Below are 230,686 nucleotides of genomic sequence, written 5' to 3'. Positions count from 1 at the left end.
CCACACCGACTTCCCGCAACTGTGCGCACCCACCGCACCCATCACCGCCCACCCGCCACCACCACGGCACGCCCACGGACTCAAGATGCCCACCCGACGCGCCACCCGCACCCAAGACCGACGCCACCGCGCCCTCACCGAACGCCAAGCCAACCGACGCGCCCTCGAGGAGGAGACCGCCCTCACCGGCCAATCACCCACCTGGACAACCGAACTCGAGCGACCGCGACTGGAATCGCACCCACCACCGTTCTAGCGGCAGCGTCAGATGTACATCGCGGGGTCGATGTAGGTGGTCGGGTCGACCCCCCGCTCCCGCTGCTTCTCCGTACGGTTGCGGACCACCGCGGGGATTCCCGTCGCAATGGATTGGGCGGGCACGTCGTGGGTCACGACGGCGTTGGCACCGATGGCACTGTCGTCGCCCACCGTCAGTGGCCCAAGGACTTTTGCGCCCGCGCCGACCGTCACGCGATTGCCGAGCGTGGGATGGCGCTTGCCGTGATTGAGCGACCGGCCGCCGAGCGTCACCCCGTGGTAGATCATCACGTCGTCGCCGATCTCGGCCGTCTCGCCGATGACGACACCCATCCCGTGGTCGATGAAGAACCGACGGCCGATGGTGGCACCCGGGTGAATTTCGATCCCGGTCAGGAAGCGGGTGAACTGCGTCAGCACCCTGGCGGGCCCGCGCCATGCCGGCATCGCCCACAGGCGGTGGGCCAGGCGATAGGACCAGATGGCGTGCAGGCCGGAGTAGACGAGCGCGTTCTCCAGGTCACCGCGCGACGCCGGATCGTGCGCCCGGGCATTCTGCAGATCTTCGCGCAGTGTCGACAGCAGCGTCACGACGAGGTCAGTCCCGGATGTCGTCGAAGAGGGCCGTCGAGATGTAGCGCTCGCCGTAGTCGCAGACGACCGCGACGATCAGCTTGCCCGCATTCTCGGGACGCTTCGCCAATTCCAGTGCCGCCCACACGATCGCACCGGATGAGATGCCACCGAGGATGCCCTCGTCGGTGCCCAGCTGGCGCGCGACCCGGATGGAGTCGGGAACGCCGACGTCGATGATCTCGTCGTAGACGTCGCGATCGAGCACCTCGGGAATGAAGTTGGCGCCGATGCCCTGGATCTTGTGCGGCCCGGCGGTGCCCTCGGTCAGCAGCGGGGAGTCCTTCGGCTCGACGCCGACGATCTGCACACTTGGCTTGCGTGCCTTGAGGACTCGTCCGACGCCGGTGATGGTGCCGCCGGTGCCGATGCCCGCCACGAAGACGTCGACCTTGCCGTCGGTGTCGGCCCACACCTCCTCGGCGGTCGTCTTCTCGTGGATCGCCGGGTTGGCGGGGTTCGCGAACTGATTGGCCGACACCGCATTCTCGGTCTCGGCGATGAGCTGCTTGGCCTTGGCCACCGCGCCTGCCATGCCCTCCGAGCCGGGGGTCAGGACGATCTCGGCGCCGTAGGCCCGCAGCATGACCCGACGCTCGGTCGACATCGTCTCCGGCATCGTGAGGATCACCTTGTAGCCGCGAGCCGCGCCGATCATCGCCAGCGCGATGCCCGTGTTGCCACTGGTGGCCTCGACGATGGTGCCGCCGGGCTTGAGCTCACCGGATTGCTCGGCCGCGTCGATGATGGCCGCCCCGATGCGATCCTTCACGCTGTTGGCGGGGTTGTAGAACTCCAGCTTGACGGCGACCTGCGCCTCGAGGCCCTCGGTCAACCGGTTGAGCCGCACGAGCGGGGTGCCGCCGACCAGCTCGCTGACGTTCTCGTAGATCCTGCCCATGACTGACCTTCCTGGTGGACCGGTGGCACCGGAGTTCCGTGGTGAGCGCACTTTCGTTCACTCCATTGCAACACGTCGGCGACTCGACCGTGCCAACTGGTAGGGGTCCAGCGCCGACCCAGAATCAGGGTGGCCCAAACCCTCGGCCGCCCCGACACCCCTGCCTAACGTGGCACGACGTGGTCTCCCCGACGCTATCCCGCCCGCTGGCCCCCGGTTCGTCCGCATTGACCGACCTCCTGGCGTCCATCGGCGAGGGCGCACGGCAGCGCGAGCAAGAACGCACGCTGCCCCACGACCAGATTCGGCGGCTACGCGAGGCTGGCCTCGGACGCCTGCGGCTGCCCATCGAGGAGGGCGGGGCCGGCGCCACCCTGCCCGACCTGTTCGGGTTCGTCATCGACCTGGCGGCGGCCGACTCCAACGTCGCGCACGCCCTGCGGGCGCACTTCGGCTTCGTCGAGGAACAACTGCACAACCCCGACCGGGATGCGGGCCGCCGATGGCTCGACCTGGTGGCGCAGGATCGGCTCTTCGGCAACGCCGTCGGCGAGCAGAACGCCCTGCCCGTCGGACGGCCGGCAGGCGCGGCACCCCAGTTGGAGACCGTCCTTCGCGCGGACGGCGACGGCGGCTTCCGCCTCACCGGCGTGAAGTTCTACTCCACCGGCACCCTCTTCGCCGACCTCGTGAACGTGCAGGCGATCGGTCCCGACGGCGTCACCTTCCGCGTCACCATTCCCGTCGACCGGGACGGCGTCGGGGTCGAGGACGACTGGGACGGTTTCGGCCAGCGGCTCACCGGAACCGGGACGACCCGCTTCTCCGACGTCGCGGTACGCCCCGACGAAATACAACGGACCGCCGTCGGGAACCCCGATGCCGGCCCCACCTACTACGGCGGCTTCTATCAGCTCTACCTCCAGGCGCTCACCGCGGGCATCCTCGCGGCGATCGCGGCCGACGCGGTCGCGCTGACCCGCCGCCGCGAGCGCAACTTCAGCCACGCCAGCCAGTCCGTGCCCGCCGACGATCCGCAGGTGCTGCAGGTGGTCGGCGAGATCGCCTCGGACGCCTTCGCCGCCAGGGCGATCGTGCTCGCGGCCGCGCAGACCTTGCAGGACGCCTCCGACACCGAGACGGACGGGGTGTTCGACCCCGACGTCGCCCGGGTCGCCCAGATCGCCGCGGCGCAGGCCAAGGTCGCGATCGACCGGTTCTCCTACGCCACCGCGGCCCGTCTGCTCGACGTCGGCGGCGCCTCGGCCACCCAGCTGCGCTACGGCCACGACCGGCACTGGCGCAACATCCGGACGATCTCGACGCACAACCCGACATTCCTCAAGGCCACGGCCATCGGCGACCATCTGGTCAACGGCGCGCCACCCCCGCAGAACGGATTCTTCTGATGAGCGCGAGCGCCGCAGCTGGTTCACTGATCCCATGAGCGTCGTCGTCGTCGGAAACCCCAAGCCCCTCTCACGTACCCGCGCGGCTGCCGAGCTGGTCGCCACGAAGCTGACCGGCAGCGCGCCCGAGCACGTCATCGACGTCGTCGACCTCGGTGCCGCCCTGCTCGGCTGGGGTGACCCAAAGGTGGCCGAGGCCAAGGAGATCGTGAAGGCCGCCGACCTCCTGGTCGTGGCCTCCCCCACCTACAAGGCCACCTACACCGGGCTGCTCAAGCTGTTCCTCGACCAGTTCGGCGCCGGTGAGCTCGGCCAGATTCCCACCGTGCCACTGATGCTCGGCGGATCACCCGCGCACTCGTTGGCGCCCGAGTTGACGTTGCGCCCGGTGCTCGTCGAGATCGGGGCGAGCTGCCCGGTGCCGAGCCTGTATCTCATCGACTCCGAATACGAGACCGCACCGGAGCTCGACCGGTGGCTGGAGATCGCCCGCCGGGTGCTGGCTCGGTAGTTCCCGTCCCCTCAGGCACCGGCGCGAAACTGGTTGGCGGGCAACGCAAGACGGTAGCGCTCGAGTCACGTCGAGCGCCCATCAGGACAGTGCCGAACTGTCGAACCCACCGGGCAGGATGTTGTCGCTGATGGTCGTGAGATCGACCTTCTTCTTGATCTCGCCGGCGTCGAAGAAGGCGTCGCTCAACTCCTGTTCGGCGGCGACGTCCTCGGGCAGGAACTGGGTGATCTTGAAGGGGAAGGAGTCCACCGTCGCCCTCGCGTCCTTCTGCGACACCCCCGTCTCCTTCACGATCGCCTTGGCGTACTCGTCGGGATTCTGTTGGGCCCAGTTGAAGATTCGGCCCACCCGGGTCAGCACGTCCGCCAGTGCGGCGCGGCGGACGGGGTCGTTGAGCGACGCGTCGGAGGCGACGTAGTAGTCGTTGGACTGGTCGATCGGCGGAACGCCCTTGGCGATGATGCGAGCACCCTGGCCCACCGCGACCGCGGACTGCGGATCCCAGATGGACCACGCGTCGACCTTGCCGGTGGTGAACGCCGACGCGCCCGCCGCCGGACTGAGGTAGACGAGTTGCGCGTCCCTGGGCGTCAATCCGACGCTCTTGAGGGCCAGGAGCGCCAGGCCGTGTGCCGAACTGCCCTGAGGAACGGCGATCCTCTTGCCCTTCAGATCGGCCACCGTCCGAATCGGCGAATCCTTGGGCACGACGATGTTCTCGGAGGCCTTCGTCGGGTCGGCCCCGCGCCGCGTCGCGACGATCTTGAAGCCGTAGGCCTGTGCCGCGCCGGTGATCGGTGGGACGGTGCCGACGCTCCCCAGGTCGATGTCACCGGAGGCCGCCGCCTGCACCAGCGGTGGACCGTAGTCGAATCGGGCGAACTTCACCTTGTACGGCGCGCCGTCGAACGCGCCAGTGACCTTTGCGAGCTCCTCGCTGCCGTCACCGCCATTGTCACCGATGGTGAACGTGTACTGACTCCACTCCGGATGGGCCGGCGTGGACCCACCCGAGGTGCTCAGTGCGCCATGCGTGGCGCTCGGCGTCGAACTGCAGGCTGCCACGACGGTCGCCACCGCCAGCGTCGCCGCGGTGACGATCAGACGAATACTACTGCGGGACATGGGTTCTCCTGTTTTTTAGTGCGCGCTGGCCAGACCGAGGTCGGCGAGCAGGGCCAAGCGCAGTTCGTCGCGGGCCAGGCTGGCCTCGCGGTCGGCGGCCGACAGCCGGACGCGGTGCGCGTCTTCGATTCGTCCGTTGCCCAGCACCACGATGCGGTCGGCCAACGCGATGGCCTCGTCGACGTCGTGCGTGACGAGCAGCATCGAGGCGTGGTGCTCGCGACGCAGTTCGCGAACCAGGTCGTGCATCTTGACCCTGGTGATGGCGTCGAGTGCCGCGAACGGCTCGTCGAGCAGGATGAGGTCCGGCTCGGCGACGAGCGCACGGGCCAGTGCGACCCGTTGGGCTTCCCCGCCCGAGAGTTGTTTGGGCCACGCCCTTTCCCGCCCGGCGAGGTGTACGTCGGCCAAGGCCTTCCTGGCGCGCTGCTCGGCATCGGAGCCGTGCAGGCCCAGCGTCACGTTGCGCAGGACGCGCTGCCACGGCAGGAGCCGGTCGCCCTGAAACACGATGGCGCGCTTGGTCGGAACCTCGACGCGTCCACCGTCGGGTCGGTCGAGCCCGGCGAGTAGGCGCAACAGCGTGCTCTTGCCACATCCCGACGGCCCGAGCAGTACGACGAGTTCCTCGTCGTCGATGGTGAGATCGAGGTGGTCGAGCACGGTGCGGTCGCCGAACGTCCTCACCACCTGGTCGACCAGAACGGCCTGAGCGCTCACGTCGCCTCGTAACTGGGCCGCCACCGCAGCAGCACCCGCTCGAGGATGCGGACGATCTGATCGGCCAGCAGGCCAAGCACCGAGTAGATCACCAGCCCGACGAACACCTGGTTGGTCTGCAGATACGTCTGGGCCTGGGTGACGAGGAAGCCCAGTCCCGAATCCGCGTTGACGGTCTCGGCGGCCACCAGTCCGAGGACGCTGTAGGCGAGCGAAAACCGCACTCCCACCAGGAATCCCGGCAGTGCACCGGGCAGCAGCACCCACCCGACGATGCGCCGGCGGCCAGCACCGGTCGTGCGGGCCATCTCGATCAGGCGTTGATCGACCCCCCGAATCGCGGCGAAGAGGTTGAGGTACATCGGCACGCCCGCACCGAACGCGATCAGCAGCACCTTGGTCAGTTCGTCGATGCCGAACCACACGATCATCAGGGGCAGCACCGCCAGCAGCGGGATGGTGTTGAGGATTTGCGCGACGCCGTTGAACAGGTACTCTCCGCGCCGCAGAAAGCCGCCGAGCACCCCCGTCACGATGCCGATGCTCAGCCCGAGGGCGAGCCCGAGACCCGCGCGCTGCAGCGAGATCGCCAGATCGGGTCCGAGCGTCCCGTCGCGCCAGAGTTCAACGGCCGTGGCCGCGATGTCGGTGGGCGCCGGGGCGTACAGCGGGGGGATGACCCCGGCCAACCCGAGGATCTCCCACACGACGAGGATCGCCACGGGCGTGGTGTAGACACCGAGTGGCCAGTGCAGCCGCCGCCGCAGGGCGGCGATGGCGCCCGGTCGTCGAATGTCGGCCGGTACGAACACGTCTCGGCCACGCGACGGCACTCCGGCGGGCGCGGGCCCGGCATCGGCGTCCGGCCGCGTCGCCAGACTGAGGTCTGTCATGGGTCTCCTCGGGTCAGCCGCCCAACGAGCGCGACGGCGTGCGCACCCACCATGGCGCACCGCGCGCCGGGTGCCGATCCATGAAATCGCTGGGATTCTTACGCGCCGGGCGCGACCCCTCGGCCGCTGTCGCTAAGGTGGTGGACGACAGCGCCTAGGGTTCCGGCGCACCTCGCCGGTGCGTGCCTGGTCCGAGCGGCGCCACCGCGGCTCCCGATGGGTCGCGGTCATCTGAACGGACAAAAGCCTGGAGGATCTCCGTCGGCGTGCCCCACGCCGGCGAGAAGGTCCTGCCGTGCTGGCCATTGCCCTCATCCTCGTGCTCGCGCTCGGCGCCGGTGCCCTCGGCGGCATCGTCGGCACCGGGTCGTCGCTGGTGCTGCTGCCGGTGCTCGTCGTGCTGTACGGGCCGCGCATGGCAGTGCCCATGATGGGCATCGCGGCGGTGCTCGCCAACGTCGCGCGAGTGATGGCGTGGTGGCGGGACATTCGGTGGCGACCCGTCGTCGTCTACGCCGCGACGGGCGCCCCTGCCGCCGTCCTCGGGGCGCACACGCTGTTGACGATCTCCCCGAGGATCGTCGACGGATTCCTCGGCGTGTTCTTCCTCGCGATGATCCCCATCCGCAGGATCGCGGCCACGCGGGAGTGGCGAATACGGCTGTGGCACCTCGCCATCGCCGGGGCGGTGGTCGGGTTCCTCACCGGTCTGGTGCTGTCGACCGGCCCGCTCAGCGTGCCCATCTTCACGGGGTTCGGGCTCAGCGGTGGCGCCTTTCTCGGCACCGAGGCCGCGAGCGCGCTGCTGCTCTATGCCGCCACGATCACCACGTTCGGGCAGTTCGGCGTTCTCACGACAGGTCTCGTCGTGCGGGGCTTGGTGATTGGCGTGGCCCTCATGGTCGGGCCGTTCCTCACCCGCCGGCTCGTCCGCACTCTCCGTCCACGCACGTACTCGGCCCTGATCGACGCGGTGTTGGTCGCAGCGGCCGCCGGCATGTTGCTCGCGCTGGTGAGCGGCTAGCGCGGGTTCTTCTCGCCGGCCTCGACGGCGACGGTCAGCCTGTTCTCGGCGGGCGCGACCGGGCAGGTCGCGAAGTCGGTGAACGAGCACGGAAGGTTCGCGGCACGGTTGAAGTCGAGCGTGACCGTGCCGTCGGCGGCCGGTGCGGCGACCGGTAGCGACCGGCACGCCGGGTAGGTCGTCACGCCGCTCGTCGCATCGGTGAACAGCACGTGCAGTGTGCCGTCCGCCCGACCGAAGGCGACGAGTTGCGATGCCACGCCCGAGATCTCGAAGTCGATGACGCCCACGGCGGTGTGATGGTGTTCGAGCCCCTCCTTGACCGCCCCGGTCGTCACGGTGGCAGGCCGCTCGTAGGGTGTGAACGTACCCGCGACGCGCCACGTCTCGTGTGGCGGATAGGTGGGAATGCCCTTGTAGGACAACAGGTATGGCGCCTTGGGATCGTGCACGCGCAACGCGACCGACCCGGTGCGGCGGATGACCTCGATGGCGGCGGTCCCCCGCCTCGACGAACAGGCCCGGCGCGCCTTCCGCCGGTTCGAGGCGCTCGGTGCCATCGATGCCCTCGACGTAGAGAGCGTGGGCATCGGCGCGCCACCGCCCGGGCAGATCGGCGACGGCCTCGAAGGTCTCACTCAGCCAATGCAATCCGGTGATGCTGACCCAGCCGAGCGGGTCGCCATAGTAGCGCTCGCGGTCCTCGTGCCAGTCGTTCCAGTCCGCCTCGAACGTGCCGGGGTCGGTCTGCGCTGCGGTGGTGGTCATCGTGCACCCTCCTCGTTCGGTCGACGGCTCATGCCACGACGTGTCTCGAATTCGACTGCGCCATCAGCGGCCTGCTGCGAATCCGGTCCCGCAGCGCCGGAGCCACCTCGGACTGGAACAGTTCCAGGCTACGGCGCTGGTGGCCGGGCGGCAGACCATCTGCGTCTGCACTGAGGTGCATCACCTCGTGGCCGAGCTGTTCGTGATAGCGGCCCACCTTGTCGATGACCTGCTGGGGGCTGCCGACCAGCTGTTCGGGCGCGGATCTCGGCTGCCCGAGACGCACCGGGGCGCCCGCTACCGTCGGGCGGCGGTGCCGTCTCCGCGGTAGCGCGCCCGCTGGCAAACACGTCACGGTTGGGCATCCTGGCGCGGCGGCTGGTATATCTACGGGCTCGACTGCGGCAAGGGGCACAGCGTGGCTGGTGGACATCGGGCGAGGACCGCTGCGCGCGGAAGGTCCCGGCGCGCCGCGGGCAGACACCGCGCGCCCCAGCCGCCCCGCGTCGTCGCACCGTGGCTCGGCGCGGGCGCGGTCACGCTGGGCATCGGTGCCGCGCTGGCCGGCGGGTCGGGCGTCGCCCATGCCGACGCGACACCGTCCGCCGGGGGCACCGCCGCAGCGCACGAATCGGCCACGTCGCCACACGCGACGCCGTCGACGACGAAGCACTCGGCGAAGCCCACCCCTCACCCGACGACGACGGACGCCTCCCCCGCCGACCACGCCGACGATCCGGCCGACCCCGCGCCGAAGGCCGCGCAGCCCGCATCGACAGCCGACGCGCTGGCGAAGACGCACCGCTCCTTCGCCAGTGCGCACACCCAGCCGGCGGCGGCGACGGCCTCGGCGAAGACCACGGCGAAGACCTCGGCGAAGACCTCGGCGAAGACCTCGGCGAATGCGAAGACCCCGACGGCCCACGCCACCACGGCAGAGACCCCGGCCGCCGCCACCGCACCCAAGGTCGCGCTCGCCGCCGCGACGACGAAGGCCACCCCCGGCGTGCTGCCCGTCGGCGCTCCACCGGTCGCGCCTCCCCTGCCGCGCAACCCCGTCGTGGGCGTGCTGACGGAGGTGGCCGCGGTGGTCAACACGATCATCTCCCCCAACCCGGCCGTGCCACCATCGAATCCGTTGCAGCTCTTGGCCTTTCAGGTGGTTCGCCGCATCGAGCTGACCCTCGGCCTCCCGGTGGTCGGCACCCCGATCTCGATCACCCGCGATCCGGTGATCGGGCAGAACCCGGTGTCGACGTCGGCGGGGGTCCCCAGCCCGACCGACGTCGCCGAGACCCCGTACGGCGAGATCGGCAAGTGGCTGCTGCAGCCCACCGGGAAGATCTCGACCTACGGCGGGCAGACGTACGCGGGCAAGACGATCATCGAGCCCGTCAACGTCATCATCCTCGACCCGACGTCGGCCTCACCCGCCGCGGCGACGCAGAAGCTCAACGCCGATCTGGGCGAGGCGGGCTTCCCCGCGCGGGCGATCCACAGCACCGGCTTCCTGGGCGTCATCGGCGACGTCACCTATCCGCAGCAGCCGACCGGTCTCCTGCAGGCCTACTCCGACGCCGACTTCCTGCTCCCCGACGACCACGCCCGCGTGTTCGGGCCCGCCCCCGCCGAGAGCGTGGCGGGGTACGTCTGGACCGTCGCGGCCAGCCGCGAGCTGTTCGGCTTCAACTGGTTGATCCCGGCCCACACCTACGTCTCCTACGACCAGGCCCGCGACGAACTGGCCAGCCGGCTGGTCGCCAATGGCGCCACCCTGGTCGGCATCGTGGCGCTGGACAACGCCTACGACGGCCCGTCCGCCACCACGGGCGACCACGACGGCTACGCCATCGTCGTGCAGCTGAACGAATGAGCCGGCTTCGGTAGCTCAGGATTCGGGGGTCTGGGCGATCACAGCCGCAGCCCCGTCGAAGAACGCGCAGACGCCACTGCGCTGAGCCGGGGTGAGACCGCGGGCAATGTCGTCGAGCGCCCGCACGACGGGCGCCCAGGTGTCGAACAGCAGGTCGAGGGCCTGCGGCAGGGCGCGCACCGTCACCCGGCGCCGGTCGCGCTCGTCCCTGATGCGTTCGACGTGTCCGGCGGCTTCGAGGCGGTCCAGCACCACGGTCACCGACGCCGTCTTGAGGTCCAGACGCCGCGCCAACTCGGTGGGCCCGAGCGGACCGTGCAGGTCGAGCAACCGCAGCGTCTGCATGTCGGTGGCGTTGAGCCCCATTCGCCGCGCCTGCCGCCGGATCAACTCGTCGTGGGCCTGAAGGAAGTCCCGCATCGACACCATGGGGTCGCTGAGCCCGGCGAGCCAGTGTCCCGAGGCGTCACGCTCGTGTTTCACACGGCCCTCCTCCGGGCAGGTATCGTTCGGACTACAGGTAATACGTAGATCTAGCTACCTTAGCTCGACGTCCCACCCGCCACACCACGGATCGGATCCCCCGCATGCCACGTCACGCCGTCATCTCCGGGGCCGGCATCGCCGGACCCGCACTGGCTCACCAGCTCGCCGCCCGCGGGTGGCAGACCACCGTCGTCGAACGCTTTCCGCAGCGGCGCGACGAGGGCCAGAACGTCGACGTGCGCGGGTCGGCCCGCGAGGTCGTCCGGCGGATGGGCATCGAGGACGACGTGCGCGCCGCCAACACCGGCGAGATCGGCATGCGCTTCCTCGACGCCGACGGCAGGCCCGCCGCGACGTTCCCCATGAACGCGCCGGGGCAGACCGACGGCCCGACGGCGGAGCTGGAGATCCTGCGCGGCGAGCTGTCCCGCATCCTGATCGAGCACTCCCGCGAGCGGACGGAGTACCGATTCGACTGCAGGATCGTCGATCTCGTCGACGACGGCGAGCGCGTGGCGGTGACCCTCGACGACGGCACGGCGCTCGACGCCGATCTCGTCGTCATCGCCGAGGGGCTGCGGTCGCGGTCGCGCCGATTCGTGACGTCCGCCGACGTCACCGATCTGGGCATGTACTTCGCCTACGTCACCATCGCGCGCGAGGACTCCGACGAACCGTGGTGGGACTGGCAGCACGTCAGCGAGTCCCGTGCGGTGCACACCCGGCCGGACAACCTGGGCACCACGCGCACCATCCTGACGTTCATCTCCGAAGTCCGCGGCCTGGAGGACCTGCACCGCGACGACCAGGTCGCCATCCTGCGGCGGACCTTCGCCGACGTGGGCGGCGCCGCACCGCGCATCCTCGCCGCGCTCGAAGATGGTGCGCCGCTGTACTTCTCGGCCGTCGGCCAGGTCAATGCGCCCGTCTGGAGCAAGGGCCGCATCGCCCTGCTCGGCGACGCGGCGTTCTGTCCCGCCACGTTCGGCGGGGGCGGGACCAGCCTCGCCCTCATCGGCGCCTACGTGCTGGCCGGTGAACTCGGCAGCACCGATGACCTGCGCACCGCGCTCGCCAACTACGAGCGCTTCATGGGCGCGCACGTCGCCGCCTCCCGGACCGTGCACATCGGCATGCTGCGACGGATGAACCCCCGTACGCGCCTTGGCATTCGGACGCTACACGGCCTCGCCCGCATCGTGGCGAGCCCGGTGGTGCGCACCGCCATGTCGGTCGTCGGCAAGACCCTGGTCCACGTGTCGGCCGACGATCTACGGCTGCCCGACTATCCGCAGGTCGCGGTCGCCGAGGGCGGGGCGCGCTAGCCGGTAGGGCTCAGGCGCTCCAGCGCACCTCGTAGGACACCGCGTAACGCCGCGGGCCCGCCTTGGGCTCGAAGAGGCCGCCCGCATTGGGAGACCACGCGACGACGCGCAGCAGTTCCTTCGTGCCGTCGAGGCGCTTCTCGATGGCGCGCGTCAACACGTCGCGCAGCCGCTCGTGATTCCGGTCCGAGACGTCCCGGCCCACGTACACGTCCCACAGTGTCTCTTCCATCCGCATCGCCTCAGTGTGAAGCCGTCGTCACCGACCGGCGGGCATTGGAATCAGCATGGCCGGACTCGCCTCGGCGTCGATCCGATCACGGGCCGGTCACGGGGTGCTGGACACCCCTCCGCTTACGCGCGTAACCTCAGCGGCAGTCTACGAAGGGGTGACGGTCACGTGAGCAATGCCATCGACGTCGAGGACACGGTCGACGCACCACACTCGGGAATGATCCCGGTCTTCAACCCGTCCACCGAGGAGCAGATCGCCGAGGTCCCCGACTCCGACCAGGCCGCGGTCGACGCGGCGGTCGCCAGGGCCCGCGACACCTTCGAATCGGGTGCCTGGCGCAAGCTGCCCGCCGCCCGGCGTGCGGAGGTGCTCTTCCGGGCGGCCGACATCATCCGCGCCCGCAGTGACGAACTCGCCGAACTCGAGTCGCGCAACAACGGCATGACCGCCATGGGTGCACAGCAGATCATCAAGGTCGCCAACGAGATGCTGATCTACTACGCCGGCTGGGTGGGCAAGATCCACGGCGAGTCGGCGCCGCTGGTCTCCGACGGCCTCCTCGGCCACTACGAGACGTTCCACACCTACACCCAGCTCGAGCCGGTGGGCGTCGTCGGTCTGATCATTCCGTGGAACGGACCCTTCTTCGTCGCGATGCTCAAGGTGGCGCCCGCCCTGGCCGCGGGCTGCAGCGTCGTCCTCAAGCCTGCCGAGGAAACCCCTTTGACCGCACTGAAACTCGAGGAGATCTTCCGCGAGGCCGGGGTGCCCGACGGCGTCGTCAACGTCCTCACCGGCTACGGCGAGACCACCGGCGCCGCCCTCACCGCACACCCGGACGTCGACAAGATCGCGTTCACCGGTTCGACGGAGGTCGGCAGGCTGATCGTCAAGGCGGCCGCGGGCAACCTCAAGCGCCTGACCCTCGAACTAGGCGGCAAGTCCCCGCTGATCATGTTCGACGACGCCAACCTGGACAAGGCGATCATGGGCGCGGGCATGGGCCTGCTGGCCGGCTCGGGTCAGAACTGCTCGTGCACGTCGCGGATCTACGTCCAGCGCGGCATCTACGACCAGGTGGTCGACGGGCTGGTGGCCTTCGCACAGATGCTGCCGATGGGCGGCAACGACGACCCGAATTCCGTTCTGGGACCGCTGATCAGCGAGAAGCAACGCACGCGCGTCGCGGGCATCGTCGCCGACGGCGTCGCGGGCGGCGCGCAGGTGGTGACCGGCGGTCAGCCGATGGACCGCCGCGGGTACTTCTACGAGGCGACCATCATCACCGACACCACACCCGACATGCGGCTGATCCGCGAGGAGATCTTCGGACCCGTCGGATGCATCATCCCGTTCGATGACGAGGACGAGGCCATCGCCGCCGCCAACGACACGGAATACGGTCTCGCCGGGGCGATTTGGACCGAGAACCTGAGCCGCGCCCACCGCGTCGTCAACGAGCTGCGCGGCGGCCAGATCTGGGTCAACTCCGCGCTGGCGGCCGATCCCTCGATGCCCATCTGCGGGCACAAGCAGTCCGGCTGGGGCGGCGAGCGCGGCAAGAAGGGGCTGGAGGCCTACTTCAACGTGAAGTCGGTCTACATCGGGCTCTGAGCCTCGTCGGCCGGCGCCTCCCGCAGGACGTCGGGGTGGAACCGCAGCAGGTATCCGAAGTAGACCCCGCCGGCCAGGATCAGGGCGACCACGATGAGCGCGGGGACGGTGGCGTCTCCCGGCGTCACCAGGAACACCAGTGCCGCCACCACCCAGACCAACGCGGCGATGGCGACCGGCATCTCGAAGCGGCCGAGGGTGAAGCCACCCTCCTTGACGTCCAAGCGCTTTCGCACGAAGAGGTACAGGATCACGATGGCGCCGTAGATCAACGCGGGCAGGATGGTGCCCCCGAGGATCAACTGCAGCAGCGCCTGGCCGGGTAGCGCGACCATCAGCACGATGCCGATGCCCACGATCAGGATCGTCGCCGGGACCGGCGTCTGCGTCCGCGGATGGACCCGTCGCATGAGACCGTGGGCCGGGAATCTGCCGTCGCGGGCCATCGCGAACACCTGCCTGGCGCAGGCCGCCATCACGACCATGCCCGCGCCGAACATCGCAAAGACCAAGCCCGCAAGGGTGATTCGTTCGACGACCGACCCCAGCTGACCGCGGATGATGGCGGCGACGGGAGACTCGCTGGCGCTGACGGCGGGAATGTCCTTGATCGCCAGCGTCAGCGCGACGAGGAACACCAGCCCGAGCACCGACGCGGCGAGCACCGACGCGACGATCGCCCGCGGGACGCTGCGGTACGGATCCCTGGCCTCCTCGGCGAGATTGGCCGCCGAGTCGAACCCGACGAGGGTCAGCAGGCCCATCAGCATCCCGGCCATCAGGCCACCGCCGAGACCGAAGTAGTCGGGCGCGTTCGCGGTGATCCCGCGCGAGGTCAGGTTGTCGAAGGTGCCGCTCCCGGTGAACAGCATGACCGCGCCGAGGGCGAGGACCAGCACCACGACGATCGCGAGCTCCAGACCCACCGCGGCGGAGGTGATCAGCCCAAGCAACCGCGTCGAGGCGATCACCAGCACGGCCTGCACGACGAGCACCCCCACCGTGATGATCCGCGCGGTGTCCTCACTCGCGGGCAGTCCCAACATCGGCATCAGGGCCTGACTGGACAGTGCGTCGTCCATGGCGACCACGCCGGTCGCCAGGTACCAGAACGTCAACCAGCCGAACAACCAGCCGACCTTCGGACTGGCCAGACGCGACGCCCACTGATAGGACGACCCGCTCAGCGCGATGCGCGCGGCGAACTGCGCGACGACCAGTGCCACCAGGGTCTGGCCGATCGAGGCGATCACCCACAGCCAGATCCCCACCGGTCCCGCCGTCCCCAGCAGGTTCTCGTACGACGCGAAGATCCCCACCGCCACCGAGATGAAGGCGAACGAGATCGCGAATACCTGAAACGAGCCGAGCGTCCGCTTGAGCTCCGGCTCCTGCGCCGTGTCCCGCACCGCCATGTCCGCCCCCTCCCCACGGGTGATGCACGAACCGTAGGGGACGCAGCCGCCCGAAATTGGCATTTGCGTCAAACCCGCATTGGCGGCGCAAGGCCGCGGTGCCGCAGGGGTTTACCGTGGACGCCATGTCGACCGGTGAATTGCTGTGCGGCCGGTACGCGGTGCGGGGGGTGCTGGGCCGGGGCGGCATGGCGGTGGTCCGCGACGGATGGGACGGCCGGTTGGGGCGGGCCGTCGCCGTCAAGTCGCTGCACCCGCAGTTGGTCGGCGATGCCGAGAGCCGGCGCCGCTTCGCCCACGAGGCGCGCGCGGCCGCCGCGCTGAGCCACCCCAACATCGTCGCCGTCCACGACAGCGGCGAGCACGCCGGCGTCCCGTTCATCGTCATGGAACGCCTGCCCGGCACCACCCTGGCCGACCTCATCGCCCGCGGCCCGCTCCCCCAGGACCGGGTGCGCGCCATCCTGGCCGAGGTGCTGGCCGCGCTCGCCACCGCGCACGCGGCCGGCATCGTGCACCGCGACGTCAAACCCGGCAACATCCTGTTCACCGCGTCGGGCCGGGTGAAGGTGGCCGACTTCGGCATCGCCAAGACCGTGGGCACCGATCACACCGTCGCGGGCCAGGTGCTCGGCACCGTCGCCTACCTCAGCCCCGACCGGTTGCTGGGGACGCCGGCGACGCCGTCGGACGACGTGTACGCCGTCGGGGTCGTCGGCTACGAGGCGCTCACCGGCCGCCGGCCCTTCCCCCAGGACACCCTGGGATCGCTGTCGCGCGCGATCATGACCGAGCGCCCGCCCGCACTGCGCGGTGACGTCGACCCCGCGACGGCGGCGGTCATCGAGCGGGCGATGGCGCCGCGGGCCGACTGGCGCTTCGCCGACGCCGAGGAGATGCGGGCCGCGCTGACCGAACCCAGCCCGGCGCCACCGCGGTCGCCGACCCTGGTCATGACCTCCGTGCCCCCACGCCGCAACCGTAGGTTCGCGCTGCTGGGTGCGGGTCTGCTGGCCGTGATCGTCGCGGCCGCGGCGCTCATCTCCGACGTGTCGGACACCCCGACGCCCTCGACCCCGACGCCCTCGACCCCGACGCCCGATCCGTTCGCGACCACCGTGGCGCCGTCGGTCACCCCGAGCCCGCTCACGCCGACGATCACCGCCATCACCCCCGCCACGCCGTCGGTCGCCAACCCGCCCCGCAAGCACGGCCACGGCCACGCGCGCGGCGGCGAGGGATGAGCGAGCACGTCACGTTCGGGTAAGAAGATCGTGGCCCCGCAGTCGGTACCGTTGGCGGCATGGCCCAAACGGCGCTGTCCCCCCACGTCAACGACACCCCGACGCGTCCCGGCGCCCTGCCCGGCATCGCTGCGGCGGCGATCGCCGTCGGGGTGGGCGCACTCGTCGCCGTCCCGTTCGGCCCGGCCGCCGACGCCCGCAGCGCGGTCGGCTCCGCCGTCATCGACCTGACCCCCGGCCCGGTCAAGGAATGGGCCATCCAGACCTTCGGCACCAACGACAAACTGTTCCTGACGGTCATGGTGCTGGTCGTCATCGCCGTCGTCGCCGCCGTCGCCGGGCAGTGGGAACGCACGCGCGTGCCGGTGGGCAGCGTGGTGATCGCCCTGGCCGCGGTCGCGGGCTGCGCCGCCGTGCTGTCCCGGCCGGACGCGTCGCTCGTCGACGTGGTTCCGACGCTAGTGGGGGCCGTGTGCGGCATCGCGGTGCTGCGCTTCCTCACCTCCCGGCGCGTGCTGCGGCCGCGCGCCGCGGCCGACGCCGCCACCGAAACCACCGTCGATCAGCCCGCCGACGCGGGCCGACGGTCCTCGCTGGCCGCCCTGGGGTTCGTCGGCATCGGCGTCGTCGGTGGGGTCGTCGGTGCGGCACTGACGCGGCGCCTGCACTCGGTGTCCGGGGACCGCGCCGCGTTCGCGCCGCCGACCGTCGCCCGGCCGCTCCCGCCGCCGCCCCCCGACGTGCAGCCGGCCGGCGTCGCCCTGCCCAGCTACGTCACGTCCGCGAAGGACTTCTACCGGATCGACACGGCGCTGAGCGTGCCGCAGCTCAGCCGGGCCGACTGGGCGCTCAAGGTGCACGGCATGGTCGACCGCGAGATCACCTACCGCTTCGGCGATCTGGCGAAGTTCGCACCCGTCGAGAAGATGGTGACGCTCACCTGCGTGTCGAACCCGGTGGGCGGCAACCTCATCTCGAACGGGGTGTGGTCGGGCTACCGGGTGCGCGACCTGCTGGCCGCGGCGGGCGTGCACCCCGACGCCGACATGGTGCTGTCGACCTCCGTCGACGGCTTCACGGCGGGCACACCCGTGGAGGCCCTCACCGACGGCCGCGACGCGCTCCTCGCGATCACCCTCGACGGGCAACCCCTGCCCGTCGAGCACGGCTACCCGGCGCGCCTGGTGGTACCCGGCCTGTACGGCTACGTCTCGGCGACCAAGTGGGTCACCGATCTCGAGCTCACCCGCTTCGACCGCGCCCAGGCCTACTGGACGGGGCTCGGCTGGTCGGCCAAGGGCCCCATCAAGACCGAGTCGCGCATCGACGTCCCCCGCAGCGGTCAGGTCGTGCCGAAGGGTGCGGTGCGGTTCGGCGGCGTGGCGTGGGCGCAACCCCGCGGCATCCGCGCCGTCGAGGTGCGCATCGACGACGGCCCCTGGTTGCCTGCGCAGCTGGGCGGCAGCTTCAGCAACGACGCTTGGCGACTGTGGAGTTTCGACTGGCAGGCCGTGCAGCCCGGCCAGCACCGCATCACCGTGCGGGCCACCGACAACACCGGGGCGGTGCAGACCGCCGACGAGGCCGACGTGATGCCCGACGGCGCCACCGGCTACCACACGGTGTCGTTCTCGGTGGCGTGACGATTCAGGTTGGCTTGACGGTTCAGAGCACCCCGGCGCCCTGCGCGACGAACGCCAACCCCACCAGGGTCAGGATGGCGACGACGATCAGCTGCCGGTAGCCGGCGACCCAGTCGTGCAGGCGGCGCAGGGCCGCCTGCGTCCCCGCGGGTGCGAGCAGATTGCTGATCAACACGATCTCGACCAGCGCGAGGCTCGTCAGGATGAAGACGACGGCGGCCCCGAGCTGGGCGCCGAACATGGCTCCGGACGCCAGGATCGTCGCCAGGGAGACCATGACCAGCGACGGGTTGGGGCCCGCCCAGAACCCGATCGCCAACGCCACCCACAGCGCTCCGCCCTCCCAGGCGTGATGGGCGCGGGCCAGCAGCCGCTGAACCAGCGAGGCGCCCTCCGCTGGCGCCTCCCGACCGCGCTGCAGCAACCGCGACACCGGAGAGGCGTCGGGCTGCGCCCCGGCCGACACGCTGGCGCGCCGACGGGCCACGGCGCGCACCGCGACGAGCGCCGCGAGGGCGAGGATCACGACGCCCAGCCCGATCTCGACGTACCGGACGGCGGCGCTGGCGGTGGTCGCGGGATTGGACAGGTCGCGGACGAACGGCGCGAACGCCGGGGTGTAGTGCAGCACCAGCAGCGGCGCGAGCAGCAGCAGACAACTCGCGCTGACGCAGCCAATCCAGTAGACGAGCAGGTTCTGCGCCGGGCGGGGTCGCGACACCAGGAGCAGGGCGACGCCGAGACGCACCGGGTCCAGGGCGATGGGCAGGGCCAACGCCGCCACCGAACTCCACATCGCGATCTACCGTACCCCGCCCGGCGATCCGACAAGTACCGAAAGTCGTTGCGCCACAGCCACAGTCACGCGTCCAGCCGGTCGAACCGGCCGTGCCGGTAGTACTCCACGCACGACGACCGCCTGACCTTGCCGCTCGTCGTGATCGGTATCGCGCCCGGCGGCACCAGCACCAGATCGGCGATGCTGAGCCCGTGCGCGGCGAACACCGCGGTCGCGACGTCGCGGCGCAGGTTCGCGAGCGCCTCGGCGCTCTCCTGCTCCGACGCGCCCCGCTTCTTCTGCTCGACGATGGCCACCAGCTTCTCGGTGTGCCCGTCGGCGATCGAGATGGCCGCGACGCGACCGTGGGTGATCTCCTGGATCGTCGCCTCGATGTCGTCGGGAGAGTGGTTGCGCCCGTGGACGATCAACAGGTCCTTGATGCGCCCGACGATGAAGAGCTCGCCCTCGGCGACGAAGCCGAGGTCTCCAGTGCGCAGCCAGGGCCCGGCCGGGGTGCCGTCGGTGGCCTCGGCGAGCACGCCCCCGAACGTGCTCTCGGACTTCTCGGCCTGCCCCCAATAGCCCAGGGCGACGTTGCCGCCGTGCACCCAGATCTCCCCGGTCGTGCCGGCGGGACGCTCGATCCGGGTCTGCGGGTCCACGATGCGGACGAGCGGCGCCTCGGGCACGCCGTAGCTGACCAGCGGCGTGCCGCGCCCACCGGCCAGGGGTTCGGCGTGGCCCTCGGACAGCTTCTCGGCGTCGAAGTGCACCACCTTCGGTGGCTCGCCGGGGGCGCGGGTCGCCACGTACACCGTCGCCTCCGCCAGGCCGTAGGACGGCCGGATCGCCGACTCGCGCAGGTTGAAGCGGGCAAACCGCTGGGTGAAGCGCCGCAGGGTGGCCGGGTGGACCCGTTCGCTGCCGGTGACGATCGTGAGCACGTCGCCGAGGTCGAGGCCCGCCATGTCCTCGTCGGTGGTCTTGCGGGCCGCCACTTCGAACGCGAAGTTCGGCCCCGCGGTGTAGACGTGCCCGTGGCTGGCCATCAGCTGCATCCAGCGCGCGGGCCGCTGCAGGAACGCCACCGGGCTGGTCAGCACCGTGCGCAGTCCGAGGATGACCGGCGCGCACACCCCGAGCAGCAGCCCCATGTCGTGGTAGAAGGGCAGCCACGACAGGATCGTGGTGTCCGGTGGCGGCATGCGGCCGCGGTCGGAGAAGTAGCCCGACATCAACTGTTCGAAGTTCGCCTGCACGTTGGCGTGCGACATCATCACCCCGGCGGGCTCGCGGGTCGAGCCCGACGTGTACTGCAGGTAGGCCGTGGCGTCGGCGGCCGTCTCGCCGTCCGCGCGGTAGCGGGCGGTGCGGCTCGAGCGATCGACCTCGATCAGCGTGGTGCCGCGGTCGGTACCGAGACGCCCGGCGACGGCGTCCGCGGCGGCGGACGTCGTCAGGACGGCCGTGGGCGAGGCGTCGCGCAGCACCAGGTCGACCCGTTCGTCGGCCACCCCGCCCAGTGGCACCGACAGCGGCACCGCGATGCGATCGGCCAGCAGGGCGCCCAGGAAGGCGACCAGGTAGTCCAGCCCCTGCGGCGCCAGGATCACGGCGCGGTCGCCCGGTGCCCCCGCGCCGGAGAGGTCGACGGCGACACCGCAGGCCCGCTGGTAGAGCTGCGCCCAGGTGAGCGACTCGGCGTCGCCGTCCCACGCGTGGTCGTAGTCGAGGTAGGTGACCGCGATGTCGTCGGGTTGCAAACTGGCCCGCTCACGCAGGACCGACGGGATGGAAGCCTCAATCACGTTCGCCACCCTACTGTCACGGCACCGGTGCGAGCGCGCTGGAAGCGCCGTCCGCCCCATCGGCGGCGCAGCCCGCTCCGGCTTAGCTACCGTGGTCTACGGTGGTCGCCGGACGTGGTGTCGCACGCACACTCTCGACACGCGGCACCGGCACGAATCGTTAACTTGCTACGAGTTTCCTGGGGGTTCAGTGGTTGCCTTCGATGCCGTCGACGGTCCGGCTCAACCGGCGGGCAGAAGTTTGCCAGGAGTGAGTGGGCAAGAGGTGACGCCCGTCGCCGTCATCGGCATGGCGTGTCGGCTTCCCGGCGGCATCGACTCCCCCGAGGCGCTGTGGGAGGCCCTCGCGGGCGGTGCCGATCTGGTCACCGAGGTGCCCGCGGACCGCTGGGACGCCGACGACCTCTACGACCCCGAACCCGGCCTGCCGGGCCGCTCGATCGGCAAGTGGGGCGCGTTCCTCGACGACGTCGCCGGCTTCGACCACGAGTTCTTCGGCATCAACGAGCGCGAGGCGCAATCGCTGGACCCCCAGCACCGGCTACTGCTGGAGACGTCGTGGGAAGCACTCGACCACGCCGGGGTCACGTCGTCCGCGGTCGCCGGGACGCCGACCGGCGTGTACGTCGGCCTGACCCACGTCGACTACCAGCTGCTCGGCTCCCAGTCACCGGACATGTCGGGCCCCTACGGATTTCAGGGCAATGCCATGGGCATGGCCTCGGGCCGGATCGCGCACGCCCTCGGGGCGCACGGTCCCGCCATCACCGTCGACACCGCGTGCTCGTCGAGCCTGCTCGCCGTCCACATGGCGTGCCGCAGTCTGCACGACGGCGAGAGCGACCTGGCCCTGGCCGGCGGCGCGTACGTGATGCTCGAACCCCGCAAGTTCGCGGCGGCCTCGGCCCAGAACATGCTGTCCCCCACCGGCCGCTGCCGCGCCTTCGACGCCGCGGCCGACGGGTTCGTCTCCGGGGAGGCCGCCGCCATGGTGCTGCTCAAGCGGCTGCCCGACGCGCTGCGCGACGGCGACCGGGTGCTGGCCGTCGTGCGCGGCACCGCCGCGAACCAGGACGGCAGGACCGTGCACATCGGGACCCCGTCCGCGCCCGCGCAGCACGCGGTGTACCGCAGAGCGCTGGCGGTCGCCGGCGTCGAGCCGGGCACGGTCGGCATGGTGGAGGCGCACGGCCCCGGCACGCCGATCGGTGACCCCGTCGAGTACGCGAGCCTCGCCGAGGTCTACGGCGTCGAGGTCCCCTGCGCGCTGGCCTCGGCCAAGACCAACTTCGGCCACACCCAGTCCGCCGCCGGGGTGCTCGGGCTGATGAAGACCGTCCTGTCGCTGGAGCACGGCGTCGTGCCGCCGAACCTGCACTTCACCCGGCTGCCCGACGAACTGGCCGCGATCGACACGAAACTCTTCGTGCCGCAAGCACTTTCGCCCTGGACCACCAATGGCGGTCAGCCGAGGCGCGCCGCGGTGTCGGCCTACGGGCTGTCGGGCACCAACGTGCACGGCGTGCTCGAGCAGGCCCCCGGCGACGCCGCCACGGCGCCGTCGGACCGGGCGGGCGACGGCGCACCGCTGCTGTTCGCCCTGTCGGCGACGTCGCCGCAGGAGCTGCGCCGCACGGCCGCCCGGCTGGCCGACTGGGTCGGCGCCCACGACGACGTCGCTCTGCCCGACCTGGCGTACACGCTGGCGCGGCGGCGGACGCACCGATCGGTGCGCACCACGGTCGTCGCGCGCGACCGAACCCAGCTGACGGCCGCACTGGACGAGGCCGCGGCGGGTGACACCGCGACCTACGAGGCCGTGCCGGGGCACGACGACCGGGGCCCGGTCTGGGTCTTCTCGGGCCAGGGGTCGCAGTGGGCCGGTATGGGCGCGGAGTTGCTGGCGAACGACGCCGTGTTCGCCAGCACCGTCGCGGAGGCCGAACCGGTGATCCTGCGCGAGTGCGGTTTCTCGGTGCGCGAGGCGCTGTCGGCGCCCGACGCGGTGACCGGTCAGGACCGCATCCAACCCACGCTGTTCACCATGCAGGTCGCACTGGCGGCCACGCTTCGGGCGCACGGCGTGCGACCCGCTGCGGTCATCGGACACTCCGTGGGCGAGGCCGCCGCGGCCGTGGTCGCCGGGGCGCTGTCGCTGCAGGACGGCCTCCGCGTGGTCTGCCGCCGCGCGATGCTGATGTCGCGCATCGCCGGCGCCGGCGCGACGGCCTCGGTGCACCTGCCGGCTCAGCAGGTGCTCTCGGAGCTGGCGGTCCGCGGTAGGAACGACGTCGTCGTCGCCGTGGTGCCCGCACCGGAGCAGACGGTGATCGCCGGGGCCGCGGAGACCGTGCGCGAACTGGTCGCGGCATGGGAGGAGCGCGGTGTCGCGGCCCGCGAGGTCCCCACCGACGTCGCCTTCCACTCGCCACAGGTCGACCCGATCGTCGCCGAGCTCACCGCGGCACTCGCCGACCTCGCGCCGCGCACGCCGACCATTCCGTTCTACTCGGCGACGTCCTACGACCCGCGCGACGAGCCGGTGTGCGATGCCCGCTACTGGGCGTCGAACATGCGCCGGATGGTCCGGTTCGCGGCCGCCGTGCGCGCGGCGCTGGAGGACGGCCACCGGGTGTTCGCCGAACTCGCGCCACACCCCGTGCTCACCCACGCCATCACGCAGACCGCGAACAGCCTCGACACCCCGGTGGCCGCGTTGGCGACGCTGCGCCGAGGCCAGCGGCTCGGGGGCGGGGTGCTCGACGTGGTCGGCGACATGCACTGTGCCGGAGCGGCAGTCGACTTCTCCGTGCTCTACCCACGGGGCCGGCTCGTCGACGCGCCGCTGCCGACCTGGACCCACCGGCGCCTGTGGCTCGGCGACGACGCGTCGACGGACCGCCGCGCCGGGCACACCGTGGCCGTACACCCCCTGCTCGGGGCACACGTACGCGTGCCCGCCGAGCCCGAGCAGCACCTATGGGAGGCCGAACTGGGCCTCGCCACCCACCCGTGGCTGGACGACCACCACGTCCACGACGTGCCCGTCTTCCCGGGCGCCGGGTACTGCGAGATGGCGCTCGCGGCGGCAGGCACCCTGTTCGGGGCGGCCGCCGAGGTGGCCGAGCTCCACTTCGAGCAGGCCCTGCTGCTCGACGACCGCGGCACGGTCGGCGCCGCCGCCACGCACGACGCGCCCGGCGTGTTCGCCTTCGCCGTCACGAGCCCCCAGCAGGGTGAGCAGGTGCGCCACGCCGCGGCCGTCCTGCGAGCGGCCGAGGACACCCCGCCGCAGGCCCGCGACGTCACCGCCCTGCTGGCCGCGCACCCCGTCCGCCGCGACGGGTCGGAAGTGCGAGAGCGCTTGGGCGACAACGGCCTTCGCTACGGTCCGGCCTTCAGCGCGCTGGTCGCCGTGCACGCGGGCCGCGACGGGACGGACACCGTGGTGGCCGAACTGGCCCCCAACGGAACCGTCCGCGCCGAGCTGTCCGGGTACGGCGTGCACCCGGCGGTCCTCGACGCGTGCTTCCAGGCGATCGCCGCCCACCCCGCCGTCGTGGTCGCCGCCGGGGACGCCATGGCCCTGCCCACCGGGATCCGCCGGCTGCGCGCCTACGACTCGGCCCGCAATGCGCGCTACTGCCGCGCCCGCGTCACCGGCATCGACGCCACCGGGATCGACGCCGACCTCGAGGTGCTCGACCAGCGCGGCGCGGTGCTGATCGACGTCCGGGGGCTGCGCCTGACGACCGGCGACCAGCGCGACCGGGTGCTCGACGAGCGGCTGCTGGGCGTCGAATGGCGGGAGTGCCCGCTGCCCGACCGACCCGAGATCGACCCGGGCACATGGCTTCTCGTCGGCTCCCCCGACGACGACACCGTGGCCGCCGAGCTCAGTCGGGCACTGACCGACCAGGGCGGGCGCTGCGTGACGGCCGCGCGGGCGCGCGACCACCTGCTGGGCGACCTGACCGGCGTCGTGGTGGTGCTCCCCGCGCCGGACGGCGACACCCCCGGCGAGGAGACCGCGCGAGTGGGTCGCCAGGTGGTCACCGATCTGGTGCACGTGGCCCGCGAGGTGGCCGCGTCGGCGGGCGACGCGCCGCGGCTCTACGTCGTCACTCGCGGCGCGCAGGCGGTGCTCGACGGCGAGCGGCCCAACCTGGCGCAGGCCGGGGTGCGCGGACTGCTCAGGGTCGTCGGCAACGAGCATCCGGAGCTCGGCGTGACCCACGTCGACGTCGACGACGCCGCCGGGGTCGGCGCCCTGGTGGCGGCGCAGCTGCTCGTCGGGTCGGAGGAGGACGAGTGCGCCTGGCGGGACGGCCGGTGGTACACCGCGCGGCTGGCCCGCCTGCCGCTGGGCCCGGAGGACCGACACACCGCGGCCGTCGACGGGGACCAGCACGGCGTACGCCTGCGCGTCCGCACTCCCGGTGACCTCGGCACGCTGGAAGTGGTTTCCCACCAACGGGTTTCACCGGGTCCGGGGCAGATCGAAGTGGCGGTGCACGCGTCGAGTGTGAACTTCGCCGACGTCCTCGTCGCCTTCGGTCGCTACCCCGCCTTCGAGGGGCAACTGCCGCAGCTCGGTGCCGACTTCGCCGGCGTGGTCACCGCCATCGGTCCCGGCGTCACCGATCACGCGGTCGGCGACCGCGTCGGAGGGCTGTGCGCCGACGGCTGCTGGGGCACCTACCTCACGTGCGCGGCCGGGCTGGCGGTGCCGATCCCCGCCGGACTGTCCGACGCCGACGCGGCCGCCATGACCACCGCACACGCCACCGCCTACTACGGTCTGCACGACCTCGCCCACCTCACGTCCGACGACAGGGTGCTGATCCACTCCGCGACGGGCGGGGTCGGGCAGGCGGCGATCGCCATCGCGCGGGCCGCGGGCGCAGAGATCTTCGCCACCGCGGGCAGCGAGTCCCGTCGACAGTCGTTGCGCGACATGGGCATCGACCACGTCTACGATTCCAGGACCCTGGACTTCGCCACCCAGATCCGTGACGACACGCAGGGGTACGGCGTCGACGTCGTGCTCAACTCGGTCACCGGTCCCGCGCAGCGGGCCAGCCTCGAACTGCTGACCTTCGGCGGCCGGTTCGTCGAGATCGGCAAACGCGACATCTACGGCGACACCCGCCTCGGGCTCTTCCCGTTCCGCCGGAATCTGACGTTCCACGCCGTCGACCTCGGGCTGCTGGCGCACAGCCACCCCGATCGCTTCCGGCGGCTGCTCGCGACGGTGTACCAACTCGTCGCCGACGGCGCACTGCCCGCTCCGCCCACCACGCACTACCCGCTCGCCGACGCCGTCACCGCGATCAGGGCGATGAGCAACGCCGAGCACACCGGCAAGCTGGTGCTGGACGTCACGGCCACCGGCGCCACCCGCGCGGTCGTGCCACCCGCGCAGGTGCGCCCGTTCCGCGGCGACGGGGCGTACGTCGTGACGGGCGGACTCGGCGGCCTCGGGCTGTACCTGGCCGGGCGGATGGCCGACGCGGGAGCGGGGCGGCTGGTGCTGTCGTCGCGCACGCCGCCGAGCGACGAGGCGCTCGCTACGATCGAGGCCATCCGTGCGACCGGCGCCGACGTCGTCGTCGAGTGTGGCGACGTCACCCACCCCGACACCGCACGGCGGCTGGTCGGCGCGGCGACCGCCACCGGGCTGCCCGTGCGCGGCGTGCTGCACGCCGCCGCCGTCATCGAGGACGCCGTCCTGGCCAACCTGACCGACGACGTCGTCGAAAGGGATTGGGCGCCCAAGGCATACGGCGCCTGGCACCTGCACGCCGCGACCGCCGCCGAACCACTGGACTGGTTCTGCGCGTTCTCCTCGGCCGCCGCCCTCGTCGGCGCCCCGGGCCAGGGCGCCTACGCGGCGGCCAACGGCTGGCTCGACGCGTTCACGCGGTGGCGTCGGACCGAGGGGTTGCCCGCCACCGCGATCGCATGGGGCGCGTGGGCAGACGTCGGGCGGGGCACCGCCCTCGCGGCGGGCGCCGAGGCGGCCATCGCGCCGGACGAGGGTTTCCGCGCGTTCGAGACGCTCCTGCGCCACGACCGCGCCTACTGGGCGTACACCCCGGTCACGGGCAGCCCGTGGCTGACGGCCTTCGCCCAGCGCACGCCGTTCGCCGAGGCGCTGCGCGAGCGTCGAAGGTCAACGGGCGCAAGCCAATTGAGGTCAGAACTCGACGCCCTGCCGCGCGACGAGTGGCCGCTGCGGCTGCGGCGGATGCTCTCGGAGCACGTCAACGTCATCGTGCGTCGCAGCATCGATCCGGACCGCCCGCTGCCGGAATGCGGCATCGACTCACTCGGCGCGCTCGAGCTGTGCACGCGCGTCGAGGCCGAGACCGGGGTGCGGGTGCGGGCGACCCAGATCACCACCATCCGCGAGCTGGCCGATCTGCTGTGCGAGAAGCTGGCGCCCGCGGAGGCGAGCCCGACCCCCTCGGCGTAGGCCCGGGCTGTCTGGAGGTGACATCGAGGTCGTACCCGTCATCATTCGTTGACGATCGTCATCCGATGGTGACGCCCGCCGGCGCGATGTCGCCCCCAGACACCCGGCGCCGGCCCGACGGCCACCAGTTCGCCTTGCCCATCAGCACGGCCAGCGCGGGCACGGTGATGGTGCGGACGATGAACGTGTCGAGCAACAGGCCGACGCCGATGATGAAGCCGCCCTGCACCATCGACCCGATGCTGCTGAACACCATGGCGAACATCGGGGCGGCGAAGATGAGACCCGCCGAGGTGATGACGCTGCCGGTCGTGCGCACCGTGCGGATGACGCCGGAGCGGATCCCGTGCGGCGACTCGTCCCGGATCCGCGAGATCAGCAGCATGTTGTAGTCGGCGCCGACGGCGACCAGGACGATGAACGCCATCCCCGGCGTGCTCGCGGTCATCGACTGACCGCCGATGACCTGCAGCACCAGCACCCCGATGCCGAGGGAGGACAGGCACGACAGGATGACCGTGCCCACCAGGTAGAGCGGCGCCACCACCGCCCGCAGCAGGAGCACCAGGATGGCGAACACCACGACGACCGTCATCACGACGATGAAGAGCAGATCGTGGTCGTAGTAGTCGCGCAGTTCGCTGTAGTAGGGCGTCATCCCCGACATCGAGACCGAGGCGTCGGCCAGCGACGTGTTGGCCTGCGCTCCCCGAGCCGTGGCGAGAATGGTCTTGACCTGATCCATGGCCTTGGTGTCGTACGGGTCGAGCGTCGACTGCACCAGGTAGCGCGCCGAGTGCCCGTCCTTCGACATGAAGACCCGCGCGAGATCCTTGAATTGGTCGTTGCCTAGGATCTCCGGGGAGATGTAGAAGCCCGACGCGCCGGGGTCGGACGCGTTGAGCTTCATCGCCAGCAGGAATGCCGACGCGTGCGACAGCCCCTCGCCGAGGGTCTTGGTCTGATCGTCGAGCGTCCGCACGCCATCGGCGATCTTGCGGCTGCCCTCGGCCAGCGCGGCGGCGCCCTGGTCCAGGGTGGCCAAGCTCTTCTGCAGGCCGCCTCCCGAGCCGCCCATGCCGAGCCCGCGCATCGACTTGACCGCGGCGTCCAGCGACGGCTGGACGCGATGCAGGGTGTCGACGAGCTTGCTCAGCCGGTCCTTCAGCGGGGCGCACGACGGGTCGGGGTCGCAGTTGGGATCGGCGTTCAGCCGGTCGAGCACGTCGTTGGCCAGACCGGCGGTGTCGGACAGGTTGCCGAGGCTCGACTGAGCGGGGTCGCCGTCGGCGCGCTGCGTGGCGAGCGCGGCCTCGATCTGTTGGAACGCCTCGGAGTCGGACAGCTGGTTGCGCACGTTGGCGATGGTCGCCCGCAGCCCGTCGAGCGTCGCGGTGGTCTTCGTCAGTTGGCCGCGCACCATGGCGAGGCTGTCGGCCAGCTTGTCGGCGCCGCCGGTCAGTGCCTTGCGCGCGTCGGTACTCGCCGCGATCTTGGACGACGCGTCGGCGAGCTTGTTGCCGATCTCGCCGGCCTGGTAGCTCAGCGTGGCCTGCTCCAGCGGGGTGCCGGTGGGCCGGGTGACGCCGCGCACCGATCCGATGTCCGGCAGCTGCGCGACCCGCTGTGCCATCTGCTCCAGATCCGACAGCGCCTTGGTGGTGCGCAGGTCGTGCGGGGACTGGATGAAGAGGTACTGCGGCGCGGTGAGACTGGCCGGGAAGTGCCGCTCGATCGCGGCCATGCCGACGTTGCTCTCGGCGGTCGGCGGCAGCGTGGTGCGCGCGTCGTAACTGGTGTGCAGCGCGAGCACGCACGCCGCCAACGGGACCAGCACGACGAGGCTGGCCACCAGGTGCAGGACCGGCCGCCGCACGATGTGGATGCCCGACCGACGCCAGAACCGGTTGGTGAGTTCACGTCTCGGCTTGGCCCAGCCGCGGCGTCCCCCGAGGACCAGGATCGCGGGCAGCAGCGTGATCGCGGCCAGGAACGCGACGGCGATCGACACCGCGAGCGCGGGACCGGTGGTGGAGAACACCTTCAGCGTCGTGAAGCCCATGCCGAGGAAGGTGACCGCCACGGTGGCCGCGGACGCGGCGATCACCTTGCCGATGGCCGTCATCGACCGGGCGACCGCCTCGTCGGAATCCAGGCCCTGGCGCAGGTATTCGTGATAGCGACTGATCAGGAACACGGCATAGTCGACACCGGCGCCGATCATCATCGCGCTCATGAAGACGAGGGTCTGCTGGGAGATGGCCAGCCCCAGCTGCGCCAGCGCGGCCACCACCTGCGTCGCCGCGGCCTGTGACACGCCGATGGTCACGAGCGGCAGCAGGATGGTGAAGACGTTGCGGTACACCACGAGCAGGATCAGCAGGACCATGACGATCGTCGCGGTCTCGATGACCCGCAGATCGCGCAGCCCGAGTTGCTCGCGTTCGGCGACCGTCGCGGTGAGGCCCGTCATGTGCATGTCGAGCGACGAGCCCGCGACGGTCTCGCGGACGATCCCCACGACCCGTTGATAGGCCTCGTTGGACTCCGTCGACCCCAGCTCGCCCGCGATGCCGACGGGCATGAACCAGGCGCGGTGATCCTTGCTCTGCATGACGTCGCGCAGCGGCGGCTGAGAGATGAAGTCCTGCACCATGACCACGTCGCGCCGGTCGCGTTCCAACCTGTCCGCCAGGGTGCGGTAGACGTCCTCGTCGGCCTTCGTCAACCCGCGCTCGTCGGTCAGCACGACCAGGGCGATGTTCTGGATGCCCGGCTCGTCGAAGGCCTTGGTCATCTGCCGGGTCGCGGCCATCACCGCCGAGTCGGCGGGCAGCAGTTCCTGATTGCGGTCGCTCGCCAACGTCATCAGCGGCGGCACGGCCACCGACAACACCGCCACCACTAGCAGCCAGGTCGCGATCACCCACCACGGCCGGCGGACGACGACGCGCGCCAACCGGTCGAACCCGCCGCCGACCCCGCTCACCCGGGCTCGCCATCGAGCAGTGCGTGCAGCCGCGACCCGTAGGACCGCAGGGCGGACTCGCTCAGCATCTCGTCGTGCGCGCAGTCGACGGGAATGACGGTGACCTCTCCCGTCGCATGGGGCCGCCAGCGGCCTTCGAGGTACCCGGCGCGGTCGGTGCCGTCGCGCTCGGCGGAGAACACGACGAGGTCACCACCGAAGACGCCCGCTTCGTGGTCGCGATACAGCCGAACGTTCGTGTCGTAGTTCTGCACGATGTGATCCAGGAGCCGATCGTATCGACTCCATTCCTCGAGTTGCCGGCGATCGACGGCGTGCCCGGCCAACGCGCTGAGGCTCGGCTCGGCGTCGAGCAGGATCACCCGTGGGACCGCGGCGCCGCGGCGCTCGAGTTCGACGGCCACCGCGTGCGCGACGACGCCGCCGAAGGACCAGCCGACGAGGTGGTAGGGCCCGTCGGGATGGTGCGCCTGGATGCGGTCGGCGTAGGTGGCCGCCATGTCCCGCAGCGAGCCGGGTTCGACCTCGCCGTCGCCGAGGCTCTGCTGGACGCCGACGATCGGGCCCGTCACGTGCGCGCCGAGCGCGAGGTACGGCCAGCTGAGCCCGCTCACCGCGGGCAGTCCGAACAGTGGTACGCCCGTACCGGTCCGCAGCACCTGCACCGGCGGGATGGCAGCGGCCGCGTCGTCGGCCCCCGACAGGCGCTCGCTCAACGCCTCGACGGTCGGGGCCTCGAAGACGGCGGCGACCGACACCTCGGCCGCGAGCTCGGCGTTGATCGCCGCGACGAGTCGCATCGCCGAGATGCTGTCGCCGCCGAGGTCGAAGAAGGACTCGTCGACGCCCACCCGCTCGACGCCGAGGACGCGACCGAAGACCCCGGCCAAGGCCTCCTCGACGGGGGTGCCGGGCGCGCGGTAGACACCCGTGCGGTACTCCGGGGCGGGCAGGGCCCGGGCGTCGAGCTTGCCGTTGACGGTCATGGGCAGCTCGGGCACGACCACCACCGCCGCGGGCACCAGGGCCGCGGGGAGCCGGTCGGCCAGCTCGGCACGCAGCGCCACCGGATCGACCGACCCCGTGACGTATCCGACCAGGCGGGCGTCACCCGGCCGATCCTCGCGCACCAGCACCGCGGACTGCCGCACCCCGTCGAGGCCGGCCAGTGCCGCCCTGACCTCGCCGAGCTCCACGCGGAAGCCACGGATCTTCACCTGCTCGTCGGCGCGGCCCAGGTACTGCAGCTGCCCGTCGGGCCGCCACCGCACCAGGTCGCCGGTCCGGTACATCCGCGTCCCGACGCCACCGAACGGGCACGCCACGAACCGTGCCGCCGTCAACGCCGACCGCCGCACGTACCCGAGGCTGGTGGCGGGGCCCGCGACGTACAGCTCGCCGACCGCACCCGGCGGCACCCGGCGCAGCCACGGGTCCAGGACGTACAGGGTGGCGCCGGGCACCGGGGCACCGATCGGGACGGGGCCGCCCGCACCGGCGCTCAGCGCCGCGGTGGTGGAGGCGTACACCGTCGTCTCGGTCGGGCCGTAGGCGTTGATCATCACCCGGTGCGGAGCCCACCGGTCCACCAGCTCGGGCGGGCAGGCCTCGCCACCCACCAGCAGCGTCACCGCCTCCAGGCCCTCCGGTGCGAGCAGTGCCGCCGCCGACGGCGTCTGGGTGAGGACGTCGACGCGTTCGGCGATCAGCAGGCGGTGGAGGTCCGCGGGCGAGGCCGTCACGGACTCCGGGACGACGACGAGGCGGCCGCCGTGCAGCAGCGCGCCCCAGAGCTCCCACACCGAGAAGTCGAAGGCGTAGGAGTGACACTGCGTCCATGCTCCGCCGACGGGGAGGCCGGGATGGGCCGAGCCGAACTGCGCGGCGACGTTGGCGTGCGTGACCGCCACGCCCTTCGGCACCCCCGTGGTGCCCGAGGTGTAGACGACGTAGGCGACGTCGCCGGGAGCGGGTGGGGGCAGCGGATCGGCGGGCCGGGCGGCGATGCCCGCGTCGTCCACGCCCAGCACCGGCACGCCGGACCCGGCGACGCGCGCGGCCAGGTCACCGGTCGAGAGTGCCGCGACCGGGGCGGTGTCGGCGAGCAGGAAGGCCACCCGATCGTCGGTCGACGCCGGATCGATGGGCAGATAGGCGGCCCCCGACTTGAGCACCGCCAGGATCGCGACGACGGCGTCCCGCGTCCGCGGGAACAGCACGGCCACGGTCTCCCCCGGGCCGGCGCCCAGCGAAACCAGCTGGCGCGCAAGCCGATTGGCGGCCTGGTCGAGCTCACGGTAGGTCGTCGACCGGCCCTCGAAGCGCACCGCGACCGCCGCGGGCGTCCGTTCCACCTGCGCGGCGAACAGCTCGGGGATCGAGGCGGGGGTCACGGTCGACGCCGCGCGCACTCCCACCTCGTCGAGACGACGGGCCTCGTCGACGGCGAGGAGATTCAGTGTTGACAACGGCCGGGTGGGCTCCTCGGTCATCGCGTCCAGCACCCGCTCGAACCGCGCCAGGAACGCGTCCACGTCGGCGGCGGGCAGAACCGCGGTGTCGTACTCGACGCGCAGGCGCAGGGTCCGACCGGGCGTCGCCTGCATCGTCAACGGATAGTGGTTCTGCTCGTGGGTGATGACGTCGGTGATCGCCAGCTCGCTGCCGCCGCCGGACGCTGCGGCGTCCACGGGGTAGTTCTCGAAGGCGAACAGCGTGTCGAAGAGCTTGTCCCGACCGGTGATTCGATGCATCTCCGACAGCGCGAGATGCTGGTGTTCGACCGTCGCCGCCCAAGCCCGCTGCAACCCGTCGAGGAGATCCGAGGCATTCGTCGTCGGAGCCAGGTTGGCCCGCACCGGCACCGTGTTGATCATCAGGCCGACCATGGCGTCGGCGCCGGCGACGTCGGTGGGCCGACCCGACACCACCGTGCCGAACACCACGTCGTGGTGTCCGGTCCACTGGGCCAGCAGCTGCGCGAAGGCACCCTGCAGGACGACGTTGACGGTGGTGTGGCGCACGCGGGCCAGGTCGCCGACCGCCCGGGTGATGGCCTCGGGGATCTCGCGGGACGTCACGCCGCGGGCGCCCGCCGCGAACCCCGCCGTCGAACCGACCAGCGTCGGGGTGTCGAACCCGGCGAGCACCTCGCCCCAGGCCGCCCGGGCAGCGTCCAGATCCCGCCCGGCCAGCCACTCGACGAACCTGCGGTAGGGCAGCGCCGCGGGCAGGCGCTGGCCGTGGTAGCCCGCGAAGATCTCGTGCAGCAGCACCGGAAGCGACCAACCGTCCATCACCACGTGGTGGTTGGTGAGCAGCATGTGGTGGCGGTCGGCGGCGGTGCGCACCACGGCGATGCGCAATGGCGGTGCGTCACCGAGCTCGCAGACCGCGGCCCGTTCGGCGGCCCGCAGATCGGCGAGGCGCTCCTCGACGTCGGCGTCGGCGCCGAGATCCCGGTACTGCCAACCGATGTCGGGGTCGGCCGGGATGATCTGGACCGGCTCGTCGAACTCCTCGCAGAAGCGCGCGGCCAGGTGGGGATGGCGGTGGGCGACGGCGCGCACCGCCTCCCGCAGGCGGTGCGGATCCAGCGGCCCGGTGAGCGTCAGGTCCAGCTGCACGGCGTAGGCGTCGGAGCCCGCCGCCGCGGTGCGGGCGTGAAACAGCAACCCCTGCTGCAGGGGCGTGGCCGGCAGGACGTCGGCGACGCGGTGCCGCCGGGCCAGGTCGTCGATCTGGTCCTGGGTCAGCCGCGCGGGCACCACGTCCGACGGCGTCAGCCCACCGCCGCCGGCGCGGACGTGGGCGGCGATGCCCGACAGCGCCTCGAACCACAGCGTGGCAAACCGGGTGACCGCCTCGCGGTCCAGCGCCGAGGGCGCCCACGTCCACGTGGCGTGCAGTGCTGGGCCGGCCTCGGTGTCCAGGGTGCCCGCGTTGAGTTCGACGGTGTGCACGAGCGGCATCGCGATCGCCGTGGCCGCGGCCGCGAACGACGCACCATCGCTGGCGATCTGCCACAGGTCGTCGGACACCTCGGCGCCACCGCCGAGCCTGCCGAGGTAGTTGAAGCCGATCGACGGGTCCGGCGTCTCGAGGTCGACGTCGGGGTGCGCATACCGCAGCAGACCGTGGGTGAGGCCGTCGGGCAGTGCCCGCAGCTGTTCCTTGGCGCGCTTGATCACCGCTCCCAGGGCGGCGTCCCCGGCGACGACGTGCGCCCAGCTCAGGCCGCCCAGCTCCAGGGAGACCGGGTACGCGGCGGTGAACCACCCGACGGTGCGGGACAGGTCGACGTCGCGGCGCAACTCCTCGTGCCGACCGTGGCCTTCGACGTCGATGGCGATTGGCGCGGCCGCGTTCCCCACGAATTCGGCTGCCGCCAAGGCGAATCCGATCAGCAGGACGTCGTTGATGCCGGCGTGGAACGCCGCGGGCGCCTCGCGCAGCAGCGCCTGCACCACCTCGGCGTCCTCGAGGGCGATCGACAGTCGCCCGGCGGTGGCGAAGGTGTCGACCGCCGGCTGCACCGGGGGAAGGTTCACCAGGGCCGCCGGGGTCGCCGCGACGCGTCGCCACGCGTCGGCCGCGGCCAGGACGTCGGCCGAGTCCGCGTGCGCCGCCAGGAGTTCGGCCCACCTGGCGAACGACGTTCCGCCCGCGGGCAGCGCGATGGGCTGCCCAGCCCGGTGCTGGGCCCAGGCGACGTTGAGGTCCTCCAACAGGATTCGCCACGACACCCCATCGACGGCGAGGTGGTGGATCATCAGCGCCAGCTGCCGCGTCCGGTTCGCCCACACCGCGCTGAGGACGACCCCGGCCGTCGGATCCAACCGCGACCGCGCCGCCATCACACTCTGTTCGGACAGGTCGTCGGCGACGAGCAGGCAGTCGCGCGCGGCGACCGAGCCGACCTCGGTCGTCCGCATCGACCAGTCGTCCTCGACCCGCAACCGCAGCATGGGGTGGCGGTCCAGCACGGCCTGCAGGACGACCGCAACGTCGTCGTGCACCACCCCGGCCGGGGCCTGCACCACGACGGTTTGGTTGAACTGAGCTACGTCGCCACCGGCGTCGCGAATCTCCCCGAGCCACTTCATGATCGGGGTGGGGATCACGGGTCCGACCCCGTCGTCGGCGTCGTCGGACGGGCCGCCGACCTCACCGGCCACCAGGGCGAGCCGGGCCACGGTCTGTTCGACGAACAGGTCGCGCGGTCGGCACGTCAGCCCGGCTGCCCGGGCCCTGGCCACCACCTGCATCGACATGATGCTGTCGCCGCCCAGTTCGAAGAACGAGTCGTCGACGCCCACGCGCGGCAGACCGAGCACCTCGGCGTAGATGCCCGCCAGGATCTCCTCGGCGGGCGTGCCGGGCGCGCGGTAGGCGTCGACGTCGCCGTACACCGGTGCGGGCAGCGCCCGCCTGTCGAGCTTGCCGTTGGGGGTCAGCGGGAGCGCGGGCATGACCACCACGGCGGCGGGCACCATGTAGCCGGGCAACCGGGTGCCGAGCGCGGTGCGCGCGGCGGCCGGGTCGACGTCGCCGGTCACGTAACCGACGAGGCGCGTGTCGCCGGGGCGGTCCTCCCGCGCGAGCACCGCCGCCTGCGTGACCCCGTCCACACCGGCCAGCGCCGCCTGCACGTCGCCGAGTTCGATGCGGTAGCCGCGGATCTTGACCTGCTCGTCGGCGCGGCCCAGGTACTGCAGCTGCCCGTCGGCGCGCAGTCGCACCAGATCGCCCGTCCGGTACATCCGCGTGCCCGGCGCGCCGAAGGGGCACGCCACGAACCGCGAGGCCGTGAGCCCACCGCGGCGGACGTATCCGGCCGCGACGCCACCGCCCGCGACGTACAGCTCGCCGACGACGCCGATGGGGACGGGGCGCAGCGCGTCGTCGAGCACGAAGGTCGCCGCGCCGGGCACCGGGGTTCCGATGGGCACCGCGGCCGCCCCCGACGACAGCGGCGCGCTGACCGTCGCGTAGATGGTGGCCTCGGTCGGACCGTAGGCGTTGACCATGACGTGGGTGGGCGCCCACCTGTCCACCAGCTCCGACGGGCAGGCCTCGCCCGCCACGACCAGCGTCGTCACCGCCAGACCGTGCGGCTCCAACATCATTGCGGCCGAGGGAGTTTGGGTGAGTACAGTGACGTCCTCGTCACGCAGCAGCGCGTGCAGGTCCTGCGGCGACCGCGCCGTCGACTCGGGCACCACGACGAGGCGACCGCCATGCAGCAGCGCCCCGAAGATCTCCCACACCGAGACGTCGAACGCCAGTGAGTGCCACTGACTCCACACGCCGCCGCGCGGCAACCCGACGTCCGACGTCAGCAGCTGGGCGGCGTTGCGGTGCGTCACCGCCACACCCTTGGGCTGGCCCGTGGTGCCCGAGGTGTAGATGAGGTAGGCGACGTCGCCGGGGTCTGGCTCCGAAAGTGTTGTGCCGTACTCGCTTTCGTGCTCGACGTGCACGTCGAGGACCTCGACCCCGAGACCGTTCAGCCGACCGACCCAGTCGCCCGCCGAAACCACCACGGCCGGCTCGGCGTCGGCGAGCATGAACTCCACCCGCGCCACCGGCAGCGACGGATCGATCGGCACGTACGCCGCGCCGGTCTTGAGCACCGCCAGAATCGTCGTGATGGCCTCCGCCGACCGCGACAGCACCAGCGCCACCGTGCGACCCCGGCCCGCACCGCGCGCGGCCAACACCCGCGCCCACCGCTCCGAGGCCTCGTCGAGCTCGGCGTAGGACCACGACCGCGCCTCCCACCGCAGCGCCACCGCATCGGGCGTGCGCGCCACATGTGCTGCGAACAGCGCTGTCAACGAACGGCTTTCGACGCTTTCGCCCAGGAGTGCCGCCCGGTTGCCCGCCACGTCCAACCGAGCCCGCTCGGCATCGTCGAGCAGATCCACCGCCGACACCCGCAGCGCCGGGTCCGCCGTCACCGCACTCAGCATCCGGTGCAGCCTGGTGACGAACGCCTCGACGGTCGCCGCGTCGAACACGTCGGTGCGGAACTCCACCTCGCCGCCGATGCCGGCGGGCGCGCCGGTCCCGGTCCATCGCTGCGCCAGCGACAGTGTCAGGTCCATGCGGGCGGACTGGGAGCCGAGCGGAACCGACGTGGCCTCCAGACCCTTGAGTCCGGAGCCGGCGGCGGGGTCGCTGAGCCCGGCGAAGTTCTGCCACGCCAGCATGACCTGCACCAGCGGGTGGTGGGCCAGACTGCGCGTGGGGTTGAGCCGTTCGACGAGCACCTCGAACGGCACGTCCTGGTTCTCGAAGGCCGCCAGGCTGCGCGCCCGCACCTGCTCCAGCAGGTCGGCGAAGGTGGGATCGTCGGACACGTCGGCCCGCAGCACCAGGGTGTTGACGAAGAAGCCCACCAGATCGTCGAGCGCGGGATCGCGGCGTCCGGCGATCGGAAAGCCCACGGCGACATCGGAACTCGCCGTCATCCTGCCGAGCAGGGCCACCAGCGCGGCCTGCACGACCATGAAGTCGGTGGCGTGGTGCGCGCTCGCGAGCCGGGCGACCCGCTGCTGCAGCTCGGCCGGCCAGTCGACGGTCACGGTGGCGCCCGCCATGTCGGCGATCAGCGGGTAGGGCCGGTCGGTGGGGAGGTCGAGACGCTCCGGCAGATCCGCCAATTCCCGTTCCCAGTAGGCGAGCTGGGTGGCGACCCGACTGTGCTCGTCGTCCAGACGGCCGAATTCAGCGTGCTGCCACAGGGTGTAGTCGACGTACTGCACCGGCAGCGGCGCCCAGTCGGGGGCCTGACCCGCGCACCGGCTGGCGTACGCCGCGCCGAGATCGGCCACCAGCGGCCGCAGCGACCAGCCGTCGGCGGCGACGTGGTGCACGACGGCCAGCAGCACGTGCTCGTCCTCGGCGACGCGGAACACGCACGCGCGCAACGGAATGTCGGTGGCGAGATCGAACGTGTCGCCCGCCGCGGCCGTCAGGGCGGCCTGCAGGCGGTCCTGCGACCACCCGGCCGCCTCGACGACGGCCCATTCGAAGGTCGCGTCCTCAGCCGCCACGACCACCTGCTCGGGGGTGCCGTCCGGGGCGGCGAACACGGTGCGCAGCGCCTCGTGCCGGGCCACGACGTCGGTGAACGATGCGTGCAGCGCCGCGACGTTCAGCTCGCCCGTCAACCGCAGCGCGGCCGCCATGTTGTAGACCGCCGACGGGCCCTGCAGCTGCTCGACGAACCACAGCCGATGCTGGGCGAAGGACAGCGGGATCCGCTCGGGCCGCGGCATCGGGGCCAGCGGCGCCACCGCACCCTCGGCCCGCGCGATGCGGGGCGCCAACTGCGCCACGGTCGGCGCCTCGAAGATCGTCCGCACCGAGACGTCCACGCCCAGTTCGGCATTGATCGCCGCGACCACCCGCATCGTCGACAGCGAATCCCCACCCAGATCGAAGAACGAATCGTCCACCCCGACCCGGTCCACGCCGAGCACCCGGGCGTACACGCCGACCAGGATCTCCTCGGTGGGGCTGGCCGGGGCGCGATAGACCCCCGCCGCGTAGTCGGGGGCGGGCAGGGCGCGGGTGTCGAGCTTGCCGTTCACCGTCACCGGCAGGGCGTCGACGACGAGTACGGCTGCGGGCACCAGATAGGCGGGCAGCCGCTCGGCCAGCGTTGCGCGGGCCGCCGCGGGGTCGACCGATCCGGTGACGTAGCCGACCAGCCGCTTCGCCCCCGGGGTGTCCTCGCGGGCCAGCACCGCCGCCTGCTCGACGCCGTCGAGGGCCGCCAACGCCGACCGCACCTCCCCCAACTCGATGCGGAAACCCCGGATCTTCACCTGCTCGTCAGCGCGGCCCAGGTAGTCCAGCTGACCGTCCGAGCGCCACCGCACCAGATCTCCGGTGCGATACATCCGCTCACCCGGCGCCCCGAACGGGCATGCCAGGAACCGCGACGCCGTCAGCGCCGAGCGGTTGAGGTAGCCGACTCCGACACCGCGACCCGCGAGGTACAGCTCGCCGACGACTCCGGGGCCGACGGGCCGCAGCCACTCGTCGAGGACGAAGAACGCCGCCCCCGCCGTCGGCGACCCAATCGGCGGTGACCCCGACCCCGCCACCAACGGCGCACTGCGGCACAGCCACATCGTCGTCTCCGTCGGGCCATACACGTTGACCATCACCCGACCCGGCGCCCAACGATCCACCAACTCCGGCGGACACGGCTCAGCCCCGATCACCAACGCCGCCGACCCCAACCCCTCGATCGGCAATACAGCTGCCGCCGAGGGCGTTTGGGTCAACACCGTCACACCCTCGGCCGTCAACAGCGCGTGGAAGTCCGCCGCCGACCGCGCCACCTCGTCGGGCACCACCACCAACCGCCCACCGTGCAGCAACGCCCCCCAGATCTCCCACACCGAGAAGTCGAACGAATAGGAATGAAACTGCGTCCACACCTGATCCGGACCCAACGCGAACCCCAGATCCAACCCGGCGAACAACTGCGCCACGTTGGATTGCGACACCGCCACACCCTTCGGCACACCCGTCGTCCCCGAGGTATAGATCACGTGCGCCACATCATCGGGATCCGGCAACGGCAACGCCGCCACCGACGCCGCGGCCACCACCGGATCGGCCACGTCCACCACAGGCATGTCGAAACTCGAGAACCGGTCCACCAGATCGGCCGTCGTCACCGCCACCACCGGCGCGGTGTCACCCACCATGAACTCCACCCGCGCCCCGGGCAACGCCGGATCGATCGGCAAATACGCCGCCCCCGACTTCAACACCGCCACAATCGCCACGACCGCCTCCGCCGAGCGCGCGAACATCAACGCCACCGCCCGACCCGGACCCGCCCCACGCTCCACCAACACCCGGGCCAGCCGGTTCGACGCCTCGTCGAGCTCCCGATACGTCAACGACCGACCCGCACACGTCAACGCCACCGCATCACCACGCGCCGCCACCTGCCCGGCGAACAACCCCACCACCGACGTCTTCGCCACCGGCCGGTCCAGCACCGCCCGGTTGCCCCACCGATCGAGTTCGGCACGCTCGTCGTCGTCGAGCAAGTCCAGGGTCGACAACCGACGGTGCGGATCGGACGTCATCGCCACCAGCAGTCGCTGGAAGCGGTCGACCAGCCGGGCCGCCTCGGCGGGCCTGAACACGTCGGTGTCGCATTCGACGCGCAGCGTCGTCTCGCGCCCGGGCAGCGCCTGCATGGCCAGCGGATAGTGGGTGGATTCCCGGGCCGCGACGTCGGTGATGGCCAGCTCGCCGTCGGTGGTCAGCGCACCGGGGTCGACCGGGTAGTTCTCGTAGGCGAAGAGGGTGTCGAACAGCTGGCCGTGCCCGGTGACGCGGTGGATCTCGGTGAGCGAGGTGTGCTGGTGGTCGAGCGTGTCGGTGTAGGCGGCCTGCAGTTGGGCGAGCAGGTCGGTGGTCGTGGTGGTCGCGGTGAGGGTCGCTCGCACCGGGACGGTGTTGATGAACAGGCCGACCATCGACTCCACGCCGGCGACCTCGGCGGGCCGGCCCGACACCGTGGTGCCGAAGGCGACGTCGTGCTGGCCGGTCAGCCAGCACAGCAGACGGGCGAACGCCGCCTGCAGCACGGTGTTCACCGTGGTGTGCCGTGCACGCGCCAGTTCACTTGCGGCCAGGGCGATCTCGTTCGGCAGCGTGAACGTCTCGACGTGTCGCCCACCGCGTGCCAGCCGATCGACGGGGCCGACGAGCGTGGGCGTCTCGAAGCCGTCGAACAGCGCGCCCCAGGCCGCCCTGGCGGCGTCGCGGTCGCGACCTGCGAGCCACGTGACGAACGTGCGGTAGGGCGTCGTCGCCGGGAGCCGGTGGCCCTGGTAGCCGGCAAAGGTCTCGCCGAGCAGGATCGGCATGGACCAGCCGTCGAGCACGATGTGGTGATTGGTCAGCACGAACCGGTGGCGCTCGTGGCCGACGCGAATCAGCGCGGCCCGGAACGCCTGCCCGCGGGTCAGGTCGGACACGGCCGCCCGCTCGTCGGCGAGCAGGCGGTCGATCTCGGCCTCGTCGGCCACGTCGACGTACTGCCAGCACGAGTGGGGATCGGCCGGGATGAGCGCAACGGGTTCCCCGAAGCGCTGATGGAAGCGGGCCGCCACGTTGGGATGCCGTGCGAGCACGGCGTGCAGCGCGTCGCGGAGACGGTCGGCCTCGAGCGGGCCGGTCACGTCGACGACGAGCTGGGCGGCGTACGGATCCTCCTCGCCCGCAACGGCATTGGCGTGGAACAGCAGACCCTGCTGCACGGGGGTCAGCGGGAGCACGTCGGCGATCGGGTGCAGCGCCTCCAGTTCGTCGAGCTGCTGCTGGCTCAGCCGCGCGGGCGCGACGTCCGATGGCGTCAGCCCTCCCCCGCCGTCGCGCACGTGGGCACAGAGCCCGGCGAGCGCGTCGAACCACGCCCGACCGAGCCGGCCGACCCGATCCTCGTCGAGCACCGATCGCGCCCACGTCCAATGGGCGTGCAGCCGTGGACCGTCCGCGGTGTCGACGACCGAGGCCGTCAGCTCCAGGGTGTGCATCAGCGGCATGGGAATGGCCGTGACCGCACGCGTCGCCGACCAGTCGTCGCCGAGTCGCCACAGCTCGTCGGACAGCGTTGCCGTGCCGCCCTGGCGGCCCAGGTAGTTGACGCCGATCGGCGGGTCCGGCGCGTCGAGGTCGACGTCGGCGTTCAGGTAGCGCAGCAGCCCGTAGGTCAGCGGATCGGGTAGCGCCCGCAGCCGTTCCTTGGCAACCTTGAACGCCGCGCCCAGCGCCGCGTCGCCGGCGATGACCTGCGCCCAGGACACCCCACCCAGGGTCAGCGGCACCGGGTGCTTGCTGGTGAACCAGCCGACCGTGCGGGACAGGTCGAGTCCGTCGTCGCCGAGCTCTTCGTACCTGCCGTGACCCTCGACGTCGACGACGATTGCGTCGGTGATGTCGTCGGTGTCATGACCCACCAATTCCCGTGCGGCCAGACCGAATCCGAACAGCAGGACGTCCTGCACCCCGGCGTGGAAGGCCGCGGGTACCGCGCCGAGGAGCAGGTCGGTGGTCTCGACGTCCAGTTCCATCGTGAGGTGACCGGCGGTGGCGAAGGTGTCGGCGTCGGGCTCGATCGCCGGCAGCGCGGCGGGCGTCTGCGCGATCCGAGCCCAAGCCTGCGCCGTGGCCACCACGTCCGGGTGTTGCGCCCGGTGGGTGAGCGCGTGCGCCCAGCGCTGGAACGACGTCCCGCCCTCGGGCAGCGCAATGGGTTGGCCGGCGCGGTGTTGAGCCCACGCAATGTTCAGGTCCTCCAGCAAGATCCGCCACGACACCGCGTCGACCGCGAGGTGGTGCACGATCACGACCAGCTGTCGCGCGCCGCGCACCCACAGCGCGCTGAGCATCGCACCGGCGGCGGGGTCCAACCTCGACCGCGCCGCCACCACGGCCTCGTCGGACAGGACGTCGACGACGTGCAGGCGGTCGCGAGCGTCGACGGTCCCCGCCTCGGGCACGACCAGAGTCCAACCCGCCGCATCGTCGGGCGTGGCACGCATCCGCAGCGTCGCGTGCCGGTCGAGCAGCACCTGCAGCATCGCCGCCGCGTCGGCGTCGTCGACGCCGGCCGGGGCCTGAACGAGCACGGTCTGGTTGAACTCGGCCACGGGTCCGTCGACCTCGGCCAGCCAGCGCGCGATCGGGGTGACCGGCACCGGTCCGATGCCGGGATCGGCCGTGGCCGTGGCGCCGTCGGCGAACTGCGCCACCCGGGCCAGCCGCGCGACGGTCTGCTCGACGAACAGGTCACGCGTGCGGCACGTCAGTCCGGCTGCCCTGGCGCGCGTCACCACCTGCATCGACGAGATGCTGTCGCCGCCGAGGTCGAAGAACGAGTCGTCCACCCCGACGCGCTCCACGCCGAGGACGTCGGCGAAGATGCCGGCCAGGATCTCCTCGGCGGGCGTGCCGGGGGCGCGGTAGTCGTCGGCGGCGTACTCGGGGGCGGGCAGCGCGCGCACGTCGAGCTTGCCGTTGGCCGTCAGCGGCAGCTCCGGCACCGACACCACGGCGGCCGGAATCATGTACGCGGGCAACAGCTCTGCCAGCTCCGCCCGGACCGCGCGTGGATCGGCAGTGCCGGTCAGGTACGCGACGAGGCGCGTGTCGCCGGGGCGGTCCTCGCGCGCGAGGACCGCGGCCTGAGCGACACCGCCCAACCCGGCCAGCGCCGCCCGCACGTCGCCGAGCTCGATGCGGTAGCCGCGGATCTTGACCTGCTCGTCGGCGCGGCCCAGATAGTCCAGCTGCCCGTCGGCGCGCCAGCGCACCAGATCCCCCGTGCGGTACATGCGGGCGCCCGGCCCGCCGAACGGGCACGCCACGAAGCGCGACGCCGTCAGCCCACCGCGGCGGACGTACCCCGACGCCACCCCCGCACCCGCCACGTACAGTTCGCCGATCACGCCGACGGGCACCGGGCGCAGCCGGTCGTCGAGCACGAACGCCGCCGCTCCCGGCACGGGCGACCCGATCGGCACCACCCCGGGCGCCGGGGTCAGCGGTGCGCTGATGGCCGCGTACACCGTGGCCTCGGTCGGACCGTAGGCGTTGATCATCACGCGCCCGGGCGCCCAGCGCCGCACCAGCTCACCCGTGCAGGCCTCCCCGGCGACGATCAGCGTGACGCCGTCCAGCCCGTCGGGTGAGAGCGCCCCGGCCGCCGACGGCGTCTGGCTCAACACCGTGACGCCCTCGGCGACGAGCAGCGCATGGAGGTCCTGCGGTGACCGCGCCACCGACTCGGGCACCACGACCAGGCGACCGCCATGCAGCAGCGCCCCGAAGATCTCCCACACCGAGACGTCGAACGCCAGCGAATGCCACTGACTCCACACGCCCGCGTGCGGCAGTCCCGAGTCCGACGTCAACAGCTGGGTGGCGTTGCGATGGGTCACCGCCACGCCCTTGGGCTGGCCCGTGGTGCCCGAGGTGTAGATGAGGTAGGCGACGTCGTCGGGATCCGGCTCCGAAAGCGTTGTCTCGTCATGGCTTTCGTGGTCGTCGTGCACGTCGAGGACCTCGACTCCGAGACCCTCCAGCCGACCGACCCAGTCGCCGGCCGTCACCACCGCCACCGGCTCGGCGTCGGCGAGCATGAACTCCACCCGCGCCGCCGGCAGCGACGGATCGATCGGCACGTACGCCGCGCCGGTCTTGAGCACCGCCAGAATCGTCGTGATCGCCTCCGCCGACCGCGACAGCAACAGCGCCACCGTGCGACCCTGGCCCGCACCGCGCGCGGCGAGCACCCGCGCCCACCGCTCCGAGGCGTCGTCGAGTTCGGCGTAGGTCCACGACCGCGCCTCCCACCGCAGCGCCACCGCATCGGGCGTGCGCGCCACCTTTGCGGCGAACAGCGCTGTCAGCGAACGACTTTCGACGCTTTCGCCCAGGAGTGCCGCCCGGTTCCCCACCACGTCCAACCGCGCCCGCTCGGCATCGTCGAGCAGATCCACCGCCGACACCCGCAGCGCCGGGTCCGCCGTCACCGCATTCAACACCCGGTACAGCCGGGCGACGAACGTCTCGACGGTCGCCGCGTCGTAGAGGTCGGTGCGGTATTCGACGGTGCCGCCGATGCCCGCCGGGTGGCCGTCGGCGGACCACCGCTCCCCCAGGGAGATGACGAGGTCCATGCGGGCGGTCTTGGTGTCCACCGGAATCGGGGTGACGTGCAGGTCGCCGAGGGCCAGCCCGGCGACGGGGGCGTTGCCCTGACCCGGCAGGTTCTGCCAGGCCAGCATGACCTGCACCAGCGGATGGTGGGCCAGACTGCGGGCGGGGTTGAGCCGCTCCACCAGCACCTCGAAGGACACGTCCTGGTTCTCGAAGGCCTCCAGCGCGCGGCCCTGCACCTGCGCCAGCAGGTCGGCGAAGGTGGGATCGCCGGACACGTCGGCACGCAGCACCAGGGTGTTGACGAAGAAGCCCACCAGATCGTCGAGCGCAGCGTCGCGGCGCCCGGCGATCGGAAAGCCCACGGCGACATCGGATGTCGCGGCCAGCGTCGACAGCAGTGCGGCCAGCGCGGCCTGCACGACCATGAAGCTGGTGGCGCCGTGCTCGCGGGCGGTCTGCGCGATGCGCCGCTGCACCTCGGCGGGCCACTCGACGGTGACCGTGGCCCCGTGCTGGTCGGCGATCAGCGGATGGGGCCGGTCGGTCGGCAGGTGCAGGCGTTCGGGCAGCCCGGTCAGCGTCCGTTCCCAGTACGCCACCTGCGCTGCCAGCGGGCTGTCGCCGTCGGCGGCGTCACCGAACTGGGCGCGCTGCCACAGCGCGTAGTCGACGTACTGCACCGGCAGCGGGGCCCAGTCCGGGGCCCGGCCCGCGAAACGCGCCGCGTACGCCACGCTCAGATCGCGGGCCAGCGGGGTGATCGACCAGCCGTCGGCGGCGATGTGGTGCACCGCGGCCACCAGTACGTGTTCGTCGGTCCCGACCACGAAGAGGACTGCGCGCAAGGGTATTTGGGTCGAGACGTCGAAGGCGTGGGCCGCCGCGGCGGCGATGGCCTCGTCGCGGCGGGCAGCGGGCCAGGAGGTGGCGTCGACGACCTGCCAGCCGAGGTCGGCCCGCTCGGCGGGGAGCACGACCTGCTGCGGTACGCCGGCCGTCGCGACGAACAGCGTGCGCAGGCTCTCGTGCCGGGTGATCACGTCGGTGAGCGCGTCCCGCAGCGCGTCCACGTCGAGGCGGCCGGACAGGCGCAGCGCCGTGGCCAGGTTGTAGACCGCCGACGGGCCCTGCAGCTGTTCGAGGAACCACAGCCGCTGCTGGGCGAAGGACAGTGGGACGACCTCGGGCCGCACGCCCGCCACGAGCGGCGCCAACCGGTCGGTGCCCTCGCCGATCCGCGGGGCGAGTTCGGCGATCGTCGGCGCCTCGAACAGCGCGCGCACCCCGAGGTCGGCCCGCAGGCCGGTGTTGACGGCGGCGATCAGGCGCATGGCCGTGATGCTGTCGCCGCCGAGGTCGAAGAACGAGTCGTCGATGCCGACGCGATCGTGACCGAGCAGCTCCGCGTAGATGCCTGCCAGGACGTCCTCGACGGGCGTGCGGGGCGCCCGGTAGGCGCCGACGACGTACTCCGGGGCGGGCAGCGCGCGGGTGTCGAGCTTGCCATTGACGGTCAGCGGCAAGGCGTCGATGCCGACGACCGCGGCGGGCACCATGTAGGCGGGCAGCCGGGTGGCCACCGCGGCGCGCACGTCGCGGGGGTCGGCGGTGCCGGTGACGTAGCCGACGAGGCGCGTGTCGCCGGGACGGTCCTCGCGGGCGATCACCACGGCCTGCTCGACGCCGGCCACCGCACCGAGAGCGGCCTGCACGTCGCCGAGTTCGATGCGGTAGCCACGGATCTTGACCTGCTCGTCGGCGCGGCCGAGATAGCGCAGCTGACCGTCGGCGCCCCAGCACACCAGATCGCCCGTGCGGTACATCCGCTGACCGGGCGCGCCGAAGGGGCAGGCAACGAATCGCGTGGCGCTCAACTCTTTTCGGCCCAGGTAGCCGACTCCCAGCCCGGCGCCGGCGACGTAGAGCTCTCCGATCACGCCCGGCGCCACCGGACGCAGCCACGCGTCGAGGACGAACAGCGCCGCGCCGTCGACCGGCGATCCGATCGGGACCGCGCCCGAACCCGCCGCCAGCGGTGCGCTGACCGCCACGCACATGGTGGTCTCGGTGGGGCCGTAGGCGTTGATCATCACCCGGGAGGCGGCCGCCCACCGGTCGACGACCTCCGGCGGGCACGCCTCACCCACGACGACGAGCGCCGTGTCCGACATTCCCTCCGGCGCCAGCGCGGCGACCGCGGAAGGCGTTTGGGTCAGCACGGTGACGCCCTCGGCCACCAGCGTCGCGTGCAGCTCGGCCGCCGACCTGGTCACCGCGTCGGCGATCACGACGACGCGGCCGCCGCGCAGCAGCGCCCCGAAGATCTCCCACACCGACACGTCGAAGGCCAGCGAGTGCGCGTGGCTCCACACCCCGGCGGGCGGCAGGTCCGACCGCAGCGATCCGAGCAGCTGCGTCACGTTGGCGTGGGTCAGCCCGACGCCCTTGGGCACGCCCGTGGTGCCCGAGGTGTAGATGACGTAGGCCAGGTCGTCGGGCTGCGCCTCGGACACCGCGGTGCCGGGATGGGTGGCGATGCCGGGGTCGTCGACGTCGAGCACCACCCCGCCGAAACCGGCGAAGCGGCCAGCGAATTCGTCGGTGGTGACGACCGCCACCGGGTCGGCATCGGCGAGGACGAACGCGACGCGCTCCGGCGGCAGCGCCGGGTCGATCGGCAGGTAGGCGGCCCCGGTCTTGAGCACCGCCAGCATTGCGGCGATCGCTTCGGCGGACCGCGGCAGCATCAGCGCCACGCACCGGCCCGGGCCGACACCGTCGTCGATCAGCATGTGCGCCAAGCGATTCGACGCGTCGTCGAGTTCGGCGTACGTCACGGTCGGTCCGTCGCCGCTGACCGCCACGGCCTGCGGCGCCGCGGCGACGTGGACGGCGAAGGCCTCGGGGATCGAGACGTGGCTCCGCGGCGCGCCGAGCACCGCCCGGTTGCCGACGCCGTCGAGACGGGTCCGTTCGGCATCGGACAGCAGATCGATCGACGCCAGCGTCCGCGTCGGATCGGCCGTCATCGCGACGAGCACGCGCTCGAACCGTCGCACCAGTCCCTCGATGGTCGACCGGTCGAACACGTCGGTGCGGTACTCCACGATGCCGGTGATGCCCGCCGCGGTCCCGTCCTCGCCCCAGCGCTCCGACAGTGAGAACGCGACATCCATTCTGGCGACGTCGGTGTCGACCGGCAGCGGGGTGACCTCGAGGTCGTCGAGGGCCAGTGAGCCCGCCCCGGCAGCGTGCTGCCACGGCAGGTTCTGCCAGCCCAGCATCACCTGCACCAGCGGGTGGTGGGTCAGGCTGCGGCTGGGGTTGAGCCGCTCGACCAGCGCCTCGAACGGCACGTCCTGGTTCTCGAAGGCCGCCAGGCTGCGGGCCCGCACCTGGCCCAGCAGGTCCGCGACCGAGGGGTTGCCGTCGAGGTCGACGCGCAGGACCAGGGTGTTGACGAAGAAGCCCACCAGATCGTCCAGTGCGCTATCACGGCGTCCGGCGATCGGAAATCCCACGGCGACATCGGAACTCGCGGTGAGGCCGGACAGCAGCACCGCGAGGGCGGTCTGGAGCACCATGAAGCTGGTGGCGTCGTGGTCGCGCGCCACCCGGGCCACCCGCTGCTGCAGCTCCGCGGGCCAGGTCACCTCGACCGTGGCGCCGCGCTGATCGGCCACCGAGGGGTAGGGCCGGTCGGTCGGCAGCTCGAGACGTTCGGGCAGGTCCGCCAGCGCGCGTTCCCAGTACGCGAGCTGGGTGGCGATGGGACTGTCACCGTCGTCGAGGTCACCGAGCTGCGCGCGCTGCCACAGCGTGTAGTCGACGTACTGCACCGGCAGTGGCGCCCAGTCGGGGGCCCGACCGGCGCACCGGCTGGCATATGCCGCGCCGAGATCGGCCACCAGCGGCCGCAGCGACCAGCCGTCGGCGGCGACGTGGTGCACGACGGCGACCAGCAGGTGCTCGTCGTCAGCCACGCGAAACACGCTCGCCCGCAACGGAATGTCGGTGGCGATGTCGAAGGCGTGCTGCGCCGTCGCCCGGGCGGCCTCGGCGAGTCGGGCCTCGCTCCACCCGTCGGCAGCCACCACGTCCCAGGCGATCTCGGCGTCCTCGGCTGCCACGACCACCTGCTCGGGCGTGCCGTCCGGGGCGGCGAACACGGTGCGCAGCGCCTCGTGCCGGGCCACGACGTCGGTCAGCGCGGCGCGCAGCGCGGCCACGTCCAACGGCCCGGTGAGCCGCAGCGCCACCGGCATGTTGTAGACCGCCGACGGGCCCTGCAGCTGCTCGACGAACCACAGCCGATGCTGGGCGAAGGACAGCGGGATCCGCTCGGGCCGCGGCATCGGGGCCAGCGGCGCCACCGCACCCTCGGCCCGACCGATGCGCGGCGCCAACTGCGCCACGGTCGGCGCCTCGAAGATCGTCCGCACCGAGACGTCCACGCCCAGTTCGGCATTGATCGCCGCGACCACCCGCATCGTCGACAGCGAATCCCCACCCAGATCGAAGAACGAATCGTCGACCCCGACCCGGTCCACGCCCAGCACGTTGGTGTAGATCGAGGCGACCGTCTGCTCGATCTCGCCCGTCGGCGCCCGGTACCGCGACGCGTCGGCGTAGTCGGGGGCGGGCAGGGCGCGGGTGTCGAGCTTGCCGTTGACCGTCACCGGCAACGCATCGAGCACCACCACCGCCGCGGGCACCATGTACGCCGGTAACCGCTGCCCCACCACCGCCCGCGCCGCCACCGGGTCGACCGATCCGGTGACGTAGCCGACCAGCCGCGTCACCCCCGGGGTGTCCTCGCGGGCCAGCACCGCCGCCTGTTCGACCCCGTCCAGGGCCGCCAACGCCGACCGCACCTCGCCCAACTCGATGCGGAAACCCCGAATCTTCACCTGCTCGTCAGCCCGACCCAGATAGTCCAGCTGACCGTCCGAGCGCCACCGCACCAGATCCCCGGTGCGATACATCCGCTCACCCGGCGCCCCGAACGGACACGCCAGGAACCGCGACGCCGTCAACCCCCCACGACGCCAATACCCCACGCCCACACCGCGACCCGCCAGGTACAACTCCCCGACCACCCCGGTCGGCACCGGCCGCAGCCACTCGTCGAGGACGAAGAACGCCGCCCCCGCCGTCGGCGACCCAATCGGCGGTGACCCCGACCCCGCCACCAACGGCAGACTGCGGCACAGCCACATCGTCGTCTCCGTCGGGCCATACACGTTGACCATCACCCGACCCGGCGCCCAACGATCCACCAACTCCGGCGGACACGGCTCAGCCCCGATCACCAACGCCGCCGACCCCAACCCCTCGATCGGCAATACAGCTGCCGCCGAGGGCGTTTGGGTCAACACCGTCACACCCTCGGCCGTCAACAGCGCGTGGAAGTCCGCCGCCGACCGCGCCACCTCGTCGGGCACCACCACCAACCGCCCACCGTGCAGCAACGCCCCCCCAGATCTCCCACACCGAGAAGTCGAACGAATAGGAATGAAACTGCGTCCACACCTGATCCGGACCCAACGCGAACCCCAGATCCAACCCGGCGAACAACTGCGCCACGTTGGATTGCGACACCGCCACACCCTTCGGCACACCCGTCGTCCCCGAGGTATAGATCACGTGCGCCACATCATCGGGATCCGGCAACGGCAACGCCGCCACCGACGCCGCGGCCACCACCGGATCGGCCACGTCCACCACAGGCATGTCGAAACTCGAGAACCGGTCCACCAGATCGGCCGTCGTCACCGCCACCACCGGCGCGGTGTCACCCACCATGAACTCCACCCGCGCCCCGGGCAACGCCGGATCGATCGGCAAATACGCCGCCCCCGACTTCAACACCGCCACAATCGCCACGACCGCCTCCGCCGAGCGCGCGAACATCAACGCCACCGCCCGACCCGGACCCGCCCCACGCTCCACCAACACCCGGGCCAGCCGGTTCGACGCCTCGTCGAGCTCCCGATACGTCAACGACCGACCCGCACACGTCAACGCCACCGCATCACCACGCGCCGCCACCTGCCCGGCGAACAACCCCACCACCGACGCCTTGGCTACCGGCCGGTCCAGCACCGCCCGATTGCCCCACCGATCCAGCCGCGCCCGCTCCACCTCGTCCAGCAGATCCACCGACGACAACCGACGCTGCGGATCCGCCGTCATCGCCACCAGCATGCGTTCGAGTCGCCCGACGAGCTCGCGGACCGTGTCGGCGTCGAAGACGTCGGTGCGGAATTCCACCGTCACGTCGAGTCCGTCGGGCTCGCCACCGTCGTCCCACCGCTCACCGAGGGAGAACGCCAGATCCATCCGCGCGGTCTCGGTGTCCACCGGCAACGGGGTCACCCGGAGATCGCCCAGTGCCAGGCCGGCCGCGTCACCGGCCTGCCAGGCGAAGTTCTGCCAGCCGAGCAACACCTGGACCACCGGGTGACGGGTCATGCTCCTGGTCGGGTTGAGCCGCTCGACGAGCATCTCGAACGGCACGTCCTGGTGCTCGTAGGCGGCCAGGCTCTGGCGGCGCACCTGAGCCAGCAGCTCGGCGAAAGTCGGGTCGCCGCTGGGATGTTCGTCGAGATCGACGCGCAGCACCAGGGTGTTGACGAAGAAGCCGACGAGGTCGTCGAGGGCGGCGTCGCGGCGGCCCGCGATGGGGAAGCCGATCGCGACGTCCGGCGTGGCGCCGAGTTCGGCCAGCAGCGCGGCGAACGCCGTCTGGATCACCATGAAGCTCGTCGCGTTGTGGTCGCGGGCGAGCCGGCGGACGCGTTGCTGCAACTCCACCGGCCACTGCACGCTCACCCGCGCCCCGCGGTGGTCGGCGACGGGCGGGTAGCGCCGATCGGTGGGCAGCTCGATCTGCTCGGGCATTCCGGCCAGCGCCCGTTCCCAGTAGTCGAGCTGGGCGGCGATGGGACCGTCCGCCGCGTCGAGGTCGCCGAATAGCCGTCGCTGCCACAGCGTGTAGTCGACGTACTGCACCGGCAGCGGCGCCCATCCGGGAGCGTGGCCGGCACTGCGGCTGGCATAGGCCGTCCCGAGATCGCGCACCAGTGGCGTGATGGACGAGCCGTCGGCCGCGATGTGGTGCACCACGACCACGAGCACGTGATGGTCGTCGGCGACCCTCAGCAGCGTGGCGTGCAACGGCACGTGCTCGGACAGGTCGAAGGTGTGCTGGGCCGCCGCGCGGACCGCGTCGTCGAGCCGCGTCACCGGCCAGCCGCCGGCGTCGATCGAGGCCCAACCGATGTCGGCCTCGTCGGCGGGCAAGACGACCTGGCGCGGGGTGCCCTCCGGCGCGGTGAACAGCGTCCGCAGCGACTCGTGCCGCCCGACCACGTCCGTCATCGCCGCCCGCAGCGCGTCGGCGTTCAGCCGCCCCCGCAGCCGCAGCGCGACCGCCAGGTTGTAGGTCGCCGATGGCCCCTGCAGCTGGTCGAAGAACCACAGCCGGTGCTGGGCGAAGGACAGCGGGACGACGTCGGGTCGCTCGGCGGCGACGAGCGGTTCCAGGCGCACCGCGTCACCGCCGACGCGTGGTGCCAGCAGCGCGACGGTCGGCGCGTCGAAGAGGGTGCGCACCGACAGTTCGACGCCGAGGCTGGCGTTCACCGCGCCGATGAGCCGCATCGCCGACAGCGAGTCACCGCCGAGGTCGAAGAACGAGTCGTCCACGCCCACGCGCTGCACGCCGAGCACCTGGGCGTAGATGTCGGCGAGGATCTCCTCGACGACGCCGACCGGGCGGCGGTAGGTGTCGCCGTCGGTGTACTCGGGGGCGGGCAGGGCCCGGCGGTCGAGCTTGCCCGACGACGTCAGCGGCATCTCGTCGAGCACGACGATGTGCGGCGGGACCATGTAGTCGGGCAGTCGCGCCCGCAACCGCTGACGCACGGCGCTGATCTTCGTGCTGCCGTGGGGCTCGTTGGCGGGTACGCGCTGGTGCGCCCCCGCCGGCGGGAGGTAGAGGTCGGTGAGCGCCGCGTCCCCCGGCGCGACGAAGACGGCCTCGATCGTGCCCGGCTGCGCACCCCAGGTGACGGTGACGTGATAGCCCGCGGATTCGCCGATCTCGTACAGCACGTCCGGGGTGGTCGCGGGCGGCCCGTCGGCGTGCTGTGCCGCCTCGGTCACGGGGCGTCCCGCGGCCAACGCCTCCTCCAGCCGAACGTCGTCGATGACCCCGGCACGCGGAATACCGTTGATGCGCAACGCATCCGGTCGTTCGAGGGCCACACGGTCGCGCACCCCGGCCGCACCGCCGCACTGTGCCCACGACCAGGTGGGGGCGGCGGCCAGTGAGCGCACCGAGTCGGCCGTGCGGATGGTGACGTCGTAGCGGTACCGGCTCAGCTCGTTGTCCGAGGACCCCCGCTTGAGGTCGATGCTCAACCCCACCGGCGCCGGCCGGCCGGCCGCCCACGCCGTGAAGAACTCCGGCGACAGCAGCAGTTCGGGCTCACCGAGCACGGCGTGCTGCACGCGCTGGCGGAGCACGGCGGCGTCGGTCTGCGCGCTGCCCGATCGCGCGATGGCGATCGCGGTCTGAAAGGCGTTCTGCAGGTCGTGGTTTCGCACGTCGCCGATGAACAGCGCGCCGCCGGGGGCCAGGAGTCGAACGGCGTTGTCCATCACCTCGGTCAGGTACGCCGCATTCGGGAAGTACTGCACCACCGAGTTGACGACGATGACGTCGAAGTTCCCTGCGGGTAGGCCGTCGGTGACGTGGGCGGGCCTGGCCAGCAGCTCGACGCGGTCACGCCAGGGCACGTCCCCGTCTCCCAACGCGACGCGGAGCTTCTCGATGGCCTCCGGCGACACGTCGGTGGCGACGTAGCGCTCGCAGTGCGGCGCCACCTGCGACAGCACCAGGCCCGAGCCCGCGCCGATCTCCAGCACCCGGCGCGGGCGCAGCGCCATGATGCGGGCCACCGTCGCCGAGCGCCACTCCCGCATCTCCTCGAGCGGGATGGGATCACCGGTGTAACTGCTGGTCCAGCCGCGGAAGTCCATTCCGAAGCCGGGCTCGTCGCCATCGGCGGCGTAGAGCTCGTCGTAGACGTGGCGCCACTCCCCGACGATCTCGTCGTCGTGGTCGGTGTCGCGGTGCGCGCTGGTGGCGTGCTCGAAGGTGATGTATCCGACGAGCTGGGGTCCCGCGGTGCCGTGGTGCACCGTGGCGGCGGCCTGGCCCACCTGCGGGCAGGCCAGCAGCGCGCTTTCGATCTCGCCGAGTTCGATCCGCTGCCCGCGCAGCTTGATCTGGGTGTCGACGCGACCCAGGTAGTCCAGGGTGCCGTCGGGGTTCCACTGCGCGAGGTCACCGGTGCGGTACATCCGCGTGCCCGAATCCGACTGGTCGCCATGGGGATCGGCGACGAAGCGCTCGGCGGTCAGCGTCGGTCGGCCCACGTAGCCGTGCGCCAGGGCGGGCCCGGCCAGGTAGAGCTCGCCGGGCACCCCGACCGGCGCGGGATGGAGTCGAGCGTCGAGCACCAGTGTCCGGACCCCGGCGATCGGCGTGCCAATGCTGACCCGGCCCGCCGGCGTCAGCCTGGCCCCCGTCGCCCAGATCGTGGCCTCGCTGGGACCGTAGGCGTTGAACAGTTCCCGGCCGGGGGCCCACGCCTGCACCAGCTCGTCGGGGCAGGCCTCTCCGCCGGTGACGAGGGTCGCCAGAGCGGTGAGCCGGGTGCGGTCCAGCGAGGCCACCACGGTCGGGGTCAGCAGGCTGGCGCTCACGCGATGTTGCTGCATCAACGCGGTGAGGGCGTCACCGGCGTAGACGTCGTGGGGTGCGACGACCAGGGCCGCGCCCACCCCCGTCGCCATGAGGATCTCGTACAGGGAGGCATCGAAGGTCGGCGCGGCCACCATCAGCACCCGGTCCTGCGCGGTCAGACCGAACAGATCGCGTTGTGCCGCAGCGGCTCCGAGCAGTCCGGCATGGCTGACCGCGACGCCCTTGGGCTCGCCGGTGGACCCGGAGGTGAAGATGACGTAGGCCGTGTCGTCCACCGCGAGCGGCGCCAGCCGATCGCCGTCGGTGACGGGCCCCGCGTCCAAGCCGCTGGCATCGATGCCGTCGAGGCGCAGCACCGGGCGCGACCCCGCTCCCGGCACCGAGTCGGTCTCACCGGTCAGCACGCACACCGCATCCACCGCGTCGAGCACCGTGGCGATCCGCTCCACGGGGTGGTGCGCGTCCAGCGGCACGTAGATGCCGCCGGCCTTCAGCACCGCCCACCAGGCCGTCACCAGTTCGGCGCTGCGGTCGAGGGCTACCCCGACGGCCCGCTCGGGTCCGACCCCGGCCTGAATCAGCCTGCGTGCCAACCGGTTCGAGGCCGCGTCGAGATCGCGGTAGGTGAGGCTGCGGTCGCCGTCCACGACGGCCGGCGCAGCGGGGTCGACCGCGGCCAGGAGTTCGGGTCCGGGTCCCAGGCCCACCGGCGCCGACCCCCCGGCCCCCGACCACCGTGCGAGGCGATCGCGCTCGGACGCATCGAGGAGGTCGACCGACGAGAACGCGCGCGTCGGCTCGGCGGTCATCACGGCCAGGATGCGATCGAAACGCGCCAGCAGCGAGTCGATCTCGGCGGCGCCGAAGACGTCGGCGTCGTATTCGACGTGCAGGCCGAGCTGCGGACCCGGCAGAGCCTCCACGGTGAGCGGGTAGTGGTTGAACTCGCGGTTGGCGAACTCGGCGATGGCGAGGTCGTCGACGCCGAGCGGGGTGCCCGCGTCGACCGGATAGTTCTCGTAGACGAACAGTGTGTCGAAGAGCTGCTCGTGACCGGTCACGCGGTGAATCTCGTTGAGCGCCAGGTGTTGATGCTCGAGGGTGGCGTTGTGGGCGGCCTGCAGCCCGTCGAGCAGTTCGACGGCGGTGGTGGCCGGGGTGAGGCGGGCGCGGACCGGCACGGTGTTGATCAGCAGTCCGACCATCGCCTCGGCGTCCTGCACCTCCAGCTGACCCAGCCGCGACCTGGCCGTGCCGAACACGACGTCCGACGATCCGGTCAGCGCACCGAGCAGCACCCCCCACGCGCCCTGCAGCACCGTGCTGACCGTGGTGTGGCACGACCGGGCGAGGTCGCCCAGCGCGCCGGTCGTCTCGGCCGACAGCTGCACCGAGGCGAAACCGCGTCGGCCCGAACCGAATCGGTCGTCGCGGCCGCGGAGGGCGGCGACCAGGGTCGGCGCGTCGAGTCCTGCGAGCACCTCGCCCCACGCGGCCCGTGCGGCGTCGAGGTCGCGCTCGGCGAGCCAGGTGATGAACGTGCGGTAGGACGCGGCCGCAGGCAGCCGGTGCCCGGCGTAACTGGTGAAGATCTCCCGCAGCAGGATCGGCATCGACCACCCGTCGAGCACGATGTGGTGGTTGGTCAGCACGAAGCGGTGCCGGTTCTCGGCGATGCGGATCAGCACGGCCCGGAACGCGGGCTGGTTGGCCAGATCGCAGACGGCCGTGCGCTCGTCGGCGCACAGCTTCTCGAGCTCGCCGGGACCGGAGACGTCGTCGGCGTCGACTAACTGCCAGGCGATGTCGGGTTCGGCGAGGATGAGCTGCACGGGTTCGGCGAACTGCTGGTGGAACTGCGCCGCCAGATGGGGGTGTCGGGCGACCACGGCGCGCACCGCGTCGCGCAGCCGATCGGGGTCGAGGGTGCCGGTGAGGGTGAAGTCCAGCTGCACCGAATAGGTCTCGGCGAGCTCGGCGCGGTCCTGCGCGGTGGTGGTGTGGAACAGCAACCCCTGCTGCAGCGGGGTGAGCGGCAGGATGTCGGCGACCCGGTAGCGCCGCTGCACGTCGTCGATCTGCTGCTGGGTCAGCCGGGCGGGGGCGATGTCGGACGGGGTCAGCCCTCCCCCACCGGCACGGACGTGGGCGCAGATGTCGGTGAGCGCGTCGAACCACAGCCGGCCCAGCCGTTCGACGTCGGCATGGTCGAGGACGTGGGTCGCCCAGGTCCAGTCGGCGCGCAGCTGCGGGCCCGCCTCGGTGTCGACCGCTCCCGCGTTGAGCTCCAGGGTGTGGAACAGCGGCAGCGCCGCCGCGGTGGCCGCGCCGCCCAACGACAGCCCCTCCGCGCCGAGCCGCCACAGTTCGTCCACCTCGGGCACGGCCGGAAGACCAAGGCGGCCAAGGTAGTTGAAGCCGATGGTCGGATCGGGACCCGCCGGGCCGCCCTCGGCGTAGGCGAGCAGACCGTAGGTCAGGGGGTGCGGCAGGGCGCGGAGCTGTTCCTTGGCGTCCTTGACGACGTCCCCCAGCGTCGCGTCGCCCGCGAGGAGCCGCAGGGCGACCGGGTACTTGGCGGTGAGCCACCCGACGGTGCGCGAGAGGTCGACGTCCGGGGCGAACTCCTCGTGCCGTCCGTGGCCTTCGACGTCGATGACGATCTCGGTGGGGGTGTCGCGAAAAGCGCTGAACGCCATTGCGAAACCGATCAGCAGGAGGTCCTGGACCCCGGCGTGGAAGGCGGCGGGTACCTCGCCGAGCAGCATCCGGGTGTGCTCGGCGTCCAGCGACAGCGACAGCCGTCCCGCCGTGGCATGGGTGTCGGCGTCCCCCGGTGGCGGCAGTGCGGCGGGGGCCGCATCGATCGCCGCCCACTCGGCGGCCCGGGCGACGACGTCGGGGCGGCCTGCGATCTCGGGGAGCAGGTCGGCCCAGCGCTGGAACGAGGTGCCCGTCGGCGCCAGCTCGATCGGCTGTCCCGCGCGGCGCTGCGCCCAGCCGACGTTGATGTCCTCCACCAGGATTCGCCAGGACACGCCGTCGACCGCCAGGTGGTGGACGATCAGCGCGAGCCGGCCGTCGGCGGGTGCCCACAGCGCGCTGACCAGCCGGCCGGCAGCCGGGTCGAGACGCGAGCGCGCCGACGCCACGGCGTCGTCGGACAGGTCGGCCACCACGCGCAGGCAGTCCCGCGCATCGACGGAGCCGACGGCGGGCACCTGCAACGACCACCCACCCGGGTCGCCGTTCACGCGCAGCCGCAGCATGGCGTGCCGGTCGAGGAGAGCCTGCAGCAGCGCGGCCACGTCGTCCTCGGTGACGCCGCTCGGAGCCCGAAGGACGACGGTTTGATTGAACTCGTCGATCGGCCCGCCACGATCGGCCAGCCACGCCATGATCGGCGTGAGCCGAACCGCGCCGACGCCCTCGTCGACCTCGTCGGACTGATCGCCCGACGCCGCGGCCACCCGCGCGAGCCGGGCCACCGTCTGCTCGACGAAGACGTCGCGCGGACGGCACGTCAGCCCCGCTGCCCTCGCCCGCGCCGCCACCTGCATCGAGAGGATGCTGTCGCCGCCCAGCTCGAAGAAGGAGTCGTCGACGCCGACGACCTGCGGCGGCTCGACACCCAGCACCTCGGCGAAGATGCCGGCCAGGATCTCCTCGGCCGTCGTCACCGGGGCCCGGTACTCGCCGACGACGTACTCCGGTGCGGGCAGGGCCCGGGTGTCGAGCTTTCCGCTCGAGGTCAGCGGCAATTCGGGCAGCACCACCACGGCCGCGGGCACCAGGTAGGCGGGCAACCGGGCAGCCAGCGCCGTCCGCGCCTGCCCGGGGTCCACGGCGCCGGTGACGTAGCCGACGAGCCGCTTGTCACCGGGGCGGTCCTCACGGGCGACGACGGCCGCGTGGGTGACCCCGTCGAGCGCGGCCAACGCCGTGCGCACCTCGCCGAGTTCGATGCGGTACCCGCGGATCTTGACCTGCTCGTCGGCCCGCCCGACGTAGCGCAACTGTCCGTCGGCGCCCCAGTACACCAGGTCGCCCGTGCGGTACATCCGCTCTCCGGCGCGGCCGAACGGGCAGGCCACGAAGCGCGACGCCGTCAGCCCGGTGCGGCGCACGTACCCGACGCCGAGCCCGGCGCCCGCCACGTACAGCTCACCGATCACCCCCGGCGACACCGGCTGCATCCACCCGTCGAGCACGAACAGCGCCGACCCCGGCACCGGCGATCCGATCGGCGCCGCCCCGCCACCGGCGCGCAGGGGTGCGCTGACCGCGACGTAGATCGTGGTCTCGGTCGGGCCGTAGGCGTTGATCATGACCCGCCCCGGCGCCCACCGGTCCACGACGTCGGCGGGGCAGGCCTCCCCGCCCATCACCAACGCCGTCGACTCCAGCCCCTCGGACGCCAACATGCCCATGGCGGAAGGGGTTTGGGTGAGCACGGTGACCTGCTGGGTCACCAGGAAGTCGTGGAAGTCCTCGGGCTCGCCGACCACCGACTCCGGTACGACCGCGAGGCGACCGCCGCGCAGCAGCGCCGAGAAGATCTCCCACACCGAGAAGTCGAAGGCGTAGGAGTGCCAGTGCGACCACGCCTGCTCGGCTGCCGGCGGCAGGCCGCCGTCTTGCGACGCGATGAGCTGCGTCAGGTTGCGGTGGGTGATGGCCACGCCCTTGGGGGTGCCCGTCGTGCCGGACGTGTAGATCACGTAGGCGACGTCGTCGGGGGCGGCACCCGCGGGCGGCGGGCCGGGCTCGAGGTCACCCGCGGGATCGTCGAGGTCGAGGACCACACCGTCGAATCCTTGGACCAGACCTGTCAATTCGGCATTCGTGACGACGGCGAAGGGCATGGCGTCGGCGAGCATGAAGGCGATGCGCTCGGCCGGCAGCGCGGGGTCGATCGGCAGGTAGGCGGCGCCGGAGTGCAGCACCCCCATGATGGCGACGACCGACTCCGTGGATCGGGGCAGCAGCAGCGCCACGGTCCGACCCGGTCCCACCCCGCGGTCGGCGAGGCGCTGCGCGACGTGGCGCGCGGCATCGTCGAGTTCGCGGTAGGTCAGCGAGCCGTCGGGACCGCTGAGGGCCACCGCGCCCGGGCTGCGGTCGACCTGCACGGCGAACGCCTCCGGCACCGAGGCCGGTGCCGCGGTCGAGCCGCCCTCGAGCGCGACCCAGTTCCCCAAGGCCGCAAGGTGTTCCAGCTCCCGTCCGGGTCGTCGATCCAGCGCCGACAGCCGTCGGCCCGGGTCGGCGGCCATCGCCGCGAGCACCCGTTCCAGCCGGCCGGCGAGTTCGGGGACGTCGACGGCGGTGGTGAACGGCCTGCCGTCCCCCAGCGTGCTGAACACCAGTTCGTCGCCGGTGCCGGAGAAGATCAGCCCGAAGCTGCGCCCGAGTCCGGAGATCAGCGACGCCGACGCCTGGGCGGCCCCGAACGGGATGGTGAATCCCGAAGGCAGGAAGTCGATGACGACGCGGTCGGTGACCCGGCCCGGGCCCTGCAGGGCGGTCTGTTCGAGCGCCTGGACCGGGTAGCGCTGGTGGCGCAGGGCCTCCCCGATGCGCGCGTCGACGTGCGCGCAGAAGTCGGCGACGGTGGCATCGGGCGACACCCGCAACACCAGGGGTACGACCCCGGCGACCATCCCGGGAATGGTCTTCGAGTCCGGATGCACCCGCCGGCTGACGGGAAGGTCGAGGACGACCTCGTCGTCCTCGGCACCCCAGCTGCGCACGATGACGGCGCAGGCCGCCGCGAGCACCGTCGAGCGCGAGATGCCCGCCGTCTCGCACATCCGGTGCACGTCGGCCAGGACGCCGGCGTCGAGGGCGACCGGAGCCGACGACCCCGCCGTCTCGTCGCCGTGGTCGGCGTCGGGCAGGCGGTGCAGGGAGGCGCCGGTCGTCGGCACGTTGGCCGCCCAGTACTCCTCGTCCTGGGCGTACTCGTCGGAGGCCGCGTAGTCGGACTCGACGTCGACGAGGTCCTGCAGGGAACCGAAGATCGGTGGCGGGATCGCCGCCCCGGACACCAGCGCGGAGTAGATCGCGGCGATGCGCCGACACAGCAGCGACAGCCCGTAACCGTCGATGACGATGTGGTGGCAGCAGACGAAGAGGGCAGCGTTGAATTCAGCACCGAACCCCGCATCGAACAGCGTGAACGAGAACAGCCGTCCGTCCAGTGGCATCGGCGTGGCCTGGATCGACGTCGCCAGCGCGCGGGCCTGCGACATCGGGTCGGCCGCGCCGCCGGTGTCGACGACGTCGAGGTCGACTGCGGGATAGTCGACCGTCCGCTGCAGGAGCTGGCCGTCCTCTTCGAAGAAGGTGGCCCTGACCGGCTCGGCCTCGGCCACCGCCCGCGTGATCGCCCATTCCAGGGCCTCGCGCTCGACGGCACCCCCGAGCTCCACGAACAGACCGAGTTGCCAGTCCGTACCGGGGTGGCCCGCCTCCTGTGCCAGCCACACGTCGAGCTGACCCCGGGTGACCGGCACCGCCGGGTTGCCCTGCGGCATTCACTACCCCCGATTGGACAGATGGACGATTAATTGCGCTGGTGTTCGGCCAATCTGTCGCGCAGACTCTTGGGCCGAATGTCGGTCCATTCCCGGTCGATGTAGTTCAGACACGAGGAGCGATCGGCCTCGCCGAAGACGACCCGCCATCCGTCGGGGATATCGGCAAAGGTGGGCCACAGGCTGTGCTGCTCTTCGTCATTGATGAGGACGACGAAGCTGCCATTCTCGTCATCGAACGGGTTGTTAGACACGATGCCCTCCAGGACAATTGACGTCACTTCATGTCGATCCGTCTGCCGGCCGAATGCTACCCGTCGGGGCGGATGCTCGCGAACCGCCGATGCGAGCTAATATTGCCGCCGATCGACGGCGCGGCATTTCTCCGCATTCTGGCCCATTATTGATTCAATTCGTGAAGTTCAGGTCCATTCCTGGGAGTCGTGAATCAAATTTCTGAGTCGTCGGAACCGGCGCTATTTCCGCCATTGCCGACGGGCCGGATCGATTGTTGCAGCCGTCCCTGAGCGCAGACTGTGCGCCTGCGATTTCGCTCTGCCGGACTCGATCGCCGCAGCGTGGCGTTCACGCGGTCGCCGCGGATCGGCCGGAGTTTGCTGAATCCTCCGGCGGACGGCCGGGCCACCCGTACCGCGGCGGCCTCCGCCGAGCCGCGGGTCGCTACGAGCCTTGACGGTCTGATGAGACCCATGTCACACTCGGTTAGTTAATCGATTGAACTCGCAAAGGAGCGGGGGTGGCGGTCCGGATGAAGGACGTGGCGGAGCGGGCGGGCGTCTCGTCGGCCACCGTCTCGCTGGCCCTCGCGGGAGACCCGCGCATCTCGCAGGCCACGCGCCTCAACGTCGAACGGGCCGCGCGCGAGATGGGATACCGGCCGCACGTGGGGGCCAGGGCCCTGCGCACCGCGTCGACCCGCACGATCGGCCTCGTCGTCAGCGACGTCGCCAACCCGTTCTTCGCCGACCTCGCCGGCGCCATTCAGCGGGCCGCGGCGACGTCGTCGCACTCGCTGGTGCTCTGCAACAGCGACGAGGACCCCGAACGCCAGGACGAATACCTGCTGAACCTCCTCGACGGCCGTCAGGTCGACGGCGTGATCGTCGTGCCGACCTCGGCCATGACCCCCGGCCTGCACCGGGCGGGTGCGGCCGGGGCCCGCCTGGTCCTGCTGGACCGGCCGATCGAGGTGACCGGCCGCGACGCCGCCGCCCGTCACCTTCGCGACTGTCCCGTCGTGCGCAGTGACCCCGGCGCCGCGCTCGCCGAGGTCGCCGAGTGGCTGACCGCTCTCGGGCATCGGCGCATCGGCATCATCGCTCCCCCGCTGCAGACCCAGGTGGGTCGCGAACGCCGCGATCTGCTCGTCGAGGCACTGGTGGGCCGCGGCGTCGCCCATGGCGAGATCTCCGTCGTCGAAGGAGATTTCCGGCAGGACAGCGGGGCGACGGCCGCCATCGGGCTGATGCGGCGGACCCGTCCCCCGACGGCCATCTTCGCCGCCGACGGCCTGATGGCGGTCGGTGCGCTCAAGGGTCTGCGGCAGGCGGGCCTGCGGGTGCCGCGGGACGTCTCCCTCGTCGGGTTCGACGACGCGCCGTGGTTCGACCTGTTCGACCCGCCGCTCGCCGCGGTGGCGCAGCCCGTCGACGCGATGGCCACCGCCGCCGTGGACGCCATGCTGGCGCTGCTGGCCGGCCGCCCGGCCCACGGCGCCTTCCCGGCCTGCCGGGTCGTCCGACGCCAATCCTGCGGTCCAGCACCAGAATTCGACCCCCGGCCGTCGCCACCACGGCGACGCCGATGAGAAAGGAAGCATCATGACGAACCCCCTCAGCCGACGACGGTGCCGCGTCGCGGCCGTCGCCGCCCTGGCCACGACACTGGCGTTGACGTCGGCGGGATGCAACCGGGGGTCCGGTGGCGAGAGCACGGCCAGCGCCGGTCCCCGCATCGCCATCGTCACGCGCGACTTCACCAATCCCTACTGGGCGGCGCTGCGCGACGGGGCGATGGCCGAGGCCAAGAAGCAGGGTCTGGACGTCACCGTCCAAGCGGGTAGCTCCGAGACCGACTCGACCGGGGAGAACACCAAGATTTCCGCACTCGCGGCGCAGGACTACGACTGCTTCGGCGTCGTCCCGGTCAACGACACCAACGTCATCACCCCGCTGGTTCCGGTGGCCAGGAAGAACATTCCGATCCTGAACCTCGACACGCAGATCAGTGCGGACGCGTCCAAGGCCGCCGGGGTGTCCTACGCATCGTTCATCGGCGCGGACAATCTGTCGGCCGGCCAGCAGGCGGGTCAGGCCCTGATGAAGGCCATGGGCGGTGGCGGCGACGTGGCCGTGCTGCAGGGCATCGCCGGCGAGCAGAACGGGATCAACCGTCTCGCCGGGTTCACTCAGGCGACGCAGGGCAAGGTGCAGATCGTCGCCACCCAGCCCGCCAACTACGACCAGAACACCGCGCTCACCGTCACCGCGGACCTGCTCCGCGCGCACCCGACCATCAAGGGCATCTTCGCGGCCAACGACACGATGGGTCTTGGCGCGGCCCAGGCGGTGAAGAACGCGGGCAAGTCGGGTGCGATCTCCATCATCTCCGTCGACGGCATCACCGCGGCGCTGCAGGCGGTCAAGGACGGCACCCTGTCGGGGACCATCAGCCAATACCCTTATGCCGAAGGCCAAATGGCCGTGCAGGCGTGCGCGAACCTGGCCGCCAAGAAGCCGGTTCCCGCCCGCGTCGTCGCGCCCATCGTGCTGATCGACGCGTCCAACGTCGACAAGGCGCTCGCGGCCTTCCCGCAGCCGTTCGAGCCGTATGACAACCCGATCACCGGCGGGAAGTGATGGCCACGGCGACCGCCGCGCCGACCGCCGGGCGCACCGCGCGCACGCGACCGTCGGTCGGGGCGGCGGCCAGATACGCCGCCCCGATCGGGCTCGTCATCGTCTTCGTCGTCTTCTTCATCGCGACGCCGCACTTCCTCACCGTGGCGAACCTGACCGACCTGCTCGTCTCCGCCTCGATCCTGATGGTGCTCGCGATGGGCCAGCAGGTGGTCGTCGCCGTCGCGGGCATCGACCTGTCGGTGGGCTCCAACTTGCCTTGGGCCGCAGCCACGTTGGGCTTCGCCTACACCCACGGGGTCAACCTCGCGGTGTCGATGCTGCTGGCGCTCGTCGCGGGCGGAATCGTCGGCCTGATCAACGGGCTGCTGATCGCTCGCCTGGGCATGACCGACTTCATCGTCACCCTCGGCAGTCTGTCGGTGGTCAGTGGGGCCACCCTGCTGCTGACGGGAGGCAACACCGTCGCGGTGTCGTCGCCGTTCCTGCAGGGGCTGGCGCTGGACGGCGTCGGGCCGGTGCGGTGGTTCTGGCTGGTCGCGATCATCGCCGCCCTCTTCGTGGCGTTCCTGCTGTTCGCCACCAAGACCGGGACGCATCTGCTGGCCACGGGCGGAAACCTGGAGGCGGCCAGGGGAACTGGCATCGACGTCGGGCGGATCAGGATGCTGGCCTACGTCCTGTCCGGCCTGGCGTGCGGGGTGGCGGGCATCCTGCTGGTCGCCCGCACCGGGGGCGCTGACCCCAGCCTGCAGACCGACCTGCTGCTGTCCTCGATCGCCGCGGTGGTCCTCGGTGGCTCCAGCCTGTTCGGCGGCCGCGCGTCCGTCCTGGGATCGGCGGTGGGAGCGGTACTGCTCACCAGCCTGATCAACGGCTTCACGCTGATCGGCATCTCGCAGAACTACCAGCCCGTGGCCGTCGGCGCCGTCGTGCTCGGCGCCGCCTTCATCTCCCGGTTCCAGAAATGAGCTCATCGTGACCGATCCGACGGACGGGGCGCCGCTGGTCGACGTCCGTGGCGTCACCAAGTCCTTCGACGCCGTACGCGCGCTGCGGGGCGTGAACCTGACCCTCTCGCAGGGCCGGGTCACCGCGCTGCTCGGCGACAACGGCGCCGGCAAGTCGACCCTGGTGCGCTGCCTGACCGGGGTGCACCCACCCGACGACGGCGAGATCCTGTTCCGCGGTGAGCCCATCAGACTCCAATCACCGGACGACGCAAGGCATCTCGGCATCGAGACGGTGTATCAGGACCTCGGCTTGATCGAGGATCTGCAGGTCTGGCAGAACCTGTTCCTGAACCGCGAGCTGACCCGCGGCGTCGTGCCGTTCCGGGTGCTGAACAAGAAGGAGATGATCGCCGAGAGCACGACGATCCTCGCCGATCTCGACGTCGACGTGCCCGACGTCCGCGCCACCGTGCGCCGCATGTCGGGCGGCCAGCGGCAGAGCGTCGCCATCGCGCGCGCCGCCAACTGGGGCACCACACTGGTCATCATGGACGAGCCGACCGCCGCGCTCGGCGTCCGCGAGACCGCCGCGGTGGAGAAGCTGATCACCCGGCTGCGTGACAACGGGGTGACCGTCCTGCTGGTCAGCCACGACATGGGTCAGGTCATGCGCGTCGCCGACAGCGCCTGGGTGCTGCGGCGCGGCAGGACGGCGGCGCACCGCGCCACGAGCGAGACCACCGGTGACGAACTCGTCGGTCTGATCACGGGGGCGATCGCCGGTGACGACGATGCCTGAGGCGCCGTCCGTCGTCGTGGTGGGTTCGATCAACGTCGACCACGTCGTGACCGCCCCGCGCTTTCCCCGCCCCGGGGAGACCATCATGGGCACCTCGGTCAGCTCGTCGGTGGGCGGCAAGGGCGCCAATCAGGCCGTGGCCGCGGCACTTGCGGGCGCCACGGTCGCGATGGTGGCCGGCACCGGTGACGACGCCGACGGGGCGCGGGCCCGGGAGCGCCTCGTCCAGCGCGGGGTCTCGACCGACGACGTGGCGGTGCTCGACGCCCACGTCACGGGGACGGCCTGGATCACCGTGGCAGAGCAGGACAACACCATCGTCGTCATCGCGGGGGCCAATCACCACTGGGCGGCGGACACGCTACCCGCCTCGATCGGTACGGCCGCAGTCATGTTGGCGCAGTTGGAGATTCCCGTCGAGGTCGTGCACGCTGCCGCCGATCGCACCACGGGCCTGTTCGTGCTCAACGCCGCGCCGGCCGCCATGCTGCCCGGCCCGCTGCTGGCCCGCTGCGACGTCCTCGTCGTCAACGAACACGAGCTGGCGGTCGTCGCGGGACTCGACGGGGTCACCGACGAGGACGGCATCTCTGCGGCACACGACGCGCTGCGCGGCCGGGGCGTCGGGGCGGTCGTGACCACCCGGGGCGCGCGGGGAGCGATCGTCACCGCGGCCGACGGCGTGACGACGACGCTGCCCGCACCGCGCACCGACGTCGTCGACACCACCGGCGCCGGCGACGCCTTCACCGGCGTGCTGGCCGCCCGCCTGGCCGCGGGCGATCCGCTGGTGGAGGCGGCCCGCCGGGGCGTGATCGCGGGGTCACTCGCCGTGCAGGCGGTCGGCGCCCAGGACTCCTACCCGGACTTCGCGTCCTGCCCGACGGAGGCGCACCCGTGAAGCGCACCGGAATCATCCACGCCGAGTTGGCCCGTCGCATCGCCGCACTGCGCCATACCGACACGTTCGTCGTCTGCGACGCGGGACTGCCGCTGCGACCGGACACTCCGTGCATCGACCTCGGCTACCGCTACGGTCAGGCCACGTTCGCCGACGTCACCGCGACGGTGCTCGGCGAGGTGGTGGTCGAGCACAGCTGGATGTCGGCCGACGTCGCCACGGTCAGCCCCCACGTCCACCGCCACGTCGTGGAGCTCGGGCTCGCGCCGGAGCTGATCGAGCACGGGGCGTTCAAGGCCGCGGTGCTCGACGCCGCCTTCGCGGTGCGGACCGGCGAGGACACGTTCTTCGCCAACGTGCTGTGCCGCGCCGGGGTGCCCTTCGGCTGATTCCGCGTCGAACGTGTGTTCTAACGGCAGCCGGCCCGCGCCGCGCGGGCGCCATCGACGAGGAGTATGCCCCACGATGACCATCGACACCATGATCGCACCCACCCCAGTCGAAAACGACTCGGCGCCAAGCCCGTTCGCTTCGGAGACCCCCTCCGCGGAGCGCAAGGCCCCCGCGAAGCGCGCGTCGGGCAGGAAGACCAGGACGCTCGAGTTGACGCTGACCGTGACCGGCACCGCCGACGGCGAGTGGCGCGCCGAGCTGCGCCAGGGCACCACATTCCTCGCCAAGGACCTCGCGGTCGCGGCCGCCGCCGTCTCGCGAGCGGCGAGGGAACTCCACGAGGACCTCGCCACGCCGATCGACGCGGTGATCGAGGAGGCGCGCGCCCAGCAGGCCGCCAAGATCGCCGCGCTGGAAGCCGAACTGGAGGCGGCGCGCAGGGCGCTCGCCGACCTGGACTGAGGGCGGGGTTCGTCAGCCCGGTAGACGGGCCAACCAGTCCGACTCCCCGTCGACCGGTTGACCGTCGATGACGACGAGCGGTACCCCCGGCTTCGGGAACTGGTGCAGCGCATCGTAGTTGGCGGCAGCGATGGCCCGCGCGTCATAGCCGATCGGCAGGCCGACCCTGATCAGATTCCCGGCCTGCGGCGGCGCGCCCACGGTGTCGGCCACCTGGGCGAGTTGGTCGTTGCCGAGGTCGGTGGCCCCCTTCTCCTTGGGCTGCAGGTCCTTGGAGTAGATGCGCTCGACGAACTGCCACGTCGTGTCACTCGAGCGCGACTGGTCGGCCACCACGTAGGCGGCGTAGATCGCGCGGTCGTCGTACGTGCCGCTGGCCGAACGCTTGTCGAGGAAGTCCACGAAGCGCAGGTTGACGCGCAGCGTCCCGGCAGCCAACCGCCTGGCGATCTCGGCACCCTTGGTCTGCACCATCCGGCCGCTGAACGGGCACAGCGGATCGACGTAGAGGTCGATCTGGCCGAGCGCGTCGGGGTCGCCGATCGAGAGGACGTTGCCGGCCGGCGCGGCCACCGCCGCACGGGCCACTCCCCCGGACGCCCCGCACACCAGCAGGACCGCCAGCACGGCCAGCGCCGCCCCGAGGGCACGCAGCGGACGGTGGGCCAGTGTCGCGGTCATCGCTCCATCATGCCCGCGTCGGCCCCACCCGCTGTGCGCACCGGCACGGAACAAGGGCCCGCCCGACGGCGTTGGACCCGGGCGTTGCGCTAGCCCACCCGACAAGAATCCGAGGAGCGACATGACCACTGGCCGACTCGACGGCGCGATCGCGCTGGTGACGGGTGCCTCCAGCGGCATCGGCTGGGCCGCCGCGCGCGCACTGGCGTCCGAGGGCGCCACGGTCGCCGTGCTGTCCCGGCGCCTCGACCGCCTGCACGATCTGGTGGCGGAGATCGCCGCCGACGGGGGCAGCGCCCGCGCCTACGAGGTGGACGTCACCGATGCGGCCGCGGTCGGCGCCGCCGTACGCGCGGTGGGTGACGAGTTCGGCCGCATCGACGTGCTGGTGAACAACGCGGGCTTCCTCGCGAACGGCCCGGCCGTGGAGGCCGACCTCGACGACTGGCACCGCATGATCGACGTCAACGTCAACGGGGTGCTCAACACCACCCACGCGGCGCTGCCCTACGTGCTGGCCGCCGCGGACGCGGGCCGGGGCGTCGCCGACGTCGTCACGATCAGTTCGGTGGCCGGACGCCGCGTGCCGTCACCCTCCAGCAACGTCTATTCGGCGACCAAGCACGCCGTCGGCGCGTTCTCCGAGGCGCTGCGACAGGAGTTGAGCAGCAAGCGGATTCGGGTCGGGGTGATCGAACCGGGAGTGGTGCGCACCGAGATGACGACCGGCGGGGGCAAGGGCGCCCCCGACGCGACCACGGGAGAGCCGCTGCATCCGGAGGACATCGCCGCCGCGGTCGTCTACATGGTCACCCAGCCGGCCCATGCCGCCGTGAACGAGATCCTGGTGCGGCCCACCGAACAGACGAACTGACCCACGGGCCAATTGGCCACCGCGAGAGCACGATTGGCGGGACCCGCCCGCTGCGATCGACGCGCGGGGAGCCCGGGCACGGTAGGGTGACGCCCATGAGCGTGACCGATCGCCTGCTGGCAGAGCTGCGCACTCACCCGCCGGCAGTGCCCGTCCCCCTCGACGTCGTCGCCCAACGCCTGCAGTGCTCGCCCGACGAGGTGCTGGCGGCCGGCGAAGCGCTGCTGCGCCGCGCGCCCGGTGACGACGAACTGGTGACGGTGATCAAGCGCACCGGTGAGGACGGGGTCGAGGAGTACTTCCTCGCCATGGCGAACGTGCCGCTCAACGACGAACCGGAGCTGACCTAGCCCGACGGGCGTCCGGCTTCGTCACGCCTCGGTCGCGAAGCGGACACGACCGTACGACGGTCCCCGAAAATCGACGGTGGCGTTGTTACCCTCGCCCGGTGCAGGATTCGCCCGGGACCACCGACCCGCGGCCATCGCATCCGATCTCCCGGCGGGACGCCTTGCGGTATGCCGCTGCCGTGTCGGCGCTGGCCGGGTTCGGCGTCGCAGCTGCGGGCACGCCCACCGCGTCGGCCGCCGCCCCCACGCTGATCGACTTCGCGATGCGTCAGCTTGCGGCCCAGGACATCCGGGCCGCCGGGCATTCCGGGGTCATCAACTACGTGTCGACGTCGCGGCCCGGGTCCTCGTTCGGAGCCAAGCCCATCACGCTGCCCTACGCCCAGTCGCTGACCGCGGCGGGCCTGGTGATCGTCAGCAACTACCAGTACGGAAAGCCGGGCGGCACGGCGCCGTCGGACTTCACCCGCGGGTACGCGGGGGGCGTCAGCGACGCGCGCACGGCCTGGCAGCTGCACACCGCCGCCGGTGGCGGGCAGAGCGCCCCCATCTTCTTCAGCGTCGACGACGACATCGACCACAACACGTGGAACACCGTTGCGCTGCAGTGGTTCCGGGGCATCAACTCGGTGATCGGCGTGCAGCGCACCGGCATCTACGGCGGTATCAACGCCTGTCAGTGGGCGACCGCCGACGGCGTGATCGGGCGCTCGCGCTCGCCGGGACGCGTCTGGGCGTGGCAGACGCGCTCGTGGTCGCGCGGCCAGGTCCATCCCGCGGCCGTGCTGTACCAGCGCGTGGTGAGCACGGAGTCGAATCCGGGTCCCGTGGTCGGCGGGCTACCGGTCGACGTCTCCGACGTGCTGGCCCAGGATTGCGGTCAGTGGAACCTGCATCCGTGAGGCGGACGCCGCCCGGTCACTGAAAGATCTTGCCGGGGTTGAGGATTGCGTGTGGGTCGAGTGCCGCCTTGATCGACCGGTGCAGTCCCATGACCGCCGGCGACAGTTCGTGCTCGAGGCCGCGCCGTTTGAGGAGTCCGACGCCGTGCTCGCCGGTGATGGTGCCACCGAGGGCCAGCGCGGCGTCGAGGATGCCGTCGAACGCCGCCTCGATCCGCAGCCACAGGTCGGCGTCGTCGCCGCCGGGGCCGATGATCAGCGGATGCAGGTTGCCGTCACCGGCATGGGCGATGTTCGCAATCTGCACGCCGTGCTCGACGGCCAACGCCTCGATGCGGGCCAGCATCTCCGGAACGTGCTCCCTGGGCACGCACACGTCCTCGGTGATGACCGGTCCCAGCCGCTCGAGCGCCGGGTAGGCCAAACGACGGGCCGAGAACAAGGCATCGGCCTCCTGCGCGTCGGTCGACCGCTCCGCCCACGCCGCTCCGCTGGCGCGAAAGTGCTCGACGATCGCCTCGGCGAGCGCGCTGCCGGTGGGTTCGGGGTCGTCGACCCGCGCGAGCAGCAGGACCTCTCCGGCGGCCGTCAGCCCCATCTGCTTCCACTCGTCGACGGCGCGCAGGCAGAACCGGTCCATCAGTTCGAGCGCCGACGGCGTGATGCCCGCCGCGCCGATCGCCCGGACGGCGGTGCCGGCCGTCACCAGCGAGGGGAAGAAACCCGCCACCGTGATCGGTGCGCTGGGCAGGGTGCGCAGCCGCACCGTGATCTCGGTGACGATGCCCAGCGTGCCCTCCGAGCCGACGAGCAGCCCGACCAGGTCGTAACCGGCGGCGCCCTTGGCGGTCCGGCGTCCCACGCGGACCACCTCGGCCGTACCGGTCACCACCTCGAGTTCGAGCACGTATTCGCGGGTGACGCCGTATTTGACGCAGCACAGCCCGCCCGCGTTGGTCGCGACGTTGCCGCCGAGGGTGGACCACGGTGAGCTCGCCGGGTCGGGCGGGTACCACAGCCCGTACTCGGCCACCGCCGCCCGCAGGTCGTCGTTGACGACCCCGGGTTGAACCACGGCGAGGCGTTCCAGCGGGTCGATCGACACGATCTGCGACATCGCCGCCAGCGACAGCACCACGCACCCGTCGATGGCGTTCGCACCTCCCGACAGTCCGGTGCCCGCGCCGCGCGCCACCACCGGGACCCGGTGTCGCACGCAGATCTCGACGACGCGGCGCACCTCCTCGGTGCTGCGGGCGCGCACGACGGCGGCGGGTCGGCCGACGGGCGCACCGGCGGCCTGATCGCGGCTCAGGCTCCTGGCGACCTCGGGGTCGTCGACGACGCGCCCCGCGGGCAGCGCAGCGTCGAGATCGCGTACGAACGCCGCGGCGGCGGTCTCCGTCGACGGCTGAACCGGTGTCGCCATGCGCTGCCCTCTCCCGCGGTGGCCCGACCCTACGCTGCCGGCACCGACCGCGTGCCGGGTTCGACTCGGGGCATCAGGCCTGTGAGTCGGGGATCGTCGGATCCTCGGCGAAGTCGGGATCCGGGCTGTCGCCGCCCGGCCCGGTCACGGTGTCGGTCTCGTCGGATTCGTCGGTGCGACGCTGATCCAGGGGTTCGGTCATGTGTCGGGTCTACCCGCCTCGCCGACCGCGAACCGTCTTCGGTTCCGCGTACGCATTCCGGTTCGGAACCCCGTGAACGGGGCACCCCCCGACAGACGCGCGCCGGGATCCGGTCCCCGCGGTCGACGAGGGAGGACGATCAGATGACGATGCCCAGTGACGCCGCCGACGCGATTCCCGCCGCGGGATCCAACGAAGGCCCCCGCGACCACGAGGGTGTCGACACCGAACACCAGGCCTACGTCGACGAGGACAACGTGCCCCATCCCGGGGACGCCAACGAGACCGACTGAGCGCCGCTCAGAGTCCGACGCTGCCCTGCATGATGCCGCCGTCGACGACCACCGTCGTCGCGGTCATGTAGCCGGCCTTCCCCGACGCCAGGAACACGACGACGTCGGCGATGTCGTCGGGTTGGGCCATCCGTCGCAGCGGGATGGCGGCCTTCAGCTTCTTCATCTTCTCGGGGTCGTCCTCGGTGGAGGCGTTGATGGGGGTGGCGACGGCACCCGGGGCGATGTTGACGACGCGGATTCCGTGCTCCCCCAACTCGACTCCCGCGGTGCGCGTCAGCATCCTGATCCCGCCCTTGGCCACGCAGTAGGCGATGTTGCCGGGCATCGGCCAGTCTTCGTGCACCGAGGAGATGTTCAGCACCAGGCCGCCGCCGCCCTGGCTGATGAACTGCTTCGCCGCGATCTGGGTGCCGAAGAACGCGCTCTTCATGTCCACCGCGAGGACCTTGTCGAAGTCGTCCTCGGTGGTGTCGAGCAGCGACGTGCGGGTCTCGATGCCCGCGTTGTTGACCAGGACGTCGAGTCGCCCGTAGGTGTCGACGGCCTTCTGAATCATGGTGTGCAAGTCCGCCGGTCGGGACACGTCCGCCTCGACGCCGACGGCGTGACCGCCCGCGGCCTCGACCTTGTCGATCAGCGACGTGGTCTCGTCGGGATGTGACACGTAGTCGACGACGACGTTCGCGCCCTCCGCGGCCGCGGCCAGCACGATGGCCTCACCGATGCCGCTGTTTCCGCCAGTGACGACGATCGACGTGTCCCGCAGCAACATGTTGTACTCCTGACCGCACCGCCATGTCCGACACCGCCGTGTCCCCCATTCGCGGTCGACTCAAACGCAAGGGCGACAACCGGATTCATCTCGGTCCCACCGTCGACGTCAAGCAACCTCACAGCAAGATGCCGTTACGCCAACCGCTTTCGGCACCGATGGCATGATCGGCAGATGGCCCGCATCGAGGATTACGCCCTGCTCGGAGATCTCCAGACCGCGGCGCTGGTGAGCACGGCGGGGTCGATCGACTGGTTGTGCCTGCCCCGATTCGACTCACCGGCGTGCTTCGCCGCACTGCTGGACACCCCCGACGCCGGGCACTGGTCGGTGGCCCCGGCCGCCGGCGGTACCTGCACGAGACGGCGCTACGTCGAGGACACGATGGTGCTCGACACCGAGTGGGTCACCCCGGAGGGAACGGTGCGGGTGATCGACTTCATGCCGCCGCGCGGGCACGCCCCCGACGTCGTGCGCATCGTCGAAGGCGTCCACGGTGCCGTCGCGATGCGCTCGGACCTGACGTTGCGCTTCGAATACGGCCGGGTGGTGCCCTGGGTCCGCCACCACGATGATCGGGTCGAGGCCGTCGCGGGCCCCAACCGGGTCCGGTTGCGCACCCCGGCGCCCACCGAGGGACGCGACATGAGCACCGTCTCGGAGTTCACCGTGCGCGCCGGGGACCGGGTGCCCTTCGTCCTGACCTGGAATCCGAGCCACGAGCCACCGCCCAAGGTGGTCGACGCCGAACGGGCGCTAACGGAAACGCTGCGGTTCTGGACCGATTGGACGCAGCGCGGCAATCACATTCGCGGACCGTACCGCCACGCGATCAGCCGATCGCTGCTGACGCTCAAGGCGCTGACCTACGATCCGACCGGCGGGATCGTGGCCGCCGCGACGACCTCGCTGCCCGAACAGATTGGCGGCGGCCGCAATTGGGACTACCGCTACTGCTGGCTGAGGGATTCCACCTACACCCTGCAGGCGTTGATCGCCGCGGGTTACCTCACCGAGGCCAAGGCCTGGCGCGAGTGGCTGCTGCGCGCCGTCGCCGGCGAGCCCGCCGACCTGAAGATCATGTACGCCCTGGACGGAACCCGTTACGTTCCGGAGTCCGAATTGCCGTGGCTCGCAGGGTATGAGGGCTCCCGGCCCGTGCGCACCGGCAACGCCGCCTCCGATCAATTGCAGCTCGACGTGTGGGGCGAGACGCTCGACGGGTTGGCGCTGGCACGCAACGCCGGACTCGCCAGCCGTGACGATGCCTGGGACCTGCAGGTCGCCCTGATGAACCATCTCGAGGGCGCCTGGGATCAACCGGACAATGGACTGTGGGAGATGCGCGGCGCGCGTAGGCATTTCACCCACTCGAAGGTGCTGGCGTGGGTGGGCGCCAATCGCATGGCCGAGGCCGTGCGCACCCACCCCGAACTGGACGGCCCGGCGGACCGCTGGGCGGCCCTCGCCGACACCATCCACGCCGACGTCCTGGCCCACGGCTTCGACGCCGAACGCAACACCTTCACCCAGTCCTACGGCGCCCCCGGCCTGGACGCGGCGCTGTTGATGATCCCGCGCGTGGGGTTCCTGCCTCCGCAGGACCCGCGTGTGCTGGGCACCATCACGGCGATCCAGAACGGGCTGACCGAGGACGGCTTGGTCAAACGCTATGACACCACCGACTCCGACGATGGGCTGTCCGGCGGCGAGGGGTTGTTCCTGGCGTGCTCGTTCTGGCTGGTGGACGCCCTGCATCTGGCCGGACGCACGCCCGAGGCCACCGCGCTGTTCGAGCGGCTGCTCAGCCTGCGCAACGACGTCGGACTGCTCAGCGAGGAATGGGACCCCGAGGCCGGGCGACTGCTCGGCAACACGCCACAGGCCTTCAGTCATTTCCCGCTCGTCACCAGCGCCCTGCAATTGCATGCCGGTCGTGGACACCACAGCAGTCAGGCCATCGCCGTCGACGGCACCGAAGGGACGCCCACGACGGGGCCGTGAACCGGCAATCGGTTCACGGCCCCGTTGGTCCCGTCCGTCGCGCCCGGGGTGGGCGTGGCTGCGGTCAGCGGATCGCGTGGCGCAGGCGGATCGCGGCGCTGACGATCAGCGCGATCACCGCGCCGACCACCGCTGCGCCGAGCAGCGAAATGCCCTGTGCCAGATCGAAGTTCCACGCGATGAAGTTGATCTTCGTGTGTATCGTGTTCTGCAGGACGAACACCAGCAGGGCGATGGCCAGCACGGCGGCGATCACCAGTGCGAAACGGGAGGCCAGGCCTCCACGACGACGCGTCGAGGCGCCATCGGTGTGATGAGTGGACATGTTCTCTTCTCCTTGGGTGTGAGTGGGTGGGGGTTGGTCAACGCTGGCGATTGCGCTGTGAGCGGCGCTCGTCGATCTTGTGGCGGATGACGCCCCAGGTGACGCGGCCGAGTCCCTCGAACAGTCGGCTGACGATTCCTCGCCGTTTACTCATCGGATCTCCTCCTTTGTGCAGCTCACTGCTGCGTGCGAAGGTGTAGTCGGGCGTCGCGGCCAAAACAGCACTGCCGCATCGGGTGATCTCGTTCACACCGGCCGGCGAGCAGGGTGGGCACGTGAGCGACGAGGAGAAATGAGAACGGGGGCAGGCAGTCTCGCTTTCCGCGGACTGCCTGCCCCCGTGGGGTCGATCGGTTATTGCGCGCCGAATTGGATGCCGAGGTTGACCTCACCGATCGCCTGCTGGACCAGATTGATCGCATTCTCCCGATGGCCGCCCTTGTCGGGGACCGCGACCCGCAATTCGTTCAGCGACTGCTGCAAATCGTCTCGGGCATTGAACATGTGGCCTTGGAACGCGTACGCCGTTCCGGCGCCGAGGCCGGTGAAACCGACCGCCATGACCACTGCCCCGACTGTCAACCGCAACGCAGACATGTGCATCCGGCCGCTCCTCTCCCTTGGTGAAACGTCGACGGGAACCGACGCTAAAGTGCCTGCGCCGGTTGGGCGGCCACGTCCGCGATATCTTCAGCAAATCTTCAACGTCGGTGCCTCGGCACCCCGGCCGTCTGAGGACTTGCTGCGAATGTCGGTCACTTCAGCCGGTCTTCAGGTTCGCCGATCACGGTGGTGACATGTCGTTCACGCCACCGAGCACCGCTGCGCTGACCCGTCGGAGGTAGCGATGCCCACCCAGTCCGTCCAGTGGAACGCCACGGCGCGCATGCTGCGCCGGGCCGGTTTCGGCACGTCCGGTCCGGCCGTCGACGCCGCAGTGGACCAGGACTGGGCGACCCGCATCGCACAGGCGTTGGCCGCCGATCCCGACGCCGATCCGGGTGCGCGCGCGACCCCGATGCCGACCTTCGATACGCCGCCACCGCCGGGCAAGGCGGCTTCCCAGGCGGTCCGCCAGCAGCACAACCGCGTGCTCGGGGCGCAGAAGTCGCAGCTCACCCAATGGTGGATACGCCGCATGACGGCCGTCGACGACCCGATCCACGAGAAGCTGACGCTGTTGTGGCACAACCACTTCGCCACCTCAGCGGCCAAGGTGCGGATGGCGGCGTGGATGGGCGCGCAGAACCAGAAGCTGCGCACGCTCAAGCTCGGCGACTTTCGCACCATGGCCTACGCCATGCTGACCGACGCCGCGATGATGCAGTGGTTGGACGCCCAGACCAATACCGCCAAGTCCGCCAACGAGAATCTCGCGCGGGAATTCATGGAGTTGTTCGCCCTCGGGCACGGCAACGGCTACACCGAGTCCGACGTACGCAGCGGAGCGCGCGCGCTCACCGGATGGGTGCTCGGCGACGGGGATCCGCGCCTGGTGCCCCGGCGGCACGACGCCACCGCCGAGACCTTCCTCGGCGTCACCGGCCCGCTCGGAGCCGCCGAGTTCTGCGACACCGTCCTCGCCCAACCCGCATCGGCCGGCTACGTCACCGGTCGGTTGTGGCAGCAGTTGGCCAGTCAGACGGCGCCTTCGGCGGCCGCGTCGGCCCGGCTGGTCGCGGCCTACGGGCCGGGGCGCGACCTCGACGCGCTCACCCATGCGATCCTCACCGACGAGGAGTTCACCACGGCGCGACCCGGTCTGGTCAACACGCCCGTCGAATGGCTGGTCGGGGTGGCACGATCGCTGCGCGTGCCGATGGACGACCAACGCGCCAAGACCGCCGTCCAGGTGCTGAAAACGCTTGGGCAGCAACCCTTCTACCCACCAGACGTCGGCGGCTGGCCGCATGGCCGGGTGTGGCTGTCCACCGTCAGCGCCGGCGTGCGCCTGTCGACGGCCGCCGCGCTGGCGGCGGTGGGCGACCTCTCCACCGTCGAGCAGGCGGCGCCGTCGGACCGCATCGACGCCGCCGGTTACCTCATCGGCATCGGGGACTGGACGGACCGTTCCGTCACGGCCCTCGCGCCACTGCAGGGCAATCCGGCCAAGCTGGTCGCCGCGGCGGTCAACACCCCCGAATACCTGACGTCGTGAGCGAGGACCCATGCCGCAACTGAATCGCCGAACGTTCCTGCGCGCCAGTGCGGGCGTCGGCGCGCTGGGTCTGCTGTCGGGCGCGGCGGCGGTGTCGTGGCCGGAGTTGATGGACGCCGCCCACCGACGGCCTCTGGCGCAGGGTGACGGCATCGCGGTCATCGTCACCCTGTACGGCGGGAACGACGGCATCAACACCCTGATCCCCTACTCGGACAACGCCTATCACGACGCTCGGCCCGATCTGGCCTACGCGCCCGGTGACGTGTTGCACCTCGACGACCAGCTGGGCCTGAACCCGGCGCTCAAGGGTCTGCACGCGGCGTGGGGGGACGGGAACCTCGCGATCGTGCGCGGCGTCAGCTATCCCAAGCCCGACCACAGCCACTTCCGGTCGATGGACATCTGGCAGACCGCGTCGCCCGACGAGCCCACCAGCACCGGGTGGATCGGGCGCTGGTTGGACAGCACCGGCGACGATCCGCTGCGCGCCGTCAACGTCGGAGCCGTGCTCCCGCCGATGGCGGTGGGCGAGAAGGCCACCGCCGCCGCGCTGTCGACCACGACCACCGCCGCCTCGGCGGGTCGGTTCGCCGCCACGATCGCCGCGCTGAGCGCCCCCGACGGACGTGATACCGACGTCATGTCCGCCGTCGCGGCGTCCTACCGCACCACCCAGGACGCCGACAAGGCCCTTGCGCACCTTGGTCAATCCGACGCCGGCCGCAAGGGCAACCCGCTGGCCGCTCAGCTCGACGTGGTCGCCAAGGCGATCACCTCGGGTGTGCCCAGCCGCGTCTACATGGTGTCGCTGGGAGGTTTCGACACCCACGCCGACGAACGCGGCAGGCAGCAGCGACTGCTGCAGACCTTCGACGAGGCCGTCACTGCGTTCCTGCACACGATGGCCGCCGACCCGCACGGCAAGGACGTCGTCGTGCTGGCCTACTCCGAGTTCGGTCGACGGGTGCACGCCAACGCCTCGCAGGGCACCGATCACGGCACGGCCGGTCCCGTGTTCGTCGCCGGTCTCCCCGTGCGCGGCGGGTTCCACGGCGACGAGCCGAGCCTCACCGACCTCGACGACGGAGACCTCAAGACCACCACGGACTTTCGCGACGTCTACTACGACGTCCTCACCCACACGCTGGGCGCGGATCCCACTCCGGTGGTGGGCCCCGGCCGAAGGGGTCTAGGGCTGCTGTGACCGTCCCGGGTCGGCAGAGCGTGGCCCCGGCCCGAGACCGATGGGCAGCACGAGTTCGAACACCGCACCTCGCGTGCCGGGCGCGGGTGCGCAGCACCGCACGTCGCCGCCGTGCGCCCGGGCGATGCCGCGCGCGATCGTCAGGCCGAGACCCACTCCCTTGCCGCTGCTGCGTGCGACGTCCAGGCGCACCAAACGGTCGAAGATCTCCTCGCGCTGGGCTTCCGGTACCCCGGGGCCCCGGTCGGTCACCGTCACCGTCACCACCGTGGGACTGGCCGACACCAGCACGTGCACCGTCTCCCCCGCCGGGGTGACGGCGCAGGCATTGTTGACGAGGTTGGCCACCACCTGACCGATCCGAGCCGCATCCGCCCACGCCACGGTCGGCGGACCCTGCACCACCACCCGGGCCCGCGGCACCACCAGCATCGCTCGCTCGGCCTGTTCGACGCAGATCCGGCGGATGTCGACCGATTCCTTGGACAGCCTCAACCCGGTGTCGATGCGCGCCAGGTCCAACAGGTCCTCGACCAGGCGTCCCGCATGGCGGGCTTCACGCCCGAGAGCCAGCAGCAGCTTCTGCTGTTGGGGCGCAACGGTTCCCGGCAGCGCCAACGCCGCCTCGGCCGCCGCGCCGATGCCCGCGATCGGCGTCCTCAGCTCATGGGCGGCGTCGGCCACGAACCGGCGCAGGGCCCGTTCGGAGCTCAGAGCCCGCCGCTCAGCCCCCTCGAGCGCATCGAGCATGTCGTCGAATGCCGCTGCGGCACGGCCCAACTCGGCTTCATCGCCCGCATTGAGCCGCTGACCGCGCCGACCGCCGGCGATGTCGCGGGCCAGCGCGGTCATCCGATCCAGCGGGGCCAATGCCACCCGCGCCACCCACGGCATCACGATCAGCACCAGGACGGCGACCACCGCCGCCACGATCAGCAATGGACCGAACAGCAGGGAGCGCGCCGGAGCGTCGAACTGCAGGGTCAGCCGCGCCCCGGCCAGCGGCGGTCCGGCAGCGTCGAGCGCGATCGTGCGCGTGCGCGCCGGGGACCGCGCATCCAGCTCGCCGAGCCGCCGACCGCCGGCCAGCGTCAGGGCCGCCCGCACCGAGCCGGACTGCACGCGAGCCACCAGGTCGCGCGGCGCGGTATTGTTTGCCGCCAATTGACCGGCCGACTGTTCGGCGGCGTCGAGCGCCCTGTCCGCGGCCCGGTCGAGCAGCACCGGCGTGATCGCGAACGTCAGTCCGACGACCGCCAGCAGGGCCGCCAGGGACACCGCCACCGCGCCGACGGTGACGCGGCGTTTCAGCGAGCCGCGCCACGACGGTGACGGCAGTGAGCCGCCCGGTGGCCGTGCCGTCACCGATCGTCTTCCCGCAGCACGTAACCCATGCCGCGCACGGTGTGCAGGAGCCGGCTGCCGTGCGCCTCCAGCTTGCGTCGCAGGGCGCTGATGTTGACCTCGACCAGGTTGGGACCGTAGGCGTCGAAACCCCATATCGCTGAGAGGATCTGGGGCTTGCCGAGGACTGCGCCGCGGTTCTCGGCGAGGTACTGCAGCAGCCGGAACTCCGTCGCGGTCAGGGTGATCGTCGCATCGCCACGGCGTACCGTCGCCGCGACCGGGTCCACGACGAGATCACCCACGGTGATCACGGCCGGTAGCCGTCCCATTCGGCGCAGCAGCGCGTTGACCCGCGCGGCGAGCTCCGCCAGGACGAATGGCTTCGTCACGTAATCGTCAGCGCCAGAGGACAAGCCGCGCAAGCGATCCCCGACGCCGTCGCGGGCGGTCAGCATCACCACCCCGGCGCGCGACCGCGACCTCACCACGGCGAGCAGGGCGAACCCGTCGCGGTGGGGCAGCATCACGTCCAAGATGACGACGTCGGGCCGAAACTCGCTCAGGTCGCGTTCGAGGTGGTCGCCATCCGCGCGTACCAGGACGCGGTAGCCCGCGCCCGTGAGCACCGATTGCACCGCGATCGCGATCGTCTCGGCATCCTCGATCACCAACACGCCGGCCGGTTCGGCGCCGGCACGACCGCTCACGCCGCGCTCCCCCACGGGTTCCGGGCACGCGATGGTCGGTCACCGGCCATCCGCGCAGACCTTCCACCGTCCGTCGATCGAGCGCAGTTCGAAGATTCGCGTGGTGCGCTCCCGTGGTGTCGCCGACTGGTACTGGACGACGTCGGCGTGGGCGGTGTCACCGTCCAGGATGATGCGACCGATCCCCGCGTCGATCGGATACTGCCCCGTCTCGAGGGCTTGGGCGTGCGCGCGGCTCCAGCTGGCGAAGGTGTCGTGCTGATACCGGTCGTGGACGGCACCGCACGTCATCCCCCGCAGCACGGCGAGATTGCCGTTCTGCACGGCGTGGTCATAGTGCTCGATGACCCCGCGCACCCGCTGGGTGACCGCCGCGGTCCTGGCCTGCTCGGCAGAAAACTCGGCATGGCGCCACCCGAGGCCGACGGCGACGACGAGCAGGACCCCCACCACCCCCGCGATCACCCCCCAGCGCCATCGGCGCGCGGGCGCCGCGCGCACGGGGGTGGACGCCACGGTCCGGTCGTCGAGCACCGTGGTGACCGTTGACCCGTCGGTCCGGGGGCCGTCGTGCGAGACGAGTCGCGCCGTGGCGGCCGTTCGCGCCGCGACCGTCGGCGCACCCGGTGCGAGCCCGTCCACCGCGGCGCGCGCCGCCGCCGCCAACTCCACCGCCGAGGAGAACCGTCGGGCCGGTTCCTTGGCCATCCCGACGGCGATCACGTCGTCGAACGCCGTGCCGAGTTCGGGCCGCACGTCCGACGGACGCGGGGGCGCGGTGAGGATGTGTCCCATGATCTGCTGCTGCAGCGTGTCGCCACCGAACGGGCGCTCGCCCGTCAGGCATTGGTACAGGACGCACGTCAGGGAGTAGACGTCCGAGCGTTCGTCGGCGGCGCCGGTGTCGAATCGTTCCGGTGCCATGTAGGCCAGGGTGCCCATCGTCTGGCCCGCACTGGTGAGTCGAGTCGCGTCCACGCTGCGGGCCAACCCGAAGTCGATGAGATAGGCGAAGTCGCGGTCGCCGACCAGGATGTTGGACGGCTTGACGTCGCGGTGCACCAGCCCGGCTCGATGGGCCGCATCCAGGGCCGTCGCCACCTGCTCGACGAGGCCGACCGCGCGTTGTGGGGCAAGCACTTCCGCCCGCAGCAGGCCGTCGAGGTCGGTGCCCTCGATGAGCCGCATGTCGACGTACAGTCGCCCGTCGATCTCACCGAAGTCGTGGATGGGGACGACGTGCGGTTCGTTCAGCCGGGCCACGGCGTGCGCCTCGTGCCGGAACCGTCGTTGGAAGTCGGCGTCGCCCGCCACTTCCGGGGGCAACAACTTCAACGCGACCTCGCGCTGGGTTCCGGTGTCATAGGCCCGGAAGACCTGCCCCATCCCGCCTCGGCCCAGCAGGTCGAGCAGCCGGTAGCGCCCGAATGCCGTCGTCTGCACGCGGCCTCCTTCGATCCGAGCGTTGCCGTGCGCTCGCTCGACCCATGACGATCGCGGGGTTCGAGCAACACCATAGGCGGGGAAGCTTCACGCGAGGTGCGGATCCGCTCCACGCCGGTGCGCAGGAGTGCTCGTCGACACCGCAGATGAGCTGGTCATCGGCCACCGGTACACCCGAGGCGCTCCGAGTCTGCGAATTGGCTTGGAACTAGCCATGAGTCACCATTGGGGCCGCCCTGCCCGCGCTGTGGCCCAGGGGCGTTTGACCATATCGCCTGAGGGAAGTTCTGTACGGCGAGATCCGCCGTCGGCGGGCCCTTCCAGACAGGAACCGAACGCGTTGAGCATCGATCGAACCCACCCCGATCCGCGCCGTCAGGGCGGTTGGCTGCCCAGTGAGCAAGACGGGCTCGAAGCGTGGTTGCGCGGACACCGCGACCGTGCGCAGGAGAACGGCGAGCGGCCGTGGCACCCCGTCCTCGTCGAATTTCAGCGCCTCATCGACGACGACCCGGTGGTGCGCATGTATCTGGAGAAGATGATCGCTCAGGTGCCCAGCGGGCGTACCTATCGCGACCGGCACGTCGAGGACCTACCCCAACTGCTGCGGCTCATCAACGAAGTCCTCACCGTTGCACCAGAATTCGGCCCCAACGCGGTCGTCACCCCGCTGGGCGCGATCTTCGACTGGTCGATGGGCACTCCCGCCGGCCACTCGGCGTTCCGCGACCCCCGCGTCAACGCCATGCTCAAGAAGCTGCTGACCGCATGGTGCGAATTCCTCAGCGGCCCCGACTCCCGCTACGTCCTGAACGATTCGTCGTCGGGGTGGCTCGGGTCCGATGCGCAGAAGGCCGTAGGTCTCGACGAATTCGAGTACGACCCCGACGCCGAGTACGGCGGATTCACCTCGTGGAACGACTTCTTCACCCGCACCTTCAAGCCCGGGCGGCGGCCGGTAGCCCATCCCGACGACGATTCGGTGATCGTCAGCGCCTGCGAGTCCACGCCATACCGCATCGCCACCGACGTGTCCCGCCAGGATCGGTTCTGGGTGAAGGGCCAGCCGTATTCGGTGGCCGACCTGCTGGCCAACGATCCCGTCGTCGACGAATTGGTCGGTGGCACGGTCTATCAGGCCTTCCTGAGCGCGATGAACTTCCACCGCTGGCACAGCCCGATCAGCGGCACGATCGAGCGCGCCTACCTGTTGGACGGGACCTACTACTCGGAGTCCGACGAGCAGGGTCCCGACGCGCTGCAGCCCACGCAGTCGCAGTCCTACCTCGCCCACGTGTCGGCCCGCGCGGTGATCGTCATCAACGCCGACAATCCCGTCATCGGCCGCATGGCGTTCGTCGCCGTCGGCATGAGCGAGGTGTCCTCCTGCCTGATCGACGACGCCGTCCACCCCGGCGCGCACGTCACCAAGGGGCAAGAACTGGGCTACTTCCAGTTCGGCGGGTCCACCCACTGCCTGATCTTCCGGCCCGGCGCCATCGGTGAATTCGCCCTGCCGGCCATCCCCCAACCCAACGACCCGAACGCCCCGCTGGTCTTGGTGAACTCGCATCTGGCGACGGCCGCGGCGGGTGGTGAGGGGTAGGGGGCGGGGTAGACCGGGGTGGGCGTGGGGTGTGCGGGTTCCTTGCGGCGTAATCGCTGCGCAAATCAGCTGGAGCCGGATGTCCCGTTCAATGACTTTTGATCCTGAGGGATTAACGGAGCTGCCTGGCCCCGTCGCTCATCTCTGCTGCGATGATGCTCAGATGGCAGACAAGGCGAGGCCGTTCGAAGGTCACTTCGTCGTCGGAGGAGCAGGCCTGTACGTGGCTAACGCCTGCCTGGGCCACGCCGTCGAATCGCGCACCGCCAGCCACGATCTCACCATCGGGTTGCCTCAACTCGACGCGACACCCGAACCATTTCCGCCGGGCCTTCGCCAACGGCTCGACATCGGTCCCTCGTTCCCTCGATGGGACTTGCTGCCGCCGAAGTGGACCTACGCTCCGCGAGATACGACCGAGCGCTTCGATGAAGAAGGGATGACGAATCCCGTCTGGGGCGGCGTGATGGACGACGGACGCGCCAAGGACGTCTATCCCGAGTCCGCAAGGGATTACGCCGTGATCTACCGCTGCCGCTTCGCCACGACACTCACAGCGGAGAACGGCGGAGAGTTCGAAGCGGCTGCTCGCGAGTTCCTCGGGGAGCTCGACGACTACTGGACACGGTTCACGTCGTGGGTAGGGATACTGACGGGGCAAGACTTCGTCGGCCTTGGCGGTGACCCAGCTGGGCTTACCCGAACGCGGCCTTTGTTCACCTGGACTGGTGATAAGGACGGGCAGCGCGCGGACGTGAGATGGCGATCGTTCCACTCACCCAACAGGGGCGTTTTCCAGCGCCAGCTGCAATTGGACGAGCTGCAATCGTGCGCGACCCTTGCCGGAGAGCAAGCACCGCCGGCCGAGTGGCTCCTCATCCGCGACGCACGCTCGCTCCTGGGCGCAGGCCAGAACCGCCGCGCCATCATTGACGCGGGGACCGCCGCAGAGCTTGCAATGACGGCCCTCATCGACGAAAGCCTAAACGACGCAGGGACTGACGAACGCGTGCGGAAGGCGTTGACGGACAGGTACGGTGCGCTCGAGGGGCGCCAAAAACTGCTGAGACTACTCAGCCCAGACATTCTCTCGGCCCAGCTGCAACGGGACCTCATCGAGCCGCGCAACCGGGCGACTCATGCCGGACGCGAATTCACCGACGCGCAGGCAGCGGCGGCCGTCAGCATGGCAACCAGCATCGTCGAAGCAGCGCGCCCGCTCGCAGGCCTGCTAGACCCAGGTAGCGCCCCCGCAACACGACGGGCCGAGATGTACTAGGCCAGAACACTCCGACACCTTGTGTTGCTGCGATTCCGCTTATCCCGACCGTCGGTTGACGCGAGGCGAGCGACAACCCGATGACCTTTTAGCTCGTTGATGGGCTGACCAATCCCAATCTCGCCGCGATTTCGCGGGCGACCTGGCGGCAATCTATCTGCGGTGCCCCCACAGCCGAAGCCATCAGGGCACTTGGCGCTAATGAGAGTAGAACGGCGTGAATTCGCCTGCGTCGGAGTAGGGGGCAAAAATTCGGGTTCGCCCGCCATCACCGGGTCGGGCGTGACTGCATACTGCAGCTGCTCGAAGGTCTGACAGATCTGCACCTGAAGACTCGAGGAGCAAAAGTCAACGACACCGTCTATCGCCACGACCCAAGCGCTAGGGGGCGGCTCGCCATGCTTGGTGCACGCCTCGCCCGCTGCAACTCAACGAAGACCCTTACTCGACGGGGCAGCTACCGTTCAAATCGCGTCTTAGGCCTCAAGTGTCAGCCCATCAGGGTAAAACAAGTGCCATCTAACGCCGCCTCACCTGCAAAAGTACTTGGTGCGCGATACTGGGATTGAACCAGTGACCTCTTCCGTGTCAGGGAAGCGCTCTCCCGCTGAGCTAATCGCGCCGGGGTCTATCTCGGAGGTGGAGACGGGAATCGAACCCGTGTGCACGGCTTTGCAGGCCGTTGCCTCACCACTCGGCCACTCCACCGCTGGGGTCATGCCTCTGCACCATCGAGCGGATGACGGGATTCGAACCCGCGACCCTCACCTTGGCAAGGTGATGCGCTACCAACTGCGCTACATCCGCACGCTACGGGCGAAAACGCCGCCCATTGCGAAGCACGACGATAGTGCATCGACGCGCGGCCACACAAATCCCCCCGAAGCCCCTGATGAGGTGCCGTCGACGGGGCCTCGCCGCCGCGGTCGGAGGGGCTGGCTACCCGACCATGCGAGGACATCGGTCCGACCCCGCGTCCACTAGCCGGGAGGGATCGCCTCCGTCGAGCGCGTGATGGGGTGCGGACGCTCCCCCGTCGCCGTCATGCGTCGGCACGCGAAACCCCTTCCGTGACAAGGCGTTCGTGGGGTCGCGCGCCCGCGTCCGCGCACACGGCGACCCCGGCCGTGACGGCAGCACGTGGCCGGGATTCCCGTGGCGCGTGGGCTGCGTGATAACCTTCGTCGTCCGTCGATCATCGGTCGACGACTCCCGGTCTCGTAGCTCAGTGGGAGAGCGTCCGCCTCACACGCGGAAGGTCGCTGGTTCGATACCAGCCGGGACCACCAGCACGACGGCGGGTCCACGGCGCATGACGCCGCGGATCGCCCGTTCGAGACGACGTACTCGCGCACGAACGACACCCCAGCGAGGTCTGCACAGTGACGGTTGCGCGATCCATCCTGCTGTTCGTCCTCGCCGCCGTCGCCGAGATCGGCGGAGCGTGGCTCATCTGGCAGGGCGTGCGCGAGCACCGCGGCTGGCTCTGGATGGGCGCCGGCATCGTCGCCCTGGGCGCCTACGGGTTCGTCGCCACCCTGCAACCCGATGCGCAGTTCGGCCGCATCCTCGCCGCCTACGGCGGGATCTTCGTCGCCGGCTCCCTGCTCTGGGGAATGGCCCTCGACGGATATCGTCCCGACCGGTGGGACGTCATCGGAGCTCTCATCTGCCTCGCCGGAGTTGGCGTCATCATGTACGCCCCACGCGGTATCTAAACGACCAATTGTCTGGCGGCGCAAGGCGTATCGCCCAGGAGCGGGGCTCTGCCACACACGAGCTGACCCCCAGCGCTCCCCGGCAACGGCGATCCGGCGCACCCTCGCCCGCACCGCCGCCCGGGCCGGAGCGAGACGTCACGAATTCGACACCGCAATCGTCGATCCCCTACGTGGGTTGCGGGAGGAAGATCGATGCATGTCGCGAAGGCCGATTGGAAACACCCTCGCCGACCATCATGGCGCCCGGGGGCATCACGTCTACCCGCTGGGCTACGGCGAATTCGTCTGCCGCTGTGGCCACGCGTGGAAGTTTCGCACGCCCCACACGATTATCGAGCTCACCCGGCGACGAAACGACCGCGACTGACCGTCCCGAACCCGCGCGACGAGCCACTCAATTTCCCTGCGGGACAGGCGATTTGGGTCGCCCGCTGCTCCGTCTACGAGATCTTGACGGTGGGACAGAAGACGGTGGTCGCCGCGCCCGCGAAGAGCTGCATCTGCTCGGGCCTCATGCTGATGTCGTTCTGGATCGCCGATGCGGCGTCCTGCACCCGCGTCGGCGACGACGAGCCCAGCGTCGAGCACGTGGACTGTGCGAGCCTCAGGGCCTGCGCCCTCGAGGTGAACGGCACCCCGTGGTCGGTGAGGTACTGCATGAACAGGTCCTGCTTTTGATCGACCGTCGGCGCCGGAGTGGCCGGGGCCGCCAGCACCGGTGCGGCGACGACGACCGCACCCGCGACTGCGCAGCACGCCCCCGCCACGACTCGTCTCATGGTTGCCATCACGGTAGCCATGATAGGCGCTACCCGAGGGTCCCGAACCGGATCGACCGCACCGCCCACCTGTAGCGAGGCGTCGAGTAGCAAACCGGCTCTGTCGCCTTGTCGGTGGGATGGTCAATACTTCGAGACGACGCCCCGCCGCGCGCTCTGGTCTGAACGCATCACACGGCGGGGCGTCGCTGAGCCTTGCTTCGCGATTGCACGTCGACAAAGCAGCGGGGCTCGTCGGACACATACCGCGGGCCGTCTCAGTCAAAACCTGTCTTTGCCGTCGACTACCCCCGCCGGCTTGCGGCAAGGTCGCGGCGCCAGCGCGATCCGGTGGGCTCGAGGACGGGGTCGCCGGCTGTCCGAACGGCATCGCCGAAAGTCCCCGTCGCAAAGACCATTGCCGCGAAGACCAATGGTTGCCACGGCTGACGATCCACGGTGGCGGTAGTAACTCGTTAGCAGGGCTCACACCGCCTGAGACCACCACATCCACCTCGGACGTCACACCTTCACCATCAACCGTGGCGTTTGCCAGATATGGATAATTACCGCAATCGTCTATTTCTGGCTATCCCTGAGAGTCTGTGCTTTCATGGATCTCGGGGCTTCGCTCGATCAGCAATCTCTGATCACGCGCAGCCTGCATGGGGGGATGAACATGACCGAATCGACAGATTCACACTCGTCGAATGAGGACGCGGGGCTCTGCGAACAGTGCCGGACCGCGCTCGTGTACGAACTCGGAGCAAACGAGGGCGGCGGCTTGCGCTACAGCGTGTCCTGCCCGTCGTGTCACACGACGTACTTCGACTTCTCGACCCCGCCCGTTCACCGGGCCGCTCCGCCGACGGACGCGGCGCCCGAACTGAAGAGGGACGCGGCACCGCCGAGCGACAGGCCCACGGCCCGCCCGCCTGACAGGCAGCTGGTAGCGCGGCGTCGCCGTCACGCAACCGTCTGAGCTGGCCCGGCTGCTGGCAGCGTCCTGACCGGAGACTCGCGGTCAACGACCCACCGACGTGGCGTTGGTGGCGACCGCTCAAACGATCGTCGGCACACAGCCCCGTCCTAGGTTGGCAAGACGCTGGCGATGCCCCCGCTGAGCTGCGGTGGAGTGCGGTCCGCGCCATCGAACTGTCAACGGACTTCCAGGTGCGATCCAGCTACTACCACCCCGTGACGGCGACACTGAGAACCACACCAGATACGTTTCAGGAGACGCTCATGAAGAAGGTCGCATTCGCGTTCGGACTGGCCGCCACGGCTGCGCTCGTCGCCCTCGCCCCCCTTGCCGGCGCGTCCGGATCGGGCGACAGCTCGTTGGATGGTCAGTACAAGCAACCCAACGTTCCCGCGGCCACCGTCGGGTCGACCGTCACCCAGGCGCCCACCGAGGTCGTCGAGACCGCAGCCAGCACTCTGGCCATTCCCTCGGCCGTCCCCTCGGTCAAGGCCGGCGCCTAGATCTCTTCGAAGAACATGTGAGTGCGCACTCACGGGTTTCGAACTCCGCCCCAAGAGGCATACCGCTGTCGAGTGCGGACGACCGCGCTGGGATATATGAGGAGTTGAAATCCATGAGCGCTCTCGACAAGGCGAAGAACAAGGTCGAAGACCTCGGCGGAAACGCCAAGGAAGCCGCTGGCAAGGCGACCGGCGACAAGGAGACCGAGAACGAAGGCAAGGTTGACCAGGTCAAGGCCAACCTCAAGGACGCTGGCGAGAAGGTCAAGGACGTCTTCAAGTAAGACCCGTGCGCGCGTGATCGGCCCGTCGCCCATTTGGGTGGCGGGCCGATCGGCGTTTCCTACCCGTAAAACACGCACGTCAAACTAACGGCGTGGTAAGTTTGCGCGCAGCGAACTATTTACCGGGGGGCCCAGTGTCAGTCGTCTTGCTCTACGCCTACCTCGGCGGCTGGGTGGTCACATCGATCCTGGCCGTCGCCATTTCCCAACGCCTGCGGCCCGCGGTCGACCCCGCTCCGCATCCTCGGATCCTGGCCCTCGTCGCCGGCGCAGCCTGGCCGGTTCTCGTGGTGGCGCTCGCGCAGGCCGGCGCTGTGGCGGTCGCCACGGAGATGCTCCACCGCGACGAGACGGTGCTGAGCTACGAAAGCTGACGGCTGTCGAGGCGGTCTCATTTCCGAAGACCGTCTAAGCTGTTGGGCATGTGGGTGATCCGAACGGTGGCCGCGTCGGCCCTCGCCGTCTCCATGGTGGGCAGTGCGCCCGGTCTCGCCAGCGCCGATCCGGCAGACCCGGCCTCCCCAACGGCGCCAGCCACGTCAGCCGCGGCGGCCCCGACTCCCCCGCCCGCCGCTCCCAAGACCACCATCGACGCCGACGGAACGTATGCAGTCGGCACCGACATCGCCCCCGGGATCTACACCTCGGCGGGCCCCGTCGGAAACGGCACGTGCTTCTGGCGGCGTTCCAGCAACCCTGACGATGCGACCATCGACAACGCGTTGTCCAAGAAGCCCCAGACCGTTCAGATCGATCCCACGGACAAGGCCTTCAAGACCAACGGTTGCCAGCCGTGGCAGTTGTCCACCGACGCGGCGCCGCCGCCCAGCGTGGCCCCCGCCCTCGCCGGACTGCAGCTCCAAGGATTCATGGCTCAGCTCAATCAGCGCGCAGCCGCGTCCGGCCAGACGCCCCCGCCCTGAGCGATCGACAGTGCTCTGACGCGACTGCACCCGCGAGGTCGCCGCGTCTGACACCATCGAGGACATGCCAGATCTCATCGAAGTCCAGCGGCGGATCGCCGCACCCCCGGCAGACGTCTTCTCCGTCCTGTGCGACCCGCAGGGCCACGTCGCCATCGACGCGACCGGCATGCTGCAGAGCGCCGACGGGAAACCCGTGACGGCCGTGGGTGATTCGTTCGTGGTGCACATGGATCGCGAGGCGCTCAACGACTTCCCCATGGGCAAGTACGACGTCACCGTGTCGATCACCGACTACGAGCCGGACCGGCTGATCGCATGGACCATCGAAGGTCAGATCAAGCCGCAGATCGGCCACGTCTACGGCTACCGGCTGGAGGCCGACGGCGCCGACACCGTGGTGACGTCGTTCTACGACTGGTCCAACATCGACCAGAAGTGGCGCGACGCCGGGATCTTCCCCGTCATCTCCGAGAGCGCGCTCCGCGGCACCCTCGGCATCCTGGATCGCACCGTGCGCCGCGGCTACCCGCGGGAATGAAACCCTCGCGAAAGCCGTAGCACCTCTCGTGAAACTCGACGATTCCGCACGGGGCCTCATCGGCGACGGTGCCGACGCCACGCTCGTCACGATCAACTCCGACGGCAGCCCGCAGGTGTCGGTGGTCTGGGTGGCGCTGCAGTCGACGCCCGAGGGCGACGAACTGGTCAGCGCCCATCTCAGCGAGTACCGCAAGACGCGCAACATCCGCCGCGACGGTCGCGTCGCGGTCACCATCCTCGGCTCGGCCCCACCCGGGCAGCAGAGGCCGTACCTGTCGGTCACCGGGACCGCCCGGATCGTCGAAGGCGGCGCGCCCGAACTGCTCACCGAGCTGGCCGAGGCGATGCTGGGGTCCAGCGAGCACTTCCCGCCCGCCAACGCTCCGGCCGGTCTGCTGACCCGGATCCGCATCGAGCGCGTGGGCGGCGTCGGCCCCTGGGCCTCCTGACGTCGATCCGCCCGTACCCACCGATGCGGTGTGCGATCATGCCAGGCATGCGTCGCTGGTTGACAGTCCTGCTCGCCACGACGGCCGTGGTGGCCGGGGTTCTCGTCGCGCCGACGCCGACCGCCCTCGCCGAAGCACCCATCGGCAGACTCGGCGACGTGCTGCACGTGGACTACATGAACGTCGTCGCCGACGTCGCGGTCACCGGCGTCAACCTGGTCGACGTGCCGCCCGGGTTCGGCCGCGCCCCCCTCGGGCCCCGCTATCAGGTGTATCGGGCAGACGTCACCGTGCACGTCATCAAGGCGCCCAACCCCTACATCACGTCGCTGTTCTTCGACTTCGAGGGCGTCACGCCGATCGCCGACGCCTACAAGCCGCGCAACACCGACGTCCCCGACGACCTGCGCACCCTGCTGCAGAACGCTCCCCCCGGGACGACGGTCAGCGGCGGCGTCTACTGGGACGTCTATCGCGACCTGGTCACCAACGTGAACCTGCTCGACAAGGTCACCGGCACGCACCTGGCCCAGTGGAATCTCACCTGACGGACGTCAGCCCGGCGGGCGAGGCCGATCTCCTCGAACTGGCCGACGTCGCCGCCCGCACCTTTCCCCTCGCCTGCCCTCCCGCGGCGCCCGCCGACGACGTCGCGGCGTTCATCGCCTCCCAGCTCTCGGCGGACGCGTTTCGCGACTACCTCGCCGACCCGCAGCGCACCGTGCTCGTCGCCCGCATCGACGGGCGAATCATGGGGTACGCCATGCTGATTCGCGGTGTCGTCGACGACGCCGACGTGCAGTCGGCCGTGCCCCTGCGGCCCGCCGTCGAGCTGTCCAAGATGTACGTGCTGCCCGACGGTCACGGCGCCGGTGTCTCGGCTCAGCTGATGACCGCGGCCCTCGACGTGGCCCGCACCCTCGGCGCGGCGTGCGTCTGGCTCGGCGTCAACCAGGAAAACCAACGCGCACAACGGTTCTACGCCAAGCACGGCTTCGCCGTCCGCGGCACCAAGACGTTTCGGCTCGGCGGCCGCGTCGAGGACGACTACGTGATGGTGTCCCCGCTGACCCCCTAGTGGCCGCCGGCCGCGGTCAGCGCGAGCAGTCGTGACGTCGCCCGCAGGTACTTCTTGCGAAAGCCGCCGGCCAGCATCTCCTCGCCGAACACGGTGTCCAGCTTGGCGCCGGACGCGACCACCGGGATCCCCGCGTCGTACAGCCGGTCGGTCAGCGCCACCAGCCGTAGCGCGACGCTCTGATCGTCGAGCCGGTGCACTCCGGTGATGAACACCTCGGTCACGCCGTCGATCAGCGCTTGATACCGCGAGGGGTGCATCGTCGCCAGGTGTGCACAGAGCGCGTCGAAGTCGTCGAGGGTCGCACCCGCCCGGTCCGCGGCCTCGGCACGCACCTCGTCGTCGGACGGGGGCACCGGCGCGGGTGGCAGATCGCGGTGCCGGTAGTCCGGACCCTCGATCCGGACGGTCGTGAATATCGCTGCGAGCGTGTTGATCTCGCGCAGGAAGTCCTGCGCGGCGAACCGGCCCTCGCCGAGCTGCTCGGGCAGCGTGTTCGACGTCGCCGCGATGGACACGCCCCGCTCGACGAGGGCGGACAGCAGTCGCGAGATCAGGGTCGTGTTGCCCGGGTCGTCGAGCTCGAACTCGTCGATGCAGACCACGACGTAGTCGGCGAGCAGGTCGATGCATTCGACGAACCCGAACACCCCGGCCAACTGGGTCAACTCCCCGAAGGTGGCGAACGCGGCGGGGCCGGCATTCGCCCCGGCCAGCGTGTAGTACGTCGAGGCGAGCAGGTGGGTCTTGCCGACGCCGAAGCCGCCGTCGAGGTACAGCCCCACTCCCGGCAGCACCTCGCGCTTGCCGAACAACTTCTTCTTCCCCGCCCGGCGCTGCACCGCCTCGTCGCAGAACGCCCGACACGAACTCACGGCCGCCGTCTGCGTTGGCTCGGCCGGATCGGGCCGGTAGGAGTCGAAGCTGACGTCGGCGAACGTGGGCGGGGGCACCAGCGCCTCGACGAGTCGCTCCGGGGTCACCTTCGGATGCCGATCGGTCAGATGATCGACGCCGTTGGCCCCAGACATGAGGGCACTGTAGCGACGTGCTGCAATGGTCTACGTGTCCGATGCCGATGCTGCGACCGAGCTCACAGCGCTGGGTCCCGCGGGGAGCGCGTTCGACACCGACGACGACGCGCGGTTGGCCGCGTTCTACTCCTACCCGCAGGACCTCGACCGCTGCTGGGTGCGCGCCAACATGATCGCCAGCCTCGACGGCGGGGCCACCGACGACGGGAAGTCGGGCGGGCTGGCGGGCCCCGGCGACAAGGCGCTGTTCTCCCGCATGCGCCAGGAGGCCGACGTCATCCTGGTCGGCGCGTCGACCGTGCGCATCGAGAACTACTCCGGCGCACAGATGTCGCTGGCCGAGCGCCGGGAGCGTCAGCAACGCGGGCAGGCCGAGCTGCCGCCGATCGCCGTCATCACCCACGGCGCCGACTTCGAGCACGACGCCAAGATCTTCACCCGCACCGAGGTGCCCCCGCTGATCGTGACGTCCCGCGACAGCGTCGAGGACGCGCGCAGCCGCTTCGCCGCGGTGGCCGAGGTGATCGATGCCTCGGGCGCCCATTCCGACCGGGTCGACGTCGGCGTCGTCCTCGCGACGCTGGCTGAACGCGGCCTGCGACGCGTGCTCTGCGAGGGCGGTCCGGGGATCATCAGCCTCCTCATCGAGAACGAGCTGCTCGACGAGCTGTGCATGACGATCGCGCCGGTCCTCGTCGGCGGGCAGGCCCGGCGCATCGCCGCCGGCTCGGGCGAGGCGCACACCCGGATGCGACGCAGCCACCTGTTGAGCGACGACGAGGGCTACCTCTACACGCGCTACGTCAAGGACGAGTGAGCCGGCAGCTGGACGGGACGCCGCTCGATGATCGCTAGTGTGGTCGGCATGCGTCGGCGCCATCAGCTACTCAGGGCCCTCTGCCTGCCCGCCGTGGCGGCCGTCGTGCTCGCCGGCTGCGCGCCGGGACTGGCCGCCAATCCCCGCTTCGCCACCGACACCGGCGCCGGCCCGCAGGGCGCCCCGCTGAGCACCCCCGCCCCCGCCGGCCCGCCGCCGATCGACGCCCCCAAGAACGACGACAAGCTCAACTGGCACGACTGCACGGCGCGCCTGTTCGGCCAGGCGGCCGTCCCCGCCGTGCCCGGCGTGACGCTCGAATGCGGCGGTTACGACGCCGACCTCGATCCGATCAACGGGGCGACGGGGACGATCAGCATCGGGGTGGTCCGGGCGAAGTCGGCCGCGACGCCCCCCACCGCGGGACCACTGGTCATGACGACCGGAACCGATCTGCCCTCGTCAGACCAGCTGCCGGTATGGCTGACCCACGGCGGTCTCGACGTGCTCAAGACCAACCCCGTCGTCGCCGTCGACCGCCGCGGCCTCGGCCTGTCGGGCAGCCTGGACTGCCGCGACCTGTTCAGCCGCCAGGAGATGCTCGACCAGGCGCAGTTCGCGTCGGGTGACGACCCCGTGGCCAACCTCAGCGCCATCGTCCAGACCGCCACGACCAACTGCACCGACACGATCGCACCCGGTGACTCGTCCTACGACAATGCCCACGCCGCCGAGGATCTCGAGCGGTTGCGCAGCACGTGGGACGTGCCCACGATCGCGCTGCTCGGCGTCGGCAACGGCGCGCAGGTGGCGCTCGCCTACGCGGGGGCCCATCCGAACAAGGTGTCGCGCCTCGTGCTCGACTCGCCGCTGCCGCTCGGCATCGCCGCCGAGGCGAGGGCCGAACAGAAGGTCAAGGGCCAGCAGGCCGCGCTCGACGCGTTCGTCGGGCAGTGCGTGGCGTCGAACTGCCCCCTGGGCCCCGACCCCAAGGGCGCGATCGACGCGCTGCTGGCCAGTGCCCGCCAGGGCGCCGGACCGGGCGGGGTCTCGGTAGCCGCGCTCACCGACGCCATCGCCACGGCGCTGGCGTTTCCCCGCGGCGACTTCGTCAGCTCGACCAACGCGCTGGCGGGCACCCTCGCCGCGGCCCGCAACGGGGACGCGAGCCAGCTCAACGACTTGGTCAACGACGTCGAGACGCTGCGCAAGACGGACGGACAGTTCGTCAACGGCTGCAGCGATGCGCTCAACCGGCCCACGCCCGACCGGGTCCGCGAACTGGTCGTGCAATGGAACAAGCTCTACCCGGAGTTCGGCACCGTCGGCGCCCTCGATCTGGTCAATTGCCTTGCCTGGCCCAGTGGTTCGACGCCCCCGGACCCGCAGAACCTCAAGATTCCCGTCCTGCTGCTCGGCGTCCAGAACGACCCGATCGTCGGCAACGAGGGCGTGGCCGCCGTCGCGGCGACGATCATCAACGCCGGCGCGAACAGCCGCCGAGTCATGTGGCAGGGCGTCGGCCACGGCGCCAGCATCTATTCGGCGTGCGCGATCCCGCCCGTGCAGTCCTACCTCAAGACCGGGAAGGTCCCCCAGACCGACACGTACTGCCCTGCCTAGCGCAGACGCGTCAGAGACCCGGTGTACGGTGCGCTGGTGGCGTTGCCAGACACCCTGTTGAGGGCCTTCCGGCCCCGCACCGCACCGCAGAGCGCGGCGTCCGTCCTGCGATCGGCGCTGTGGCCCATCGCCCTCGTCTCGGTGATCCACCGCAGCTACGTGCTGGGCACCAACGGGTACATCACCGACGACTTCGGGCCGGTGTACCGCGCGGTCACCAACTTCAAGCGTGGCCTCGACATCTACAACGAGCACTTCGATCAGGTGGACCCGCACTATCTGTACCCACCGGGTGGCACGTTGCTGCTCTCGCCGTTCGGCTACCTCCCGGTCACGGCGGCCCGGTACTGGTTCATCACGTTCAACACCATCGCGATCGTGCTGGCGGCGTACTTCCTGCTGCGGCTGTTCGGCTACGCGCTGTCCTCGGTCGCGGCCCCGGCCCTGCTGCTCGCCATGTTCTGCACCGAAAGCGTCACCAACACACTGGTCTTCACCAACGTCAACGGGTGCATCCTGTTCTGCGAGGTGCTGTTCTTCCGGTGGCTGCTCGACGGCAAGGTGCGCCACCAATGGTTGGCGGGCGTCGCGGTCGGTCTGACCCTGGTGATCAAACCCTCGCTGGCGCCACTGCTGTTGCTGCCGTTGCTGAATCGGCAGTGGCGGGCACTGGTCACCGCCATCGGCGTGCCCCTGCTCTTTAACGCGGTCGCCTGGCCCCTGGTCAGCGATCCGATGAACTTCGTCCGCCGGACCGTGCCCTACATCTTCTCGACCCGTGACTACTTCAACAGCTCGATCCAGGGCAACGGCATCTACTACGGCCTCCCCGTGTGGCTGATCCTGGTGTTGCGCATCATCTTCGGGCTCCTCGCGCTCGGAAGCCTGTGGCTGCTCTACCGGTACTACCGCGAGCGCGACCCGATGTTCTGGATGCTGACGTCCTCGGGTGTGCTGCTGGTGGCCTCGTTCCTGGTGCTCTCCCTCGGCCAGGCCTACTACTCGATGATGCTGTTCCCGTTCCTCATGACGGTGGTGCTGCCCAACTCGGTGCTGCGCAACTGGGTGGCGTGGCTCGCGATCTACGGCTTCATGACCATGGACCGCTGGCTGCTCATCTACTGGGTCAGCACGGGGCGGTACCTGGAGTACATGAAGATCACCTACGGCTGGTCGCTGATGCTCGTCGTGGTGTTCTGCGTGCTGTACTTCCGCTACCTCGACGCCAAGGGCGAGGGCCGCCTCGACCGCGGCCTCGATCCGCCGTGGATGACGACGGCGCGGGACCGCGCTAGCGTTGGGGTATGACGGCCCCCAGCCCACGAGCCAAGGTTCAGCTGACCAACGACGAATGGCGCCAGAAGTTGACGCCGCAGGAGTTCGCCGTGTTGCGTCAGGCAGGCACCGAGCGTCCCTTCACCGGTGAGTACACCGACACCAAGACCACGGGTGTCTACGAGTGCCGCGCCTGCGGGGCCGAGCTCTTCCGTAGCACGGAGAAGTTCGAATCCCATTGCGGCTGGCCGTCGTTCTTCGACCCGGCCGATTCCGACGCCGTCGTCCTGCGCTCCGACGACTCCGGCGGCATGCATCGCGTCGAGGTGTTGTGCGCCAACTGCCATAGCCACCTCGGTCACGTCTTCGAAGGAGAGGGCTACCCCACTCCGACCGATCAGCGCTACTGCATCAACTCAATTTGCCTACGGTTGGTCCCGGCCACCGGTTGATCCCGCGAGCAGACGCAAACGGCCCTGAAATGGGCTCATCGAGGGCCATTTACGTCTGCTCGCGCGAGAGAAATCAGGGCAGACGGGCGACGAGCTCCTCGACACCCACGCGGGGACCCGTGAAGAACGGGGTCTCCTCGCGGACGTGGCGACGGGCGTCGGTGTAACGCAGCTTCCACATCAGCTCGACGATGCGGCCGAGGTCGGGCCCCTCGAACGCCAAAATCCACTCGTAGTCGCCGAGGGCGAACGCGGGCACCGTATTCGCGCGCACGTCCGGGTACTCGCGGCCCGCCATGCCGTGCTCGACGAGCATCTTGCGGCGCTCGTCATCGGGCAGCAGGTACCACTCCAGCGAACGCACGAACGGGTACACGCAGACGTAGTCACCAGGTGCCTCGCCGGCGATGAACGCCGGCACGTGGCTCTTGTTGAACTCCGCGGGGCGGTGCAGCGCCACCACGCTCCACACCGGGTCGCTCGCCTGACCCAGCGACGTCCGCCGGAACGCGCGGTAGGTAGCTTGCAGGTCCTCGACGCGTTCGGCGTGGGTCCACAGCATGAAGTCGGCGTCGGCGCGGAAACCCGCCACGTCGTAGAGGCCGCGCACGACGACGCCGTTCTCCTCCTGCTGCTTGAGGAACGTCGCGGTGTCGTCGACGACGGCGGCCCGCTCGTCGCCCAACGCGTCCGGCTGCACCGAGAACACCGAGATCATCATGTAGCGCGTCATCGAGTTGAGGGCGTCGTAGTCGAGCTTGGCCATGTGACCTATCGTGCCACGCCGGCCCCGGTCAGCGCCGCCGCCGCCCGGCTGCCCGACGCCACGCACGCGGGCACGCCGATGCCGTCCAGATACGCCCCGGCCACGGCCAGCGTCGGCGGCAGCCCGGCCCGGACCTCCGCGGCGAGGTGCGCGTGCCCGGGCCCGTACTGCGGCAGCGCGTCGATCCACCGCTGCACCCGGCAGTCGACGGGGTCGCAGTCGATGCCGAACACCGTGGCGAGATCAGCGCAGGCCCATGCGAGCAGGTCGTCGTCGCCGACGTTGCGCGCGACCGCGTCACCGAACCGGCCGAAGGACAGCCGGACCAACTCGGCATTGCCGCGCCGACCCCACTTGCGCGACGTCAGCGTCATCGCCTTGGCGTGCAGCGCCTCCCCCGCGGCCACCAGCACACCGGAGTTCTCCGGCAGTGGCGTGCCGCCGGGTAGCGCGAGGATCACCAGCGCCGACGACGCGACCGGGATGCGCCGCGCGGCCGCCGCGGAGGTGGGGGCGACGCCCTCGATCAGCCGCGGCAACCGCGGCGCGGGAACGGCGAGCACGACGGCGTCGGCGGGCCAGCGGACACCCTCGTCGTCGACGAGGTTCCACCCGGCCGTCCCCCGCTCGACGCGCTGCACGGCGACGCGCGCCCACTCGACGTCGGCGCGGCGGACCAAGGCCTCCAGCAGCACGTCGTAACCGCCGTCGAGGGCGCCGAACACCGACCCTCCCGTCGGCGGCGGGAGCACGTCGCGCACGGCGTCGGTCAGGCTGCGCGCACCACGATCCAGCGCAGCCGCCAACGTCGGTAGCGCCGAACGCAATCCGATGGTGCTCGACGATCCGGCGTACACCCCGCCCAGCAGCGGGTCGACCGAGCGGGTGACGACCTGCTCACCGAAGCGGTCACCGACCAGCTCGGCGACCGTGGGGTCGGCCCCGGTGTGCCACGCCAGGGGCCGCGACCGCTCGCCGGCGATCCTGGCGATCGTCGCGTCGTCGACGAGGCCCACGAGCGACGACGGTTGCGCGGGAATGCCCTGCAGCGTGCCGACGGGCATGGCATGCAGCCGCCGCTGGCTGTAGATCAGCGGCCGCACGCCCGTCGTGCCGACCTGGCGGCCGGCGAGACCCAGCTCGGCCAGCAACGCCGGTACCTCGGGTCGACGGGCGATGAACGCCTCGGCCCCCACGTCGACCAGCTGGCCGCCGACGCGTTCGGTACGCAGTACTCCGCCGAGTCGATCGGCGGGATCGAACAGCGTGATCGACGCGTCGGGCCCGGCGGCGAGACGAAGTCGGTAGGCAGCGACCAGACCCGAGATGCCACCGCCGACAACGCAATACCGGCCAGTCACAACGAGTGCACCAGCGCGACCGTCTCGGTGACGATGCCGGGATCGGTGGGCGGCAGCACCCCGTGTCCCAGGTTGAACACGTGACCCGTCGCGCCCGCGTCGATGGCACGGCGACCGTCGTCGACGACGCTGCGCACCGCGCGCTCGACGACCGGCCAGCCCGCCAGCAACACCACGGGGTCGAGGTTGCCCTGCAGCGCGACCCCGGGGCGCACCCGTGCCGCGGCGTCGGTCAGCGAGGTGCGCCAGTCCACGCCGACCACGGGGTGCTCACCGACCGACACGGCCTCGCTCATCGCGCCGAGCAGTTCGGCGGTGCCCACCCCGAAGTGCGTCATCGGCACGCCCTCACCGGCCAGCGTCTCGAACACCCGCGCGCTGTGCGGCAACACGTACGTGCGGTAGTCGGCCAGGGACAGCGTGCCCGCCCACGAGTCGAACAGCTGGATGGCGTCGACGCCCGCGTCGAGCTGGGTCTGCAGGAAGCCGATGGTGACGTCGGTCAGCGCGGTCATGAGTGCGTGCCACACCTCGGGCTCGCCGAGCATCATCGCCTTGGTGCGTTCGTGGTTGCGGCTGGGTCCGCCCTCCACCAGATAGGAGGCCAGCGTGAACGGCGCGCCGGCGAAGCCGATCAGGGGGACCTCGCCCAGCGCGGCCACCAGCAGGGAGACGGCCTGCGCGACCGGCGCGACCCGGTCGCGGTCCAGGGGCCGCACCGTCGCGACGTCCGCGGCCGTGCGCACCGGGTGCGCGATCACCGGCCCCACGTCGGGCACGATGTCGACGTCGATGCCCGACGCCCGCAGCGGAACGACGATGTCGGAGAACAGGATCGCCGCGTCCACGCCGTGCCGGCGCACCGGCTGCAGCGTGATCTCGGTGATCAGCTCGGCGTCGAAGCAGGCCTGCATCATGGTGTTCTTCGCCCGCAGCGCCCGGTACTCGGGAAGGGAGCGGCCCGCCTGGCGCATGAACCACACGGGCACGCGGGTCGGCTTGCGGCCTGCGGCGGCGGTCAGATACGGCGACTCGGGCAGGTCACGACGGGTACTCATCGCCTCCCATGCTGCCATGTAGCGACGCTACGGCGCGCCTTCGCTGCCCCCTGCCCCGATCGACTAGCGTCAAACCCCATGACCACGGTCGAGCCGGCTCAGTTCCGGGCCGCGGTGGAGGCAATGAACGCCGCCACCGTCCGTCCCGAGATCGAGCTCGGTCCGATCCGGCCGCCGCAGCGCCTGGCGCCCTACAGCTACGCGCTCGGCGCGGAGGTCCGCCACCCCGAGACGGCCATCGTCCCGGAGCGATCCGAGGGCGACGCGTTCGGCCGGCTGATCCTCCTGCACGATCCCGAGGGCGCCGAGGCGTGGGACGGGACGATGCGCCTGGTCGCCTACATCCAGGCCGACCTCGACTCCTCCGAGGCGGTGGACCCGCTGCTCCCCGAGGTGGCGTGGAGCTGGCTCGTCGACGCGCTGGCCGCCCACCAGGAGCACGTCACCGCACTGGGCGGGACCGTCACCGCGACGACGTCGGTGCGCTACGGCGACATCTCCGGACCGCCGCGGGCGCATCAGCTGGAACTGCGCGCGTCGTGGACGGCGACCAACCTGGAACTGGGACCCCACGTGCAGGCCTTCTGCGAGGTGCTGGAGCACGCCGCGGGTCTCCCACCCGCCGGGGTCACCGACCTCGGCGCCCGTACGCGCGCGTGACATGACCGACGGCGTGGAAGCCGAGGCCGCCGGCGCGACGAGCGAGCACGACGAACGGGAACCCGAACCCACCCCGCTGCTGGCCCCCGCCGACGGCGTGCCCGAGGTGGCCGTCACCGCCGATCAGATCCTCGCGGCCGCCGAGTTCCTGGTCGCCGGCGAGGGCCCGTTCGCCATCGACGCCGAACGGGCGTCGGGCTTCCGCTACTCCAACCGGGCCTACCTGATCCAGATCCGGCGCGCCGGGGCGGGCACGGTGCTCATCGACCCCGTCAACCACGGCGAGGATCCGCTGATGGTGATGGCGCCGCTGGCCGACGTCCTCGACACCGACGAGTGGATCCTGCACGCCGCCGACCAAGATCTGCCGTGTCTGGCCGAGCTTGGCATGGTGCCCCCGCGGTTGTACGACACCGAACTCGGCGGCCGCCTCGCCGGCTTCGACCGGGTCAACCTGGCCGCGATGGTCCAGCGGCTGCTGGGCCTGCACCTGGTGAAGGGGCACGGCGCCGCGGACTGGTCCAAGCGGCCGCTGCCGGCGGACTGGTTGAACTACGCCGCCCTCGACGTCGAGGTCCTGCTGGAGTTGCGTGACGCGGTCGCCGCCGAGTTGGAGGCACAGGGCAAGACCCGTTGGGCGGCAGAGGAATTCGAGCACCTGCGGACGTACGTCGCCGCCCCGACCCGGCGGGACCGCTGGCGCAAGACCTCGGGTATCCACAAGGTGAAGAGTCCGCGGACGCTCGCGGCGGTGCGCGAACTGTGGTCGACACGCGACACGATCGCCCAGCGCCGCGACATCGCCCCGGGCCGCATCCTGCCCGACGCCGCCATCATCAACGCCGCCACCGCCGACCCGAAGACCGTGGACGAATTGGTGGCACTGCCCGTCTTCGGTGGTTCGCGTCAGCGTCGAAGCGCCGGCGTCTGGCTCGACGCTCTGGCCCGGGCGCGGAGCACCACCGACCTGCCGAAGGCCTCCGAGCCGGTCACCGGTCCGCCGCCCGCGGTGCGCTGGAGCCGACGCAAGCCCGAGGCGGCCGAGCTGCTCGAGGCCGTCCGCGCCGGTCTCAATGAACTGTCGCAACGGGTTTCGGTGCCGACGGAGAACCTGCTGACCCCGGAACTGGTGCGCAGGCTGGTGTGGGACTGGCAGCCGGTCTCCGACACCGCGGCGGTGGTCGACGCGTTCCTCGCCGAAGCGGGCGCCCGACCGTGGCAGCGCGAGCTGACGGTACCGGTCATCGCCGAGGCCCTGACGACGCCCCGCGCGGTCCCGCAGGCCGAGGAGCCCGAGCCGGCGAACTAGTCGACGCGGTCGGTGACCTGCGATTCGCCGAGCGGGCTGCCGAGGGCGGCCACCCAGCCGGTGATCTGGCGCGCGACGTTCTGCTCGGTGAGCCCGATGTCGGCGAGCACCTCGCTGCGCGAGGCGTGGGCCTGGAATTCCTGGGGCACCCCGACGTCGCGGCACGGCACGTCGATGTCGCGGCGCCGCAGGGCCGACGACACCGCGGCCCCGATTCCACCGTTGACCCCGTGGTCCTCGATCGTGACGACCAGCTTGTGCCGCAGCGCAAGGGAACTCAGCACGTCCGGCACCGGTAGCACCCAGCGCGGGTCGACCACGGTGACGCCGATGCCCTGATTGCGTAGCCGCTCGGCCACAGACAGCGCCATCGAGGCGAACGACCCGATGGCCACCAGCAGGACGTCCTCGCACAACCCGTCGGCGGGTGCGGCGAGCACGTCGACGCCGTCACGACGTTCGACGGCCGGGATGTCCTCGCCGACGTCGCCCTTGGGGAACCGGATCGCGGTCGGTCCGTCGGCGACGTCGAGCGCCTCCCCCAGGGTCTCCCGCAGGCGGGCGGCGTCGCGAGGGGCCGCCACGCGCATGCCGGGCACGATGTTGAGCAGCGACATGTCCCAGACGCCGTTGTGGCTGGCGCCGTCGGGGCCGGTCACGCCGGCCCGGTCGAGCACCATCGTCACGGGCAGTCCGTGCAGTGCGACGTCCATCATGATCTGGTCGAAGGCGCGGTTCAGGAACGTCGAATAGATCGCCACCACCGGGTGCATCCCGCCCATCGCCAGCCCGGCGGCCGACGTCATGGCGTGCTGCTCGGCGATGCCGACGTCGAAGAAGCGATCCGGGAACCGCGTGCGGAAGGCGGACAGCCCCGTGGGTCCCGGCATCGCGGCGGTGATCGCCACGACGTCGCGACGCTTGGCCGCCCTCTTGATCAGCTCGTCGGAGAACACCGACGTCCACCCCGGCGCGGCGACGGAGGTCGCGAGCCCGGTCTGCGGGTCGATGATCCCCGTCGAGTGCATCTGTTCGGCCTCGTCGGATTCGGCGGGTCCGTAGCCCATGCCCTTGCGGGTCGCGACGTGCACGATCACCGGCGCGTTGAAGCCGCGGGCATGGCGCAGCGCCGCCTCCACCGCATGCTCGTCGTGGCCGTCGATGGGGCCGACGTACTTCAAGCCGAGATCGGTGAACATCACCTGCGGCGCGAGGGCGTCCTTCAGGCCCGCCTTGACGCTGTGCATGCACTGGTAGCACATCTCGCCGATGAGGGGTACGCCGCGGATGGCCTTGCGACCCTCCTCCAGCAACCGCTCGTACCCGGGTTGCAGCCGCAGGCCGGCGAGGTGGTCGGCGAAGCCGCCGATGGTGGGCGCATAGCTGCGGCCGTTGTCGTTGACGACGATGATCACGGGCCGCCGCGACGCGGCGATGTTGTTGAGCGCCTCCCAGCACATTCCGCCGGTCAGCGCACCGTCGCCGACCACCGCGACGACGTGTCGGTTGCGGTGGCCACTGAGCTCGAACGCCTTGGCCAGCCCGTCAGCGTAGGACAGCGCGGTGCTGGCGTGGCTCGACTCCACCCAGTCGTGCTCGCTCTCGCTGCGCGACGGGTAGCCCGACAGGCCACCCTTCTTGCGCAGGTTGTCGAAGTCGGGGCAGCGTCCGGTGAGCATCTTGTGGACGTAGGCCTGGTGGCCGGTGTCGAAGATGATCGGATCGTGCGGGGAGTCGAACACCCGGTGCAGCGCCAGCGTCAGCTCGACGACGCCCAGGTTGGGGCCCAGGTGCCCGCCCGTGGCAGCAACCTTGTGGATGAGGAAGTCGCGGATCTCGGCCGCGAGGTCCGTCATCTCTGATTGCGACAGGTGCTGAAGATCTGCGGGACCGCGGATCTGAGAAAGCATCAGCCCAGTTTACCCACGGGTAGGAAAGCCGGCCCGGCAAGCCTGGCCGAGTCCGTCACACCTGCGCTGGGCTGCCGACGTTCGACCCGGCTGCGCGCGACAGCACCGCGACGCATTCGACGTGGTGCGTGAGCGGGAAGGAGTCGAACACCCTGACCTCCTCGACCGTGTAGCCGTGGCCGCGGTACAGACCCACGTCGCGCGCGAATGATGCTGCCTCGCAACCGATGTGGATGATCCGCGGCACCTCGGCCGCGGCGAGCAGGTCGACGACGTCACGGCCGGCGCCGGTGCGCGGCGGATCGAGGACGGCGACGTCGGGCCTGCGCCGTTGCCCGCCGAGTGCCCGTCGCACCGAGTCGGTGAGCACCTCGACCCAGCCGAGGTCGGCCAGCGCCGCCCTGGCCGACCGCGCCGATCCCCGCGACGTGTCGACGGTCAGCACGTGTCCGGTCTCGCCGACGGATTCGGCGAGCACGGCGGCGAAGACCCCCGCGCCGCCGTACAGGTCCCACGCCGTCATGCCGGGGCTGAGCTGCGCACGGTCGCGCACCAGCTCGCTGTAGACGCTCGCCGCGTCGCGGTGGGCCTGCCAGAACGCGGTCACCGGAACGCGCCAGGTCCGTCCCCCCACGCGCTGGACGGCCTCGTAGTCGCCCTCGACCGCGCGTGTCGAGGCCCTGCGGTCCGAGCGCGGTCCGGACTGCACGACGTGGCGGGTGCCCGCATCGTCGAGCGCGACGTGCAGTTGCGCTCCCGGCGGCCACCTGCGGTCGTCGAGACCGGCGAGCATGCCGTCGGGCACCTGGGCGCACGCGAGGTCGGTGACCAGTTCGGCGCTGTGGTAGCGGTGAAATCCGGCGCGGCCGGCCTGGTCCCCGTCGGCGGCGACGTCGAGCCGCACCCGCGTCCGCCAGCCCGTCGCGCCCACCGCGCCGACCTCCTCGGCGTCGCCCTCCCACCGGTGTCCGCCGAGCCGTTCCAGCTGGTTGGCCACCACGCCACCCTTGAGCCGACGCGCCGCCGCCGGGGTCGCGTAGGCCAGGTCGCAGCACCCGGAGCCGTCGACACCGGCGATCGGACAGAGGGAGTCCACCCGGTCGTCAGACGCCTCGACGATCTCGATGGCCTCGGCGTGCCAGTGGCTTCCGCGTTCCTCGGTCACGCGCGCCACGACCACCTCGCCGGGCAGCGCGTAGCGGACGAACACGACGCGGCCATCGTGGCGGGCCACGCAGCTGCCGCCGTTCGCAGCGGACCCGACGGTCAGGGTGAGGGTCGTCAATCGAGGAAGCCCCGCCGCGCGTCACCCGGCGCGGGCTGCTCCTCGATGCCCTTGAGCCGTTCCGACGAATTCAATTGCCAGGGAACGGATGTGACCATGACGTTCGGCTCGAAGAGCAGCCTGCCCTTGAGCCGCAGGGCACTCTGGTTGTGCAGCACCTGCTCCCACCAGTGGCCGACCACGTATTCGGGGATGAACACCGTGACCACGGTGCGCGGGGAGTCCTTGATGATGCGCTTCACGTAACCCAGCACGGGCCGCGTGATCTCGCGGTACGGCGAGGCGATGACCTTGAGCGGCACCGAGACCTCGCTGTCCTCCCACTTGTGCACCAGCTCGTGGGCCTCCTCGTCGTCCACGTTGACCGTGATGGCCTCGAGGACGTCGGGCCGGGTGGCCCGCGCGTAGGCCAGCGCCCGCTTGGTCGGCAGGTGCAGGTTGGACACCAGGACGATGGCGTGGTTGCGGCTGGGCAGGACGACGTCGCCCTCCTCGGCCGCGCGCGACTCCAACTCCCGCGAGACCGTCGCGTAGTGCTTGTGGATCAGCCGCATCACGACGAAGAGGAAGCTCATCGCGAGGATGGCGATCCAGGCGCCCGCCCGGAACTTGGTGATGACCACCACGACCAGCACCGTGCCCGTGCAGACCAGGCCGATCGCGTTGATGATCCGTGACCGGAACATCCTGCGCCGCTCCGCGCGGTCGGTCTCGGTGCGCAGCAGCCGCGTCCAGTGCCGGACCATGCCGATCTGACTGAGCGTGAAGCTGACGAACACCCCGACGATGTAGAGCTGGATGAGTGCGGTCACCTCGGCGCGGAAGGCCACCACGAACGCGATCGCGGCGAACGCCAGGAACAGGATGCCGTTGGAGAAGGCGAGCCGGTCCCCGCGGGTGTGCAGCTGCCGGGGCAGGAACCGGTCCTGGGCGAGGATCGACCCGAGGACGGGGAAGCCGTTGAACGCGGTGTTGGCGGCCAGCACCAGGATGAGCGCGGTCACGCCGGCGATGGCGTACAACCCGATCGGGAAGCCGTTGAACACCGCGTTCGCCAGCTGCGTGATGAGCGTCTTGGGGTGATATCCGGCGGGGGCGCCGCCGAGCTGGTCCACCGAGTCGACGACCTTGGCGCCGGTGGCCTTGGCCAGCAGGATGATGCCCATGAACAGCGACACCGCGACGGCCCCGAGCAGCAGCAGCGTCGTCGCGGCGTTGCGCGACTTGGGCTTCTTGAAGGCGGGCACCCCGTTGCTGATGGCCTCCACCCCGGTGAGCGCCGCGCACCCGGACGAGAACGCCCGTGCCACCAGGAAGACCATTGCGAAGCCGAGGACGTCCCCGTGCTCGGACTTCACCGTGAAGCCCGCCGTCTCGGCCCTCAGGTGGTGGCCGAGCACGAAGATCTGGAACAGCCCCCAGCCGATCATGATGTACATGCCGATCATGAAGGCATAGGTGGGGATCGCGAACGCGGTCCCCGACTCCCGGATGCCCCGCAGGTTCAGCGACGCCAGCAGCAGGATGGCCGCGACCGCGAGGAGCACCTTGTGCTGGGCGATGAAGGGGACCGCCGACCCGATGTTGGACATCGCCGAGGCCATCGACACCGCCACCGTGAGGACGTAGTCGACGAGCAGTGCGCTGGCGACCGTCAGCCCGGCGGTGGGGCCCAGGTTGGTCGTCACCACCTCGTAGTCCCCGCCCCCCGACGGATAGGCGTGCACGTTCTGCCGGTAGCTCGCGATCACCACGAGCATCACCGCGGCCACGGCGACGCCGATCCACGGGGCCACCGAGTAGGCCGTCAGCCCCGCAACGGACAGGACGAGGAAGATCTCCTCGGGCGCATACGCCACCGAGGAGAGCGCATCGGACGCGAAGACGGGAAGGGCGATCCGCTTGGGCAGCAACGTATGGCCCATCGCGTCGCTGCGGAATGGTCTACCCAGTACCAACCGGCGCGCAGCGGTCGAAAGCTTGGACACGACTGCCAAGAGTAAGCCCAACGGTCACCCGAGGTTCGAAAGCTGTAGCGTTCCGGGTGCGCAGGTTCGCCAACATCCGTTTCTGCCGAACCACTGGGAGGATCGACGCGTGCGTGTAGTGGTCATGGGATGCGGCCGGGTGGGTGCATCGGTTGCCGATGGATTGGCCAGGATCGGTCACGAGGTCGCCGTCATCGACCGCGACGGCACGGCCTTCCACCGCCTCTCCCCCGAGTTCCCCGGCGAGCGCGTGCTCGGCATGGGCTTCGACCGCGAGGTCCTGCTGCGGGCGGGCATCGAGGGCGCCGGCGCGTTCGCGGCGGTGTCCTCCGGCGACAACTCGAACATCATCTCCGCGCGCGTCGCCCGCGAGACGTTCGGCGTCGAGCGCGTCGTCGCCCGCATCTACGACGCCAAGCGCGCCGCGGTCTACGAGCGGCTGGGCATCCCCACGGTGGCCACCGTGCCGTGGACGACCGACCGGCTCCTCAACGTCCTGACCAGGGAGAGCGAGACCACCCGGTGGCGGGACCCGACGGGCAACGTGGGCGTCACCGAACTGCCGCTGCACGAGGGCTGGGTCGGCCACCGCGTCACGGCGTTGGAGGCCGTCACCGGCGGCCGGGTGGCGTTCATGATCCGATTCGGCACCGGACTGCTCCCCGACAAGAAGACGGTCATCCAGGCCAGCGACCAGGTCTACCTGGCGGCCATCTCCGGGCACGTCGCCGAGGCCATGGCCATCGCCGCGCAGCCGCCCGGCGACGACGCCGAGGACCAGTGATGCGGACGCGAGGAGCAGTGAGGAACCCGTGAAGGTCGCCATCGCAGGGGCCGGCGCCGTGGGCCGGTCGATTGCCCGGGAGCTGGTGGACAGCCACGAGGTCACGCTGCTGGAACGCAACCCCGACCACGTCGACACCGACGCGATCCCGGCGGCGCACTGGCGGCTCGGCGACGCGTGCGAGCTGACGCTGCTCGAGGCGGTGAAGCTCGAGGAGTTCGACGTCGTGATCGCCGCGACCGGTGACGACAAGGCCAACGTGGTGCTGAGCCTGCTCGCCAAGACCGAGTTCGCGGTGCCGCGGGTGGTGGCGCGGGTCAACGATCCCCGCAACGAGTGGCTGTTCGACGAGGCGTGGGGCGTGGACGTCGCGGTGTCGACGCCGCGCATGCTCGCGTCGCTCGTCGAGGAGGCCGTCTCGGTCGGAGATCTGGTGCGGCTCATGAGTTTCCGCAAGGGCCAGGCCAACCTCGTCGAGATCACCCTGCCCGACGACACCCCGTGGGGCGGCAAGGCCGTGAAGCGTCTGGAGCTGCCGCGCGACGCTGCCCTGGTGACGATCCTGCGGGGATCGCGCGTGATCGTGCCCGAGGACGACGAACCGCTGGAGGGTGGCGACGAACTGCTGTTCGTCGCGATCGACGAGGTCGAGGAGAGGCTGCGCGAGCTGCTGCTGCACCCGAACTGACGATCAGTCGGGTCCGGTCAGCGCCGGCGGCGGTGCGGCCCTGTCGCGCGACCCCGCGGTGGCCGCCTGCGGGATCCGGCTGGTGTCGCACTGGCGATTGCTGATCCCGATCGCCGACACCACCCCGGCGAGGACGAACAGCCCGGCCACCACCGTGGCGCCATCTCGGAACCCGGCGAAAGTCATTGCCGCCGAACCGTTCTGGTGATCGGAGGCGGATCCGACGATCACGCCGGTGAAGGCGACGGAGATCAGACCCGCGACCCGCGACACCGCGTTGTTGACCGCGGAGCCGATCCCGCTCTGCGCCGGGTCGACCGCGGCGAGCACCGCTGCCGTGAGCGGTGACACCGTCATCGACATGCCGATCCCGAACACGACCAGACCCGGCAGCAGCTGGGTCCAGAAGTCGAACGGCACCTGCGCCCTCGTCAGCAGCAGGAAGCCCGTGGCGGCCACGACCGGCCCGACGCCCATGAAGACGCGGGGCCCGCGTCTACCCGCGAGCGTGCCGAACGGGCGGGCGAGGAAGAAGGACAGCACCGGCAGCGGCAGCGTCGCCAGCCCGGCCTGCGACGCGGACATGCCCACGGCCTCCTGCAGGAACAGCGCGACGATCAGCGTTCCCAGGGACATCGCGGCGTACAGGAACACCGTCGCGAGATTGCCGACGGCGAAGTTGCGGACGGTGAACAGGTGCAGCGGCAGGATCGGGTTCGGCGTGCGGGCTTCCCACCACGGGAACGCCGCGAGGCAGCCGACGCCGAGCACCAGGCCGCCCAGCACCGTCGCGTGCCCGAGGCCCAGCCGCTGCAGCTCGATCAGCGCGTACACGGTGGCGCTCAGACCGACCGCACCGAGCGCCGCACCGACGACGTCGACGCGCGCGGCCCGGCGGGCGCCGAACTCCTCGGGCGCCAGCTTCGTGGTCAGGTAGAGCGTCACGGCCAGCGGGACGACGTTGATGCCGAACACCCACCGCCAGTTCAAGGCGTCCACCAGCAGCCCACCCAGCGGCGGCCCCACGACGAACGCCGTACCCGTCCACGCCGTCCAGGTGCCTATGGCCCCGGCCTGGCGGGCGCCGCTGAACCTGGCGTTGATCATCGCCAGCGAACTGGGCACCAGGAAGGCCGCGCCGACGCCCTGCAGACAGCGCGCCGCGACGAGGATGCCGCCGTCCGGGGCGACCGCGCAGCCCAGCGAGCCGACGGCGAACACGGCCAGACCCATGCGCAGCACCGCGAGCCTGCCGAACTGGTCGGACACCGCGCCCGCGACGAGGATGAGCGCACCGAGCGTCAGCAGGTAACCGTCGACGACCCACTGCTGCAGGGCGAGCCCGCCGCCGAAGTCCCGGGCGATGGCCGGGAGCGCCAGGTTGACCACCGAGCCGTCGAGGAATGCGACGAAGGAGGCCAGCACCGCCACGGCGACCAGGACCCGGCCGGTCGCGTCCGAGCGCGCGCTGGCGGTCAGTCGGCCTGCGCCTCCGAGGCGCGCGGCGCCTCCACCGGGTCGACCGTGTCCTCGGCCGCATGCAGCGCGCGCTGAGCCGTGCGGATGGCGAGGTAGGTGGCCAGCGCGGCGACGGCGGTCAGCGGCCAGCCCATCGCGATGCGTGCGACGCCGAGCAGTCCCGTCTGGTCGGCGGCATACAGCCGGTTCTGGACCAGGAAGCGGGCGGCGAACACCAGAGCCCAGACCACGGTGGCGATGTCGAACGCGTGGAGCGCGCGACGCACCCCCCGCCAGTCCTTGTCACGGCCGTTGACCCAGCCCCAGGCGTAGCCGACGACGGGTCGCCGGATCACCACGGACAGCGCGAACACCCCGGCGTAGATCAGCGACGACCAGATGCCCAGCAGGAAGTACCCCTTGGACGCACCGACGAGGTAGGCGATCAAGGCGCTCACGCCGACGGCGATGAAGCCGGACACCGCGGGCTGCACGGTCTCGCGTCGCACCAGCCGCCACACCAGGATCAGGAACGCCACGCCGAGCGCGGCGCCGATGGCCCACTTCAGCCCGAAGAACGACGACACCGGAACGAAGACCAGGACCGGCAGCGAGGAGTAGATCAGGCCGCTGATGCCGCCCATCTGGTCCAGGATGGCCCGGGCGCTGAACTGGCTTTCGGACTCGGCGTCGGACGCCGTGTCCTCGGGGGAACTACTGTGCTCGTCCGCGGTGTCGCGGCGACTCACTTCTGAATCTCGTAGTGGGGGTTGTAGATCGCCTTGGTGCCGTTCTCCAACTTGCCCAGCCGGCCGTGCACCCGCAGCGTGCGTCCGGACTCGATGCCTGCGATGCGGCGCTGGCCGAGCCAGACGAGCATCACCGCGTCGGTCCCGTCGAACAGTTCGGCGCGGACTCCGCCCGCGCAGCCCTTGGCGTTGGTCTCGACGGCCCGCAGGGTGCCGACCATCGTCACTTCCTGGCCGCGCCGGCAGTCGATCGCCCGCTGCGCGCCGGTCGTGGCGGCTTCGTCACTGAGAACTTCGACGTCCTGCTGCTCCGGATCCTCCGTGAGCCGACGCGTCAGTCGACGTAGATAACCTTCGGCCGTAGCCATGGTCTCTCCTACTCAAGTGGTGTGGTCAACCGTTGACCCACCTCTTAACCAACGCCACCGTAGACCTGTTGGTTCCGATTTGCCACGTGGCGCACAGGTGATGTCATTACCCTGTCGCGGACCGTTCTACTCCCCCTGCTCGCGCTCGGGTGACGGCACCCGGCACGATCGAGGGATGGCCGTCGATCTGCAGGGAGTCACCGCCGTCCTCCTCGCCGGCACGGGGTCCGACGACGACTACGTCTACCGCGCCTTCGCCCCCGCCCTGCACGGTGTGGGCGCCAGGGTCGTCACGCCGGCACCGGAGCCGACGCGGCTCGTCGAGGGGTACCTCGACGCCATCGACGACGCCGCCCGCGACGGACCCGTGGCCGTCGGCGGCATCTCGATCGGCGCGGCCGTCGCCACCGCCTGGGCGCTGAGCCATCCCCGGCACGTCGTCGCGGTGCTGGCGGGGCTGCCCGCATGGACCGGACGTCCCGACACCGCGGCCGCCGCCCTGTCGGCCGGCTACACCGCCGCGGCGCTGCGCCGCGACGGGTTGGCGTCGGCCATCGCGAAGATGACGGCGTCCAGTCCGGCCTGGCTCGCGCAGGAACTCACCCGCTCCTGGGTGGGCCAGTGGCCCGACCTTCCCGACGCGATGGAGGCTGCGGCCCACTACGTCGCCCCCACGGCCAGGGAGCTGGAGTCGCTCGCCGCACCGATGGGGGTGGCCGCGGCGACCGACGATCCCGTCCACCCAGTCGAGGTGGCGGCCGAGTGGGTCACCGCGGCCGCCAACGCGGCGTTGCGCACCTTCACCCTCGATGAATTGGGCGCCGACCCGGGCGTCGTCGGCGCGGCGTGCGTGGCCGCGCTCGGCGACCTGTGACCGCGGCTACCCGCCGGTGATGGTGCGCAGCTGCTGCATGGCCGTGCCCTGCTCGCTGCGACGCGCCGCCGGCACAGGCGGCTCTGGGGGCTGCTCAGGCTGATCGGCCTGCGCGGCCTGCTCGGCCATCATCTGCTCGGCGCGGGCCCGCAGACGCCCGATCAGCGCCTCCGACAACTGCAACGGCAGCATGTTGCGCACCGGCTGCGGGGTGTCACCGCGACGAACGACGGTGTCGGACAACGCGTTTCGCAGGTCTTGGGCGATCGCCTCCGCGGTGGCCGGTGACCCGACCGCGGCGCCGCGGACCATCCACCGATAGCCGTCGACGCCGATGAAGCGCATCACGACGGGCTCGGGTCCATTGGTCATGTGCCCGACGACCTCGCGACCCCAGGGGCCGTCCTGGATGCTCACCTCGGCGGCCTCGTTGCGCAACGACTCGGCGACCTCGGTCACGACCTCACGCCACAGGCTGCCCGCCTTGGGGGCCGCGTAGGCGGTCACGTTGTAGCGACCGTTCGACGTCACCATCCACGCCATGGTGGGCACGCCCTGCTGATTCACCTCGACCGCGAGCTCGGCGGCCTCGTTCTCGGGGATCAGCACCGCGCCGAGGTCGTGCCTGCCGACGAGTGCCAGCGCGGGGTCGTCGAAGTCCTCGATGTCGAACGGTCCGACGAGGTCGCCGTCCGGCTCGACCGCGGGTGCCGGAGCCTCCTCGGGCGCGGGCTCGGAGGTGCGAACGTCGTTCTTGCGCTTGCCAAATGCCATTACAGACTCTCGTGTCCGCCGGAGGAGCCGTGGCCGCCGGCGCCACGGGTGGTGTCAGCTAGTCCGGCCTCGTCGAACGACGCGACCTCGACCAGCTCTGGAAGTTCGACCCGCTGCACCAGAAGCTGCGCGATCCGGTCACCGCGTCGCACGACGATGGCGTGCTCGGGGTCGAGGTTTATCAGCGTCACCTTCAGCTCGCCGCGGTACCCCGCGTCGACGGTGCCCGGGGTGTTGACGATCGAAAGCCCTACGCGCGTCGCCAATCCCGACCGGGGATGCACCAGGCCGACCATGCCGTACGGAATGGCCACCGCGATTCCGGTGGGCACCAGGGCACGCCGGCCAGGAGCGAGCTCGACGTCGACGGCGCTGAACAGGTCGACGCCGGCATCGCCGTCGTGCGCCCGGGTGGGCAGGGGCAGGTCGCGGTCGAGCCGCACGACCGCCAGAGAGGTGGACACGACCACGGAGATTACTCTTGGCCGCGTGTCAGACACGCGCGCAGCCACCCAAACCGTGCGTTATCGGGAACGGCTGTGGGTGCCGTGGTGGTGGTGGCTACCCGGGTTCGGTTTGGCCGTCATCATCGCCTACGAGGTGAACCTCGGCATCCGGTCACTCGCGATCTGGGTGCCCTACGCCGTCCTGCTACCCGTCGCGGCGGCCGCGCTGGTGTGGTTGGGGCGCGTCGAGGTGCGCGTCGTCAGCACCTCGAACGGCGAGGGTGCGACGACCGAATTGTGGGTCGGCTCCGCACATCTGCCGGTCGACGTCATCTCCCGCTCGGCCGTGGTGCCGCGCTCGGCGAAGTCGGCGGCGCTCGGGCGCCAGCTCGATCCTGCGGCGTTCGTCGTCCACCGCGCCTGGGTGCCGGCGATGGTCCTCGTCGTGCTGGACGATCCGGAGGACCCGACCCCGTACTGGTTGGTCAGCTGCCGCCAGCCCGACCGCGTCCTGGCTGCGCTGCGCAGTTGAACGTCGGCCGCCGAGAGAGAACTCAGGCCGCGCAGTCCGTGCAGATCATGACGCCGCCCTTCTCGCTGGCGAGCCTGCTGCGGTGGTGGACGAGGAAACAGCTGGAGCAGGTGAATTCGTCGGCCTGCTTGGGCACGACCCGCACCGACAGTTCCTCGCCGGACAGATCGGCCCCGGGCAGTTCGAAGGACTCGGCGGATTCGGACTCGTCGACGTCGACGACCGCTGATTGAGCTTCGTTGCGCCGGGCCTTCAGTTCCTCGAGCGAATCCTCGGATACGTCGTCGGTCTCGGTGCGCCGCGGGGCGTCGTAGTCAGTAGCCATCCGTCCCCTCCTTGTCATTCCGTCTTGATGCGACAGAGCTTTGTACCAGCGCAGAACGCATCCACCTAATGATTCGTGCCCCGTCGCGCAGTGGATGACCGTGTGATTTGCATCACAGGGCAAATCGGCTGGTAGCGGTCGCCCGTCGGTCCTGGCCTTAAGGTGCAGGGGTGGTAGCGCAGATCACGTCCGGCACGGCCTTCGACAAACACGGGCGCCCGTTCCGGCGACGCAACGTCGTCCCCGCCATCGTCGTCTTCGCCGTCCTGGCGATCGCCACGGGTGCGGTCTGGGTCGTCGCGTTCAATCAGCCCACCGACGTCAAGCAGGCCGTCGCGTGCAACCCGCCCCCTCCGGCAGCGGACGCCACGCAGACCGCGCTCGGCACGCAGGTGTCCGCGTCGACCATGACCGACGTCACCCCGGCCAAGCTCGCCGACACCAAGATCCGGGTGCTCAACGCCAGCGGCCAGGGCGGCCAGGCCGCCGAGGTGGCCGGCGCACTGCGTGACCTCGGCTTCGCCCCGCCCACCGCGGGCAACGACACCGTCTACGAGAACACGCGCTTGACGTGCCAGGGCCAGATCCGCTTCGGGCCCGCGGGCCGCGCCGCCGCAGCCGCGCTGTGGCTCGTCGCGCCGTGCACGGAGCTCTACCAGGACCAGCGCCCCGACGACACCGTCGACCTGGCCATCGGCACCGATTTCACCGAGGTCTCCCACAACGACGACACCGACGCCGTGCTCGCCAGCCTCAAGCCCGACGCCACGCAGCCCGCGGATCCGGCGCTACTGAAGAAGGTGCACTCGACGTCCTGCTGAGCCCGTCAGCGGGCGCCCGCCCGCGCCAGCAGCGCGTCGAACTCGACGGCGATGCCGGGCGCGGCGGCGGCGATCAGGCTCGACCCGGACTCCACCGGCGGCAGCAGTAGGGCCGCGCCCGCCTCCTGCGCGATCAGCGCGCCCGCCGCCCAGTCCCATACGTTCACGCCGAGTTCGTAGTACGCGTCGAGCCGGCCGGCGGCGACCATGCACAGATCCAGCGCGCACGACCCGATCCGCCGGACGTCCCGCACGCCCGCGAGCAGCCGCGCCAATACGTCGGCCTGTTCCTGGCGCTGCTGCGGCGAATAGCTGAAGCCGGTGCCGACGAGTGCCATCGTCACGTCGTCGATCGGGTTGCAGCGCAACGCGATCGACGCGCCATCGCGTCGCAGGTGTGCGCCCTGGCCCAGGGCAGCCGAGAAGACCTCGCCCGTCGACACGTTCGCCACGGCACCCGCGACCGACCGGCCGTCGACCTGACAACCCACCGACACCGCGTACGCCTCGATGCCGTAGACGAAGTTCACCGTGCCGTCGATGGGGTCCAGCACCCAGGTCGGCGTGCCGGGAGAGCCCAGCGGCGAACCGCCCTCCTCCTCGCCGACAATCGGCTCACCGGGCCGCAATTCGGCCAGCCGATCGCGCAGCAGGCGTTCGGTCTCGGTGTCGACGACCGTCACCGGATCGGTCGGGGAACTCTTGGTGCGCACCGCCGAAGCGCCCTGCTCGGGGACCGAATCCACGCCGAAGACCTCGGTCCTGCGGCGTCGGACGAACGCCGCCGCCTCGGTAGCCAGCAACTCGGCGACGGCTCGTAGGCTGCCAGGATCACTGTCGACGCTCACGGTCCCATCGCAACACATCGCACGAGGCGAGGCACTAGTGTGTGGTTCGCGTCGCACCCGTAGGTCTCTCGTGGAGGAGCGTTCATGACGGCACCCTCAGACAACGCCCACCAGGGACTGGGCGTCGACGTCGGCGGGAGCGGGGTCAAGGGCGGCATCGTCGATCTCGACACCGGAAAGCTCGTCGGTGAACGGTTCAAACTGCCGACACCCCAACCCTCGACCCCCGACGCCGTCGCCGCGACCATCGCCACCGTCGTCGACCACTTCGGCTGGCAGGGCAGGGTCGGCGTCACCTACCCCGGCGTCGTCACCGAGGGACTCGTCCGCACCGCCGCGAACGTCGACAAGGGTTGGATCGGCACCGACGCCCAGGACGTCATCAGCAAGGCCCTCGGCGGTCGCTCGGTCACCGTCCTCAACGACGCCGACGCCGCGGGCCTGGCCGAGGAGAAGTTCGGCGCGGGACGCGACAATACCGGCGTCATCGTCCTCCTCACGTTCGGCACGGGCATCGGATCCGCCGTCATCAACAACGGCGTGCTGTTGCCCAACACCGAATTCGGCCATCTCGAGGTGGACGGCAAGGAAGCCGAACACCGGGCCGCCTCCTCCATCAAGGAGGCCAAGGACTGGAGCTACGAGCGCTGGACCAAGGAGGTCACCAAGGTGCTCGTCGTCATCGAGAACGCCGTGTGGCCCGACCTGTTCATCGCCGGCGGGGGCATCAGCCGCAAGGCCGACAAGTGGATTCCCCTGCTGCAGAACCGGACTCCCGTCGTGGCGGCCGCCTTGGAGAACGAGGCCGGCATCGTCGGCGCGGCGATGGCCGCCGAGGTGGCCCAGGCCATCGGCAAGGCCTAGTCCCGACGCCTAGTTCTGGCCCAAATCCGCTGAGCGACTTGCCAATTCGGCACGCGTCCGCACGCCCAGCTTGCGGTACACGCTGCTGAGGTTGTGCTCGACGGTCTTGGGGCTGATGAACAGCGCCGAGGCGATGTCCTTGTTGGACAGGCCCGCGGCCGCCGACCGTGCCACCCGCAGTTCGGACGGGGTCAGGTCGGAGTCGGTGACGCGAGGCGCGTCGGCCCTGCCCAACTCGACGCCAACTCGGTTGGCCCACAACGGCATACCGAGATCTCGAAACGTGGTCAACGCCTCGCGCAGAGTCGCCGCGGCAGCGTTCTTCTTGCGCTGACGGCGCAGCACCTGGCCGAGGAAGAGTTGCGTGCGGGCCCGCTCGCACGGCATGGGCAGGCGTTCGTGGTGGGCCATGGCTTGCTGCAGGGTGGCCTCGGCGTGACCCAGGTCCCCGGCGGCGGCGTACAGCATGCTCCGACACCGCGACCCCGTGGCCAATATCCACGGTCGCTGCGACTCGACGCCGTTGGCCTCCATCGACTCGACGAGCGGCGCGGCCTCCTCGAGCCGGCCGAGCGCCACCATCGCCTCGACCGCGTCGGGCAGATACGACGTCGGGAAGATGCCCTGCGCGCCCATGCCGACGGCGCCGTCGAGCAGTGGCGCCAACACCTTCAGCGTCTCCTCGTGCCTGCCCAGCGACAGTTCGAGGAAGCCGAGCGTGATCAGCGGCCACACCTCGAGGAACGCCGCCCCACACTGGCGGGCGCCGGCGATGGCGATGCGGGCGTCTTCGCGAGCAGTGCGTTCGCGCCCCAGGTAGGCCGAGGCCAGTGCGCGCTGCGTGCGCCCGATCACGACCGGGTAGCCGCGGCCGACGCTCTCCCCGCGCCGCAGCACGTCCTCGGCGACGTCCGCCGCCACCGAGTAGCGGCCCAGCCACGTGTAGACCATCGACAGATGTCCGGCGACGTAGACGAGGTCGGAGTCCGAACCCATCTCCACGCAGCGCCGCCGGGCGGCGATCAGTCCCACCAGGGCCTCGTCGAGACGTCCCATCCACGATGCGGTGACGGCGTCGGCGACACTGGCGCGAAACTGTGCCGAGACGTCGGGGTCGGGCACCTCGAGGTCCAGCGCGCGACGCATCGCCGCTTCGTCCCTGGGGCCGCCGTGTGCGCAGTCCAGCATGATGCGCAGCGCGATCGCCTGACTGATCAGCTTGGGATCACCGCAGCGCTCCGCATCGGCGACCGCGGCGTGCGCGCTGCTCCTGGCGGCGTCACGGCTACCGGTCATGGACTGCGCGCGCGATCGCCACAGCTGCGCCTCGACCGACACGGCCGGATCGTCGACGGGTTGCGCGACGGCCTCGTCGAGTATCGGCAGGGCGCCGGCGTAGTCGTAGTCACCCATCCGGGCCGATCCGAGCAGGGTCAGCGCGGCCGCGCGCGTCGATCCCGCCTCGAAGCGGTTCAGACCCGCCTCGATCAGCCGACGTGCCCGGCGCGAATCACCCGCTCGCAGATGCTGTTCGGCGGCGCTGAGCCGCCGCGCCGGGGTGTCACCGCCGAGTCCGATGGCTAGTTCGTACAGGTCGGCCGCCGCCGCGGCGGCCCCCCGCTCGATGGCCGCCACCGCGGCCTCGTCGAGGGCGTGCAGGGTGTCGGGGTCCGCGGTCGAGGACCCCAGCGCCATGTGACGGGCCTTGAGCTCGGGTTGCTCCTCGACGTCGGCCAGCCGGCGGTGCATCCGGCGACGGCGGACGGGGCCCGCGTGGGTGTAGATGCCGCGGGCCAGCAGCGGGTGGGCGAAGCGCACGTGATCGCCGTCGCGCCGGACGATGCCCTCGCGCTCGGGGCCGTGGAGCATTCCGGCGACCCGCTCGACGGAAACGCCCGCGGCGCGGGCAAGGAGATCGACCGTGGGGTCGGTGACCGAACACGCGGCCAGCAGCAGGTCGCCGATCTCGCCGTCGAAGTGCTGGGTGCGCAGCCGGACGAGCTCGGTCAGCGTGCTCGGCAGCGCCGAGTCGACGATCGCCGACCGGTCGTCCACGCCGCGCGCCAGCTCCAGCGCGTAGAAGGGGTTGCCACCGGACACCTCGGCGATGCGCACCATTGTCGGTCGGGGGAAAGCCTTGCCGAACCGGTCGAGGATCATCGTGTGCAGGGCCCCGAGGCTCAGCGGACCGACGCGCACGCGACTCACCGCCTCGGGTGTCGCGAGGTGCAGCCAGTGGGCGGGGTCGGGTTCGGTCGCGTGCGCCCGCGCGGTGAGCAGCATCGCGACGCGCCCGGTGACCCTCGGCGCGGCGAAGGACAGCACCGCCCGACTCGACACGTCCAACCACTGGGCGTCGTCGATGGCGAGCAGGACCGGTAGCTCGGTGGCGAGCGCCGAGACGACCGCCGCCACCGCCGACCCGGTCACCCGCTGATCGGTGGGAGGCCCCTCGGTGCCCGTCCGCAGCAGTACCCGGTCCAGCGCGAGGCGCTGCAGTTCGGGGAGCCCGGCGAGTACCTCGGGCTCGACGTCGTCGAGCAGATCGGCGATCGCCGCGTACGCGAGCACCGACTCGGCTTCGTCGGCGCGCGTGGACAGCACGCGGAACCCCCACTCCTCGGCGCGGGTCACGCCGTGGAGCCACAGCGTGGTCTTGCCGATTCCCGGCTCGCCGAGGATGACCAGTGCCGACGGCGCGCGGTCGGCGGCGACCAGCAGGTCGTCCACCGCCTGGCGCTCCCGCGAGCGACTCGCCGTTGCCAAGGGCACCCGACCATCATGGCAGTCAGCAAAGGTTCCCGCAGCAGCGCGGGCGATCTGACGCCACTGCCGGTACCGTGATCGGCCATTGTCATGACCGTTGTCGCACCAGGCCGGGCGGAATTACTCACCGAAACCGTCGGGTTTGGCAATCGAATGGCCGGGTGGGCCACCACGGGTCGAGGTGGGCGGCCGCTCGCCGGAGCCCGCGACGTCGACACGCCGCCGGAGCGGCCGCGGACGGTCAATTCGCCGCTCGTAGCGGCAGTTCCCCACACTGTCGTTACAATGGTCAACGGCGGCCGCACACGGATGGCGGTGAGTATCCAAGCCGATATCGACGCCATCATCGAACAGCCGACGTTTAACGGTGGTGCACGCCCACGCCACCGAGTCTCGCAAGACCGAAGGGGTGCACGTGGCAGCGACGAAGGTAAGCCCGGCGATCGACGAGCCGGTGAAGCGCACCGCCACGAAGGCCCCCGCGAAGAAGGCCGCGCCCAAGACCGCCAACGGCAGCGCACCCGCCAAGCGCGCGGCGAAGGCCCCCGCGAAGAAGGCCGCCAAGGCGGCAGGCCCCGCCGGCCGCGGCAAGAAGGCCGTCGAGGGCGACGACGTCGTCGCGACGGACGTGCTCGAGACCACCGACGACCTCGACGCCGAACCCGACGAGGATCTCGAGGTCGAAGCCGACCTCGAACTGGAAGACCTCGAGGTCGAGGTCGACGACACCGCTGACGAGGCCGTGGTGCCCGCCGACGGCAAGGCCGTCAAGGACGGCGCCGACGACGACATCGCCGAGCCCTCCGAGAAGGACAAGGCCTCCGGCGACTTCGTCTGGGACGAAGAGGAATCCGAGGCGCTGCGGCAGGCCCGTAAGGACGCCGAGCTCACCGCGTCCGCGGACTCGGTGCGCGCCTACCTCAAGCAGATCGGCAAGGTCGCCCTCCTCAACGCCGAAGAGGAAGTCGAGCTCGCCAAGCGCATCGAAGCGGGCCTCTACGCCACCCAGTTGATGGCCGAGATGGCCGACAAGGGCGAGAAGCTGACGACCGCGCAGCGGCGCGACTACCTGTGGATCTGCCGCGACGGCGACCGCGCGAAGAACCACCTCCTCGAAGCCAACCTGCGCCTGGTGGTCTCCCTGGCCAAGCGCTACACCGGACGCGGCATGGCGTTCCTCGACCTGATCCAGGAAGGCAACCTGGGCCTCATCCGTGCGGTCGAGAAGTTCGACTACACCAAGGGATACAAGTTCTCGACGTACGCCACGTGGTGGATTCGTCAGGCCATCACCCGCGCCATGGCCGACCAGGCCCGCACCATCCGCATCCCGGTGCACATGGTCGAGGTCATCAACAAGCTGGGTCGCATCCAGCGCGAGCTGCTGCAGGACCTGGGTCGCGAGCCGACGCCGGAAGAGCTCGCCAAGGAAATGGACATCACGCCCGAGAAGGTGCTGGAGATCCAGCAGTACGCGCGCGAGCCCATCTCACTCGACCAGACCATCGGCGACGAGGGCGACAGCCAGCTCGGCGACTTCATCGAGGACTCCGAGGCCGTCGTGGCCGTGGACGCGGTGTCGTTCACGCTGCTGCAGGACCAGTTGCAGTCGGTGCTCGAGACGCTGTCCGAGCGCGAGGCGGGCGTCGTGCGGTTGCGGTTCGGCCTCACCGACGGTCAGCCGCGCACCCTCGACGAGATCGGCCAGGTTTACGGCGTCACGCGCGAGCGCATCCGCCAGATCGAATCGAAGACGATGAGCAAGCTGCGCCACCCCAGCCGCTCGCAGGTGCTGCGCGACTACCTGGACTAGTCGATACGTTCGGTATCGACGTGCGGTGGTCGGAGAACAGCACCGCAGATTCGTTCTCGCGCAACCACATTCAGGCGCGCGCCGAGGGACGCCTTCGCCACGTGCGTCTACCGCCCGTTCAGCATCGTCAAGGCGGCGCTGGCGGCATAGGTGCGGGAGCGGCGAGGGCCGGTGCACCTCACTCCCGTCCCCGCCGCGACCCCCGGCAGACCGCACGTGGATCTCGCCCACCTCAGAGAACAGCACTAGCGGTTGCACGATGGGCACGGGTGGGTAGCCCTGCGGCATGACCGATTCGAAGACCACCGAGGAATTGCTGGCCCTCGAACACGAGGGGTGGAAGTCACTGAGTGATGGCACCGGCGACCGGTTCTACGGCGACCTGATGATCGAGGACGGGCTCATGGTGCTGGCCAACGGGATGGTGATGGATCGCGACACCGTCGTCGCGGCCCTCGGCCAGTCGCCACCATGGACGCGCTACGAGATCGACGACGCGCGCCTCATCACGATCGGAGACGACACCGCAGCGCTGGTGTACACCGGGACGGGATGGCGCGATGGCGCAGACGCGCCGTTCGTCGGCGCAATGTCCTCGGTGTATCAGCGCACCGGTGGCTCGTGGAAGCTCGCGTTGTACCAGCAGTCGGCCAAGTCCTGACATTCGCACCAGCAGCCAGTGAGCCACCACGCCGGGGTAAAGGGGGCCCTCGCGCGGGCACGCCGATCTCCCGCCGACGCCGCAGCTGAGTGGGCCTAGCGATTGGGCGTGGATCTACGGCCTCACGGCGCGAGGGGTTGCCCAGTCCGGGATATTGGCGCCCGCACGGCCGCCCGGCCACGCGTATTTTCCTGCGTGAATGGGTCTCTAGTGCGCGACTACCTGGAGGTCTATCGCCGCTCGCGCACCTTGTAGGTCGCTGCCCACGATTCGCGCGACTCGTCGCCGGTGAGCGGGGTGCCCGCACTGCCGAGGTTGACGTCGTAAGCCTCCATGCCGGCGCCGACCTCCCGCTCGACCTTCTCGCGAGCCAGGTAGTACAGCTCGTCGATTGCCAGCTCGCGGAACGCGACGAATGACGTCCGTCGCACCACTCCCGGGTTGGCGGCAGCGCTGATGGCGCGCTCGGAGAGGATGCGCGACGCCACCGCGGCGACACCAAAGGCCAGCACCGGGATGCCCCACGTGCCGACCGTTGCAGGCACGCCGCGCCATGGCGCGATGGCAGTCGCGGCGGACGCCACCGTCATCACCGCGGCCGCGACCGCCCAGATGCGGGTCGCCAGGACGCGCATCGTGGCGAACTCCTCGCTGCGCGAGGGATCCGTCGGCGGCCCGACGACGGCGAACGCCCGAACCATGGGCGTGCCGGTGACCGCACAGAAGAGCGTCGTGGCCAACAGGCCGCCGTAGCTGACCACGGGACCCCACGCCGTCGCGACGGTGCCACCGCCGAGCGTGCCCATGATGGTCACGGCGACAAAGGTTGCAGCCGAACCGATTTGGATCGCCTGCACGGGGGTGCCCGTGACCCGATCTGCGAGCAGGGCACCCGCGGCGAGGACGAGGGCGACCATTGCGGCGACCGCGGACGGGAGATTGCCGTCGAGCACCCAGTAGACGATCCACGGCGCGAATCCAGCCAAAGTTCCCACGTTTCGGGAGTTTACGGACGCCCCACCGTCGGCGGGGCGGAACGTGCGTCGACGACGCGGGTTCGGCGATAGCGTCGTGCCATGCCGCCACGCAGACTCGACGTCTCATCGGGATCACCGTTCGAAACCGCCGTCGGGTACTCGCGCGCGGTGCGCGTCGGACCGCTCGTCGTCGTGGCGGGCACCACCGCCCCGGGTGCCGACGCGGCCACGCAGACGCGAGAGGCGCTCCGCTGCATCGAAACTGCCCTCGCCGAGGCGGGCGCCGCCCTCGCCGACGTCGTGCGCACCCGGATGTTCGTGACCGACATTGCCCTCTGGCAGGAGATCGGCGCGGTCCACGCCGAGGTCTTCGCAACGGTGCGCCCCGTGTCGACCATGGTCGAGGTCTCCGCCTTGATCTCCCCCGACCTCGTGGTGGAGATCGAAGTCGACGCCTACGTCTGCGAGTGAGTCAGCGGCGCGAACGTGCCATCGGCGGCAGGAAGATACGGCGTGACGTCGACCACGGCCCGCACCGGTAAGGGCCCGTAGAGGTGCGGGAAGGTCATCGCCTCCGGATCGGTCGGCACCCCTGGCTCCCATCGAACGGGGGCCGTCAACTCGTCGGGATCGAGCCGCAGCAGGAGCATGTCGTGACGGCCCGCGTACAGCCTCGTGGCGGGCAGGTGCACTTGATCGCGGGACGAAAGGTGCACGAAGCCTTGCTCGCCCAGCGATGGCGGCCGCCGCTCGCCGGAACCGACGGCGTCCTCCCACTCGTCGACGGTGCACAAGTGGAACAGCTCTGTGGGCGACGTCATCATCAGGTCAGTTTGCCGTGCCCGCAATGTGGGGATTAGGTGAGACACGACACACCGGTTAACGACCGGGGAACAAGGCCGGAAGCGAAAACGTCTGAGAGAGTGGACGTACGCACGAAGCAGATATGGAGGAGGCGCCATGAACGCAACTCTGATGAGCCCCGAACTTACTCGGGCTGATCGCTGCGACCGGTGCGGCGCTGCCGCCCGAGTGCGTGCGAAGCTGCCGTCCGGCGCCGTGTTGCTCTTTTGCCAGCATCACGCCAACGAGCACGAGGCCAAGTTGGTCGAGCTCGCGGCGGTGCTCGAGAGCAGCCCCGCCGACGCCTAGAGCGACGCGCTGAGCGATGACGTCCCGCACCGCGGGGCGTCTTCGTGAATGCTGGTCTGGTCATGAACGACCCCACTCAGCCGGCACGGCCCACTCGCCATCACGCGTGGCGCATGCTCAAACGCACCCTGTCCAAGAGTTGGGACGACTCCATCTTCTCGGAGTCGGCACAGGCGGCCTTCTGGTGCGCGCTATCCCTGCCCCCGCTCCTGCTCGGCATGCTCGGCAGCCTGGCCTACGTGGCGCCCCTCTTCGGGCCCACCACGTTGCAGACGATCCAGCTGCGGCTGGTGAGCACGGCGAGAAATCTTTTCTCGAGCAACGTCGTCAACGAGATCATTCAGCCGACAGTCGCCGACATCGTCGCCGGCGCGCGCGGCGAGGTGGTGTCACTCGGGTTCGTCATCTCGTTGTGGGCGGGGTCCTCGGCGGTCTCCGCATTCGTCGACTCCGTCGTGGAGGCCCACGATCAGACCGAACTGCGCCACCCCGTCCGACAGCGGTTCTATGCCCTCGGTCTGTACGTCGTGGGCTTGGTGTTCATCATCGCCACCGCGCCGCTGCTGGCGATCGGACCGACGAAGATCGCCCAGCACATCCCCGAGAGTTGGCAGTACTTCCTGAGTTACGGCTACTACCCGGTGTTGTTCGTGGGCCTCGTCATCGCGGTCAACGTCCTCTACCGGGTGTCGCTGCCGAATCCGCTTCCCTCACACCGACTTCTGTACGGCTCGGTGCTCGCCGCGATCGTCTTCCTGGTCGCCACCCTCGGCCTGCGGGTGTACCTGACGTGGATCACTGGCACCGGCTACACCTACGGCGCACTCGCGACGCCGATCGCGTTCCTGCTGTTCGCGTTCTTCCTGGGCTTCTCGATCATGATGGGCGCCGAACTCAACGCGGCGATTCAAGAGGAGTGGCCCGCGCCAGACACCCACGCCAACCGCCTGCGGGACTGGTTGGGTGAGCGCGCCGGCAACGGCACCGAGGCGCCCGCAGGTCCTCAGGACGCGGACGGGCGGGACGCCGACGCCGGCGACCGGCCGCCGACTATTTCTTGAGGCTCTGGTAGATCCGCTGGCAGTCCGGGCACACCGGCGAACCCGGCTTGGCCGACTTCGTCACGGGGAACACCTCGCCGCACAGCGCCACGACGTGCGTGCCCTCCACGGCGCTCTGGACGATCTTGTCCTTCTTGACGTAGTGGAAGACCTTGGGGCCGTCGTCGTCGGTACCGTCGTCGACCCGTTCGTCGGTCTCGGTGCGTTCGATGGTCTGGGTGTCCATGACCATCATTGTGCCCGGGATGCGATCGGTAAGAAACCGGACAGTTCCCAGCCGTTTCCCCACCGTCGGTGTGTGGAACAGTAGAGACATGAAACAAAGCCCTGAGCTGAGTTTCGACGACGAAGGTCGACCAGTCCTCATCACACGCGCTGCGGAACCCTACGAGGATCAGCATCGCGAGCGGGTCCGCAGGTATCTGAAGATCATGTCGTGGCGCGTGCCCGTCTTCCTCTGCGCGGCGGCCGCCTACGGGATCTGGCACAACGGATTGATCTCACTGGGCATCCTGATCGCGTCGATTCCCCTGCCGTGGATTGCCGTGCTGATCGCCAACGACCGACCACCGCGCCGCGCCGAAGAACCCCGGCGGTATCAGGACCGCGGCCGCATTCCCCTCTTCCCCACCGCCGCGCGGCCCGCAATCGAGGCGCGCATCGAATCCACGCCGCAACCGGACTCCGCACAATGGCGGCACGACGTTCCCTGATCTGAGGAAGATGGCTCCTTTCTCAGGAGAATCTCAGGTCTTGGCCGAATAACTGCAGGTCAGAAGGTGTGAAACGGACAAGGCGCGGGAACTCCTGGAACGACTAGAGCGTTAGAGCTCATGACAGTTCCAGTAGAGCAGGAGGCCGTAATGGCAAACGCCACCGCAAGCCGTATCGACACCGATTTGGACTCGCAGAGCCCAGCCGCGGACCTCGTCCGGGTCTACCTCAACGGGATCGGCAAGACGGCTCTGCTCAACGCGGCCGACGAGGTCGAGCTCGCCAAGCGCATCGAGGCCGGGCTCTACGCGCAGCACCTCCTCGACACCAAGAAGCGACTCGGCGACGCCCGCAAGCGCGAACTGGCGGCCGTGGTGCGTGACGGTGAGGCGGCTCGCCGGCATCTCCTCGAGGCGAACCTGCGCCTGGTGGTCTCCCTGGCCAAGCGGTACACCGGCCGCGGCATGCCGCTGCTCGACCTGATCCAGGAGGGCAACCTGGGGTTGATCCGGGCGATGGAGAAATTCGACTACGCCAAGGGATTCAAGTTCTCGACCTACGCGACCTGGTGGATCCGGCAGGCCATCACCCGTGGCATGGCCGACCAGAGCCGCACCATCCGGCTTCCCGTCCACCTCGTCGAGCAGGTCAACAAGCTCGCGCGGATCAAGCGGGAGATGCACCAGAACCTCGGGCGTGACGCCAGCGACGAGGAACTGGCCGAGGAGTCCGGCATCCCCGCCGAGAAGATCGCCGACCTGCTGTCCCACAGCCGCGACCCGGTAAGCCTCGACATGCCGGTCGGCAGTGACGAGGAGGCTCCCCTCGGCGACTTCATCGAGGACGCCGAGGCGATGTCCGCAGAGAACGCGGTGATCTCGGAGCTGCTGCACACCGACATCCGGCACGTGCTGGCGACGCTGGACGAGCGCGAGCAGCAGGTCATCCGGCTCCGGTTCGGCCTGGACGACGGCCAGCCACGCACGCTCGACCAGATCGGCAAGCTGTTCGGACTGTCGCGCGAGCGCGTGCGCCAGATCGAGCGCGAGGTCATGGCGAAGCTGCGCCAGGGCGAGCGTGCCGAGCGTCTGCGGTCCTACGCCAGCTAAGACCCCCGACTTCCCCACGAGTGATGCCCGCCGCGCCCCGCGGCGGGCATCGCGCCGTCTTCGGGGCGTGCGCTGATGCAGGCCACGGCGCGGCGGTGGGGATCACACCGTGTCGCCAGTAGGTTGCACCCCAGTTCAGGCGCCGTGACCGGTAGACTCGGCAAGCAATGGAGGGCGGCGAATGAACGATCTGATCGATACCACCGAGATGTACCTGCGGACGATCTATGACCTCGAGGAAGAAGGCGTCGTACCCCTGCGAGCCCGCATCGCCGAGCGGCTCGAGCAGAGCGGCCCCACCGTCAGCCAGACGGTCTCGCGCATGGAGCGCGACGGACTGCTGCACGTCGCGGGAGACCGCCACCTCGAGCTGACCGACAAGGGCCGCGCGCTCGCCGTATCGGTCATGCGCAAGCACCGGCTAGCCGAACGGCTGCTCGTCGACGTCATCGGACTGCCGTGGGAAGAAGTCCACGCCGAGGCCTGCCGCTGGGAGCACGTCATGAGCGAGGACGTCGAGCGCCGCTTGGTGCAGGTTCTCGACAACCCGACCACCTCCCCCTTCGGCAACCCGATTCCCGGGCTGTCCGAATTGGGCGTCACGGGTTCGGGTTCCGACGACGTCAGCCTGGTGCGACTGACCGAGCTGCCCTCGGGTTTTCCCGTGGCGGTGCGCGTCCGTCAGCTCACCGAGCACGTCCAGGGCGACGTCGAGCTGATCGCCCGCCTGAAGGACGCGGGCGTGGTGCCCAATGCCCGCGTCACCGTCCAGGTCAGCGATCACGGCGGGGTGATGATCGTCATCCCCGGTCACGAGCAGGTCGAACTCCCCCATCACATGGCCCACGCCGTGCGGGTCGAGAAGGTCTAGCCGACGCGCGTGCGCGGCCCGCCAGGATGCGGCGGCAAGCGCACCCCCATCCGCTTGGCCAGCCGGTGTCCGGTCTGGGCGAGTTCGCGGATCTGCTCCGGTCGCATGCCCGTCTGCAGGGCCTGATCGAGCATGCGCGCCATGCGATGCTCCTCGTCACTGCGCAGCGCCGCCTCGAGCGACACCCCGGCCAACGGCCCGTCACCCCGCGCATACGCCGAAAAGGCAAGCTGCACAATGGCTTCCACCCGCCACGGGTCCGGCAGCGTGCGCGCCAGCAGCGCCCACAGCGCCTCGGCCGCACCCGCCTCCGGCCCGACCGCCAATGCGTAGAGCACGTCGCGGACGCGGGTGTCGGTGACGCCCCAGGCCAGCCGCACGAGGTCGGCGTCGGCGGGGGGCACGCCGCGAGCCAGCCGGCGCGCGGACGCGACGGCGTGTTCGACGTCGCGGCGCGCGGCGGCCCTGGGCCGGCGATCACCGTCGTGTTCGGCGAGGACCATCGCCGCCCGCAGCGCCTCCGTCCGCGCGGGATCGGCCGTCGCGATCACGTCTTCGAGGTCGGTCCGGCGCGCATGGAGCGCACGGCCGCCGAGGACCGCGGCGGCCGCCATCGGCGAGGACCGGGGATCCTCGATCCGTCCCCACCCGGGTCGGCCGTCGAGGCTGAGCCACTGCCCGCCCGCCTCGACCCGGTCGGCGACGAAGGCGCCGAGGAGTTCGACGTCGCGCGCGGCCAGCATGGTGGTCAACGCCGCGACGAGGCACCGGTGCTCCTCCAGGCACGCTCGGCAGGACATTCCGTCGTCGTCCACGATGACGGCGAGGGCACCGTCGGGCTCGGCCGCCGCCGCCACCTCGGCGAGGTGGTCCAGCGAGTCGACCAGTTCCTCGGAGAGGTCGACGCGCATCACGCACGACAGCTGACCGTCCTCGACGGTCACGATCGTCAGGGAGTGCTCGGGTACGAAGCCGAGCACCGCAGGGAGCGCGGCAATCAACGCGCCGGGCTTGTTGAGATGGTCGTCGGAAGCTCTGAAGGTCGCCATGCACGACAACCTCCCAGCCCCCACCCACGAAAACCGGCCCGCACCCGCCGTACGGGCTCCTCCTGTGGACGAAATGCGCCCTGTGGATGGCGGAGCGATGTTCACGCGGTGTTGACGTACTCGCCATGCAGGATGGCGGCGGGCGGCGTACACCTGTTCCTCATGAGCTCCATGCAGGAATTCGACCTCGTCGTCATCGGCTCGGGCCCCGGCGGACAGAAGGCCGCCATCGCCGCCGCCAAACTCGGCAAATCCGTCGCCGTCATCGAACGCGGGCTGATGCTCGGTGGCGTCTGCGTGAACACCGGCACGATTCCGTCGAAGACGTTGCGTGAGGCCGTCGTCTACCTCACCGGCATGAGCCAGCGCGAACTGTACGGCGCCAGCTACCGCGTGAAGGAGAAGATCACGCCCGCCGACCTGCTCGCCCGCACGCGGCACGTCATCGGCAGGGAGATCGACGTCGTGCGCTCGCAGCTCATGCGCAACAGGGTCGAACTGTACGTCGGGCACGCCCACTTCATCGACGCCCACACCCTGAAGGTGGAGGATCCCAACCGCGCCGAGAGCATCTCCGTGTCCGGCCGCAACATCGTCATCGCGACGGGCACCAAACCACTGCGGCCGAGCGGGGTGGAGTTCGACGACTCCCGGGTGCTCGACTCCGACGGCATCCTCGACCTCAAGACCATTCCCACGTCGATGGTGGTGGTCGGCGCCGGCGTCATCGGCATCGAGTACGCGTCGATGTTCGCCGCGCTGGGCACCAAGGTGACCGTGGTCGAGAAGCGCCCGACCATGCTCGACTTCTGCGACCCCGAGATCGTCGAGGCGCTGCGCTTCCACCTGCGCGACCTGGCGGTCACCTTCCGCTTCGGCGAGGAGGTCACCGCCGTCGACGTCGGCGCCTCGGGCACCGTCACCACGCTCGCCAGCGGTAAGCAGATTCCCGCCGAGACCGTGATGTACTCGGCCGGGCGGCAGGGCCAGACCGAGGACCTGGATCTCGAGGCGGCGGGCCTGGAAGCCGACGCGCGCGGCCGGATCTTCGTCGACGACGACTACCAGACGAAGGTCGACCACATCTACGCCGTCGGCGACGTCATCGGCTTCCCCGCGCTGGCCGCGACGTCGATGGACCAGGGCAGGCTCGCTGCCTACCACGCATTCGGCGAGCCCTGCAAGGGCATGACCGCGCTGCAGCCGATCGGCATCTACTCCATCCCGGAGGTGTCCTACGTCGGAGCCAGCGAGGTCGATCTGACGAAGGACTCGATCCCCTACGAGGTGGGCGTGTCGCGCTACCGCGAGCTCGCCCGCGGCCAGATCGCCGGGGACTCCTACGGGATGCTCAAGCTCCTGGTGTCCACCGAGGACCTGACGCTGCTGGGTGTCCACATCTTCGGCAGCAACGCCACCGAGATGGTGCACATCGGCCAGGCCGTCATGGGCTGCGGGGGCACCGTCGAATACCTGGTCGACGCGGTGTTCAACTACCCCACGTTCTCCGAGGCGTACAAGGTCGCCGCATTGGACGTCATGAACAAGCTGCGCGCACTGGCCCAATTCAGAGCCTGATCAGCACCCGTCGGCGTAGGAGCCGGGCACGGAGTCGCCTGCGCCACCGGCCTCGGCCCGGGCAACCAGTCGCGTGATCGCCGCGTCGAACGGCGCGGCGTAGGAGACGTTCTCCTGACACCCCCCGCCCTGCAGTCCGCCCGTGACGCCGACGACGGTGTCACCGCTCAGCCACGGCGCCCCGCTGGTCCCGTCGACCAGGCCCCCGCACCGCAGTGACGGGTAGCCCTGGTCGCGGGCGGACAGGGCGCCGAAGCAGCCGATGGGACCGCCCCCGACACCCGTGGCGTATCCCGTCACGGCGACGTCGGTGCCGACCGGAGGCGTCGGGCCGACGACGAATCCGCCGCCCGAGGCCGCCTCGAGCGATCCGCGCGCGCCGTGGCTGACGCTGACGACCGCAAAGTCGGCAAGGGGGTCTTCGCGCGCCGTCCACCGCGGATCGAGGTAGATGCGGTCGATGTGCCAGAAATCCGGCGTCACGCTGTCGGTATAGGCCGGGGCAAACCAGTTGTCCGGGCCGTCGGCCATGCAGTGCGCCGCGGTCAGCACCAGGTCACCCGTCGCCGAGTGCAGCACCGATCCGGTGCACGAATGGGTCGTCGTACCACCCACGAAGATCGCGCCGATCCGCGGATCGGGCGGGACGGGATCGGCCGTCACCGTCACGGCGCGGGCGTTGCGGATCAGCGGCGACGGAGGGGACGCCGACTTGCCGTGCGTCGCGGCGGGACCGCTGCACGACGTGATCGCGGCCGCCACGACGGCGAGCAGAACGAGTCGTGAACGGCGCATGGGGACCGATCTTGCCGCACGAAACTGGAAGCGGCATGGGGACGGAATGCGGGTGCGGGCACCCGGTGTTCCAGCGATGAGTGGGGCGATGCGGTGGAAAACCTCGAGTGCGGGACACTAGACGTACGAGGAGGCGAGGCGAAATGGCTGATCACCCAGAAGACACGGGGCAGCATTACCAACCCGAACAGACCGGGATATACGAGCTGGAGTTTCCGGCGCCACAGCTGTCGTCCGAAGACGGCCGGGGACCGGTGATGATCCATGCGCTCGAGGGCTTCTCCGATGCGGGCCACGTCATCAAGATCGCCGCGGGGCACCTCAAGGACACCTTGGACACCGAGCTGGTGGCGTCCTTCGCCATCGACGAGCTGCTGGACTACCGCTCCCGTCGGCCCCTGATGACGTTCAAGAGCGACCACTTCACCCATTACGACAACCCCGAACTCAACCTGTACGCGCTGCGCGACAGCGTCGGAACCCCGTTCCTGCTGCTGGCCGGTCTGGAACCCGACCTGCGGTGGGAGCGCTTCATCACGGCCGTGCGGCTGCTCGCCGAGCGTCTGGACGTCCGTCAGGTCATCGGCCTCGGGACCATTCCCATGGCGGTTCCCCATACCCGACCGGTGACCATGACCGCCCATGCCGGCGACAAGTCGCTGATCGCCGATCATCAGCCGTGGGTCGGCGAGGTCCAGGTGCCGGCCAGTGTGTCGAACCTGCTGGAGTACCGGATGACCCAGCACGGTCACGACGCCGTCGGCTTCACCGTGCACGTGCCGCACTACCTGGCCCAGACGGACTATCCACCCGCGGCCGAGGCGCTGTTGGCCCAGGTCGCGAAGACCGGTTCGCTGCGGCTGCCCCTCGGGCCGCTCGCCGAGGCGGGCGCGGAGGTGCACACCAAGATCGACGAGCAGGTCTCCTCGAGCGACGAGGTTGCTCAAGTGGTGACCGCGCTGGAGCGACAGTACGATGCGTTCGTTGCTGCCCAAGAAAATCGGTCCCTGCTGGCGCGTGACGAGGATTTGCCAAGTGGCGATGAGCTCGGCGCCGAATTCGAGCGATTCCTTGCCGAGCAGACCGGCGACGACTCCGCGGGCGAGGACGGCAACACGGGGTCTTGACGTGACCGCCCTGCCCCGGGCTCGACGACGGAGTTGGTGATCGTGACGGAGCGAAAGCCCAATCTGCGGCCGGTGCGCGAGGTGACCCCGACGCTGCACTACCGCGTCATCCACGGCTACCGGCGGGCCTACCGGATCGCGGGTTCCGGCCCGGCGATCCTGCTGATCCACGGCATCGGCGACAACTCCACGACCTGGAGCACGGTGCAGAGCAAGCTGGCGCAGCGGTTCACCGTGATCGCCCCCGACCTGCTGGGACACGGCAAGTCGGACAAGCCACGCGCCGACTACTCGGTGGCCGCCTACGCCAACGGCATGCGCGACCTGCTCAGCGTGCTCGACGTCGAACGGGTGACGGTCGTCGGCCACTCCCTCGGCGGCGGAGTGGCAATGCAGTTCGCCTACCAGTTCCCGCAATTGGTCGATCGCTTGATCCTCGTCGGTGCCGGCGGCGTGACGAAGGACGTCAACGTCGCGCTGCGCATCGCCTCGCTGCCGATGGGCACCGAGGCGCTCGCGGTGTTGCGGCTGCCGATGGTGTTGCCCGCGTTGCAGATGCTCGGGCGGGTCGGCGGTGCTCTGCTGGGTTCCACCGGCGTGGGCCGCGACATCCCGGACATGCTGCGCATCCTCGCCGACCTTCCGGAACCGACCGCATCGTCGGCGTTCGCGCGGACACTGCGCGCGGTGGTCGACTGGCGGGGTCAGGTGGTCACGATGCTCGACCGCTGTTACCTGACCGAATCCGTTCCCGTGCAACTGATTTGGGGTTCACAGGACTCCGTCATCCCGGTCGGGCATGCGCGGATGGCCCATGCCGCCATGCCGGGTTCGCGGCTCGACGTGTTCGAAGGCTCCGGGCACTTCCCGTTTCACGACGACCCCGATCGCTTCGTCGAGATCGTCGAGAAGTTCATCGGCTCCACCGACCCGGCCGTCTACGACCAGGAGCTGCTGCGCAACCTGTTGCGTTCGGGGGTCAGTGAGAAAGGGCTCACGGGTTCGATGGACACGCGGGTGGCCGTGCTCGACGCCCTCGGTGCCGACGAGCGCAGCGCTACCTAGGAGCTAAAGAGTAGTCGGGGCCTCGAGAACCGTTGCGGGACAACGCGTTAGGCCGAGGACACGCCGCGATGGGCGCGGAGCGCCTCGATCTCGCGCTCGAAGTCGGCGGCCGACGAGAACGACCGGTAGACCGACGCGAACCGTAGATAGGCGACCTCGTCGAGGTCGCGCAACGGGCCGAGAATGGCTAGCCCGACCTCGTTGCTGGGCACTTCGGGTGAACCTGCCGCGCGCACCGCGTCTTCCACCTGTTGAGCCAGGAGGTTCAGGGCGTCGTCGTCGACCTGGCGGCCCTGACACGCTCGGCGCACGCCCTTGATCACCTTCTCCCGACTGAATGGCTCGGTGACACCGCTGCGCTTGACGACGGCCAGCACCGCGGTCTCCACGGTGGTGAATCGTCGGCCGCATTCGGGACATGACCGGCGACGACGTATCGCCTGGCCTTCATCAGCCTCTCGGGAGTCGACCACCCGCGAGTCGGGATGACGGCAGAACGGACAATGCATCTCCGCTCCTCCGCCGCGCTCGACTACTCCGGTCGCATACGAGCGTACCGATGCACGGCAGCGGGTTTCACGGCGCATGCCGCGATCAACCCACCGGCGCGATGAGCGTCTGTCCCGCGTCGACCGCCGGAGACCTCAGCTCGTTCAGATCGCGGATCTGCTCGACGACGGCGCCGATCGACGCGTCGGGCGCGATCCGCTGCGCGAGCTGCTCGAGGGACTCCCCCGCCTGGACCTGCACGACGGCCAGCCGGGCCGGCGCCGGGGCCGGGGCGTGCTGCGCAGCGCCGAAGTGGGCCACCAGACCGAGCCAGACCGTGATGGCCGCGGCGATGAGCGCGAGCACCACGGTGGTGAACGGCGTGACCGGCTTGCGCCGGTGCGAGGCGCGTGACATCAGGACACCGGTGCTCCGGTGGGTCAGCGGCGCGCCCGCGGGCCGGCGGCGCTGTGGTCCGCGTCGCGCGCTCGCCGGCGTCCGCCGCACCGGGCGTGCGGGCCGCAGTGGGCGCACGACGAGGTCCGTGGGGTCTTCGCGGGTGATGATCGTCATCTCAGGGCCTTTCGTCGTCGGTTCGCTCTTGTGTTCGAATACTAATCGCTCAGGTGTTCGATTACTAGAACACGTGATCGAACTGTTGCAGACGGTAGCGCCACCCACCGACACGTCCGCTCGACGTCGACCGTCGGCGACACGCGTCGAACACATGTTTGATTCTGGGGACGCGGCGGACTACATTCACCGCCATGAGTGACAGCAGTGACACGGTCCTTACCGAACGTCAGCGCACCATCCTCGAGGTCATCCGCAGTTCGGTGACGTCTCGCGGATACCCGCCGAGCATCCGCGAGATCGGCGATGCCGTCGGACTGACCTCCACGTCGTCGGTCGCGCACCAGCTCCGCACGCTCGAGCGCAAGGGCTATCTACGCCGCGACCCGAACCGCCCGCGCGCCGTGGACGTGCGAACGCCGGACGATCCCGCACGGACCGGCACGACGGTCGTGACGACCGACGTCGCCGGCTCGGATGCCCTTCCCGAACCCACCTTCGTCCCGGTCCTCGGACGCATCGCCGCCGGCGGGCCGATCCTCGCCGAGGAGGCCGTCGAGGACGTGTTCCCCCTGCCGAGGGAACTCGTCGGCGAGGGTGCCCTGTTCCTGTTGAAGGTGGTCGGCGAATCGATGATCGACGCGGCCATCTGCGACGGTGACTGGGTGGTCATCCGGCAGCAGAACGTGGCCGACAACGGGGACATCGTCGCGGCGATGATCGACGGCGAGGCCACCGTGAAGACGTTCAAGCGCACCAGCGGTCAGGTGTGGCTCATGCCGCACAACCCCGCGTTCGATCCCATCCCGGGCAACGATGCGGCCATCCTCGGCAAGGTCGTCACCGTGATCCGGAAGATCTAGCCCTTCGCGAACCCGTTCGTCAGCGCGAATTCCTCACTGGCGAACCATATCTCCGCACGTGCGCGGTCGTACTCACCGCTGCCGGGCGTCCAGTACAGGCCCGTCTTCGTGTCGGCCTTGATCGGGTAGCCGCTGGGCGCGTTGAACGGGTCTTCGGTGGCCAACCGCAGCGACGTCTCGAGGGCCGTCGGCTCGTCGAAGTGGATGGCTGCGTGTCGACCGCTGGGCGGCCCGCTGTCCGGCTCCGGATCGGCATGGGACATCACCGCGGCGGCAAACGGCGCCAACGGCTCCCTGCCGACGTCGTGTGGGGGTTCCTCGCCATCGTCGACGCCAGAGTCGGCGTTGGCCTCCGGTGCGGCGTGCTCGGCGTGGTCGACGAACGCGGCGTGATCATCGCCGTCCGCATGGTCGGCGTGGTCCGGTTCCACGTCGTGGTCTGGATGGTCTGGCTGATCGGAGTGGTCGGGATGGTGGGCGAATGCCGCGAACCGCGACACCTCGGGCCCGGCGTCGAGCTCGGGCCCGGCCTCGGCCTCGGTATCACCATTGAGGTCGGCGTCCGAGACGACAGGTGTCGGAGCCGTGTCGATGGCGTCCTGGTTGCGCGACAGGTCGGCGACGAAGCCCTCGCCGTCGTGGGGACTGTCGTGGGGCCCGTCGCCGACGTCGCCGTGCCCGGCGGCGGGCAATGCCCAGTCGCTGCGACGCCGCTGCCCCGAACCGTCCTCGTCGTCGTGCACCGGCAACGGCCCCGAATCGTCGTCGTCCGCGGGACGGTCGTCGTCGTAGTCGTCGTAGTCATAGTCGTCGTCGTACTCGTCACGGTCGTCGTAGTCGTCGCGCCCGGGCTCGACATCGCGGCGCCGCCGCCTCAACACCGCGGCCGTCACCGCGCCGACGATCACGAGGAGCGGGATGACGGCCAGCAACCACCACCAGCTGACGTGCCCCGACGATCCGGCATCCGGCGCGGCGGCGGGGGGCGTGGACTGCGGGGCGTCGCGACCCGGCACCTCGATCCCGGTCAGTTGGGACTGCAGGTTCGCCGGTTCGGTGGTGAATGCGTTGGTCTTCTTGTTCCACAAGACGGCCCCGCCGCTGAACTTCTGCGTGGTGACGTCGCCGTTGACGGTCTGGTCGGCCGTGGGCGCACCGAGTGGACCGGTGGCTCCGCCGAGCTTGGCCCACGCGGCGTTCATCGCTCCCCGGACGATCACTGCGCCGAAGTCCGGCGTCCAGAAGATCACGGGCTGATCGGCGGCGGCGAAGCTCGCGATCTTGCTCATCGGCGCCAGGCCGCCATCGTTCTCGTTGCTGGTCGGAAAGCCGAGATCTCCCTGGGGACCGCCCACGCTCTCGTACTTCGCGAGCAGCTGGCCGGTCAGCACGTTGGCTCCGGTGGCGGGGCTGTAGAAGATCTTCCCGCCCGCGTAGTTCTGCCCGGTTCCGTCGCTGCCGATCGTGTATTGGCCGCCGTCGGCGGCACCCAATGGACCGAGCGGACCACCCGCGGCCCGACGGGCCGCGTCGATGGCCGTCGTCACGTCGCCGGGAATCGCGAGCCCGGTGAGTTGGTCCGCGAGTTCGGGGGGCGTGGTGGTGAAGGCGTTCGTCTTGCGGTTCCAGGTCACCTGTCCGCCGGAGAAGACCTGGCTGACCTGGTCGCCGTCGTAGGTCTCGTCGGCCGTGGGAACACCGAGGGTGGCCGCCGATCCTCCGAGCTTGTCCCAGGCGGCGTTGATCGCGCCCCGCACCACGTGGGCGCCGTTGTCGGGCGTCCAGAAGATGACCGGCCGGTCGGCGGCGCTGAAGGTCGTGTTGCGACTGCCGGGCGCCTTGCCGTCGCCCTCGTCGATGGTGGGAAACCCGAGGTCGCCGTCGGCCGGGCCGCCCAGCGACTCGTACTTGTCGAGGATCGCGCCGCGCACGGCGTGGGCGCCGGTGTCCGGGGTGAAGAACATCTTGCCGCCGGCGAAGTCCTGCCCGAAACCGATGCCCGCCGGGTACACCCCGCCGTCCTTCGGTCCGAGCGGGCCGTCGGGGCCGCCTGCCGCGTCCCACGCCTGGGTGATCGCGGCGTCGGCGTCGGTGTCAGGGGTTGCCGCGGCAAGCGGTGTCCAGAGCAGCGCGGCCACCATCGCTGCGATGACCCCGACACCAGCGCGTCCGATCGTCCTGCCCAGGCGGGTTCCATGCCCCGTCATTGCGTCCTCCCAGCGAGCTGCGCCGGACTCCCTTGAGTACCGCGTTCGTCAACTCTGCGTCAGTCGACGTCCATCTTGAGGGATATCCAACCCGTCCGGGGAATGTGTCGCGCGGCCAGGCTACCGATGAGTGGTCGCTAGACGCCGAGGCTACGACCGATGATCTCCTTCATGATCTCCGTCGTGCCGCCGTAGATCGTCTGGATCCGACCGTCCAGGAACGCCCGCGCGACGGGGTATTCGCGCATGTAGCCGTAACCTCCGTGCAGTTGCAGGCAGCGGTCGTTGAGCCGCACCTGCGCCTCGGTGGAGTACCACTTGGCCATCGCGGCCTGCTCGACGGTCAGCTTCTCCTCCAGGTGCAGCTTGATGAACTCGTCGACCATCATGCGCACCATGGTGGCCTCGGTCGCGAGTTCAGCGAGCGTGAACCGGCTGTTCTGAAAGCTGCCGATGGGCTTGCCGAACGCCTTGCGGTCCTTGCAGTACTGCACGGTGTCCTCGAGGACCGCCTCCATGCCCGCCGCCGCCATCACGGCGATGCTGATCCGCTCCTGGGGCAGGTTCTGCATGAGGTACACGAAACCGGACCCCTCCTCGCCGAGCAGGTTCTCAGCGGGCACCTTGACGTCGGTGAACGACAGCTCGGCGGTGTCCTGGGCGTCGAGGCCGATCTTGTCGAGATGACGGCCGCGTTCGAAGCCCTCCATCCCGCGCTCCACCACCAGCAGCGAGAAACCGAGGGCGCCCTTGTCGGGGTCGGTGCAGGCCACCACGATCACCAGGTCGGCGTTGATGCCGTTGGTGATGAACGTCTTCGAGCCGTTGAGCACGTAGTGGTCGCCGTGCTTGACCGCGCGGGTCTTGATGCCTTGCAGGTCGCTACCGGTGCCCGGCTCGGTCATCGCGATCGCCGTGATGAGTTCGCCCGAGCAGAAGCCGGGCAGCCAGCGCTGCTTCTGCTCCTCGGTGCCCAACCGCAGCAGGTATGGCGCGATGACGTCGTTCTGCAGCGGGAAGCCGAGGCCGCTGTAGCGTCCGGCCGTGGTCTCCTCGGTGATGACGACGTTGTACCGGAAGTCGTCGTTGCCGCCCCCGCCGTACTCCTCGGGCACCGCCATGCCGAGGAATCCCTGCTTGCCCGCTTCGAGCCAGACGCCGCGGTCGACGATCTTGTCCTTCTCCCACTGGTCGTGGAACGGCACGACGTGACGTTCGAGGAATCCGCGGTAGGACTCCCGGAACAGGTCGTGCTCCGGTTCGAAGAGGGTGCGGTCGTACTTGATGGCGCCCATGGCGGACCTCCGGGTCGACGTAAAAGGGATTACCCCCGACGATATACCACCCAACCGGATGGTTGGGGCAGGACGGCACGACGGTGCCCCTCGGCGACCCCCCACATCTAGGATGTGCGCAATGGCGAAGTCTTCGACGTCACTCACGCACTGGGGGGCCTTCACCGCCGACGTCGACCACGGTGACATCGCCTCGGTGCACCCCTGGCACGCCGATGCCGACCCGTCTCCCCTGCTCGGCAACCTGCCCGGGTCGATCAGGCACCGCTCGCGCGTCACGGGGCCCGCGGTCCGTCGGGGCTGGCTCGACGACGGGCCGGGACCGACCACCCGGCGCGGCGCCGAGGAGTTCGTCGCGGTGTCGTGGGACGAGTTGACCGAGTTGTTGGCCGGGGAGCTGCGCCGGGTCATCGACACCTACGGCAACGAGGCCATCTACGGCAGCTCGTACGGCTGGGCCAGCGCGGGACGCTTCCACCACGCCCAGAGCCAACTGCACCGGTTCTTGAAACTGCTTGGCGGATATACCTTTTCGCGCCATTCCTACAGCCTCGGCGCCACCGGGGTGATCATGCCGCGCGTCGTCGGCACCCATGACGACCTGTTCAAGCGGTCGACGGAGTGGAGCGTCATCGCCGAGCACAGCGAGTTGCTGGTGTGCTTCGGTGGGGTGGGGATCAAGAACTCCGCGGTGAATCCCGGTGGCTCCACCGAACATCCGACGCGCACAGCGCTCGACAGCCTGCGCGAGCGCGGTGGGCGCGTGGTGTCCATCAGTCCCCTGCGCGACGACACCTCGGGTGAGTGCGACTGGTGGGCGCCCGTGCCGGGCACCGACGTCGCGATCATGCTCGCGCTGGCCCACGTCCTGGCCGTCGAGGGGTTGGCCGACCGCGAGTTCCTGCAGACGCACTGCGTCGGTTACGACCGGTTCGAGCGCTACCTGCTGGGGAAGAGCGACGGCATCCCGAAGACACCGCAGTGGGCCGCCGCACTGAGCGGCCTGCCCGCCGACGACCTCGTCGCCCTCGCGCGGCAGATGGCCGCGCACCGCACCATCGTGATGGTGAGTTGGTCGCTGCAGCGGGTGCGCCACGGCGAGCAGGCGCCGTGGATGGGCGTGACACTCGCCGCGATGCTCGGCCAGATCGGCCTGCCCGGAGGGGGTTTCGGCCACGGCTACGGTTCGCAGAACGAACTGGGCATGGCGCCGCTGCGCTGCCCGCTGCCGACGTTCCCCCAGGGCGCGAACCCAGTGAACACGTTCATCCCGGTGGCCGCGGTGAGCGACATGCTGCTGCACCCCGGCGAGGAATTCGACTACGACGGGCGCAGGCTCACCTACCCCGACATCAAGTGCGTGTACTGGGCCGGCGGCAATCCCTTCCACCACCATCAGAACCTGCCCCGGCTGCGTCGGGCACTCGGGCGCGTCGACACCGTCGTGGTGCACGAGCCGTACTGGACGGCGATGGCCAAGCACGCAGACGTCGTCGTGCCGTCGACGACGCCGTTCGAACGCGATGACTACTCCGGGTCGCGCAACGACCCGGTGCTGGTGGCCATGCCCGCCATGACGAAGCCCTACGCCGATGCCCGCGACGACTACTCGACGTTCGCCGCGCTGGCCGAGCGACTCGGCGTCGAAGCGGCGTTCACCGAGGGCCGCGACGCGATGGGGTGGCTGACCCACATGTACGACACCTGGGCGGGCCGCCTCGATTTCGAAGTACCGACGTTCTCGGAGTTCTGGGCGGCGGGCAGCCTGCGGTTGCCAACCGAGACCGGGCTGACGCTGCTCTCGGACTTCCGGGCCGATCCGGTCGCCCACCCACTGCGCACCCCCAGCGGCCGCATCGAGGTGTTCTCCACCGTCATCGACGGGTTCGGATACGGCGACTGCGCCGGGCATCCGGCGTGGTACGAGCCGCAGGAATGGTTGGGCGGCAGGCGGGCCGTCGACCATCCGCTGCACCTGGTGGCCAATCAGCCCGCGACCCGGTTGCACAGTCAGTTGGACGGCGGCCGAACCAGCCTGAACTCGAAAGTGCAAGGGCGCGAACCGATTCGGATGCACCCGCAGGACGCCGAGCGACGCGGGCTGACGGCAGGGGACGTGGTGCGCGTCTTCAACGACCGGGGGTCGTGCCTGGCGGGCCTCGTCGTCGACGATGCCCTACGGCCGAACGTGGTGCAGTTGTCCACCGGCGCCTGGTACGACCCGGAGGATCCCGCCGATCTGGACGCCATGTGCGTGCACGGCAACCCCAACGTGCTGACGGCCGACGTGGGTACGTCGTCACTGGCGCAGGGATGCACCGGCGCACACGTGCTGGTGCAGGTGGAGGCCTTCGACGGTCCGCTGCCACCCGTTCGGGCGCATCAGCCCCCGACGATCGTCGAGCGGTCGCAGGACCGCTCGACGACCTAGGACCTACGAACCGGTCTGAGCCCGCCCGGAGCCCGACCGGGGCCGGCGCGGTCCGCCGCCACGGCGTCCGTTGCCGCCGGACGTCGTGGGCCTGCCGCCGGAGCCGGGACCGCCGCGATGCGAGGAGGCGTTGCCGCCACGGCCCGATCCGCCACGTCCCGATCCGCCGCGGCCGGAGCCACCGGTACGGGCGGGAGTCGCCGGGCGGGGCGGGGGCTCGCGATGCGGGGCGATCTCGCCGACCAGTTCGAGCACGCTCGCCGAGTCGGCGCGGACCTGCTGCGGCTGGGCCGAGATGCCCGCCTTGCGCAGCAGCTGCTGGGTGTCGCGGCGCTGCTCGGGCAGCACGACCGTCACCACGTCACCTGCGCTGCCCGCGCGCGCCGTACGGCCCGAACGGTGCAGGTAGGCCTTGTGCTCGACGGGCGGGTCGACGTGCACGACCAGTTCGACGTCGTCGACGTGCACGCCGCGGGCGGCGATGTCGGTGGCGACGAGCACGCGCGCGTCGCCCGAGCTGAACAGCGCGAGGTTGCGGTCACGCGCGGGCTGGGACAGGTTGCCGTGCAGGTCGACCGAGGGAACGCCGGCTTCGGTGAGCTGCTTGGCCAACTTGCGGGCCTGATGCTTGGTGCGCATGAACAGGATTCGCCGACCGGTGCCCGAGGCGAGCCGGTGCACCAGCTGCGTCTTCTCCTGGGCGCCCGACACGTGGAACACGTGGTGGGTCATGGCGACGGGCGGGGCGTCGATCTCGTCGACGGAGTGCGTGACCGGGTTGCGCAGGAAGCGCTGCACCAGCTTGTCGACGCCATTGTCCAGCGTCGCCGAGAAGAGCAGGCGCTGGCCGCCGGCGGGCGTGGCCGCGAGGATGCGGGTCACGCCGGGCAGGAAGCCGAGATCGGCCATGTGGTCCGCCTCGTCGAGCACCGTGATCTGCACGGCGTCGAGGGTGATGAGCCGCTGCTTCATCAGGTCTTCCAGACGACCGGGGCAGGCGACGACGATGTCGACGCCCGCGCGCAGCGCCGAGACCTGCCGGCTTTGGGAGACCCCACCGAAGATGGTCGTCACGTTCATGCCGACGGCCGCGGCGAGGGGTTCGATCACGGCGGTGATCTGGGTGGCCAGTTCACGGGTCGGCGCGAGCACCAGGCCGGTGGGCTTCGACGGCCGTCGCGAGCCGCCGGATAGCCCGGCTACCAACGGAATCGAGAATGCGAGGGTCTTGCCGCTCCCGGTCTTACCGCGGCCGAGCACGTCACGGCCCTTCAGCGTGTCGGGCAGGGTGCTGGTCTGGATGGGGAACGGTGAGGCGATGCCACGGTCGGCGAGGACGCGGGCGATGTTCGCCGGCACGCCAAGGGACTCGAAGGTGGGTGCTGCAGTCATGTAGATGCCTTTCGGGCACGGGTGCGGCCGCGTCTGCGCGAGACGATGTGGGTCACGCGATGACGGGGCTCGATGGGCGAGATTGCCGGTGGGCAACATCGATCGCCGCGAGAAGAGCTAGTGCAAAGCACTGATCGCCAAGATGCGTTGGGCCACGTCGGTGTGACTACGGCGTCTGGGAAGATCGAGCGTTCCACGACGTGCTGACGGCGCAGAGCGACACCAGCATTGACTCGAAGTCTACCGCACTCCTTCGCCGTTCCCGCCGTCGCCGGTCAGAACGTGACGAACTCGGCGAGGCTGGCGGCGAGTGCGGCGGGCACCCGACCCTTGATCCGCGTGCCGGTCTCGGTGTGCTCGGTGACGTCGACGCGACCCTCGGCGTGCATGCGGGCGATCAGTTCGCCGCGGCCGTAGGGAATGGTGACGTCGACGCTGCGGTCGGTCGGTTCGACCAGCTCGGCCATCCGGCTGCGCAGCCGGTCGAGACCGTCGCCGGTGCGCGCCGAGACGAACACCGCATCGGGCAGGGCTCGCCGCAACTGGGCCAGGCCGAGGCCCGTGGCGGCGTCGGTCTTGTTGACCACCAACAACTCCGGTGGTGCGGCGACGTCGTATTCCCGGACCACGTCGTTGATGACCTGACGCACGGCGTTGACCTGTGCCAGCGGCGTGGCGTCGCTGCCGTCGATGACGTGCACCAGCAGGTCGGCGTCGACGACCTCCTCGAGCGTCGAGCGGAAGGCCTCGACCAACTGCGTCGGCAGATGCCGGACGAAACCGACGGTGTCGGTCAGCACGAAGGGCCGGCCATCGACGAATTGTCCACGGCGCGTGGTGGGTTCGAGTGTGGCGAACAGTGCGTTCTCGACGAGGACCCCCGCGCCGGTGAGCGCGTTGAGCAGGCTGGACTTGCCGGCGTTGGTGTAGCCGACGATCGCAACGGACGCCACGTCGCTCTGCAGCCGACGGCCCCGCTGGGTGTCGCGGATCTTCTTCATGTCCTTGATCTCGCGGCGCAGCTTGGACATTCGCTCGCGAATGCGTCGCCGGTCGGTCTCGATCTTCGTCTCACCGGGCCCGCGGGTACCCACGCCGCCACCGCTGCCGCCCGCGCCGCCACCCTGTCGCGACATCGACTCGCCCCAGCCGCGCAGCCTCGGCAGCATGTACTCCATCTGCGCGAAGGAGACCTGCGCCTTGCCCTCGCGGCTGGTGGCGTGCTGGGCGAAGATGTCGAGGATCAGCGCCGTCCGGTCGATCACCTTGACCTTGACGATCTTCTCCAACGCGTTCAGCTGACCGGGGGTCAGCTCACCGTCGAAGATGACCGTGTCGGCTCCGGTGGCCACCACGATGTCGCGCAGTTCCTTCGCCTTGCCCGAGCCGATGTAGGTGCCCGCGTCGGGCTTGTCCCGGCGCTGCACCATGCCTTCGAGGACCTCCGAGCCCGCCGTCTCGGCGAGTGCGGCCAGCTCGGCCATGCTGGCGTCGGCGTCGGCGGACGAACCGTCGGTCCACACGCCGACGAGCACCACGCGCTCCAGGCGCAGCTGTCGGTACTCGACCTCCGAGACGTCGGTGAGTTCGGTGGACAGGCCCGCGACCCGGCGCAGCGCCGAGCGGTCTTCGAGGTCGAGTTCGCCCGTGCTGGGCAGTCGTGGATGAGTCATGTGACTACTGATGTTGCCCCTTCACGGCGCCATTGCGCATCTGATTTGTTCACTGCTGAGCGCGCCACCAGGCGTCGGCCAACTCGCCGTGCGCCACCAATACCGACGGTCCGCGCAGGAAGCTGGTGGCATCGGTCACGGTCACGGTGACCTCGCCACCAGGGATCCTCACCGTCAGCGCCCCCGTCCGGGCGCCCAGGTGTCCCAGCGCCGCCACCGCCGCTGCGACGGTTCCCGTTCCGCACGAACGGGTTTCGCCGACGCCGCGCTCGTGCACGCGCATGGTGACGGCCCCGTCGACGGGTGCGGTCAGCACCTCGACGTTGACCCCGTCGGGGAACAGCGCGGTGTCGAACGACACCGGCGCGGCGACGTCGAGCGCGGCCAGGTCGGCGTCGGTCAGCGCCGCGTCGACGCAGGCGAGGTGGGGATTTCCGACGTCGACGGCGACACCGCCGAAGCGTCGGCCGCCGACGACGGCCGATCCCGTACCGAACGGGTTGGCCTTGCCCATGTCGACGGTGACGTCGGCCGACGTCGCGTCGACCGCGTGCAAGACGACCGGCCGCGGTCCGGCCAGCGACCCCACCACGAACTCGTCGCGCCGTTCGAGCCCACTGGCCCTCAGGTAGTGGGCGAAGACCCTGACGCCGTTGCCGCACATCTGCGCGACCGAACCGTCGGCGTTGCGGTAGTCCATGTACCAGTCGTCGGCCGCCACGCCCTCGGGAATCCGGTCGAGCACCCCGGCTGCCAGTGCCGCGTCGGCCGTGGTGACCCGCAGGACGCCGTCGGCGCCGAGACCGCGGCGTCGGTCGCACAGCGCAGCGACCGCCCCGGGGGTCAGCGCCAGGCGGGCCTCGACGTCGGGCAGCACGACGAAGTCGTTCTCCGTGCCGTGTCCCTTGGCGAACATCACCTGATCAGGATACGTCGCGCCACAGGTCGACCACGGCGTCGGCGTTTCCGGGGGCGGGCCCGTCGAGCCAGCGAATGCGGTGGTCGCGACGGAACCACGACCGTTGCCGCCGCACGTAGCGCCGGGTTCCGACGAAGGTCCGCTCCCTGGCCTCGGCCAGCGCGTCGGCCCCTCCCCCTGCGGTCAGCGCTTCGAGCACCTGGGCGTAGCCGATGGCCCGGGACGCCGTGGTGCCGTCGTGCAGACCGCGGGCCTGGAGTGCGCGCACCTCGTCGACGAGGCCGTCGTCGAACATCAAGTCCGTCCGCCGGCGCAGCCGATCATCGAGAACGGTTGTCTCCCAATCCACTCCGACGATGACGGTGTCCCAGCGCGGCGGTCCGATCGTGGGTGCGCTGGCGGCGAACGGGCGGCCCGTCAGCTCCACGACCTCCAGGGCCCGCACGATGCGCCGCCCGTCGGTGGGCAGGATCGCCGTCGCCGCCTCGGGGTCGACGTCCGCCAGCTCGGCGTGCAGCGCCGCCACGCCGACCTCGGCGAGCCGGGCCTCCCACCGGGCGCGCACGTCGGGATCGGTCGCCGGGAAACCCCACCCGTCGAGCAGGGACTGCACGTAGAGCATGGAGCCGCCGACGATGACCGGGACGGCGCCGCGGGCCATGATCGCCTCCACGTCGTCGCCCGCGGCTCCCTGGTAGCGACCCACCGTCGCGGTCTCGGTGACGTCGAGGACGTCGAGCTGGTGGTGGGCGATGCCGCGGCGCTCGTCGAACGGCAGCTTGGCGGTGCCGATGTCCATCCCGCGGTACAGCTGCATGGCGTCGGCGTTGACGATCTCCCCGCCCAGGCGCTCGGCGACGTCGAGCGCCAGCGCGCTCTTGCCGGTGCCGGTGGGGCCGACGATGGCGATCGGGCGCACCCTCAGGGGCTCCACGTGCCGACGAAGTACCCGACGCCGAACGGCGCGCCCCGGTAGGCCTCGCGCGCACGGGTCCCGGACCCCACCAGACCCGCCAGCACCTGGTAGGCAACGCGCCCGACGATGCCATCCGGCAGCCGGGTCAGCGCCTCGGTGTCGCCTGCGGCCAACGCGTCGTCGAGCGCCGCCTGCACGGCGATCGAGTCGGGGTCGTACCCGCCGGGCGCCGAGGGCGTGAGCGTAGTGGCGCCGTCGGCGACGACCAGTACGCCGACGGGCTCGGAGAGTGCGTCGACCTCCGCGCGCAGGGCGCGGCCGCGGGCCAGCGCGGCGTCCCGTCCGTGGTCGGCGGCGTACACCCAGGCCTCGGCGCTGGCGCGGGGCGCCGCGGTGGTCCGCACCCACGCGGCGATCAACGCGCTCAGGGGCAACGCCTTGGGAGCGCCAACGGCGTTCGGCGACAACGCGACTCGCACGTCGACCCCGTATCCGGCGAACGTGCCCACGGTGGCGGGCCCGATCACGTCGTCGGCCGGACCCGTCCCGACGACGAACCAGCGGTCGGGCAGTTCGGCGGCCACGGCCGACACCGCCGACGTCAGATCGGTCAGCTCGGGTGCGGCTCCGCAGGCCAATTCGGGCACCATGACCGGCGCCGACGGGACCAGGGCGATGGCACTCAACACGGCTCACACGCTAGTCAGCGTCACCGGCGACGGGGCGACTGCTCGTGCGAAGCCGTGCGCACTCCCTCGCCCGACCTGTTTGAATAGCGGGGAAGAACGAGGACCACCAGCATCGCTATCGGCGCCGCGTTGCGCGGCAGGAGCGCGGAATCGTCTGCGCGGAGGGCACGAGGTTTCAGGACATGACGACCAGCGAATCCAGCGGAGCACCCAAACCCGCACCACGACCGGGTCCGCCTCGCCCCACCCCGAGACCTGGCGGGGTCACCCCCGCGGCGGTCGTGCCGCCGTCGGCCGACCCGCACCGCTTCGGCCGGGTCGACGACGACGGCACCGTCTGGCTCGTCACGTCCGCCGGGGAACGCGTCGTGGGGTCCTGGCAGGCGGGCGAGCACGACGCCGCCTACGCCCACTTCGGGCGCCGGTTCGACGACCTGGCCACCGAGGTCGCCCTCATGGAGCGCCGGCTCGCCTCGGGCAACGGCGACGCCCGCAAGATCAAGTCCGCGGCGGCAGCCCTCGCCGAGACGCTGCCGACGGCCGCCGTCCTCGGCGACGTCGACACCCTCGCGGCGCGCCTGAGCGCCATCGTCGAGCAGGCCGACTCGCATGCCGCGGCGGAGCGTCAGAAGCGCGACGAGCACCGCGCCACCCAGACCGCCCGCAAGGAAGCGCTGGCCGCCGAGGCCGAGGACATCGCGGCCAACGCCACCCAGTGGAAGGCCGCCGGGGACCGGTTGCGCGAGATCCTCGACGAGTGGCGCACGATCACGGGCCTCGACCGCAAGACCGACGACGCCCTGTGGAAGCGCTACTCCGCCGCCCGCGAGACGTTCAACCGCCGCCGCGGATCGCACTTCGCCGAACTCGACCGCGAGCGGGTGAGCACCCGCCAGGCCAAGGAGGCGCTCTGCGTGCGCGCCGAGCAGCTGTCGGGTTCGACCGACTGGGCCGCCACGTCCGCGACGTTCCGCGACATGCTGACCGAATGGAAGGCGGCCGGCAGGGCCGCCAAGGACGTCGACGACGCGCTGTGGCGCCGGTTCAAGGCGGCCCAGGACACGTTCTTCTCGGCCCGCAACGCCGTCAACGCCGAGCGTGACGCCGAGTTCGAGGCGAACGCGGCCGCCAAGGAGAGACTGCTCGCCGAGGCCGAGGCGATCGACGTGTCCGACGCCGACGCCGCGCGCGCGGCACTGCGAACCATCGGCGCCAAGTGGGACGCCGTCGGCAAGGTTCCGCGGGAGAAGGCGCCGGACTTCGAGCGCCGGATGAAGGCCGTCGAGAAGGCGGTCCGCGACGCGGCGTCCACCCCGGGCACCGACCCCGAGGCGCAGGCCAGGGCCGATCAATTCAGGGTCCGTGCCGAGCAGTACGAGGCACAGGCGGCCAAGGCCGAGGCGGCGGGTCGCACCAAGGACGCCGAGCAGGCCAGGGCCAGCGCCGCGCAGTGGCGGGAGTGGGCCGAGGCCGCCGTGCAGGCGTTGGGCAGGAAGCGCTAGCGGGAGGTCGGGTCCGGCCCGTCCTCGGGGTCGAGCAGACCCTTGGTCTGCTGCATGGCGGCCAGCCGTCGGCGTTCCTCCTCCGCGGCGAGCTGCAGAGCGGTGCGCGACCAGACCACCCTGGCCCAGTGGAACGCCAGCAGGATGACGGCGATCCACGCGGCGATCAGCCCGATGCCCGGGCCGGGGTGCGGCTGCGCGACCGTCTGCCGCGACCAGATGGCCAGCATGCCGATGGGACACGATACCGCCGAGCCCGCCAAGGCGATCCATGCCAGGCCCCAGCGCCGGGTGGTCAGCGCGAGGATCGAGAACCCGACGCTGAACACCAGGATCAACCAGACGAACACCCGCGACGGCAACGCGATCGCCTCGCGGATGGCGGTGTCGTCGCCGATGAGGACGTCGAGGCCGCGCGCCGCGCCCGTATGGGGCAGCACGAACGACAGGAGGACGACGAAGACGAGGATGGCGACGACCAGTGCCCGCGCGCCCGGGTCGATCTCGCGGGCCACGCGCCGCTCGGCGTCCTCGATGTCGCCCTTGAACGCGTCGAAGTCCGGTTCGCGGCGGCTCATCGGCTGCACCCGCTCGTGACCGGGCGCAGCGGCGCCATCCCGATGCCGGGCAGGCCCAGCCCGACCGCCGCGGGGCCGCCGGTGGTGACCGTGCGGCCCGCCGCGTGCGTGTCGCCGGCCCGGGTGCGGCGGTGCTCGAGCAGGACGGCGTCGGCCATCAGGTGGTGCGGGGCGGCGCTGGTCACCGTCGTGGTGACGACGTCGCCGGGCCGCACGTCACGGTCGCCAGGGGCGAAGTGCACCAGCCGTCCGTCGCGCGCCCGCCCGGACATCCTGGCGGTGCTGGCATCCTTGCGGCCCTCCCCGGTGGCGACGAGCACCTCGACGACCGTGCCGATCGTGGCGAGGTTCTCCTCGTAGGAGATTCGTTCCTGCAGCTCGATGAGCCGCATGTAGCGCTCTTGCACGACGTCCTTCGCGAGCTGGTCGGGGAGCTCGGCAGCGGGTGTGCCGGGTCGCTTGGAGTACTGGAAGGTGAACGCGCTGGCGAACCGGGCCCGTTCGACGACGTCGAGGGTGGCGGCGAAGTCCTCCTCGGTCTCACCGGGGAAGCCCACGATGAGGTCGGTCGTGATCGCCGCATGCGGGATGGCCGCGCGCACGCGGTCGATGATGTCGAGGTAGCGCTCGGCCCGGTAGGAGCGGCGCATCGCCTTCAGGATGCGGTCGGACCCCGACTGCAGCGGCATGTGCAGGGTGGGGCACACGTTCGGCGTCTCGGCCATCGCCTCGATGACGTCGTCGGTGAACTCGGCGGGATGCGGTGAGGTGAACCGCACCCGCTCCAGGCCGTCGATGCGCCCGCACGCGCGCAGCAGTGCGGCGAAGGCACCCCGGTCGCGGGGCTCGCTCGGGTCGGCGAACGACACCCCGTAGGCGTTCACGTTCTGGCCCAGCAGCGTGACCTCGAGGACGCCCTGGTCGACCAGCGACTGAACCTCGGCGAGCACGTCGCCGGGCCTGCGGTCGGTCTCCTTGCCACGCAGCGCGGGCACGATGCAGAACGTGCAGGTGTTGTTGCACCCCACCGAGATGGAAACCCATGCGGCATAAGCAGATTCGCGCGATGCGGGCAGGGTCGACGGGAACTCCTGCAGCGACTCGACGATTTCGACCTGGGCCACCCTGTTGTGCCGGGCCCGCTCCAGCAGCGTCGGCAGCGATCCGATGTTGTGGGTGCCGAACACGACGTCGACCCACGGCGCCCGCTTCAGCACGGCGTCGCGGTCCTTCTGCGCCAGACACCCGCCGACCGCGATCTGCATGTCCGGGTTGGCCTCCTTGCGGGGCACCAGGTGACTGATGTTGCCGTAGAGCTTGTTGTCGGCGTTCTCGCGCACCGCGCAGGTGTTGAACACCACGACGTCCGCGTCGGCGCCATCGGCGGCACGGCGGTAGCCGGCCTGCTCGAGCAACCCGGCCAGACGTTCGGAGTCGTGCACGTTCATCTGACAGCCGTAGGTGCGGACCTGGAAGGTGCGCGACGGGTGGGCCACTCCCACCTCGCGTGTTGCCATCGACGTCACGTCCCAATGGTACGGGCGCGTGTGCAATGGCCAAACACCCTGGTGGGGACAGAGGTGCAGCAAGCTGGACGTTACCTGGGTAGGGTCTGTGCACATGCAGGACGACCCGTCGCAGGCGCGTTCGGCCGAACCCGTGCCGATGATCTCGATGAGGGCCGTCGACAAGCACTTCGGCAGCCTGCACGTGCTGAAGGACATCAACCTCGACGTGGAGCGCGGCCAGGTCGTCGTGGTCCTCGGCCCGTCCGGTTCGGGCAAGTCGACGCTGTGCCGGACCATCAACCGGCTCGAGCCCATCGACTCCGGCACGATCGCGATCGACGGCGAGGAACTGCCCACCGAGGGACGCAAGCTCGCCCAGCTGCGCTCGGACGTCGGCATGGTGTTCCAGTCCTTCAACCTCTTCGCGCACAAGACGATCGTGGAGAACGTCACGCTGGCGCCCATGAAGGTGCGCAAGCAGTCCAAGGAGGAGGCGCACGCCGCCGCGATGACCCTGCTCGAGCGCGTCGGCATCGCCAGCCAGGCCGACAAGTACCCCGCCCAGCTGTCCGGCGGTCAGCAGCAGCGCGTGGCCATCGCCCGCTCGTTGGCGATGAACCCCAAGGTCATGCTGTTCGACGAACCCACCAGCGCACTGGATCCCGAGATGATCAACGAGGTGCTGGCCGTGATGACCTCGCTGGCGGAGGACGGCATGACGATGCTCGTGGTCACCCACGAGATGGGCTTCGCCCGGCGCGCCTCCCACCGCGTCGTCTTCATGGCCGACGGCGCGATCGTCGAGGACGCCCCACCGGAGCAGTTCTTCGCCAACCCCAGATCCGACCGCGCCAGGGACTTCCTCGGCAAGATCCTCGACCACTGAACGCTCGGCGAAAGGAACTGTTCATGACGTCTCTGCGATACCGGGTGGCCGCGGTGCTGGCGCTCGCCCTCGCGTTGCCACTGTCGCTCACCGCCTGCGGCGGCGGCTCCGGCGGTGACGACGGCAAGATCGTCATCGGCACGAAGTTCGATCAGCCCGGCCTCGGGCTGAAGAATCCCGACGGCACCATGAGCGGCTTCGACGTCGACGTCTCCACCTACGTCGCCAAGGAGCTCGGGTACTCCCCCGACAAGATCGAGTGGAAGGAGTCGCCGTCGGCCCAGCGCGAGACGCTGATCCAGAACGGTCAGGTGACGTTCATCACCGCCACCTACTCCATCACCGACGCCCGCAAGGAGAAGGTGTCCTTCGTCGGGCCCTATCTCGTCACCGGGCAGAGCCTGCTCGTCAAGGCCGACGACACCGACATCACCGGCGCGGACTCGCTGCAGAACAACAAGAAGCTGTGCTCGGTGTCGGGTTCGACGCCTGCACAACGCATCAAGGACACCTACCCCGGCGTGCAACTGCAGCAGTACGACACCTACTCGGCGTGCATCGAGGCGTTGAAGAACGGCGCCATCGACGCCGTCACCACCGACGAGGTGATCCTGGCGGGGTACGCCGCGCAGAGCCCGGGGACGTTCAAGCTCGTCGGACAGCCGTTCTCCCAGGAGAACTACGGCATCGGCCTGAAGAAGGACGACACCGACCTCCAGAAGAAGATCAGCGCCGCGCTCACCAAGATGGAGTCCGACGGATCATGGCAGGCCGCGTTCGACAAGAACCTCGGCCCGGCGGGCATCCCGACGCCGGCGCCGCCGGCCCTCGCCACCTAGCGACGCGCGCACGCGGCGACTGACGTGGAGATCTTCACGGAATACCAGGGGCGCATCGTCGAGGCCTTCTGGACGACCATCCAGCTGACGGTCTTCTCGGCCATCGGGGCGCTGCTCCTCGGCACGGCGCTGGCCGCGATGCGCCTGGCGCCGGTGCCGATGCTCACCTGGCTGGGCAGCGCCTACGTCAACGTCGTGCGCAACACCCCGCTCACCCTGATCATCCTGTTCTGCTCGTTCGGTCTGGCCCAGACGCTGGGGATCACGCTCGTCGACCCGCAGTCGCGGACGTCGATCGAGGACGGCAACTTCCGCTTGGCCGTCCTGGGACTGACGGTGTACACCGCCGCGTTCGTGTGCGAGACGGTCCGGGCGGGCGTCAACACCGTGCCCCTCGGACAGGCCGAGGCCGCCCGATCACTGGGACTGACGTTCGCGCAGAACCTGCGAATCGTGTTGCTGCCGCAGGCTTTTCGTGCGGTAGTAATACCGCTGGGTTCGGTGCTGATCGCCTTGACGAAGAACACGACGATCGCCTCGGCCATCGGGGTTGCTGAGGCGGCGCTGTTGATGAAGGAGATGATCGAGAACACGGCCGCGTTGGCCACCGTCGGAGCGATCTTCGCGCTGGGCTTCGTCATTCTGACGTTGCCCCTGGGGTTGGTCTTCGGGTGGTTGGGACGACGTCTCTCGGTGGGTCGGTCATGAGCGCTCATGCCTCGGTCCTCTTCGACTCTCCCGGCCCGCGCGCTCGGGCGCGCAACCGCGTCATCACCGCGATCACGGTGGTCGTGGTGGTCGCGGTGGCGTGGGTGGTGTACTCCCGGCTGCAGACCAAGGGGCAGTTGACGGCCGCCAAGTGGGAACCGTTCCTGACCGCCAACCTCTGGAAGACCTACGTGTTGCCGGGTGTGCAGGGCACGTTGACGGCGGCGGCGGTGTCGATCGTGTTGGCGCTGGCTCTCGGGTTCCTGCTCGGCGTCGGTCGGTTGTCCGAGCGGGCCGCCGTGCGGTGGCCGTGCGCGGTGGTGGTCGAGTTCTTCCGCGCCGTACCGGTGCTCGTCATGATGATCTTCGCGTACTTCTTCTATGCGACGTTCGACCTGTTCCCCTCCAAACACCTTGCGCTGGCCGGTGTCATCACGGGCCTGACGCTCTACAACGGCGCCGTGATCGCCGAGATCGTCCGCGCCGGGGTGCACGCCCTGCCCCGCGGACAGGCCGAGGCGGCCGAGGCGCTGGGGCTGCGGTGGGGCCAGTCCATGCGGGCGATCCTGCTGCCCCAAGCCGTCACGTCGATGCTGCCCGTGCTGGTATCGCAGATGGTCGTGGTGCTCAAGGACACGGCGATCGGATACCAGATCACCTTCGTGGAGATGGTGCGCCAGGGCACGCAGGTCGGGTCGGCGTACGGCAACTACGTCCCCGCACTCATCGTGATTGCCGTGCTGATGATCTGCGTGAACTTCGCGCTCGGCAGCTTCGCCACCTGGCTGGAGGGTCGGTTGCGACGTTCTCGGCGTGGGCCCGATCCCCTGCACCCCGCACCCGTGACGCAGGGTGCGTTCGGCGCAGGGGCCGGCGGCACGATCTAGGAACTAGACCCGTCGACGTTCGCGCTCCCCGGCCATGGCCACCTTGACGACGTCGAACGCCATCGACTGCGAGTAGCCGCGCCGGGCCAGCATGCCCACCAGACGCCGCGTGACCTTCACGTCGTCGGTGGGATCGTCGAGACGCTCCCGGCGCAGCTTGTCGGCGACGAGTTGCTCGGCGCGGACCCGCTCGGCGTCGGCGTCGACATCGGCCAAGGCCTCGGCGATCACCTCGTCGTCGACACCCTTGGTGCGCAGCTCAGCTGCCAACGCGCGCTTGCCCTTTCCCGCGGTGACGTGTCGGGAGCGCACCCACTGTTCGGCGAAGTCCTGATCGTCGACCAGACCGACGTCGGTGAGCCGGTCCAGCACGCGCGCGCTGACGTCGTCGGGGTAACCCCGCTTGGTCAGCTGAGCGGCGAGCTGAGCCCTGGTGCGAGCGCGCGCGGTGAGCAGGCGCAGACACAGATCCCGGGCGCGTTCTTCACGAACGCGGGGATCCTGCGCCTGCTCGTCGCGCGACTCAGAAGTCGACGGGGGCTGGCAGGGCTTTGTCATTGGAGTCATCGGTCAACACCGCACCGATTCCGAGCTTTTCCTTGATCTTCTTCTCGATCTCGGCGGCCACTTCGGGGTTCTCGAGCAGGAAGTTGCGCGCGTTCTCCTTGCCCTGGCCCAGTTGTTCGCCCTCGTAGGTGAACCACGAGCCGGACTTGCGGACGAAGCCGTGCTCGACACCCATGTCGATGAGCGAGCCCTCCTTCGAGATGCCCTTGCCGTAGAGGATGTCGAACTCGGCCTGCTTGAACGGCGGGGCCATCTTGTTCTTGACGATCTTGCACCGGGTCCGGTTGCCGACGGCGTCGGTACCGTCCTTCAGCGTCTCGATGCGTCGCACGTCGAGGCGAACCGATGCGTAGAACTTCAATGCCTTACCGCCCGTGGTGGTTTCGGGCGAGCCGAACATGACGCCGATCTTCTCGCGCAGCTGGTTGATGAAGATCGCGGTGGTGTTCGAGTTGCTCAGAGCGCCGGTGATCTTGCGCAGCGCCTGGCTCATCAGACGAGCCTGCAGACCGACGTGGCTGTCACCCATCTCGCCCTCGATCTCGGCGCGGGGCACCAGCGCGGCCACCGAGTCGATGACCAGGATGTCCAGCGCGCCGGACCGAATCAGCATGTCGGCGATCTCGAGTGCCTGCTCACCGGTGTCCGGCTGGGACACCAGCAGTGAATCGGTGTCCACCCCGAGCTTCTTGGCGTAGTCGGGGTCGAGCGCGTGCTCGGCGTCGATGAAGGCCGCGATGCCGCCCGCGGCCTGCGCATTGGCCACCGCGTGCAGCGCGACGGTGGTCTTGCCCGAGGACTCCGGTCCGTAGATCTCGATGACCCGGCCCCGCGGCAGTCCGCCGATGCCGAGCGCCACGTCCAGGGCGATGGACCCGGTGGGAATCACCGAGATCGGCTGGCGCACGTCTTCGCCGAGCCGCATCACCGAACCCTTGCCGTGACTCTTCTCGATCTGAGCGAGGGCTAGCTCGAGGGCCTTCTCGCGATCTGGGGCTTGCGCCATGGTGGTCTCCGTCCTCGTGGGGTGTCCGTTGATCGAGGTGTTCGATCAGTTGCCGGTGACGGTAGAGGTCGGTACCGACAAGTCGGCCTGACCGGTGGTTTCCCGTCGAACACCACCCACAGTAGACGAACACGTGTTCGATACAAGCGGACACGCCGGGGGATTCTCAGCAGGGGACTCTCACCACTGATCGCGCGGCACGTCGAAGTCGGCGCACAGGGCGCGCCACACCTCGCGTGGGTCGACCCCCGCCTCGATGGCCTGGGCCCCGGTGCGACCGCCGAGGCTGGTGAGCACGTGATCGACGAGCAGGGACGCTCCCCGCATCTCACCGAACTGTCCCGCGACGAGTTCGTGGAATTCCGTCAGCCGCACGCCACCAACCTACCGAGGCGACGCCACGGCGTCGTGGCACACCCGTACCGGATCAACGACGGACTCGATGCCGTCGCGGGCGCGCCGCGCTGCGTCGCGGTACTCGGGCGAGGCCAGCACGTCGGCCACCGCGGTCGTCAGCGCGTCGGGCGTGAGCGGTCTGATCAGGCGCGCACTGCCTTGTCGCACAACGCGATTGGCGATCTCCCACTGGTCTCCCCCGCCCGGCACGATCACCATCGGCACGCCGGCGAGCAACGTCTTGGCCACCATCCCGTGGCCCCCACCGCAGATCACCAGGTCGGCGTGGGCGAGCAGGTGGTCCTGGCGCCCCAGGCCGACGACGGCCCACGGCGGCACCGGCGCGGACGACCCGTCCAACCGCGAGACCACCACCCGCGCGCCCGCGGGCAGCGTGCGACCCGGGACGAGCGACTCGAGCGCCACCTCGGCGAGGCCGGTGGCGCCGGTGACCGCCGTCGACGGCGCGACGACCACGACCGGCCCGGCGCCCTCGGGGACGTCGAGCACGGTCGCCGTCGGCTCGAAGTGCAGCGGGCCGACGATCACCGCGCCCGCCGGCCAGTCGGGGCGCGCGACCTCCAGCGCGGGCAGCGTGGCGATCAGGCGACGCCGCGGACCGGGGCCCGAGCGCGGCAGACCGATCCCGACGCGGGCCTGCGCCCGCTGCCGCAACCCCTTCCGCACCGAGCGCGCCGTCAGCGCCCGCAACAGGGTGTCGCGCGCCCGCCCGCGCACCCCGACGCCGGGCGCCAGCCCCGATCCGACCGGCGGCAGACCGCTGGACGGGTCGTAGAGCGGGTGCGGGTCCAGCTCGACCCAGGGCAGCCCCAACAGTTCGGCGGCCAGCCCGCCCGCGGCGGTGATCACGTCGGACACCACCAGGTCGGGCGCCAGCTCCCCCAGCTGAGCGACGTTGGACGCGGCCATGCGGGCGGCCCGCCGGTGCATCTTGGCCCCGGCGTCCGCGTCGTCGTCGCCGTCGACGGGATCCAGACCGGCGAGCTCGCTCGCGTCGATCCCGGCCGCCCTGGCCGTCGCCAACCATTGCGCACCGGTCAGCAGCGTCGGCGCATCCCCCGCGGCCAGGAACTTCAGGCACAGCGCGATCGCGGGGAACGCGTGTCCGGGATCGGGGCCAGCCACCACCGCCACGCGCATCGCCCCACCCTGCCACAGCGATCCCGGGGTGGGACCGGGCGCCGGATCGCGCAACGGACGTCGAGCAACCGGCCTCGGACAACTACTGTGGGGCCATGACTGACAACGCCTCCGTCGTCCCCGCGCTCGACAACAAGGCCATCGTCGAGCGATTCCTGTTCGCCGTGCAGAACGAGGACTTCGCTGCCGCGGACGCCCTGCTCGCCGACGACGCCAGGTGGCAGAACGTCGGGCTGCCCACCATCACCGGGCGCCAGCGCATCATGAAGCTGCTGCGCAGCGGCGAGGGCAAAGCCGGGTTCGAGGTCAAGTTCCACCGCATCGCCTCCGAGGGCACCGCGGTGCTGACCGAGCGGACCGACGTGCTGGTCTTCAAGGCCCTGCGCCTGCAGTTCTGGGTGTGCGGCGTGTTCGAGGTGCACGACGGGCGAATCACGCTGTGGCGCGACTACTTCGACTTCCTCGACATGCTCAAGGCCACGGTCCGCGGATTGGCGGGAGTCGCGGTCCCGTCCTTGCGCCCGACGCTGTGACCGACGGCTCGACCCGCACCAGGCCCAACCTGCTGCAGTACGTCGGCTACTGCTACGGCAAACGGTTGCCGTCGTCGATGCGCCAGTGGGTCGCCGACGATCTGGCCGGACCGGGCGCCACCGTCCGCATGATGGTGCGCGTCTTCATCCCCGCGGTGCTGATCATGTTGCCGTTCTGGATCATTCCGATGTCGCTGTACCTGCACCTGTCGACGACGCTCCCGATCCTCATCCCGTTCGTGTTCTTCTCCCACGCGCTGAACAAGGTGTGGCGGCGGCACATGCTGCGCAAACACGGTCTGGACCCGAGCCTCGTCGATTACGAGGCGCGGCGGCGCAACGCCCACGTCCACGACGCCTACATCGAGAAGTACGGGCCGCGCTCGGGGCCGCCGAGCAGCCACGACGTCTGACGGTCAGGCGCCGCGCACGTGGCCGAGCTCGTCGAACGCCTGCGCCCAGCCCACCAGGCGGTCCGTCGCGGTGCCCAGCTCGTGCCGGTAGCGCTGCGTGGACATGGGTGAACTCGACATCGAGCCGGAGTTGGCGGCTGACACCAATTGTGCTGCGGCCTGGACCATCTCGTCGTACTGGCGCACTCCGGCGTCGAGCTGGCCGACGAATGCCGTGATCGTCGGCGCGAGGTGCACCCGCGACTGCGGGGCCGCGGTGGCGGCCCGCTCGAGGGAGACGACCTCGTGGGCGGTCGCCTTCAGGGTCGCAGCGGTGCGCTGCGCCGCGTCGACGACGTCACGCAGCTCCTCGGCAGGCAGCATCCGACCGCGCTCCATGACGCCGAGCAGCGAGAACAGCCCACGTTCGGCGGACGCCAGCGCCGCCATCGGTGGGCGCGCCGCCGAGCCCCAGGGCGGCAGGCGCCGCGATCCGCGTTCGGCGGGTAGCGGCTCTCGCTTGAGCCAGCGGTAGCGAAGGACGGCCAGCGTCGCCAGGAACGCCGCGCCGACGGCGATCGATGCGGGTATCGGCAGCACCCACGCGGGGATGACGGCCCAGGAGGCCAGGACCGCGGTGATCGCGATCCACAACCCGGTGGAGAACGTGAAGAACAGCGCCGCCCGCAACGCCCACCGACGTTTGCGCAGGAGCTTCGCCCGCGGATCCGCCGCGGCGCCCAGACGCTGGGCTAGCACGTCGGAGAACTCGGCCGCGGTGTCGACGCCACGCTGCACCAGCGTGCGCCACGCCTCCTGGCGTCCCGTCGCTGCCATGGCCCTCCCTGACGTCGAAAGCTATTGTGCGAGTGGGTTTTCCGGGCTCGCCGCCGGAGGGTTGACCGCCGGGGTGGCCGGTGTGGCAGCCGACCCGCCCGACGGCAGGGCCTCACCGTTCATCGACGCCCGGATCTGCTCCAGGCGCGAGTGCCCGGCCATCTGCACGCTGGCCTGCTGGATCTCCATCATGCGTCCCTGGACCGAGTTCTGGGCGAGCTCGGCGGAGCCCATCGCGTTGGCGTAGCGACGCTCGATCTTGTCCCTGACCTCGTCGAGGCTGGGCGTGTTGCCCGGGGCGGCAATCTGGCTCATCGACTGCAGCGACGCGCTGACCTGCTCCTGCATCTTGGCCTGTTCGAGCTGGCTGAGCAGCTTGCTGCGTTCGGCGATCTTCTGCTGCAGCACCATCGAGTTCTGCTCGACGGCCTTCTTCGCCTGCCCGGCCGCCTGCAGCGCCTGGTCGTGCAGGGTCTTGAGATCCTCGACGCTCTGCTCGGCCGTGACGAGCTGGGCCGCGAACGCCTCGGCGGCGTTGGTGTACTCGGTGGCCTTGGCCGCGTCCCCCGACGCGGTGGCCTGGTCGGCCAGCGTGAGCGCTTGGCGCACGTTGACCTGCAGCTTCTCGATGTCCGCCAGCTGCCGGTTCAGCCGCATCTCCAGCTGACGCTGATTGCCGATCACCGACGCGGCCTGCTGGGTCAGCCCCTGGTGCTGACGCTGGGCCTCTTCGATCGCCTGCTGAATCTGGACCTTGGGGTCGGCGTACTGATCGACCTTCGAGCTGAACAGCGCCATGAGGTATTTCCACCCCTTGGTGAACGGATTGGCCATCGGTTCTTTCCGCCTTCGTGTTGGGTAACAGGGCTGTCAGCCAGGTGTGCGTCGCCTTCCGCCAACCTATCGGTTGCGTGCGGAATGCCACACCCCCGCGCACCGACGAATCGTCAGGCCACGGCCATGGAGACGGTGTGCGGGATGACGACCCGGGTGGAGAGATCGATGTTCGACGTGCTGGCGGGCCCGACCGGCCGCGGCGCGGCCTGCTCGAGGCGCTCCATGCTTTCGCCGGCGTCGGAGAGGACCCGCGACAGCGGCACCTCCAGGGCGCCGCAGATGGCGCTCAGCAGCTCGCTGGAGGCTTCCTTGCGGCCGCGCTCCACCTCCGAGAGGTAGCCGAGGCTCACCCGCGCGCCGTCGGACACCTCTCGCAGCGTGCGGCCCTGCGATTGCCGCGCCTGACGCAGCACGTCGCCAATCACTTCGCGAAGCAGTGTCGTCATCGCGGTCTCCTCACAACGAAAGACGTGGTCATCGATCTCATGGAATTCACTATGAAGCAGAACGCCCATACCCGCCGGATTGGTTCCCACACGCCACGAGGCGTTACGGACGGGTGCCGCGGACCGCCGCGACGACGTAGTCGACGCCCGTCACCACGGTCAGGACGATCGCCGCCCACATGAACGCCCACGCCCCGGTCATCCACTGCCCCTGCAGAGGCAGGACGAACAGACCGATCGCCACCGCCTGCACCAGCGTCTTGAGTTTGCCCCCGCGGCTGGCCGGGATGACCCCGCCGCGGATGACCGCAAAGCGCAGAACCGTCACGCCGATCTCGCGGACCAGGATCACCGCGGTCACCCACCAGGGCAGGTCGCCGAGCAGCGACAGGCCGATCAGCGCGGCGCCGATGAGCGCCTTGTCCGCGATGGGGTCGGCGAGCTTGCCGAATTCGGTGACCATGTCGTAGCTGCGCGCCACCGCGCCGTCGAACCGGTCGGTGATGACCGCGGTCGCGAAGACGATGAAAGCGACTATCCGCCAGGAGGATTGGTGTCCATCGCCGACGAACAGCGCCGCCAGGAACACGGGCACGAGGACGATGCGGATGCCGGTCAGCACGTTGGCGACGTTCGCGATACCCGCGCGTGGCACCAGCGGATCGACGTCAGACGGGGTCGGCACGGCATCAGAATATCGGTTGAGCTAACCGATACCCTCACTGCTGTGACTGGAGCCCCCCACACCGATGATCTGGTGGTCCGTCGCGCACGCACCTCGGACGTGCCCGGAATCAAGGCGTTGGTCGACGTCTATGCGGGCAAGATCCTGCTGGAGAAGAACCTCGTCACGCTGTACGAGGCGGTGCAGGAGTTCTGGGTTGCCGAGGTCGACGGCGAGCTGGTCGGGTGCGGAGCCCTGCACGTGCTGTGGTCGGACCTCGGCGAAGTCCGCACGGTGGCGGCCCACCCGCGGATGCGTGGCCGCGGCGTCGGGCACGCCGTCGTGACGAAGTTGCTGGACGTGGCTCGCGAGCTGCACCTCAAGCGCATCTTCGTCCTGACCTTCGAGACCGAGTTCTTCGGCCGTCATGGATTTCAGGAGATCGAGGGCACCCCGGTCACGGCCGAGGTGTACGACGAGATGTGCCGGTCCTACGACATCGGCGTAGCCGAATTCCTCGACCTGTCCTACGTCAAGCCCAACATCCTGGGCAACACCCGGATGCTGCTGACGCTGTAGGAGGGCCCGGGCGTCGAGATAGCGGTGTCAGTCGTCCGTCGCGCACATTCCGACTGTCAGCGCTATCTCGACGACTCATTCGTCGTCGGCGTCGGCTCCGTTGGCGTCGGCGCCACCGCGGATGAGTGCCAGCGTCCCGGCCAGCTCGTCGGGTTTGACCAGAACCTCGCGGGCCTTGGAGCCCTCCGACGGCCCGACGATGCTGCGGGTCTCCATGAGGTCCATCAGACGGCCGGCCTTGGCGAAGCCGACCCGCAGCTTGCGCTGCAGCATCGACGTCGAGCCGAACTGCGAGGACACCACGAGTTCGACGGCCTGCAGGAACACGTCCATGTCGTCGCCGATGTCGGGGTCGACGTCGGAACGGTCACCCGACGGCTTGGCCACCGTGACGCCCTCGAAGTACTCGGGCTCGGCCTGTTCCTTGGTCGCCTCGACGACGGCCTGGATCTCCTCGTCGGAGATGTAGGCGCCCTGCAGGCGGATCGGCTTGTTCGCGCCCATCGGCAGGAACAAGCCGTCGCCCATGCCGATCAGCTTCTCCGCACCCGGCTGATCGAGGATGACGCGGCTGTCGGTCAGCGACGAGGTGGCGAACGCCAGCCGCGACGGCACGTTGGTCTTGATGAGCCCGGTGACGACGTCGACCGACGGCCGCTGCGTCGCCAGCACCAGGTGGATGCCCGCCGCCCGCGCCTTCTGGGTGATGCGCACGATCGCGTCCTCGACGTCGCGAGGCGCCGTCATCATGAGGTCGGCGAGCTCGTCGACGATGGCCAGGATGTAGGGGTACGGCCGGTAGACCCGCTCGCTGCCGAGCGGCGCGGTGATCTCCCCCGAGCGCACCTTCTCGTTGAACACGTCGATGTGGCGGACGCGGTTGGCCTGCATGTCCTGGTAGCGCTGCTCCATCTCCTCGACGAGCCACGCCAGCGCGGCGGCCGCCTTCTTGGGCTGCGTGACGATGGGCGTGATGAGGTGCGGAATGCCTTCGTACGGCGTGAGTTCCACCATCTTGGGGTCGATCAGGATCATCCTGACCTCGTCGGGGGTGGCCCGCGCGAGGATCGACACCAGCATCGAGTTGACGAAGCTGGACTTGCCCGAGCCGGTGGAGCCGGCGACGAGCAGGTGCGGCATCTTGGCCAGGTTGGCCGAGATCATCTCGCCCTCGATGTCCTTGCCGAGGCCGATCACCAGCGGGTGGTGGTCGCGCCGGGTCGACGGGTCGGTCAAGACGTCGGCCAGCCGCACCATCTCGCGATCGGTGTTCGGCACCTCGATGCCGACGGCCGACTTGCCGGGGATCGGCGCCAGCATGCGGACACTCTCCGTGGCGACGGCGTAGGCGATGTTCTTCTGCAGCGCGGTGATCTTCTCGACCTTCACGCCGGGGCCGAGTTCCACCTCGTAGCGCGTGACGGTCGGCCCGCGGGTGCAGCCGGTGACGGCCGCATCGACCTTGAACTGCTGCAGCACCGACTGGATGACCTCGACCATCTTGTCGTTGGCGGCACTGCGCAGCTTCGGCGGATCACCCGCGACGAGCAGGTCGAGCGACGGCAGGACGTAGGGCCCCTCCACGACGCGATCCAGGGACAGCGTGTCCTGTTCGGCCGCAACGGGTTTGGCCGCCTCGGCCTTCTTGCGCCGGGTGCGGGCCCGCGGTTCCGGGGCGGTGGGCGTCTCGTCGGCGAGCGGCTCGTCGAGGGGGTAGTTCTCCATCGGGGTGCCGAAGCGGCTCGCCGACTCCGGTGCCGCAGTCGGGGGGACCGCGCCGGGCCACTGCGCCTCGTCGGCGCGCATCGCCGCCGGATCGTCGTAGTACCCGTCGGAGAAGTCGTCGTCGGCGGCGGGCCGCCGCTCGGCGCGGCCCTCGTCGTCGTAGTCCTGCTCGTCGTACTCGTCGTCGTACACGTCGCCGCGGTAGGCGCCCAGGAACATCGCCTGCACGGCGGCGGGGACCTCTCGGATGGTCGTGCCGGTCACCAGCAGCAGCCCGAAGAGGATCGCGATGATGAGCAGCGGCGTGGCGATCCACGGCGTGAGCCCGTCGGACAGCGGACCGCCGATGACGAAGCCCACGAAGCCCGCGACGCGTTGCCGGTCGGCGGGGTCCTGCGGCGCGCCCGACCACAGGTGCCACAGCCCCAGCACCGGCAGCGCGATCATCGCGGTGCCGAGGACCAGGCGCGGCCGGGCCTCCGGGTGGGGTTCGGTGCGCATCAGCGTCACGGCGAGGGCGACGAGGAGGATCGGCAGCAGCACCACGGCCGAGCCGACGACGGCGCGCACGCCTGCGTCGATCCAGCCTCCGACGGGCCGTGCCGCGTCGAACCACGAGCTGGCGGCGAGGACCACCGAGAGGGCGAGCAGGCCGAGCGCGACGCCGTCGCGGCGATGCCCCGGCTCGATTTCGCGCGCCCGCCCGACCGACCGCGCGGTGGATCCGGCACCCCTGGCCACCATCAGCCAGCCGGCGCGGGCGCCCTTGCCGATCGTGGAGCCGGCGGCGGCGACCGGCGACGACGTTCGTCGTGGCGCGGGTTTGCGCCGGGGCGCGGCGGGGCGCGTTGCGCGCGCTCGGGGCTTTGAGCTGGTCGAACGGGCCCCGGAGCGGGCAGCGGTCTTACTGGCCATGGGCTCAAGACTAGTCGCATCAGCCTCACATTCACCATTAGCCACACTGGTCACAATTGGGTATCGAGGGGCCGTGAGCGTCCGATCGCTCTGGGTAATGTGAGCCACGCCGCACCCACTCGTCGAGGAGTTCTCCGCATGCCCGTGACCGTCGTCGCCACCATGACCGCCAAGCCCGAGTCCGTGGAGGCGGTGCGGACCGCCTGTACGACGGCCATCGAAGCGATCCATCAGGAGCCCGGGTGCGAGCTGTACTCCCTGCACGAGGCGGACGGCACGTTCCTGTTCGTCGAGCAGTGGGCTGACGAGAAGGCGCTCCAGACCCACGGCACGTCCCCCGCGGTCGGCACGCTGTTCGGCACGATCGGCGAGCACCTCGACGGGGCGCCCGACATCAAGGTGTTCCAGCCGGTCGTGGCGGGTGACCCCGCCAAGGGCGCGCTGCGGCCCTAGGTCATGGGCGCACTGAGCGGCAAGGTCGCCTTCATCACCGGCGCCGCCCGCGGTCAGGGCCGCGCGCACGCCGTGCGACTGGCCACCGACGGAGCCGACATCATCGCGGTCGATCTGTGCGACCAGATCGCCTCGGTGCCCTACCCGATGGCCTCCGCCGACGACCTGGCCGCCACCGTGAAGCTCGTCGAGGACACGGGTGCGCGCATCGTGGCGACCCAGGCCGACGTGCGCGACCGCGACGCCCTGAAGACGGCGCTGCGGGCGGGTGTCGACGAGTTGGGCGGCCGACTCGACGTCGTGATCGCCAACGCGGGCATCGCGCCGATGGCCGACGAGAACGCGTGGCACGACGTCATCGACGTCAACCTCACCGGGGTGCACCACACCGTCGACGTCGCCATGCGGCCGATGATCAAGGCCGACAACGGCGGAGCCATCGTGCTGGTGAGCTCCGTGATGGGGCTGGTCGGCCTGGCGTCGCCGTTCGCGGGATCCATCGGATACGCCGCGGCCAAGCACGGGGTGGTCGGCTTGATGCGCTCCTACGCGAACCTGCTGGCGCCGAACCACATTCGGGTCAACTCCATTCATCCCGCCGGCGTGCGCACACCCATGATCGACAACGAGTTCACCCGTAAGTGGTTGGCCGACATGACCGGTGACACCGAGAGCGGTCTCGACATGGCCAGCGCGGCGAACATGGAGACCGTGGAGCCGGAGGTCATCGCCGACACGGTGGCGTGGTTGGTCGCCGACACCGGCAAGCACATCACCGGGGTGGCGCTACCGGTCGACGACGGCTACGTCAACAAGCGCTGAGTCAGTCGATCTCGAGCACGGTCGGCACGATCATCGGCTGACGGCGGTACTTCTCGCCCACCCACTTGCCGACGGTGCGCCGCGCGGCCTGCGCGATCCGGGTGGGGTCGGTGACGTGCTCGGACGCCAGCGCCTGCAGCGCCTCGGCGACTAGTCGGGTCACGGGCTCCAGCGCCTTGGGATCCTCGGAGAATCCGCGCGACTGCAGATGCGGCGGCGCGGCCAGCGTGCCGGTGCCGCGCTTGACCGCGACGGTGACGGCAATGAAACCCGATGCCAGAGTGAGCCGTTCGCCCAGGGTGGCATCGCCGACGTCACCGGTGACCAGACCGTCGACGAACATCTTGCCGACCGGCACGGCACCGGCGATCGACGCCCGGCCCGCGTGCAGGTCGACGCTGACGCCGTTCTCGGCCAGCACCACGTTCTCGGCGGGCACGCCGGACTTCTCGGCGAGTGCCGCGTTGGCCCGCAGGTGCCGCCAGGTGCCGTGCACCGGCATGACGTTGCGCGGCCGCACCCCGTTGTAGAGGAACAGCAGCTCCCCCGCATAGGCGTGACCCGAAACGTGAATGCGCACCTGGGCATTGGTGACCACGCGCACGCCAATCTTGGCCAGCGAGTCCAGGACGCCGAAGATCGCCTCCTCGTTGCCGGGAATCTGCGAGGAGGACATGACGATCAGATCGCCGCGGGTGAGGTTGATGCTGCGGTGCTCACCGCGCGACATCCGCGACAACGCCGCCATGGTCTCGCCCTGGGTGCCGGTGGTGACCAGCGTGACGCGGTCGGCGGGCAGTAGTTCGGCCGCGGCGATGTCGATCACGTCGTCGTCGTCGACGGTGAGGAAGCCGAGGTCCTTGGCGATCCCCATGTTGCGCACCATCGATCGCCCGACGAAGGACACCTTGCGGCCCAGCGCGACCGACGCGTCGACGATCTGTTGCACGCGTGCGACGTTGGACGCGAAGCACGCGACGATGACGCGGCCTTCGGCACCACGGATGAGGCGGTGCAGATTCGGGCCGATCTCGCTCTCGGAGGGCCCGACGCCGGGGATCTCCGCATTCGTCGAGTCGCACAGGAACAGGTCGACGCCCGCATCCCCGAGCCGCGACATGCCGGGCAGGTCGGTGGGTCTGCCGTCGAGCGGCAGCTGATCGAGTTTGATGTCACCGGTGTGCAGCAGCGTGCCCGCACCGGTGTAGACGGCAATGGCCAGCGCGTCGGGAATCGAGTGGTTGACCGCGAAGTACTCGCACTCGAACACGCCGTGCCTGCTGCTCTGCTTCTCGGCGACCTCGACGAACACCGGCTTGATGCGGTGCTCGCGGCACTTGGCGGCCACCAGGGCGAGGGTGAACTTGGACCCGACGACGGGGATGTCGGACCGCAGCTTGAGCAGATGCGGGATGGCACCGATGTGGTCTTCGTGGGCGTGGGTCAGCACCAGCGCCTCGATGTCGTCGAGACGACCCTCGATGTGGCGCAGGTCCGGGAGGATCAGGTCGACGCCGGGTTCGTCGTGCCCGGGGAACAGCACCCCGCAGTCGATGATCAGCAGCCGGCCGAGATGCTCGAGAACCGTCATGTTGCGGCCGATTTCGCTGATGCCGCCGAGCGCGGTGACGCGCAGCGCGCCGGGAGCCAGCGGTCCCGGCGGCACGAGGCCGCTGCCCGTCGCCTCGGCCGCCGCGGTCATCGGAGCACGCCGGCGGCCCGCATGTCAGCTGCCAGAGCCTCGACCTCGTCGGTCGACGCCGGGATCTGCGGGAGCCTCGGTTCTCCGGTGTCCATGCCCAACAACCGAAGTCCCGCCTTGGCCATGGTGACCCCGCCCAACCGTGTCTGTGCGCCGTTGAGCGGGCCGAGCGCGACGTGCCCCTTGCGCGCGGTGGCCAGGTCACCAGACATGAAGGCGGACCACAGGTCTCGCAACTGGCTGGCCGCGAAGTGGCCCCACACGCTGATGAATCCGGTGGCCCCCATCGCCAGCCAGGGCACGTTCAGCGCGTCGTCGCCGGAGTAGTAGGCCAGCCCGGTCTCGGCCATGATCATGGCGCCACCGTGCAGATCGCCCTTGGCGTCCTTGATCGCGACGATGTTCGGGTGCGGCGCGATCGCGCGGATCGTGTCCCACCCGATCGGCACGACCGATCGGGGTGGGATGTCGTAGAGCACGTTCGGCAGCGCGGTGGCGTCGGCGACCGCGGTGAAGTGGGCGACGAGGCCCGCCTGCGGGGGTCGCGAGTAGTACGGCGTCACCACGAGCAGTCCGTGGGCGCCCTCGGCCTCGCACGCCTTGGCGAGGTGCACGCTGTGGGCGGTGTCGTAGGTGCCGGCTCCGGCGATCACGCGGGCGCGGTCGCCGACCGCCTCGAGGACGGCCCCCAGCAGGGCGAGCTTCTCAGCGTCGGTGGTCGTCGGCGATTCGCCGGTGGTTCCGGAGACCACGAGACCGTCGCAGCCGGAGTCCACCAGATGGTTCGCCAGCTTCTTGGCCGCGACCAGGTCCACGGAGCCGTCCGGGCCGAACGGCGTCACCATGGCAGTCAGCACGGTGCCCACACGTGCACTGACGTCGAATCCGCTGGTGCTCACGCGGACGAGATTACCCGCTCGACCCTGGCATTCCCGAACAGCTGGGGTCACTCGGCGAGCAGGCCGGCGCGATGCATCGCCGCGGAGATCAGCTCGAAGTCGATGCCCAGGTGGGCGCGCGCCAGGGCTTCGGCGTCGTCGGCGCGGCGGTCGGCGATGGCGTCGACGAGGGCCTCGTGTTCGCGCAGCGACCTCAGCTCCATCTCGCGCCGGCGGGTGGGCTCGCCCCAGAGGTGCGTGGGTGCGCCGATGCTCAGCGACGCTTCGAGGTCGATCAGGACCTGTGTGAGCACGGCATTGTGGGCGGCGTCCATGATCGCCAGGTGCAGTCGGGCGTCGGCCTGCTGGGCGTGCAGACCGGTGTCCGCGGTGCGGTAGGCCTCCACGGCGGCCCTCATCCCGACGACGTCGTCGGCGGTCCTCGCCTCGGCCGCCGCCCGGCACACGGCGCCGTGCATCCTGGCGATCGCGTCGCAGCGGTCGCGCAACTCGACGCCGCGCATCGACAGGCTGCGGCGGACCGCGTCGGTGGAGGATTCAGGCCACTGGTCGACGACGTAGGACCCGCCGCCGCGCCCCCGGCGGGTCTCGAGCAGGCCGCGGTCGACCAGGCGGGCCAGCGCCGCGCGGACGGTCATCCGCCCCACGCCGAGGGCCGCGGCGAGTTCGCGTTCGACGGGCAGCCGGCTGCCGGGCAGATACTCACCGATCGCAATGGCCGTCACCAACCGGTCGGTGATCTCGTCGACCCGCGTCGGCATCGCCAATTGCCGGGCGAGCAGGCCCGATGGCGGTGCGGTGACCGGGTCGGCCATGGCTGCGCGTCCCCCCTCGTGAATACGGGAATGTTAAATCGGGTCAATGGTCTTGCAGTGAGACCATTGCTGGTCCATGCTGTGCGCCATGCCCATTCATACCCTCGACGTGCCGTTTCTGGGTGGTCGGACGTGGGTTCGCGTCACCACTCCCGAGACGCCGACGCCCGGCGCGCTGCCGCTGTTCGTCCTGCACGGCGGGCCGGGGATGGCCCACGACTACGTCCGCAACCTCGCCGCGCTGGCCGACGAGACGGGCCGCACCGTCGTGCACTACGACCAGTACGGCTGCGGCCGCAGCACCCACCGCCCGGAGGCGCCCGCCGACTTCTGGCAGCCGAGCCTGTTCGTCGACGAATTCCACACCGTCGCAGGCGCTCTGGACGTCGACCGGTATCACCTGCTCGGACAGTCGTGGGGCGGCATGCTGGGCGCCGAGATCGCCGTGCGCCGGCCGCCGGGGCTGGCGTCGCTGTCGATCTGCAACTCCCCGGCGTCCATGGAGCTGTGGGTCCGCGGCGCGACCGAGCTGCGCGCCCAACTGCCCGCCGACGTCGAGGCAGCGCTGGACCGGCACGAGGCCGCGGGCACCGTCACCGACCCGGAGTACCTCGCGGCCACCATGGAGTTCTACCGCCGCCACGTCTGCCGCGTCGAGCCGATGCCGCCCGACTTCGTCGACAGCGAGAGGCAGATGGAGGCCGAACCGACGGTGTACCACACCATGAACGGCCCCAACGAGTTTCACGTCCTCGGCACCCTGCGCGACTGGTCCATCGTCGATCGTCTGGCACAGATCACCGCGCCGACACTGGTGGTCGCCGGTGAATTCGACGAAGCGACCCCCGCCACCTGGCAGCCCTTCGTCGATCGCATCCCCGACGTGCGCAGTCACGTCTTCCCCGACGCCAGCCACTGCACCCACCTCGAGCAGCCCGAGCAGTTCCGGGCCGTCATCGCCAACTTCCTCGGCCACTACGACGGGACCACCAATGTCTGACTCCGACACCTCGCAGCGCACCCTCGAATCCTTCGGGTACACCCAGGAACTCCAACGGTCGGTGTCGACCTTCGACCTGCTCGTCTACGGGCTGGTGTTCATGGTTCCCATCGCCCCGTGGGCGATCTTCGGGACCGTCTACGACAGCGCGGCGGGCATGGTGCCGCTGGTCTACGTGATCGGTCTGATCGCCATGATCTTCACGGCCCTGGCCTACGCCCAGATGGCGAAGTCCTTCCCGCTCGCGGGGTCGGTCTTCTCCTACGTCGGGCGGGGCATTCACCCGACGGCCGGTTTCTTCGCGGGCTGGGCGATCCTGCTGGACTACCTGCTGGTGCCCACGCTGCTCTACGTATTCGCCGCGGAGTCGATGATCGGCCTGTTCCCTGGCACGCCGCGCTGGCTGTGGGCAATCGTCTTCGTCGTCGTGAACACGATCATCAACCTGCTGGGCATCGGCTCGCTGAAGCTCGCCAACCGCGTGTTCCTGGCGATCGAACTCGTCTTCGTGGTGATCTTCGTCGTCATCGCGGTGCGGGCCATCAACGGCCAGAGCCTGCCAAACGTCGGCTGGAGCACCCTGCCGATCTGGAATCCCGACACGGTGACCGCGCCCCTGCTTGCCAGCGCGCTGTCCATCGCGGTGCTGAGTTTCCTTGGCTTCGACGGCATTTCGACGCTGGCCGAGGAGTCGACCGGGCGCAAGAACCCCGCGGGTCGGGCCATGATCATCGCGCTGTTCGTCGTCGCCGCGCTGTTCGTCACCCAGACGTGGCTGGCGAGCCTGCTGGCCGGCGGCCGTCAAGCATTCAGTGACGACGAGGCGGGCAACGCGTTCTTCACCCTGGTGCAGGCCGCGTCGAGCACCGGCTGGATGAACGCGTTCTTCGCCGTCAACGTGATGGCGGTCGGGTTCGCCAACGCGATGGCCGCCCAGGCCGCCACCAGCCGCCTGCTGTTCTCGATGAGCCGCGACGGGCAGCTGCCCCGCTTCCTGTCTCGGATCAGCAGCCGCAAGGTGCCGATGGCGGCGCTGCTGTTCGTCAGCGCGATCAGCCTGGTGCTGGTGTTGTTCTTCGTCGGCCAGCTCGCCCTGATCTCGTCGTTGGTCAACTTCGGCGCGCTGTTCGGTTTCTGCCTGCTGCACCTGTCGGTCATCTGGTACTACGTCGTCAAGCAGAAGTCGAAGAACTACCTGCTGCACCTGGTGGTACCGATCCTCGGCTTCGTCATCATCGCCTACGTCCTGGTCAACGCGGACTCGCTCGCCAAGATCGGCGGTGTGGTGTGGCTGGTGCTCGGGGCGATCGTGTTCGCCGTCAACGTGTTTCGCGGCAAGGGCGTTCCGCAGTTCGCCGGGGAGGCGTCGCCGTCGCAGGCGGGTTAGGGTCGGGCATGACCGCACCGGCGTCCCGCCTGCTCGACGTCATCGACCACGACATCCTGCCGCTCACCGAGGCCGGTGTGGCACGGGGCAACAAGGTCTTCGGCGCCGCGATCCTGCTCAAGTCCGATCTGTCGGTGGTCATCGCCGGCACGAACGCCGAGACCGACAACCCGCTGTTGCACGGTGAGATCAACACCCTCAACCAGTTCTACGAGCTGGCCGACCGACCCCCCACGTCCGAGGCCCTCTTCCTGACCACCCACGAGCCGTGCACGCTGTGCATGTCGGCGATCACCTGGGCGGGCTTCGACAACTACTACTACTTCTTCAGCCACGAGGACTCCCGCGACAGCTTCGCCATCCCCCACGACCTGAAGATCCTCGAGGAGGTGTTCGGCCTGCCGCCGGGCGGCTACCGGCGCTCCAACGCCTTCTGGACCGCCTACTCGATCCCCGACCTCGTCGAGTTCGAGGACGAGCCCGTGCGCTCGGAGCTGCGGGGTCGGACCGAGCGGATCGGGGACCGCTACGCGGCGCTGTCGGAGCAGTATCAGAAGACCAAGGGCGACAACGACATTCCGCTGAGCTAGTCACACGCACTCGACGAGGAGTATGCAGGTCACGTGAACCTTCGACAGCTACGACCGCAGGGCGACCCGGGCGCGCTCGCGACGTTCGGCATGCAGTATCAGACCCCCGACGGTGCCACGGTGATCCCGGTCGCCAGGCCTCCCGGCGTGTTCGTCATCAAGGACGGCATACCGCGATGGCAGTCCGCCACCGACGACACCCGCATCGCGCTGTTCGGCATCCTGGTCGGGCTCGTCGCCACCGCCTTCGCCGGGATCGCCATGGTGATCCGTCCGCCGTGGCCGGATCTGCACGGCGACGTGTCCCGGCGGAGCTGAGCACTCAGAGGGCCGTGCGCAACGCCCCCGCCAGCTCTCCCCGCTCCCCCACCGTCACGTCGCTCAGGCCCAACCACGTTGCCATCGAACGCAATTCGAGCGCCAGCGCGGTCGCCACGCGACCCGGGTCACGGCCCGGTTCGACGAAGGCGCCGACGACGTGCAACGCGTCGCGGGTGCGCTCGGCCTTGAGGTCGACGCGTCCGACGAGCTCGCCGTCCAGCAGGAACGGCCACACGTAGTAGCCGAACCGGCGTTTCGGTTCGGGGACGTAGATTTCGATGCGGTAGTGGAAGTCGAACAGCCGCTCGACCCGCGGGCGGAAGAAGACCAGCGGATCGAACGGGCACAGCAGCGCCGTTCCGCGATCCAATCTCGGAATCGTCTGCCCTACACGCAGATACGCGGGCGCAGTCCAGCCGTCGACCTCCACGGGCTCGAGTTCGCCCTGGGCCACCAGGTCGGCGATGACGGGCTTGGCCCGTCCGGCGCCCAGCCGGAAGTAGTCGCGAATGTCGGCCTCGGTGCCGACGCCCAAGGCGGTCGCCGACCGCAGCACCAACTCGCGGACCGCGAAGTCGTCGTCGACCTCCCTGGCGAACACCTCCGGCGGCAGCACGCGCTCGCTCAGGTCGTAGTGTCTGGCGAACCCCACGCGGGTCGCCGTGGTCAGCACGCCGGAGGCGAAGAGTGCTTCGGCCACCCACTTGGTGTCGCTGCGGTCCCACCACGGACCCTTACGTCCGCGCGGCTCGGCCTCCAGGTGGGCCTCGATCTGCCCGGCCGTCGCGGGACCGAGCTCACCGACCGCCGCGACGACGTCGTCGGCGAGACGGCGGTTCTTGCGGACGATCTCCTTGCCCCACCGCCCGTCGGCGTACTCCCGCATGCGCCAGCGCAGCAGGGGCCAGTCGTCGACGGCCATCAGCGCCGCCTCGTGCGCCCAGTATTCGACGAGCAGTCGCGGTGAGCGGGCGCTGTGGGTCCACGCCGCGCGCTCCAGCACGATCCGGTCGTAGGGACCGAGGCGGCTGAACACCGGCGCGTAGTGCGCGCGTACCGACACCGACACCGAGTCGAGCTGCAGCACCTGAATGCGCGACACCAGCCTGCGCAGGTGTGCCCGCGTCACCGGACCGGCGGGCGCGGGCTCGGCGAATCCCTGTGCGGCGACGGCCACCCGCCGCGCCGCGGCCTGCGTCAGCTTCACGCGCGCACGTAGCTGACGAACCGGTAGCGCACCCCTGATCTACTGGTCAGCCAGTCCCCCCGGGTACCGACCCACGCGCCGTCGAGCACGGGTGCCACGGCGTCGCCGGGCTGCCGGGTCAACGGCACGTCGACTTCGGTGACCTCGCACTGGGTCGCGAGCGGTAGCGACAGCGCATAGATCTGCCCGCCCCCGATGACCCACGCGTCCTCATCGGCCAGCGCCTGCTCGAGACTGCCCGTGACGGTCGCCCCGTGCGCGAGGTAGTCGGCCTGGTTGGTGATGACGACGTTCTTGCGGTCCGGCAGCGGCCGCACCGTGGCGGGCAGGGACTCCCACGTCAACCGGCCCATCACCACGGTGTGCCCGAGCGTCAGCCGCATGAACCGGGCGAGGTCCTCGGGCACCTGCCACGGGATGCCCTGGTCGCGGCCGATCACCCCGGAGGTGGACTGCGCCCAGATCAGGCGGACGCTCATACGGCGACGGGGGCCTTGATCCCCGGATGCGGGTCGTAGTCGACGATCGCGACGTCCTCGTAGGTGTAGTCGAAGATCGAATCACGCGGCGCCAGAATCAGTTTCGGGTACGGCCGCGGATCGCGACCGAGCTGCAGCGTGACCTGTTCGACGTGGTTGTCGTAGACGTGGCAGTCGCCGCCGGTCCAGACGAATTCACCGACGGCGAGGCCCGCCTGCGCCGCCATCATGTGGGTCAGCAGCGCGTAGCTCGCGATGTTGAACGGCACGCCGAGGAACAGGTCGGCGCTGCGCTGGTACAGCTGGCAGCTCAGCTTCCCGTCGGCGACGTAGAACTGGAAGAACGCGTGGCAGGGCGGCAGCGCCATCTGCGGGATCTCCCCGACGTTCCAGGCCGACACGATGTTGCGCCGCGAGTCCGGATCGGACTTGAGCAACTCCAGCGAGGCACTGATCTGGTCGACGTGCTCGCCGGACGGTGTCGGCCAGGACCGCCACTGCACGCCGTACACCGGCCCGAGATCACCTGTCGGAGAAGCCCATTCGTCCCAGATCGTGACGCCGTGCTCCTGCAGCCAGCGCACGTTGGAGTCACCGCGCAGGAACCACAGCAGCTCGTAGACCACCGACTTCAGGTGCACCTTCTTGGTGGTGATCAACGGAAAGCCGGCCGTCAGGTCGTAGCGCAGCTGGTGACCGAACAGGCTGCGCGTGCCGGTGCCGGTGCGGTCGGACTTCGGGGTACCCGTCTCGAGCACCAGACGCAGGAGATCCTCGTACGGCGTCGCAATCGGCACGCGGTCAGTTTACGGCGTCGGTGCGACATGGCCGGGACGGCACTCCGGGCGCGACCCTCCAGCGAAGAAGGGTAGAAACGAAGCCATGCCGATGATCACGGACACCATCACCACCGCCGACGGGACCTGCCCGGTCACCCTTGCCACGCCGGAGGGCGACGGCCCGTGGCCGGGTGTCGTCCTCTACCCCGACGCCGCAGGCCGGCGTCCGGTGATGGAGCAGATGGCCCAGCAACTGGCCGACGACGGCTACGCCGTGCTGGTGCCCGACGTCTACTACCGCAGCGGCGACTGGGCGCCGTTCGACATCAACACCGCGTTCGGCGATCCCGCCGAGCGCGATCGCCTGATGTCCATGATGGGCAGCGTCACCCCGGACCGGATGGCCAGTGACGCGCAGGCGTTCTTCGACTACCTCGAGTCCCGGCCGGAGGTGCGCGGCACGACGTTCGGCACGACCGGCTACTGCATGGGCGGGCGGACCTCGCTGGTGGTGGCCGGGCGGGTGCCCGACCGGGTCGCCGCCGCCATGTCGTTCCACGGCGGCGGGCTCGCGACCGACGATCCCGGCAGCCCTCACCTGCTGGCCGACCAGATGCAGGCCGCGGTGTACGTCGCGGGCGCCGAGAACGACAAGTCGTTCACCCCCGAGTCCGCCACGCTGCTCGACGAGGCGCTCACCGCGGCGGGCGTCGAGCACACCATCGAGTTCTATCCGGCTGGGCACGGTTTCGCGGTCGCCGATCACGGTGACGTCTACGACCCCGCCGCCGCCGAGCGGCACTGGACGGCGATGCGGAAGTTCTTCGGCGCCACGTTGGGCTGACCCGTTGTGGTCCGCGCGGACCCCGTAGGCGACGATTGACGCGTGTACGACCAGATGACCGGGGAGAATCCCGACGTGACCCACGACCCCTCGGACGTCGGCACGCGCATCGACCCCGTGCTGGCGCGCAGTTGGCTGCTGGTCAACGGCGCTCAATACGACCGGTTCGAACCCGCCGCGCGCTCCCGCGCGGACATCGTCGTCCTCGACATCGAGGACGCGGTCGCACCCAAGGACAAGGACTCGGCGCGGGCCAACGTGCGCCGCTGGCTCGGCGACGGCAACACCGACTGGGTGCGCATCAACGGGTTCGGCACCCGCTGGTGGGCCGACGACCTCGAGATGCTCGCCACGACCTCGGTCGGCGGCGTCATGCTCGCGATGGTCGAATCGGTCGATCACGTCATCGAGACCGCCAAGCGACTGCCGGACGTCCCGATCGTGGCGCTCGTCGAAACCGCCAGGGGGCTCGAGCGCATCACCGAGATCGCCGCGACCAAGGGCACGTTCCGGTTGGCGTTCGGCATCGGAGACTTCCGCCGCGACACGGGTTTTGGGGACAACCCGGCCACGCTCGCCTACGCCAGATCGCGTTTCACCATCGCCGCCAAGGCCGCGCATCTGCCCAGCGCCATCGACGGCCCGACCATCGGATCCAGTGCGCTCAAGCTCATCGAGGCCAGTGCCGTCTCGGTCGAATTCGGCATGACCGGCAAGATCTGCCTCTCACCGGACCAGTGCCCGGCGGTGAACGAGGGCCTGTCCCCGTCCCAGGACGAGATCAGCTGGGCCAACGAGTTCTTCGCGGAATTCCAGCGCGACGGGGGCGAGATCCGCAACGGCTCGGATCTCCCCCGCATCGCCCGCGCCACCAAGATCCTGGATCTGGCGAAGGCCTACGGCATCCACTCCTCGCCCTACGGCGACGATCCCGACCACGTGCCCGCGCCGACGGACACCTACCACTACTGAGTGTGGTTGCGGTGCACCAGGTCTCGTAGGGAACGCAGGATGCCGCGGGCGGCGTAGACGAAGGCGACCAGTGACGCCACGATCATCGCGACGAACATCAACTCCCAGTTCGACCTGCTGTGGCTGACGTTCCACCAGACGATGGTGAACAGCACCGCGCAGACGAACACGACGACGTCGCGCCAGTTCCCCTGGTAGGACTGCGCCACGGCGATCATCGACCGGTTCTTGTCCACCGCGGCGATGACGTCGTCGACCCGCACGTCGATGACGCGCTGCAGTTCGGCCCGTCGCTCGACCTGATCGGCCGGAATGCGTTCCAGCAAATCCATGTCCTGCTTGATGAGGTTGCGCAGGTCGGGGCCGCGCAGGTTTCCGGCGACGACGCCGAGCAGCGCGCCTCCGGCCAATGGTGCACCGGCCAGTGCGATCTCGGCGATTCCAGGCATCCACGCATCTCCTCCGTCAGCCCTAGACCGTAGCGGAGATGCGACCCCGATCAGAGTCTGTCGAAGATGCTGTTGACGAGGTCGTCACCGATGCCGATGCCCGCCCCGGAGACGATGGCCTGGCCGAACCGACCGCCGAGGAAGCGTTGCAGCGTTCCCCCACTCTGCGCGGGTTGGTACTGCGGTTGCGGTTGATACTGCGGCTGCGGTTGGTATTGCGGCTGCGGCTGGTACTGCGGCTGGGTGTACTGGACGGGCGGCGGGTAAGCCGGAGCCTGCGCGACGTGGTCGTCGACCAACCCGTGAATCGCGGTCAGCAGCTCCGTGGTCGTGCTCTGCTCGTCGCGGATCGCCAGCGCGATCTCCTTGAGGTCGAGCCCCCACTCGCGCGCGTTGGCGTCCGTGGCCGCGGCCGCGGCCAGCTTGCCCGCCAACGTCTGAATCAGCGCGGCCGTCTGCTGGGCCTGCTGCTGCAATTGGCTGAACTGTCGATCTACGGTCTCGGTGTCCACCCGCGGCTCCCTTCTCGTGTGCGTGTCATGTGCACACCGAGGTCTACCGGCGGGGACTCAGGAAATGCTGATCGTCGGCTGAGGGAAACCCGAGAACGTCAGTCGGTGCCCATCAGCGTGGCAGCCACGGTGGCGCCCAGGTTCCAGCACGATTCCAGGTCGTCCTTCGTCGGCTTGCCGGAGACGGTGACGTAGTCGACGACCTTGGACCACCCCAGCCCGGTCGTGATGGCGGTGACACCGCGTTCAGCGCCCTCGACGCCTTCGTTGCCGTGCACGTACAGACCGAACGGCCGTCCGCGCGTCGCGTCCAGGCACGGGTAGTAGCAGACGTCGAACGCATGCTTCAGCGCTCCGCTCATGTAGCCCAGGTTCGCCGGCGTGCCCAGGACGTAGCCATCGGCGGCCAGCACGTCGCTCGGCGAGACGGTGAGCGCGGGTCGGCGCACCACCTCGACGCCCTCGATCTCGGGGTCGGTCGCACCGGCGAGCACGGCCTCGAACATCTCTTGGCAGTGCGGTGACGGCGTGTGGTGCAGGAGCAGCAGCGTCTTACCCACCGCGCCCCTCCTGCATGGCAACCGCCTTCTTCATCGTCTCCCTGGCGCGACCGCGGTCCCCGGCGTAGTCGTAGGCCCGGGCCAGCCGGTACCAGCGCACCCAGTCGTCGGGGTCGGCCTCGACCTCCGCGCGCACGGCGCCGAACAACTCGTCGGCGGCCTCGCGTTCGAACCGCCCCGACGGCCGTCGCGGCAGGGCGCTGACGTCGAGCTCGCGGCCCTGCTCACGGGCCAGCCGGGCCAGCCGCTGATGGGCGAACCCCGCGCGCAGCGTGGCGATCATCGCCCACAGCCCGATCACCGGGAGCACGAAGATGGCCGCCCCGAGTCCGATCGCCGCGGGCCGACCCGAGGAGACGAGGATGACACCGGCCCGGCCGAGCAGGACGAAGTAGACGACCATCGCCACGCACATGAAGGCGATGACCAGCTGGATCCGCAGTGCGCGCGACCCCTCGTCGGTGCTCACAAACCCATGAGGGGTTCGATCCCGATGGTCAGCCCGGGATGGTCGGCGACGTGGCGCACACCGAGGAGCACGCCGGGTACGAACGAGGTGCGGTCGATGCTGTCGTGGCGGATCGTCAGGGTCTCGCCCTGCGTGCCGAACAGGATCTCCTGGTGGGCGACGAGACCCGCCAGCCGGATCGAGTGCACGGGAATCCCGTCGACGTCGGCGCCACGCGCCCCCGGCAGGCCCGTGCTCGTCGCGTCGGGACTGGGCGGCAAGCCGCGGCGCGCCTCGGCGATCAGGCGGGCGGTGCGCGCGGCCGTGCCCGACGGAGCGTCGGCCTTGAACGGATGGTGCAGTTCGACGACCTCGACCGACTCGAAGAAGCGGGCCGCCTGCCTGGCGAACTCCATCGACAGGACCGCGCCGATCGCGAAGTTCGGTGCGATGAGCACTGCGACGCCGGGCTTGGCGGCCAGCCAGGACCGGACCTGCTCGATGCGCTCGTCGGTGAAGCCGGTGGTGCCGACGACCGCGTCGATGCCCGCGTCGATGAGGAACTCCAGGTTGCCCATGACGACGTCGGGATGGGTGAAGTCGACGACGACCTGAGTCTGGCTGTCGGTGAACAGCGTCAGGGGGTCACCGGCGTCCACGCCCGCGGTGAACGTCAGGTCCTCTGCGGCTTTCACGGCGTCGACGATCGTCGCCCCGACCTTGCCCTTGGCTCCCAAGACTCCGACTCGCATGATGGGCAGCCTACTTCGCGGCGCTCGGGCGGCGGCGGGCGTCACTGCGGGAGGGCGGCCCTGGCCTTGAGCGCCAGCCACAGCTCCATCCGGTCGTCGCCGTCGTCGAGCCGTCGCCCGGTGAGGTTCGCGATCCGTTCGATGCGATTGCGAACGGTGTTGCGGTGCAAGCCAAGTCGATGTGCGGCCGGGTCCCAGGCCCCGTTGGCGCGCAGCCACTGATCGAGTGTGCGCAATAGCTCGAGCCGGTCGCGGGGATCGAGATGGTCCAGTGGCGCCAGCACCGCGTCGGCGAATCCCCGGACCACCTCGGGGCGGCCCAGCGACAGCAGCAGCGACACCGTCTCACCCTCGCTCGCAGTGACGATGCGGCCGAGCTGCTCGCTGATCGGGAGCAACGAGCGGGCCTGCATCGCCGAGACCGCCAGCGCCTCGGGCGGACTCGGCGCACCGATGCCGGCGGCGCGCCCTGCGGCGTGGGCGGCGACGGTGGCCGCCAGCGCGGTGGGATCGCCGTGGGCGACCTCGACCGTCGCGCCGCGCACCCGCACCAGCGCCCCGTCGAGGTCGAGGTCGACACGGAGTGCGAGCGCCTCGGCGTCGTCGGACGCGATCACGGCCACCTGATAGTGCGGTGCGGTCAGCCCGACGCCGGCGGCGAGCTGACGCGCGCGGTCGGCTTTGGCCCCGGGGCGCAGCAGCTGCTCGAAGACCTGGCGTCGCCGCCGCCGCTCGGGCTCGTCGGACAGGTGACGCCGTTCGATGTCCAGGGCGATCAGGGACACCAGCACCGTCGACGAGCTGCGCGACGTCATGGTCATGTCGGCGCCGAGCACGACGTAGCCCAGCGGCACCTCGGCTCCCACGGTGTGCACCTCGAAGTCGCCGACCATCGCCCAGCCGGCGCTCACCGCCCTGGGGTGGAACGGGGCCCGACGGGCCTGCTCGACGACCGCTGCCGGGGTGTCGGCCGTCGCGGCCAGCACCCGCCCGCTGCCATCGCACACGACGCACGGGGTGTCGCTGGCCCGGGCCCACGCCGACAGCAGCGCGGGCAGCGGCGCTGCGCTGGTCGCCACGGCGGTCAGTCGGCGGTTGATCTCCATGGCGGTCTGCAGGTCGCGGCGCTCCTGCCCGGCGATGGTCTCGAAGACCCACGTGGTGACGGCGATGAACGGCGTCTCGTCGGGCACGACGAGCAACGGCACGTCGACGTCGTGGGCCGCCGTCCGCAGCGCCTCCGGACACTCCTGGTACGGCAGCCCGTGCCCGAGACCGAGCGCGATGCCCGCGACGCCGGCGTCGGCACACTCGACGAGATACGCGCGGCAGTCCGGCACCGTCATCGGCAGGAGCAGGCCGACGGTCATCAGGAGTTCCCCGCCGCGCAGCCAGTCGCGCGGCGAGGTCAGCTCGGACACGTGGGCCGAGGTGACCTCACGGTCGAGCCCACCGCCCCCGGCCACCAGCTGTAGGTGCAGCGTCGGATCCGCCAGGACGTCACCGACGGTGATCACGGCTCACCAGCACAGATGGACATTTCATCCAAACATAGTGGACGAACTGAACAGATCTGCCATGGCCGACGTGACCGCGGCGGCGCAGGGTGACACGCACCACGTCCGACGCCCGCAGGAGTGCCCCATGCCGACCACCCCGCCCGCCGGTTCGATGATCGAGACCAGGTCGATCGACTACGTCCCCGACGACGAACGCCACGGGAAGGTGACTCACCAGGGCCCGTTCTGGTTCGTCGGCAACTTTCAGCCGTTCACGTTGGCGCTCGGCTTCGTCGGGCCGAGCCTCGGGCTGTCCCTGGGATGGACGATCATCGCCGGCCTCGCGGGCATCGCCTTCGGCACGTCGTTCATGGCCTTCCACGCGACGCAGGGTCCGGTGCTCGGCCTGCCCCAGATGATCCAGTCGCGAGCGCAATTCGGCTATCGGGGCGTACTGCTACCGCTGCTCGGCACGCTGTTCACGTTCGTCGGCTTCAACGTCGTCGACGTCGTGATCATCAAGTCCGGCCTGCAGTCGATCTTCGGCTGGGACCCCGTGCTGGTGGCCGTCGTCATCACCGTCGCCGCGGCACTGGTGGCCATCTTCGGCCACGATCTGCTGCACACGTCCTTTCGCGTGCTGTTCTGGATCTCGCTGCCGCTGTGGATCGTCCTGACGTGCGGCGTACTATTCGGCGGCGTCCACGGAACCCACGCTGCCACAGTCGGTTTCACGTTCGTGGCCTTCCTGGCGCAGTTCAGCGTCGCGGCGTCCTACAACATCACCTACGCCCCCTACGTCTCGGACTACAGCCGCTATCTGCCCAGGAACACCAAGCCGTCGGCGATCATCGCGTCGGTGTTCCTCGGCGCGTCGGCATCGCCGGCCTGGCTCATCCCCCTCGGTGCCTGGATGGCCGTCTACCTCGGTGCGAGCGACGCGCTGGCAGGCATCGACCAGACCGGTGACGCCACCGTCCACTACCTCGGCAGCGTGCTGGCCGTCGTGTCGACGCTCGTCCTGGTCGCGACGATGGGCCTCAACGCCTACAGCGGAATGCTCACCGTCGTCACGGGTCTCGACTCGCTGAAGTCGATCACCCCGACGCGCCGCCTGCGCATCGTCACCATCGTCGTGCTGGCGGTGGCGTGGCTGGTGATGAGCCTGCTGCTGACCAACGCGACCACGGCGCTGAACACGACGCTGCTGATCATGCTCTACCTGCTGGCCCCGTGGACCGCGGTCAACCTCACCGACTACTTCTTCGTCCGCCGCGGGCACTACGCGATCGCGGACCTCTTCACCCCCGCCGGGATGTACGGATCCTGGTCGTGGCGCGGACTGCTCGCGTTCTCCGCGGGCGTGCTGGCCGAGATCCCGTTCGTGGACCTGCCGTTCTACATTGGGCCCGTCGCCTCCGCACTGGGCGAGGTCGACGTCGCGTTCGTCGTGGGCCTCGTGGTGTCCGGCGTCGTCTACGTCGCGGTCACCAGGTCGCTGGACGTGTCGCGGGAACGGGCCATCATCGACGCCGGCCCCGACGTCGGGGCACCCGTCATGGACGAGGAGAACAGATGAGCGAGATCGTCGGCCCACCCGACGCCAGCCGGGCGCCGCGCTACACCGAACCGTCGACGTTCGCGCGGCTCCCCCGCATCGATCAGGCGCCCGAGGCCGACGTCCGCATCGTCGGCATCCCCTTCGACAGCGGCGTGTCCTACCGTCCGGGTGCCCGGTTCGGACCCAGTCACGTCCGCGCCGCGTCGAAACTGTTGCGGCCGTACAACCCGGCGCTGGACGTCTCGCCGTTCGCCGCGCAACAGGTGGCCGACTGCGGTGACATCGCGGTCAACCCGTTCGACATCGAGGAGGCGATCAGCACCATCGACGCGTCGATGACGGACCTGCGCAGGCACGGGTCCACCGTCCTCACCGTCGGCGGCGACCACACCATCGCCCTGCCGATCCTGCGCTCGATCGCCCGCGACCACGGCCCCGTCGCCGTGCTGCACTTCGACGCCCACCTCGACACGTGGGACACCTACTTCGGTGCGCCCTACACCCACGGCACTCCCTTCCGGCGGGCCAGCGAGGAGGGGCTGATCGACATGGAGCGTTCCCTGCACGTCGGCATTCGCGGCCCGCTCTACGGCAAGGCGGACCTCGAGGACGATGCGGTGTTGGGATTCCAGGTGATTCGATCCGACGACTACCAGTTCGACGGCGTGAAGAGCATCGTCGAACGCATGCGGGCGCGATTGGACGGTGGACCCGTGTACGTCTCGGTCGACATCGACGTGCTCGATCCGGCGCACGCGCCGGGCACCGGGACGCCGGAGGCCGGCGGCATGACGTCGCGGGAGCTGCTGAACACGCTGCGCGGCCTCGTCGGACTCGAGGTGGTCGGGGCGGACATCGTCGAGGTCGCACCCGCCTACGACCACGCCGAGATCACCGGCATCGCCGCCGCACACGTCGGCTACGAACTGCTGTCGGTGCTGGCGGCCAACCGCTAAGCGTCGAGATAGCGCCCACAGTCGATCCGCCAACGCAATTCGACTGTCAGCGCTATCTCAACCGTCCTGCGCGGCCTGTAGCGCCGTCTGCGCTGCGGCCAGCCGATCGGCCGCGGCGGTGGCCGCCCGCTGGGCCTCCTGGTGCTCGCCGTCGGCGGTGTTCAATTCGCGTTCGGCCGCGGCGAGTGAATCCAGGAGCTTCTCGTAGCGCCGGCGCGCGGCGGCCAGTGCGGCCGTTCGGGCCGACAGCTCCTCGGCGGCCTTCGCGTCGGCACGTTCGGCGGCGTGGACGTCGCGCTCCGCCGCGGTGAGCCGCCTCCTGGCGGCCGCCACCTCGCTCCGCGACGGCGTGGGGACGGCGGGCGGCGCGGGCCTGGCCTTCGGTCGCGGCGTCGCCGTGCGCACCGCGACGTCGGACACCGGCCCGAAGTCGCCGAAGCCCGACCATCTCTCGGCCTTCTCCAATCGACCCAGCCGCGCCGCGACGTCGGGGTCGGCGATCGCGGCCTGCAGCGTGCCCACGACGTCGTCGCGCAGCGCCGCCGGCGCGTTCGACACGTCCGCCGCGGCGAAACCCGCCCGCACCAGCTGCTCGATGAGTGAGCGCTGCGCATCAGAGGATTCGCGGATGCGGGTACCGTCCATCGCCGCGTGGGCCGCGCGCAACCGCTCGCTGAGCTCGGCGAGTCTCGTCCGCACCGTGGCGTCGGCGTGCACCAGCGCGTTCATTACCCAGGCGGCGGTGGTGGGTCGGCGCGCCGCGGCGATCCGGGTGGCCGCCTCGCGGTCGCCACGCTTCTTCGCGGCCGCGACCAGTTCCTTGCGGCGTGCCGTGAAGTGCTCTGGCGCAAGGGAATACAGCTCGTCGAGATCGTCGTCGGCGGTCACAGCGGTGACGCCCCGCGCAGGTGCTCGAAGATCAGCGACGTCTGGGTGCCCGCCACGTCGGTGTCGGCGTTGAGGTTCTCCACGACGAACGATCGCAGATCGTCGGTGTCCCGCGCGGCCACGTGCAGGATGAAGTCGTCGGCGCCCGCCAGGAAGTAGACGTCCATGACCTGCGGACGCGTCCTGATGTGCTGGATGAAGTCGATGATCTTGCCCCGGGCGCTGGCCTGCAGGCTGACCGAGATCATCGCTTGCAGCGACAGGCCGATCGCCGCCGGGTCGATGTCGGCGTAGAACCCGCGAATGACGCCGACGTCCTGCAGCCGGCGCACCCGGCCGTGACAGGTCGACGGGGCGATGCCGACGAGGTCGGCCAGGGCGCTGTTGGACATCCTGGCGTCGCCGTGCAGAGCCGTGAGGATGCGCCGGTCGGTCTCGTCGAGGTCGGCGGCCCGAACATCGTTCGGACGCGCCGACGCTGGGGCAGTCGATTTCGAAGATCGTTCTGGCATGACTCGACTTTAGCGAATGACATACGCTCCTGTTGCCATTGAACCGAACGTTCTTCACAATTTAGCCAACGAACAACGACCGTGAGGAGCCGTCATGCGCGTGGGAGTCCCGACCGAGATCAAGAACAACGAGTACCGGGTGGCCATCACCCCGGCCGGCGTCGCCGAACTGACCCGGCGCGGTCACGAGGTGCTGGTCCAGGCCGGCGCGGGTGACGGCTCGGCCATCTCCGACCGCGACTACAAGGCGGCCGGCGCACAGGTCGTCGACACCGCGGACGAGGTGTGGGCCGAGGCCGAGCTGTTGCTGAAGGTCAAGGAGCCCATCGAGGCGGAGTACGGCCGGATGCGCACGGGCCAGACGCTCTTCACCTACCTGCACCTGGCGGCGTCCAAGCCGTGCACCGACGCGCTGATGGCCTCGGGCACCACGTCGATCGCCTACGAGACGGTCCAGACCGCCGACGGCGCGCTGCCCCTGCTGGCGCCCATGAGCGAGGTCGCGGGCCGGCTGTCGGCGCAGGTCGGCGCCTATCACCTGATGCGCAGCCACGGCGGCCGCGGCGTCCTGATGGGCGGCGTTCCCGGCGTCGCGCCCGCCGAGGTCGTCGTGATCGGCGGCGGCGTGGCCGGCTACAACGCCGCGCGGGTCGCCAAGGGCATGGGCGCGCACGTCACCGTGTTCGACCTCAACGTCAACACGCTGCGCAGGATCGACGGCGAGTTCACCGGCGGCATCGAGACCCGCTACTCGTCGAGCCTCGAGCTCGAAGAGGCGGTGAAGAAGGCCGATCTCGTCATCGGCGCCGTCCTGGTGCCCGGCGCCAAGGCCCCCAAGCTGGTCACCAACTCGACCGTCGCCGGCATGAAGGCGGGCGCCGTGCTGGTGGACATCGCGATCGACCAGGGCGGTTGCTTCGAGGACTCGCACCCGACGACGCACGACGATCCCACGTTCGAGGTGCACGACACGGTGTTCTACTGCGTCGCCAACATGCCGGGCGCGGTGCCGCGCACGTCGACCTTCGCCCTGACCAACGCCACCATGCCCTACGTGCTGATGCTGGCCGACAAGGGATGGCAGGCGGCGTGCGCCGCCAATCCCGCACTCGCCAAGGGTCTCTCGACGCACGAGGGTGCGCTGGTGTCCGAGCAGGTGGCCTCCGATCTCGGCCTGCCGTTCACCGATCCCGCGGCGCTCATCGCCTGACGCAGTCGTTTCCCCTCCATCGCCCGGCTGACCACGTGTCGGCCGGGCGATGTGACGTTCGGACCCCTACGAAACTTGACACCCGTCAAGTATCCTGGGGCATGACGCTCGCCGACGTGCTCCCCAACGCCCCGATCACCGCCGACGAGGCGCTGGCACTCTTCGACGAAAGCCCCGCCGTCGAGCCCGAGTTCATGGTCGGGACGTGGCGGGGCGCCGAGGTGCCGACGGGTCATCCGCTGGACGGCCTCCTGGCGGCCAGCGGCTGGTGGGGCAAGCAGTTCCTCGGCGGCGAGTCGGTGCACCCGCTGCTGTTCCCGACGGCCGACGGTGCCGGACTGTGGGCGATGAACCCGCTGCCGGCGTTCGGTGGTCTCGGCCTGGTCAGCCGAATCCCGCTGCTGCGCAACCGAAGTCACGCGAGGCTCATCACCGCCGCGAAGCCCGTCCTCGGCACGACGGTGCCCAAGGCACGCCTGCGGACCACCCGCTACCGCGGCGTCGACTCGGCGACGATGATCTACGACCAGTTGCCGATCAACGACGTCTTCCGCGGGCTCGACGACGACACCGTACTCGGGGCGATGGATCTGCGCGGCTCCCCCGCGCCGTACTTCTTCGTGCTGGTGCGCGACGACTCACTGGCGCTTCGGCACTGAGCTCCTCAGCCGACGAGACGCCGAAGCGCGTGCGGCAGTGACTTCTTCGTGCGGTGCGGCCCGAGCACGGCCGCGCCGTAGGGCCGGTTCAGCAGCTGTCGCGCCACGGCGTTCACCTCGTCGAGGGTGACGGCGTCGATGAGCGCCAGGGTGTCGTCGATGCTGCGGTGCCTGCCGAAGTTCAATTCGCTGCGACCGATGCGGTGCATCCGCGAGCCCGAGTCCTCCAGGCCCAGGACCAGACCACCGCGCAGCGAGCCCTTCGCGATGCGGCACTCCGACTCGGTGATCCCGTCGCGCGCCGCCTCGGCCAGCACGTCCGCGGACACCCGGGTGACCTCGTCGAACCGCTCGGGTAGACAGGCCGCGTAGACCGACAGCGCGCCGGAGTCCGAGAACGTGTCGACTGTCGAGTACACCGAGTACGCCAGTCCGCGATTCTCCCGAATCTGTTGGAACAGGCGCGAACTCAGGCCGCCGCCGAGGGCACTGTTGAGTACCGACAGCGCCCAGCGGCGGTTCCAGTGTCGTCCTGGCGTGCGGACGCCGAGGAACATGTGGGTCTGTTCGGCATCGCGGTCGACGATCTGCAGGCCGGGCTTGCCCGGCACCCGGCCCGTCCCCTTGCGGGGCGCGACCGGCTGGTTGCCGTCCACCAGGCGGGGGCCGAAGTACTCCCGTGCCAGCGCGACGACGTGATCGTGGTCGACGTTGCCCGCGACCGCGAGGACCATGCGCTCGGGGGTGTAGCGGCGCACGTGGAACGAGTGCAGCTGGGTGCGGGTCATCGTCGAGATGGACTCCACGCTGCCGATCACGGGGCGACCGACGGGGTGGTCGCCGAACATCGCCGACAGGAAGACGTCACCGAGGGTGTCCTCGGGATCGTCGTCACGCATGGCGATCTCCTCGAGCACCACGTCGCGCTCGACCTCCACGTCCTCGCCGGCACACCGACCCCGCAGTACGACGTCGGCCACCAGGTCGACGGCCAACTCGAGGTCGGTGTCCAGGACGTGCGCGTAGTAGCAGGTGTGCTCGCGGGCGGTGAACGCGTTCAGTTCGCCGCCGACGGCGTCGACCGCCTGAGCGATCTGCACCGCCGAGCGCGTCGGGGTGGACTTGAACAGCAGGTGCTCGAGGAAGTGGGCGGCGCCGGCCACGCTATGACCTTCGTCGCGCGATCCGACGCCCACCCACACGCCCACCGAGGCCGAGCGCACCGACGGCACGAACTCCGTGACGACGCGCAGGCCGCCAGGGAGTTCGCTACGTCGGACGTGCTCAGCTGTTGGCCGTCGCGGCATCTGCCGGTGCGACACCCGAATCCGACGGCGCCTCGGCGGGGGCCGACGGTGCCTCCGCGGTCTCCTCCTCGGCGACCAGCACCAGCGAGATCTTGCCGCGGTTGTCGATGTCGGCAATCTCGACGCGCAACTTGTCGCCGACCTTCACCACGTCTTCGACCTTGGCAATGCGCTTGCCGCGTCCCAACTTCGAGATGTGCACCAGGCCATCGCGACCGGGCAGCAACGACACGAACGCGCCGAAGTCGGTGGTCTTGACAACGGTGCCGAGGAAGCGCTCACCAATCTTGGGCAGCTGCGGGTTGGCGATCGCGTTGATCATGTCGATCGCCGCCTGTGCCGCTTCGCCGTTGGAGGCGCCCACGAACACGGTGCCGTCGTCCTCGATCGAGATCGACGCACCCGTCTGCTCGGTGATCGAGTTGATCATCTTGCCCTTGGGCCCGATCACCTCGCCGATCTTGTCGACCGGCACCTTGATCGTGGTGATCCGCGGCGCGTAGAGGCTCATCTCGTCGGGCTCGTCGATGGCCTCGGCCATCACCTCGAGGATCGTGATGCGGGCGTCCTTGGCCTGCGCGAGTGCGCCCGCCAGTACCTGCGACGGGATCCCGTCGAGCTTGGTGTCGAGCTGCAGCGCGGTGACGAAGTCCTTGGTGCCTGCGCACTTGAAGTCCATGTCGCCGAACGCGTCCTCGGCGCCGAGGATGTCGGTCAGCGTGACGAAGCGCCGCTCGGTCCCCCCGCCCTCGACCTCGACGTCGTCGGACACCAGGCCCATCGCGATGCCCGCGACGGGTGCCTTCAGCGGCACGCCGGCGTTGAGCAGCGACAGGGTCGAGGCACACACCGAGCCCATCGACGTCGAACCGTTGGAGCCCAGCGCCTCGGACACCTGGCGGATCGCGTAGGGGAACTCCTCGACGCTCGGCAGCACCGGCACGAGGGCCCGCTCGGCGAGCGCACCGTGGCCGATCTCGCGCCGCTTGGGCGAGCCCACCCGGCCGGTCTCACCGGTCGAGTACGGCGGGAAGTTGTAGTGGTGCATGTAGCGCTTGGACGTCTCCGGCCCGAGCGAGTCGATCTGCTGAGCCATCTTGACCATGTCGAGAGTGGTGACGCCCATGATCTGGGTCTCGCCACGCTCGAACAGGGCGCTGCCGTGCGCGCGCGGGATGACGGCCACCTCGGCCGACAGCGCCCGGATGTCCGTGATGCCACGGCCGTCGATGCGGAAGTGGTCGGTCAGGATGCGCTGGCGGACCAGCTTCTTGGTCAGGGAGCGGTAGGCCGCCCCGATCTCCTTCTCGCGACCGGCGTAGGTCTCGCCGAGACGGTCGAGGACCTCGCCCTTGATCTGGTTGGTGCGCTCGTCGCGCTCTTCCTTGCCCGCGATGGTCAGCGCCTTGGCGAGCTCGTCGGTCGCGATCGAGGACACCGCGTAGAACACGTCGTCCTGGTAGTCCGGGAACACCGGGTAGTCGGCGGTGGGCTTGGCGGCGCTGTCGGCCAGCGCCTGCTGCGCGTCGCACAGGGCGGCGATGAACGGCTTGGCGGCCTCCAGGCCCTCGGCCACGACGCTCTCGGTCGGCGCGGCGGCGCCACCGGCGATGAGCTCGATGACGTTGTCGGTGGCCTCGGCCTCGACCATCATGATTGCGACGTCGTCAGCGGTCTTGCGGCCGGCGACGACCATGTCGAAGACGGCCTTCTCGAGTTGCTCGACCGTGGGGAACGCGACCCACTGGCCGTCGATCAGCGCGACGCGCACGCCGCCGACGGGGCCGGAGAACGGAATGCCGGAGATCTGGGTCGAGGCCGACGCGGCGTTGATCGCCAGCACGTCGTACAGGTCCTTGGGATCCAGGCTCAGAATGGTCACCACGACCTGGATCTCGTTGCGCAGCCCCGAGATGAAGGTCGGACGCAGCGGCCGGTCGATCAGGCGGCAGGTGAGGATCGCGTCGGTGGAGGGGCGGCCCTCGCGGCGGAAGAACGAGCCGGGGATGCGTCCCGCGGCGTACATCCGCTCCTCGACGTCGATCGTCAGGGGGAAGAAGTCGAAGTGGTCCTTGGGCTGCTTGCTGGCCGTGGTGGCACTCAGCAGCATGGTGTCGTCGTCGAGGTAGGCGACGACCGAACCGGCGGCCTGCTTGGCCAGCCTGCCGGTCTCGAAGCGGATGGTGCGGGTGCCGAAGCTCCCGTTGTCGATCACGGCGGTGGACTCGAAGACGCCGTCTTCTATTTCAGTTGCAGACATACGTGGGTCAGACCTCTTTGGTTCTCGTGTGGTGCCGTACGCACCCCTTTTTTCGTCCGCCACGCGCGAGAACCCGGGTGATCCGACGGCCGTCGATCGAAGCGGCCGGACCCTCCCAACGACGTTGGGCTACCCGGCAGCCACTACCGAAGACCGCCCGTGTGATGACGGGTCCTTCTGGTGACGCACTGGAACGGTGCACGCGGACGTGCGCAAACCGCACCGCTTCGTTCGAGCCAGAACCGGCTCAAAACGCCCTTCATGTTACACCGCGGCAATCAGCCGAGGTCCGGGCGGCCCGCCGCGTCGACGGGGGCCCGCTGGGAGCCCGCCGCCCGTCGGGTGCGGGCTGCGCCCAGTGTCAGCGGCGCAGGCCGAGGCGCTCGATCAGCGAACGGTAGCGCTGCACGTCGACCTGGGCGATGTACTTCAGCAACCGGCGACGACGACCGACCAGCAGCAGCAGCCCGCGGCGGGAGTGGTGATCGTGCTTGTGCATCTTGAGGTGTTCGGTCAGATCCGAGATGCGCTTGGTCAGCATCGCGATCTGCGCTTCCGGGGAGCCCGTGTCGGTCTCGTGCAGACCGTACTGGCCGAGGATTTCCTTCTTCTGCTCGGTGGTGAGCGCCATGCAACTACTCCATCTATCGGTTCGCGAGGATTGACTGAGGCGCGGCCGCCGCGAACTGCAGCGCGCGCTGGGTCGCCGGGGAGTCTAACAGCGGGTCGGCGCAGGAACCGAATCGCGGTGCGACGCACGCGGCGTCACTGCGCCGCCAGGATGGTCCTGGCCCGCGCGGTGTCACCGTCCATGGCCACGACGAGGTCGTCGATCGAGTCGAACTTCTCCTGGCCGCGGATGCGGGCGACGAAGTCGACGCCGACGTGCTGACCGTAGAGGTCGGCCTGGGTGTCCAGCACGTAGGCCTCCACCGTGCGGGTGCGGCCGGAGAACGTCGGGTTGGTGCCGACCGACACCGCCGCCTGGTACCGCTCGCCGGGAATGACCGTGCCCATCACCGGGCCGGGGCCGAGGACGGTGAACCACGCCGCGTACACCCCGTCGGCGGGAATGGCGGAGTACATCGGCGGGGCGACGTTGGCCGTCGGATAGCCCAGGTCGCGACCGCGACCGTCCCCGCGGACCACGACGCCCTCGACGCGATGCGGCCGGCCGAGTGCCTCGGCTGCGGCAACGACGTCACCGGCGTCGACGCACGACCGGATGTAGGTCGAGGAGAAGGTGACCGTCCGGTCCCGGTCCGGGTCGACGTGGTGCTCGGACACCAGCGACAGGCTCTCCACGGCGAAGCCGAAGCGCGCCCCGGCCCTGCGGAGCATGTCGACGTTGCCGCCGGCCTTCTTGCCGAAGGTGAAGTTGTCCCCGACGACCACCTCGACGACGTGCAGCCGCTCGACGAGCAGCTCGTGGATGTAGCGCTCGGGCGTCAGCCGCATGAAGTCCGAGGTGAACGGCATGACGAGGAAGACGTCGATGCCCATCTCCTCGACCAGCTCGGCGCGCCGGGTCAGGGTGGTCAGCTGGGCGGGATGCGAGCCCGGGAAGACCACTTCCATCGGATGCGGATCGAACGTCATCAGCACCGTCGGCACGCCGCGGGACCGGCCCGCCTTGACCGCGTGGTTGATCAGCTCGGCGTGTCCGCGGTGGACACCGTCGAACACACCGATGGTGACGACACACCTGCCCCAGTCGGTGGGGATCTCGTCTTGGCCCCGCCAGCGCTGCACGACGTCCAGCGTACGACGCGCCGGGATCGCCGGTACCGCTAGATGCCCGCAAGCGCCGTCGATTGCCTAAACTTCGCGTCATGAGTCCCGACGACACGCCTCGCGACTTGTCGTCGGTTGCCCAGGACTATCTGAAGGTGATCTGGACCGCCCAGGAGTGGTCGGTGGAGAAGGTCAGCACGAAGATGCTGGCCGAACGGATCGGGGTGTCCGCCAGCACGGCCTCGGAGTCCATTCGCAAACTCGCCGACCAGGGTCTGGTCGACCACGAGAAGTACGGCGCGGTCACGCTGACCGCCGCGGGGCGGACCGCCGCGCTGGCGATGGTGCGTCGGCACCGGCTGATGGAGACGTTCCTGGTCCGCGAACTCGGCTACGGCTGGGACGAGGTGCACGACGAGGCCGAGATCCTCGAGCACGCCGTGTCGGACCGGATGCTGGACCGCATCGACGCCAAGCTCGGATACCCCACCCGCGATCCGCACGGCGATCCCATTCCTGCTGCCGACGGCCAGGTGCCCACTCCCCCGGCCCGCCAGCTGTCGGTCTGCGCGGACGGTGACGCGGGCACGGTCGCGCGCATCTCCGACGCCGATCCCGAGATGCTCCGCTACTTCGACAGCGTCGGCATCAGCTTGGACTCCCAGTTGCGCGTGGTGGCACGCCGCGACTTCGCCGGCCTCATCTCGGTCGCCGTGCGCAACCTGGCGGCCGACGGCGGTCAGACGGTCACCGTCGAGCTGGGAAACCCTGCGGCAGAAGCGATCTGGGTGGTCTAACCGATCTCGAGGATCAGCCGGACGACCTCGTCGGGATCGTCCAGCTGCGGGCAGTGCCCGGAGCGCGGCAGGACGACGAAGCGGCTGCCCGGAATGCGTTGGTGCAGTTGGCGACTCGAGTGCACGGGGACGACGCGGTCCCGCCCGCCGTGGACGACGACGGTGGGGCACCAGACCTCGACGCCGTCGTGGCCCGCGCGCATCTCGTAGGCGTACTGCAGGGCGTAGCGGCCGAGCCGGGCGACGTCGGCCATGCTCGACACGCCGTCCTGCCACTGAGCGATCACCTGGGGATCGGGCCGCACGCCGGGGCCGTAGAGGAGGTGGCGCGTTCCGAGGGCGGTGGCCCAGCGCAACGCTCCCGTCGGCACCCGGACCCCCGCCGTCACCGACCAGAGGACCGTGGGGATCTGACGGCGGCGGACGAGACGCGCGAGCAGATCCTGCGCGTGCAGGGGATCGTCCAGCGCGAGCAGCGCCGACACCGCCTCGCGTCGCCGGCCGGCGGCGCGGACCGCGGTCGCCGAGCCCAGGGAATTGCCGACGAGGACTGCCGGACCCACGGCGTCCAGGACGGCGTCGGCGAAGTCGTCGAACTGCGGCGCCAACGGGCCGTCGGCACGTCGGTCGGCCCGGCCGAAACCGGGTAGATCCACGGCCAGCGCCCGCCGGCCGGCACCGGCCAGCCTGCTCAGCACCGGTCGCCACGTGTCGGCGCTGTCGGCGTAGCCGTGCAGTAGCACGATCGGCGTCCCGTCCCCGGTGACCGACAGCACCCGCGTACCGAATCCGCCGAACGAGGTCGGGATCTCGTCGATCACGACCGTGGGGTTTCCCGGGCCCGAAAGGTCATGTGCCGACGCATCTCTCGCTACAGCGTGGACGGGCGGATCACGACGACGGACTTCGTGCGGGCCCCGTCGTCGGCGAGCAGGGCGATGACGCGACCGTCCGGCGCGGTGGCCGCGTAGGTGCCGTCGATTCCCGCCGGGGTGAGCGCCCGTCCGTGGGAGGCGGCGTCGGACTCGTCGGCGCTGAGCTCACGGCGCGGAAACGCCAGCAGGCAGGCGGCGTCGAGGGAATGGCTCAGGCGGGGTGACTCGGCCAGCTCGTCGAGGGTGAGCGCCTCGTCGAGGCCGTAGCGCCCGACCTTCGTCCGGCGCAGTGCGGTCAGGTGGCCGCCGACCCCCAGCGCGGACCCGACGTCGCGGGCCAGCGCCCTGACGTAGGTGCCCGACGAGCAGTCGACCCGTACGTCGACGTCGACGAAGGCGTCGACCCGGCGCACCGCGTCGACGTCGAACCGCGAGATCCGCACCGGCCGCGCCGCGAGCTCGACCGTCGCGCCCTCGCGGACCAACTGGTAGGCCCGCCGGCCGTCCACCTTGATGGCGCTCACCGAGGACGGGATCTGAACGATGTCACCGCGCAGCCCCGCGACGGCGCGTTCGACGTCGGCGTCGGTGACGTGGCTTGCCGACACCGTCTGCAGCACTTTACCTTCGGCGTCCTCGGTGGACGTGGTCTGGCCGAGACGGATGGTGGCGGCATAGGACTTGTCGGTCGCCGTGAGCAACCCGAGGATCTTGGTGGCCCGGTCGATCCCGACGACCAGGACACCGGTCGCCATCGGGTCGAGCGTGCCCGCGTGCCCGACCTTGCGGGTGCCGAACAGCCTGCGGCAGCGGCCGACCACGTCGTGGCTCGTCATGCCGGCAGCCTTGTCGACGATGACGAGGCCGGGAGCGCTCACAGCACGATCGCCGTCAACACCAGACCCTGGTTCACCGACCAACGACCGGACAGCTCCTCCAGCGGCGCCCCCGACTCGGCCGAGGGGTCGACGAGGATCCGCGAACGAAAGCCCCCGGAGTGTCCCGATCCGTCGACGGTGAAGGTGACGTGCGCGTCCTCGAAGCCCAGCCACCGGTGCGTGAGCGGGAACCACGCCTTGTACGTTGCCTCCTTGGCGCAGAACAGGATTCGATCCCAGTGCGCCCCGGCGGGCAGCTCCGTCAGTTGCCGGCGCTCCTGCGGCAGGCTGATCGCGTCGAGCACGCCCTTGGGCAGGACGTCGTGGGGCTCGGCGTCGATGCCGACGGACCGGACGTCGCCGACGCGTCCGACGACGGCACCGCGGAAGCCCTGGCAGTGCGTCAGGCTGCCGACGATGCCGTCTGGCCAGCAGGGTTCGCCCTTGTCCCCCTTCAGGATTGGCACCGGCGGCACGCCGAGTTCGGCGAGCGCCTCCCGCGCGCAGTACCGCACCGTGATGAACTCGTGGCGACGCTTGGCCACCGACCGGGCGATCAGCGGTTCCTCTTCGGGCAGCGGCGTCAGATCGGGGTCGTCGTCGTAGCGTTCTGCCGAGGCCACCGCAGCCACAGACACAGGGGCCGGCAGGACCCCGGACAGCAGCGCCCCGGTCACGCTCGCCTACTCCTGATCCGCTCCTGCATCTTCTCCGCGTTGGCCCGCATCTCGGCGGTGACCTCGAAGTGTCCGCCGAAGTCGTTGAGATAGCCCGGCGGGTACTTCGGGTCGGGCAGGATCTGGCGCAGCCAGCGGTAGGGCTTGCGACGGCGCCACTCCCGCGGGTAACCGACGGACACCTCCTCGAACCGCACGCCGTCATACCAGGTGGTGCGCGGAATGTGCAGGTGCCCGTACACCGAGCAGAGCGCGTTGTACCTGGTGTGCCAGTCCTTGGTGGCGGTGGTGCCGCACCACATGGCGAACTCGGGGTAGTACATCGCGTCGCAGGGTTCGCGGACCAGTGGGAAGTGGTTCACCAGGATCGAGGGCGTCAGCCAGTCCAGGTCTTCGAGCCTGTCGCGCGTCTGCTTGACGCGGTCGTGGCACCACGCGTCGCGGGTGGCATACGGTTCCGCGGACAGCAGGAACTCGTCGGTGCCGACCACGTTGCGTTCGCGGGCGACCGCGAGCCCCTCGGCCTTCGTCGCGGTGCCCTCGGGCAGGAACGAGTAGTCGTAGAGCAGGAACATCGGCACGATCGTGGCCGGTCCCCCCTCGTCGTTCCAGACGGGGAACGGGTGCTCGGGCGTCACGATGCCCATCTCGTCGCACATGGTGACGAGGTAGTCGTAGCGCGACCGGCCGAAGATCTGCATCGGGTCCTTGCTGGTGGTCCACAGCTCGTGGTTGCCGGGGACCCAGATCACCTTGGCGAACCGCTTGCGCAGCAGATCGAGCGACCAGCGAATTTCGTCGGTGCGCTCGCCGACGTCGCCGGCGACGATCAGCCAGTCGTCCGGGGACGAGGGGTGCAGCGATTCGGTGACCGGTTTGTTCCCGCTGTGACCGATGTGCAGGTCGCTAATCGCCCAGAGCGTGGGTTGCCGACGGTCCTGCGGCGACCCCGAGGCATTGGAGGACACAACGGTCGAGCCTACTTGGACCGTTGCGCGTCACCCATTCCAGGCAACTAGAACATGTTCTCCTTTTCGGTCCGGGCGGCGCCGCAGGACTTGTACACTCCCGGCAATGGACGACGAGCGCAGGTGGTATGCCGTGGTGGGCAGGGTGCGCCTGATATCTGCACTGTGCGCGCTGGTCGTCGCCGTCGTGATGGTGTGGCAGGTCGAACCGGTGACCGGGTCCGGAGCGGGTCCGGTCGCGCTGAGGGCGACGTCGGAATCAATCTCCAGCACCATCAAGTTCCCGGTGATCGCCACCACCGATCCCCGCCCCTTCGACCCGTGCGAGGACATCCCGGCCGACGTCATCAACGGCATCGGGCTGGGCTTCACTCCGCCCGAGCACGAGGACGGCCTGCGCTGCCACTACGACGCCGGCAACTATCAGATGGCCGTCGAGGCGTTCGTGTGGCGAACGTATGCCGAGACGCTGCCCCCGGACGCCGTCGAGATGGACATCGCTGGTCACCGGGCGGCCCAGTACTGGATCCTCAAGCCGTCGGACCGCAACAACCGCTTCATGTTCAGCTGCATGATCGCCTTCGACACCAGCTACGGGGTGCTCCAGCAATCGCTGTTCTACGCCCCCGTCTACAGCGCCGACGACGTCGACTGCATGCAGACCAACCTGCAGCGGGCCCAGCAGCTGGTGCCGTACTACAAGTTCTAGGTGGCACGAAGTTCTAAGGGGCGCGGCAGTCCAGAGTCCGGCGCCGGCCTATCCGGCTTCGGCGATGCCGGCCAGATCCGGCGGCTGCCGGGTGAAGCCCCGCGTCAGCACCAGCAGGTAGACGATGCCGATCGTGAGCCAGGACCCGCCGAGGATGAGCGCCTTGGAGTCCAGCTGAGTGAGCAGCGCGGCGTCGACCAGCGCACCGATGATCGGGATGACGACGTATCGGCCCGGATGCAACGACTCGGTACGACGGTGCTTGATGAAGTAGGCGATGACGGCGACGTTCACCAGGGTGAAGGCCGTGAAGGCGCCGAAGTTGATGAACGACGTCGACGTCGAGACGTCGAGGAAGATGGCCCCGAGGCCGATCACCCCGGCCAGCAGGATGTTGAACCACGGCGTGTGGAACTTCGCCGACACCAGCCCGAAGACCTGCTTCGGCAGGACCCCGTCACGGCCCATCGCGAACAGCAGCCGGGCGACGGCGGCCTGCGCCGCGAGCCCCGAGGTGAACTGCGCGATGATCAGGGCGGCGAGGAAGAACGCGCCGAACAGGCTGCCGCCGATGGTCTTGGCGATCTCCGACGACAGCGAATCCGCGTCGTCGAACGTCCCACCCGGGGCGACCAGCGTCGCCGAATAGGCCACCACGATGAAGATCACGCCCGCGATGACGGCCACCAGGACGATGCCCCTCGGGATGTTGCGCTCGGCGTCGTGGGTCTCCTCGGTCAGCGTGCTGACCGCGTCGAAGCCGAGGAACGAGTACGCCGCGATCGCCGCGCCCGCGGCGAGGGCACCGATTCCCCCGGCGCCGACGAAGGGTGTCGTCGAGACGAGGGTCTGGTGGCCGCGCACCAGATGAGCCACCGCCAGCACGACGAAGAGCACCAGGATGAGGACCTGGAACGTCATCAGGATCAGGTTGGCCTTGTCGGCGACCTTCAACCCGACCAGGTTGAGTGCCGAGGTGACCACGATGAACGCCACGATCCACACCCACGCCGGCACCGCGGGAAACTGGTTGGTCAGATACGACGCGCCGATCAACCAGATCACCAGCGGCAGGAAGAGGTAGTCCAACAGGATCGTCCAGCCGACGATGAACCCGACCCGCGCGTCGATGGCCTTGCGCACGTAGGTGTACGCCGACCCGGCGACCGGAAAGTGCTTGGCCAGGATGCCGTAACTCAACGCCGTGAACAGCATGGCCACCGTGGCCAACAGATAGGAACCCGCGCTGCCGCCGTCGGACGCCACGGCGATCACGCCGAAGGTGCCCAGCACGATCAGGGGGGCCGTGTAGGCCAGCCCGAACAGCACGAGGGAACGCAGGTGCAGCGTCTTCTCGAGAGGGGACGTGTAACCGACCGGTTCGACGACGCTCATGGGCTCCCCTTCGCTGGCCGACCGCTGCGACGGCCTGGTCCAGACTCGGGTGAGCAAGCCAGAACCGTTGCCGCACAACACATCCCGACTGCAGCGGTGACACGGCCGAGTTCCCCGCGAGCCACCACCGCAGCGATCATCCACCCACGCTAGACCCGATCGGGTGGTTCCGCTGAGGAAGCGATCGAACCCACCGACCTGTGATCATGCTGTGAGTCAAGCGGATTGATCAGCGGCTAAGTGCTTGCCTCACTGGTGAATCCGCCCGCCGGCGTCACGGGATGGGGTTGTCGTCGTTGTCGGTTCCCGAGTGGGCATGGCCGACGTCGTGCCCACCGGGGACCGAGACGCAACCCGCGGTGCAGTCCTGCATCACGATCGGAGTGGTCTGACCCTCGACGCGTCGGTACTTCCACGTCGTCTCGATGATGGTGGCGTCGGCGGGAAGCGTGCTGCGGTCACTGACGTCGCAGTAGAGCGCGCGCTCGGTGCCGTCGCAGGTCTCGAGCAGCAGCTCGCGTTCCGCCAGACCCAGCGGATTGCGGATCAGCTTGATGCCGAAGCGCTCGGTCTTGCCGTGCGCCTGCAGGAGTTCCACGATGCCCGCCAGCACGGCCTCGTCGCGGGCGCTCAACGGCGCCACGCCGCCGAGGTCCTCGGGCTCGGCGAACTCCATGCCGACGACCCCGACTCCGGCTGCGGCATCGTCGAATCGGAATGCCGTGCCGTGCAGCTCGCCCGGGAACAGCGACCGATCGCGCAGCGTGGTGATGGTGCGACGCGGCTCGGCATCGATCGACTCGACGAACACCTCGCCGGAGGCGGGCTCGAAGTGCTTGTGCAGCAACCACATTGCGAAACGCTCACCGGCGTCGCTGTCGACGAGGTACTGGCCGAGCTCGGCGAGGCAGGCCCGGTCGCCGTCGGTCAGCTCACCCACGTCGGTCGCATCCATGTCGCGCAGCGCCACGTAGTCCTCAACGCCGTGATCCCGCATCGTCAGCATCGCTGCTCGCTCTCTTTCGGTGGTCTTCGAAGAGGCCCCTGGCCTGGCCAAACACTAACAGGCAGACGGTCATTGGGCGAGACATCGACCGAAGATCGGCCGGCCACGTGACGCTGCGCTGAATGGCTGGTGAACCAGAACCCAACTGCCCTCGGTCAGCGGTATTGAATGCGGTGCAGATCGGCGTAGATGCCGCCGCGCGCCAGCAGCTCGTCATGGCTGCCGGCTTCGGCGATGACGCCGTCCTTGACGACCAGGATGTGGTCGGCGTCGCGAATCGTGCTGAGCCGGTGGGCGATGACGATGACCGTCCGACCCTCCATGAGGCGTCGCAACCCCGTCATCACCGACTCCTCGGACTCGGCGTCCAGCGCCGCGGTCGGCTCGTCGAGGATCAGGATCGGGCTGTCGCGGATGAACGCGCGCGCGATTCCGATGCGCTGGCGCTGACCGCCCGACAGCGAGTGCCCACGCTCGCCGACCGGGCTGTCGTACCCGTCGGGCATGCGCATGATGAACTCGTCGGCGTTGGCCAGGCGGGCTGCCTCGACGATCTCGTCCTCCGTCGCGTCGGGTCGCCCGAACGCGATGTTCTCGCGCACGCTGCCGCGGAACAGCACGGTGTCCTGCAGCACGAAGCCGATCTGACGACGCAGCGGGTGCAGCTGGTATTCGCAGATGTCGACGCCGTCGATCCGGATCGTCCCGGCGTCGGTGTCCCGGAACCGCGGGACGAGACTCACGACGGTGGACTTGCCGCTTCCCGTCGGTCCGACCACGCCGACCAACTGGCCCGGCCTGATTCGAAAGCTGATGTCGCGCAACACCGGAACGTTCGGGTCATACCCGAAGGCCACGTGCACGAACTCGATGTCACCGCGGAATGGCGGCGGCTCGATCGCCGACGGTCGCTCCGGCACGACGTAGTCGGCCTCGAGGATCGACCGGATCCTCTCGAAACCGACCGAGACCTGGGCGATGGAATTCGTCATCACCGCGACGTCGCGCACCGGCTGAAAGAACTTGGCCAGGTAGGCCAGGAAGACCGTCAGCGTGCCCACCGTCGTGACACCGTCGAGCACCAGCACCGAGCCCCGCCACAGCACCAGACCGGTGCAGACGGCCACTGCCAGGCCGACGACCGGCGACAGCAGCGACGACACCCGTCTGGCCTTCAGCCAGGCCGTCACGGTCTCGTTGCTCGCCGACACCAGCCGTTGCTCCTCGTAGTCCTGGCGGTCGAAGGCCTGCACGACCTCGATGCCCTCCAGGCCCTGCTGCAACGTCGCGGTCAGGTCGGCCTGGCGTTGGCGCACCTCCCGGGTCGCCTTCTTGATCAGCCCGTTGACGCGGAACACGAAGACCGCGAGGAACGGCAGCACCGTCAGCGCAATGAGGGCGAAGTCCCACCGCAGCACGAACATCACGATGACCATGCCGAAGATCGTGAACGTGTCGGTGATGAGGTTGAGCGTCGAGACGGACGCGAAACTCTGGATGGTCTGGACGTCGGTCATGATCGTGCTGAGCACGGCGCCCACCCGGTTGTGATCGAAGAAGCCGAGTGAGAACAACTGCAGCCGATGGAAGATCCGCACCCGCAGGTCGTTGGCGACCCACTGACCCATGCTCTCGGTGACGTAGTTGGCGACGTAGAACGCGATCCCGGTGATCACCGCGATCGCGACCGTCGCGATGCCCGCGGCCACGGCGAGATGAATCTTGGTGTCGGCGCCCATCATCGGGACCATCCACGCCACCCACGCGGGGGCGGGGTGATCTCCGACGACGTCGTCGATGATGATCTTCAACGGCCACGGCGCGACCAGCCCCATGATCGTCTGCACCAGCATCGCCGCGAGAATGATGGACAGCCGTCCGCGATACGGCCGCAGCAGTTCCCCGATCAAGCGTGTCACGAGAGCAGCTTTCCCTCGAAGGACGATCCGCTGCGAACGGTAGCAGCGCGCGCGTGTCGACGTCGTTCACGACGAAGGCCGATACTCATCGCTGACACAGGAGTGGTCACGACACCGGAGGCTGAATCACGTGGAGAACTTCAGGCCGTCGATCGACTGGGGCCGCGAGGTCGTGCACTCGGTGCTGTGGATCCTCGGCACCTGGACCGCGTGCGCGGCCATCATCCTCGTGCTGGCAGTCCTCCTGCTGCGTTATACGACCTGGGGACAACGGTTTTGGCGGATCACCGGGGCCTACTTCAATGGCCGGTCGAGTGTGCCGGTCTGGGGTCTGCTGGCGGCGATGCTGCTGTCGGTGATGATCGACGTCCGCATCCAGGTGCTGCTGAGCTACTACTCCAACGACGTGTACTCGGCCCTGCAGGTCGCGGTCCAAGGCGTCGCATCGCACGACGGCGCCCATCGCGACTCCGGCATCCACGGCTTCTGGATGGCGCTGGTGATCTTCTGCATCCTGGCGAGCATCCACGTCCTCAGGATCGTGCTCGACACCTATCTCGCGCAGCACTTCATCATCCGGTGGCGGGTGTGGCTGACCGATCGTCTCACCACGCAGTGGCTGACCGGGCGCGCGTACTACCGCGACCGGTTCAGCGGACGACCCATCGACAACCCCGACCAACGCATTCAGCACGACATCGACGTCTTCACCACCGGCGTGGGCACCGGGCCCAACGTGCCGACCTACTACTCCACCAGCATCGTCGTCTTCGGTGCGGTGGATGCGCTGGTGTCGGTGGCGTCGTTCACGGTCATCCTGTGGCGACTATCCGGCACGCTGACGCTGTTCGGGGTCGGCCTACCCAAGGCGCTGTTCTGGATCGTGCTCGCCTACGTGCTGATCGCCTCGGTCGTCGCGTTCTGGATCGGCCGCCCGCTCATCGGACTCAGCTTCCGCAACGAGCAGACCAACGCGGCGTTCCGGTATGCGCTGGTGCGGTTGCGCGACAGCGCCGAGGCGGTGGCGTTCTATCGTGGCGAGCGCGCCGAGCGGCGGGAACTCACCGCCCGCTTCGACGCCATCATCGCCAACTACCGGCGGTACGTGAGGCGCACGATCGGGTTGGTGGGATGGAACTTCTCCGCGACCCAGGCGGTGTCCCCGCTGCCGCTGCTGCTGCAGGCGCCGCGACTGTTCGCCGGCACCATCAAGCTGGGCGACGTCACGCAATCGGGTACCGCATTCGGCAAGATCCAGAGCGGGCTGTCGTTCTTCCGCACCACCTACAGCCAATTCGCCAGCTACGACGCCGTCATCGAACGCCTCTACGGCCTCGTCGAGGCCGGTGAACGCTCGCGAGAACTGCCGACCCTGGCGTCGCTGCCGAGCCCCGATGGGTCGGTTCGGCTACACGGCGTCGAGGTGCGCACGCCGGGCGGGGGGCAGCTGATCGACCCCCTCGACGTCACCCTCCTACGCGGTGACTCACTGGTGATCAGCGGGGCGTCCGGCACCGGCAAGACGTCGCTGATCCGCAGTCTCGCGGAGCTGTGGCCGGCCGCCGGCGGCAGCTGGCACCGACCGGCGGGTGAGCACGAGACGATGTTCGTATCGCAGTTGCCGTACGTGCCGCTCGGGACGCTGCGCGCCGTGGTGTCCTACCCCCTGCGACCGCTGGACGTCGACGACGACCGGCTCCGCGATGCGCTCGCCAAGGTGTCGCTGCCGCAGCTGCGCGACCGGCTCGACGAGGTGCGGGACTGGGCCACGATCCTCTCCCCCGGCGAACAGCAACGCATCGCGTTCGCCCGCGTCCTGCTCACCGCGCCCAAGGCGGTCTTCCTGGACGAGGCAACCTCGGCGCTCGACGAGGGCCTCGAGTTCGCGCTCTACCTGCTGCTGCGCTCCGAGCTACCGGATCTCATCGTGGTCAGCGTCGGACATCAGCGGTCCATCGACCAGCATCACCGACACCGCCTCGAACTCCTCGGGGGCGGGGCCTGGCGGCTCGATGCGGTAGCTGCCCGCGAGTAGACCGTGCGTACCGTGCAGGACGTGGCCCCCCTCGTGAACGCCAGACGCCTCGCCTCCTCTGTAGTCAGCCGGGTGCTGAAATTGCCGCCGCCGACGACCGACTACACCGTCGCGCGCACGGTGCCCGTGCCGATGCGCGACGGCGTGGACCTCCTGGCCGACCACTACGTCCCGCAGACCGCCAGCCCGGCGGGCACCCTGCTGGTGCGTTGCCCCTATGGCCGTGGCTTTCCGTTCTCGACGCTGTTCGGCGCGGTGTATGCGGCCCGCGGCTACCACGTGGTCATCCAGAGCGTGCGTGGCACCTTCGGCTCCGGCGGCGACTTCACGCCGATGGTCCACGAGGTTGCCGACGGCGCCGACACCGTCGCGTGGCTGCGCGCGCAGTCCTGGTTCACGGGCTCGTTCGCCACGATCGGGCTGTCCTATCTCGGCTTCACGCAGTGGGCGCTGCTGATGGACCCGCCGCCGGAACTGGCGGCCGCCGTCATCACCGTGGGCCCGCACGACTTCAGCGCGTCGTCCTGGGGCACCGGCTCGTTCAGCCTCAACGACTTCCTCGGCTGGAGCCACATGATGGCCCACCAGGAGGACGGCAGCCGGCTCCTCGGGTTGCTGCGCCAGGCCCGGTCGAGGAAGCAGGTCGCGCGCGCCGCGCACGAGGTGCCGATGGGCGGCGCCGGCCGACGGCTGCTCGGCGCCGGGGCGCCGTGGTGGGAGTCGTGGGTCGAACACCCCGACCGCACCGACCCGTTTTGGGCGCCGCTGAACCTCTCCGACGCACTGGACCGGGTCGACGTGCCGGTCCTGCTCGTCGGCGGTTGGCAGGACCTGTTCCTCGAACAGACCCTCGCGCAGTTCCGTCACCTGCACGACCGCGGCGTGCCCACCGCACTGACCGTCGGCCCGTGGACGCACACCCAGGTCATGACGACGGGCGCGCCGATCGTGCTGCGGGAGTCACTGAACTGGCTCGACGCCCATCTCGCGGGCGGCCCCCAGGTACCGCGCAGAGCGGTGCGGGCCCGTGTCGTCGGGCAGGGCTGGCTCGAGCTTCCCGACTGGCCGCCCGCGATGGGAGAGCAGGTGTGGTATCTGCAAGCGGCACACGGTCTTTCGCAGACACCACCGGACGGATCGGCACCACCATCGTCGTTCACGTTCGACCCGGCGGACCCCACCCCGACGATCGGCGGCCGGCTGCTCTCGCCCGAGGGCGGCTACCGCGACGACACGGTGCTGGCCCTGCGGCCCGACGTCGTCGACTTCACCAGTGCCCCGCTGGCCGACGACCTGTACCTGGTGGGTACCCCGGTCGTCGAACTGAGCCATCGCTGCGACACCCCGTTCCACGACGTGTTCGTCCGCCTGAGCGAGGTGGCCGCCGACGGCAGCTCGACCAACGTCAGCGACGGATTCGTCAGGCGCACCGAGAATTCCGGTGCGGTGACCCTCGAACTCGACGCCGTCGCGCATCGCTTCGCCGCGGGCACCCGACTGCGGGTCCTGGTCGCCGGCGGCTCCCATCCGCGCTTCGTGCGCAACCTCGGCACCGGTGAGCCGCCGGTCTCCGGCACCACCATGACGTCGGCCACCCACACGATCCACCACGGTCAGGGTGGGCTGTCGCGTCTCGTGCTGCCGGCCGGACCCGCGCTGCCGTCAGCCGACTGAGGCGAGCACGCGTTCGGCGATCGCCGCCAGGGTCGCCTCGTCGTGAACGGGGTCGGCCCAGTCCGGTGTGACGGGTAGATCCAGCCAGCTCTTGCAGCCCGCGTAGGCCGGGTCGCGCTGCAGGACAACGGGTTCGGTCAGCGGTGCGGCCTGCACCACCAGGACGGTCAGCTGGTGCCTGGGCCGAAAGTCCAGCCGGTCGGCGCGTACCGAGTCGGCCGTCCAGATGTGGGTGTCCTCGATCTCCGCCAAGCCGTCGGGACGCCGAACCGCAACCGCCGCAACCACTCTCGCGCCCGCACGGAGCACGATGCGGTCGTCGGTGCTGTCGGCGACACTCGCGGCGAGGAGGCTGCGGTGCTCCGGCCGGACGCGTTCGGCGTGGCCGTGGGCGACGGTGGGAAAGAACACGAACTCGCTCGCCGCGAGGTCGAAGCGCTTCTCGTGGATGCCGCCCTTGCGCAGCAGCACCGTCTGTCGGCCGTCGAGCATCGCGTGCACGGCCGCGCTCCACTCCTTGAGCGCGGTGGCGCTCACGTGGCGGCGAGTCGGGCCCGGACCTCCGGACGCCGCAGCGGCGGCACCGTCTTGGGTGGCTGACGGCGGGGTGGCAATGCCGCCAGCAGCCGGGTCGTGGTCGCGGTGATCTCGGCGACCGCCGCCTCGAAGGCCGCTTCGTTGGCCGCCGTCGGGCGGGTGATGCCGCTGACCTTGCGCACGTACTGACGCGACGCGGCCTCGATCTCCTCGGCCGTCGCCGACGGCTCCAGCCCGCGCAGTTCGGTGATGTTCCGACACATGCCACCCACCATAGGTCTTGGGCAGCAGGCCAGAGCTTTCCGACATCCGTCTCAGTCGACAACCGTGGGCGGGCTTCTCTTGCACGCTTGGCAGGACCAGTCGAGGTGCGAACCGCGCCCGTGATCCTTCGTCGACGGGTGCAGCCTGCGATTACGCAGCTCAGACCGGTGCTTGGCGCGCGACGTCAGGGCATTGGTCCTGTGCAACTGGGTCGTTCCCAGCCCTGACTCGACGCGGTCGCGGTGCTAGCGTCGCGGCGCCGAACCCGGGCATGGGGAATTCACATCGGAGGATGATGATCATGGGCGAGCACGGTGCGCGAGTTAAGCAGTCGACGCGCGGGCGCGCGCTCGCGGCGGGTGCGTTGACCACCGGCGTCCTCATCGCCGGCGCGACCGAGCACGCGCCCAAAGCCGAAGCCACGTGTCTGTCCATTTCCGGCGTCGACTTTGGGAGTGGCTGCAAGAGCGCGCCCCTCAGCATCGCCATTGGCGTCGGGTCGGGTGCCACCGCACGGGCTCTGCACCCGTTCACCATCCACATCGGGGAAGCTCCGAAAGCCCGCAACGGATCGGCAGGCAGCCCTCTTGATGGCCTCCTCAGAGTCGTCGTCACAGTGTTCCGCGCCTTGGGGCTGGCGGTGGGGCCGGACGCGAACAACCCTGCAACGCCCCCCGACGATGGATCGGGGACGATAGCGAAACCTGCGTCTCCTGGGAGGCCGCCTCGTCCGGAAACCGAAAAGGCGGGCGCAGAAGCGGCGCTCGCCAAAGAGAAGGCAGCTGCCGACAAAGCCGCCGCAGACAAAGCCGCCGCAGACAAAGCCGCCGCAGACAAAGCCGCCGCAGACAAAGCCGAGGCCGACAGAAAGGCTGTGGCTGACAAGGCCGCAGCTGACAACCAAAAGAAGGTCGACAGGGCCATACAAAGACACAACGACTTGCGAGCAGGTGACAAGGCGCTCAAGGACGCGAAAGCGGCAGGCTCAGCCACCGACCACAATCCCAAGAAGGTCGCCTATTTGGCCGCCATCGAGGGCCGCCAGGCCGCGGAACGGGAATTCAACGGCTTGGCACCACAGTTCCTCGCCGCCCTACATGTGCGTCAGTCATCGCCAGGAATCGTTCGCACCGAGGAGGAGGAACGCAACTTCCGATCCCTGAGGACCGCTTTTTTGGTGGCGAGTCAAAGGGTGGAGGATTCCACCAACGCCGAACTAAATGCCAAGGCCGAATACGACGCGGGTTCGAGTGATTCGCACACGCCACCTTCGCAATCCGGCGCGGCGACACCCGAGCCGAGATCGGAGACACTGTCGAGCCGCTTGGAGAAGACGGTCGAAGCCTCGGAAGTCGTGGGCGAAGTCCCACCCGAGAAGGCGACCCGCGAGAAGACCAAAGACTTCGAGAAGGAACCAGTCGGCAAAGGGACATCGGTCGACGGACCCGGTGTGCCATCGGGGCGCCACGTCCTGAAGGACTCTGCACAGGACGACTTAGCCAGTGGGCCAAGCAGCTCCGAGCAGGGCGCCGTCGACCAGGAGACGTCGGATGCTGACACCTCCCCCGCACCAGGTCGCGCGTCGGGTCCCGGCCCTGATTCACTCCAACGCGACGCTCCCCAGAGTCCCGGTTACCAGACCGAGAACGAACGCCACTGAGGCCATCTCGCCGGGCGTAGGCCCCCGCCCGTACGGCTTGGCCGTCGTTGCGTACGAGGGCCGTCAGGCGGTGCCGGGGATTAGCCACCGACCCGACAGGGCCCGCCAGCCGACGAACATCAGGCGCAACACCATGAACGCGGTCAGGCCCGCCCAGATGCCGAGCAGGCCCCAGCCGAAGATCAGCGATAGCCAGATCAGCGGGAGGAACCCGACGAGCGCGCTACCCAGCGTGGCGTTGCGCATGAACGTCGCATCGCCCGCGCCGAGCAGGACTCCGTCCAGGGCGAACACCACCCCCGCGATCGGCAACTGTGCGACCAGGAACCACCACGGCACGCCGATCACGCCGAGCACCGCCCGATCAGATGTGAAGAGCCGCGGCACCACCGACGCGCCCACGGCGAAGACGGCGGCGAGCACCGCCGCGGCGACCGCGGAGAAGATCGTCACCCGCCAGGCCACCGACTTCGCGTGGGTCAGCTGTCCACCACCGAGTGCGGCGCCCACCAGCGACTGTGCCGCGATGGCCAACGAATCCAGCACCAGCGCAAGGAAACTCCACAGTTGCAGCACCACCTGGTGGGCTGCGACGGCGGCCGCCCCGAACCGCGCGGCGACCGCAGCGGCCGAGACGAAACAGGCCTGGAACGCCAGCGTGCGCACCACCAGGTCGCGGCCCATCGTCACCTGCGCGCGCAGGATCGTGAGGTCCAGCCGCAGCGGCACCCGTTCGACGAGCAGGGCGCGGCAGAACAGCAGCGCTGCCAACCACTGCCCCGCCAGGTTCGCCACGGCCGACCCGACCAGCCCGAGCCGCGGCATCCCGAGCAGGCCGTGCACCAGTGTCGGGCACAGCAGCGCCGACAGTCCGAACCCGAGCAGCACGTAGCGCAGCGGGCGCACGGTGTCCTGAACTCCGCGCATCCACCCGTTGCCCGCCATCGAGATGAGGATGGCGGGCGCCCCGAGGATCGCGACCCTCAGCCACGGCAATGCCATGTCGGCGATCTCGCCGCCGTCGGCGATCACCGCCAGGATCGGCACGGCCGCGGCTTCGACGGCGAGGATCACGACGGCTCCGAGGGCGACCGCCAGCCAGGTGGCCTGCACGCCTTCGCCGACGGCGGACGCTCGGCGGCCGGCGCCGAAGAACCGGGCGGCCCGCGCCGTCGTCCCGTAGGACAGGAACGTCAGCTGCGAGGACAGCAGCGACAGGATGAGCCCGCCGATGGCCAGGCCAGCCAGCGCCAACGCGCCGAGGCGGCCCACCACGGCGAGGTCGAACAACAGATAGATGGGTTCGGCGGCCAGCACACCGAGCGCCGGTAGCGCCAGGCCAGCGATGCGGCGACCGGTGACCGGCGCCGGTTCAGCCAAGCACATCCGTCAGAGCCTTGACGACGACGTCGGCCGGCCCGGTCGCCGAATAGCCCGCGGCGAGCTTGTGCCCGCCACCACCGAAGACACTGGCGACGGCGGCGAGGTCGACCTCGGACTTGGCGCGCATCGACACCGTCCACTTCTGCGGGCCGACCTCCTTGAACACCGCGGCGACCTCGGCCTGCGCGGTCGTGCGCACGATGTCGACGATGCTCTCGACCTCCTCGGGCCGGGCGTCGCGCCACTCCTCGTGTCCGACGACGGCGTACACCAGCCCGCGGCCATCCAGCGCATCGGCGACGAGGTGCGCCGACGACAGCACGCGCGACAGCATCGGCAGCCAGGAGAACGGGTGGGTGTCGAGCAGGGTCCGGCTGATCGTGGCGTTGTCGACACCCAGTTCCAGCAGTCGGGCGGCGAGGCGGTGCGCACGTGCGCTCGCCCAGCGGAACGATCCGGTGTCGGTGGTCAGGCCTGCGTACAGACAGTGCGCGACCGGCTGGTCGAGCGGCTTGTCCCAGGCGTCCAGCAGCTCGGCGACCAACATCGTCGTCGAATCCGCCGACGGATCCACGTAATTCGCCGTGCCGAAGAGCTGATTGGACGCGTGGTGATCGATGACCAACACTTCGCGCCCCGCCTCGGTCAGCGCCTGCAGAGTGCCGAGCCGGGTGGGGCTCGGAATGTCGACCGTGACCACCAGATCGCTGTCGCGGTGCATCTCGTCGCGGGACACCAGCAGGTGTCCGCCCGGCAGCGACTGCAGCGACTCCGGCAGCACCGACGGCTCGGCGAAACCGACCTCGACGCGCTTACCGCATTCCTCGAGCACCAACGCCAACGCGAGACCGGCACCGATGGTGTCGGCGTCGGGATAGACGTGGCACACCACGCTGACCGACTCCGCTGCGTCGAGAAGCTCCGCTGCTCCCCGACCATCGACGCGCACCGATGACCGAGCTACCTCAGTCTTCGGGTCGATCGCGGTCATAGGTGTCCTCAGGGTCACGCTCGTCGGTGCCGTCGTCGGGTCCCCCGCTGACATCCTCCGCCCCCGACCCACGGTACGGGTCGGGGTCACCGGCCGGCCTGGCACCCTGCCGAATGCGCGCCAGATCGGCGTCGGCCTGCCGAGCGCGGGCCAGCAGATCCTCCATGTCGCGCGCCGCATCGGGCAGCTTGTCCAGCACGAACGACAGCGTGGGCGTGAACCGCACGCCCGTGCCCGCGCCCACCTTCGACCGCAGCGTCCCCTTGGCCCGCTCGAGCGCCGCCGCGGCGCCCTCGTAGTCGGGCTCGTCCTGCAACGTCTCGCCCCGCACGGTGTAGAACACCGTCGCGTCGTGGAGGTCGCCCGTGACCTTCGTGTCCGTGACGGTCACGAAGGCCAGGGGCGGATCCTTGATCTCGAACTCGATGGCCGAGGCAACGATCGTGGCGATGCGCTTGGCGAGCTTGCGCGCTCGTCCCGCGTCGACCATCAATACTCCTCGCGCGAGCGCTCGGACTCGTCGGTCGCCATCTAGGTACGCACCTTCTCCACGAGCTCGTACGCCTCGATGACGTCACCCTCCTTGATGTCGTTGTACGTCAAGGTGAGACCGCACTCGTACCCGTCGCGCACCTCGGTCACGTCGTCCTTCTCCCGCTTCAGCGACGAGATGGTGACCGTCTCGGCCACCACGACGTTGTCGCGGATGAGGCGCGCCTTGGCGTTGCGGCGGATGACACCCGAGGTGACGAGGCAGCCGGCGATGTTGCCGACCTTCGACGAGCGGAAGATCGCCCGGATCTCGGCGCGGCCGAGCTCCTTCTCCTCGTAGACCGGCTTGAGCATGCCCTTGAGCGCGGCCTGGATCTCGTCGATCGCCTGGTAGATCACCGAGTAGTACCGGATGTCGACGCCCTCGCGGTTGGCCAGCTCGGTGGCCTTGCCCTCCGCGCGGACGTTGAACCCGATGATGATGGCGTTGGAGGCCGACGCCAGGTTGACGTTGGTCTCGGTGACGCCACCGACGCCGCGGTCGATGACGCGAAGTTCCACTTCGTCGTCGATGTCGATGCCGAGCAGCGCCTCCTCCAGCGCCTCGACGGTGCCGGAGTTGTCGCCCTTCAGGATCAGGTTGAGCTGGCTGGTCTCCTTCAGCGCGGCATCCAGATCGTCCAGGCTGATGCGCTTGCGGCTGCGCGCGGCCAACGCGTTGCGCTTGCGCGCGCTGCGCCGGTCGGCGATCTGGCGGGCGATCCGATCCTCGTCGACGACGAGCAGGTTGTCACCGGCTCCCGGCACCGACGTGAAGCCGATGACCTGGACGGGACGCGACGGGGTCGCCTCCTCGACGTCCTCGCCGTGTTCGTCGACCATCCGCCGCACGCGCCCGTAGGCGTCGCCGGCGACGATCGAGTCGCCGACCCGCAGCGTGCCGCGCTGGATGAGCACGGTGGCCACGGGACCGCGACCGCGGTCGAGGTGCGCCTCGATCGCCACGCCCTGGGCCTCCATGTCGGGGTTGGCCCGCAGGTCCAGCGTCGCGTCGGCCGTCAGCAGCACCGCCTCGAGGAGGGCATCGATGTTGGTGCCCTGCTTGGCGGAGATGTCGACGAACATGGTGTCGCCACCGAAGTCCTCGGCCACCAGGTTGTACTCGGTGAGCTGAGCCCGGATCTTGGCCGGGTCGGCGCCCTCCTTGTCGATCTTGTTGACCGCCACCACGATCGGCACGTCGGCGGCCTGCGCGTGGTTGATGGCCTCCACCGTCTGCGGCATGACGCCGTCGTCGGCGGCCACCACCAGGATCGCGATGTCGGTGGCCTTCGCACCGCGGGCACGCATGGCGGTGAACGCCTCGTGACCGGGGGTGTCGATGAACGTCACCAAACGCTCGTTGCCGTCCAGCTCGGTGAGCACCTGGTAGGCGCCGATGTGCTGGGTGATGCCGCCGGCCTCGCCCTCGCGGACGGTGGCGTTGCGGATCGTGTCCAGCAGTCGCGTCTTGCCGTGGTCGACGTGGCCCATGACGGTCACGACCGGCGGGCGGAACTCCAGATCCTCTTCCCCGCCCTCGTCCTCGCCGTAGGTGAGGTCGAACGACGACAGCAGCTCGCGGTCCTCGTCCTCCGGGGACACGACCTGCACGACGTAGTTCATCTCGCCGCCGAGCAACTCCAGCGTCGAGTCGTCCACCGACTGGGTCGCGGTGACCATCTCACCGAGGTTGAACAGCGCCTGGACCAGAGCGGCCGGGTTGGCGTTGATCTTGTCGGCGAAGTCGACCAGCGACGCGCCGCGGGCCAACCGGATGGTCTCGCCGTTGCCGTGCGGTAACCGCACGCCACCGACGACCGGGGCCTGCATGTTCTCGTATTCGGCGCGCTTCGCCCGCTTCGACTTGCGGCCGCGGCGGACCGCGCCGCCCGGACGACCGAACGCACCTGCCGCGCCACCGCGCTGACCGGGACGGCCACCGCCGCCACCGCCACCGGGGCGTCCGCGGAAGCCTCCGGCGGGAGCGCCACCGGGAGCTCCTGCGCCACCGCCGCCGCCGCGGTAGTTACCGCCGCCGCCGGCACCGGGAGGACCGCCGGGTCGACCGCCGCCACCCGGTCCACGGCCACCGGGGCCGGGACGGGGTCCACCGGGGCGACCCACCGCTCCCGGCCGCGCACCTGGCGGACGGGGAGGCATGTTGCCGGGGGTGGCGCCGGGACGCGGCCCACCACCCGGTCGAGGGGGACCACCCGGACGGGGCGGCCCACCGGCACCCTGCGGCGGCCGCGGCGCGGGGCGCTCGACGGGCTGCTGGGTGGAGAAGGGGTTGTTGCCGACGCGCGGTGAGCGGGCGGCCGGCTTGGGCGGGCCGGGACGCGGACCCGGCGTGGGACCTGCGGGGCTGGCCGGAGCTGCGGGCGCCGCGGGAGCGGGCGCGCTGGCTTGGACGTCGGCCGGCGCCGGGGCGGGCGTGGGGGCAGGCGCCGCTGCGGCCACCTGGGGCGCTACGGCCGCTGGCGGCTCGGGCGCGGCGGGCTTCGGCGCGGACGGCCGTGGGCCTCCCGGCTTCGGTCCCGTGCTGGCCGAACCGTTGCCGGATCCGTTGGTCGCCGCGGGGGCGGCTGCTGCCGGGGACTTCGCGGGGGCGGCCTTGGCGCCACCGCCCAACGCCTCGCGCAGCCGTCGGGCGACGGGCGCCTCGACGGTCGACGATGCTGATTTGACGAATTCGCCCTGTTCGCTCAGTCGGGCGAGTACTTCCTTGCTGGTGACACCGAGTTCTTTGGCCAACTCGTGTACGCGGGCCTTGCCTGCCACTACATCTCCTGTCTAGGAGGCGACAGCAGCGAGCCGCGCCTCGGGTTTAGCTATGACGCATGGTCATCGGGACTTCACGGTGTGCTCATGTTCTTCGCTACCTGTTCTGTTGCCGGGCGGACCGAGGCTTCACGTTCGGTGAAGTACTCGACCACCGCGGAGGTGTCCGGCGAACCGGTGATGCGCAGCGCTCGTGGGAACGCCCGCCGCCGAATCGCCACGAGCAGACATTCCCGGTTGGGATGCAGCCACGCACCCCGACCCGGAAGGTTACCCGCTGTGTCGACGACGACGGCGTCAAGGCCATCTTCCCCGGGCACGGCGGCCACGCGAAGCAGTCCGGCGGCCAGCTCACGCCCCCGGCATCCGACACACGTCCGCACCGGTCCGAGGGGACTCTGGTGCTGACGCGCGCGGGAAGCCGAACTCGCGCGCTGGATCACGGTTCAGTCTACCGTCACGATCACCGCAGAGAGAAACGCGTGCCCGCTAACCCTCGCGGGACGCTTCCCCCGAGGTCGGGGCGTCGGGAACGGGCGCCGCGTCACTGCGGATGTCGATCCGCCATCCCGTGAGACGGGCGGCCAGCCGGGCGTTCTGCCCCTCCTTGCCGATCGCGAGCGACAGCTGGAAGTCGGGCACCACGACCCGCGCCGCGCGCGCCGCCTCGTCGATCACCGACACCGAGACGACCTTCGCCGGCGACAGGGCGTTCGCGACGAACGTCGCCGGGTCGGGGTCGAAGTCGATGATGTCGATCTTCTCTCCGGACAGTTCGCTCATCACGTTGCGGACCCGCTGACCCATCGGCCCGATGCACGCCCCCTTGGCATTGAGGCCGGACACCCGCGAGGCGACGGCGATCTTCGAGCGGTGACCGGCCTCCCTGGCCACGGCGACGATCTCCACGGAGTTGTCGGCGATCTCGGGGACCTCGAGCGAGAACAGCTTGCGCACCAGGTTGGGGTGCGTCCTGGACAGCTCGATCTTGGGTTCGCGCGCCCCTCTCGTCACGCCGATCACGTAGCAGCGCAACCGTTCTCCGTGTTCGTAGGACTCCCCCGGCACCTGTTCGGCGGGCCGGATGACGCCCTCGGACCCCTTGGCCTCCGTCCCGAGGCGCACGACGACGTTCCCACGGGTGTTCTCCCTGGCGTCGCGCTGCACCACGCCGGCGACGATGTCACCCTCGCGGGCCGAGAACTCGCCGTACATCCGCTCGTTCTCGGCGTCGCGGAAGCGCTGCAGCATCACCTGGCGCGCCGTGGTGGCGGCCACGCGCCCGAAACCCTCTGGGGTGTCGTCCCATTCACTGACGAGATTGCCGTCGTCGTCGGTCTCCCGCGCCATCACCCGGACGACGCCGCTCTTGCGGTCGATGTCGATGCGCGCCTCGGCCTCGTGCCCTTGGGTGTGCCGGTACGCGGTCAGCAGCGCCGACTTGATGGTCTCGAGCAGTTCGTCGACCGAGATCCCCCGGTCCACTTCGATGGCGTGCAGCGCACCCATGTCGATGTTCACTCTTCAACCTCCTTGCCTGACACCCCGGCCAGCTCGAGTTCGAGCGGATTCGGCGATGAGAATTCCACCTGCACAACGGCATTGGCGACGTCGTCGATGGACAGTGTGCGAATGGTCGGCCCCGCGCGGCGGTCGGCGACCACCAGTTCGAGGTGGCGATCGGTCAACGCGCCCACGCGACCCGTCAGCTGCGACCCGTCGGTCAGCGTGACCTCGATCCGGCGTCCGCGCGCGCGGCGGTAGTGCCGTTCCTCGGTCAGGGGACGGTCCACCCCCCGCGAGGTGACCTCCAGCAGGTAGGGCGTCTCGTCGGAGTCGTCGAGCTGGTCCAGCAGCTCGGAGGCCGTCCGCGACAGCGTTGCCAGGGCTTCCAGGTCGAGACCGTCGTCGCCGTCGGCGATGACCACCACGCGCGGCGGGCGCGCGGCCGCGTCGATGGTGACGTCCTCGACCTCGTACCCCGCGCGGCCGAACTCGCCCTCGAGCAGCTCCCTCACCTGCTGCGGCGACGGCAACCGCGCAGGCCGTAGCGGGATCTCCGATGCCACGGCGAGCTCCTCGTCTTGAGTTGTATGGACACGGTCCCCCGGCCCACCTCGTGGGGTGCGGCCGCGGAATCGCTTGTCTACGATACGCCAGCCCATGAGGGGCAACGGCCGAATCCGGGGCCGCCTGCCTCACGAGGCGGGATGGCAGGATGCTTCTGTGCCGAGCACCTTCCCTCTTCTCAGCAGGCGGCGCGTGCTCGTCGGTACGGCCGCGTTGACGCTGTTCGGCGGTGCATTCGCCACCGCCTGCAGCTCGACGCCGCGGGTCGAGGAACCGGACCCCCTCCTCGAACCGCTCGAACGGGCCCGCGCCGACGCTGCGCTCGCCAGCAACGCCGCCGCCGCATCGCCGCCGGCCGCCGCGGCGACGCTGACGGTGGTCGCCCAGCAGCGCACGGCTCACGCCACCGCGCTGTCGGCCGAGATCGCCAGGAGTGCCGGGGCCACGCCGAGCGCGTCGACCACGCCGTCGGCGACCCCATCGACCACGCCGTCCGGGTCGCCACCCAAGCCCCCGACCGCCGCCGATGCGGTCGACGCGCTGCAACGCTCCGCCGACGACGCCGCCCGACTCGCCGGCAGCCAGTCCGGTTACCGGGCCGGGCTCCTCGGTTCGATCGCCGCGGCGTGCACGGCCGCGGCAACGGTCGCCCTGGCCGGTTCGGGTGCGCCGTCATGACCACCCCCGGCCCGACGCCACCGACCCGGCCGTCCGATGACGCCGACGCTGCGCTGTTCGATGCGATCTCCGTCGAGCACGGCGTCATCTACGGCTACGGCCTGGTGTCCGCGCACGCGACACCGGACCTCAACGACCTGGTCTCGCAGGCACTGGCGGCGCACCGCGAGGTGCGCGAGGAGGCCATCGCCGCGCTGACGGCGCGCCACGTCCGCCCGCCGGTTCCGGCCGTCGGTTACCAGCTGCCGTTCGACGTCGCCACCCCCACCGACGCCGAGAAGCTCGCCGTGCGCATGGAGGAGGACTCCGCCGCGGCGTGGCGCAGCGTCCTGGAACGGGCCACTGCCGACGGCGACCGCCACCTCGCAGTCACCGCCCTGACCCAGGCCGCGGTGCTGGCGGCCCGGTGGCGCGGCGTGCTCGGCGTCGTACCGACCACGGTGGCGTTTCCCGGTGGGAGCGAGACCTAACCTCTCGGGTCAGTACACCTAGGCGAGCTGCTCGACGATGGCCGCGGCGGCGCCGTCGGCCGCCAGCTCCGTCGTCTTGCCGGTGAACCGGTTGCGCAACTCGATGACACCGTTCGCCCAGCCGCGTCCGACCACGACGATCCACGGCACCCCGAGGAGCTCGGCGTCCTTGAACTTGACCCCCGGCGACATCTTGCGGTCGTCGAGCAGGGGCTCCACGCCGAGCCGGTCGAGCTGCGACGCCAATTCGGTTGCGCCCGTTCGGGCGTCGTCGTCCTTGTTGGCGATGACGATGTGCACGTCGAACGGCGACACCGCCGACGGCCAGCGCAGGCCGATCTCGTCGTGATGCTGTTCGGCGAGCACCGCCACCATGCGGGACACGCCGATGCCGTAGGAACCCATGGTCAACCGCAGCGGCTTGCCGTCCTCGCCGAGGACGTCGGCCTTGAACGCGTCGGCGTACTTGCGGCCGAGCTGGAAGATGTGACCGATCTCGATGCCGCGCGCCGACACCAGCGGGCCGGCGCCGTCCGGGGACGGATCGCCGTCACGGACCTCGGCGGCCTCGATCGTCCCGTCGGGGACGAAGTCGCGGCCCGCGACGAGACCGACGACGTGGCGCCCCTTCTCGTCGGCGCCGGTGATCCACGCGGTGCCATCCCCCACCCGGGGATCGACGAGATAGCGAACACCGTTGGCCAACAACCCCTTTGGGCCGATGTACCCCTTGGCCAGGAACGTGTTCCTCGCGAAGTCGGCGTCGTCGAGGAGTGCGTACTCCGCGGGTTCGAGCGCCGCGCCGAGACGCTTGTCGTCGACCTCGCGGTCACCCGGGACGCCGACGGCGAGCAGTTCCCACTCCCCGCCCGGTTCGCGCACCTTCAGCAAGATGTTCTTCAGCGTGTCGGCAGCGGTCACGGGGCGATCGGCGAACTGCGGCAGGTCCGCCCCGTTGGCCCAGTCGACGAGCGTGGCGATGGTCGGCGTGTCACCGGTCTCGTGCACGACGGCGTCGGGCAGGCCCTCGAACGGAATCGGCTCGGGCTGTGCGGTGATCACGGCCTCGACGTTGGCGGCGTACCCGGACTGCAGGCACCGCACGAACGTGTCCTCGCCGACCTCGCTCTCGGCGAGGAACTCCTCCGACGCGCTGCCGCCCATGGCGCCGGACACCGCCGAGACGATGACGTAGCGCACGCCGAGGCGGCCGAAGATCCGTTGGTAGGCCTCGCGGTGGGCGTGGTATGCCTGCTTCAGCCCGTCGTCGTCGACGTCGAAGCTGTAGGAGTCCTTCATGACGAACTCGCGCCCGCGCAGGATGCCCGCGCGGGGGCGGGCCTCGTCGCGGTACTTGGTCTGAATCTGGTAGAGCCGCAACGGGAAGTCCTTGTAGGAGCTGTACTCCCCCTTGACCGTCAGGGTGAAGATCTCCTCGTGCGTGGGGCCGAGGAGGTAGTCGTTGCCGCGGCGGTCCTGCAGCCGAAACAGCGTCTCGCCGTACTCGGTCCAGCGGTTCGTCGTTTCGTAGGCCGCGCGGGGCAGCAGCGCGGGCAGCAGGATCTCCTGGCCGCCGATCGCGTTCATCTCCTCGCGGACGATCTGTTCGATCTTGCGGAACACCCGCAGTCCGAGCGGCAGCCAGCTGTAGAGACCCGGCCCGATGGGACGCACGTAGCCCGCCCTGATCAGCAACTTGTGGCTGGGCACCTCGGCGTCGGCGGGGTCGTCGCGCAACGTGCGGAGGAACAGTTCTGACATGCGGGTGATCACGGACGACAACCCTACTTAGTCGCGCCCCTGCCACGTGCAGACGCACACCTCGTTGCCCTCGGCGTCGGCCAGCACCCAGAACGCGGGCGCGCGGGCCGCCGAGAGCAGCGTCCCGCCGGCGGCCAGCGCCGCGTCGATGCGCGGCTGCGCCAGCTCCGGCGCGACGGTCACGTCGAGGTGGATTCGATTGCGCTGCACGCGCGGGGCGTCCATCTGCTGGAACCAGATCTCGGGCCCGCGGCCGAGCGGATCGATCAGTGCGGCGTCGGGTTCCGGTGCACCCGGCTCGTCGACGTAGCCGGTGACGGCCCGCCAGAATGGTTGGACGAGCGGGATGTCGAGCGCGTCGATGGCGATCTCCATGCTCTGGGGCGCCGCCGCGGCGTCGCCCGGCGACGTCACCAGCGAGCGCCGTCCCAACGCCTCCGTCACGGTCTGCGCCAGGTGCAGGTCGGCCTCGGAGACCGTGCCGGTGACCGCTGACTGCAGCCGCAGCAGCAGCCGATCGGAGTGCAGTTCGACGCTCAGGTGCCCGTTGCCGCCGGTGCCCGCCGCGGTGACGGCGACGGCGGCTGCCTCCGCGGCGGCGGCCAGGGACGCGACGGCCACGTGGGCGAGAGCGGCGCCGTGGATCAGCCGCCAGCCCAGCGGGTCGAGGGTTTCGGAGATCTGTCGGCGGGTCAGCGTGGCCATGCGGGCACGTTATCGGCCCCCACCGACACGGCGGCTACAGCTCGCCCGCCTCGACCGCTTCCTTGGTGTGCTGCGCCCTGGCGATGTCGCGCGCCGAGAAGCCGATCCAGAACGCCGCGATGCCGACGAGGATCGACACGCCGGCAACCCACAGCAGCGAATAGGTGTAGCCGTAGCCGAGAGCGTCGAGCTGGGCGGGCGTCATGTTCTTCACCGGCCCCGTGGTGCCGCCCAGGTACAGGGTGCGCGAGGTCTGAACCGCCATGATGACGACGAGCACCAGCGGCCCACCCAGGTTCTGCACCATCAGCGTGATGGCCGAGACCGGCCCGATCTCCCGGGGTCCGACGCCCGCGACCGCGCACAGCGGCAGCACCACCGAGATGATCCCGATGCCGAAACCGCCGAGCACGATCGGGGTGAACAGATCGGGGAAGTACGGGATGCTGCGGTCCAGCGTGGAGCCGTACAGCATGGCGGCGAGCACGAACAGGCCGCCGCCGATGATCAGCCACCGCGGCGCGACGAGGGGCGCCAGTTTGGTCGCCAGGAGGTTGCCGACGCCGACCGCCACCGCAAATGGCAGGAAGCAGATTCCGGCACGCAGCGCCGAGTAGCCGAGCACGTCCTGCGCGAGCAGCCCGACCATCACGGTGACGGTCAGCAGCACACCACCGCCGAGGAACCACGAGATGAGCGTCATCACCCGATTGCGCTCGCTGAACACCGAGAACGGCACGAGCGGGTTCTCCGCCTTGCGTTCGGCGAACAGGAACGAGACGAAGCAGACGACCGCGGCGACGGCCGCGCCGACCACCCACGGGTCGAGCCAGCCGCGCGGGGGGCCCTGCGTGAAGACCAGCACCGCGGCCGTGCAGCCCAGGGTGGCCAGCAGCGCGCCCGTGACGTCCAGCTTGAGTCGTTCGTGGTGCGTCTCACCGATGCGCAGGACCGCGATCGCGATGATGACGATGCCGATGGGCACGTTCATCAGGAACGCCAACCGCCAGGAGATGACCGTCAGCAGGCCCCCGAGCACCAGCCCGAGCACCGAACCGATCGCCTGCATTCCGGCGGACACGGCCATGGCCTGGTTGCGGGCCTGCCCCACGGCGTAGGTGGTGGCGATCAGCGCGAATCCGGTCGGGGCTGCGACGGCGGCCCCCATGCCCTGCAGTGCGCGAGCGGCGATCAGCGTGTACTCGTCGTTGGCCAATCCGCACACCAGGGAGGCGAGGGTGAAGACGCCGACGCCGGACAGGAAGGCACGCTTCTGGCCGATGGCGTCGCCGACCCGGCCGCCGAGCAGCAGCAGCCCGCCGAAAGTCAGCACGTATGCCGTGATGACCCAGCTCTTACCCGCATCGGAGAGGTCGAGCTCAGCCTGCATCCTCGGCAGCGCGACGATGACGATGGTGCCGTCGAGCGTCGACATCAGCTGCATGCCGGTGATCGCGATGATGGCGATTCCGAGCACGGACGACGCCAACGGGGCTGTCGACTGCTCCGCCGAACCTGGGGAACCACCGGCGGCAGACATTGCCGACACCCTACCCAGCGCGCCACCCCGTGAAACCCGGGTCGACCCGGGGTCAGTCGATGTCGGCGGTCGCAGCGTTGGCGCGCTGCGCGACGACGTCGTCGAGTCGGCTCCGCAACGCGTCGCCGATGAGCTGCCAGGCGTCGGATCCGAGCACCAGCCGTCGCGGGGGTTCGGCGGCGTCGCAGGCCCGGATGATGGCGGCGACCGTCTTCTGCGCGTCGTCGACCATGTCCTCCGTCGACGGGCCGGGCCGGTCGGCGGGGCCGCCCACGTAGGGCTCACTCAGCGGGACGCGACTCGCAGCGTCGAAGAACCCCGTGCGGACGACGCCGGGCTCGACGAGCGTCGTCCGGATCCCGAACGGCGCGACCTCCTGCGCCAGGGCCTCGTAGAAACCCTCGATCCCCCACTTGGTGACGTGGTAGAGCGAGAAGGCGGGGAACGCGAGGTGCCCACCCATGCTCGACATCTGCACCAGGTGCCCGCCGCCCTGCGCGCGCAGGTGCGGCAGCACGGCCCTGGCCAAGTGGATCGACCCCGTCAGGTTGGTTGCGATCATCTCGTCGATCTGCCGGTCGGTGAGGTCCTCTGCGACGCCGAACACCCCGTAACCGGCGTTGGCGACGACGACGTCGATCCGGGCGTGCGCGGCGAAGGCGTCGTCGACGACCGCCCGCAGGGCTGCGGTGTCGGTGACGTCGAGCGCGCGCACCCACAGCCGGTCGCCGTAGCGGTCGACGAGGTCGTCGAGCGCCTCGGCGCGGCGGGCGGTGGCCGCGACGCGGTCCCCGCGGGCGAGCAGTCGATCGACGAGTTCGCGTCCCATCCCGCGGGACGCTCCAGCGATGAACCAGGCAGTCGGCATGCCCGTCTCAACCACCGTGGGCGCCCTAAGAGTTCATACGCGCGATGACGATCTCGGATCGAAGCCATACGCTCGATGCATGGCCAAGATGGTGCGGGTGGACGACATGACGCTCGCCGGTCTGCGGGTGTGTCGCGAGATCGCGCTGCTCGGGTCCTTCACCGCGGCGGCACGGTCCCTCGGCTATTCGCAGCCCGCCATCTCGCGACAGGTCGCCGCCATGGAGGCGGCGGCGGGCCTCCCCCTGTTCGTCCGCACGGCGCGCGGGGTCAGCCTGAGCGCGGCGGGCCATGCCGTCGTCACCCATGCCGGTCGAATCCTCGGTGACGTCGAGTCGTTGCGCCACGACCTCGACGGGCTCGGCGATCGCTTGGCCGGTCGCGTGCGTTTGGGCGTATTCCCCACTGCCGCAGCCGTTCTCGCACCGCGGACGATCGCCCTGCTCGCCGCCGAACATCCCGGTCTCGACATTCGGTTGAGCGAGGCATCGACCCCGTCACTGCTGCGTGAACTCCGCCGGGGTCGGCTCGCCGTCGCGGTGATCGGGGCGGGCGCCGGACTGCCCGACTACGACCTCGACGGACTCGCGGTGCATCGCGTGTTCAGCGGTGATCTGTGCGTCGCCGTCCCGATCGGGCATCGCCTGGCTTCGGCGACCACCGCCGTCGCGGTCGGCGAGTTGACCGGCGAGCCGTGGGTGATCGGTGACGGCAGCGCGGGCGACCCGCAGTTCGCCGCCTGGCCCACGCTTGCCGATCCGATCGTCGCCCACCGGGTCAGGGGCTGGCAGGCCCGGCTCGGGATGGTGGCCGCGGGATTGGGCATCTGTCTGCTCCCCGAACTGGCGGCGCCCTCGGTGCCCGCCGGGGTCGCCATCGTCCGCGTGCAGGATCCGACGTGGATGGGACGCGTTACGCTCGCGGTGGCCGGACCGTCGCCCGGCCCTTCGGAATCAGCGGTGATCGAGGCGCTGCAGGCAGCGGGCCACAGCATCGGCAGCGCCGAGAGGTCTTCTGCGACAAGCGATTTGAAGCGTGCCGTGACTGACCCGCCTAGATCTCGCCGGCGTCCAACGCTTCCTTGACCTCCTGCGCCTGCGCGACCTGCTGGGCCGTGTAGCCGATGAACAGGGCCACGACGCCGACGAGGATCGCGACCGACGCCACCCACAGCAAGCCGTAGGTGTAGCCCTGGTCGAGGGCGTGCAGTTGCGCGCGGTCCATGTTCTTGACCGGGCCGGTGGTGCCGCCCAGGTACAGGGTCCGCGAGGTGATGACGGCCTGGATGACGGCCAGCACGACCGGGCCACCGAGGTTCTGCAGCATCAGCGCGATGGCCGACACCGGGCCGATCTCGTCGAAGCCGACACCGGCGATCGCCGACACCGTCAGCGGCACCACGATCATGCCGATGCCGAAGCCGCCGACCGTGATCGGCAGCACCAGGTTGGGGAAGTACGGGATGCCGCCGTTGAGCGTCGAGCCGTAGATCATCGCGGCGAGCACCAGCACGCCGCCCGCGATGACGAGCAGCCGCGGCGGGAAGATCGACACCAGGTAGGACGACAGGCCCAGGCCGATGCCGAGCGCGATGACGAACGGGATGAAGCCGATGCCCGCGCGCAGCGCGCTGTAGCCCATGATGTCCTGCACGTACAGACCGATCAGCACGGTCAGCGTGAACATGATGCCGCCGCCGAGGAAGACCGCGGCGAAGGTGGCCACGCGGTTGCGGTCGCGGAACAGGCTGAACGGGACGACGGGATTGACCGCGGTCCGCTCGGCGTAGAGGAATGCGCCGAAGAGGACGAACGCGGCGCCGCACGATCCGAGGGTGACCGGTGAGAGCCAACCGCGCTCGGGACCCATCGAGAACCCGAATACCGCCGCGGTGCAGGCGAGCGTCGCCAGGATGGCACCGGCCGCGTCGAGCTTCATCCGTTCCCGGTGCGTCTCGCGCAGCGTCCGTCGGGCGAGGTAGATCATCAGCAGCCCGACCGGGACGTTCACCATGAAGGCCAGTCGCCAGGAGAATTCGGTGAGGGCGCCACCCACGACCAGGCCCATGACCGAGCCGACGCCGGTCATCGCGGCGAACACCGCGGTGGCGGTGTTGCGCGCGGGGCCCTTCGGGAACGTCGTCGCGATCAGCGCCAGCCCGGTCGGCGACGCGATGGCCGCACCGACGCCCTGGGCGAGCCGGGCGATGACCAGCGTCGTCTCGTCCCACGCTCCACCGCACAGGATGGACGCGATGGTGAACAGTGCGACGCCGACGATGAAGGTGCGCTTGCGACCGATCGTGTCGCCGAGGCGGCCGCCCAGCAGCATGAGGCCGCCGAAGGTCAGGACGTAGGCCGTGATGACCCAGCTGCGGCCCGCGTCGGACAGGTTGAGCTCGTCCTGGATCTTGGGCAGCGCGACGATGGCGACGGTGCTGTCCATCGTCGCCAGCAACTGCATGCCGCCGATCGCCACGACCGCGGCGATGAAGCGTCGCGAGGGCAGCCACGCCGGATACCAACTGCTGCGCACGATCTGGGCCTGCGTAATGGGCATGGGAAGCGCGCGCACACCGGCGCCTTCGGCATCACGTTCGATGGCGGCGCGCTCCGCGTCGTTCAGAGCCGTCATACCGGGTTACCCTACAGTAATCTTAAGAGCTCTTTAAGTGCCGAAGCCCGCCACGGCCCCGATCACGATGATCGCGGGGGGCCGAATTCCGTCGGCGCGGATGTACTCGGCCGCCTCGGCGAGCGTCGTCCGCAACGTTCGCTGCTGGGCCGTCGTTCCGTGCTGCACGACCAGGACGGGCGTTTGCGCAGGTCGGCCACCCTCCAGCAGCACCTTCGCAAAGAGCTCGATGCGCTCGACCGCCATCAGCAACACGATCGTGCCGGACAGCGCCGCCAGTGCATCCCAATTGACTAACGATTCGGGGTGCCCTGGCGCAACGTGGCCGCTGACCACCACGAACTCGTGCGTGATGCCCCGATGGGTCACCGGAACGCCCGCCGCCGCAGGAACCGCTATGGCACTGGTCACACCGGGCACCACGGTCACCGGGATCCCGGCGTCGGCGCACGCGAGCAGTTCTTCGTGTCCGCGCGCGAACACGTAGGGATCACCGCCCTTGAGCCGCACGACGAACTTGCCCGCCGAGGCGCGCTCGACGAGCACCGCGTTGATCGCATCCTGGGCCATCGCTCGGCCGTACGGGATCTTCGACGCGTCGATCACCTCGACGTGGGGCGCCAGTTCGGCGAGGAGTTCCTGCGGTGCCAGCCGATCGGCGACGACGACGTCGGCCTGGGCGAGGAGCCGACGCCCGCGAACGGTGATGAGCTCGGGGTCTCCCGGTCCTCCCCCGACGAGCGCCACGCCGGTGAGCTGCGCGCCCGGGGCGTCGGCGACGATCACGCCCTGCTGCATGGCCTCGTGGATCGCCGACCGGATGGCCGCCGACCGTCGGTGCTCGCCGCCGGCCAGCACGCCGACGCTGAGGCCGTCGTACTCGAACGACGCCGGCGTGACCGCCGTGCCGTCGCGTGCGACGTCGGCGCGCACGCAGAAGATCCTGGTCCGGTCGGCCTCGGCGACGACGGCTGCGTTGACGGCGGGGTCGTCGGTGGCCGCGATCGCGTACCAGGCGCCGTCGAGATCGCCGTCGCGGTAGTCGCGGAGCTCGAGGGCGATGCCGTCGAGCGCTTCGACGGCGGGCGTGGCCGCCCTGGCGATGACGTGGACGTCGGCGCCATTGGCGAGCAGCAGGGGGATCCGGCGCTGCGCGACGCTGCCGCCCCCGACGACCACGACCTTCCTGCCGTCCAGCCGCAAGCCGACGAGATACGCGTTCTCGAGAGTCATCTCGTCTCGGGTGGGCGCCACCCGGCGAGCTTAGACGGAGCGGTCGAGCTCGGTTCCGCCCGTCGTGCCACCGCCGCGGCGACGAAGCGCGTCGCCGCCGACGGGTGTGCCGCGGCGTGCGCGTGGAGGTAGGCGGCATGCACCCCGCCGCTGATCGCACCATCGGTGACCGCCGCCCCGGCCCCGTTGCGGAAACCCCAGGCGGATTCGGGCGCACCGACGAAAGTCACTGCGGTGCGGTGGAATTCATGCCCGGCGACACGCGCTCCCGCGGGATGCACCGCAGAGTCGGCGAGGGCGACGGCGTCGCGGTAGCCCAACGTCAGACGTTCGGTGAAGTGCGCGCTGCCGGGCAGCACGCCGCACATGGGGTGGCCGTCGAGGTCGTCCATCAGATAGGTCAACCCGGCGCACTCGGCGTGTACCGGGGCGCCCCGATCGGCCAGGTCCCCGATCTGCCGCCGCACGACCTCGTTGGCCGACAGCTCGACGGTGAACTGTTCGGGGAAGCCACCGGGGATCACCAGCGCGTCCGTCCCGTCGGGCAGCGTGCCCGTCAGCGGATCGAAGGCGACGACCTCGGCGCCCGCCGCGGCCAGCAATTCGGCGTGTTCGGGGTAGCCGAAGGTGAAGGCCCGGCCCGCGGCCAGCGCCACCGTCGCGCCGCCGGCCACGGGCTCGGCGACCTGCGGCGTCCAGGCGGGCACCTCGACCCGGGACGCGGCCAGGGCCGCGACGGCGGCGACGTCGACGTGGCGGGCGACCAGTGCGGCCATCGCCGTCACCGCCTCGACGGCGCGCTGTCCGTGTTCGACGGCCGTGACCAGCCCGAGGTGGCGCGAGGGCACCGACAGTTCGTCGGCCCGTGGGATGGCCCCGAGCACGGTCATCCCGACCTGCTCGCACGCCTGTCGCAGCACCTGCTCGTGCCGCGTCGAGCCGACCCGGTTGAGGATGACCCCCGAGACGCGCAGCGACTGATCGAAGGTCGAAAACCCGTGCAGCAGAGCGCCGATGCTCTGACTTTGGCCGCGGGCGTCGACGACGAGGACGACGGGCATGCCGAGCAGACCGGCCACGTGGGCGGTGGACCCGCGGGCGGGGCCGTTGAACTGCGGGTCGATGCGGCCGTCGAAGAGCCCCATCACGCCCTCGACGACCGCGAGGTCGGCGGCCGCACTGCCGTGCCGGTAGAGCGGACCGATCAGGTCGTCGCCGACGAGGACGGGATCGAGGTTGCGCCCCGGTGACCCGGCGGCGAGCGCGTGGTACCCGGGGTCGATGAAGTCGGGGCCCACCTTGAACGGCGCGACGACGTGGCCGGCCTGGCGCAGCGCACCCATCAGGCCGGTGGCGACGGTGGTCTTCCCGCTGCCCGACGACGGCGCCGCGATGACGACCCCGGGGGTGCTCACCATTCGATGCCGCGCTGGCCCTTGCGGCCGGCGTCCATGGGGTGCTTGACCTTGGTCATCTCGGTCACCAGGTCGGCGGCGTCGAGCAGACGCGCCGGTGCGTCCCGGCCGGTGATGACGACGTGCTGGGTCCCCGGCCGCTGCACCAGGGCGGTGACGACGTCCTCGACGTCGACCCACCCCCACTTCAACGGGTAGGTGAATTCGTCCAAGACGTAGAAGTCATGGCGCTGTTCGGCCAAGCGGCGAGCGATCTCGGCCCATCCGTCGGCGGCGTCGGCCGCGTGGTCGACTTCGGAGCCCGCCTTGCGCGACCACGACCAGCCCGAGCCCATCTTGTGCCACTCCACGGGACCGCCGACACCGTGCTCGTCGTGCATGCGGCCCAGTTCGCGAAAGGCGGCCTCCTCGCCCACCTTCCACTTCGCGCTCTTCACGAACTGAAACACCGCCACGTCGAAACCCTGGTTCCAGGCCCGCAACGCCATGCCGAACGCGGCGGTCGACTTGCCCTTGCCCGGTCCGGTGTGCACCGCGAGTACGGGTGCATTGCGGCGCGCGCGCGTCGTGAGACCGTCGGCGGGGACGGTGACCGGCTGACCCCGTGGCATCGCGCGTCAGCCCGCGCCGTACGGCCCGCTGCGGCGCACCATCGGAATGTGCGGGATGCCGTCGTCGAGGAATTCGTCACCGTCGCGGACGAACCCGTGCTTGGCGTACATCTCCTCCAGATACGTCTGGGCGTTGATCCGACACGGATCGTCGCCGACGTCGGCGAGCGCGGCCTGCATCAGACGATTGGTGTGCCCGTGCCCGCGCTCGGTGCGCTTCGTACACACCCGTCCGATGCGAAAGACCTTCTCCCCGCCCGGATGTTCCTCCATGAGGCGCAGCGTCGACACGACCCGGCCGTCGGCGTCCTCGAGCCAGAAGTGGCGCGTCTCGGCGAGCAGATCGCGCCCGTCGAGTTCCGGGTACGGCGTGGCCTGCTCGACGACGAAGACCTCGACCCGCAGCTTCAACAACTCATACAGCGTCGCAGCGTCGAGATCCTTGGCCCAACTGCGGTGCGGTGTGATCGTCACGCTGGCACCGTCATACGGGGACCGCGGGCACGTCGGTGGCCTTCTCGTCGAGCTTGAGCACCCGCGTGCCCCAGTTCCACACCTCTTCGAAGAGCTTGGGCTCCCCGGACAGCGGCGTCCCGAACGACGGCACCATCTCCTTGAGCTTTGGCTGCCAGGACGGAAAGCGTTCGGGGAAGCACCGTTCCAGGACGTCGAGCATCGCGGGCACGGCCGTCGACGCGCCGGGCGACGCGCCGAGCAGACCGGCGATGGTGCCGTCGGCGGCCGCGAGCACGGTGGTGCCGAACTCCAGCACGCCACCCATGCCCTTCTTGCGGATGACCTGAACCCGCTGTCCGGCGATGTCGAGCTCCCAATCGGAATCGACTGCGCTGGGGGCGAATTCACGCAGGGCGTCGACCCGGTCGGACTCACTGAGCCGCAGCTGACCCACCAGATACTTGACCAGTCCCAGCTCGGTGACGCCGACGCCGAGCATTGAGCCGAGGTTGTTGGGCTTGACCGACAGCGGGAGGTCGGTGACCTTGCCCTGCTTCAGGAACTTCGGCGACCAGCCGGCGAACGGGCCGAACAGCAGGTACGAACGGCCGTTGATCACGCGAGTGTCCAAGTGCGGCACCGACATCGGCGGTGCGCCGAGGGGCGGTGCGCCGTATACCTTGGCCTGATGTCCGGCGGCGAGCTCGTGGTTCGCACTGCGCAGCCACTGGCCGCCCACCGGGAAGCCACCGAAGCCCTTCGCCTCGGCGATGCCGGACTTCTGCAGCAGCGGCAGTGCGCCGCCGCCCGCGCCGACGAAGACGAACTTGGCGTTCAGCTTTCGCTTCTGCCGCGTGCGGCGATTGATGACGTTCAGGGTCCAGCTGCCGTCGGAGTCCTTGCTGAGGTCGCGGACCTCGTGACCGAACAGCGTGGTCATGCCGCGCTCCACGGCGAACGCCATGAGCTGACGGGTCAGGGACCCGAAGTTCACGTCGGTGCCGTCCTGGGTCCAGTTCAGCGCGACGGGTTCGGCGAAGTTGCGCTTGGCCGACATGAACGGCAGCCGCCGGGCGAACTCGTCCTCGTCGTCGATGTACTCCATCGACGCGAACAGCGGGTTCTGCACCAGTGTGTCGCGACGGCGCTTGAGGTAGTCGAGCTTGCCCGCCCCGTGCACGAAGCTGACGTGCGGGATGGGGTTGAGGAAGCTGCGGACGTCGGGCAGCACGCCGTTCTCGACGGCGTGGGCCCAGAACTGCCGCGACACCTGGAACTGCTCGTTGACGTGGACGGCCTTGGTGATGTCGATCGTGCCGTCGGCGCGCTGCGGGGTGTAGTTCAATTCGCACAGGGCCGAGTGGCCCGTGCCTGCGTTGTTCCACGGGTCGCTGCTCTCCGCGGCGGCTCCGTCGAGACGCTCGACCAGGGTGATGGACCAGTCGGGCTCCATCAGCTTGATCAGAGTGGCCAGTGTTGCGCTCATGATGCCGGCGCCCACCAACACGACGTCGGTCTTGGCTACCTCAGACACGTGTTCCTTGACCTCCATGGTCGTGCCTGCTCGTGCAGGCGTGCAGTGTCTCCAGGTTATCCCTTGGGATCTGCCGTGAATCCGTCGGCCGACATCATCACCTCGTGCCACCGCTCACACCCGGTCGCCGCATACAGTGGGCCCGTGACGCCGGAGGATCCCGACCGGGAGCCCACGTGGGAGCCCGACGTGCTGCCCGGCTACTGGCAGCAAACCCTTCCGATGGGCGCGGACCCCGACGGCGAAGGCCAACTGGTGGCAACCCTGGTGCGGCGCGGGGACGCTGCGTCGCACCGGCACGCGGTCCTGGCTCTGCACGGTTACACCGACTACTTCTTCAACACCGAGCTGGCCGACCACTTCGCCGAGCACGGCTTCGCCTTCTACGCGCTGGACCTGCACAAGTGCGGCCGATCGCGGCGGGAAGGCCAGACCCCACACTTCACGACGGACCTGACCCGCTACGACGCGGAGCTCGACCGCGCCCTCGACGTCATCGCCGCGGACGCCGAGGACGCAGAGGCCGAATCGGTGCGGGTCTGCATCTATGGCCATTCCGCCGGCGGCCTCGTCGCGACGCTGTGGCTCGATCGGCTGCGGCGGCGCGGTGCCGCGGGCCGGATCAGCGGTCTGGTGCTCAACAGCCCGTTCTTCGATCTGCACGGCCCGGCCGTGTTGCGCAGCGCGCCGACGTCGGTGGCGCTGGTCGCGCTGGCCCGGTGGCGCAAACTGCAGGTGATTCGCAAGCCCACGCCCGGCGGCTACGGCACCACCCTGCACCGCGACTACGCCGGGGAGTTCGACTACGACCTGGACATGAAGCCGCTCGGCGGGTTCCCCATCACGTTCGGCTGGATCAACGCGATCCGCCGGGGCCAGGCCCGCCTGCACCGCGGCCTGGACGTGGGCGTGCCCAACCTGATCCTGCGCTCGGATCGCAGCGTTCTCGCGACCGCCGATCCCGACGCGATCCAACGCGGTGACGCCGTCCTCGACGTCCGACAGATCGCGCGCTGGGCGGGATGCGTAGGCAATGCTCAGACGATCGTGCCGATCGTCGATGCCAAGCACGACGTCTTCCTGTCCCTCGCCGAACCCCGCGCTGCGGCCTACCGTGCGCTGGGGCGTTGGCTCGATCACCTCGTGGGCTCTGAATCCCGGAGCACGACAACCCAATTCGAACGGGGCTAGCGGCGTGGAACACTTCGATCTGGCGATCATCGGCACCGGCTCGGGCAACAGCATCCCGGACACGTCCGTCGACGCCAGGTACGGCGACATGCGGATCGCCATCTGCGAGCAGGGCACCTTCGGCGGCACGTGCCTCAACGTCGGCTGCATTCCGACCAAGATGTTCGTCTACGCCGCCGAGGTCGCCGAGGTCATCCGCGAGAGTTCGCGGTACGGAATCGATTCGACGCTGGACAAGGTGCGCTGGCCCGACGTCGTCGACCGCGTCT

Annotated in this window: 199 protein-coding genes, 4 tRNA genes and 3 pseudogenes (2 of these 206 only partly in view); 91 read left to right on the top strand and 115 right to left on the bottom strand. The window is 70.0% G+C overall.

Going from position 1 to position 230,686, the window contains the following annotated elements; translation table 11 throughout:
* On the top strand, nt 1–256 hold the 3' end of the coding sequence (locus tag G6N60_RS12105; protein WP_163737105.1) for an HNH endonuclease signature motif containing protein. The gene continues 2,024 nt to the left of window position 1, outside the view; 256 of the gene's 2,280 nt are visible here — the last part of the coding sequence; the start codon falls outside the window, past its left edge; it ends in the stop codon at nt 254–256.
* Between the two features lie 8 nt (nt 257–264).
* Here G6N60_RS12105 and epsC read toward each other — a convergent pair whose 3' ends face one another.
* Nucleotides 265–849: a serine O-acetyltransferase EpsC gene (gene epsC, locus G6N60_RS12100; protein ID WP_163737102.1), complete on the bottom strand. Its 585-nt coding sequence runs from the start codon at nt 847–849 to the stop codon at nt 265–267.
* Between the two features lie 7 nt (nt 850–856).
* Entirely contained in the window at nt 857–1,792 is a 936-nt protein-coding gene (gene cysK / locus G6N60_RS12095) for a cysteine synthase A (RefSeq protein ID WP_163737100.1), read from the bottom strand.
* A 179-nt stretch (nt 1,793–1,971) separates the two neighbouring features.
* Here cysK and G6N60_RS12090 point away from each other — a divergent pair, with 179 nt between their 5' ends.
* Both G6N60_RS12090 and G6N60_RS12085 read left to right on the top strand, forming a co-directional pair.
* Nucleotides 1,972–3,201, top strand: coding sequence for an acyl-CoA dehydrogenase family protein (locus G6N60_RS12090; RefSeq protein ID WP_246240591.1), 1,230 nt, complete (start codon nt 1,972–1,974; stop codon nt 3,199–3,201).
* Between the two features lie 34 nt (nt 3,202–3,235).
* Entirely contained in the window at nt 3,236–3,712 is a 477-nt protein-coding gene (locus tag G6N60_RS12085; RefSeq protein WP_163737098.1) for an NADPH-dependent FMN reductase, read from the top strand.
* A gap of 81 nt (nt 3,713–3,793) precedes the next feature.
* Here the strand turns inward: G6N60_RS12085 and G6N60_RS12080 are convergent, their stop codons facing one another.
* Genes G6N60_RS12080 through G6N60_RS12070 form a run of 3 tightly spaced genes read right to left on the bottom strand, consistent with a single transcriptional unit; the run spans nt 3,794 to nt 6,453 of the window.
* On the bottom strand, nt 3,794–4,840 hold the full coding sequence (locus G6N60_RS12080; protein WP_163737096.1) for an aliphatic sulfonate ABC transporter substrate-binding protein: 1,047 nt from the start codon (nt 4,838–4,840) through the stop codon (nt 3,794–3,796).
* Nucleotides 4,841–4,855: 15 nt separating this feature from the next.
* Entirely contained in the window at nt 4,856–5,560 is a 705-nt protein-coding gene (locus tag G6N60_RS12075) for an ABC transporter ATP-binding protein (RefSeq protein WP_197746936.1), read from the bottom strand.
* Nucleotides 5,557–6,453: an ABC transporter permease gene (locus G6N60_RS12070; protein ID WP_163737092.1), complete on the bottom strand. Its 897-nt coding sequence runs from the start codon at nt 6,451–6,453 to the stop codon at nt 5,557–5,559. The genes G6N60_RS12075 and G6N60_RS12070 overlap by 4 nt, the downstream gene beginning before the upstream one ends.
* Before the next feature lie 295 nt (nt 6,454–6,748).
* On the opposite strand from G6N60_RS12070, the gene G6N60_RS12065 reads away from it, so the two are divergent.
* Complete coding sequence (locus tag G6N60_RS12065; RefSeq protein ID WP_163737090.1) at nt 6,749–7,477, top strand: sulfite exporter TauE/SafE family protein; 729 nt, start codon at nt 6,749–6,751, stop codon at nt 7,475–7,477.
* Here the strand turns inward: G6N60_RS12065 and G6N60_RS12060 are convergent.
* A pseudogene (locus tag G6N60_RS12060) lies at nt 7,474–8,245 on the bottom strand (DUF1684 domain-containing protein). The gene G6N60_RS12065 and the pseudogene G6N60_RS12060 sit on opposite strands and share 4 nt — an antisense overlap.
* Before the next feature lie 28 nt (nt 8,246–8,273).
* Nucleotides 8,274–8,495, bottom strand: a pseudogene (locus G6N60_RS12055) (LLM class flavin-dependent oxidoreductase); the annotation flags it as partial.
* A gap of 168 nt (nt 8,496–8,663) precedes the next feature.
* Between G6N60_RS12055 and G6N60_RS12050 the strand changes: the two are divergent.
* The gene (locus tag G6N60_RS12050) at nt 8,664–10,118 is read left to right on the top strand and encodes a hypothetical protein (RefSeq protein ID WP_163737088.1); all 1,455 of its coding nucleotides are present in this window, start codon (nt 8,664–8,666) and stop codon (nt 10,116–10,118) included.
* Between the two features lie 15 nt (nt 10,119–10,133).
* Here the strand turns inward: G6N60_RS12050 and G6N60_RS12045 are convergent, their stop codons facing one another.
* Nucleotides 10,134–10,601 carry a MarR family winged helix-turn-helix transcriptional regulator gene (locus G6N60_RS12045; RefSeq protein WP_163737086.1) on the bottom strand — a complete coding sequence of 156 codons (468 nt, stop codon included), beginning with the start codon at nt 10,599–10,601 and terminating at the stop codon, nt 10,134–10,136.
* A 104-nt stretch (nt 10,602–10,705) separates the two neighbouring features.
* Between G6N60_RS12045 and G6N60_RS12040 the strand changes: the two genes are divergently transcribed.
* Nucleotides 10,706–11,929 carry an FAD-dependent monooxygenase gene (locus tag G6N60_RS12040; RefSeq protein ID WP_163737083.1) on the top strand — a complete coding sequence of 408 codons (1,224 nt, stop codon included), beginning with the start codon at nt 10,706–10,708 and terminating at the stop codon, nt 11,927–11,929.
* A 10-nt stretch (nt 11,930–11,939) separates the two neighbouring features.
* Here G6N60_RS12040 and G6N60_RS12035 read toward each other — a convergent pair whose 3' ends face one another.
* Nucleotides 11,940–12,161, bottom strand: coding sequence for a hypothetical protein (locus tag G6N60_RS12035; RefSeq protein WP_246240586.1), 222 nt, complete (start codon nt 12,159–12,161; stop codon nt 11,940–11,942).
* Between the two features lie 219 nt (nt 12,162–12,380).
* Here G6N60_RS12035 and G6N60_RS12030 point away from each other — a divergent pair, with 219 nt between their 5' ends.
* Complete coding sequence (locus G6N60_RS12030; RefSeq protein WP_163743839.1) at nt 12,381–13,778, top strand: aldehyde dehydrogenase family protein; 1,398 nt, start codon at nt 12,381–12,383, stop codon at nt 13,776–13,778.
* Here the strand turns inward: G6N60_RS12030 and G6N60_RS12025 are convergent.
* Nucleotides 13,763–15,193: an APC family permease gene (locus G6N60_RS12025; protein ID WP_163737080.1), complete on the bottom strand. Its 1,431-nt coding sequence runs from the start codon at nt 15,191–15,193 to the stop codon at nt 13,763–13,765. The two genes, G6N60_RS12030 and G6N60_RS12025, sit on opposite strands and share 16 nt — an antisense overlap.
* A gap of 125 nt (nt 15,194–15,318) precedes the next feature.
* Between G6N60_RS12025 and G6N60_RS12020 the strand changes: the two genes are divergently transcribed.
* Both G6N60_RS12020 and G6N60_RS12015 read left to right on the top strand, forming a co-directional pair.
* Nucleotides 15,319–16,437 (top strand): serine/threonine-protein kinase, encoded by a 1,119-nt coding sequence (locus G6N60_RS12020; protein WP_163737077.1) that lies wholly within the window; start codon nt 15,319–15,321, stop codon nt 16,435–16,437.
* A gap of 59 nt (nt 16,438–16,496) precedes the next feature.
* Nucleotides 16,497–18,080: a molybdopterin-dependent oxidoreductase gene (locus tag G6N60_RS12015; protein ID WP_163737074.1), complete on the top strand. Its 1,584-nt coding sequence runs from the start codon at nt 16,497–16,499 to the stop codon at nt 18,078–18,080.
* A 22-nt stretch (nt 18,081–18,102) separates the two neighbouring features.
* Here G6N60_RS12015 and G6N60_RS12010 read toward each other — a convergent pair whose 3' ends face one another.
* A complete protein-coding gene (locus G6N60_RS12010) occupies nt 18,103–18,876 on the bottom strand; it encodes a GAP family protein (RefSeq protein ID WP_163737071.1) in 774 nt (257 codons plus the stop codon).
* Between the two features lie 65 nt (nt 18,877–18,941).
* Nucleotides 18,942–20,669 carry an AMP-binding protein gene (locus G6N60_RS12005; RefSeq protein WP_163737068.1) on the bottom strand — a complete coding sequence of 576 codons (1,728 nt, stop codon included), beginning with the start codon at nt 20,667–20,669 and terminating at the stop codon, nt 18,942–18,944.
* 250 nt (nt 20,670–20,919) lie between these two features.
* On the opposite strand from G6N60_RS12005, the gene pks2 reads away from it, so the two are divergent.
* The gene (gene pks2 / locus G6N60_RS12000; RefSeq protein WP_263992666.1) at nt 20,920–27,147 is read left to right on the top strand and encodes a sulfolipid-1 biosynthesis phthioceranic/hydroxyphthioceranic acid synthase; all 6,228 of its coding nucleotides are present in this window, start codon (nt 20,920–20,922) and stop codon (nt 27,145–27,147) included.
* A 58-nt stretch (nt 27,148–27,205) separates the two neighbouring features.
* On the opposite strand, the gene G6N60_RS11995 is transcribed toward pks2, so the two are convergent.
* The 5 genes and pseudogenes from G6N60_RS11995 to G6N60_RS11980 all read right to left on the bottom strand — a co-directional run bounded on the left by G6N60_RS11995 (nt 27,206) and on the right by G6N60_RS11980 (nt 61,416).
* Nucleotides 27,206–30,136: an MMPL/RND family transporter gene (locus tag G6N60_RS11995; RefSeq protein ID WP_163737063.1), complete on the bottom strand. Its 2,931-nt coding sequence runs from the start codon at nt 30,134–30,136 to the stop codon at nt 27,206–27,208.
* Nucleotides 30,133–49,299 (bottom strand): non-ribosomal peptide synthetase, encoded by a 19,167-nt coding sequence (locus G6N60_RS28900; protein ID WP_456093997.1) that lies wholly within the window; start codon nt 49,297–49,299, stop codon nt 30,133–30,135. Before G6N60_RS28900 ends, G6N60_RS11995 begins: the two co-directional genes overlap by 4 nt.
* A gap of 6 nt (nt 49,300–49,305) precedes the next feature.
* Nucleotides 49,306–50,262, bottom strand: a pseudogene (locus tag G6N60_RS29105) (non-ribosomal peptide synthetase); the annotation flags it as partial.
* Complete coding sequence (locus G6N60_RS29100) at nt 50,144–61,162, bottom strand: non-ribosomal peptide synthetase (RefSeq protein ID WP_170312557.1); 11,019 nt, start codon at nt 61,160–61,162, stop codon at nt 50,144–50,146. The pseudogene G6N60_RS29105 and the gene G6N60_RS29100, both read right to left, overlap by 119 nt.
* A 29-nt stretch (nt 61,163–61,191) precedes the next feature.
* Nucleotides 61,192–61,416: an MbtH family protein gene (locus G6N60_RS11980; RefSeq protein WP_163737060.1), complete on the bottom strand. Its 225-nt coding sequence runs from the start codon at nt 61,414–61,416 to the stop codon at nt 61,192–61,194.
* A gap of 503 nt (nt 61,417–61,919) precedes the next feature.
* On the opposite strand from G6N60_RS11980, the gene G6N60_RS11975 reads away from it, so the two are divergent.
* The 7 genes from G6N60_RS11975 (at nt 61,920) to G6N60_RS11945 (ending at nt 67,549) form a co-directional block, all read left to right on the top strand.
* Nucleotides 61,920–62,990, top strand: a complete 1,071-nt coding sequence (locus tag G6N60_RS11975; RefSeq protein WP_163737057.1) for a LacI family DNA-binding transcriptional regulator — start codon at nt 61,920–61,922, stop codon at nt 62,988–62,990.
* A 13-nt stretch (nt 62,991–63,003) separates the two neighbouring features.
* Entirely contained in the window at nt 63,004–64,041 is a 1,038-nt protein-coding gene (locus G6N60_RS11970; RefSeq protein ID WP_163737054.1) for a sugar ABC transporter substrate-binding protein, read from the top strand.
* Nucleotides 64,041–65,012 carry an ABC transporter permease gene (locus G6N60_RS11965; protein WP_163737049.1) on the top strand — a complete coding sequence of 324 codons (972 nt, stop codon included), beginning with the start codon at nt 64,041–64,043 and terminating at the stop codon, nt 65,010–65,012. Before G6N60_RS11970 ends, G6N60_RS11965 begins: the two co-directional genes overlap by 1 nt.
* A 7-nt stretch (nt 65,013–65,019) precedes the next feature.
* Entirely contained in the window at nt 65,020–65,793 is a 774-nt protein-coding gene (locus G6N60_RS11960; protein WP_163737045.1) for an ATP-binding cassette domain-containing protein, read from the top strand.
* On the top strand, nt 65,786–66,694 hold the full coding sequence (locus tag G6N60_RS11955; RefSeq protein WP_163743837.1) for a ribokinase: 909 nt from the start codon (nt 65,786–65,788) through the stop codon (nt 66,692–66,694). Before G6N60_RS11960 ends, G6N60_RS11955 begins: the two co-directional genes overlap by 8 nt.
* Nucleotides 66,691–67,083, top strand: coding sequence for a D-ribose pyranase (rbsD, locus tag G6N60_RS11950; RefSeq protein WP_163737042.1), 393 nt, complete (start codon nt 66,691–66,693; stop codon nt 67,081–67,083). The genes G6N60_RS11955 and rbsD overlap by 4 nt, the downstream gene beginning before the upstream one ends.
* 76 nt (nt 67,084–67,159) lie before the next feature.
* Entirely contained in the window at nt 67,160–67,549 is a 390-nt protein-coding gene (locus G6N60_RS11945; protein WP_163737039.1) for a DUF6319 family protein, read from the top strand.
* Between the two features lie 12 nt (nt 67,550–67,561).
* Here G6N60_RS11945 and G6N60_RS11940 read toward each other — a convergent pair whose 3' ends face one another.
* Nucleotides 67,562–68,230, bottom strand: a complete 669-nt coding sequence (locus G6N60_RS11940) for a DsbA family protein (protein ID WP_163737035.1) — start codon at nt 68,228–68,230, stop codon at nt 67,562–67,564.
* Between the two features lie 121 nt (nt 68,231–68,351).
* On the opposite strand from G6N60_RS11940, the gene G6N60_RS11935 reads away from it, so the two are divergent.
* The 3 genes from G6N60_RS11935 to G6N60_RS11925 all read left to right on the top strand — a co-directional run bounded on the left by G6N60_RS11935 (nt 68,352) and on the right by G6N60_RS11925 (nt 70,356).
* Nucleotides 68,352–69,104: an SDR family oxidoreductase gene (locus G6N60_RS11935; protein WP_163737032.1), complete on the top strand. Its 753-nt coding sequence runs from the start codon at nt 68,352–68,354 to the stop codon at nt 69,102–69,104.
* A gap of 95 nt (nt 69,105–69,199) precedes the next feature.
* On the top strand, nt 69,200–69,454 hold the full coding sequence (locus G6N60_RS11930; protein ID WP_163737029.1) for a hypothetical protein: 255 nt from the start codon (nt 69,200–69,202) through the stop codon (nt 69,452–69,454).
* 143 nt (nt 69,455–69,597) lie between these two features.
* Nucleotides 69,598–70,356 (top strand): DUF1906 domain-containing protein, encoded by a 759-nt coding sequence (locus tag G6N60_RS11925; RefSeq protein WP_163743835.1) that lies wholly within the window; start codon nt 69,598–69,600, stop codon nt 70,354–70,356.
* 16 nt (nt 70,357–70,372) lie between these two features.
* On the opposite strand, the gene G6N60_RS11920 is transcribed toward G6N60_RS11925, so the two are convergent.
* Together G6N60_RS11920 and G6N60_RS28885 are read right to left on the bottom strand one after the other, a co-directional pair.
* Complete coding sequence (locus tag G6N60_RS11920) at nt 70,373–71,785, bottom strand: FAD-binding oxidoreductase (protein WP_163737026.1); 1,413 nt, start codon at nt 71,783–71,785, stop codon at nt 70,373–70,375.
* Between the two features lie 73 nt (nt 71,786–71,858).
* A complete protein-coding gene (locus G6N60_RS28885) occupies nt 71,859–71,987 on the bottom strand; it encodes a hypothetical protein (RefSeq protein WP_263992426.1) in 129 nt (42 codons plus the stop codon).
* A 143-nt stretch (nt 71,988–72,130) separates the two neighbouring features.
* Here G6N60_RS28885 and G6N60_RS28135 point away from each other — a divergent pair, with 143 nt between their 5' ends.
* Entirely contained in the window at nt 72,131–72,280 is a 150-nt protein-coding gene (locus tag G6N60_RS28135) for a hypothetical protein (RefSeq protein WP_170312556.1), read from the top strand.
* 7 nt (nt 72,281–72,287) lie between these two features.
* Here G6N60_RS28135 and G6N60_RS11915 read toward each other — a convergent pair whose 3' ends face one another.
* Nucleotides 72,288–73,055 carry an SDR family NAD(P)-dependent oxidoreductase gene (locus tag G6N60_RS11915; protein ID WP_163737022.1) on the bottom strand — a complete coding sequence of 256 codons (768 nt, stop codon included), beginning with the start codon at nt 73,053–73,055 and terminating at the stop codon, nt 72,288–72,290.
* A 9-nt stretch (nt 73,056–73,064) separates the two neighbouring features.
* Here G6N60_RS11915 and G6N60_RS11910 point away from each other — a divergent pair, with 9 nt between their 5' ends.
* Nucleotides 73,065–75,059 (top strand): glycoside hydrolase family 15 protein, encoded by a 1,995-nt coding sequence (locus G6N60_RS11910; RefSeq protein ID WP_276028222.1) that lies wholly within the window; start codon nt 73,065–73,067, stop codon nt 75,057–75,059.
* Between the two features lie 64 nt (nt 75,060–75,123).
* Here G6N60_RS11910 and G6N60_RS11905 read toward each other — a convergent pair whose 3' ends face one another.
* From G6N60_RS11905 to G6N60_RS11895, 3 genes are all read right to left on the bottom strand, one after another.
* A complete protein-coding gene (locus G6N60_RS11905) occupies nt 75,124–75,384 on the bottom strand; it encodes a lipopolysaccharide assembly protein LapA domain-containing protein (RefSeq protein WP_163737016.1) in 261 nt (86 codons plus the stop codon).
* Nucleotides 75,385–75,421: 37 nt separating this feature from the next.
* Entirely contained in the window at nt 75,422–75,634 is a 213-nt protein-coding gene (locus G6N60_RS11900) for a hypothetical protein (protein WP_163737014.1), read from the bottom strand.
* 104 nt (nt 75,635–75,738) lie between these two features.
* Nucleotides 75,739–75,945, bottom strand: a complete 207-nt coding sequence (locus tag G6N60_RS11895) for a hypothetical protein (protein ID WP_163743833.1) — start codon at nt 75,943–75,945, stop codon at nt 75,739–75,741.
* A gap of 286 nt (nt 75,946–76,231) precedes the next feature.
* Between G6N60_RS11895 and G6N60_RS11890 the strand changes: the two genes are divergently transcribed.
* Nucleotides 76,232–77,542: a DUF1800 family protein gene (locus G6N60_RS11890; protein WP_163737010.1), complete on the top strand. Its 1,311-nt coding sequence runs from the start codon at nt 76,232–76,234 to the stop codon at nt 77,540–77,542.
* 10 nt (nt 77,543–77,552) lie between these two features.
* Nucleotides 77,553–78,749, top strand: coding sequence for a DUF1501 domain-containing protein (locus tag G6N60_RS11885; protein WP_163737007.1), 1,197 nt, complete (start codon nt 77,553–77,555; stop codon nt 78,747–78,749).
* Here G6N60_RS11885 and G6N60_RS11880 read toward each other — a convergent pair.
* Genes G6N60_RS11880 through G6N60_RS11870 form a run of 3 tightly spaced genes read right to left on the bottom strand, consistent with a single transcriptional unit; the run spans nt 78,735 to nt 82,246 of the window.
* Entirely contained in the window at nt 78,735–80,114 is a 1,380-nt protein-coding gene (locus G6N60_RS11880) for a HAMP domain-containing sensor histidine kinase (protein WP_197746933.1), read from the bottom strand. The genes G6N60_RS11885 and G6N60_RS11880 overlap by 15 nt on opposite strands.
* Nucleotides 80,111–80,803, bottom strand: a complete 693-nt coding sequence (locus G6N60_RS11875; protein WP_163737004.1) for a response regulator transcription factor — start codon at nt 80,801–80,803, stop codon at nt 80,111–80,113. Before G6N60_RS11875 ends, G6N60_RS11880 begins: the two co-directional genes overlap by 4 nt.
* 39 nt (nt 80,804–80,842) lie before the next feature.
* The gene (locus G6N60_RS11870; protein ID WP_163737001.1) at nt 80,843–82,246 is read right to left on the bottom strand and encodes a serine/threonine-protein kinase; all 1,404 of its coding nucleotides are present in this window, start codon (nt 82,244–82,246) and stop codon (nt 80,843–80,845) included.
* Between the two features lie 340 nt (nt 82,247–82,586).
* On the opposite strand from G6N60_RS11870, the gene G6N60_RS11865 reads away from it, so the two are divergent.
* Both G6N60_RS11865 and G6N60_RS11860 read left to right on the top strand, forming a co-directional pair.
* A complete protein-coding gene (locus G6N60_RS11865) occupies nt 82,587–83,852 on the top strand; it encodes a phosphatidylserine decarboxylase family protein (RefSeq protein WP_163736998.1) in 1,266 nt (421 codons plus the stop codon).
* A 163-nt stretch (nt 83,853–84,015) separates the two neighbouring features.
* Nucleotides 84,016–85,131, top strand: a complete 1,116-nt coding sequence (locus G6N60_RS11860; protein WP_163736995.1) for a hypothetical protein — start codon at nt 84,016–84,018, stop codon at nt 85,129–85,131.
* Between the two features lie 547 nt (nt 85,132–85,678).
* Here G6N60_RS11860 and G6N60_RS11855 read toward each other — a convergent pair.
* From G6N60_RS11855 to G6N60_RS11845, 3 genes are all read right to left on the bottom strand, one after another.
* Nucleotides 85,679–85,753 (bottom strand) — tRNA-Val (locus G6N60_RS11855).
* A 15-nt stretch (nt 85,754–85,768) separates the two neighbouring features.
* A tRNA-Cys gene (locus G6N60_RS11850) sits at nt 85,769–85,839 on the bottom strand.
* A gap of 26 nt (nt 85,840–85,865) precedes the next feature.
* Nucleotides 85,866–85,938 (bottom strand) — tRNA-Gly (locus G6N60_RS11845).
* Nucleotides 85,939–86,345: 407 nt separating this feature from the next.
* Here G6N60_RS11845 and G6N60_RS11840 point away from each other — a divergent pair.
* Together G6N60_RS11840 and G6N60_RS11835 are read left to right on the top strand one after the other, a co-directional pair.
* A tRNA-Val gene (locus G6N60_RS11840) sits at nt 86,346–86,420 on the top strand.
* 93 nt (nt 86,421–86,513) lie between these two features.
* The gene (locus tag G6N60_RS11835) at nt 86,514–86,849 is read left to right on the top strand and encodes a YnfA family protein (RefSeq protein WP_163736990.1); all 336 of its coding nucleotides are present in this window, start codon (nt 86,514–86,516) and stop codon (nt 86,847–86,849) included.
* Nucleotides 86,850–87,292: 443 nt separating this feature from the next.
* On the opposite strand, the gene G6N60_RS11830 is transcribed toward G6N60_RS11835, so the two are convergent.
* The gene (locus G6N60_RS11830) at nt 87,293–87,631 is read right to left on the bottom strand and encodes a DUF732 domain-containing protein (RefSeq protein ID WP_163736987.1); all 339 of its coding nucleotides are present in this window, start codon (nt 87,629–87,631) and stop codon (nt 87,293–87,295) included.
* A gap of 1,224 nt (nt 87,632–88,855) precedes the next feature.
* Between G6N60_RS11830 and G6N60_RS11825 the strand changes: the two genes are divergently transcribed.
* The 8 genes from G6N60_RS11825 to G6N60_RS11790 all read left to right on the top strand — a co-directional run bounded on the left by G6N60_RS11825 (nt 88,856) and on the right by G6N60_RS11790 (nt 92,372).
* Complete coding sequence (locus tag G6N60_RS11825; protein ID WP_163736984.1) at nt 88,856–89,095, top strand: hypothetical protein; 240 nt, start codon at nt 88,856–88,858, stop codon at nt 89,093–89,095.
* 113 nt (nt 89,096–89,208) lie between these two features.
* Nucleotides 89,209–89,379, top strand: coding sequence for a CsbD family protein (locus G6N60_RS11820; RefSeq protein ID WP_163736981.1), 171 nt, complete (start codon nt 89,209–89,211; stop codon nt 89,377–89,379).
* Between the two features lie 134 nt (nt 89,380–89,513).
* Entirely contained in the window at nt 89,514–89,753 is a 240-nt protein-coding gene (locus G6N60_RS11815; protein WP_163736977.1) for a hypothetical protein, read from the top strand.
* 48 nt (nt 89,754–89,801) lie between these two features.
* Nucleotides 89,802–90,302 (top strand): Rv1352/Rv1906c domain-containing protein, encoded by a 501-nt coding sequence (locus G6N60_RS11810; RefSeq protein ID WP_163736974.1) that lies wholly within the window; start codon nt 89,802–89,804, stop codon nt 90,300–90,302.
* Between the two features lie 64 nt (nt 90,303–90,366).
* A complete protein-coding gene (locus tag G6N60_RS11805; protein ID WP_163736971.1) occupies nt 90,367–90,843 on the top strand; it encodes an SRPBCC family protein in 477 nt (158 codons plus the stop codon).
* Nucleotides 90,844–90,871: 28 nt separating this feature from the next.
* The gene (locus G6N60_RS11800) at nt 90,872–91,294 is read left to right on the top strand and encodes a PPOX class F420-dependent oxidoreductase (RefSeq protein WP_163736968.1); all 423 of its coding nucleotides are present in this window, start codon (nt 90,872–90,874) and stop codon (nt 91,292–91,294) included.
* Nucleotides 91,295–91,341: 47 nt separating this feature from the next.
* Nucleotides 91,342–91,842 carry a hypothetical protein gene (locus tag G6N60_RS11795; RefSeq protein ID WP_179969680.1) on the top strand — a complete coding sequence of 167 codons (501 nt, stop codon included), beginning with the start codon at nt 91,342–91,344 and terminating at the stop codon, nt 91,840–91,842.
* Complete coding sequence (locus G6N60_RS11790) at nt 91,827–92,372, top strand: GNAT family N-acetyltransferase (RefSeq protein WP_163736962.1); 546 nt, start codon at nt 91,827–91,829, stop codon at nt 92,370–92,372. The genes G6N60_RS11795 and G6N60_RS11790 overlap by 16 nt, the downstream gene beginning before the upstream one ends.
* On the opposite strand, the gene zapE is transcribed toward G6N60_RS11790, so the two are convergent.
* Nucleotides 92,369–93,403: a cell division protein ZapE gene (gene zapE / locus G6N60_RS11785; RefSeq protein WP_163736958.1), complete on the bottom strand. Its 1,035-nt coding sequence runs from the start codon at nt 93,401–93,403 to the stop codon at nt 92,369–92,371. The genes G6N60_RS11790 and zapE overlap by 4 nt on opposite strands.
* 25 nt (nt 93,404–93,428) lie before the next feature.
* On the opposite strand from zapE, the gene G6N60_RS11780 reads away from it, so the two are divergent.
* From G6N60_RS11780 to msrB, 4 genes are read left to right on the top strand one after another with little or no spacing between them, the layout of a single operon-like run.
* Nucleotides 93,429–94,223: a pyrimidine reductase family protein gene (locus G6N60_RS11780; protein WP_163736955.1), complete on the top strand. Its 795-nt coding sequence runs from the start codon at nt 93,429–93,431 to the stop codon at nt 94,221–94,223.
* A gap of 48 nt (nt 94,224–94,271) precedes the next feature.
* The gene (locus G6N60_RS11775; RefSeq protein WP_163736952.1) at nt 94,272–95,846 is read left to right on the top strand and encodes an alpha/beta hydrolase; all 1,575 of its coding nucleotides are present in this window, start codon (nt 94,272–94,274) and stop codon (nt 95,844–95,846) included.
* Between the two features lie 21 nt (nt 95,847–95,867).
* On the top strand, nt 95,868–97,154 hold the full coding sequence (gene aftC / locus G6N60_RS11770; protein ID WP_163736949.1) for an arabinofuranan 3-O-arabinosyltransferase: 1,287 nt from the start codon (nt 95,868–95,870) through the stop codon (nt 97,152–97,154).
* A complete protein-coding gene (gene msrB, locus G6N60_RS11765) occupies nt 97,151–97,573 on the top strand; it encodes a peptide-methionine (R)-S-oxide reductase MsrB (RefSeq protein ID WP_163736946.1) in 423 nt (140 codons plus the stop codon). Before aftC ends, msrB begins: the two co-directional genes overlap by 4 nt.
* Nucleotides 97,574–97,646: 73 nt before the next feature.
* Here the strand turns inward: msrB and hemQ are convergent, their stop codons facing one another.
* From hemQ to hemE, 3 genes are read right to left on the bottom strand one after another with little or no spacing between them, the layout of a single operon-like run.
* The gene (hemQ, locus tag G6N60_RS11760; protein WP_163736943.1) at nt 97,647–98,339 is read right to left on the bottom strand and encodes a hydrogen peroxide-dependent heme synthase; all 693 of its coding nucleotides are present in this window, start codon (nt 98,337–98,339) and stop codon (nt 97,647–97,649) included.
* A gap of 5 nt (nt 98,340–98,344) precedes the next feature.
* A complete protein-coding gene (locus G6N60_RS11755; RefSeq protein WP_163736939.1) occupies nt 98,345–99,700 on the bottom strand; it encodes a protoporphyrinogen oxidase in 1,356 nt (451 codons plus the stop codon).
* Nucleotides 99,697–100,758 carry a uroporphyrinogen decarboxylase gene (gene hemE, locus G6N60_RS11750; RefSeq protein WP_163743829.1) on the bottom strand — a complete coding sequence of 354 codons (1,062 nt, stop codon included), beginning with the start codon at nt 100,756–100,758 and terminating at the stop codon, nt 99,697–99,699. Before hemE ends, G6N60_RS11755 begins: the two co-directional genes overlap by 4 nt.
* 78 nt (nt 100,759–100,836) lie before the next feature.
* On the opposite strand from hemE, the gene G6N60_RS11745 reads away from it, so the two are divergent.
* Both G6N60_RS11745 and G6N60_RS11740 read left to right on the top strand, forming a co-directional pair.
* Entirely contained in the window at nt 100,837–101,418 is a 582-nt protein-coding gene (locus G6N60_RS11745) for a DUF3000 domain-containing protein (protein WP_163736935.1), read from the top strand.
* Between the two features lies 1 nt (nt 101,419).
* A complete protein-coding gene (locus tag G6N60_RS11740; RefSeq protein WP_163736933.1) occupies nt 101,420–102,727 on the top strand; it encodes an HRDC domain-containing protein in 1,308 nt (435 codons plus the stop codon).
* On the opposite strand, the gene dxs is transcribed toward G6N60_RS11740, so the two are convergent.
* The 3 genes from dxs to G6N60_RS11725 are packed head-to-tail and all read right to left on the bottom strand — an operon-like array spanning nt 102,724 to nt 107,910.
* A complete protein-coding gene (gene dxs / locus G6N60_RS11735; protein ID WP_163736930.1) occupies nt 102,724–104,637 on the bottom strand; it encodes a 1-deoxy-D-xylulose-5-phosphate synthase in 1,914 nt (637 codons plus the stop codon). The two genes, G6N60_RS11740 and dxs, sit on opposite strands and share 4 nt — an antisense overlap.
* A 55-nt stretch (nt 104,638–104,692) precedes the next feature.
* The gene (locus tag G6N60_RS11730; RefSeq protein ID WP_163736927.1) at nt 104,693–105,922 is read right to left on the bottom strand and encodes a class I SAM-dependent RNA methyltransferase; all 1,230 of its coding nucleotides are present in this window, start codon (nt 105,920–105,922) and stop codon (nt 104,693–104,695) included.
* Nucleotides 105,919–107,910, bottom strand: a complete 1,992-nt coding sequence (locus G6N60_RS11725) for an APC family permease (RefSeq protein ID WP_163736924.1) — start codon at nt 107,908–107,910, stop codon at nt 105,919–105,921. Before G6N60_RS11725 ends, G6N60_RS11730 begins: the two co-directional genes overlap by 4 nt.
* Nucleotides 107,911–108,019: 109 nt before the next feature.
* Between G6N60_RS11725 and G6N60_RS11720 the strand changes: the two genes are divergently transcribed.
* Nucleotides 108,020–108,694 (top strand): potassium channel family protein, encoded by a 675-nt coding sequence (locus G6N60_RS11720; protein WP_163736921.1) that lies wholly within the window; start codon nt 108,020–108,022, stop codon nt 108,692–108,694.
* A 28-nt stretch (nt 108,695–108,722) separates the two neighbouring features.
* Nucleotides 108,723–109,382, top strand: coding sequence for a potassium channel family protein (locus G6N60_RS11715; protein ID WP_163736918.1), 660 nt, complete (start codon nt 108,723–108,725; stop codon nt 109,380–109,382).
* Nucleotides 109,383–109,385: 3 nt separating this feature from the next.
* Here the strand turns inward: G6N60_RS11715 and G6N60_RS11710 are convergent, their stop codons facing one another.
* From G6N60_RS11710 to G6N60_RS11700, 3 genes are read right to left on the bottom strand one after another with little or no spacing between them, the layout of a single operon-like run.
* Nucleotides 109,386–110,813, bottom strand: a complete 1,428-nt coding sequence (locus tag G6N60_RS11710) for an MFS transporter (RefSeq protein WP_246240583.1) — start codon at nt 110,811–110,813, stop codon at nt 109,386–109,388.
* A 44-nt stretch (nt 110,814–110,857) separates the two neighbouring features.
* Entirely contained in the window at nt 110,858–111,589 is a 732-nt protein-coding gene (locus G6N60_RS11705; RefSeq protein WP_372511017.1) for a DUF3159 domain-containing protein, read from the bottom strand.
* Entirely contained in the window at nt 111,586–111,957 is a 372-nt protein-coding gene (locus G6N60_RS11700) for an OB-fold nucleic acid binding domain-containing protein (protein WP_163736915.1), read from the bottom strand. The genes G6N60_RS11705 and G6N60_RS11700 overlap by 4 nt, the downstream gene beginning before the upstream one ends.
* A 175-nt stretch (nt 111,958–112,132) precedes the next feature.
* Between G6N60_RS11700 and G6N60_RS11695 the strand changes: the two genes are divergently transcribed.
* Nucleotides 112,133–112,831 carry an alpha/beta fold hydrolase gene (locus G6N60_RS11695; RefSeq protein WP_163736911.1) on the top strand — a complete coding sequence of 233 codons (699 nt, stop codon included), beginning with the start codon at nt 112,133–112,135 and terminating at the stop codon, nt 112,829–112,831.
* A gap of 6 nt (nt 112,832–112,837) precedes the next feature.
* On the opposite strand, the gene G6N60_RS11690 is transcribed toward G6N60_RS11695, so the two are convergent.
* On the bottom strand, nt 112,838–113,605 hold the full coding sequence (locus tag G6N60_RS11690) for a DUF3710 domain-containing protein (RefSeq protein ID WP_163736908.1): 768 nt from the start codon (nt 113,603–113,605) through the stop codon (nt 112,838–112,840).
* The gene (gene dut / locus G6N60_RS11685; protein ID WP_163736903.1) at nt 113,605–114,069 is read right to left on the bottom strand and encodes a dUTP diphosphatase; all 465 of its coding nucleotides are present in this window, start codon (nt 114,067–114,069) and stop codon (nt 113,605–113,607) included. Before dut ends, G6N60_RS11690 begins: the two co-directional genes overlap by 1 nt.
* A gap of 25 nt (nt 114,070–114,094) precedes the next feature.
* Here dut and G6N60_RS11680 point away from each other — a divergent pair, with 25 nt between their 5' ends.
* Nucleotides 114,095–114,583: a DUF3093 domain-containing protein gene (locus G6N60_RS11680; protein WP_163736900.1), complete on the top strand. Its 489-nt coding sequence runs from the start codon at nt 114,095–114,097 to the stop codon at nt 114,581–114,583.
* Between the two features lie 22 nt (nt 114,584–114,605).
* Here G6N60_RS11680 and G6N60_RS11675 read toward each other — a convergent pair whose 3' ends face one another.
* Nucleotides 114,606–114,908 (bottom strand): DUF4193 domain-containing protein, encoded by a 303-nt coding sequence (locus tag G6N60_RS11675; protein ID WP_083059801.1) that lies wholly within the window; start codon nt 114,906–114,908, stop codon nt 114,606–114,608.
* Between the two features lie 170 nt (nt 114,909–115,078).
* On the opposite strand from G6N60_RS11675, the gene cei reads away from it, so the two are divergent.
* Nucleotides 115,079–115,729, top strand: coding sequence for an envelope integrity protein Cei (gene cei, locus G6N60_RS11670; protein WP_163736898.1), 651 nt, complete (start codon nt 115,079–115,081; stop codon nt 115,727–115,729).
* Between the two features lie 5 nt (nt 115,730–115,734).
* Here the strand turns inward: cei and G6N60_RS11665 are convergent, their stop codons facing one another.
* Entirely contained in the window at nt 115,735–116,595 is an 861-nt protein-coding gene (locus G6N60_RS11665; RefSeq protein ID WP_163736895.1) for an inositol monophosphatase family protein, read from the bottom strand.
* A 66-nt stretch (nt 116,596–116,661) separates the two neighbouring features.
* On the opposite strand from G6N60_RS11665, the gene ppgK reads away from it, so the two are divergent.
* Nucleotides 116,662–117,441, top strand: coding sequence for a polyphosphate--glucose phosphotransferase (gene ppgK, locus G6N60_RS11660; protein ID WP_163736891.1), 780 nt, complete (start codon nt 116,662–116,664; stop codon nt 117,439–117,441).
* Nucleotides 117,442–117,450: 9 nt separating this feature from the next.
* Here ppgK and G6N60_RS11655 read toward each other — a convergent pair whose 3' ends face one another.
* A complete protein-coding gene (locus G6N60_RS11655; protein ID WP_246240581.1) occupies nt 117,451–120,213 on the bottom strand; it encodes an AAA family ATPase in 2,763 nt (920 codons plus the stop codon).
* Nucleotides 120,214–120,622: 409 nt separating this feature from the next.
* Between G6N60_RS11655 and G6N60_RS11650 the strand changes: the two genes are divergently transcribed.
* Both G6N60_RS11650 and G6N60_RS11645 read left to right on the top strand, forming a co-directional pair.
* Entirely contained in the window at nt 120,623–122,020 is a 1,398-nt protein-coding gene (locus G6N60_RS11650; RefSeq protein ID WP_246240578.1) for an RNA polymerase sigma factor, read from the top strand.
* A 286-nt stretch (nt 122,021–122,306) separates the two neighbouring features.
* Complete coding sequence (locus G6N60_RS11645) at nt 122,307–122,681, top strand: nuclear transport factor 2 family protein (RefSeq protein WP_163736885.1); 375 nt, start codon at nt 122,307–122,309, stop codon at nt 122,679–122,681.
* Between the two features lie 230 nt (nt 122,682–122,911).
* Here G6N60_RS11645 and G6N60_RS11640 read toward each other — a convergent pair whose 3' ends face one another.
* Entirely contained in the window at nt 122,912–123,676 is a 765-nt protein-coding gene (locus tag G6N60_RS11640; RefSeq protein WP_163736883.1) for a hypothetical protein, read from the bottom strand.
* Nucleotides 123,677–123,757: 81 nt separating this feature from the next.
* Here G6N60_RS11640 and G6N60_RS11635 point away from each other — a divergent pair, with 81 nt between their 5' ends.
* A complete protein-coding gene (locus tag G6N60_RS11635) occupies nt 123,758–124,129 on the top strand; it encodes a Rid family hydrolase (RefSeq protein WP_163736880.1) in 372 nt (123 codons plus the stop codon).
* Here the strand turns inward: G6N60_RS11635 and G6N60_RS11630 are convergent.
* Complete coding sequence (locus tag G6N60_RS11630; RefSeq protein ID WP_163736877.1) at nt 124,114–124,482, bottom strand: DUF952 domain-containing protein; 369 nt, start codon at nt 124,480–124,482, stop codon at nt 124,114–124,116. The two genes, G6N60_RS11635 and G6N60_RS11630, sit on opposite strands and share 16 nt — an antisense overlap.
* Nucleotides 124,483–124,618: 136 nt before the next feature.
* On the opposite strand from G6N60_RS11630, the gene G6N60_RS11625 reads away from it, so the two are divergent.
* Both G6N60_RS11625 and G6N60_RS11620 read left to right on the top strand, forming a co-directional pair.
* On the top strand, nt 124,619–124,810 hold the full coding sequence (locus G6N60_RS11625) for a DUF7455 domain-containing protein (protein ID WP_163736872.1): 192 nt from the start codon (nt 124,619–124,621) through the stop codon (nt 124,808–124,810).
* Between the two features lie 62 nt (nt 124,811–124,872).
* Nucleotides 124,873–125,871: a YihY/virulence factor BrkB family protein gene (locus G6N60_RS11620; RefSeq protein ID WP_163743821.1), complete on the top strand. Its 999-nt coding sequence runs from the start codon at nt 124,873–124,875 to the stop codon at nt 125,869–125,871.
* Here G6N60_RS11620 and G6N60_RS11615 read toward each other — a convergent pair.
* Nucleotides 125,861–126,097, bottom strand: a complete 237-nt coding sequence (locus G6N60_RS11615) for a DUF3039 domain-containing protein (RefSeq protein ID WP_163736869.1) — start codon at nt 126,095–126,097, stop codon at nt 125,861–125,863. The two genes, G6N60_RS11620 and G6N60_RS11615, sit on opposite strands and share 11 nt — an antisense overlap.
* Nucleotides 126,098–126,185: 88 nt before the next feature.
* Here G6N60_RS11615 and G6N60_RS11610 point away from each other — a divergent pair, with 88 nt between their 5' ends.
* From G6N60_RS11610 to G6N60_RS11600, 3 genes are all read left to right on the top strand, one after another.
* Nucleotides 126,186–126,584: a DUF3099 domain-containing protein gene (locus G6N60_RS11610; RefSeq protein WP_163743819.1), complete on the top strand. Its 399-nt coding sequence runs from the start codon at nt 126,186–126,188 to the stop codon at nt 126,582–126,584.
* Nucleotides 126,585–126,734: 150 nt separating this feature from the next.
* A complete protein-coding gene (locus tag G6N60_RS11605; protein WP_163736866.1) occupies nt 126,735–127,694 on the top strand; it encodes a sigma-70 family RNA polymerase sigma factor in 960 nt (319 codons plus the stop codon).
* A 181-nt stretch (nt 127,695–127,875) separates the two neighbouring features.
* Nucleotides 127,876–128,565 carry an iron-dependent transcriptional repressor DtxR gene (locus tag G6N60_RS11600; protein ID WP_163736861.1) on the top strand — a complete coding sequence of 230 codons (690 nt, stop codon included), beginning with the start codon at nt 127,876–127,878 and terminating at the stop codon, nt 128,563–128,565.
* Here G6N60_RS11600 and G6N60_RS11595 read toward each other — a convergent pair.
* Nucleotides 128,562–129,614 (bottom strand): DUF4192 domain-containing protein, encoded by a 1,053-nt coding sequence (locus G6N60_RS11595; RefSeq protein ID WP_163736858.1) that lies wholly within the window; start codon nt 129,612–129,614, stop codon nt 128,562–128,564. The two genes, G6N60_RS11600 and G6N60_RS11595, sit on opposite strands and share 4 nt — an antisense overlap.
* Before the next feature lie 162 nt (nt 129,615–129,776).
* On the opposite strand from G6N60_RS11595, the gene sthA reads away from it, so the two are divergent.
* Nucleotides 129,777–131,192 carry a Si-specific NAD(P)(+) transhydrogenase gene (gene sthA, locus G6N60_RS11590; RefSeq protein WP_163736855.1) on the top strand — a complete coding sequence of 472 codons (1,416 nt, stop codon included), beginning with the start codon at nt 129,777–129,779 and terminating at the stop codon, nt 131,190–131,192.
* Here the strand turns inward: sthA and G6N60_RS11585 are convergent, their stop codons facing one another.
* On the bottom strand, nt 131,193–131,987 hold the full coding sequence (locus G6N60_RS11585; protein WP_163736852.1) for a trypsin-like serine protease: 795 nt from the start codon (nt 131,985–131,987) through the stop codon (nt 131,193–131,195). It abuts the gene before it with no gap.
* Between the two features lie 143 nt (nt 131,988–132,130).
* On the opposite strand from G6N60_RS11585, the gene G6N60_RS11580 reads away from it, so the two are divergent.
* Nucleotides 132,131–133,114, top strand: a complete 984-nt coding sequence (locus G6N60_RS11580) for a proteasome assembly chaperone family protein (protein WP_163736849.1) — start codon at nt 132,131–132,133, stop codon at nt 133,112–133,114.
* 42 nt (nt 133,115–133,156) lie between these two features.
* Nucleotides 133,157–134,179, top strand: coding sequence for an alpha/beta fold hydrolase (locus tag G6N60_RS11575; RefSeq protein WP_163736846.1), 1,023 nt, complete (start codon nt 133,157–133,159; stop codon nt 134,177–134,179).
* A gap of 47 nt (nt 134,180–134,226) precedes the next feature.
* Here the strand turns inward: G6N60_RS11575 and nrdR are convergent, their stop codons facing one another.
* Nucleotides 134,227–134,688, bottom strand: a complete 462-nt coding sequence (gene nrdR, locus G6N60_RS11570) for a transcriptional regulator NrdR (protein ID WP_163736843.1) — start codon at nt 134,686–134,688, stop codon at nt 134,227–134,229.
* Nucleotides 134,689–134,773: 85 nt separating this feature from the next.
* A complete protein-coding gene (locus G6N60_RS11565) occupies nt 134,774–135,241 on the bottom strand; it encodes a LysM peptidoglycan-binding domain-containing protein (protein WP_163736840.1) in 468 nt (155 codons plus the stop codon).
* A gap of 194 nt (nt 135,242–135,435) precedes the next feature.
* Between G6N60_RS11565 and lexA the strand changes: the two genes are divergently transcribed.
* Entirely contained in the window at nt 135,436–136,104 is a 669-nt protein-coding gene (lexA, locus tag G6N60_RS11560) for a transcriptional repressor LexA (protein WP_163736837.1), read from the top strand.
* Here lexA and G6N60_RS11555 read toward each other — a convergent pair.
* Together G6N60_RS11555 and G6N60_RS11550 are read right to left on the bottom strand one after the other, a co-directional pair.
* Nucleotides 136,101–138,311 carry a sunset domain-containing protein gene (locus G6N60_RS11555; protein ID WP_163736834.1) on the bottom strand — a complete coding sequence of 737 codons (2,211 nt, stop codon included), beginning with the start codon at nt 138,309–138,311 and terminating at the stop codon, nt 136,101–136,103. The genes lexA and G6N60_RS11555 overlap by 4 nt on opposite strands.
* A gap of 137 nt (nt 138,312–138,448) precedes the next feature.
* Complete coding sequence (locus G6N60_RS11550; protein WP_163736832.1) at nt 138,449–139,606, bottom strand: acyl-CoA dehydrogenase family protein; 1,158 nt, start codon at nt 139,604–139,606, stop codon at nt 138,449–138,451.
* A gap of 121 nt (nt 139,607–139,727) precedes the next feature.
* Between G6N60_RS11550 and G6N60_RS11545 the strand changes: the two genes are divergently transcribed.
* A complete protein-coding gene (locus G6N60_RS11545) occupies nt 139,728–142,037 on the top strand; it encodes a molybdopterin guanine dinucleotide-containing S/N-oxide reductase (RefSeq protein ID WP_163736829.1) in 2,310 nt (769 codons plus the stop codon).
* A 3-nt stretch (nt 142,038–142,040) separates the two neighbouring features.
* Here G6N60_RS11545 and G6N60_RS11540 read toward each other — a convergent pair whose 3' ends face one another.
* From G6N60_RS11540 to G6N60_RS11520, 5 genes are all read right to left on the bottom strand, one after another.
* Nucleotides 142,041–143,429, bottom strand: coding sequence for a DEAD/DEAH box helicase (locus G6N60_RS11540; RefSeq protein ID WP_163736826.1), 1,389 nt, complete (start codon nt 143,427–143,429; stop codon nt 142,041–142,043).
* Nucleotides 143,430–143,704: 275 nt separating this feature from the next.
* Entirely contained in the window at nt 143,705–145,102 is a 1,398-nt protein-coding gene (gene hflX / locus G6N60_RS11535) for a GTPase HflX (RefSeq protein WP_163736823.1), read from the bottom strand.
* Nucleotides 145,103–145,151: 49 nt separating this feature from the next.
* Complete coding sequence (gene dapF / locus G6N60_RS11530; protein WP_163736820.1) at nt 145,152–146,021, bottom strand: diaminopimelate epimerase; 870 nt, start codon at nt 146,019–146,021, stop codon at nt 145,152–145,154.
* Nucleotides 146,022–146,025: 4 nt separating this feature from the next.
* Entirely contained in the window at nt 146,026–146,940 is a 915-nt protein-coding gene (gene miaA, locus G6N60_RS11525) for a tRNA (adenosine(37)-N6)-dimethylallyltransferase MiaA (RefSeq protein WP_163736817.1), read from the bottom strand.
* Between the two features lie 2 nt (nt 146,941–146,942).
* Nucleotides 146,943–147,626: a class III extradiol ring-cleavage dioxygenase family protein gene (locus tag G6N60_RS11520; RefSeq protein WP_163736814.1), complete on the bottom strand. Its 684-nt coding sequence runs from the start codon at nt 147,624–147,626 to the stop codon at nt 146,943–146,945.
* 182 nt (nt 147,627–147,808) lie between these two features.
* On the opposite strand from G6N60_RS11520, the gene G6N60_RS11515 reads away from it, so the two are divergent.
* On the top strand, nt 147,809–149,128 hold the full coding sequence (locus G6N60_RS11515; RefSeq protein WP_163736811.1) for a DUF349 domain-containing protein: 1,320 nt from the start codon (nt 147,809–147,811) through the stop codon (nt 149,126–149,128).
* On the opposite strand, the gene G6N60_RS11510 is transcribed toward G6N60_RS11515, so the two are convergent.
* Nucleotides 149,125–149,706 carry an Rv2732c family membrane protein gene (locus G6N60_RS11510; RefSeq protein WP_179969679.1) on the bottom strand — a complete coding sequence of 194 codons (582 nt, stop codon included), beginning with the start codon at nt 149,704–149,706 and terminating at the stop codon, nt 149,125–149,127. The two genes, G6N60_RS11515 and G6N60_RS11510, sit on opposite strands and share 4 nt — an antisense overlap.
* Nucleotides 149,703–151,223: a tRNA (N6-isopentenyl adenosine(37)-C2)-methylthiotransferase MiaB gene (gene miaB, locus G6N60_RS11505; RefSeq protein WP_179969782.1), complete on the bottom strand. Its 1,521-nt coding sequence runs from the start codon at nt 151,221–151,223 to the stop codon at nt 149,703–149,705. Before miaB ends, G6N60_RS11510 begins: the two co-directional genes overlap by 4 nt.
* 148 nt (nt 151,224–151,371) lie before the next feature.
* Here miaB and G6N60_RS11500 point away from each other — a divergent pair, with 148 nt between their 5' ends.
* From G6N60_RS11500 to G6N60_RS11485, 4 genes are read left to right on the top strand one after another with little or no spacing between them, the layout of a single operon-like run.
* Complete coding sequence (locus G6N60_RS11500; RefSeq protein ID WP_163743816.1) at nt 151,372–152,100, top strand: amino acid ABC transporter ATP-binding protein; 729 nt, start codon at nt 151,372–151,374, stop codon at nt 152,098–152,100.
* Between the two features lie 23 nt (nt 152,101–152,123).
* Nucleotides 152,124–152,939, top strand: coding sequence for a glutamate ABC transporter substrate-binding protein (locus G6N60_RS11495; protein ID WP_163736801.1), 816 nt, complete (start codon nt 152,124–152,126; stop codon nt 152,937–152,939).
* Nucleotides 152,940–152,963: 24 nt separating this feature from the next.
* Nucleotides 152,964–153,647 (top strand): amino acid ABC transporter permease, encoded by a 684-nt coding sequence (locus G6N60_RS11490; RefSeq protein WP_163736798.1) that lies wholly within the window; start codon nt 152,964–152,966, stop codon nt 153,645–153,647.
* On the top strand, nt 153,644–154,534 hold the full coding sequence (locus G6N60_RS11485) for an amino acid ABC transporter permease (RefSeq protein ID WP_163736795.1): 891 nt from the start codon (nt 153,644–153,646) through the stop codon (nt 154,532–154,534). Before G6N60_RS11490 ends, G6N60_RS11485 begins: the two co-directional genes overlap by 4 nt.
* A 3-nt stretch (nt 154,535–154,537) precedes the next feature.
* On the opposite strand, the gene recX is transcribed toward G6N60_RS11485, so the two are convergent.
* The 4 genes from recX to G6N60_RS11465 all read right to left on the bottom strand — a co-directional run bounded on the left by recX (nt 154,538) and on the right by G6N60_RS11465 (nt 157,664).
* Nucleotides 154,538–155,092, bottom strand: a complete 555-nt coding sequence (recX, locus tag G6N60_RS11480; protein ID WP_163743814.1) for a recombination regulator RecX — start codon at nt 155,090–155,092, stop codon at nt 154,538–154,540.
* Nucleotides 155,058–156,107, bottom strand: coding sequence for a recombinase RecA (gene recA, locus G6N60_RS11475; RefSeq protein WP_163736793.1), 1,050 nt, complete (start codon nt 156,105–156,107; stop codon nt 155,058–155,060). The genes recX and recA overlap by 35 nt, the downstream gene beginning before the upstream one ends.
* A 180-nt stretch (nt 156,108–156,287) precedes the next feature.
* Nucleotides 156,288–156,482 carry a DUF3046 domain-containing protein gene (locus tag G6N60_RS11470; protein WP_163736791.1) on the bottom strand — a complete coding sequence of 65 codons (195 nt, stop codon included), beginning with the start codon at nt 156,480–156,482 and terminating at the stop codon, nt 156,288–156,290.
* A 9-nt stretch (nt 156,483–156,491) separates the two neighbouring features.
* Nucleotides 156,492–157,664, bottom strand: coding sequence for a glycosyltransferase (locus G6N60_RS11465; RefSeq protein WP_163736788.1), 1,173 nt, complete (start codon nt 157,662–157,664; stop codon nt 156,492–156,494).
* Between the two features lie 95 nt (nt 157,665–157,759).
* Between G6N60_RS11465 and G6N60_RS11460 the strand changes: the two genes are divergently transcribed.
* Nucleotides 157,760–158,197: a limonene-1,2-epoxide hydrolase family protein gene (locus G6N60_RS11460; protein WP_163736784.1), complete on the top strand. Its 438-nt coding sequence runs from the start codon at nt 157,760–157,762 to the stop codon at nt 158,195–158,197.
* Nucleotides 158,194–158,610 (top strand): DUF5313 domain-containing protein, encoded by a 417-nt coding sequence (locus tag G6N60_RS11455; protein WP_163736781.1) that lies wholly within the window; start codon nt 158,194–158,196, stop codon nt 158,608–158,610. The genes G6N60_RS11460 and G6N60_RS11455 overlap by 4 nt, the downstream gene beginning before the upstream one ends.
* Before the next feature lie 3 nt (nt 158,611–158,613).
* Here G6N60_RS11455 and pspM read toward each other — a convergent pair whose 3' ends face one another.
* From pspM to pgsA, 4 genes are all read right to left on the bottom strand, one after another.
* Nucleotides 158,614–159,426 carry a phage shock envelope stress response protein PspM gene (gene pspM, locus G6N60_RS11450; RefSeq protein WP_163736778.1) on the bottom strand — a complete coding sequence of 271 codons (813 nt, stop codon included), beginning with the start codon at nt 159,424–159,426 and terminating at the stop codon, nt 158,614–158,616.
* Nucleotides 159,427–159,447: 21 nt separating this feature from the next.
* Nucleotides 159,448–160,260: a phage shock protein PspA gene (gene pspA, locus G6N60_RS11445; RefSeq protein WP_163736775.1), complete on the bottom strand. Its 813-nt coding sequence runs from the start codon at nt 160,258–160,260 to the stop codon at nt 159,448–159,450.
* A 113-nt stretch (nt 160,261–160,373) separates the two neighbouring features.
* A complete protein-coding gene (gene clgR / locus G6N60_RS11440) occupies nt 160,374–160,709 on the bottom strand; it encodes a transcriptional regulator ClgR (protein WP_163736772.1) in 336 nt (111 codons plus the stop codon).
* A gap of 103 nt (nt 160,710–160,812) precedes the next feature.
* Nucleotides 160,813–161,394, bottom strand: coding sequence for a CDP-diacylglycerol--glycerol-3-phosphate 3-phosphatidyltransferase (pgsA, locus tag G6N60_RS11435; protein WP_163736769.1), 582 nt, complete (start codon nt 161,392–161,394; stop codon nt 160,813–160,815).
* A gap of 42 nt (nt 161,395–161,436) precedes the next feature.
* Between pgsA and G6N60_RS11430 the strand changes: the two genes are divergently transcribed.
* Nucleotides 161,437–161,952 carry an amino-acid N-acetyltransferase gene (locus tag G6N60_RS11430; RefSeq protein ID WP_163736766.1) on the top strand — a complete coding sequence of 172 codons (516 nt, stop codon included), beginning with the start codon at nt 161,437–161,439 and terminating at the stop codon, nt 161,950–161,952.
* Between the two features lie 75 nt (nt 161,953–162,027).
* On the opposite strand, the gene G6N60_RS11425 is transcribed toward G6N60_RS11430, so the two are convergent.
* Complete coding sequence (locus G6N60_RS11425; RefSeq protein ID WP_179969678.1) at nt 162,028–164,592, bottom strand: FtsK/SpoIIIE family DNA translocase; 2,565 nt, start codon at nt 164,590–164,592, stop codon at nt 162,028–162,030.
* Between the two features lie 138 nt (nt 164,593–164,730).
* Here G6N60_RS11425 and G6N60_RS11420 point away from each other — a divergent pair, with 138 nt between their 5' ends.
* Together G6N60_RS11420 and G6N60_RS11415 are read left to right on the top strand one after the other, a co-directional pair.
* Complete coding sequence (locus G6N60_RS11420) at nt 164,731–165,045, top strand: putative quinol monooxygenase (protein WP_163736760.1); 315 nt, start codon at nt 164,731–164,733, stop codon at nt 165,043–165,045.
* A 3-nt stretch (nt 165,046–165,048) separates the two neighbouring features.
* Nucleotides 165,049–165,867, top strand: a complete 819-nt coding sequence (locus G6N60_RS11415; RefSeq protein WP_163736757.1) for a mycofactocin-coupled SDR family oxidoreductase — start codon at nt 165,049–165,051, stop codon at nt 165,865–165,867.
* A gap of 1 nt (nt 165,868) precedes the next feature.
* Here G6N60_RS11415 and G6N60_RS11410 read toward each other — a convergent pair whose 3' ends face one another.
* Genes G6N60_RS11410 through G6N60_RS11400 form a run of 3 tightly spaced genes read right to left on the bottom strand, consistent with a single transcriptional unit; the run spans nt 165,869 to nt 169,283 of the window.
* Nucleotides 165,869–167,569, bottom strand: coding sequence for a ribonuclease J (locus G6N60_RS11410; RefSeq protein WP_163736754.1), 1,701 nt, complete (start codon nt 167,567–167,569; stop codon nt 165,869–165,871).
* Nucleotides 167,566–168,468, bottom strand: a complete 903-nt coding sequence (gene dapA, locus G6N60_RS11405) for a 4-hydroxy-tetrahydrodipicolinate synthase (protein WP_163736751.1) — start codon at nt 168,466–168,468, stop codon at nt 167,566–167,568. Before dapA ends, G6N60_RS11410 begins: the two co-directional genes overlap by 4 nt.
* A gap of 47 nt (nt 168,469–168,515) precedes the next feature.
* Entirely contained in the window at nt 168,516–169,283 is a 768-nt protein-coding gene (locus G6N60_RS11400) for a FadR/GntR family transcriptional regulator (protein ID WP_163736748.1), read from the bottom strand.
* Between the two features lie 88 nt (nt 169,284–169,371).
* Here G6N60_RS11400 and G6N60_RS11395 point away from each other — a divergent pair, with 88 nt between their 5' ends.
* Genes G6N60_RS11395 through G6N60_RS11380 form a run of 4 tightly spaced genes read left to right on the top strand, consistent with a single transcriptional unit; the run spans nt 169,372 to nt 172,578 of the window.
* Nucleotides 169,372–170,283, top strand: coding sequence for a proline iminopeptidase-family hydrolase (locus tag G6N60_RS11395; protein WP_246240574.1), 912 nt, complete (start codon nt 169,372–169,374; stop codon nt 170,281–170,283).
* Complete coding sequence (locus tag G6N60_RS11390; RefSeq protein ID WP_163736741.1) at nt 170,276–171,670, top strand: APC family permease; 1,395 nt, start codon at nt 170,276–170,278, stop codon at nt 171,668–171,670. Before G6N60_RS11395 ends, G6N60_RS11390 begins: the two co-directional genes overlap by 8 nt.
* Nucleotides 171,671–171,678: 8 nt before the next feature.
* Complete coding sequence (locus tag G6N60_RS11385; RefSeq protein WP_163736737.1) at nt 171,679–172,260, top strand: tRNA-specific adenosine deaminase; 582 nt, start codon at nt 171,679–171,681, stop codon at nt 172,258–172,260.
* Between the two features lie 33 nt (nt 172,261–172,293).
* Nucleotides 172,294–172,578, top strand: coding sequence for a hypothetical protein (locus G6N60_RS11380; RefSeq protein ID WP_163736733.1), 285 nt, complete (start codon nt 172,294–172,296; stop codon nt 172,576–172,578).
* Nucleotides 172,579–172,582: 4 nt separating this feature from the next.
* On the opposite strand, the gene G6N60_RS11375 is transcribed toward G6N60_RS11380, so the two are convergent.
* From G6N60_RS11375 to G6N60_RS11365, 3 genes are read right to left on the bottom strand one after another with little or no spacing between them, the layout of a single operon-like run.
* Nucleotides 172,583–173,788, bottom strand: a complete 1,206-nt coding sequence (locus tag G6N60_RS11375; RefSeq protein ID WP_163736730.1) for a winged helix-turn-helix domain-containing protein — start codon at nt 173,786–173,788, stop codon at nt 172,583–172,585.
* Complete coding sequence (locus G6N60_RS11370) at nt 173,785–174,267, bottom strand: dihydrofolate reductase (protein ID WP_163736726.1); 483 nt, start codon at nt 174,265–174,267, stop codon at nt 173,785–173,787. Before G6N60_RS11370 ends, G6N60_RS11375 begins: the two co-directional genes overlap by 4 nt.
* Complete coding sequence (locus G6N60_RS11365) at nt 174,264–175,064, bottom strand: thymidylate synthase (protein WP_163736723.1); 801 nt, start codon at nt 175,062–175,064, stop codon at nt 174,264–174,266. The genes G6N60_RS11370 and G6N60_RS11365 overlap by 4 nt, the downstream gene beginning before the upstream one ends.
* A gap of 85 nt (nt 175,065–175,149) precedes the next feature.
* Between G6N60_RS11365 and G6N60_RS11360 the strand changes: the two genes are divergently transcribed.
* Together G6N60_RS11360 and G6N60_RS11355 are read left to right on the top strand one after the other, a co-directional pair.
* Entirely contained in the window at nt 175,150–175,890 is a 741-nt protein-coding gene (locus G6N60_RS11360; protein WP_163736720.1) for a dienelactone hydrolase family protein, read from the top strand.
* 54 nt (nt 175,891–175,944) lie between these two features.
* Entirely contained in the window at nt 175,945–176,862 is a 918-nt protein-coding gene (locus G6N60_RS11355; protein WP_163743811.1) for an HpcH/HpaI aldolase/citrate lyase family protein, read from the top strand.
* Here G6N60_RS11355 and G6N60_RS11350 read toward each other — a convergent pair.
* From G6N60_RS11350 to G6N60_RS11325, 6 genes are all read right to left on the bottom strand, one after another.
* Nucleotides 176,856–177,311, bottom strand: coding sequence for a hypothetical protein (locus G6N60_RS11350; protein WP_163736716.1), 456 nt, complete (start codon nt 177,309–177,311; stop codon nt 176,856–176,858). The two genes, G6N60_RS11355 and G6N60_RS11350, sit on opposite strands and share 7 nt — an antisense overlap.
* A 50-nt stretch (nt 177,312–177,361) precedes the next feature.
* Nucleotides 177,362–177,823: a hypothetical protein gene (locus G6N60_RS11345; protein WP_163736713.1), complete on the bottom strand. Its 462-nt coding sequence runs from the start codon at nt 177,821–177,823 to the stop codon at nt 177,362–177,364.
* A 98-nt stretch (nt 177,824–177,921) separates the two neighbouring features.
* Nucleotides 177,922–178,383: a flavodoxin family protein gene (locus G6N60_RS11340; protein WP_163736710.1), complete on the bottom strand. Its 462-nt coding sequence runs from the start codon at nt 178,381–178,383 to the stop codon at nt 177,922–177,924.
* Nucleotides 178,376–178,798 carry a hypothetical protein gene (locus G6N60_RS11335; RefSeq protein ID WP_163743809.1) on the bottom strand — a complete coding sequence of 141 codons (423 nt, stop codon included), beginning with the start codon at nt 178,796–178,798 and terminating at the stop codon, nt 178,376–178,378. Before G6N60_RS11335 ends, G6N60_RS11340 begins: the two co-directional genes overlap by 8 nt.
* Before the next feature lie 50 nt (nt 178,799–178,848).
* Nucleotides 178,849–179,583 (bottom strand): 4-hydroxy-tetrahydrodipicolinate reductase, encoded by a 735-nt coding sequence (gene dapB, locus G6N60_RS11330; RefSeq protein ID WP_163736707.1) that lies wholly within the window; start codon nt 179,581–179,583, stop codon nt 178,849–178,851.
* Between the two features lie 41 nt (nt 179,584–179,624).
* Entirely contained in the window at nt 179,625–181,100 is a 1,476-nt protein-coding gene (locus tag G6N60_RS11325; protein ID WP_163736704.1) for a PucR family transcriptional regulator, read from the bottom strand.
* 127 nt (nt 181,101–181,227) lie between these two features.
* Here G6N60_RS11325 and G6N60_RS11320 point away from each other — a divergent pair, with 127 nt between their 5' ends.
* Both G6N60_RS11320 and speB read left to right on the top strand, forming a co-directional pair.
* The gene (locus G6N60_RS11320) at nt 181,228–182,661 is read left to right on the top strand and encodes a purine-cytosine permease family protein (protein ID WP_163743807.1); all 1,434 of its coding nucleotides are present in this window, start codon (nt 181,228–181,230) and stop codon (nt 182,659–182,661) included.
* Complete coding sequence (gene speB, locus G6N60_RS11315) at nt 182,658–183,599, top strand: agmatinase (protein ID WP_163736701.1); 942 nt, start codon at nt 182,658–182,660, stop codon at nt 183,597–183,599. Before G6N60_RS11320 ends, speB begins: the two co-directional genes overlap by 4 nt.
* Before the next feature lie 57 nt (nt 183,600–183,656).
* Here speB and G6N60_RS11310 read toward each other — a convergent pair whose 3' ends face one another.
* Together G6N60_RS11310 and G6N60_RS11305 are read right to left on the bottom strand one after the other, a co-directional pair.
* Entirely contained in the window at nt 183,657–184,487 is an 831-nt protein-coding gene (locus G6N60_RS11310) for a hypothetical protein (protein WP_163736697.1), read from the bottom strand.
* A complete protein-coding gene (locus G6N60_RS11305) occupies nt 184,484–184,999 on the bottom strand; it encodes an HTH-type transcriptional regulator AldR (RefSeq protein ID WP_163736694.1) in 516 nt (171 codons plus the stop codon). Before G6N60_RS11305 ends, G6N60_RS11310 begins: the two co-directional genes overlap by 4 nt.
* Before the next feature lie 94 nt (nt 185,000–185,093).
* Between G6N60_RS11305 and ald the strand changes: the two genes are divergently transcribed.
* Both ald and G6N60_RS11295 read left to right on the top strand, forming a co-directional pair.
* Nucleotides 185,094–186,209 (top strand): alanine dehydrogenase, encoded by a 1,116-nt coding sequence (ald, locus tag G6N60_RS11300; protein ID WP_163736691.1) that lies wholly within the window; start codon nt 185,094–185,096, stop codon nt 186,207–186,209.
* Between the two features lie 101 nt (nt 186,210–186,310).
* The gene (locus tag G6N60_RS11295; protein WP_163736687.1) at nt 186,311–186,868 is read left to right on the top strand and encodes a DUF4334 domain-containing protein; all 558 of its coding nucleotides are present in this window, start codon (nt 186,311–186,313) and stop codon (nt 186,866–186,868) included.
* A 5-nt stretch (nt 186,869–186,873) separates the two neighbouring features.
* Here the strand turns inward: G6N60_RS11295 and G6N60_RS11290 are convergent, their stop codons facing one another.
* The 4 genes from G6N60_RS11290 to G6N60_RS11275 all read right to left on the bottom strand — a co-directional run bounded on the left by G6N60_RS11290 (nt 186,874) and on the right by G6N60_RS11275 (nt 192,187).
* Nucleotides 186,874–188,175, bottom strand: coding sequence for a M16 family metallopeptidase (locus G6N60_RS11290; protein ID WP_163743805.1), 1,302 nt, complete (start codon nt 188,173–188,175; stop codon nt 186,874–186,876).
* The gene (locus G6N60_RS11285) at nt 188,153–190,435 is read right to left on the bottom strand and encodes a polyribonucleotide nucleotidyltransferase (protein ID WP_163736684.1); all 2,283 of its coding nucleotides are present in this window, start codon (nt 190,433–190,435) and stop codon (nt 188,153–188,155) included. Before G6N60_RS11285 ends, G6N60_RS11290 begins: the two co-directional genes overlap by 23 nt.
* 361 nt (nt 190,436–190,796) lie before the next feature.
* Complete coding sequence (gene rpsO, locus G6N60_RS11280; RefSeq protein ID WP_163736681.1) at nt 190,797–191,066, bottom strand: 30S ribosomal protein S15; 270 nt, start codon at nt 191,064–191,066, stop codon at nt 190,797–190,799.
* Between the two features lie 134 nt (nt 191,067–191,200).
* A complete protein-coding gene (locus tag G6N60_RS11275; RefSeq protein WP_163736678.1) occupies nt 191,201–192,187 on the bottom strand; it encodes a bifunctional riboflavin kinase/FAD synthetase in 987 nt (328 codons plus the stop codon).
* 80 nt (nt 192,188–192,267) lie between these two features.
* Here G6N60_RS11275 and mntR point away from each other — a divergent pair, with 80 nt between their 5' ends.
* Nucleotides 192,268–192,966, top strand: coding sequence for a manganese-binding transcriptional regulator MntR (mntR, locus tag G6N60_RS11270; protein ID WP_163736675.1), 699 nt, complete (start codon nt 192,268–192,270; stop codon nt 192,964–192,966).
* Here the strand turns inward: mntR and G6N60_RS11265 are convergent.
* From G6N60_RS11265 to G6N60_RS11250, 4 genes are read right to left on the bottom strand one after another with little or no spacing between them, the layout of a single operon-like run.
* The gene (locus G6N60_RS11265) at nt 192,963–193,787 is read right to left on the bottom strand and encodes an alpha/beta fold hydrolase (RefSeq protein ID WP_163736673.1); all 825 of its coding nucleotides are present in this window, start codon (nt 193,785–193,787) and stop codon (nt 192,963–192,965) included. The two genes, mntR and G6N60_RS11265, sit on opposite strands and share 4 nt — an antisense overlap.
* A gap of 50 nt (nt 193,788–193,837) precedes the next feature.
* On the bottom strand, nt 193,838–194,761 hold the full coding sequence (gene truB / locus G6N60_RS11260) for a tRNA pseudouridine(55) synthase TruB (protein WP_372511018.1): 924 nt from the start codon (nt 194,759–194,761) through the stop codon (nt 193,838–193,840).
* Nucleotides 194,716–195,396, bottom strand: a complete 681-nt coding sequence (pptT, locus tag G6N60_RS11255; RefSeq protein WP_163736668.1) for a 4'-phosphopantetheinyl transferase PptT — start codon at nt 195,394–195,396, stop codon at nt 194,716–194,718. The genes truB and pptT overlap by 46 nt, the downstream gene beginning before the upstream one ends.
* Nucleotides 195,393–196,364 carry an ACP phosphodiesterase PptH gene (locus G6N60_RS11250; RefSeq protein WP_163736665.1) on the bottom strand — a complete coding sequence of 324 codons (972 nt, stop codon included), beginning with the start codon at nt 196,362–196,364 and terminating at the stop codon, nt 195,393–195,395. Before G6N60_RS11250 ends, pptT begins: the two co-directional genes overlap by 4 nt.
* Before the next feature lie 133 nt (nt 196,365–196,497).
* Between G6N60_RS11250 and G6N60_RS11245 the strand changes: the two genes are divergently transcribed.
* On the top strand, nt 196,498–197,073 hold the full coding sequence (locus G6N60_RS11245; RefSeq protein ID WP_163743803.1) for a DUF3558 domain-containing protein: 576 nt from the start codon (nt 196,498–196,500) through the stop codon (nt 197,071–197,073).
* A 48-nt stretch (nt 197,074–197,121) separates the two neighbouring features.
* Here the strand turns inward: G6N60_RS11245 and G6N60_RS11240 are convergent, their stop codons facing one another.
* From G6N60_RS11240 to G6N60_RS11230, 3 genes are all read right to left on the bottom strand, one after another.
* The gene (locus G6N60_RS11240) at nt 197,122–198,468 is read right to left on the bottom strand and encodes an APC family permease (protein WP_163736662.1); all 1,347 of its coding nucleotides are present in this window, start codon (nt 198,466–198,468) and stop codon (nt 197,122–197,124) included.
* A 274-nt stretch (nt 198,469–198,742) separates the two neighbouring features.
* Nucleotides 198,743–199,474 carry a hypothetical protein gene (locus tag G6N60_RS11235; RefSeq protein ID WP_163736658.1) on the bottom strand — a complete coding sequence of 244 codons (732 nt, stop codon included), beginning with the start codon at nt 199,472–199,474 and terminating at the stop codon, nt 198,743–198,745.
* A 155-nt stretch (nt 199,475–199,629) separates the two neighbouring features.
* Nucleotides 199,630–201,393 carry an ABC transporter ATP-binding protein gene (locus G6N60_RS11230; protein ID WP_246240569.1) on the bottom strand — a complete coding sequence of 588 codons (1,764 nt, stop codon included), beginning with the start codon at nt 201,391–201,393 and terminating at the stop codon, nt 199,630–199,632.
* A 130-nt stretch (nt 201,394–201,523) separates the two neighbouring features.
* Between G6N60_RS11230 and G6N60_RS11225 the strand changes: the two genes are divergently transcribed.
* Complete coding sequence (locus tag G6N60_RS11225; protein ID WP_163736655.1) at nt 201,524–203,428, top strand: ABC transporter ATP-binding protein/permease; 1,905 nt, start codon at nt 201,524–201,526, stop codon at nt 203,426–203,428.
* A 12-nt stretch (nt 203,429–203,440) separates the two neighbouring features.
* Entirely contained in the window at nt 203,441–205,102 is a 1,662-nt protein-coding gene (locus G6N60_RS11220) for a CocE/NonD family hydrolase (RefSeq protein ID WP_372511019.1), read from the top strand.
* On the opposite strand, the gene G6N60_RS11215 is transcribed toward G6N60_RS11220, so the two are convergent.
* Together G6N60_RS11215 and G6N60_RS11210 are read right to left on the bottom strand one after the other, a co-directional pair.
* Nucleotides 205,091–205,639 (bottom strand): DUF1802 family protein, encoded by a 549-nt coding sequence (locus G6N60_RS11215; protein ID WP_179969677.1) that lies wholly within the window; start codon nt 205,637–205,639, stop codon nt 205,091–205,093. The genes G6N60_RS11220 and G6N60_RS11215 overlap by 12 nt on opposite strands.
* Nucleotides 205,636–205,902, bottom strand: coding sequence for a DUF2277 domain-containing protein (locus tag G6N60_RS11210; protein ID WP_163736652.1), 267 nt, complete (start codon nt 205,900–205,902; stop codon nt 205,636–205,638). Before G6N60_RS11210 ends, G6N60_RS11215 begins: the two co-directional genes overlap by 4 nt.
* A gap of 302 nt (nt 205,903–206,204) precedes the next feature.
* Here G6N60_RS11210 and G6N60_RS28285 point away from each other — a divergent pair, with 302 nt between their 5' ends.
* Complete coding sequence (locus G6N60_RS28285) at nt 206,205–207,563, top strand: hypothetical protein (RefSeq protein ID WP_179969676.1); 1,359 nt, start codon at nt 206,205–206,207, stop codon at nt 207,561–207,563.
* Nucleotides 207,564–207,626: 63 nt separating this feature from the next.
* Here the strand turns inward: G6N60_RS28285 and G6N60_RS11200 are convergent, their stop codons facing one another.
* The 7 genes from G6N60_RS11200 to rimP all read right to left on the bottom strand — a co-directional run bounded on the left by G6N60_RS11200 (nt 207,627) and on the right by rimP (nt 215,321).
* Nucleotides 207,627–208,943: an MATE family efflux transporter gene (locus G6N60_RS11200; protein ID WP_263992435.1), complete on the bottom strand. Its 1,317-nt coding sequence runs from the start codon at nt 208,941–208,943 to the stop codon at nt 207,627–207,629.
* Nucleotides 208,936–209,937 (bottom strand): DHH family phosphoesterase, encoded by a 1,002-nt coding sequence (locus G6N60_RS11195; protein ID WP_163736646.1) that lies wholly within the window; start codon nt 209,935–209,937, stop codon nt 208,936–208,938. The genes G6N60_RS11200 and G6N60_RS11195 overlap by 8 nt, the downstream gene beginning before the upstream one ends.
* On the bottom strand, nt 209,912–210,427 hold the full coding sequence (gene rbfA, locus G6N60_RS11190) for a 30S ribosome-binding factor RbfA (RefSeq protein ID WP_163736643.1): 516 nt from the start codon (nt 210,425–210,427) through the stop codon (nt 209,912–209,914). The genes G6N60_RS11195 and rbfA overlap by 26 nt, the downstream gene beginning before the upstream one ends.
* A 41-nt stretch (nt 210,428–210,468) precedes the next feature.
* The gene (infB, locus tag G6N60_RS11185; protein ID WP_163736639.1) at nt 210,469–213,252 is read right to left on the bottom strand and encodes a translation initiation factor IF-2; all 2,784 of its coding nucleotides are present in this window, start codon (nt 213,250–213,252) and stop codon (nt 210,469–210,471) included.
* Between the two features lie 74 nt (nt 213,253–213,326).
* Nucleotides 213,327–213,581, bottom strand: coding sequence for a YlxR family protein (locus G6N60_RS11180; RefSeq protein WP_308206266.1), 255 nt, complete (start codon nt 213,579–213,581; stop codon nt 213,327–213,329).
* A gap of 160 nt (nt 213,582–213,741) precedes the next feature.
* Entirely contained in the window at nt 213,742–214,773 is a 1,032-nt protein-coding gene (gene nusA, locus G6N60_RS11175; protein ID WP_163736634.1) for a transcription termination factor NusA, read from the bottom strand.
* Nucleotides 214,770–215,321: a ribosome maturation factor RimP gene (gene rimP / locus G6N60_RS11170; protein ID WP_246240563.1), complete on the bottom strand. Its 552-nt coding sequence runs from the start codon at nt 215,319–215,321 to the stop codon at nt 214,770–214,772. The genes nusA and rimP overlap by 4 nt, the downstream gene beginning before the upstream one ends.
* Before the next feature lie 157 nt (nt 215,322–215,478).
* Between rimP and G6N60_RS11165 the strand changes: the two genes are divergently transcribed.
* Both G6N60_RS11165 and G6N60_RS11160 read left to right on the top strand, forming a co-directional pair.
* A complete protein-coding gene (locus tag G6N60_RS11165) occupies nt 215,479–216,000 on the top strand; it encodes a hypothetical protein (RefSeq protein ID WP_163736627.1) in 522 nt (173 codons plus the stop codon).
* Entirely contained in the window at nt 215,997–216,470 is a 474-nt protein-coding gene (locus tag G6N60_RS11160) for a ferritin-like domain-containing protein (RefSeq protein WP_163736624.1), read from the top strand. Before G6N60_RS11165 ends, G6N60_RS11160 begins: the two co-directional genes overlap by 4 nt.
* 18 nt (nt 216,471–216,488) lie before the next feature.
* Here the strand turns inward: G6N60_RS11160 and G6N60_RS11155 are convergent, their stop codons facing one another.
* Genes G6N60_RS11155 through G6N60_RS11140 form a run of 4 tightly spaced genes read right to left on the bottom strand, consistent with a single transcriptional unit; the run spans nt 216,489 to nt 221,344 of the window.
* Nucleotides 216,489–218,243, bottom strand: coding sequence for a proline--tRNA ligase (locus tag G6N60_RS11155; protein WP_163736622.1), 1,755 nt, complete (start codon nt 218,241–218,243; stop codon nt 216,489–216,491).
* Nucleotides 218,244–218,258: 15 nt separating this feature from the next.
* Nucleotides 218,259–218,936, bottom strand: coding sequence for a VOC family protein (locus tag G6N60_RS11150; RefSeq protein ID WP_163736619.1), 678 nt, complete (start codon nt 218,934–218,936; stop codon nt 218,259–218,261).
* A gap of 34 nt (nt 218,937–218,970) precedes the next feature.
* Complete coding sequence (locus G6N60_RS11145; RefSeq protein WP_163736616.1) at nt 218,971–220,476, bottom strand: MFS transporter; 1,506 nt, start codon at nt 220,474–220,476, stop codon at nt 218,971–218,973.
* A 52-nt stretch (nt 220,477–220,528) separates the two neighbouring features.
* Complete coding sequence (locus tag G6N60_RS11140) at nt 220,529–221,344, bottom strand: SDR family oxidoreductase (RefSeq protein ID WP_163736612.1); 816 nt, start codon at nt 221,342–221,344, stop codon at nt 220,529–220,531.
* Between the two features lie 79 nt (nt 221,345–221,423).
* Here G6N60_RS11140 and G6N60_RS11135 point away from each other — a divergent pair, with 79 nt between their 5' ends.
* Nucleotides 221,424–222,428, top strand: a complete 1,005-nt coding sequence (locus tag G6N60_RS11135) for a LysR family transcriptional regulator (RefSeq protein WP_246240560.1) — start codon at nt 221,424–221,426, stop codon at nt 222,426–222,428.
* On the opposite strand, the gene G6N60_RS11130 is transcribed toward G6N60_RS11135, so the two are convergent.
* From G6N60_RS11130 to mqo, 6 genes are all read right to left on the bottom strand, one after another.
* Nucleotides 222,397–223,902 (bottom strand): MFS transporter, encoded by a 1,506-nt coding sequence (locus G6N60_RS11130; RefSeq protein ID WP_372511012.1) that lies wholly within the window; start codon nt 223,900–223,902, stop codon nt 222,397–222,399. The genes G6N60_RS11135 and G6N60_RS11130 overlap by 32 nt on opposite strands.
* A gap of 108 nt (nt 223,903–224,010) precedes the next feature.
* A complete protein-coding gene (gene cobA / locus G6N60_RS11125; protein WP_163743792.1) occupies nt 224,011–225,210 on the bottom strand; it encodes a uroporphyrinogen-III C-methyltransferase in 1,200 nt (399 codons plus the stop codon).
* Nucleotides 225,207–226,628, bottom strand: a complete 1,422-nt coding sequence (locus G6N60_RS11120) for a cobyrinic acid a,c-diamide synthase CobB (protein WP_163736607.1) — start codon at nt 226,626–226,628, stop codon at nt 225,207–225,209. The genes cobA and G6N60_RS11120 overlap by 4 nt, the downstream gene beginning before the upstream one ends.
* Nucleotides 226,622–227,236 carry a cob(I)yrinic acid a,c-diamide adenosyltransferase gene (gene cobO, locus G6N60_RS11115; protein ID WP_163736603.1) on the bottom strand — a complete coding sequence of 205 codons (615 nt, stop codon included), beginning with the start codon at nt 227,234–227,236 and terminating at the stop codon, nt 226,622–226,624. Before cobO ends, G6N60_RS11120 begins: the two co-directional genes overlap by 7 nt.
* A gap of 6 nt (nt 227,237–227,242) precedes the next feature.
* Entirely contained in the window at nt 227,243–227,710 is a 468-nt protein-coding gene (locus G6N60_RS11110) for a GNAT family N-acetyltransferase (RefSeq protein WP_163736599.1), read from the bottom strand.
* A gap of 10 nt (nt 227,711–227,720) precedes the next feature.
* Nucleotides 227,721–229,244 carry a malate dehydrogenase (quinone) gene (mqo, locus tag G6N60_RS11105; protein ID WP_163736597.1) on the bottom strand — a complete coding sequence of 508 codons (1,524 nt, stop codon included), beginning with the start codon at nt 229,242–229,244 and terminating at the stop codon, nt 227,721–227,723.
* 204 nt (nt 229,245–229,448) lie between these two features.
* Between mqo and G6N60_RS11100 the strand changes: the two genes are divergently transcribed.
* Complete coding sequence (locus G6N60_RS11100; protein ID WP_163743790.1) at nt 229,449–230,417, top strand: alpha/beta hydrolase; 969 nt, start codon at nt 229,449–229,451, stop codon at nt 230,415–230,417.
* 4 nt (nt 230,418–230,421) lie between these two features.
* Nucleotides 230,422–230,686, top strand: the 5' end (the start) of a protein-coding gene (gene mtr / locus G6N60_RS11095) for a mycothione reductase (protein ID WP_163736594.1). The gene runs 1,130 nt beyond the window's last position; 265 of the gene's 1,395 nt are visible here — the first part of the coding sequence; the start codon lies at nt 230,422–230,424; the stop codon falls past the right edge of the window.

It is taken from the genome of Mycolicibacterium madagascariense, assembly GCF_010729665.1.
Lineage (GTDB): Bacteria > Actinomycetota > Actinomycetes > Mycobacteriales > Mycobacteriaceae > Mycobacterium > Mycobacterium madagascariense.
This window is presented reverse-complemented; position numbering and strand designations above follow the sequence as displayed.

What these genes read in the sequence shown, in the direction of transcription:
- G6N60_RS12070 (WP_163737092.1), bottom strand. Translation starts at nt 6,453, where the DNA reads ATGACAGACCTCAGTCTGGCGACGCGGCCGGACGCCGATGCCGGGCCC.
- G6N60_RS11825 (WP_163736984.1), top strand. Translation starts at nt 88,856, where the DNA reads ATGAAGAAGGTCGCATTCGCGTTCGGACTGGCCGCCACGGCTGCGCTC.
- G6N60_RS11820 (WP_163736981.1), top strand. Translation starts at nt 89,209, where the DNA reads ATGAGCGCTCTCGACAAGGCGAAGAACAAGGTCGAAGACCTCGGCGGA.
- G6N60_RS11160 (WP_163736624.1), top strand. Translation starts at nt 215,997, where the DNA reads ATGACCACCCCCGGCCCGACGCCACCGACCCGGCCGTCCGATGACGCC.
- G6N60_RS11295 (WP_163736687.1), top strand. Translation starts at nt 186,311, where the DNA reads ATGACGCTCGCCGACGTGCTCCCCAACGCCCCGATCACCGCCGACGAG.
- G6N60_RS11370 (WP_163736726.1), bottom strand. Translation starts at nt 174,267, where the DNA reads ATGAGCGTCCGCCTGATCTGGGCGCAGTCCACCTCCGGGGTGATCGGC.
- G6N60_RS11510 (WP_179969679.1), bottom strand. Translation starts at nt 149,706, where the DNA reads ATGAGCCGCCGCGAACCGGACTTCGACGCGTTCAAGGGCGACATCGAG.
- mntR (WP_163736675.1), top strand. Translation starts at nt 192,268, where the DNA reads ATGAGTCCCGACGACACGCCTCGCGACTTGTCGTCGGTTGCCCAGGAC.
- G6N60_RS11645 (WP_163736885.1), top strand. Translation starts at nt 122,307, where the DNA reads ATGACCGATTCGAAGACCACCGAGGAATTGCTGGCCCTCGAACACGAG.
- G6N60_RS11795 (WP_179969680.1), top strand. Translation starts at nt 91,342, where the DNA reads ATGCGTCGCTGGTTGACAGTCCTGCTCGCCACGACGGCCGTGGTGGCC.
- G6N60_RS11425 (WP_179969678.1), bottom strand. Translation starts at nt 164,592, where the DNA reads ATGGCCAGTAAGACCGCTGCCCGCTCCGGGGCCCGTTCGACCAGCTCA.
- G6N60_RS29100 (WP_170312557.1), bottom strand. Translation starts at nt 61,162, where the DNA reads ATGCCGCAGGGCAACCCGGCGGTGCCGGTCACCCGGGGTCAGCTCGAC.
- zapE (WP_163736958.1), bottom strand. Translation starts at nt 93,403, where the DNA reads ATGTCTGGGGCCAACGGCGTCGATCATCTGACCGATCGGCATCCGAAG.
- G6N60_RS11600 (WP_163736861.1), top strand. Translation starts at nt 127,876, where the DNA reads ATGAACGATCTGATCGATACCACCGAGATGTACCTGCGGACGATCTAT.
- G6N60_RS11130 (WP_372511012.1), bottom strand. Translation starts at nt 223,902, where the DNA reads ATGCCCATTACGCAGGCCCAGATCGTGCGCAGCAGTTGGTATCCGGCG.
- G6N60_RS11335 (WP_163743809.1), bottom strand. Translation starts at nt 178,798, where the DNA reads ATGTGCGTGGCGATGGTCGTCTACTTCGTCCTGCTCGGCCGGGCCGGT.
- G6N60_RS11540 (WP_163736826.1), bottom strand. Translation starts at nt 143,429, where the DNA reads ATGACTGCAGCACCCACCTTCGAGTCCCTTGGCGTGCCGGCGAACATC.
- miaB (WP_179969782.1), bottom strand. Translation starts at nt 151,223, where the DNA reads ATGGCAACACGCGAGGTGGGAGTGGCCCACCCGTCGCGCACCTTCCAG.
- G6N60_RS11695 (WP_163736911.1), top strand. Translation starts at nt 112,133, where the DNA reads ATGGCCGTCGATCTGCAGGGAGTCACCGCCGTCCTCCTCGCCGGCACG.
- G6N60_RS11595 (WP_163736858.1), bottom strand. Translation starts at nt 129,614, where the DNA reads ATGGCGACCTTCAGAGCTTCCGACGACCATCTCAACAAGCCCGGCGCG.
- G6N60_RS11135 (WP_246240560.1), top strand. Translation starts at nt 221,424, where the DNA reads ATGGCCAAGATGGTGCGGGTGGACGACATGACGCTCGCCGGTCTGCGG.
- G6N60_RS11775 (WP_163736952.1), top strand. Translation starts at nt 94,272, where the DNA reads ATGCGTCGGCGCCATCAGCTACTCAGGGCCCTCTGCCTGCCCGCCGTG.
- G6N60_RS11565 (WP_163736840.1), bottom strand. Translation starts at nt 135,241, where the DNA reads ATGACGATCATCACCCGCGAAGACCCCACGGACCTCGTCGTGCGCCCA.
- G6N60_RS11350 (WP_163736716.1), bottom strand. Translation starts at nt 177,311, where the DNA reads ATGCCTGGAATCGCCGAGATCGCACTGGCCGGTGCACCATTGGCCGGA.
- G6N60_RS11700 (WP_163736915.1), bottom strand. Translation starts at nt 111,957, where the DNA reads ATGGCTACGGCCGAAGGTTATCTACGTCGACTGACGCGTCGGCTCACG.
- G6N60_RS12010 (WP_163737071.1), bottom strand. Translation starts at nt 18,876, where the DNA reads ATGTGGAGTTCGGTGGCGGCGTTGGCCCTGCCCATCGCCCTGGACCCG.
- G6N60_RS11580 (WP_163736849.1), top strand. Translation starts at nt 132,131, where the DNA reads ATGGCTGATCACCCAGAAGACACGGGGCAGCATTACCAACCCGAACAG.
- sthA (WP_163736855.1), top strand. Translation starts at nt 129,777, where the DNA reads ATGAGCTCCATGCAGGAATTCGACCTCGTCGTCATCGGCTCGGGCCCC.
- ppgK (WP_163736891.1), top strand. Translation starts at nt 116,662, where the DNA reads ATGACGGCACCCTCAGACAACGCCCACCAGGGACTGGGCGTCGACGTC.
- recX (WP_163743814.1), bottom strand. Translation starts at nt 155,092, where the DNA reads ATGACAAAGCCCTGCCAGCCCCCGTCGACTTCTGAGTCGCGCGACGAG.
- G6N60_RS11495 (WP_163736801.1), top strand. Translation starts at nt 152,124, where the DNA reads ATGACGTCTCTGCGATACCGGGTGGCCGCGGTGCTGGCGCTCGCCCTC.
- G6N60_RS11965 (WP_163737049.1), top strand. Translation starts at nt 64,041, where the DNA reads ATGGCCACGGCGACCGCCGCGCCGACCGCCGGGCGCACCGCGCGCACG.
- pspM (WP_163736778.1), bottom strand. Translation starts at nt 159,426, where the DNA reads ATGGCAGCGACGGGACGCCAGGAGGCGTGGCGCACGCTGGTGCAGCGT.
- G6N60_RS11780 (WP_163736955.1), top strand. Translation starts at nt 93,429, where the DNA reads ATGGTCTACGTGTCCGATGCCGATGCTGCGACCGAGCTCACAGCGCTG.
- G6N60_RS11415 (WP_163736757.1), top strand. Translation starts at nt 165,049, where the DNA reads ATGGGCGCACTGAGCGGCAAGGTCGCCTTCATCACCGGCGCCGCCCGC.
- G6N60_RS11195 (WP_163736646.1), bottom strand. Translation starts at nt 209,937, where the DNA reads ATGACCGCGATCGACCCGAAGACTGAGGTAGCTCGGTCATCGGTGCGC.
- G6N60_RS11290 (WP_163743805.1), bottom strand. Translation starts at nt 188,175, where the DNA reads ATGCCGCGACGGCCAACAGCTGAGCACGTCCGACGTAGCGAACTCCCT.
- G6N60_RS11355 (WP_163743811.1), top strand. Translation starts at nt 175,945, where the DNA reads ATGACCGGGGAGAATCCCGACGTGACCCACGACCCCTCGGACGTCGGC.
- G6N60_RS11675 (WP_083059801.1), bottom strand. Translation starts at nt 114,908, where the DNA reads ATGGCTACTGACTACGACGCCCCGCGGCGCACCGAGACCGACGACGTA.
- cobA (WP_163743792.1), bottom strand. Translation starts at nt 225,210, where the DNA reads ATGACTCTCGAGAACGCGTATCTCGTCGGCTTGCGGCTGGACGGCAGG.
- G6N60_RS11515 (WP_163736811.1), top strand. Translation starts at nt 147,809, where the DNA reads ATGACGACCAGCGAATCCAGCGGAGCACCCAAACCCGCACCACGACCG.
- G6N60_RS28135 (WP_170312556.1), top strand. Translation starts at nt 72,131, where the DNA reads ATGACGATGCCCAGTGACGCCGCCGACGCGATTCCCGCCGCGGGATCC.
- G6N60_RS11810 (WP_163736974.1), top strand. Translation starts at nt 89,802, where the DNA reads ATGTGGGTGATCCGAACGGTGGCCGCGTCGGCCCTCGCCGTCTCCATG.
- G6N60_RS11890 (WP_163737010.1), top strand. Translation starts at nt 76,232, where the DNA reads ATGCCCACCCAGTCCGTCCAGTGGAACGCCACGGCGCGCATGCTGCGC.
- G6N60_RS11235 (WP_163736658.1), bottom strand. Translation starts at nt 199,474, where the DNA reads ATGCTGACGATGCGGGATCACGGCGTTGAGGACTACGTGGCGCTGCGC.
- nrdR (WP_163736843.1), bottom strand. Translation starts at nt 134,688, where the DNA reads ATGCATTGTCCGTTCTGCCGTCATCCCGACTCGCGGGTGGTCGACTCC.
- G6N60_RS11360 (WP_163736720.1), top strand. Translation starts at nt 175,150, where the DNA reads ATGCCGATGATCACGGACACCATCACCACCGCCGACGGGACCTGCCCG.
- speB (WP_163736701.1), top strand. Translation starts at nt 182,658, where the DNA reads ATGAGCGAGATCGTCGGCCCACCCGACGCCAGCCGGGCGCCGCGCTAC.
- G6N60_RS11465 (WP_163736788.1), bottom strand. Translation starts at nt 157,664, where the DNA reads ATGCGCGTGGCGGTGGTGGCTGGCCCCGATCCCGGACACGCGTTCCCC.
- G6N60_RS11955 (WP_163743837.1), top strand. Translation starts at nt 65,786, where the DNA reads ATGCCTGAGGCGCCGTCCGTCGTCGTGGTGGGTTCGATCAACGTCGAC.
- dxs (WP_163736930.1), bottom strand. Translation starts at nt 104,637, where the DNA reads ATGCTTTCTCAGATCCGCGGTCCCGCAGATCTTCAGCACCTGTCGCAA.
- G6N60_RS11395 (WP_246240574.1), top strand. Translation starts at nt 169,372, where the DNA reads ATGCCCATTCATACCCTCGACGTGCCGTTTCTGGGTGGTCGGACGTGG.
- G6N60_RS11320 (WP_163743807.1), top strand. Translation starts at nt 181,228, where the DNA reads ATGCCGACCACCCCGCCCGCCGGTTCGATGATCGAGACCAGGTCGATC.
- G6N60_RS11240 (WP_163736662.1), bottom strand. Translation starts at nt 198,468, where the DNA reads ATGAGCGTCGTCGAACCGGTCGGTTACACGTCCCCTCTCGAGAAGACG.
- G6N60_RS11390 (WP_163736741.1), top strand. Translation starts at nt 170,276, where the DNA reads ATGTCTGACTCCGACACCTCGCAGCGCACCCTCGAATCCTTCGGGTAC.
- G6N60_RS11635 (WP_163736880.1), top strand. Translation starts at nt 123,758, where the DNA reads ATGCCGCCACGCAGACTCGACGTCTCATCGGGATCACCGTTCGAAACC.
- G6N60_RS11400 (WP_163736748.1), bottom strand. Translation starts at nt 169,283, where the DNA reads ATGGCCGACCCGGTCACCGCACCGCCATCGGGCCTGCTCGCCCGGCAA.
- mqo (WP_163736597.1), bottom strand. Translation starts at nt 229,244, where the DNA reads ATGGAGGTCAAGGAACACGTGTCTGAGGTAGCCAAGACCGACGTCGTG.
- G6N60_RS11920 (WP_163737026.1), bottom strand. Translation starts at nt 71,785, where the DNA reads ATGGCGACACCGGTTCAGCCGTCGACGGAGACCGCCGCCGCGGCGTTC.
- G6N60_RS11665 (WP_163736895.1), bottom strand. Translation starts at nt 116,595, where the DNA reads ATGTGTTGCGATGGGACCGTGAGCGTCGACAGTGATCCTGGCAGCCTA.
- G6N60_RS11385 (WP_163736737.1), top strand. Translation starts at nt 171,679, where the DNA reads ATGACCGCACCGGCGTCCCGCCTGCTCGACGTCATCGACCACGACATC.
- G6N60_RS11745 (WP_163736935.1), top strand. Translation starts at nt 100,837, where the DNA reads ATGACCACGGTCGAGCCGGCTCAGTTCCGGGCCGCGGTGGAGGCAATG.
- G6N60_RS12080 (WP_163737096.1), bottom strand. Translation starts at nt 4,840, where the DNA reads ATGTCCCGCAGTAGTATTCGTCTGATCGTCACCGCGGCGACGCTGGCG.
- G6N60_RS11585 (WP_163736852.1), bottom strand. Translation starts at nt 131,987, where the DNA reads ATGCGCCGTTCACGACTCGTTCTGCTCGCCGTCGTGGCGGCCGCGATC.
- G6N60_RS11805 (WP_163736971.1), top strand. Translation starts at nt 90,367, where the DNA reads ATGCCAGATCTCATCGAAGTCCAGCGGCGGATCGCCGCACCCCCGGCA.
- hemQ (WP_163736943.1), bottom strand. Translation starts at nt 98,339, where the DNA reads ATGGCCAAGCTCGACTACGACGCCCTCAACTCGATGACGCGCTACATG.
- G6N60_RS11915 (WP_163737022.1), bottom strand. Translation starts at nt 73,055, where the DNA reads ATGTTGCTGCGGGACACGTCGATCGTCGTCACTGGCGGAAACAGCGGC.
- G6N60_RS11120 (WP_163736607.1), bottom strand. Translation starts at nt 226,628, where the DNA reads ATGGTGAGCACCCCCGGGGTCGTCATCGCGGCGCCGTCGTCGGGCAGC.
- G6N60_RS11545 (WP_163736829.1), top strand. Translation starts at nt 139,728, where the DNA reads ATGGCGAAGTCTTCGACGTCACTCACGCACTGGGGGGCCTTCACCGCC.
- G6N60_RS11610 (WP_163743819.1), top strand. Translation starts at nt 126,186, where the DNA reads ATGAAACAAAGCCCTGAGCTGAGTTTCGACGACGAAGGTCGACCAGTC.
- G6N60_RS12085 (WP_163737098.1), top strand. Translation starts at nt 3,236, where the DNA reads ATGAGCGTCGTCGTCGTCGGAAACCCCAAGCCCCTCTCACGTACCCGC.
- G6N60_RS12015 (WP_163737074.1), top strand. Translation starts at nt 16,497, where the DNA reads ATGGCCCAAACGGCGCTGTCCCCCCACGTCAACGACACCCCGACGCGT.
- G6N60_RS11410 (WP_163736754.1), bottom strand. Translation starts at nt 167,569, where the DNA reads ATGACCGCGGCGGCCGAGGCGACGGGCAGCGGCCTCGTGCCGCCGGGA.
- G6N60_RS11550 (WP_163736832.1), bottom strand. Translation starts at nt 139,606, where the DNA reads ATGGGCGCCATCAAGTACGACCGCACCCTCTTCGAACCGGAGCACGAC.
- G6N60_RS11940 (WP_163737035.1), bottom strand. Translation starts at nt 68,230, where the DNA reads ATGACCGCGACACTGGCCCACCGTCCGCTGCGTGCCCTCGGGGCGGCG.
- G6N60_RS11895 (WP_163743833.1), bottom strand. Translation starts at nt 75,945, where the DNA reads ATGGCGGTCGGTTTCACCGGCCTCGGCGCCGGAACGGCGTACGCGTTC.
- hemE (WP_163743829.1), bottom strand. Translation starts at nt 100,758, where the DNA reads ATGAGTACCCGTCGTGACCTGCCCGAGTCGCCGTATCTGACCGCCGCC.
- G6N60_RS11500 (WP_163743816.1), top strand. Translation starts at nt 151,372, where the DNA reads ATGATCTCGATGAGGGCCGTCGACAAGCACTTCGGCAGCCTGCACGTG.
- lexA (WP_163736837.1), top strand. Translation starts at nt 135,436, where the DNA reads ATGAGTGACAGCAGTGACACGGTCCTTACCGAACGTCAGCGCACCATC.
- hflX (WP_163736823.1), bottom strand. Translation starts at nt 145,102, where the DNA reads ATGACTCATCCACGACTGCCCAGCACGGGCGAACTCGACCTCGAAGAC.
- G6N60_RS11145 (WP_163736616.1), bottom strand. Translation starts at nt 220,476, where the DNA reads ATGTCTGCCGCCGGTGGTTCCCCAGGTTCGGCGGAGCAGTCGACAGCC.
- G6N60_RS12035 (WP_246240586.1), bottom strand. Translation starts at nt 12,161, where the DNA reads ATGGAAGAGACACTGTGGGACGTGTACGTGGGCCGGGACGTCTCGGAC.
- G6N60_RS11150 (WP_163736619.1), bottom strand. Translation starts at nt 218,936, where the DNA reads ATGGCCACGCTGACCCGCCGACAGATCTCCGAAACCCTCGACCCGCTG.
- G6N60_RS11930 (WP_163737029.1), top strand. Translation starts at nt 69,200, where the DNA reads ATGAGCGTGACCGATCGCCTGCTGGCAGAGCTGCGCACTCACCCGCCG.
- G6N60_RS12030 (WP_163743839.1), top strand. Translation starts at nt 12,381, where the DNA reads ATGATCCCGGTCTTCAACCCGTCCACCGAGGAGCAGATCGCCGAGGTC.
- G6N60_RS28885 (WP_263992426.1), bottom strand. Translation starts at nt 71,987, where the DNA reads ATGACCGAACCCCTGGATCAGCGTCGCACCGACGAATCCGACGAGACC.
- G6N60_RS11860 (WP_163736995.1), top strand. Translation starts at nt 84,016, where the DNA reads ATGGCAGACAAGGCGAGGCCGTTCGAAGGTCACTTCGTCGTCGGAGGA.
- ald (WP_163736691.1), top strand. Translation starts at nt 185,094, where the DNA reads ATGCGCGTGGGAGTCCCGACCGAGATCAAGAACAACGAGTACCGGGTG.
- G6N60_RS11100 (WP_163743790.1), top strand. Translation starts at nt 229,449, where the DNA reads ATGGGCGCGGACCCCGACGGCGAAGGCCAACTGGTGGCAACCCTGGTG.
- cobO (WP_163736603.1), bottom strand. Translation starts at nt 227,236, where the DNA reads ATGCCACGGGGTCAGCCGGTCACCGTCCCCGCCGACGGTCTCACGACG.
- G6N60_RS11905 (WP_163737016.1), bottom strand. Translation starts at nt 75,384, where the DNA reads ATGTCCACTCATCACACCGATGGCGCCTCGACGCGTCGTCGTGGAGGC.
- G6N60_RS11970 (WP_163737054.1), top strand. Translation starts at nt 63,004, where the DNA reads ATGACGAACCCCCTCAGCCGACGACGGTGCCGCGTCGCGGCCGTCGCC.
- G6N60_RS11460 (WP_163736784.1), top strand. Translation starts at nt 157,760, where the DNA reads ATGACTGACAACGCCTCCGTCGTCCCCGCGCTCGACAACAAGGCCATC.
- G6N60_RS11555 (WP_163736834.1), bottom strand. Translation starts at nt 138,311, where the DNA reads ATGACGGGGCATGGAACCCGCCTGGGCAGGACGATCGGACGCGCTGGT.
- G6N60_RS11885 (WP_163737007.1), top strand. Translation starts at nt 77,553, where the DNA reads ATGCCGCAACTGAATCGCCGAACGTTCCTGCGCGCCAGTGCGGGCGTC.
- G6N60_RS11690 (WP_163736908.1), bottom strand. Translation starts at nt 113,605, where the DNA reads ATGGCATTTGGCAAGCGCAAGAACGACGTTCGCACCTCCGAGCCCGCG.
- G6N60_RS11285 (WP_163736684.1), bottom strand. Translation starts at nt 190,435, where the DNA reads ATGTCTGCAACTGAAATAGAAGACGGCGTCTTCGAGTCCACCGCCGTG.
- G6N60_RS11830 (WP_163736987.1), bottom strand. Translation starts at nt 87,631, where the DNA reads ATGAGACGAGTCGTGGCGGGGGCGTGCTGCGCAGTCGCGGGTGCGGTC.
- G6N60_RS12020 (WP_163737077.1), top strand. Translation starts at nt 15,319, where the DNA reads ATGTCGACCGGTGAATTGCTGTGCGGCCGGTACGCGGTGCGGGGGGTG.
- G6N60_RS11305 (WP_163736694.1), bottom strand. Translation starts at nt 184,999, where the DNA reads ATGCCAGAACGATCTTCGAAATCGACTGCCCCAGCGTCGGCGCGTCCG.
- clgR (WP_163736772.1), bottom strand. Translation starts at nt 160,709, where the DNA reads ATGACGACACTGCTTCGCGAAGTGATTGGCGACGTGCTGCGTCAGGCG.
- G6N60_RS11140 (WP_163736612.1), bottom strand. Translation starts at nt 221,344, where the DNA reads ATGCCGACTGCCTGGTTCATCGCTGGAGCGTCCCGCGGGATGGGACGC.
- G6N60_RS11605 (WP_163736866.1), top strand. Translation starts at nt 126,735, where the DNA reads ATGGCAAACGCCACCGCAAGCCGTATCGACACCGATTTGGACTCGCAG.
- recA (WP_163736793.1), bottom strand. Translation starts at nt 156,107, where the DNA reads ATGGCGCAAGCCCCAGATCGCGAGAAGGCCCTCGAGCTAGCCCTCGCT.
- G6N60_RS11740 (WP_163736933.1), top strand. Translation starts at nt 101,420, where the DNA reads ATGACCGACGGCGTGGAAGCCGAGGCCGCCGGCGCGACGAGCGAGCAC.
- dapB (WP_163736707.1), bottom strand. Translation starts at nt 179,583, where the DNA reads ATGCGAGTCGGAGTCTTGGGAGCCAAGGGCAAGGTCGGGGCGACGATC.
- G6N60_RS11615 (WP_163736869.1), bottom strand. Translation starts at nt 126,097, where the DNA reads ATGGACACCCAGACCATCGAACGCACCGAGACCGACGAACGGGTCGAC.
- cysK (WP_163737100.1), bottom strand. Translation starts at nt 1,792, where the DNA reads ATGGGCAGGATCTACGAGAACGTCAGCGAGCTGGTCGGCGGCACCCCG.
- G6N60_RS12040 (WP_163737083.1), top strand. Translation starts at nt 10,706, where the DNA reads ATGCCACGTCACGCCGTCATCTCCGGGGCCGGCATCGCCGGACCCGCA.
- msrB (WP_163736946.1), top strand. Translation starts at nt 97,151, where the DNA reads ATGACGGCCCCCAGCCCACGAGCCAAGGTTCAGCTGACCAACGACGAA.
- G6N60_RS11420 (WP_163736760.1), top strand. Translation starts at nt 164,731, where the DNA reads ATGCCCGTGACCGTCGTCGCCACCATGACCGCCAAGCCCGAGTCCGTG.
- G6N60_RS28285 (WP_179969676.1), top strand. Translation starts at nt 206,205, where the DNA reads ATGGGCGAGCACGGTGCGCGAGTTAAGCAGTCGACGCGCGGGCGCGCG.
- rpsO (WP_163736681.1), bottom strand. Translation starts at nt 191,066, where the DNA reads ATGGCGCTCACCACCGAGCAGAAGAAGGAAATCCTCGGCCAGTACGGT.
- rbfA (WP_163736643.1), bottom strand. Translation starts at nt 210,427, where the DNA reads ATGGTCGACGCGGGACGAGCGCGCAAGCTCGCCAAGCGCATCGCCACG.
- G6N60_RS11945 (WP_163737039.1), top strand. Translation starts at nt 67,160, where the DNA reads ATGACCATCGACACCATGATCGCACCCACCCCAGTCGAAAACGACTCG.
- G6N60_RS11935 (WP_163737032.1), top strand. Translation starts at nt 68,352, where the DNA reads ATGACCACTGGCCGACTCGACGGCGCGATCGCGCTGGTGACGGGTGCC.
- pspA (WP_163736775.1), bottom strand. Translation starts at nt 160,260, where the DNA reads ATGGCCAATCCGTTCACCAAGGGGTGGAAATACCTCATGGCGCTGTTC.
- G6N60_RS11620 (WP_163743821.1), top strand. Translation starts at nt 124,873, where the DNA reads ATGAACGACCCCACTCAGCCGGCACGGCCCACTCGCCATCACGCGTGG.
- G6N60_RS11210 (WP_163736652.1), bottom strand. Translation starts at nt 205,902, where the DNA reads ATGTGTCGGAACATCACCGAACTGCGCGGGCTGGAGCCGTCGGCGACG.
- G6N60_RS11630 (WP_163736877.1), bottom strand. Translation starts at nt 124,482, where the DNA reads ATGATGACGTCGCCCACAGAGCTGTTCCACTTGTGCACCGTCGACGAG.
- G6N60_RS12025 (WP_163737080.1), bottom strand. Translation starts at nt 15,193, where the DNA reads ATGGCGGTGCGGGACACGGCGCAGGAGCCGGAGCTCAAGCGGACGCTC.
- G6N60_RS11485 (WP_163736795.1), top strand. Translation starts at nt 153,644, where the DNA reads ATGAGCGCTCATGCCTCGGTCCTCTTCGACTCTCCCGGCCCGCGCGCT.
- G6N60_RS11625 (WP_163736872.1), top strand. Translation starts at nt 124,619, where the DNA reads ATGAACGCAACTCTGATGAGCCCCGAACTTACTCGGGCTGATCGCTGC.